209 protein-coding genes, 2 tRNA genes, 4 pseudogenes and 2 riboswitches (2 of these 217 only partly in view) are annotated in these 230,686 nt (G+C 69.4%); of the genes and pseudogenes, 73 read left to right on the top strand and 142 right to left on the bottom strand.

The annotated features are described in order from the left end of the window. On the bottom strand, positions 1-676 hold the 5' portion of the coding sequence (locus QM708_RS15375) for a hypothetical protein (RefSeq protein ID WP_415110507.1). It extends 491 nt beyond the left edge of the window; 676 of the gene's 1,167 nt are visible here — the first part of the coding sequence; its start codon is at positions 674-676; its stop codon lies off the left edge, out of view. On the opposite strand from QM708_RS15375, the gene QM708_RS15370 reads away from it, so the two are divergent. Beyond that, positions 593-2,353 carry a hypothetical protein gene (locus QM708_RS15370; RefSeq protein ID WP_415110504.1) on the top strand — a complete coding sequence of 587 codons (1,761 nt, stop codon included), beginning with the start codon at positions 593-595 and terminating at the stop codon, positions 2,351-2,353. The two genes, QM708_RS15375 and QM708_RS15370, sit on opposite strands and share 84 nt — an antisense overlap. A gap of 1,067 nt (positions 2,354-3,420) precedes the next feature. Here the strand turns inward: QM708_RS15370 and QM708_RS15365 are convergent. Both QM708_RS15365 and QM708_RS15360 read right to left on the bottom strand, forming a co-directional pair. Beyond that, complete coding sequence (locus QM708_RS15365; RefSeq protein WP_415110501.1) at positions 3,421-4,176, bottom strand: hypothetical protein; 756 nt, start codon at positions 4,174-4,176, stop codon at positions 3,421-3,423. A gap of 86 nt (positions 4,177-4,262) precedes the next feature. Continuing rightward, positions 4,263-4,898: a hypothetical protein gene (locus QM708_RS15360; protein WP_415110499.1), complete on the bottom strand. Its 636-nt coding sequence runs from the start codon at positions 4,896-4,898 to the stop codon at positions 4,263-4,265. A gap of 158 nt (positions 4,899-5,056) precedes the next feature. On the opposite strand from QM708_RS15360, the gene QM708_RS15355 reads away from it, so the two are divergent. After that, entirely contained in the window at positions 5,057-5,848 is a 792-nt protein-coding gene (locus tag QM708_RS15355) for a Cof-type HAD-IIB family hydrolase (protein WP_415110496.1), read from the top strand. Between the two features lie 48 nt (positions 5,849-5,896). Here the strand turns inward: QM708_RS15355 and QM708_RS15350 are convergent, their stop codons facing one another. From QM708_RS15350 to QM708_RS15320, 7 genes are all read right to left on the bottom strand, one after another. Continuing rightward, a complete protein-coding gene (locus tag QM708_RS15350) occupies positions 5,897-6,496 on the bottom strand; it encodes a DNA-3-methyladenine glycosylase I (protein WP_415110493.1) in 600 nt (199 codons plus the stop codon). A gap of 127 nt (positions 6,497-6,623) precedes the next feature. Continuing rightward, entirely contained in the window at positions 6,624-6,827 is a 204-nt protein-coding gene (locus QM708_RS15345; protein WP_415110490.1) for a hypothetical protein, read from the bottom strand. A gap of 210 nt (positions 6,828-7,037) precedes the next feature. After that, positions 7,038-7,727 (bottom strand): YggS family pyridoxal phosphate-dependent enzyme, encoded by a 690-nt coding sequence (locus QM708_RS15340; RefSeq protein WP_415111474.1) that lies wholly within the window; start codon positions 7,725-7,727, stop codon positions 7,038-7,040. A gap of 27 nt (positions 7,728-7,754) precedes the next feature. Further along, entirely contained in the window at positions 7,755-8,729 is a 975-nt protein-coding gene (locus QM708_RS15335; protein WP_415110487.1) for a VWA domain-containing protein, read from the bottom strand. Continuing rightward, positions 8,720-9,679 (bottom strand): VWA domain-containing protein, encoded by a 960-nt coding sequence (locus tag QM708_RS15330; RefSeq protein ID WP_415110484.1) that lies wholly within the window; start codon positions 9,677-9,679, stop codon positions 8,720-8,722. Before QM708_RS15330 ends, QM708_RS15335 begins: the two co-directional genes overlap by 10 nt. Continuing rightward, positions 9,676-10,725: a DUF58 domain-containing protein gene (locus QM708_RS15325; RefSeq protein ID WP_415110482.1), complete on the bottom strand. Its 1,050-nt coding sequence runs from the start codon at positions 10,723-10,725 to the stop codon at positions 9,676-9,678. The genes QM708_RS15330 and QM708_RS15325 overlap by 4 nt, the downstream gene beginning before the upstream one ends. A gap of 8 nt (positions 10,726-10,733) precedes the next feature. Then, positions 10,734-11,789, bottom strand: coding sequence for an AAA family ATPase (locus QM708_RS15320; RefSeq protein ID WP_415110479.1), 1,056 nt, complete (start codon positions 11,787-11,789; stop codon positions 10,734-10,736). Positions 11,790-11,886: 97 nt separating this feature from the next. Between QM708_RS15320 and QM708_RS15315 the strand changes: the two genes are divergently transcribed. Then, entirely contained in the window at positions 11,887-12,723 is an 837-nt protein-coding gene (locus QM708_RS15315) for a hypothetical protein (RefSeq protein WP_415110476.1), read from the top strand. After that, complete coding sequence (locus tag QM708_RS15310) at positions 12,720-13,553, top strand: HAD hydrolase family protein (protein WP_415110473.1); 834 nt, start codon at positions 12,720-12,722, stop codon at positions 13,551-13,553. Before QM708_RS15315 ends, QM708_RS15310 begins: the two co-directional genes overlap by 4 nt. Positions 13,554-14,113: 560 nt before the next feature. On the opposite strand, the gene QM708_RS15305 is transcribed toward QM708_RS15310, so the two are convergent. The 9 genes from QM708_RS15305 to rfbB all read right to left on the bottom strand — a co-directional run bounded on the left by QM708_RS15305 (position 14,114) and on the right by rfbB (position 24,074). Beyond that, on the bottom strand, positions 14,114-14,896 hold the full coding sequence (locus tag QM708_RS15305; protein WP_415110470.1) for a histidine phosphatase family protein: 783 nt from the start codon (positions 14,894-14,896) through the stop codon (positions 14,114-14,116). A gap of 162 nt (positions 14,897-15,058) precedes the next feature. After that, the gene (locus tag QM708_RS15300; RefSeq protein ID WP_415110467.1) at positions 15,059-16,366 is read right to left on the bottom strand and encodes an adenylosuccinate lyase family protein; all 1,308 of its coding nucleotides are present in this window, start codon (positions 16,364-16,366) and stop codon (positions 15,059-15,061) included. 188 nt (positions 16,367-16,554) lie between these two features. Then, positions 16,555-17,028 carry a PTS sugar transporter subunit IIA gene (locus QM708_RS15295; protein WP_415110464.1) on the bottom strand — a complete coding sequence of 158 codons (474 nt, stop codon included), beginning with the start codon at positions 17,026-17,028 and terminating at the stop codon, positions 16,555-16,557. A 65-nt stretch (positions 17,029-17,093) separates the two neighbouring features. Then, positions 17,094-18,443 carry an adenylosuccinate lyase family protein gene (locus tag QM708_RS15290; RefSeq protein ID WP_415110461.1) on the bottom strand — a complete coding sequence of 450 codons (1,350 nt, stop codon included), beginning with the start codon at positions 18,441-18,443 and terminating at the stop codon, positions 17,094-17,096. A gap of 7 nt (positions 18,444-18,450) precedes the next feature. Beyond that, positions 18,451-20,010 (bottom strand): PTS transporter subunit EIIC, encoded by a 1,560-nt coding sequence (locus QM708_RS15285; protein WP_415110458.1) that lies wholly within the window; start codon positions 20,008-20,010, stop codon positions 18,451-18,453. Between the two features lie 230 nt (positions 20,011-20,240). Then, a complete protein-coding gene (locus QM708_RS15280; protein ID WP_415110456.1) occupies positions 20,241-21,296 on the bottom strand; it encodes a LacI family DNA-binding transcriptional regulator in 1,056 nt (351 codons plus the stop codon). A 24-nt stretch (positions 21,297-21,320) separates the two neighbouring features. Further along, complete coding sequence (locus QM708_RS15275; RefSeq protein ID WP_415110453.1) at positions 21,321-21,662, bottom strand: metallopeptidase family protein; 342 nt, start codon at positions 21,660-21,662, stop codon at positions 21,321-21,323. A gap of 24 nt (positions 21,663-21,686) precedes the next feature. Next, complete coding sequence (locus QM708_RS15270) at positions 21,687-23,072, bottom strand: sugar nucleotide-binding protein (RefSeq protein WP_415110450.1); 1,386 nt, start codon at positions 23,070-23,072, stop codon at positions 21,687-21,689. 3 nt (positions 23,073-23,075) lie between these two features. Then, a complete protein-coding gene (gene rfbB, locus QM708_RS15265; protein ID WP_415110447.1) occupies positions 23,076-24,074 on the bottom strand; it encodes a dTDP-glucose 4,6-dehydratase in 999 nt (332 codons plus the stop codon). 137 nt (positions 24,075-24,211) lie between these two features. On the opposite strand from rfbB, the gene rfbA reads away from it, so the two are divergent. From rfbA to QM708_RS15240, 5 genes are all read left to right on the top strand, one after another. Next, positions 24,212-25,081, top strand: coding sequence for a glucose-1-phosphate thymidylyltransferase RfbA (rfbA, locus tag QM708_RS15260; RefSeq protein WP_415110444.1), 870 nt, complete (start codon positions 24,212-24,214; stop codon positions 25,079-25,081). A gap of 44 nt (positions 25,082-25,125) precedes the next feature. Further along, positions 25,126-25,265: riboswitch (cobalamin riboswitch) on the top strand. A gap of 26 nt (positions 25,266-25,291) precedes the next feature. Then, entirely contained in the window at positions 25,292-26,041 is a 750-nt protein-coding gene (cobI, locus tag QM708_RS15255) for a precorrin-2 C(20)-methyltransferase (protein WP_415110441.1), read from the top strand. After that, positions 26,038-26,865 carry a precorrin-4 C(11)-methyltransferase gene (gene cobM / locus QM708_RS15250; protein WP_415110438.1) on the top strand — a complete coding sequence of 276 codons (828 nt, stop codon included), beginning with the start codon at positions 26,038-26,040 and terminating at the stop codon, positions 26,863-26,865. The genes cobI and cobM overlap by 4 nt, the downstream gene beginning before the upstream one ends. Then, on the top strand, positions 26,862-27,518 hold the full coding sequence (gene cbiE, locus QM708_RS15245) for a precorrin-6y C5,15-methyltransferase (decarboxylating) subunit CbiE (RefSeq protein ID WP_415110435.1): 657 nt from the start codon (positions 26,862-26,864) through the stop codon (positions 27,516-27,518). The genes cobM and cbiE overlap by 4 nt, the downstream gene beginning before the upstream one ends. Continuing rightward, on the top strand, positions 27,515-30,046 hold the full coding sequence (locus tag QM708_RS15240; protein ID WP_415110432.1) for a cobalamin biosynthesis protein: 2,532 nt from the start codon (positions 27,515-27,517) through the stop codon (positions 30,044-30,046). Before cbiE ends, QM708_RS15240 begins: the two co-directional genes overlap by 4 nt. Before the next feature lie 86 nt (positions 30,047-30,132). On the opposite strand, the gene QM708_RS15235 is transcribed toward QM708_RS15240, so the two are convergent. The 12 genes from QM708_RS15235 to QM708_RS15180 all read right to left on the bottom strand — a co-directional run bounded on the left by QM708_RS15235 (position 30,133) and on the right by QM708_RS15180 (position 40,941). Continuing rightward, positions 30,133-31,854 carry a hypothetical protein gene (locus tag QM708_RS15235; RefSeq protein ID WP_415110429.1) on the bottom strand — a complete coding sequence of 574 codons (1,722 nt, stop codon included), beginning with the start codon at positions 31,852-31,854 and terminating at the stop codon, positions 30,133-30,135. Positions 31,855-32,253: 399 nt separating this feature from the next. Then, complete coding sequence (locus tag QM708_RS15230; RefSeq protein ID WP_415110426.1) at positions 32,254-32,874, bottom strand: hypothetical protein; 621 nt, start codon at positions 32,872-32,874, stop codon at positions 32,254-32,256. A gap of 10 nt (positions 32,875-32,884) precedes the next feature. Then, the gene (locus QM708_RS15225; protein ID WP_415110423.1) at positions 32,885-33,568 is read right to left on the bottom strand and encodes a hypothetical protein; all 684 of its coding nucleotides are present in this window, start codon (positions 33,566-33,568) and stop codon (positions 32,885-32,887) included. A gap of 59 nt (positions 33,569-33,627) precedes the next feature. Then, positions 33,628-34,857 (bottom strand): SGNH/GDSL hydrolase family protein, encoded by a 1,230-nt coding sequence (locus tag QM708_RS15220; protein WP_415110420.1) that lies wholly within the window; start codon positions 34,855-34,857, stop codon positions 33,628-33,630. Positions 34,858-34,988: 131 nt separating this feature from the next. Next, positions 34,989-35,651 (bottom strand): precorrin-8X methylmutase, encoded by a 663-nt coding sequence (locus QM708_RS15215; protein WP_415110417.1) that lies wholly within the window; start codon positions 35,649-35,651, stop codon positions 34,989-34,991. Between the two features lie 59 nt (positions 35,652-35,710). Then, a complete protein-coding gene (locus tag QM708_RS15210; RefSeq protein WP_415110414.1) occupies positions 35,711-36,298 on the bottom strand; it encodes a histidine phosphatase family protein in 588 nt (195 codons plus the stop codon). 49 nt (positions 36,299-36,347) lie between these two features. Continuing rightward, positions 36,348-37,586 (bottom strand): Fe-S-containing protein, encoded by a 1,239-nt coding sequence (locus QM708_RS15205; RefSeq protein ID WP_415110411.1) that lies wholly within the window; start codon positions 37,584-37,586, stop codon positions 36,348-36,350. Between the two features lie 22 nt (positions 37,587-37,608). Continuing rightward, complete coding sequence (locus QM708_RS15200) at positions 37,609-38,199, bottom strand: iron transporter (RefSeq protein WP_415110408.1); 591 nt, start codon at positions 38,197-38,199, stop codon at positions 37,609-37,611. A gap of 107 nt (positions 38,200-38,306) precedes the next feature. Next, complete coding sequence (locus QM708_RS15195; RefSeq protein WP_415110405.1) at positions 38,307-39,095, bottom strand: CbtA family protein; 789 nt, start codon at positions 39,093-39,095, stop codon at positions 38,307-38,309. A gap of 15 nt (positions 39,096-39,110) precedes the next feature. Continuing rightward, positions 39,111-39,332 carry a CbtB domain-containing protein gene (locus QM708_RS15190; RefSeq protein WP_415110402.1) on the bottom strand — a complete coding sequence of 74 codons (222 nt, stop codon included), beginning with the start codon at positions 39,330-39,332 and terminating at the stop codon, positions 39,111-39,113. Between the two features lie 46 nt (positions 39,333-39,378). Continuing rightward, positions 39,379-39,463, bottom strand: a riboswitch (adenosylcobalamin (AdoCbl) riboswitch). A gap of 120 nt (positions 39,464-39,583) precedes the next feature. Continuing rightward, positions 39,584-40,153 carry a precorrin-6Y C5,15-methyltransferase (decarboxylating) subunit CbiT gene (gene cbiT / locus QM708_RS15185; protein ID WP_415110399.1) on the bottom strand — a complete coding sequence of 190 codons (570 nt, stop codon included), beginning with the start codon at positions 40,151-40,153 and terminating at the stop codon, positions 39,584-39,586. Between the two features lie 23 nt (positions 40,154-40,176). After that, the gene (locus QM708_RS15180; protein ID WP_415110396.1) at positions 40,177-40,941 is read right to left on the bottom strand and encodes a cobalt-precorrin-6A reductase; all 765 of its coding nucleotides are present in this window, start codon (positions 40,939-40,941) and stop codon (positions 40,177-40,179) included. Between the two features lie 138 nt (positions 40,942-41,079). On the opposite strand from QM708_RS15180, the gene QM708_RS15175 reads away from it, so the two are divergent. Beyond that, positions 41,080-41,835 (top strand): sulfite exporter TauE/SafE family protein, encoded by a 756-nt coding sequence (locus QM708_RS15175; RefSeq protein WP_415110393.1) that lies wholly within the window; start codon positions 41,080-41,082, stop codon positions 41,833-41,835. Between the two features lie 297 nt (positions 41,836-42,132). Here the strand turns inward: QM708_RS15175 and QM708_RS15170 are convergent. The 22 genes and pseudogenes from QM708_RS15170 to QM708_RS15065 form a co-directional block, all read right to left on the bottom strand. Continuing rightward, positions 42,133-42,933: pseudogene (locus QM708_RS15170) on the bottom strand (DNA-processing protein DprA); the annotation flags it as partial. After that, positions 42,902-44,485, bottom strand: a complete 1,584-nt coding sequence (locus QM708_RS15165) for a YifB family Mg chelatase-like AAA ATPase (protein WP_415110390.1) — start codon at positions 44,483-44,485, stop codon at positions 42,902-42,904. The gene QM708_RS15165 and the pseudogene QM708_RS15170, both read right to left, overlap by 32 nt. Then, a complete protein-coding gene (locus QM708_RS15160; protein ID WP_415110387.1) occupies positions 44,482-44,844 on the bottom strand; it encodes a YraN family protein in 363 nt (120 codons plus the stop codon). The genes QM708_RS15165 and QM708_RS15160 overlap by 4 nt, the downstream gene beginning before the upstream one ends. A 161-nt stretch (positions 44,845-45,005) precedes the next feature. Further along, the gene (locus tag QM708_RS15155) at positions 45,006-45,317 is read right to left on the bottom strand and encodes a DUF2469 domain-containing protein (protein ID WP_182815893.1); all 312 of its coding nucleotides are present in this window, start codon (positions 45,315-45,317) and stop codon (positions 45,006-45,008) included. After that, entirely contained in the window at positions 45,314-45,952 is a 639-nt protein-coding gene (locus QM708_RS15150) for a ribonuclease HII (protein WP_415110384.1), read from the bottom strand. Before QM708_RS15150 ends, QM708_RS15155 begins: the two co-directional genes overlap by 4 nt. Positions 45,953-45,962: 10 nt before the next feature. Beyond that, positions 45,963-46,715 carry a signal peptidase I gene (lepB, locus tag QM708_RS15145; protein ID WP_415110381.1) on the bottom strand — a complete coding sequence of 251 codons (753 nt, stop codon included), beginning with the start codon at positions 46,713-46,715 and terminating at the stop codon, positions 45,963-45,965. A 20-nt stretch (positions 46,716-46,735) separates the two neighbouring features. Next, positions 46,736-47,086, bottom strand: a complete 351-nt coding sequence (gene rplS / locus QM708_RS15140) for a 50S ribosomal protein L19 (protein ID WP_415110378.1) — start codon at positions 47,084-47,086, stop codon at positions 46,736-46,738. A gap of 282 nt (positions 47,087-47,368) precedes the next feature. Further along, positions 47,369-48,136, bottom strand: coding sequence for a succinate dehydrogenase/fumarate reductase iron-sulfur subunit (locus QM708_RS15135; protein ID WP_415110376.1), 768 nt, complete (start codon positions 48,134-48,136; stop codon positions 47,369-47,371). Then, complete coding sequence (locus QM708_RS15130) at positions 48,133-50,124, bottom strand: fumarate reductase/succinate dehydrogenase flavoprotein subunit (protein WP_415110373.1); 1,992 nt, start codon at positions 50,122-50,124, stop codon at positions 48,133-48,135. The genes QM708_RS15135 and QM708_RS15130 overlap by 4 nt, the downstream gene beginning before the upstream one ends. Beyond that, entirely contained in the window at positions 50,124-50,777 is a 654-nt protein-coding gene (locus tag QM708_RS15125; RefSeq protein ID WP_415110370.1) for a succinate dehydrogenase cytochrome b subunit, read from the bottom strand. The genes QM708_RS15130 and QM708_RS15125 overlap by 1 nt, the downstream gene beginning before the upstream one ends. A 181-nt stretch (positions 50,778-50,958) precedes the next feature. After that, entirely contained in the window at positions 50,959-51,663 is a 705-nt protein-coding gene (gene trmD / locus QM708_RS15120; RefSeq protein WP_415110367.1) for a tRNA (guanosine(37)-N1)-methyltransferase TrmD, read from the bottom strand. Then, entirely contained in the window at positions 51,663-52,181 is a 519-nt protein-coding gene (rimM, locus tag QM708_RS15115) for a ribosome maturation factor RimM (protein WP_415110364.1), read from the bottom strand. The genes trmD and rimM overlap by 1 nt, the downstream gene beginning before the upstream one ends. A gap of 75 nt (positions 52,182-52,256) precedes the next feature. Then, entirely contained in the window at positions 52,257-52,508 is a 252-nt protein-coding gene (locus tag QM708_RS15110; RefSeq protein WP_415110361.1) for an RNA-binding protein, read from the bottom strand. A 2-nt stretch (positions 52,509-52,510) separates the two neighbouring features. Then, positions 52,511-52,954, bottom strand: a complete 444-nt coding sequence (gene rpsP / locus QM708_RS15105) for a 30S ribosomal protein S16 (RefSeq protein WP_415110358.1) — start codon at positions 52,952-52,954, stop codon at positions 52,511-52,513. Between the two features lie 217 nt (positions 52,955-53,171). Then, positions 53,172-54,371 (bottom strand): amidohydrolase family protein, encoded by a 1,200-nt coding sequence (locus tag QM708_RS15100; RefSeq protein ID WP_415110355.1) that lies wholly within the window; start codon positions 54,369-54,371, stop codon positions 53,172-53,174. Positions 54,372-54,403: 32 nt separating this feature from the next. Next, positions 54,404-55,966, bottom strand: coding sequence for a signal recognition particle protein (gene ffh, locus QM708_RS15095; RefSeq protein WP_415111471.1), 1,563 nt, complete (start codon positions 55,964-55,966; stop codon positions 54,404-54,406). Positions 55,967-56,046: 80 nt separating this feature from the next. Next, positions 56,047-56,583 (bottom strand): GNAT family N-acetyltransferase, encoded by a 537-nt coding sequence (locus QM708_RS15090; RefSeq protein WP_415110352.1) that lies wholly within the window; start codon positions 56,581-56,583, stop codon positions 56,047-56,049. Next, positions 56,576-57,730 carry a signal recognition particle-docking protein FtsY gene (gene ftsY, locus QM708_RS15085; RefSeq protein ID WP_415111468.1) on the bottom strand — a complete coding sequence of 385 codons (1,155 nt, stop codon included), beginning with the start codon at positions 57,728-57,730 and terminating at the stop codon, positions 56,576-56,578. The genes QM708_RS15090 and ftsY overlap by 8 nt, the downstream gene beginning before the upstream one ends. 51 nt (positions 57,731-57,781) lie before the next feature. Then, positions 57,782-58,207, bottom strand: a complete 426-nt coding sequence (locus QM708_RS15080; protein WP_415110349.1) for a hypothetical protein — start codon at positions 58,205-58,207, stop codon at positions 57,782-57,784. A gap of 43 nt (positions 58,208-58,250) precedes the next feature. After that, the gene (gene smc, locus QM708_RS15075; protein WP_415110346.1) at positions 58,251-61,793 is read right to left on the bottom strand and encodes a chromosome segregation protein SMC; all 3,543 of its coding nucleotides are present in this window, start codon (positions 61,791-61,793) and stop codon (positions 58,251-58,253) included. Between the two features lie 9 nt (positions 61,794-61,802). Then, a complete protein-coding gene (locus tag QM708_RS15070) occupies positions 61,803-62,369 on the bottom strand; it encodes a GtrA family protein (RefSeq protein WP_415110344.1) in 567 nt (188 codons plus the stop codon). A gap of 150 nt (positions 62,370-62,519) precedes the next feature. Further along, complete coding sequence (locus QM708_RS15065; protein WP_415110341.1) at positions 62,520-62,780, bottom strand: helix-turn-helix transcriptional regulator; 261 nt, start codon at positions 62,778-62,780, stop codon at positions 62,520-62,522. 127 nt (positions 62,781-62,907) lie between these two features. On the opposite strand from QM708_RS15065, the gene QM708_RS15060 reads away from it, so the two are divergent. From QM708_RS15060 to QM708_RS15050, 3 genes are all read left to right on the top strand, one after another. Then, complete coding sequence (locus QM708_RS15060; protein WP_415110339.1) at positions 62,908-63,420, top strand: hypothetical protein; 513 nt, start codon at positions 62,908-62,910, stop codon at positions 63,418-63,420. A gap of 328 nt (positions 63,421-63,748) precedes the next feature. After that, on the top strand, positions 63,749-64,015 hold the full coding sequence (locus QM708_RS15055; RefSeq protein ID WP_415110336.1) for a type II toxin-antitoxin system Phd/YefM family antitoxin: 267 nt from the start codon (positions 63,749-63,751) through the stop codon (positions 64,013-64,015). Between the two features lie 226 nt (positions 64,016-64,241). Next, positions 64,242-64,823 (top strand): hypothetical protein, encoded by a 582-nt coding sequence (locus tag QM708_RS15050; RefSeq protein WP_415110333.1) that lies wholly within the window; start codon positions 64,242-64,244, stop codon positions 64,821-64,823. Here QM708_RS15050 and mutM read toward each other — a convergent pair. The 14 genes from mutM to QM708_RS14980 form a co-directional block, all read right to left on the bottom strand. Then, the gene (gene mutM, locus QM708_RS15045) at positions 64,777-65,610 is read right to left on the bottom strand and encodes a bifunctional DNA-formamidopyrimidine glycosylase/DNA-(apurinic or apyrimidinic site) lyase (RefSeq protein WP_415110330.1); all 834 of its coding nucleotides are present in this window, start codon (positions 65,608-65,610) and stop codon (positions 64,777-64,779) included. The two genes, QM708_RS15050 and mutM, sit on opposite strands and share 47 nt — an antisense overlap. Next, the gene (gene rnc, locus QM708_RS15040) at positions 65,610-66,305 is read right to left on the bottom strand and encodes a ribonuclease III (RefSeq protein WP_415110328.1); all 696 of its coding nucleotides are present in this window, start codon (positions 66,303-66,305) and stop codon (positions 65,610-65,612) included. Before rnc ends, mutM begins: the two co-directional genes overlap by 1 nt. Beyond that, entirely contained in the window at positions 66,302-66,493 is a 192-nt protein-coding gene (rpmF, locus tag QM708_RS15035; RefSeq protein WP_415110325.1) for a 50S ribosomal protein L32, read from the bottom strand. The genes rnc and rpmF overlap by 4 nt, the downstream gene beginning before the upstream one ends. Positions 66,494-66,529: 36 nt before the next feature. Continuing rightward, positions 66,530-67,072: a YceD family protein gene (locus QM708_RS15030; protein ID WP_415110322.1), complete on the bottom strand. Its 543-nt coding sequence runs from the start codon at positions 67,070-67,072 to the stop codon at positions 66,530-66,532. A gap of 160 nt (positions 67,073-67,232) precedes the next feature. Continuing rightward, the gene (locus tag QM708_RS15025) at positions 67,233-70,334 is read right to left on the bottom strand and encodes a type I restriction endonuclease subunit R (RefSeq protein ID WP_415110319.1); all 3,102 of its coding nucleotides are present in this window, start codon (positions 70,332-70,334) and stop codon (positions 67,233-67,235) included. Then, positions 70,331-71,329, bottom strand: a complete 999-nt coding sequence (locus QM708_RS15020) for a Fic family protein (protein ID WP_415110316.1) — start codon at positions 71,327-71,329, stop codon at positions 70,331-70,333. Before QM708_RS15020 ends, QM708_RS15025 begins: the two co-directional genes overlap by 4 nt. Next, the gene (locus tag QM708_RS15015; protein WP_415110314.1) at positions 71,326-72,534 is read right to left on the bottom strand and encodes a restriction endonuclease subunit S; all 1,209 of its coding nucleotides are present in this window, start codon (positions 72,532-72,534) and stop codon (positions 71,326-71,328) included. Before QM708_RS15015 ends, QM708_RS15020 begins: the two co-directional genes overlap by 4 nt. Then, positions 72,531-73,616: a PDDEXK nuclease domain-containing protein gene (locus QM708_RS15010; protein WP_415110312.1), complete on the bottom strand. Its 1,086-nt coding sequence runs from the start codon at positions 73,614-73,616 to the stop codon at positions 72,531-72,533. The genes QM708_RS15015 and QM708_RS15010 overlap by 4 nt, the downstream gene beginning before the upstream one ends. Further along, on the bottom strand, positions 73,613-75,181 hold the full coding sequence (locus tag QM708_RS15005; RefSeq protein ID WP_415110309.1) for a type I restriction-modification system subunit M: 1,569 nt from the start codon (positions 75,179-75,181) through the stop codon (positions 73,613-73,615). Before QM708_RS15005 ends, QM708_RS15010 begins: the two co-directional genes overlap by 4 nt. A 55-nt stretch (positions 75,182-75,236) precedes the next feature. Then, a complete protein-coding gene (gene coaD / locus QM708_RS15000) occupies positions 75,237-75,749 on the bottom strand; it encodes a pantetheine-phosphate adenylyltransferase (RefSeq protein WP_415110306.1) in 513 nt (170 codons plus the stop codon). Between the two features lie 2 nt (positions 75,750-75,751). Continuing rightward, positions 75,752-76,330 carry an RsmD family RNA methyltransferase gene (locus QM708_RS14995; RefSeq protein WP_415110303.1) on the bottom strand — a complete coding sequence of 193 codons (579 nt, stop codon included), beginning with the start codon at positions 76,328-76,330 and terminating at the stop codon, positions 75,752-75,754. 21 nt (positions 76,331-76,351) lie between these two features. Continuing rightward, positions 76,352-78,559 carry an ATP-dependent DNA helicase RecG gene (locus tag QM708_RS14990; RefSeq protein WP_415110300.1) on the bottom strand — a complete coding sequence of 736 codons (2,208 nt, stop codon included), beginning with the start codon at positions 78,557-78,559 and terminating at the stop codon, positions 76,352-76,354. Between the two features lie 162 nt (positions 78,560-78,721). Next, positions 78,722-78,907 (bottom strand): 50S ribosomal protein L28, encoded by a 186-nt coding sequence (rpmB, locus tag QM708_RS14985; RefSeq protein ID WP_415110298.1) that lies wholly within the window; start codon positions 78,905-78,907, stop codon positions 78,722-78,724. A gap of 181 nt (positions 78,908-79,088) precedes the next feature. Beyond that, positions 79,089-80,771 (bottom strand): ribonuclease J, encoded by a 1,683-nt coding sequence (locus QM708_RS14980; protein ID WP_415110295.1) that lies wholly within the window; start codon positions 80,769-80,771, stop codon positions 79,089-79,091. Between the two features lie 79 nt (positions 80,772-80,850). On the opposite strand from QM708_RS14980, the gene QM708_RS14975 reads away from it, so the two are divergent. After that, a complete protein-coding gene (locus tag QM708_RS14975; protein WP_415110292.1) occupies positions 80,851-81,399 on the top strand; it encodes a GNAT family N-acetyltransferase in 549 nt (182 codons plus the stop codon). 64 nt (positions 81,400-81,463) lie between these two features. On the opposite strand, the gene glpK is transcribed toward QM708_RS14975, so the two are convergent. Beyond that, positions 81,464-82,981, bottom strand: coding sequence for a glycerol kinase GlpK (glpK, locus tag QM708_RS14970; protein ID WP_415110289.1), 1,518 nt, complete (start codon positions 82,979-82,981; stop codon positions 81,464-81,466). Between the two features lie 40 nt (positions 82,982-83,021). Beyond that, positions 83,022-84,749, bottom strand: a complete 1,728-nt coding sequence (locus tag QM708_RS14965) for a glycerol-3-phosphate dehydrogenase/oxidase (RefSeq protein ID WP_415110286.1) — start codon at positions 84,747-84,749, stop codon at positions 83,022-83,024. A gap of 94 nt (positions 84,750-84,843) precedes the next feature. On the opposite strand from QM708_RS14965, the gene QM708_RS14960 reads away from it, so the two are divergent. Continuing rightward, positions 84,844-85,794, top strand: coding sequence for a sugar-binding transcriptional regulator (locus QM708_RS14960; protein ID WP_415110283.1), 951 nt, complete (start codon positions 84,844-84,846; stop codon positions 85,792-85,794). Here the strand turns inward: QM708_RS14960 and dapB are convergent. Continuing rightward, positions 85,787-86,521: a 4-hydroxy-tetrahydrodipicolinate reductase gene (dapB, locus tag QM708_RS14955; protein WP_415110280.1), complete on the bottom strand. Its 735-nt coding sequence runs from the start codon at positions 86,519-86,521 to the stop codon at positions 85,787-85,789. The genes QM708_RS14960 and dapB overlap by 8 nt on opposite strands. A 107-nt stretch (positions 86,522-86,628) precedes the next feature. Here dapB and QM708_RS14950 point away from each other — a divergent pair, with 107 nt between their 5' ends. From QM708_RS14950 to QM708_RS14900, 11 genes are all read left to right on the top strand, one after another. Next, the gene (locus QM708_RS14950; RefSeq protein ID WP_415110277.1) at positions 86,629-87,408 is read left to right on the top strand and encodes an HAD-IIA family hydrolase; all 780 of its coding nucleotides are present in this window, start codon (positions 86,629-86,631) and stop codon (positions 87,406-87,408) included. 150 nt (positions 87,409-87,558) lie between these two features. Beyond that, positions 87,559-88,458, top strand: a complete 900-nt coding sequence (locus QM708_RS14945) for a carbohydrate kinase family protein (RefSeq protein ID WP_415110274.1) — start codon at positions 87,559-87,561, stop codon at positions 88,456-88,458. Continuing rightward, positions 88,455-89,339 (top strand): aldolase, encoded by an 885-nt coding sequence (locus QM708_RS14940; protein ID WP_415110271.1) that lies wholly within the window; start codon positions 88,455-88,457, stop codon positions 89,337-89,339. The genes QM708_RS14945 and QM708_RS14940 overlap by 4 nt, the downstream gene beginning before the upstream one ends. A 185-nt stretch (positions 89,340-89,524) precedes the next feature. Continuing rightward, a complete protein-coding gene (locus tag QM708_RS14935) occupies positions 89,525-90,820 on the top strand; it encodes an ABC transporter substrate-binding protein (RefSeq protein ID WP_415110268.1) in 1,296 nt (431 codons plus the stop codon). Positions 90,821-90,866: 46 nt separating this feature from the next. After that, positions 90,867-91,808 (top strand): carbohydrate ABC transporter permease, encoded by a 942-nt coding sequence (locus QM708_RS14930; RefSeq protein WP_415110265.1) that lies wholly within the window; start codon positions 90,867-90,869, stop codon positions 91,806-91,808. A 10-nt stretch (positions 91,809-91,818) separates the two neighbouring features. After that, positions 91,819-92,634, top strand: coding sequence for a carbohydrate ABC transporter permease (locus QM708_RS14925; protein ID WP_415110262.1), 816 nt, complete (start codon positions 91,819-91,821; stop codon positions 92,632-92,634). Between the two features lie 7 nt (positions 92,635-92,641). Then, positions 92,642-94,906 (top strand): TIM-barrel domain-containing protein, encoded by a 2,265-nt coding sequence (locus QM708_RS14920; protein WP_415110259.1) that lies wholly within the window; start codon positions 92,642-92,644, stop codon positions 94,904-94,906. Between the two features lie 57 nt (positions 94,907-94,963). After that, entirely contained in the window at positions 94,964-95,692 is a 729-nt protein-coding gene (locus QM708_RS14915; RefSeq protein WP_415110256.1) for a TSUP family transporter, read from the top strand. Between the two features lie 21 nt (positions 95,693-95,713). Then, the gene (locus QM708_RS14910; protein WP_415110253.1) at positions 95,714-96,589 is read left to right on the top strand and encodes an NAD(P)-dependent oxidoreductase; all 876 of its coding nucleotides are present in this window, start codon (positions 95,714-95,716) and stop codon (positions 96,587-96,589) included. Between the two features lie 86 nt (positions 96,590-96,675). Next, positions 96,676-97,488 (top strand): DeoR/GlpR family DNA-binding transcription regulator, encoded by an 813-nt coding sequence (locus tag QM708_RS14905; protein ID WP_415110250.1) that lies wholly within the window; start codon positions 96,676-96,678, stop codon positions 97,486-97,488. A 187-nt stretch (positions 97,489-97,675) separates the two neighbouring features. Further along, a complete protein-coding gene (locus QM708_RS14900) occupies positions 97,676-98,923 on the top strand; it encodes an AGE family epimerase/isomerase (RefSeq protein WP_415110247.1) in 1,248 nt (415 codons plus the stop codon). 70 nt (positions 98,924-98,993) lie between these two features. Here QM708_RS14900 and QM708_RS14895 read toward each other — a convergent pair whose 3' ends face one another. Both QM708_RS14895 and rpsO read right to left on the bottom strand, forming a co-directional pair. Further along, complete coding sequence (locus tag QM708_RS14895; RefSeq protein ID WP_415111465.1) at positions 98,994-101,189, bottom strand: polyribonucleotide nucleotidyltransferase; 2,196 nt, start codon at positions 101,187-101,189, stop codon at positions 98,994-98,996. 265 nt (positions 101,190-101,454) lie between these two features. Continuing rightward, positions 101,455-101,718 (bottom strand): 30S ribosomal protein S15, encoded by a 264-nt coding sequence (rpsO, locus tag QM708_RS14890; RefSeq protein ID WP_415110244.1) that lies wholly within the window; start codon positions 101,716-101,718, stop codon positions 101,455-101,457. A gap of 207 nt (positions 101,719-101,925) precedes the next feature. On the opposite strand from rpsO, the gene QM708_RS14885 reads away from it, so the two are divergent. The 4 genes from QM708_RS14885 to QM708_RS14870 all read left to right on the top strand — a co-directional run bounded on the left by QM708_RS14885 (position 101,926) and on the right by QM708_RS14870 (position 105,441). Continuing rightward, complete coding sequence (locus QM708_RS14885) at positions 101,926-103,122, top strand: NAD(P) transhydrogenase subunit alpha (protein ID WP_415110241.1); 1,197 nt, start codon at positions 101,926-101,928, stop codon at positions 103,120-103,122. Then, on the top strand, positions 103,119-103,415 hold the full coding sequence (locus tag QM708_RS14880) for an NAD(P) transhydrogenase subunit alpha (RefSeq protein ID WP_415110238.1): 297 nt from the start codon (positions 103,119-103,121) through the stop codon (positions 103,413-103,415). The genes QM708_RS14885 and QM708_RS14880 overlap by 4 nt, the downstream gene beginning before the upstream one ends. A gap of 3 nt (positions 103,416-103,418) precedes the next feature. Continuing rightward, complete coding sequence (locus QM708_RS14875; protein WP_415110235.1) at positions 103,419-104,822, top strand: NAD(P)(+) transhydrogenase (Re/Si-specific) subunit beta; 1,404 nt, start codon at positions 103,419-103,421, stop codon at positions 104,820-104,822. A gap of 121 nt (positions 104,823-104,943) precedes the next feature. Further along, on the top strand, positions 104,944-105,441 hold the full coding sequence (locus QM708_RS14870) for a GNAT family N-acetyltransferase (RefSeq protein WP_415110232.1): 498 nt from the start codon (positions 104,944-104,946) through the stop codon (positions 105,439-105,441). A gap of 199 nt (positions 105,442-105,640) precedes the next feature. Here QM708_RS14870 and QM708_RS14865 read toward each other — a convergent pair whose 3' ends face one another. The 4 genes from QM708_RS14865 to QM708_RS14850 form a co-directional block, all read right to left on the bottom strand. Further along, the gene (locus tag QM708_RS14865; RefSeq protein ID WP_415110229.1) at positions 105,641-106,615 is read right to left on the bottom strand and encodes a bifunctional riboflavin kinase/FAD synthetase; all 975 of its coding nucleotides are present in this window, start codon (positions 106,613-106,615) and stop codon (positions 105,641-105,643) included. 185 nt (positions 106,616-106,800) lie between these two features. Further along, positions 106,801-107,703, bottom strand: coding sequence for a tRNA pseudouridine(55) synthase TruB (gene truB, locus QM708_RS14860; RefSeq protein ID WP_415110226.1), 903 nt, complete (start codon positions 107,701-107,703; stop codon positions 106,801-106,803). Positions 107,704-107,707: 4 nt separating this feature from the next. Continuing rightward, positions 107,708-108,145 (bottom strand): 30S ribosome-binding factor RbfA, encoded by a 438-nt coding sequence (rbfA, locus tag QM708_RS14855; protein ID WP_415110223.1) that lies wholly within the window; start codon positions 108,143-108,145, stop codon positions 107,708-107,710. Between the two features lie 294 nt (positions 108,146-108,439). Further along, positions 108,440-109,261 carry a hypothetical protein gene (locus QM708_RS14850; RefSeq protein ID WP_415110220.1) on the bottom strand — a complete coding sequence of 274 codons (822 nt, stop codon included), beginning with the start codon at positions 109,259-109,261 and terminating at the stop codon, positions 108,440-108,442. 313 nt (positions 109,262-109,574) lie between these two features. Between QM708_RS14850 and QM708_RS14845 the strand changes: the two genes are divergently transcribed. Together QM708_RS14845 and QM708_RS14840 are read left to right on the top strand one after the other, a co-directional pair. Next, a complete protein-coding gene (locus tag QM708_RS14845) occupies positions 109,575-109,925 on the top strand; it encodes a GntR family transcriptional regulator (protein ID WP_415110218.1) in 351 nt (116 codons plus the stop codon). After that, on the top strand, positions 109,922-110,968 hold the full coding sequence (locus QM708_RS14840; RefSeq protein WP_415110215.1) for a DUF1648 domain-containing protein: 1,047 nt from the start codon (positions 109,922-109,924) through the stop codon (positions 110,966-110,968). Before QM708_RS14845 ends, QM708_RS14840 begins: the two co-directional genes overlap by 4 nt. Positions 110,969-112,270: 1,302 nt before the next feature. On the opposite strand, the gene infB is transcribed toward QM708_RS14840, so the two are convergent. Together infB and QM708_RS14830 are read right to left on the bottom strand one after the other, a co-directional pair. Beyond that, positions 112,271-115,216: a translation initiation factor IF-2 gene (gene infB, locus QM708_RS14835; RefSeq protein ID WP_415110212.1), complete on the bottom strand. Its 2,946-nt coding sequence runs from the start codon at positions 115,214-115,216 to the stop codon at positions 112,271-112,273. Positions 115,217-115,352: 136 nt separating this feature from the next. Further along, entirely contained in the window at positions 115,353-115,670 is a 318-nt protein-coding gene (locus QM708_RS14830; RefSeq protein ID WP_415110210.1) for a YlxR family protein, read from the bottom strand. A gap of 130 nt (positions 115,671-115,800) precedes the next feature. Between QM708_RS14830 and QM708_RS14825 the strand changes: the two genes are divergently transcribed. From QM708_RS14825 to QM708_RS14815, 3 genes are all read left to right on the top strand, one after another. After that, the gene (locus QM708_RS14825; RefSeq protein ID WP_415110207.1) at positions 115,801-116,238 is read left to right on the top strand and encodes a DUF485 domain-containing protein; all 438 of its coding nucleotides are present in this window, start codon (positions 115,801-115,803) and stop codon (positions 116,236-116,238) included. Further along, positions 116,235-117,857, top strand: a complete 1,623-nt coding sequence (locus tag QM708_RS14820; RefSeq protein ID WP_415110204.1) for a cation acetate symporter — start codon at positions 116,235-116,237, stop codon at positions 117,855-117,857. Before QM708_RS14825 ends, QM708_RS14820 begins: the two co-directional genes overlap by 4 nt. Before the next feature lie 158 nt (positions 117,858-118,015). Further along, a complete protein-coding gene (locus QM708_RS14815) occupies positions 118,016-118,624 on the top strand; it encodes a hypothetical protein (protein ID WP_415110201.1) in 609 nt (202 codons plus the stop codon). A gap of 91 nt (positions 118,625-118,715) precedes the next feature. On the opposite strand, the pseudogene nusA reads toward QM708_RS14815, so the two are convergent. After that, positions 118,716-119,683, bottom strand: a pseudogene (gene nusA, locus QM708_RS14810) (transcription termination factor NusA). 6 nt (positions 119,684-119,689) lie between these two features. Continuing rightward, the gene (gene rimP, locus QM708_RS14805; RefSeq protein WP_415111462.1) at positions 119,690-120,139 is read right to left on the bottom strand and encodes a ribosome maturation factor RimP; all 450 of its coding nucleotides are present in this window, start codon (positions 120,137-120,139) and stop codon (positions 119,690-119,692) included. Positions 120,140-120,285: 146 nt separating this feature from the next. Between rimP and QM708_RS14800 the strand changes: the two genes are divergently transcribed. Next, positions 120,286-121,362 carry a DUF4439 domain-containing protein gene (locus QM708_RS14800; protein WP_415110198.1) on the top strand — a complete coding sequence of 359 codons (1,077 nt, stop codon included), beginning with the start codon at positions 120,286-120,288 and terminating at the stop codon, positions 121,360-121,362. A 147-nt stretch (positions 121,363-121,509) separates the two neighbouring features. On the opposite strand, the gene QM708_RS14795 is transcribed toward QM708_RS14800, so the two are convergent. The 11 genes and pseudogenes from QM708_RS14795 to QM708_RS14745 all read right to left on the bottom strand — a co-directional run bounded on the left by QM708_RS14795 (position 121,510) and on the right by QM708_RS14745 (position 133,213). Continuing rightward, positions 121,510-121,968, bottom strand: a complete 459-nt coding sequence (locus tag QM708_RS14795) for a hypothetical protein (RefSeq protein WP_415110196.1) — start codon at positions 121,966-121,968, stop codon at positions 121,510-121,512. Between the two features lie 228 nt (positions 121,969-122,196). After that, positions 122,197-123,315 carry a helix-turn-helix transcriptional regulator gene (locus QM708_RS14790; protein ID WP_415110193.1) on the bottom strand — a complete coding sequence of 373 codons (1,119 nt, stop codon included), beginning with the start codon at positions 123,313-123,315 and terminating at the stop codon, positions 122,197-122,199. A 932-nt stretch (positions 123,316-124,247) separates the two neighbouring features. Further along, entirely contained in the window at positions 124,248-125,045 is a 798-nt protein-coding gene (locus QM708_RS14785) for a sulfite exporter TauE/SafE family protein (RefSeq protein WP_415110190.1), read from the bottom strand. A 305-nt stretch (positions 125,046-125,350) separates the two neighbouring features. Continuing rightward, positions 125,351-127,117 (bottom strand): proline--tRNA ligase, encoded by a 1,767-nt coding sequence (locus tag QM708_RS14780; protein ID WP_415110187.1) that lies wholly within the window; start codon positions 127,115-127,117, stop codon positions 125,351-125,353. Between the two features lie 58 nt (positions 127,118-127,175). Then, positions 127,176-127,646: a CapA family protein gene (locus QM708_RS14775; RefSeq protein WP_415110184.1), complete on the bottom strand. Its 471-nt coding sequence runs from the start codon at positions 127,644-127,646 to the stop codon at positions 127,176-127,178. 46 nt (positions 127,647-127,692) lie between these two features. Further along, a pseudogene (locus QM708_RS14770) lies at positions 127,693-128,355 on the bottom strand (CapA family protein); the annotation flags it as partial. Positions 128,356-128,417: 62 nt separating this feature from the next. Then, positions 128,418-129,248 carry a GNAT family N-acetyltransferase gene (locus tag QM708_RS14765; protein ID WP_415110181.1) on the bottom strand — a complete coding sequence of 277 codons (831 nt, stop codon included), beginning with the start codon at positions 129,246-129,248 and terminating at the stop codon, positions 128,418-128,420. After that, the gene (gene ispG / locus QM708_RS14760) at positions 129,245-130,390 is read right to left on the bottom strand and encodes a flavodoxin-dependent (E)-4-hydroxy-3-methylbut-2-enyl-diphosphate synthase (RefSeq protein WP_415110178.1); all 1,146 of its coding nucleotides are present in this window, start codon (positions 130,388-130,390) and stop codon (positions 129,245-129,247) included. The genes QM708_RS14765 and ispG overlap by 4 nt, the downstream gene beginning before the upstream one ends. An 8-nt stretch (positions 130,391-130,398) precedes the next feature. After that, complete coding sequence (locus QM708_RS14755; RefSeq protein WP_415110175.1) at positions 130,399-131,673, bottom strand: M50 family metallopeptidase; 1,275 nt, start codon at positions 131,671-131,673, stop codon at positions 130,399-130,401. After that, on the bottom strand, positions 131,673-132,833 hold the full coding sequence (gene dxr / locus QM708_RS14750) for a 1-deoxy-D-xylulose-5-phosphate reductoisomerase (protein ID WP_415111459.1): 1,161 nt from the start codon (positions 132,831-132,833) through the stop codon (positions 131,673-131,675). The genes QM708_RS14755 and dxr overlap by 1 nt, the downstream gene beginning before the upstream one ends. Before the next feature lie 155 nt (positions 132,834-132,988). Further along, the gene (locus tag QM708_RS14745) at positions 132,989-133,213 is read right to left on the bottom strand and encodes a nucleotidyltransferase family protein (protein WP_415110172.1); all 225 of its coding nucleotides are present in this window, start codon (positions 133,211-133,213) and stop codon (positions 132,989-132,991) included. A gap of 253 nt (positions 133,214-133,466) precedes the next feature. Here QM708_RS14745 and QM708_RS14740 point away from each other — a divergent pair, with 253 nt between their 5' ends. After that, a complete protein-coding gene (locus tag QM708_RS14740; protein WP_415110169.1) occupies positions 133,467-134,420 on the top strand; it encodes a carbon-nitrogen hydrolase family protein in 954 nt (317 codons plus the stop codon). A 104-nt stretch (positions 134,421-134,524) separates the two neighbouring features. Here QM708_RS14740 and QM708_RS14735 read toward each other — a convergent pair whose 3' ends face one another. From QM708_RS14735 to rpsB, 7 genes are all read right to left on the bottom strand, one after another. Next, the gene (locus QM708_RS14735) at positions 134,525-135,382 is read right to left on the bottom strand and encodes a TIGR02206 family membrane protein (protein WP_415110166.1); all 858 of its coding nucleotides are present in this window, start codon (positions 135,380-135,382) and stop codon (positions 134,525-134,527) included. Positions 135,383-135,390: 8 nt separating this feature from the next. Next, positions 135,391-136,563 carry a 23S rRNA (adenine(2503)-C(2))-methyltransferase RlmN gene (rlmN, locus tag QM708_RS14730; protein ID WP_415110163.1) on the bottom strand — a complete coding sequence of 391 codons (1,173 nt, stop codon included), beginning with the start codon at positions 136,561-136,563 and terminating at the stop codon, positions 135,391-135,393. An 11-nt stretch (positions 136,564-136,574) separates the two neighbouring features. Next, entirely contained in the window at positions 136,575-137,456 is an 882-nt protein-coding gene (locus QM708_RS14725; RefSeq protein ID WP_415110160.1) for a phosphatidate cytidylyltransferase, read from the bottom strand. Continuing rightward, the gene (gene frr / locus QM708_RS14720; protein WP_415111456.1) at positions 137,456-138,010 is read right to left on the bottom strand and encodes a ribosome recycling factor; all 555 of its coding nucleotides are present in this window, start codon (positions 138,008-138,010) and stop codon (positions 137,456-137,458) included. Before frr ends, QM708_RS14725 begins: the two co-directional genes overlap by 1 nt. A gap of 52 nt (positions 138,011-138,062) precedes the next feature. After that, positions 138,063-138,773 (bottom strand): UMP kinase, encoded by a 711-nt coding sequence (gene pyrH / locus QM708_RS14715; RefSeq protein ID WP_415110158.1) that lies wholly within the window; start codon positions 138,771-138,773, stop codon positions 138,063-138,065. A 90-nt stretch (positions 138,774-138,863) separates the two neighbouring features. Next, entirely contained in the window at positions 138,864-139,676 is an 813-nt protein-coding gene (gene tsf / locus QM708_RS14710; RefSeq protein ID WP_415110155.1) for a translation elongation factor Ts, read from the bottom strand. A 41-nt stretch (positions 139,677-139,717) separates the two neighbouring features. Then, a complete protein-coding gene (rpsB, locus tag QM708_RS14705; protein ID WP_415110152.1) occupies positions 139,718-140,647 on the bottom strand; it encodes a 30S ribosomal protein S2 in 930 nt (309 codons plus the stop codon). Positions 140,648-141,003: 356 nt separating this feature from the next. Between rpsB and QM708_RS14700 the strand changes: the two genes are divergently transcribed. The 6 genes from QM708_RS14700 (at position 141,004) to QM708_RS14675 (ending at position 146,760) form a co-directional block, all read left to right on the top strand. Beyond that, on the top strand, positions 141,004-141,990 hold the full coding sequence (locus QM708_RS14700) for a siderophore ABC transporter substrate-binding protein (RefSeq protein WP_415110149.1): 987 nt from the start codon (positions 141,004-141,006) through the stop codon (positions 141,988-141,990). An 89-nt stretch (positions 141,991-142,079) separates the two neighbouring features. After that, positions 142,080-143,075 (top strand): ABC transporter permease, encoded by a 996-nt coding sequence (locus QM708_RS14695; RefSeq protein ID WP_415110146.1) that lies wholly within the window; start codon positions 142,080-142,082, stop codon positions 143,073-143,075. After that, complete coding sequence (locus QM708_RS14690; protein WP_415110143.1) at positions 143,068-144,117, top strand: iron chelate uptake ABC transporter family permease subunit; 1,050 nt, start codon at positions 143,068-143,070, stop codon at positions 144,115-144,117. The genes QM708_RS14695 and QM708_RS14690 overlap by 8 nt, the downstream gene beginning before the upstream one ends. Further along, positions 144,114-144,872 carry an ABC transporter ATP-binding protein gene (locus tag QM708_RS14685; protein WP_415110141.1) on the top strand — a complete coding sequence of 253 codons (759 nt, stop codon included), beginning with the start codon at positions 144,114-144,116 and terminating at the stop codon, positions 144,870-144,872. Before QM708_RS14690 ends, QM708_RS14685 begins: the two co-directional genes overlap by 4 nt. Positions 144,873-144,977: 105 nt before the next feature. After that, on the top strand, positions 144,978-145,754 hold the full coding sequence (locus QM708_RS14680; protein ID WP_415110138.1) for a siderophore-interacting protein: 777 nt from the start codon (positions 144,978-144,980) through the stop codon (positions 145,752-145,754). A 172-nt stretch (positions 145,755-145,926) separates the two neighbouring features. Further along, a complete protein-coding gene (locus tag QM708_RS14675; RefSeq protein ID WP_415110135.1) occupies positions 145,927-146,760 on the top strand; it encodes a glycosyltransferase family 2 protein in 834 nt (277 codons plus the stop codon). 170 nt (positions 146,761-146,930) lie between these two features. Here QM708_RS14675 and QM708_RS14670 read toward each other — a convergent pair whose 3' ends face one another. Then, positions 146,931-149,456 (bottom strand): alpha/beta fold hydrolase, encoded by a 2,526-nt coding sequence (locus QM708_RS14670; RefSeq protein WP_415110132.1) that lies wholly within the window; start codon positions 149,454-149,456, stop codon positions 146,931-146,933. A 125-nt stretch (positions 149,457-149,581) separates the two neighbouring features. Here QM708_RS14670 and QM708_RS14665 point away from each other — a divergent pair, with 125 nt between their 5' ends. The 4 genes from QM708_RS14665 (at position 149,582) to QM708_RS14650 (ending at position 157,205) form a co-directional block, all read left to right on the top strand. Further along, positions 149,582-151,798: a hypothetical protein gene (locus QM708_RS14665; RefSeq protein ID WP_415110129.1), complete on the top strand. Its 2,217-nt coding sequence runs from the start codon at positions 149,582-149,584 to the stop codon at positions 151,796-151,798. A 228-nt stretch (positions 151,799-152,026) separates the two neighbouring features. Beyond that, positions 152,027-153,700 (top strand): YncE family protein, encoded by a 1,674-nt coding sequence (locus QM708_RS14660; RefSeq protein WP_415110127.1) that lies wholly within the window; start codon positions 152,027-152,029, stop codon positions 153,698-153,700. 122 nt (positions 153,701-153,822) lie between these two features. Next, positions 153,823-156,207, top strand: coding sequence for a glycosyltransferase family 2 protein (locus QM708_RS14655; protein WP_415110124.1), 2,385 nt, complete (start codon positions 153,823-153,825; stop codon positions 156,205-156,207). Continuing rightward, positions 156,204-157,205, top strand: a complete 1,002-nt coding sequence (locus tag QM708_RS14650; protein WP_415110121.1) for a glycosyltransferase family 2 protein — start codon at positions 156,204-156,206, stop codon at positions 157,203-157,205. The genes QM708_RS14655 and QM708_RS14650 overlap by 4 nt, the downstream gene beginning before the upstream one ends. Positions 157,206-157,268: 63 nt before the next feature. On the opposite strand, the gene QM708_RS14645 is transcribed toward QM708_RS14650, so the two are convergent. From QM708_RS14645 to QM708_RS14625, 5 genes are read right to left on the bottom strand one after another with little or no spacing between them, the layout of a single operon-like run. Beyond that, entirely contained in the window at positions 157,269-158,150 is an 882-nt protein-coding gene (locus QM708_RS14645) for a glycosyltransferase family 2 protein (RefSeq protein WP_415110119.1), read from the bottom strand. Beyond that, the gene (locus tag QM708_RS14640) at positions 158,147-159,430 is read right to left on the bottom strand and encodes a lipopolysaccharide biosynthesis protein (RefSeq protein WP_415110116.1); all 1,284 of its coding nucleotides are present in this window, start codon (positions 159,428-159,430) and stop codon (positions 158,147-158,149) included. Before QM708_RS14640 ends, QM708_RS14645 begins: the two co-directional genes overlap by 4 nt. Beyond that, on the bottom strand, positions 159,427-160,461 hold the full coding sequence (locus QM708_RS14635; protein ID WP_415110113.1) for an SGNH/GDSL hydrolase family protein: 1,035 nt from the start codon (positions 160,459-160,461) through the stop codon (positions 159,427-159,429). Before QM708_RS14635 ends, QM708_RS14640 begins: the two co-directional genes overlap by 4 nt. After that, entirely contained in the window at positions 160,461-161,708 is a 1,248-nt protein-coding gene (locus tag QM708_RS14630) for a glycosyltransferase family 2 protein (RefSeq protein ID WP_415110110.1), read from the bottom strand. The genes QM708_RS14635 and QM708_RS14630 overlap by 1 nt, the downstream gene beginning before the upstream one ends. Next, the gene (locus tag QM708_RS14625; RefSeq protein ID WP_415110107.1) at positions 161,696-163,762 is read right to left on the bottom strand and encodes a hypothetical protein; all 2,067 of its coding nucleotides are present in this window, start codon (positions 163,760-163,762) and stop codon (positions 161,696-161,698) included. Before QM708_RS14625 ends, QM708_RS14630 begins: the two co-directional genes overlap by 13 nt. 172 nt (positions 163,763-163,934) lie before the next feature. On the opposite strand from QM708_RS14625, the gene QM708_RS14620 reads away from it, so the two are divergent. Both QM708_RS14620 and QM708_RS14615 read left to right on the top strand, forming a co-directional pair. Next, positions 163,935-165,167, top strand: a complete 1,233-nt coding sequence (locus QM708_RS14620; RefSeq protein WP_415110104.1) for an MFS transporter — start codon at positions 163,935-163,937, stop codon at positions 165,165-165,167. Continuing rightward, entirely contained in the window at positions 165,142-165,894 is a 753-nt protein-coding gene (locus QM708_RS14615) for a MerR family transcriptional regulator (protein WP_415110101.1), read from the top strand. Before QM708_RS14620 ends, QM708_RS14615 begins: the two co-directional genes overlap by 26 nt. A 52-nt stretch (positions 165,895-165,946) precedes the next feature. Here QM708_RS14615 and QM708_RS14610 read toward each other — a convergent pair whose 3' ends face one another. Continuing rightward, complete coding sequence (locus tag QM708_RS14610) at positions 165,947-167,233, bottom strand: sensor histidine kinase (protein ID WP_415110098.1); 1,287 nt, start codon at positions 167,231-167,233, stop codon at positions 165,947-165,949. After that, positions 167,233-167,865, bottom strand: coding sequence for a response regulator (locus QM708_RS14605; protein WP_415110095.1), 633 nt, complete (start codon positions 167,863-167,865; stop codon positions 167,233-167,235). The genes QM708_RS14610 and QM708_RS14605 overlap by 1 nt, the downstream gene beginning before the upstream one ends. A 148-nt stretch (positions 167,866-168,013) precedes the next feature. On the opposite strand from QM708_RS14605, the gene QM708_RS14600 reads away from it, so the two are divergent. From QM708_RS14600 to QM708_RS14585, 4 genes are all read left to right on the top strand, one after another. After that, complete coding sequence (locus QM708_RS14600) at positions 168,014-169,078, top strand: extracellular solute-binding protein (protein ID WP_415110092.1); 1,065 nt, start codon at positions 168,014-168,016, stop codon at positions 169,076-169,078. A 91-nt stretch (positions 169,079-169,169) separates the two neighbouring features. Then, positions 169,170-170,660, top strand: coding sequence for an ABC transporter permease (locus tag QM708_RS14595; protein WP_415110089.1), 1,491 nt, complete (start codon positions 169,170-169,172; stop codon positions 170,658-170,660). Between the two features lie 197 nt (positions 170,661-170,857). Continuing rightward, on the top strand, positions 170,858-171,916 hold the full coding sequence (locus QM708_RS14590) for an ABC transporter ATP-binding protein (RefSeq protein ID WP_415110086.1): 1,059 nt from the start codon (positions 170,858-170,860) through the stop codon (positions 171,914-171,916). Between the two features lie 303 nt (positions 171,917-172,219). Next, the gene (locus tag QM708_RS14585) at positions 172,220-173,305 is read left to right on the top strand and encodes a peptidoglycan DD-metalloendopeptidase family protein (RefSeq protein ID WP_415110083.1); all 1,086 of its coding nucleotides are present in this window, start codon (positions 172,220-172,222) and stop codon (positions 173,303-173,305) included. A gap of 1 nt (position 173,306) precedes the next feature. Here QM708_RS14585 and QM708_RS14580 read toward each other — a convergent pair whose 3' ends face one another. Further along, a complete protein-coding gene (locus tag QM708_RS14580; RefSeq protein WP_415110080.1) occupies positions 173,307-174,257 on the bottom strand; it encodes a tyrosine recombinase XerC in 951 nt (316 codons plus the stop codon). An 18-nt stretch (positions 174,258-174,275) separates the two neighbouring features. On the opposite strand from QM708_RS14580, the gene def reads away from it, so the two are divergent. Both def and QM708_RS14570 read left to right on the top strand, forming a co-directional pair. Next, positions 174,276-174,920: a peptide deformylase gene (gene def / locus QM708_RS14575; RefSeq protein ID WP_415110077.1), complete on the top strand. Its 645-nt coding sequence runs from the start codon at positions 174,276-174,278 to the stop codon at positions 174,918-174,920. A 241-nt stretch (positions 174,921-175,161) separates the two neighbouring features. Beyond that, a complete protein-coding gene (locus tag QM708_RS14570) occupies positions 175,162-175,620 on the top strand; it encodes a prevent-host-death protein (RefSeq protein ID WP_415110074.1) in 459 nt (152 codons plus the stop codon). A gap of 144 nt (positions 175,621-175,764) precedes the next feature. On the opposite strand, the gene QM708_RS14565 is transcribed toward QM708_RS14570, so the two are convergent. The 7 genes from QM708_RS14565 to QM708_RS14535 form a co-directional block, all read right to left on the bottom strand. Next, positions 175,765-176,565 (bottom strand): TrmH family RNA methyltransferase, encoded by an 801-nt coding sequence (locus QM708_RS14565; protein WP_415110071.1) that lies wholly within the window; start codon positions 176,563-176,565, stop codon positions 175,765-175,767. A 76-nt stretch (positions 176,566-176,641) separates the two neighbouring features. Further along, on the bottom strand, positions 176,642-177,424 hold the full coding sequence (locus QM708_RS14560; RefSeq protein ID WP_415110068.1) for a maleylpyruvate isomerase N-terminal domain-containing protein: 783 nt from the start codon (positions 177,422-177,424) through the stop codon (positions 176,642-176,644). A gap of 51 nt (positions 177,425-177,475) precedes the next feature. Further along, the gene (locus tag QM708_RS14555; protein ID WP_415110065.1) at positions 177,476-177,910 is read right to left on the bottom strand and encodes a hypothetical protein; all 435 of its coding nucleotides are present in this window, start codon (positions 177,908-177,910) and stop codon (positions 177,476-177,478) included. 1,321 nt (positions 177,911-179,231) lie between these two features. After that, positions 179,232-181,022 carry a methionine--tRNA ligase gene (metG, locus tag QM708_RS14550; RefSeq protein WP_415110062.1) on the bottom strand — a complete coding sequence of 597 codons (1,791 nt, stop codon included), beginning with the start codon at positions 181,020-181,022 and terminating at the stop codon, positions 179,232-179,234. Between the two features lie 18 nt (positions 181,023-181,040). Further along, entirely contained in the window at positions 181,041-182,117 is a 1,077-nt protein-coding gene (locus QM708_RS14545; protein WP_415111453.1) for an adenosine deaminase, read from the bottom strand. Between the two features lie 38 nt (positions 182,118-182,155). Continuing rightward, positions 182,156-183,367 (bottom strand): aminoglycoside phosphotransferase family protein, encoded by a 1,212-nt coding sequence (locus QM708_RS14540; protein ID WP_415111450.1) that lies wholly within the window; start codon positions 183,365-183,367, stop codon positions 182,156-182,158. 45 nt (positions 183,368-183,412) lie between these two features. Beyond that, a complete protein-coding gene (locus QM708_RS14535; protein ID WP_415110059.1) occupies positions 183,413-184,747 on the bottom strand; it encodes a hemolysin family protein in 1,335 nt (444 codons plus the stop codon). Positions 184,748-184,808: 61 nt separating this feature from the next. Here QM708_RS14535 and QM708_RS14530 point away from each other — a divergent pair, with 61 nt between their 5' ends. Together QM708_RS14530 and QM708_RS14525 are read left to right on the top strand one after the other, a co-directional pair. Further along, complete coding sequence (locus QM708_RS14530) at positions 184,809-185,774, top strand: glycosyltransferase (RefSeq protein WP_415110056.1); 966 nt, start codon at positions 184,809-184,811, stop codon at positions 185,772-185,774. Continuing rightward, entirely contained in the window at positions 185,767-186,609 is an 843-nt protein-coding gene (locus QM708_RS14525; protein WP_415110053.1) for a glycosyltransferase, read from the top strand. The genes QM708_RS14530 and QM708_RS14525 overlap by 8 nt, the downstream gene beginning before the upstream one ends. Here QM708_RS14525 and QM708_RS14520 read toward each other — a convergent pair. The 6 genes from QM708_RS14520 to QM708_RS14495 all read right to left on the bottom strand — a co-directional run bounded on the left by QM708_RS14520 (position 186,587) and on the right by QM708_RS14495 (position 193,877). Continuing rightward, positions 186,587-187,807 carry a glycosyltransferase family 2 protein gene (locus tag QM708_RS14520; RefSeq protein ID WP_415110050.1) on the bottom strand — a complete coding sequence of 407 codons (1,221 nt, stop codon included), beginning with the start codon at positions 187,805-187,807 and terminating at the stop codon, positions 186,587-186,589. The two genes, QM708_RS14525 and QM708_RS14520, sit on opposite strands and share 23 nt — an antisense overlap. Beyond that, the gene (locus QM708_RS14515; protein WP_415110048.1) at positions 187,807-188,910 is read right to left on the bottom strand and encodes a glycosyltransferase family 2 protein; all 1,104 of its coding nucleotides are present in this window, start codon (positions 188,908-188,910) and stop codon (positions 187,807-187,809) included. The genes QM708_RS14520 and QM708_RS14515 overlap by 1 nt, the downstream gene beginning before the upstream one ends. Before the next feature lie 24 nt (positions 188,911-188,934). Continuing rightward, complete coding sequence (locus tag QM708_RS14510) at positions 188,935-189,678, bottom strand: ABC transporter ATP-binding protein (protein ID WP_415110045.1); 744 nt, start codon at positions 189,676-189,678, stop codon at positions 188,935-188,937. 1 nt (position 189,679) lies between these two features. After that, positions 189,680-190,549, bottom strand: a complete 870-nt coding sequence (locus QM708_RS14505; RefSeq protein WP_415110042.1) for an ABC transporter permease — start codon at positions 190,547-190,549, stop codon at positions 189,680-189,682. Then, the gene (glf, locus tag QM708_RS14500) at positions 190,546-191,733 is read right to left on the bottom strand and encodes a UDP-galactopyranose mutase (protein WP_415110039.1); all 1,188 of its coding nucleotides are present in this window, start codon (positions 191,731-191,733) and stop codon (positions 190,546-190,548) included. The genes QM708_RS14505 and glf overlap by 4 nt, the downstream gene beginning before the upstream one ends. Before the next feature lie 80 nt (positions 191,734-191,813). Beyond that, positions 191,814-193,877, bottom strand: coding sequence for an acyltransferase family protein (locus QM708_RS14495; RefSeq protein ID WP_415110036.1), 2,064 nt, complete (start codon positions 193,875-193,877; stop codon positions 191,814-191,816). Between the two features lie 98 nt (positions 193,878-193,975). On the opposite strand from QM708_RS14495, the gene QM708_RS14490 reads away from it, so the two are divergent. From QM708_RS14490 to QM708_RS14475, 4 genes are all read left to right on the top strand, one after another. Further along, complete coding sequence (locus QM708_RS14490; RefSeq protein ID WP_415110033.1) at positions 193,976-195,007, top strand: patatin-like phospholipase family protein; 1,032 nt, start codon at positions 193,976-193,978, stop codon at positions 195,005-195,007. A 64-nt stretch (positions 195,008-195,071) separates the two neighbouring features. Further along, the gene (locus tag QM708_RS14485; protein WP_415110030.1) at positions 195,072-195,920 is read left to right on the top strand and encodes a formyltetrahydrofolate deformylase; all 849 of its coding nucleotides are present in this window, start codon (positions 195,072-195,074) and stop codon (positions 195,918-195,920) included. Between the two features lie 179 nt (positions 195,921-196,099). Beyond that, complete coding sequence (locus QM708_RS14480; protein WP_415110027.1) at positions 196,100-196,483, top strand: DUF485 domain-containing protein; 384 nt, start codon at positions 196,100-196,102, stop codon at positions 196,481-196,483. Next, positions 196,480-198,108: a cation acetate symporter gene (locus QM708_RS14475; protein WP_415110024.1), complete on the top strand. Its 1,629-nt coding sequence runs from the start codon at positions 196,480-196,482 to the stop codon at positions 198,106-198,108. Before QM708_RS14480 ends, QM708_RS14475 begins: the two co-directional genes overlap by 4 nt. A gap of 80 nt (positions 198,109-198,188) precedes the next feature. Here QM708_RS14475 and QM708_RS14470 read toward each other — a convergent pair whose 3' ends face one another. Beyond that, a complete protein-coding gene (locus QM708_RS14470) occupies positions 198,189-198,845 on the bottom strand; it encodes a histidine phosphatase family protein (protein WP_415110021.1) in 657 nt (218 codons plus the stop codon). A gap of 164 nt (positions 198,846-199,009) precedes the next feature. Between QM708_RS14470 and QM708_RS14465 the strand changes: the two genes are divergently transcribed. Together QM708_RS14465 and QM708_RS14460 are read left to right on the top strand one after the other, a co-directional pair. Beyond that, on the top strand, positions 199,010-199,999 hold the full coding sequence (locus QM708_RS14465; protein WP_415110018.1) for a malate dehydrogenase: 990 nt from the start codon (positions 199,010-199,012) through the stop codon (positions 199,997-199,999). A 619-nt stretch (positions 200,000-200,618) separates the two neighbouring features. Continuing rightward, complete coding sequence (locus tag QM708_RS14460; protein WP_415110015.1) at positions 200,619-201,800, top strand: sensor histidine kinase; 1,182 nt, start codon at positions 200,619-200,621, stop codon at positions 201,798-201,800. A gap of 129 nt (positions 201,801-201,929) precedes the next feature. Here QM708_RS14460 and QM708_RS14455 read toward each other — a convergent pair whose 3' ends face one another. From QM708_RS14455 to QM708_RS14405, 11 genes are read right to left on the bottom strand one after another with little or no spacing between them, the layout of a single operon-like run. Further along, positions 201,930-202,787, bottom strand: a complete 858-nt coding sequence (locus QM708_RS14455; protein WP_415110012.1) for a PPK2 family polyphosphate kinase — start codon at positions 202,785-202,787, stop codon at positions 201,930-201,932. A 54-nt stretch (positions 202,788-202,841) separates the two neighbouring features. Continuing rightward, positions 202,842-203,234 (bottom strand): monovalent cation/H(+) antiporter subunit G, encoded by a 393-nt coding sequence (gene mnhG, locus QM708_RS14450; RefSeq protein ID WP_415110009.1) that lies wholly within the window; start codon positions 203,232-203,234, stop codon positions 202,842-202,844. After that, a complete protein-coding gene (locus QM708_RS14445) occupies positions 203,231-203,626 on the bottom strand; it encodes a monovalent cation/H+ antiporter complex subunit F (RefSeq protein WP_415110006.1) in 396 nt (131 codons plus the stop codon). Before QM708_RS14445 ends, mnhG begins: the two co-directional genes overlap by 4 nt. Then, positions 203,620-204,258 (bottom strand): Na+/H+ antiporter subunit E, encoded by a 639-nt coding sequence (locus tag QM708_RS14440; protein WP_415110003.1) that lies wholly within the window; start codon positions 204,256-204,258, stop codon positions 203,620-203,622. The genes QM708_RS14445 and QM708_RS14440 overlap by 7 nt, the downstream gene beginning before the upstream one ends. Further along, positions 204,255-205,787, bottom strand: a complete 1,533-nt coding sequence (locus QM708_RS14435; RefSeq protein WP_415110000.1) for a Na+/H+ antiporter subunit D — start codon at positions 205,785-205,787, stop codon at positions 204,255-204,257. The genes QM708_RS14440 and QM708_RS14435 overlap by 4 nt, the downstream gene beginning before the upstream one ends. Further along, complete coding sequence (locus QM708_RS14430; RefSeq protein WP_415109998.1) at positions 205,784-206,212, bottom strand: Na(+)/H(+) antiporter subunit C; 429 nt, start codon at positions 206,210-206,212, stop codon at positions 205,784-205,786. Before QM708_RS14430 ends, QM708_RS14435 begins: the two co-directional genes overlap by 4 nt. After that, on the bottom strand, positions 206,212-209,142 hold the full coding sequence (locus QM708_RS14425; RefSeq protein ID WP_415109995.1) for a Na+/H+ antiporter subunit A: 2,931 nt from the start codon (positions 209,140-209,142) through the stop codon (positions 206,212-206,214). Before QM708_RS14425 ends, QM708_RS14430 begins: the two co-directional genes overlap by 1 nt. A gap of 42 nt (positions 209,143-209,184) precedes the next feature. Continuing rightward, on the bottom strand, positions 209,185-210,186 hold the full coding sequence (locus QM708_RS14420; RefSeq protein WP_415109992.1) for a lysostaphin resistance A-like protein: 1,002 nt from the start codon (positions 210,184-210,186) through the stop codon (positions 209,185-209,187). A gap of 3 nt (positions 210,187-210,189) precedes the next feature. Next, the gene (gene ndk / locus QM708_RS14415) at positions 210,190-210,603 is read right to left on the bottom strand and encodes a nucleoside-diphosphate kinase (protein ID WP_415109989.1); all 414 of its coding nucleotides are present in this window, start codon (positions 210,601-210,603) and stop codon (positions 210,190-210,192) included. Positions 210,604-210,626: 23 nt separating this feature from the next. After that, complete coding sequence (locus tag QM708_RS14410) at positions 210,627-210,962, bottom strand: DUF4233 domain-containing protein (protein ID WP_415109986.1); 336 nt, start codon at positions 210,960-210,962, stop codon at positions 210,627-210,629. Further along, on the bottom strand, positions 210,959-212,320 hold the full coding sequence (locus tag QM708_RS14405) for a bifunctional folylpolyglutamate synthase/dihydrofolate synthase (protein WP_415109983.1): 1,362 nt from the start codon (positions 212,318-212,320) through the stop codon (positions 210,959-210,961). The genes QM708_RS14410 and QM708_RS14405 overlap by 4 nt, the downstream gene beginning before the upstream one ends. A gap of 71 nt (positions 212,321-212,391) precedes the next feature. Here QM708_RS14405 and QM708_RS14400 point away from each other — a divergent pair, with 71 nt between their 5' ends. From QM708_RS14400 to QM708_RS14375, 6 genes are all read left to right on the top strand, one after another. After that, positions 212,392-212,946, top strand: coding sequence for a MauE/DoxX family redox-associated membrane protein (locus QM708_RS14400; protein WP_415109980.1), 555 nt, complete (start codon positions 212,392-212,394; stop codon positions 212,944-212,946). Beyond that, positions 212,943-213,707 carry a DsbA family protein gene (locus tag QM708_RS14395; protein WP_415109977.1) on the top strand — a complete coding sequence of 255 codons (765 nt, stop codon included), beginning with the start codon at positions 212,943-212,945 and terminating at the stop codon, positions 213,705-213,707. The genes QM708_RS14400 and QM708_RS14395 overlap by 4 nt, the downstream gene beginning before the upstream one ends. Positions 213,708-213,751: 44 nt before the next feature. Then, positions 213,752-214,528, top strand: coding sequence for a DsbA family protein (locus QM708_RS14390; RefSeq protein WP_415109974.1), 777 nt, complete (start codon positions 213,752-213,754; stop codon positions 214,526-214,528). A gap of 54 nt (positions 214,529-214,582) precedes the next feature. Beyond that, entirely contained in the window at positions 214,583-217,165 is a 2,583-nt protein-coding gene (valS, locus tag QM708_RS14385) for a valine--tRNA ligase (protein WP_415109971.1), read from the top strand. Positions 217,166-217,595: 430 nt separating this feature from the next. Continuing rightward, a complete protein-coding gene (locus tag QM708_RS14380; protein ID WP_415109968.1) occupies positions 217,596-217,841 on the top strand; it encodes a type II toxin-antitoxin system Phd/YefM family antitoxin in 246 nt (81 codons plus the stop codon). 147 nt (positions 217,842-217,988) lie between these two features. Beyond that, positions 217,989-218,492 carry a hypothetical protein gene (locus QM708_RS14375; protein ID WP_415109965.1) on the top strand — a complete coding sequence of 168 codons (504 nt, stop codon included), beginning with the start codon at positions 217,989-217,991 and terminating at the stop codon, positions 218,490-218,492. Positions 218,493-218,508: 16 nt separating this feature from the next. Here QM708_RS14375 and clpX read toward each other — a convergent pair whose 3' ends face one another. The 5 genes from clpX to QM708_RS14350 form a co-directional block, all read right to left on the bottom strand. Further along, a complete protein-coding gene (gene clpX / locus QM708_RS14370; RefSeq protein WP_415109962.1) occupies positions 218,509-219,801 on the bottom strand; it encodes an ATP-dependent Clp protease ATP-binding subunit ClpX in 1,293 nt (430 codons plus the stop codon). Positions 219,802-219,833: 32 nt separating this feature from the next. Continuing rightward, positions 219,834-220,481 (bottom strand): ATP-dependent Clp protease proteolytic subunit, encoded by a 648-nt coding sequence (locus tag QM708_RS14365; protein WP_415109959.1) that lies wholly within the window; start codon positions 220,479-220,481, stop codon positions 219,834-219,836. Positions 220,482-220,492: 11 nt separating this feature from the next. Continuing rightward, positions 220,493-221,107 (bottom strand): ATP-dependent Clp protease proteolytic subunit, encoded by a 615-nt coding sequence (locus tag QM708_RS14360; protein ID WP_415111447.1) that lies wholly within the window; start codon positions 221,105-221,107, stop codon positions 220,493-220,495. A 135-nt stretch (positions 221,108-221,242) separates the two neighbouring features. Continuing rightward, positions 221,243-222,724 carry a trigger factor gene (gene tig / locus QM708_RS14355; protein ID WP_415109956.1) on the bottom strand — a complete coding sequence of 494 codons (1,482 nt, stop codon included), beginning with the start codon at positions 222,722-222,724 and terminating at the stop codon, positions 221,243-221,245. 52 nt (positions 222,725-222,776) lie between these two features. Then, positions 222,777-222,847: transfer RNA gene (locus tag QM708_RS14350), tRNA-Gly, on the bottom strand. A 104-nt stretch (positions 222,848-222,951) separates the two neighbouring features. On the opposite strand from QM708_RS14350, the gene QM708_RS14345 reads away from it, so the two are divergent. Then, positions 222,952-223,025, top strand: a tRNA-Pro gene (locus tag QM708_RS14345). 196 nt (positions 223,026-223,221) lie between these two features. Beyond that, a complete protein-coding gene (locus QM708_RS14340) occupies positions 223,222-223,452 on the top strand; it encodes a helix-turn-helix domain-containing protein (protein WP_415109953.1) in 231 nt (76 codons plus the stop codon). 45 nt (positions 223,453-223,497) lie between these two features. Here the strand turns inward: QM708_RS14340 and QM708_RS14335 are convergent, their stop codons facing one another. Beyond that, entirely contained in the window at positions 223,498-224,181 is a 684-nt protein-coding gene (locus tag QM708_RS14335) for a response regulator (protein ID WP_415109950.1), read from the bottom strand. After that, the gene (locus QM708_RS14330; RefSeq protein WP_415109947.1) at positions 224,174-225,760 is read right to left on the bottom strand and encodes an ATP-binding protein; all 1,587 of its coding nucleotides are present in this window, start codon (positions 225,758-225,760) and stop codon (positions 224,174-224,176) included. The genes QM708_RS14335 and QM708_RS14330 overlap by 8 nt, the downstream gene beginning before the upstream one ends. A gap of 89 nt (positions 225,761-225,849) precedes the next feature. On the opposite strand from QM708_RS14330, the gene QM708_RS14325 reads away from it, so the two are divergent. Continuing rightward, a complete protein-coding gene (locus tag QM708_RS14325) occupies positions 225,850-227,193 on the top strand; it encodes a GntP family permease (RefSeq protein ID WP_415109944.1) in 1,344 nt (447 codons plus the stop codon). A gap of 95 nt (positions 227,194-227,288) precedes the next feature. Here the strand turns inward: QM708_RS14325 and QM708_RS14320 are convergent, their stop codons facing one another. From QM708_RS14320 to QM708_RS14310, 3 genes and pseudogenes are all read right to left on the bottom strand, one after another. Further along, positions 227,289-228,794, bottom strand: coding sequence for a hypothetical protein (locus tag QM708_RS14320; RefSeq protein ID WP_415109941.1), 1,506 nt, complete (start codon positions 228,792-228,794; stop codon positions 227,289-227,291). After that, a pseudogene (locus QM708_RS14315) lies at positions 228,746-229,577 on the bottom strand (Fpg/Nei family DNA glycosylase). Before QM708_RS14315 ends, QM708_RS14320 begins: the two are co-directional and overlap by 49 nt. Positions 229,578-229,612: 35 nt before the next feature. After that, positions 229,613-230,215, bottom strand: coding sequence for a DsbA family protein (locus QM708_RS14310; protein ID WP_415109939.1), 603 nt, complete (start codon positions 230,213-230,215; stop codon positions 229,613-229,615). Between the two features lie 152 nt (positions 230,216-230,367). Here QM708_RS14310 and pepN point away from each other — a divergent pair, with 152 nt between their 5' ends. Beyond that, on the top strand, positions 230,368-230,686 hold the start of the coding sequence (gene pepN, locus QM708_RS14305) for an aminopeptidase N (protein ID WP_415109936.1). It continues 2,279 nt past the right edge of the window; only the first 319 of its 2,598 coding nucleotides appear in the window; its start codon is at positions 230,368-230,370; its stop codon lies beyond the right edge, outside the window.

Here is a 230,686-nt window from a genome sequence, read left to right as displayed (position 1 = left end):
CGACGAGGGCGTCCTCGTCGACCTCGAGCACCAGGCCCTGCAGCGCGGCGACGCGCTCGCCGGCGTCCGTTTCACCGTCTTCGTCGAGCGCGGCGGCAGCGGCGAACCAGCGTTCGGCGTTCGCGGCGTCGCCGGTGGTCTCGAGCAGATCGGCGTAGCCGTAGCGCAGCCGGGCGCGCGCGCCGCGCGATCCGCGGCCGGCCGACGCCTCGATCTCGTGCTTGAGCAGGCGCAACGCCTCAGCGACCTGACCGAGATCGGTGCGAGCACCCGCCTCGACCAGACGCAGTTCGACGCGTTGGTTGAAGTCGGGCTTGGCGTCCAGGCCCTCGCGGACCAGCTTGAGCGCCTTGTCCGGGCGCCCCAACGCCCGCTCGCAATCGGCCATCGCGGCGACGAACTCGGTGCCGCCGTTCATCCGGCGCAGCGCGCGGAACTCGTGCAGGGCGATCTGGTACTCCCCCGCCGCGTACGCCGCCTCGCCGGCCGCCTCGCGAGTCACCGACAGGCGCGCCGCCCGGCGGCGGGCCGCCTCAGCGTGCGCGTAGGCGAGCTGCGGATCGGTGCCGATCAGTTCGCCGGCCTTCAGCAGATGGGCGCCGACGATCTCGGCGAGTTCCTGGGTGAGCCCGCGCAGTTCGGCGCGCACCGGACGCGGCAGGTCGCGCAGGTCCATCCCTTCGGGCGTGTCGGGCTCATTCTCCTTGCGGGCCAGTCCCGGACGCGGCACGTACGGCTCGCGCTCCTCGGCCTCGGGGCGATCGAACCCGCGGTCATCATCACGGCGCGGACGATCCTCCCGCTGGAATCGATCGTTGCCCCGCGGCCCGTCGTCACGGCGCGGACGATCCTCGCGCTGGAACCCACCCTCACGATGCGGGCGATCATCCCGCTGGAACCGATCATCGCGCGGCCGGTCGTCCCGATTCGGACGATCATCCCGACGCTGGAAACCACCCTCACGCCCCGGACGGTCGTCCCGCTGGAAACCACCTTCGCGACGCGGGCGATCATCGCGCTGGAACCCACCTTCACGGCGGGGACGGTCATCCCGCTGGAAACGATCATTGCCGCGCGGCCGGTCGTCCCGATTCGGACGATCATCGCGGCGCTGGAAACCACCTTCACGGTTCGGGCGATCATCCCGCTGGAAACCACCTTCGCGGCGGGGACGATCATCACGCTGGAAACGATCGTTGCCGCGTCCGCGGTCGTCGTCACGGCGCTCATAACGCCCCGCGTCTTGGCGCCGGTCGTCGCGCTGGAAACCACCTTCGCGACGCGGGCGGTCGTCCCGCTGGAACCCACCCTCGCGGCGCGGGCGATCATCGCGCTGGAACCCACCCTCGCGGCGGGGACGATCATCCCGCTGGAAACGATCATTGCCGCGCGGCCGGTCGTCCCGATTCGGACGATCATCCCGACGCTGGAAACCACCTTCACGGTTCGGGCGATCATCCCGCTGGAAACCACCCTCACGACGCGGACGATCATCACGCTGGAAACGATCGTTGCGTGGCCGGTCATCGCGGCGCTGGAATCCACCTTCGCGATTCGGGCGGTCATCGCGCTGGAATCCACCCTCACGACGCGGACGATCATCGCGGCGCTGGAAACCGCCCTCGCGGTTAGGCCGGTCATCCCGCTGGAAACCACCTTCTCGACGCGGACGATCATCACGCTGGAAACGGTCGTTGCGCGGCCGGTCATCACGTCCGAACCGATCATCCCTGCGCTGGAAACCACCCTCACCGCGCGGACGGTCGTCACGTCCGAAACGCCCCTCGCCCCGCGGACGGTCGTCGCGCTGGAAGCGATCGTTGCCGCGCGGCCTGTCGTCGCGTCCGCCCCGGTTGTCGTCGCGGCGCTCGAAGCGCCCGGTGCCCTGCCGGTCATCACGCTGGAAACCACCCTCGCGTCCGGAACGATCGTCCCGGCGCTGGAAGCCGCCCTCGCGGCGCGGACGGTCGTCGCGTCCGAAACGCCCCTCGCCTCGCGAACGGTCGTCCCGCTGGAAACCGCCCTCGCGGCGTCCGCGGTCGTCACGCCCCGCACCCGAGCGTCCGCCGGTCTGGCCACGCCCGTCGGATCGCTTCGGTCCGCCGCGCTGCGGCCCCTTCGAGGGACGGCCGCGGCCATCCCGGGACTGCCGGTGGTTGTCAGGGTTCGAATCACGCACCGGACAAGTCTGCCGTTGTCGCCAGCGCTAGGCAAAGCATGCCCATACATCGTCACCCGGCGCGCTCTGGCCGGCCGAGTGTGCCGCTCGGTCGGCGCACATGACGAGGAGGCCGGTTTTACCCCTTCGTATCCGCAGGCATCGCGGGCCCCCCGGACTCGACGCGCACGTTGATATCGCCCAGCTCACGTACCTTCTCCGGTAGCGGCACCGCCGCCGCGTGATGGATGGACCGCACCGATCGCAGCAGATCGTCTTTCGCGCGGCGCTTGAGTTCGGCTGTCGAGGCCGCCGACGATGCCCGGATCGGGACAAAACGTACTGCTCAATCCGGGTGCGACCAGAAGAACATCAGTCGGACTGATGTTCTTGACGCTCTGACGAGATTGCGCAGTACGTTTTGCATCGCGCCTCACGCACGGTCACAACGATCCCCCCCCGCGCCTTTGTCCCCTCTCCTACCGGGGCGACGCCGACGCTCTGACCGGATGTGGCACACGCCGCCCGGTTTCCGCGCCTTTGCCCTGTCTCCTACCCGGGCGAGGGTGACTACACTGGGCGAAGGTGAGCAACCCGGGCGGCGCGCAGCACGTGCGGCCGGAGCGTCGTCATCGGGGATGCCGCAGGAGAAAGGGTCGCCCAGCCCGGCGCTGGCAAGACCGTTCCAGACTGCGCCGTTACTCATCAAGGGCGATGTCCACGTCCATCCGAGCAAGCACGAGGACCCAGGCCCTTCTCAACTGCCGGAAACGTCACACAAATCAGAGCCCAGCCGCGCTTGGGCACCGCTTTGTGTGACATTCCCGGCATTTTCCCGCCCGATGATCAGGACTCTGTCCTCGATCAGGACCCCTGATCAATACAACATCGTGGCGAGTGGACGCACCGCGAGGTTGCACCGGGTGCTGACCAAGGTGGTCGAGCCCGTTGCGCAGCAGATGGCCACTCCACACCTGGTGATCTCTGCTCATCCACGTCGCCATGCGCTACCAAGAAGCGACCAACGACCGGAAGAAGAAGCTCGCCGACCGGCATGGCCGCACTCGCTGCGCTGCGGCCCTTCCGAGGGACGGCCGCGGCCATCCCGGGACTGCCGGTGGTTGTCAGGGTTCGAATCACGCACCGGACAAGTCCGCCGTTGTCGCCAGCGCTAGGCAAAGCATGCCCATACATCGCCACCCGGCTCACTCACACCGGCCGACTGTGCCGCACGGTCGGCGCACACGACGAGGAGGCCGGTTTTACCCCTTCATATCCGCAGGCATCGCGGGCCCCCCGGACTCGACGCGCACGTTGATATCGCCCAACTCACGGACCTTCTCCGGCAGCGGCACCGCCGCCGCGTCATGGACGGACCGCACCGATCCCAGCGGACCGGACTGAGCCGATGTCGAGTGGACGACGATCTCACCCTTTTTCTCGTCGCTAGAAACGCCCGCGAATCCAGGGATCAGCCCATCCCAATCGACATCGCTGAGCGCCCTCGCCAACTCGCTCGCGGTGTGCTTGGCTCCACCACGAACCTCGATCCGGCCTCCGAGCCTTTCAGCCCATCGCTCAGCAAGCCCGGTCAACTCAGCGGTCGGTTCGCCGCGGACCAGGACCACCATCGTCGGCGTCCGGCCCTGCTCGAGCCATATGCCTGCCAGCGCGTCGCCCGCGGCCGCACGCAGTTCTCCATTGACCGATCCGCTGAACTCGCCGCCGCCAGCGCCTTCATCACGGACCGAGGTGATCGCATTCTGGAACTCCAGAGCCTTCATCGCCTCCTGGAGGGTGAGCGAATGGTGCCGCGCGTACTCCGCAGCCTCGTGGTTCTCCTCGTTCTCCACGCCACTCCCGGACGCGACGTCACGCGCGATCGCACCGGGCGACGGCCGCGATACGCCTTCCGCAGGACCCAAAGGCGAGGCCTGCGCAACGATGGCCGCCCCGGCACACAGCACGGCGACTACGGACAACGCCGCGATCGTCTTGCCGGCTTTCTGAATCTGCATCGCCCAAGCCCCCTGATATCGACCGCACCTTTCCCCAGTGGAGCAGACCCGCAGGGACGCGTCAAGCATGCGGCAACACGCGCGGCCTAAGGTTCCCGGCAACAGGGTCCGCCCGTGTAGCCAGGCGGTGGGCACCAGTCCTGGTGACGCGTCGATAACGCGTCACGCTCGGCCTTCGAGGGTAAGAAGATGTCCACTCCCCCTGGATACGGCCGGTAGAGCCAGTCCAGGCTCTCCAGAGCGATGATGATCTCCCCGAGCATGTCGTCCGCAACCAGCCTCAACACCGGATCGAGCGACTCACGCGTCAACCGGACGGGGTTCAGATAGACGTGAGACCATGTGCGCCATTCGGGGTCCGGGTCGTCCTCGGTCAGCTCTGACACCCAGTGCCGCGCCCCGGGCGCGACCGAGACTGTCGCTTGGGAACGGCGCGTCGGCCGGGCCGTCGTCGACCATGACATCGTCCTCAGAATGGCGCTCGCCGAAGCGTGGTCCGGTCCTGCCAGTTCGCGAAGCAGGGTGTGGTGGCGCAGGAACACCGTTTCGTATTCCGTCTCGTCGTCGGGGTATTGCTTCGACTCCGGAAGGCTGTGCAGCCGGACCCACTGGTCGGGAAAGCGGTCGGCCAGTTCATCCCACCTCGCCACCGGTGTCGTACCGGGCCACACCGCGGCCCAACGCCCGGCCAGTGCGGTGCGCGTCTGCTGGCTGATCGACATGCGCCAAGGATGACACGAAGACCCAGCATTCCCACTAGTGTCAGGCGTTATGAATCATGAGTTCGCGCGCCGCGGTGGGGTGATGTTGGGCGTCGACGGCTTCTGAGCGGTCCTGCCGCCCGGGAGAGGTGGGCGGGCCAGCGATAGCCTTGGGCGCCATGGACATTCGCTTGGTCGCGGTCGATATGGACGGCACCTTCCTCAGGCCCGGGATGACCTACGACCGGGAACGCTTCCTCGGTTTGCGGCAGCGCATGCGGGACGCCAGCATCCGGTTCGTCGTCGCGAGCGGCAACCAGTACTGGCAGCTCAGTTCGTTCTTCGAACCGTCCGACGACATCGCCTATGCCGCCGAGAACGGTCACTTCGTCTACGACGTGGGCGGCGAGGCGCCCTTCGCCGCGCCGGACGCCCGTCCTGACGCCGCGCGGGCGATGATCGCCCTGCTCGATGACCGGAGGATTCCCTACCTCGCCTCGACGATGGACGGCGCGGTCACGCCGTCCTGGATGCACGACGACGATGTCGCCTGGAGCCGGCAGTACTACCACCGCCTCGATGTCATCGACGATATGGACGCCGTCGCCGACGACGTGCTCAAGGCCGCGCTCCGCGTTGAAGACCCGCTCCCGATCGCGGCCGAGTTGGACGCCGCGCTCGGCGGAGCCTTCACCGCGGTCGTCTCCGGTCCTGAGGATGTCGACCTCAACGTTCCCGGCTACAACAAGGCCGTCGGGCTGCGCCACCTCGCCGAACGCTGGGGCATCGACCTGGCGGACGCTGTCGCCTTCGGTGACAACCACAACGACCTGGAGATGCTGCGCGCCGTCGGACTCCCCGTCGCGATGGCCAACGCGCGCCCCGCGGTCCTGGACGCCGCCGCGCGCGTCGCGCCACCGAACACCGCCGACGGCGTCCTCGACGTGCTGGACGAGATCCTGCCGCGCTGAACGTCACGCTTGAGCGATCGGTTCACCCGCGGACTTCTGCCCGGTGCGCTATGCGCCACCCGTGGCCGTCGAAACCCGCCAGCATCCGGCCATATGGTCGTCGACCATGCCCGCCGACTGCATCAGCGCGTACATCGTGGTCGGGCCGACGAAGCGGAACCCGCGCTTGCGCAGTTCCTTGCTCAGCGCCGTCGACTCCGGGGTCACCGCGGGAACGTCGGCGAACGCGGCCGGACGGTCTCGCTTGGCCTCGGCACCGGCCGGCGCGAACGACCACATCAATGCGTCGAGTTCGCCCTCGGCCATGTCGCGCACCAGCGCGGCGTTCGAGATGGTGGCCTCGATCTTGGCGCGGTTACGGACGATGCCGGCGTCCGCCATCAGCCGCGCGACATCTTCTTCACCGAACTCGGCGACCCGCGCCGGGTCGAAGCCCGCGAACGCCTCCCGGAACCGCGGGCGCTTGCGCAGGATGGTGATCCACGACAGGCCGGCCTGGAACCCCTCCAGCGCCATCTTCTCGAACAGCGCGCGATCACCGTGCAGCGGGATGCCCCACTCCTCGTCGTGGTAGCGGCGGTACTCCTGATCGTCGCCGACCCATCCGCAGCGCTGGATTCCGTCCGGCCCTGTCACCATCGCGTCCATCACAACAGCCTACGAGCCCGACGCCCCCATCACCGTCGCCGACGCTGGAACCAGCCGTGTCGCTCCGCTCGTCAGTGCAAGATCGTGGTGCGTCTACACGCCACAACGTTGCATTGACGGACGCTGTTCACTCGATCGGTGGCAATGAGTTGAGGTAGCTGTCGGCGTGTTCGTGTCCGTCGCGCAGCCACCACGAGAGGGTCAGCATCGGAGCGAAACCCGGATCGCAGTCGATCGACACCGTCGCCTCGCGATTCACCAGACGAACGCCGGACGCCGCCCCGACCCGCGCCGCCAGACGGGCGAGCATCTCCCAACGTGGGTCACCCATCGGCTGAGCCATCTCTCCCCCGTTTCATCATGATTCCGGCGCTGGCGAGCTCACCAATGCAAAGTTGTGGCGCGTCTAGTCACCACAACTTTGCATTGATGGGCGCCCGCCGTGCGAACCGACCGAATCCACGAGGTTCGAGCCAAGGCCACGAGGGCCATCTGCTTCACCGCGAGCCGGGCTCACCATCAGCGCAGGCACGGGCATCGATCATGCGTAGACGCGAGCGCCGAAGATGCCGGTGCCCAAACGAACGCAGGTGGAGCCGCATTCGACGGCCAACTCGAAGTCACCCGACATGCCCATCGAGAGCGCGTCGAAGCCGCCGCCGTGTTCGTCGCGCAGGCGGGCTTGCAGGTCGGTCATCGTGACGAAGCAGCGACGCACCACCTCGCGATCGGGGGTGTTGGCGGCCAGCGTCATCAGGCCACGCACCTGCAACGCGTCCAGCCTTGCCAGCGCGCGGACGGCGTCCGGAACCTCAGCGGGAGCAAACCCGTCCTTGGTCGCCTCACCCGAAGAGTTGACCTGGACCAGCACCGCGAGCCGCCGCCCCGCCACAGCGGAACGCCGGTTAAGCGCCTCGGCCAGGTGCAGCGAATCGAGCGCCTGGAACTCGTCGGCGACCTCGGCGACGACGCGGGCCTTGTTGGTCTGCAGGTGGCCGATCACCACCCATTCCAGTCCGAGACCGGCCAACTCGGACGCCTTGGCGGCCAGTTCCTGCGGTTTGCTCTCACCGAATCGCCGGTAGCCGGCGGCGTGTGCGGCCCGGATCAGGTCGGCGCCATGGGTCTTGCTGACCGGCAGCAGTTCCACCTCGCCGGGCTCCCGGCCGGCCCGCGCACAGGCCGCGTCGATCCGGGCACGCGCGGCGGCAAGGTTGGCGGCGACATCGATCATGGTTCCATCCTCCCACCCCCACGATCAGGGCCAGCGCGCCGCCAGCGAGGTGACCCCCAACGCGGCCAGCACCGCAAAGCCGAGCGCGATGCCGGCGTACAGTTCGGTCACCTCCTGGTCGACCTTGTCGTAGCCGACCGAGCGCGCGATCGAGGCGTAGACGCGCTCCAGTTCGTCGCGCGATCCGGCCACGAACGCCTCGCCACCGGATTCGCGCGCCACCACGTTTAATTCGGCCGGGTTGACCGGGACCGGCTCGCGGCGTCCGTTGCTGACCACGTAGCCGCCGGGCGTGCCGTAGGCGATCGTGTAGATCGGCAGGCTTCGCTCGCGCGCCTCGCGGGCGGCGACGGCCGATGAGCGGCCGATGTTGGTGTAGCCGTCCGACAGCACGACGATCGCGCCGGGGGTGGGCTCGTCGGGGTGGTCGGGGTCGGGCGGTACCAGCGACATGGCGTCGAGCGAGCTGTAGATGCCTTCGCCGATCGCCGTCGACGGTGCCAGCTTCAGGTTTTCGATGGCCCGGGTGACCAGGCCGCGGTCCGGGGTCGGGGGCACCATGATCGACGAGGTGCCGGCGAAGGCGACCAGTGACACGTTGAAGCCACTCGGCAGCAGCCCGACGAAGTTCTGGGCGGCGTCTTTGGCGGCGTCCAGGCGGTTGGGGTCCACGTCGGTGGCCTCCATCGACCGGGACACGTCGATGGCCAGCACGATGGTGGCCCGCTCGCGCGGCACCTCCACGGTGCCCTTCGGCTGCGCGAAAGCGACGACCAGCGAAGCCAGGCTGAGCACGGCCGCGATCACCGCGATGTGCCGCTTCCAGGACGCCTGCCGCGGCATCACTCGGTCCAGATTGTCGATGCCCAGCCGTCTCGACCGGGACGCCGCACGGCGCAGCAGCCCCCAATAAAGCACCAGCAGCACCGGCACGGTCGCCAACAGCCACAACCGTTCGGGGTGGAAGAAGGACAGGATCGGCGCGTTCATCAGGGCCACCTCGCTCCCAGGGAGACCGCCGCGAGGGCGGCCAGCACCGCGAACGCGAGCCCGTAGCCGGCCCAGGTGGCCGTGGTCTCCTTCTTGACCTCCTCGAAGCCGATCTCGGAGCGCAGCGAGGAGTACACCCGCTCCAGATCGCCGGCCGTCTCGGCGCCGGCCGTGGTGCCGCCCGTCATCTGGGCGATGCTCGCCATCAGTTCACGATCGGGCTTAACCCGCTCACGTTTGCCGTCCAGGTCGACCGACCCGTTCTCGGTGCCGTAGGCGATGGTGTGCACCGGCACGCCCTGCTTCTTGGCCTCGGCCGCGGCCTGCGCCGGTGCGCGTCCGGCGGTATTCCTCCCGTCGGACAGCATCACGATCGCTCCGGGCGCGACCGACCCGTCGGACGCCGCGGGCGCCATCTCGATCGCGCTGAGCGCCACGTAGATGGCGTCCCCGACGGCGGTGCCGTCCTGGAGTGCGAGCGCGTCGATGGCGCGCGAGGCCAATCCACGGTCGGTGGTCGGGCCGAGCCGGGTGGCCGGGTTGCCCGACATGGACACCACCGCCACGTTGTACTGCTCGGGCAGCGATCGCAGGAACCCCTTCGACAGTTCCTGGGCCGCCTCCAGCCGTGACGGCTGGACGTCGGTGGCGGCCATCGACTGCGACACGTCGACGACCAGCACGATGGTGGCCCGTTCCCGGGGCACCCGGTCGACGCCGTTGGGCCGCGCCCACGCCAGCGACAGCGCGATCAGCGCGAGCAGCGACAGCGCGACGGCGAGATGGCGCCGCCACGGCGACTGCTTGCGCACGACGCGTCCGAGCACCGCGGTGTTGGTGAACCGCATTCCGGAGCGGTTCTTGCGGCGCATTGCCCAGATGTAGGCGGCGATCAGCAGCGGCACGACCAGCAGCGTCCACAGCCGCTCGGGCTGCAGGAACATCTCGGCGAGATTCATCGGCTCACCCCCTGCGGCGGCTGGTGCAACTGGGCGGCCACCCGGCGGTAGGACAGCACGAAGCGGGCGATGTCGTTGACCCAGTCCCGGTCGGTGCGCAGCTGGATGTGCCCGACGCCGGCCCGGCGCAGCGCGATCCGGATCCGTTCGCGCTGGGCGGCGGAGGCCAGATTGAAGCGTTGCCGCGCGCCGGCGTCCGAGGTGTTGACGTAGCGCTGGAAATCGCTCTCGGGGTCGCGGATCAGGATGTCGCCGACATCGGGGAACTCGACTTCGCGGCGGTCCACCACCTCGACGCAGATCACCTGGTTGCGGACGGCCAGGCGGCGCAGCGCGCGTTCCCATTCGGGTTCGACGTCGGGATCGAGTTCGGTGTCACCCGGGGACAGGAAGTCCGACACGATCACCCGCAGTCCGCGGCGGCGCTGGGTGCGGGCGAGCTGGTCGATGCCGCGGGTCAGCGTGTACGGACCGGTGGAGCGGTCGGGCACGATCGGCTCGGTGAGCATCCGGCTGAGCAGGCTGTACAGCGCCAGCCGCCCCGAGCGTGCCGGAATCCGGATCATCGTCTCGGGCCGCATGATCAGGCCGCCGAACCGGTCGCCCATTTGCTGGCCGAGGAAGCCGATGGTCGCGATGGCGGCGATGCCCAGGTCACGCTTGGTGACGCCCTCGGTGCCCCAGTTCATCGACGGGGTGACGTCCAGCAGCGCCCACACTTCGAGTTCGCGGTCGGCGATGGTGTCGCGGACGTGCGGGGTCTGAGTACGCGCGGTGACCGCCCAGTCCATGGTGCGGACGTCGTCTTGGCCGGGCACATAGATGCGGGCGTCGTTGGTCTCCGAGCCGGGGCCGGGCAGCAGGCCGCGATGGTCGCCGTGCAGGAAGCCCTCCATCCGGCGCACGATGGTCAGTTCCAGCCGTTTGAGCGCCTGCTCGGGCGCGAGCTTGCCCAGCGGCAGGGTGGCCTGGGTCGGTTCGCGCAGGACGGACGCCACCGCCCCCAGTTCTTCGGGGGGTGGCGCCTGGCGAGCCGACCGTGCCATCGCGAACCTCAGCGGGCCTCGGTGCCGGGCGTGTAGCGATGCTCGGTGCGGGCCTGCGCGCGCTGCGCGTCGTTCCACACCGGGGTGGGTGCCGGCACCATCGCGATGATGCGCTCGATCACCTGCGCGGGCGAGATGTTGTCGGCGATGGCGTCGAAGCCGAGGACGAGGCGGTGCGACATCACGTCCTTGGCGACCGCCTGCACGTCGGTGGGCAGCACATAGTCGCGCCCGTGAATGAGTGCGAGGGCCCGCGCCGCGGCGACCAGGCCGAGGGTGGCGCGCGAGGACGCGCCGATCTGGATCACCGGCACTAGGTCGGGCATGCCGAACTCGCCGGGCGTCCGGGTGGCCAGCACGAGCCGCACGATGTATTCGGCGACCAGGTTGTGCACGAACACGTTGCTGGCCTGCTCCTGCAAGGCGAGGACGCGGGCCGGGTCGAGCAGGTTGCGGGCCGTCGGCGGGCGCACCGACATCCGGCGCAGGATCTCGAACTCCTCGTTGCCGCGCGGATAGGGCACGTCCACCTTGAGCAGGAAGCGGTCGCGCTGCGCCTCGGGCAGCGGGTAGACGCCCTCGGACTCGATCGGGTTCTGGGTGGCGATCACGATGAACGGCTGCGGCACCGGGTAGGTCTTGCCGCCGATGGAGACCTGCTTCTCGGCCATCAGTTCCAGCATCGCCGACTGCACCTTGGCGGGGGCGCGGTTGATCTCGTCGGCGAGCACGAAGTTGACGAACACCGGACCCAGCGAGATGTCGAATTTCTCCTGCTGCGCGGAGTAGATCCGGGTGCCGACGATGTCGGAGGGCACCAGGTCGGGGGTGAACTGGATGCGCGCGAAGTCACCGCCGACCACCTGGGCGAAGGTGCGCACGGCCAGCGTCTTCGCCGTGCCGGGCACGCCCTCGAGCAGCACGTGACCGCGAGCGAGCAGACCGACCATGAGCTGCTCGACCATGTGCTCCTGGCCGACGATCACCGACTGCACCTCGGCGATCGCCTCGCCGAGCGTCTGTGCGGCCTCCCGGGTCGCGCTGGTTTGGCTGGGGGTTGTCACGCGCCTGTTCTCCCTCCGAGTCGACGCCGAAACCTTACCCGGTCACGCTGAGCGTCCCCCCAGGGTCCCGCGCGGCGATGAGGCACAATGGGCGGCGATGACCGAACCCGCCAATCCCCTGTTCCCGCTGCTGGGCGTCGACCCGCCGCGGGTCGGCGGCTTTTGGCTGGACGCCCGCCTGGGCGCCTCGCCGTCCGGGGTCGCCTACACCGCGCACGCCGAGGGCGGGCCGACGGTGATGCTGCTGATGCTGAGCGAGGGCGCGAGCGCGGACGCCGCCGCCTGCGACCGGTTCGCCGGCACCGTGAACAAGTTGCACATCGACACCGTGCTGGCCCGCGGCGGACGCGGCCAGGATTCCGGACGCCTGGCCGGCAAGTTCGCCCCGCCCGGCGACCAACCGCCCGCCCCCGATGCGACGCCCGAGGCGCCCTGGGTGGCGCTCGCCTACGACGGCAGCCCGGCGGCCAACCAGGAGGCGGCCCGGATCCTGTCCGAGGTCGACCTGGCCTGGCTGCCCCAGCAGGGCACCCCGTCAGGCCCCGACTACCGGCTGCCGTGGATCGACAAGATCGCGCCCGGCACCGCCCGCCAATGGCCGCTGCCGTGGCCGGGGCGGCACGACCGGTCCGGGTGGCCCTCCATCCTCGCCTCCTGGTTGATCATGTTGCTGCTGATGGCGCTGGCGATTCTGATCGCCATCCTGATCTTCCAGGCGGCACCGCCCACCTCGCCGCCACCCCCGGTTCCGACCTCGGGCTCCGGATCGCCGCCGCCCGAATCCGCCTCGCCGGGTTCGGGGTCGCCGTCGCCGGAGTCCGGCTCGCCCTCCCCCGGTTCGGGCTCTCCGTCGCCGGCGTCCGCCTCGCCGGAGTCACCGGGCGCGTCCGCCTCGGCGTCCGCGGCCTCGCCGACCCCGAACAGCCGGCTATGAGTGTCCGGCTGATCGCCAGCGACCTCGACGGCACCCTGCTCGACCCTTCGGGCCGGATCGCCGAAGCGGACGCCGACGCGCTACGCGAGGCGTCCCAGGCCGGGGTGACCATCGTGATCGCGACCGGGCGCCCGCTGCGCTGGCTGACGCCACTGGAGGCGATCGCGGACGTCCGGCCGCTGGTGATCGTGAGCAACGGCGCCGCGGTGTGGGATCTGCGGCGCCGGCGCATCGAGCAGGCCGCGCCGCTGGAGCGGACGCTGGTGGCCTGCCTCGCCGACGAGTTGCGCTCCGCCGTGCCGGAGTTGGTCTTCGCTCTCGAAGAGGGCACCGGGTTCGCCTGCGAGGACGCCTGGCTGGGCCATCCGCCCGACACCTCGCGCACCCGCGCTCAGGAGGAGGCGGTCACCGACCGCGGGCCGCTGCCACGCCTGCTCGCCCAGGAGCGCACCGTGCTGAAGTTCCTCGCCTCACACCCGGACGCCGACGCGGACGCCCTCCTCGAGCGTGCCCGCGCCGTCATCGGCGGTCGCGCGGTCGTCACCCATTCGGTGGTGGGCGGACGCCGCGCGCTGCTGGAGATCTCGGCGGCCGGGGTCACCAAGGCCGTCACCCTCGCCCGGCTGTGCGCCGACCGCGGCATCGAGGCGTCCGAGGTCGCCGCCTTCGGCGACATGCCCAACGACACCGAGATGCTCGACTACGCCGGACGTCCCTTCGCGATGGCGAACGCCCACCCTTCCCTGCGCGCCCGGTTCCCGGTGATCGGCGGCAACCACGAGGCAGGCGTCGGCGCACAGGTCCGCGCGCTCTTGGCGCGCGGCCAGTAGTCCCGTCGCGCGCTCTTGGCGCGCGGCCAGTAGTCCCGTCGCGCGCTCTTGGCGCGCGGCCAGTAATTCCGTCGCGCGCTCTTGGCGCGCGGCCAGTAATTCCGTGGGGCGTTCCTGGCGCGCGGTCGGCCGCTCGGTCCCGCGCTCGTGGCGCGTCTCAACACCACAAAGGAGAAGAATCGGGCGTGAGTACCAGCCCGATCCTTCTCACTTCATCCTCACTCCATCACAGAGGCCCCAGAATCCGGGGATATGAGAACAACCGGGCTGGACTACCATCCCGATCCTTCTCACGTCTTCGCCGAGCGACAGCACCGATGCACGACCGGCGGCCGGACGTCCCTGCACCGGGCGCTTCGTGCCCGCCGACCGCGGTCTGGCCGACGCCAGTCGCCTCCTCACTCGGCGAGGCGCCCGGTTCACTCGCGCCTACGAAATGCACCGTTGCGCACGATATTTCGTAGGCAACGGTTCATATCGTGCGCAACAGCAAGGGTCGAGGTTGCTCGCCCGGGCGGCCTGGCCGGGCCAACTCCCCCAAACGCGTCCGACAAACCTTCCTACTTGTTCTGGCCCTTTTCCAGGTAGGAGGTGTCGCCGAAGGACTCCACGGTGAAGTTGCCGCCGCTGTAGCTGAGCAGCGTGACCGAGGAGTTCTTGGGACCACCCGCGGGGATCTTGTCCTTGGCGCCCAGTTCGGCGGCGATGGTCGTGATCGTCATGCCGTGGGAGACGATCAGCACGTTGGACTGGCACTTCTTCGCGGCATCGGCGGCGATGCTGTCGAGGCCCTCCTTGGCGCGGGTCGCGACGGCATCGTAGGTTTCGGCGGGCCAGTTGACGCCCGGCTCGACCTTCGCGGCGTCCAGCTTGGCCAGCTGATCGGCGATCGGCTTGATCACGTCGGCGTAGTTGGTGGTCATGTCGACCGGCGTACCGAGAGCGTCGAGGGCCTCCTTGACCATCTCGTCGTTCGGCTTGCCCTCGAACGTGCCGAAGTTGTATTCGCGCAGGCGCTTGTCCTGGACCAGCTTCGCGATCAGGCCGGACTGACCGGCCTCGGTCAGCACGAGCCCGGCGGTCTCGATCGCGCGGCCTGAGTCGCTGGAGTAGGCGGCGTCGAAAGGGACGTCCTTGATGCCGCGGCCGAGCGCCTCGGCGCCCTCGATGCCGACCGGGGTCAGCGGCGCATCGATCCATCCCTGGGAGAGGTCGACGGTGTTCAGCATCGTCTTGCCATGCCGGGCCAGGTACAGGCTGACCTTGTGGTCGGGTCCGCAGGTCACCGCGGAGGCACTGGGCGTGCTGGGCGTGCTGGCTCCGGTGCCGGGGCTGACGAGCATCCTGCCAGCACCAGCGCTGCGGACGCGGCGAGCACGGCGAAACCTCGTGTCTTCATGGTCTTCCTCCCCAGAGCACCGACTCCTGTGTCGGCGTCATCTCCGCGTCAGGATAGTGAATCGAAGGGCCTTACCGCCCTGACACCGACAAGCGGAAAGCGGCCGTCAGTCTGCGGAGACCAGGGCTCGGACGCGGCCGGCCGTCTGGGTCGCCAACTCAGCACTCAAACCGAGGTGACCCAGGGGGTCGAGCAGGTCGTCGATCTCGGTGGGCGTGAGGTTGTCGACGATCAGCGGAACCTCGCGGAGGGCGTCCGCGAAATCGACGCCGTCGAGGGCCGCGTGCTTGGCAGCATGGTGCACCACAGTGTGTGCCTCCTGGCGGCCGAGGACGGCGGCCAGGCGCATCATCACGGCCTCCGCGGTGATCATTCCGCCGGTCAGGCCGAGGTTGGCGGCCATCCGCTCCTGATTGATCCGCAGTCCGCTCAGCACTCCTTCCAACCGGGTCAGGATGCCGTCGAGCAGCACCGCGGAACGTTCCAGCGCGCGATCCATCACCGCCGAGCGCGATCCGTCCACCTCGTGGGCGTGAATGGTCGCCTCCAGCGCCACCGGCACCAGCCCGCGCGCCTCGATGGCGGCGGACACGATGTCCATCGAGCCCTTCGCGTTGCGCTTCTGCGGCATGGTCGAACTGCCCACATCACCCGGCGGCAGCGATTCGGCCACCTCGCCGAATTCGGACGACATCAGGCGGATCACCTCTTCGGCGATGCTCTGCGCGGTCGCAGCGATCAGGCCCAGGATGCCGATCCATTCGGCGAAATGGTCGGCGATCGCGCGGGACGGGATCGGCATCGAGCCCAGCCCCAACCGCGACGCGACACCGTCCTGGATCGCCGGGCCGTCCGCGCCGAAGGTGGCGAACGTGCCGGCGGCGCCACCGACGAGCGCCACGAGCAGGCGCGGCTCGGCCTGGCGCATCCGCTCCAGGTGCCGGGCCAGCACATCCGCCCACACCGCCGCCTTGTAGCCGAAGGTGATCGGCACGGCGTGCTGTCCGTGGGTACGGCCCGCCATCGGCGTCCGGGCGTGACGCTCCGCAAGATCGGCGAGCACGAGCAGCACCCGCTCCAGCTGCCCGACCAGGCGCCGGTGCGCCTCACCGAGGCCCACCGTGTTGCCGGTCTGCTGGATGTTCTGGGTGGTGGCGCCCCAATGCACCCACCCGCCGTGTTCGGGCCCGGCCGCGTCCGCGAGCGCCGACACCACCGGCACCATCACGTGCCCGGCCGCCCGCTCCCCGGCCATGATCTGGTCGTAATCCAGCGCGTCCAGCCGCGCGGCTGCGGTGATCGCGGACGCCGCGGCGTCCGGCACCATCCCGCACGCGGCCTCGGCCTGGGCCAGCGCCGCCTCCACGTCCAGCCAGCGCTGCCTGACGGCCCGCGGAGAAAACAACTCGTTCATGCGGCGGATCCCGTTCCTTCCCTCGTTGGTGGCACGACCGGCGTCGGCGACTTGATTCTAGTGAAATACAAAAGCGCCCGGGCACGTCCGGACCTGTCAGGCACCGGCGAATCAGCCGCGCGGACGGATCAGGCCGGCGCCTGTCATGGACGCCGGCCTGATCACAGGGCCTTGTTGAGTGGATCGGCCTACTTGAGCACGAGCACCGGCGCTCCGGCCGTCGCGCTTCCGGTGGTGAGCTTGAGGCGCTTGCCCTCCAGGTTGGTGATCAGGACGATGATGGTGGTCTCCTTGCCCTGCTCGACGACGTAGCCGAGATCCATGGTGGCCAGCACCTGGCCGGCGGTGACCTCGTCGCCCTTGGCGACCTGGACGTCGAAGCCCTCGCCCTTGAGCGCGACCGTGTCGATGCCCATGTGGATGAGCATGTCCAGGCCGTCGTTGCTGCGCAGGATGATCGCGTGCTTGGTCGGGAACACGCTCACGATCTTGCCGGTGACCGGCGAAACCACCGTGCCCGCGCTCGGGCGCACGGCGAACCCGTCACCCATGCTCTTGCTGGAGAAGACCGGATCGGACACGTCGTCGACGGCGATGACCTCACCGTCGGCCACCGTGAGCAGGCTCGGGGCTTCCTTCTTTCCGAACAACTTGAACGCCATCGGATGTCACTTCCTAACTGTTTTCTACGTGATGTGTGGTGGTGATGGAGAACGGACGCCGCCGCTCAGCCCGCGTAGGCCTCGCGAACCGAGTGGGCGGTCTCGCGCGCGATCCGCGCCGACAGCCCGGTGTAGTTCTCGGGTTTGAGCAACTCGGCGACCTCGGCGGTGTCGAAGGCGGAATTGACCACCTCGTCGGCCAGCAGCACCTCGGAGTACCGGCGGTTGTTGAGGGTCGCGTCGATCGCCAGCTCGTAGACGAGCTCGTGCGCCTGGTCCTTGCCCAGCCGCTCGGCGAGCTTCATCATGATGTACTCGCTGTTGTCGATGCCGTGGTTGAGGTTGGCGTTGACCGCCAGCCGCTCGGCGTTGACCTGGAGCGTCGCGGAGAGCTCGACCATCCGGATGATCACCTCGCGCATCAACCCGACCGCCTCGTCCAGAATGCCGTCGAACAGCATGTTGGAGGTGCTGTCGGCCTCGAAGGGCCGCGCGCTGGAGAAATACCCGACCGTAGTCAGCGAGTACAGCTTCTGCGCGTTGGCGATGATGCCCTTCGCCAGCTTGGGGTTGATCTTGTGCGGCATCGTGGAACTGCCCACGGTCCCCTTCTTGAATCCCTCCGACACCTCCCCGAACTCCTCGATGGAGGTCTGGAAGACCTCTTCGGCCACCTTGTGGAAGTTGTTCGCCAGCAGGGCCAGCGCGTTGATGTACTCCACCTTGGGCGAGTTGATCGCCCGCGAGGGAATGTCCATCACGTGCATGCCGAGGATCTCCCCGACGCGGCGTTGCACGTCGAGACCGACCGCTCCGGTCGAGTTGAACGCCCCGACCGCGCCGCCCATCATGATGGTGAAGACGCGCGGCTCCAGCTGCTGCAGCCGCTCGACGCTCATCCGGATCTCAGAGATCCAGGTGGCGACCTTGTACCCGTAGGTGATCGGGATAGCGTGCTTGCCGTGCGTGCGCCCGGCCATCACACTGTCGGCGTGGGTCTCGGCCAGGTCGGCGAGGTTGAGCAGGATCTGCCCGGTCAGGTCGAGGAAGGTCCGGTTCACCTGCTTGAGGATGATGCTCTGCGAGCTCTGCTGGATGTTCTGCGTGGTGCTGCCGAAGTGGATGTATTTGCCGGCCTCGGGGTCGCACGCCTTGACGAACACCTTCACGAAGGGCACGAACCCGTGCCCCACCTTGCGGTAGATCTCGTCCATCAGGTCCAGATCCAGGTTCTCGTACTTGGCGTTGGCCTTGATATTCTCGGCCGCCTCGGGCGGGATCACCCCGCACTCGGCCTGCGCCACCGCGAGCGCGGCCTCGACGTCCAGCCAGGTCTGCAGCTTGACCTCGCGCGACAGCAGCCGGCCGATGCCGTGGTCGTCGAGGGTCTTGCTGCTCGAATCGGTGAGTGCCATCAGGCACCTACTTCTTCATCGCGGCGTCCACCGCATTGCGGACGAACTCGACGTAGGGACCGAACACGATGTGGATGTGCCCCGCTTGTGGGAAGAACAATCCGCTGGTGCCGGTGTCCTTGAGCGCATCCCGGTCGACGGCGTCGTTGGAGACGATGTCGACGCGCAGCCGCGAGACGCAGTTGTCGACGTTCTTGATGTTCTCCTTGCCGCCCAGGCCGGCGATGACCAGTTCGGCGATCTCGTCGTAGCGCTTCTCCATCAGCAGGGTACGGTCGCCCATCGCCTTCTCCCGGCCCAGGGTCTCCAGCTTCCACTTGGTGATCACGAAGCGGAACACGAAGTAGAAGACCACCGAGTTGACCAGGCCCAGCAGCACCAGGTTCAGCCAGTTGGTGTCGTCGTAGAGGAACCCGAAGATGCCGAAGTCGAAGATGGTGCCACGGATGTAGCCGATGGTGATGTCGAGGAACTGCAGCGGCAGCGCCATGATGCCGCAGAGCACCGCGTACAGGATGAACAGGCCCGGGGCGATGAACAGGAACGAGAACTCGATCGGCTCGGTGATGTTGCCCAGGAAGGCGGTCAGCACGACGGTGAGGATGGCGGCCTTCGCGATCTGCTTGTTCTCCTTGAAGGCGGTGTGGTACATCGCCAGACCGATGGCCGGAATGCGGAACAACGTGGTCAGCATCTGGCCCGAGGCGAGGTAGCCGAACAGCTTGGGACCGTGCTCGTCCCAGGCCTGCGTGCCCGGCCCCTGGTTGAACAGCACCTCGTTGGCGGCCGGCAGGATGCCCACGAACGGCTGGTCGTTGATGATGTAGATGCCGCCGGCCTCGGTGAAGCGGACGATGGAGGCCAGCACATGGTGCAGGCCGAACGGAATACAGAGCCGGTGTGCCGTCCAGTACAACCCGACCCCGAAGATGTCGTTCATGAAGATCGGTGAGATGAAGATCAGGAACTGGGTGAACCAGCCCCACACCACCGGGATCACGAAGCCGATCGGGATCATCAGCAGGAAGGTGGCGATGGCGACGAACTTCTTGCCACCGAAGAACGCGAAGGCCAGCGGCAGCTGGATCGCGCCCCACTTGTCGCAACAGTAGGCGGCGAGCAGGCCGGCGATGATGCCGCCGGCGGCTTCGAGCTTCACGGTCTGGACGCCGAGCACCAGGCCCTGGCCGGCCGCGCGCATCAGTTCGGGATCCTTGATCAGCGTGCCGGTGACGTTCAGGTAGACGTTCATCACCATCTGCATGGTCAGGTAGCCGATGGTGGACGCGAACACGGCAATGCCCTTGTCACGCTTGCACATGCCGTAGGCCACACCCATGGCGAAGAGCAGCGGGATGTTGTCGAAGACCACCTGGGCGATCTTCTGCAGGCTCATCAGGACTTCCTGGAGCACCGGGTTGCCGAGCCAGGCGGCCTTGTCGATGAGGTAGCTCTGGGTCAGCGCGTTGGCCAGACCCATGATCATGCCGACGGGAGCCAGCACCGCAATGGGCAGCAGCAGTGACCGGCCGAAGGTCTGAATACCCTTCTTGAACCGTTCCTTCACTCTTACTCCTTCTCGTGGTCGAGTGACGATGGGGTGCGGGGCGAGTTGGGGTGCCCCGCCCGCGTGGGATCTGGTCGCCGGAGGATGCGATCGATCGGATTGCAGAATCGATCCCGCACTCAGGCGTAGATGTGCCGGAACTCCCTAGTCATCATTGCGGAATCGATCCCTCAAGCGATCTGAGGCTGTCATCTCCAGCGCACAGGTGTCAAGCGCCCAAGCGAGATGGGTCAGGGTGCGGCGGGGCACCCGCAGGACTGGCGGATGCGCAGTTCCGGACGCCGCAGCCAGCTCAGACCATCGCCCTGGGCGATGAACCCCTCAGCGTCCCGCGTGCGCCCACCCGGCCCGCCCTCATCCAGGATGTCCAGCAGCAAGGCGGCAGACTGGCGCCCCAGCAGTTCTGGACGGGTCGCGACGGTGGTGAGCGGAGGCTCCCACAACGCCGCCATGCTCACGTCGTCGTAGCCGACGATCCGGACGCCGTCCGCGCGCCCACGGGCCCGCAGCGCCCGGTAGACACCGAAGGCGACCGTGTCGCTGTGGCAGACGATGGCCTCCGGCAGGTCGCCTCGTTCCAGCAGCCGCTCGCCCGCCCACAGACCGCCGTCGCCGGTGGTGGCGGCGGGAATGCTGATCATCGCGTCCGGGTCGAGGCCGTGGCCGGCCAGCGCATCACGGACGCCGCGGGCGCGGTGGGCGCGGGCGCGCATCTCGGCCGGACCTCCGACATAGGCGAAGGAACGGCAGCCGTGCCCGGCCAGGTGCTGGCCGGCGAGGCGTCCGCCCTCGACATCGTCGGGCCCGACGAACCAGGTCGGCGCGCCCTCGATGCGCCGGGTCATCATCACGTGCGGGATCGCGGCGCCGTTCAGCTGTTCCACCAGGCGTGCCGGCGTGCCGGTGGCTGGCCCCATCGCCAGCCCGGCGATCCGCTGCTCGCGCAACTCGGACACCAGGGCATCCTGGCGCACCGGATCGTTGCCGCTCGCCACGATCACCGACAGATAGCCCGCTTCGGCGAAGGCGGCCTCCAGCCCGACCAGCAGTTCGCCCCAGAACGGGCTGGCGATGTGGGTGACCACGATGCCGATGGTGCGGGTCTGCTGGGTGCGCAGCGAGGCCGCGCCGCGATGGTAGACGTAGCCGAGTTCGCGCATCGCCCGGTGCACCCTCTCGCGGGTCTCCGAGGACACCCGCCCGCCGCCGGACAGCGCACTCGAGGCCGTCGTGCGCGACACGCCCGCGTGAGCGGCCACGTCCTTGAGGGTGATCTGTCGCGCCATGGGCCCGAACTTAGCAGGACGCCGTCACGCCCAGCCGAGTTCGTGCAGGCGGTCGTCGTCGATGCCGAAGAAGTGCGCGATCTCGTGCACCACGGTGATCAGCACCTCCTCCACGACGTCGTCGGCGGTGTCGCAGATCGCCAGCGTCGGGTTGCGGAAGATGGTGATCGTGTCGGGCAGCACGCCCGCGTAGGAGCCGTCCCGTTCGGTGAGCGGGATGCCCTCGTACAACCCGAGCAGGTCGGGGTCGTCGGCTGGTGCGTCGTCGGCGACGACGATGGCGCAGTTGTCCAGCAGGTCGAGCAGCTCGCCCGGAACCTCATCGAGGGCGTCCGTGACGAGCTGCTCGAACGCTGCGGCGTCCATTTCGATCGCCACGGACGCCCCGGATCAGCCGGCCAGGTAGGCGCGCAGCGCCTCGGAGGCCTCCCGCGGGGTGAAACCTGTCGCGGTCAGCTTGTCCAGCGTCAGCGCGCTGTTGGTCGGGCGCGGCGAGATCTGCTTGCCCGCGGCGTAGTCGGCGGTCGACTGCGGGCTCACATCGGAGGGATCCGCACCGACGCTCTGGTAGACGTCGCGCGCGATCTCGAACCAGGACTGGATCGGCCCGGTGTTCGTCAGGTTGTAGGTGCCCGACGGCGGACGCGTCGACAGCAGGTGCACGATGCCGGCGGCAAGATCCTGGGTGAAGGTGAGCCGGCCGAACTGGTCGTCCACCACGGAGGGCTTGACGCCCTTGGCCGCCAGGTTCGCCATGGTGCGGACAAAGTTGTTGCCCTCGCCGATCACCCAGCTGGTGCGGACCAGGTAGTGGTCGGCCAGCGTCGACACCAGCGCGTCGCCGGCCGCCTTGGTGACGCCGTAGACGCCGAGCGGGCTGAACGCCTCGGTCTCGCTGTGCTCGCGGGCGGTGCCGTCGAACACGTAGTCGCTGGACACATGCACCAGGGTCATCCGGTGCGCACGGCAGGCCTCCACCAGGTGCGCGACGGCGTGCACGTTGACCGCCCAAGCGCCGCGGCGTCCCTCGTCGGTCTCGGCGGCGTCCACCGCGGTCCAGGCCGCAGCGTTGATCACGGTGCCGACACCCTGCCAGTCGTAGGCGCGCACGGCGTCCGCGCTGGTGATGTCGAGCTCGCCCACATCGACCGCCTCGGCCTCGGGGAAGACCCGCTGCAGCGCGCGGCCCAGCTGGCCGGCGGCACCGATGATCACGGTGCGGCGCGGCGCCATCGGCGTCACGTCGGCCAGCCGCGGGTGCGCCTGATCGGCCGCCGAGACGATCGCCTGATCCAGCGGGATCGGCCAGTCGATCGCCACCGTCTCATCGGCCAGGTTGAGGTAGGTGTAGGACGCCCTCGCCTGCGGCGACCAGTGGTCGTTGACCAGGTAAGAGTAGGTGGTCCGCGGCTCCAGCGCCTGGTAGCCGTTGGCGACCCCGCGCGGCACGAAGACGGCCTTGTCGGGGCCCATCTCCAGGGTGAAGCTGGTGCCGAAGGTGTCGCCGGGGCGCAAGTCGACCCAGGCGCCGAGGATGCGGCCGGTGGCGAGTGCGATCAGCTTGTCCCACGGCTCGGCGTGCAGGCCGCGGGTGACCCCGGCCTCCTCGTTGTAGGACATGTTGTTCTGCACCGGGCCGAAGTCGGGTAGGCCCAGCTCCAGCATCTTGGCGCGCTGCCAGTTCTCCTTGAACCAGCCGCGGGAATCCCCGTGCAGCGGCAGGTCGAAGACCAGCAGGCCCGGGATCGGGGTGGTGGTCACGTTCAGTTCAGCCACGGATCACTGCCCCGTCTTCGCGTACTTGGCCTCGGTCGCGGCCTTCATCGGGCGCCACCAGTCCTCGTTGGCGCGGTACCAGTCGATCGTCGCGGCCAGGCCGTCGCGGAAAGAGGTGTACTGCGGCGTCCAGCCGAGTTCCTCGCGCAGCTTGCTGGCGTCGATCGCGTAGCGCAGGTCGTGACCCGGGCGGTCGTTGACGTGCTCGTAGTCGTCGGCCTGGTGCCCCATCAGGGTGAGGATCAGCTCGACGACGGACTTGTTGTTCTGCTCGCCGTCGGCGCCGATCAGATAGGTCTCGCCGATCGCGCCCTTGGTGATGATCGTCTCGACGGCCGCATTGTGGTCGTCGACGTGGATCCAATCGCGCACGTTCAGGCCGGCGCCGTACAGCTTGGGCCGGATTCCGTCGATCAGGTTGGTGATCTGGCGCGGGATGAACTTCTCCACGTGCTGGTAGGGCCCGTAGTTATTGGAGCAGTTGCTCAGCGTCGCCTGGACGCCGAAGCTGCGCACCCAGGCGCGCACCAGCAGGTCGGAGCCCGCCTTGGTCGAGGAATATGGCGAGGACGGGTTGTAGGGCGTGGACTCGCTGAACCGCTCCGGATCGTCGAGCTCGAGATCGCCGTACACCTCGTCGGTCGAGATGTGGTGATAGCGCTTGCCGTGGCGGCGGACCGCCTCCAGCAGCGTGTAGGTGCCGATCAGGTTGGTCGACACGAACGGCCACGGGTCGTTCAGCGAGTTGTCGTTGTGCGACTCCGCCGCGAAGTGGACCACCACGTCGGCGTCCGCCACCAGCTTGTCGACCAGCTCGGCGTCGCAGACGTCGCCCACCACGAGCGAGACCCGATTCTCGGGCAACCCGGCCAGCGAGGCCTTGTGCCCTGCATAGGTCAGTTTGTCCAGCACCACCACACGGTGATCGGTGTTGGACACGACCCAACGAACGAAATTACTACCAATGAAGCCGGCTCCCCCGGTCACTACATACACAGCCACGGCGGTTAGCCTAACGTGCTTCGGCGTCAGCGCCCGACATGCTCCACGCGCGTGGGCGCCTGGGGAGCGATGTGCGCTTTGCACGCGCTCGCGGACGGATGCGCGCTTTGCGGCCCGATTGCGCAACAATGTCCCCCATGCGTGGAATCATCCTTGCCGGCGGCTCCGGTACCCGACTGCATCCGATCACCCAGGCGACCTCGAAGCAGCTCGTCTCGGTATACGACAAGCCGATGATCTATTACCCGCTATCGACGCTGATGTTCGCGGGAATCCGCGACATTCTCGTGATCACCACCCCGCACGACGCCGAGGGTTTCGAACGCCTCCTGGGTGACGGGTCGCAGTTCGGCATCTCGCTGTCGTACGCGACCCAGCCCGAGCCGAAGGGGCTCGCGCAGGCCTTCACGATCGGCGCCGACTTCGCCCGCGGCCACAAGTGCGCGCTGGTGCTGGGCGACAACATCTTCTACGGCTCGGGCCTGGGCCGGCAGCTGCGCAAGTTCTCCGAGCTCGACGGTGCGGCGGTGTTCGCCTACTGGGTCGCCGAGCCGTCGGCCTACGGCGTGGTCGAGTTCGACGAAAACAATGTGGCGATCTCCATCGAGGAAAAGCCACTCAAGCCGCGGTCGAACTATGCGGTGCCTGGCTTGTACTTCTACGACGAGCAGGTGGTGGATATCGCCGCGAACCTGGCCCCATCTCCGCGCGGCGAATACGAGATCACCGACGTGAACCGCACCTATCTGGAGCAGGGCAAGCTCCAGGTCGAGGTGCTTCCCCGCGGCACTGCGTGGCTCGACACCGGAACGTTCGATTCACTTAACGACGCCAGCAACTTCGTGCGCACCATCCAGGCCCGTCAAGGACTCCAAGTCGGCTGCCCCGAAGAGGTCGCCTGGCGCCAGGGATTCCTCAGCGACGACGAGCTGCGCCAGCGTGGCGATGCCCTGCTGAAGTCCGGTTACGGCGCCTACCTGCACCAGCTGCTCGACCAGCCGCACTGATCCGGACGCGCCTTCGATCTGCGCCGAACCGGTCTCCCGCACCGCCCGTGTGTGGGAGACTGGACGGGCGATCGGAGTCGAGGAATACCGGTGAGCCCTGACTGGGCGATTCCGGGGCGGTCCCGCCACTGTGACCACGCAGCAGCGTGGGAGCCAGACACTCGTCCGGTACGCAGGTACACCTATCGGTCGAGTGAACTGAGGAACCACGTGAGTTCGTCGCGCCTGGTCGGCGTCGGGGTTGGCCCCGGCGATCCCGACCTCGTCACCATCAAAGCCGCCCGCGTCCTGGCCGAGGCCGATGTCGTGCTGGTGCCCGCCACCGAGTCGCGCGCGGCCCGCGACGGCCGCGAAGCCCGGCCTGGGCGCGCCGAGGAGATCGTCACCGCGGTCGCACCGTCGGCGCGGATCGTGCGCATCCCGTTCTCGATGGCGGACGCCTCGGGCGTCACCGCGCGCCGCCGCGAAGCCTGGGACGCCTCAGCGCAGGCCGCCTCGGACGCCTTCAACGCCGGCGCCCGCGTGGTCGCCTTCGCCACCATCGGCGATCCCAGCGTGTACTCGACCTTCAGCTACCTGGCCGCGGCAGTGCTCGGCGTCCATCCCGACGTAGAGGTCGAGGTGATCCCGGGCGTGACCGCGATGCAGGCCCTCGCGGCGGCGTCCCGTAGCCCGCTGGTCGAGGGCGACGAGGTGCTGGCGCTGGTGCCGTTGAAGAAGGGCACCGACCGTCTCGCCGAGGTGGCGCAGGTGGTGGACACGGTCGCGGTCTACAAGCCCGGACGGCACTGTGCCGCCCTGAAGGAGTATGCGACGGCGACCGACTCGGACGCTGTGGTCGGCGTCAACGTCGGCACGGCCGAGGAGCAGATCCTGCCGCTGTCAGAGGTGGAGGCGCTGCCCTACTTCGCGGCCGTGCTGTTCCCGGCCGACCGTGGCCGGATCGGGGGGCGGCTGTGAGCGGCGACTACCCCGGCGGGCTGGTCGTCTTCGTCGGCGCGGGCCCCGGCGCGCCCGATTTGATCACGCTGCGCGGCGCCCGCGCGATCGCGCAGGCCGACATCATCATCTGGGCGTCCTCGCTGGTCTCCCCCGACATCGTCGCCGGGCACAAGCCCGGCGCGCTGCTGGTCGACTCGGCCTCCGCGTCGCTGGAAGACATCACCCCGCTGTACGAGCGCGCCCGCGATGAGGATCTGCTGGTGGCCCGGGTGCACACCGGCGATCCGGCAATCTACGGTGCGACCGCCGAGCAGCGCGACGTGTGCCGCCGGATCGGGATTCCGTTCCAGTCGATCCCCGGCGTGTCGGCGTTCTCGGCGGCGGCGTCCGCGGCCGAGGTCGAGATCACCCTGCCCGAGGTGGCCCAGTCGCTGGTGCTCACCCGTCTCGAGGGCGGCCGGACGCCGATGCCGCCGCGGGAGCGCGTCCGCGAGTTCGCGCGTCACGGGACCACGATGGCGCTCTACCTGTCGGCGGCCCGCAACCGGGCGCTGCAGGAGGAGCTGCTGGCCGGCGGCTACCCGCCCGAGACGCCGGTGATCATCGGGCACAAGGTGAGCTGGGCCGACGAGGTGCTGCTGCGCTGCCGCCTGGACGAGCTGTCGTCCACCATGAAGGACCACAAGTTCTGGAAGCACACCGTGATCCTGGTCGGCCCCGCACTCGCCGAGGCCCCGGTGGTCAAGCGCAGCCACCTGTACCACCCCGGGTTCCGGCACGAGTACCGCGCCGCCGAGCCGGACGCCGCCCGCGCACTCCGCGAGAAGGGAGCCCGCGCATGATCACCGTCTTCGGCTATCTCGGCTCGCCGCGCCCGGCATTGGTGGACGCCGCCGCCTCCGCCACGCTCGTCGTCGGCGGACGCCGCCACCTCGACGCGCTCGCCGTGCCCGAGGAGCGCCGCGTGGTGCTGGGCCGGATCGACCCGGCGATCGAGGCGATCCGCGCCCTTCCGGAAGGTGCCGATGTGGTCGTCGTCGCCTCGGGTGACCCGCTGTTCTACGGTGTCGTCCGCCGCCTGCGCGCCGCCGGGCTGGCGCTGCGGGTGGTGCCCGAGGTGGGTTCACTGCAGGCCGCCTTCGCCGCCGTCGCCCTGCCCTGGGACGACGCCCTGCTGGTGTCGGCGCACGGCAACGACCCGGCACCGTCGCTGGCCGCCTGCCGGGCCCACCCCAAGGTGGGCCTGCTCACCGACCCGCGCACCGGGCTGCCGCAGATCGTCGAGGCCACCGCGGGCCTGGGCCGCAGCTACGTGCTGGCCGAACGCCTCGGCGAATCCGACGAGCGCGTCCGCGTGCTCACCGAGGACGAGGCGCGCGCGATCGTTCCCGCCCAACCGCACGTGGTGCTCGTGCTCGCCCACCACCCCGACGACCCGGCCGCGCTCGGCGAGCAGCACCCGCTCGCCGGCGGCCCCCGAGAGGATCTCGCGTGATCATCGGACAACTCACCAATTCGGACGCCGCCCGCACCCACGCCGATGTGATCGACGGGATCGTAGGCCCGACCCGGCGCTTCGACGGCCCGGCCGGCGAGCATCTCGCCGAAGCCTGGGCGGCCTGCGACCTGATCGTCAGCCATCTCGCGCTCGGCGCCACCACCCGGCTGATCGCGCCGCTGCTGGCCGACAAGAAGACCGACCCGGGCGTGGTCGTCGTCGACGAGGCGGGCCGGTTCTGCGTGCCGCTGGTCGGCGGGCATGTCGGCGGCGCCAACGAGCTGGCCCGGCGGATCGCCGAGGGTCTGGAGGCCACCGCGGTGCTGACCACCGCGACCGACGCCCTCGGCGTCCCCGGTCTGGACACCCTCGGCTGGGCCACCTCGGGCGCGCTGGCCAAGGTGACCCGCGCGCTGCTCGACGGCGCGCACGTCGAACTCGTCCGCGAGCATCCCTGGTGGCTGCCGGCACTGCCGCTCAATGTGCGCGAGCCCGGCGTGGACCGGCTGGAACGCCGCGGCACCCACGTCAGCGTGCTGCCGCCGCTCGGGGCCCCCGCCGCCCGGATCCTGGTCTCCGACCGTACCGAGGTGCCCACCGACATCCCGACCGTCGTGCTGCACCCGAAGTCGCTGGTGCTCGGCGTCGGCAGCAACCGCAACGCGCCCACCGAGGCGGTGGCGGCGCTGGCCGAGCAGACCCTGGCCGAGGCCGGGCTGGCGCCGGCGTCCGTCGCGGCGATCGTGAGCGTGGACGCCAAGGCCGACGAGGCTGCCATCATCGCGCTCGCCGAACGGTTCGGCGTCCCGTTCACCACCTATCCGGCCGAGGTACTCGCCACCCAGGACGTGCCCAACCCGTCGGCCTACCCCGCCAAGGCGGTCGGGACGCCGAGCGTCGCCGAGGCGTCCGTGCTCGCCCACGGCGCGCAGCTGGTGGTCGAAAAGCGCAAGAACCCCGACGCCACCTGCGCGATCGGACGGCTCACGCCGCGGGGCAAGCTGTCGGTGGTCGGGCTCGGGCCCGGCGCCGACGACCTGCTCACCCCGCGTGCCCGCAAGGTGCTGCGCGAGGCGTCCATGGTGGTCGGCTACCGGCCCTACGTGGCGCAGATCCGTAGCGTGCTGCGGCCCGGCACCGAGATCTCGGCGACGGGCATGGGCACCGAGGAGGCGCGCACCGGCCTGGCCATCGAGGAGGCCCGCAAGGGCCGGCACGTGGCGCTGGTGGCTGGCGGCGATCCGGCGATCTACGCGATGGCCTCCCCCGCCCTCGAGCAGGGCACCGAAGGCCTCGACGTCGAGGTGGTGCCCGGCGTGACCGCCGAGCTCGCCGCCTCGGCGATCCTGGGCGCGGCGCTCGGGCACGACCACGTCACTCTCTCACTGTCCGATCTGCACACACCGTGGCCGGTGATCGAGAAGCGGCTGCACGCCGCCGCCCAGGGCGACTTCGTGGTGGCGCTATACAACCCGCGCAGTCGCAAACGCACCATGCACCTGCCGCGCGCGCTGGAGATCCTCGGCGAGCACCGGCCCGCCGGGCACGCCGGTCGCGGTCGTCCGGGACGCCTCTCGCCCCGAGGAGACCTCGCGCGTCGCGCCCCTGGCCGAGTTCGACCCCGACTGGGTCGACATGCATTCGATCGTCCTCGTCGGCAGCTCCACGACCTTCATGGCGCCGACCGGCGAAGGCCAGACCTTCATGGTCACCCCACGGGACTACCAGTGGATGGAGTCCCGCCTCACCCAGACAGGAGATCCGTCATGACCCGTCCGCCCGCCCTGCTCATCGCCGCGCACGGCACCCGCCTTCCCGAGGGCCAGCAGGCCGCGCGTGCCCTCACCGCCCAGGTGGCCTCGATGCTGCCCGGCGTCGAGGTCCGCGACGGGTTCGTCGAACTCACCGAGCCACTGCTGCTACCGGCCCTGTCCGGTCTGGCCGACGCGGAACGCCCGATCGTGATGGTGCCGCTGATGCTGGGCGCCGGCGGGCATGTGCGCGATGACATTCCCGAGGCGATCGAGGCGATCGGGGACGGCGCACGTGTCGTGCGTGGCGAGCATCTGGGCCCCGATCCGCGGCTGCGCGCGGTCGTCCGCGAACGGATCGCCGGTGTGCTCGGTGATTGGACGCCGGGCGAGGTCGCGGTGGTGTTCCTGGGCCGTGGCTGCTCGGTGGCGGACGCCAACGCCGACCACACCCGCCTGGGCCGGATGCTGTGGGAGGAGGGCGGCTATGCCTTCGTCACCGACGCGTTCATCCAGGTGACTCATCCCACCTTGTCCGAAGGGCTGTCGCTGGCTTACTCGACCGGCGCGCGCAAGATCGTCGTGTCGCCGCACTACCTGTTCCCGGGACTGCTCGAGAACTGGGCACGCGATGAGGCGTCGGCGTGGTGCGCGGCGCATCCGGACGCCGAGGTGCGGCTGGCGCCGGTGATCGGCCCGTGCGAGGCGCTGGCGTCGGTGGTGATCGATCGCTACCACGAGGCCGTCGCCGCCGACCGGGCCGCGCTCGTCTGAGCCTCCGGGGGCTCCCACGGTGACGCGCCCGGCACCGCGGCTGATGCCACGGCGCCGGGCGCGTCGTCTCGTCGCAGGGCCCTGGACTACTCGACCTTGAGCCCCAGGCGATAGCGCGCGCCGTTGCCGATCACATCGACGGTCTGCCTGCGCCCGTGGTAGTAGCTGGTCCACTTCTTCGTGTAGCTATTGCCCATGGACCTGCCCAGCTGCGCATCCACGCCGATCTGGATCACGCTGTACGAGCCGATGCAGTCGTCAGGATCACCGAAGCCCGAAAGCCAGTTCGTCATCTTGTTCCAGACCGAGCCGTTGAAGCCGGCCTGGATATCACTGAACGCCTTGCCGATCGACGTGTAGATCTCGGCGGTGAGCTTGTCGGTCGGCGCCGCACGGTTGGGGACCACCTTCTTCTTCTCCACCACCTCCACCAGACGCTTGGAGAGGTCGGCCGCCGACTGGTCGATCCGCGAGCGGATGTTTCCCCAAGACGAGTTGTCGCTCTCCATCACCATGACGAAGGCACCGAACACCTCGGGGTTCATGCCGGCCGCCACGTGGGCGGCGCTCAGGGACTCGATGCCCTCGAAGGTCAGCGCCCCGATCCTCTCGGGGATCGCCGCACTCTTGCCGGACTTGAGACGCCCCAGATCCTGCAGGACTCCGGGCCAGAACACCCTCGTGCTGCCCGGCGTTCCCCACCGCGACCGGAACCCCAGCATGATGACGTACGGTTCGTCGCCATTGCTGAAGAAACCGCGTTCCTGGGCGTCGTCGACGGTCAGGGTGGTGGCAAGCACCCTCGCGGTCTTCTTCCGCGGAGCAGGCACCTTCGGCGGGGCGGGCGGGGCCGGCGGTGCCGGGGGCGGTGGAGTCACGGTGGGGATCTGCACGCCCGGTCCGCTGGTGATGTCGGTCCAGGTGCCGTGGCCACGGCTGCTCCACCCGTGGTCGGGCATCCACCATGCGTTGTAGATCCGCCCATCGGCGTCAGGGTAGAACACGTCAATGTGCTCGTAGCCACGCGTCGTGGCCGTGATCGGCGCATTGGGAGCGAAGACGCCCCCGACGGGAATCCACTTTCCTGCCTCGTTGGTGCTGTACCACCCCACATCCTTCGCCCACCAGTTCTGGTAAACGCATCCGGCGGGGTCGGCGGCCAGCAGGTCAAGCTTGTCGGGGGTGCGGGCGACGACCGTGAGCTTCGTCTTCGGCGCGAACGCACCGCCGATCTCCAGCCACTTGTCGCTGTTCCTTCTGCTGTACCAGTCCTCGGTCACCGTCCACTGATTCGTGTAGACCTTGCCGTCCTCAGCGGTAGCGAACAGATCGACGCTGCCGGGGTCCCTGCTGATCGCGGTGATGGGGGTTCCCGGGGCGAATTTGCCGCCGAGGCTAAGCCAGCCGCCCTGAATTCCCGTCCAGTCCTGACCCTCGGACCACCATGAGGTGTAGACGCGCCCATCAGGCCCGGTGACGTACAGGTCGAGGTTCTCGGGGGCACGCGAGACCACCGTCACCGGAGCACTCGCCAGCATGTGCGGGCTGATCGGGCGCCAAGCGTTCCCGACTTCATGGCTGGACCAAGACTTGCCTCCACCCCAGGTGGCGGTGTAGACGCGACCGTCGGTACCGCTGGCGAAGAGGTCGAGATGATCGGGCTTGCGGCCGATCGCCGCCATGGGAGCCCCGGCAGCGAAGCTCCTGCCCACGGTCTGGTATCTGTCGCCGGTGGACTGCCAGCCTCCCGACTGGGTCCACCAGCAGTTGAGGACGAAACCGGCCTTGTCGATGGCGAACACATCCATCGAGTCCGGCGTGCGCGTCACCGCGCAGACGACGCTGCCGGGCACAAATTTGCCGCCGAGCGACTTCCGTCCGCTCCAGGGCCATCCCCTGCTCCAACTGGAGGTGCAGATGGTGCCATCGGATCCCACCCAAAATACGTCCTGGGTGTCCTTGGTTCGCGCAACAGCGCTGAGGTTCATCGTGTTTCCTCTCATCATTCGAAAGGTCGGGGGTGACATTTCGTGATCGGCCCTCGCTTTTCCGGGGGGGGCTGCCCCCAAAAGTCATCGCTGACTTTCACGTTCCGTCCGCAGGTGCCTGCCAGGGAGGCTACCGTTCTCAGCGGCGCCACCGGAAGGGGCGTTCGCCAAACTGAACTGAATTCCGGTCAGTGAACCCGGATACCGACGGCGCGCGAGTCAGCGCGGCACGTTCAGGTATTCGATCGACGTCTTGATCGCCCACACGAATGGTGGCGTGCCCACCGTGGCGAGCGCATCGTCGGTGAACGCCGTCCGCTCCACCCAGAAACCGGTCGACGGGAAAGGGGTGAACTCATTCAGGCCCGCCACCTGCCGGGCGTCCACGAAAGCCGTCAAGCTGACCGTGACGTGACCGCACCGTCCGCTGACGATGCCGGAACTGCCTTGATGCTCCAGGCCGTAGTCCCTCGCCTCTGCGGGCCGGCGGCTCACCTGGCAACCGTTCCGTTCGAAGGCCGCGACCGCCGCTTCGGTGGCCTCATCGAGCGAGGCGTGCGCGGGCAGCACCAGCGTGTGCGTCTCGTAGGAGCACCGCAACGCCGCCTTGTCCTTCCAGATCGGCCCGTCCTGGCCGGCATCGCACCAGTCGCCGACCCTGCTACCCACCACGGTGCCCAATCCGAGGAACGGCGCGAGCACCTGCTGGGAGGCCCGAACGGCATCGGCTCGGAGCGCCTCGACCTCCGGGTCGCGCGCGTGCGCCCCGGGATCGCGGCCGCACCCGCTCACCCACACCAGGAGCGACAGCATCACCAGGCCTGAGAGGGCACGACGCATCCTCACGACATCACCGCTTGGCCCGCACGGCGGCGACGAGACCGTCGAGGACGTCCGGACCGGCGGGCGTCCGGTCACTGAAGACGGTAAACACCACCAGGGAATCACGCTCGACGAAATAGACCAGATCGACATCGGTGACCGCGACCGCCCCGGTGGTCTGGCGCTGCCGATAGGCCACCGCATGAGCTGAGGAAACCGGCAGGCGGGTGATGTCGTAGGTGTAGACGGCCTCACCCTTGACGCGCCGATCCTGCTGGCATGCCCGCACGGCGGCGTCCAGCGCGGTGATCAGCTGCTCCGCCCGGGTGGCACCGATCGGCCGGACGCTCTGGAACAGCATCCGGCCGTGCTCGGGGCTCAGCCAGCGCGCGACGAACGACATCACCGGCGGATTCGGTTCGGTGTCGACCCCGCAGACCCACTGGCGGAAGTCGTCGGTGGCGACCGGGCCGTCCTTCGTCCAGGGACCGTCGGGGATCTCGTCGGCGCCGAGCATGACGGCGTCCGCGCTGGCCTGCGCCTGCGCTGCGGTGTGCGGGGCATCCGGGGCGAGGTCGAGGCTCACCGTCGAGGAGTGGCTCGGCGTCGGATCCGCTCGCGGAGAGGATCCCGGTGCGCAGGCGACCAGCGTGGACATCAGGACCGTCCCGAGCGCGGCGAGGATCAGGGGCCTCAGGACACATCTGCGCACGGGCACTCCTGCCGCATCGAAGGGACGCCGGACTCCTCGAGCATACGTGGGCCGGCCGCTCATCGCGGCCCCTCCTGGATCTGCTGCAGCAGCAGGCCAGCCATCGCGTCATGCCCACCCTGGTTGGGGTGGAAGGAACCGTTGTTCAGGGTGAAATCACCACTGTTGCTGCCTGCGCTCAGGCCGTTGATCCAGGGATCGTCCGAGCCGATCCGGTGATCGTAGCCCGGGCCGACGAAGGCGCTGGTGGGATCGATCCATTCGATGCCGAGCCGTTCGGCCATCTGCTGGCCAGAGGTGTTGATCCGGCCAGCCATCATGTTGGCCCATTTCTGGTCGTCGATGTCCATTCCCGAGCCGTTCCAGGTCATGATCGGGCCACCCCCGCCATAAGGGCTGGCCGGGGCCATGATCAGGTCGCCATTGCTGTCGCGTAAGTACAAGGAGGCCTCGGAGAACAACTGCGGATAGCCCATCAGGATGATCCGGGCGTCCGGGTGCTCGCTCTTGACCTTGGCCAACTGCTGCTCCAGCGTGCCCGGGCTGCCGTTGGTGCCGTACACCTGGTCGATCCGCTTCTGGAGGGCACCGGTGTCCCCGCAGCCGGATCCGACGATCCCGGCCGTGACGCAGTTCTGCAGCACGTCGGCGAACCCGATGTCGTTGCCGCCCATCGACAAGGTGATCAGCGACGCGTCCTGGGGAATGTTCGTGAACGGACCGGTCTCGTCCGCGGTCGTGGGCTGCTCGTACATCTGCGGGCCTTCTCCCGCGTTCCCCTGCTGGTTGTCGGAATAGATGTTCGGCACCGTGCTGCCCGAGCACGCCTCTGAGCGGTAGGACTGACCGCCGAAGGCACCCTTCGACCGGAGCGTCTCGAACACTTGTGCCTGATAGGACGTGCCCGACCGGTGGCACATATTGCGTTCGTCGTCCCAGTTCGTCGGCCACCAGGTGAGCGGGTTCTTCCAGTTGAAGCCGGTGACGTTGGTGCCCTCCTCATAGGTGGGCAGACCCTCGCCCGAGGCGAACGAGTCACCGCCGAACCAGGCGCTGCCCGACGTCGCGCGCTCGTAGGGCGTCATCTCGTGGGGCGCCGAGGACGCCCCCGAGCCCTCGGCGCAATCGCCCCTGTTCAGGATCGCGCAGGCGGCTGCGCCGAACTGGTCGCGGACGAGGCCCGGCGCGACCACGGCGAACAGCCCGCCGGCGAGGATCGCGGCCAGGATCGTCATCCCGACGACCTCCAGCAGGCTGACGCCCGCGTCCGGCTTCGTTGTGGGTCTCACGGCGCGCTCCTTCGTCGTCAGACCGCAACGTAGCCTTCGGGGCCGTCGTGCCCCGAGTGTCCCTGGCCCCAGACAGGGCCCAACGCGCGCTGGGCCCCAGCTCGCGCTCGTCGCGGAGGTGAGCGGTGCGACTAGGAGGTGCGCGCCTCGTTCGTGGTCTCCGCCGTTGAAGCGATCGCGTTGACCGCGGCCACCGCGATCGCCGAGCCGCCGCGGCGTCCGAGCACCGTCAAGTAATCCAGGCCGTAGGGGTTCTCGGCGAGCGCCTGCTTGGACTCCGGCGCCCCCACGAACCCGACCGGAATGCCGATGACGCCGGCGGGTTTGATCCCGGTGTCGCGGACGACCTCGAGCAGGCGGAACAGCGAGGTGGGCGCGTTGCCGATGGCGATCACGGCTCCGTCGAGGCGCTCACGCCACAGTTCCACCGCCGCGGCCGTCTTGGTGGTGCCTAGTTCGCGGGCCAGGTCGGCCAGCCGCGGATCGCTGAGGTGGCAGATCACCTCGTTGTCGCGCGGCAGCCGTGAGCGGATGATGCCGGTGGCGACCATGGTGGAGTCGCACAGGATCGGCGCGCCCGCGAGCAAGGCCGCACGGCAGGACCGCACCACGCCGGGCGACCAGGCGATGTCATCGGTGAGATTGGTCTGCGCTGCGGCATGGATCATCCGCACCGCCACCTTGGACACGTCGTCGGGGAACCGGCTGAGATCCGACTCGGCCCGGATGATCCGGAACGACTCGGCGTAGATCGCCGACCCGTCCGTCAGGTACTCATACTGTGGCGATTCCATCGCGCCTTCCTTCGGGTGGTCGAGTGGCGGAACCGGACGGTGGTCCCACATGTCTGCCTTCATGCGTCCTCCCGCGCGTCCGGGGTGGAGCAGTACCGGGGCGGAGTGACCGCCGCCAGGCGCCACATGCCCGCGTGGCGGGTGATGCGAGCGTGCGTGCCGGGCGCGATGTCGAGATGGCGGAGCGCCCGTGGGCCGGCGTCGAGTGCATGCGCGCAGGCTGCGCGCACGGTGAACGGGGTGGCCACCACGACGGCGCCGGACTCCGGCCACGGATGGGAGTCGAGCACGGCACCGATCCTGGCCAGGTGGTCGGCGAGGGACTCGCCGTCGGGTGGAGGGATCGCCGGGTCCTGGAGCCACGCCTGCACGCCCGCGGGGTCCCGGGCGAGCGCATCCTCCAGCGCGAGCCCGGTCCACTCGCCCATGGCGGGGCCGCGCAGGCCGTCGATCACCTCGGGGGCCATCGCCTCGCCACCGGCCCTCAGCAAGGACGCCGTCCGCAGGCAGGCGGGTTCCGGGGCCACGAGCAGCGCCTTGCCGTGCCGCAGCGGAATCGGGGCGCGGACGAGCAGGTCGGTGGCGTCACCGAAGGTGCCACGCCGGGTTCCCTCAGTGGGGCCGTGGGCGATCAACGTCACGCGCATCGGTGTGCTCCTCGAAATCGGTGGGCAAAGGCTCGGGCGAGAATGTATCTCAGGTGAAGACCACGGCGCTGGCGTCCAGAGTGGCCCGGGTGACCGACAGGCGTCCGCCGCCGACCTCGTAGTCGATCGGGATCGGGTTGCAGCCGCCCCGAAAACCGATGGTGGCGATGTTCATCGCCACGTCGCACATCTTGCAGATCACCAAGTCCTGGCGTTCGTAGTAGCCGGCCGGGCCGCAGATCTCGCAGGCGTCCAGGACCGCCACGAAGGCCCCGGGGGCCTTGCGGATGGCGAAGAAGCGCACCTGCGTCCCCTCCGGTGCCTGGTAGACGTAGCGGTGAAGGTGGCCGTCGTCGAGGGATGCCAAGCTGACCCAGACCCGTTCCCCGTCGGCCTCCAGCGGCTCGGGCGGGGACAGTTCCGGCGACGCCTGTGCCAAGTCCCGGCCGACGGTCAGCGTCAGCGCGACCAGGCCGAGCGATACCGCGGACGCCGTGAGGAAGCGCCGCCTGCTGCGCCGCTGTGCGCGCAGGATCCGCGACTGCGCCCCCGTCGCCGTCGCTTCCTCCGATTCCCGGGGCCGGGCGGATCGGAGCACCGGGAGCGCGGCCGCGATCAGCAGCCCGGCGGTGACGATCCACTCGTGGTTGACCAGCCAGACGGCGACGGCGAAGACCTCCGGGGAGACGTCGATCAGCCGGCGCGCCAGCGAGATCCGGATCAGCACCGTGCCCTGGCCGACGGTGTACACGGCCACACCGGCGGTCAGTGCGAGCCGCCGGGCCGTGCGGGACGCGGAGGCTCCGGCGCGGTGCACCACCCACGCGGTCACCACCGCCAGGACGAGACCGAGCAGATATCCCCCAGCCTTCAAGAGGTTCTCGCTGGTCAGCATCACGCCGCCGGGTGAGGCGATACCGGCCGCCAGCATCACGACCGCGGAGGCCCCGAGGAAACCGGCCAGCCCGGCCAGCGCGACGGTGGCCCCCACGCCCCAGCCCGGAATCCGGGGCGTCGGTGCAGGCCACCAGGTGCCGATGAGCACCACGACCGCCGCGCCGATCAGCACCGGCAGCAGAAACAGCAGCGACGGCTCCCAGGCGATCCAGTTGGTGGTGCGGCGCAGCACGCCCACCACGATCCCGGCCGCCGCGGCGACCGGGCCGGCCAGCAGCAGCGCGCGCTCTCCGCGTCCGTCGGCGAGCGCGCCCAGCCCGCCGTACAAGATCACCCAGATCAGCGCAACCGGCAGGGCCGTCGCGAGAGTGTCGACGAAGAGACCGAGCATGGTCAGCGCGAACGCCTCGCGCTCACCATTCGTGAGGCATGAAGTTGAGCGACCATTCCGCCTCGAGCGGCGACTCCCAGAACGAGCCTTCCACGCCGGTGGCCGGATCGCTGTGGATCACGAGCCCGTTCTTGACCGGGCTGTGCACCCGGTAGCTGATCCGGTAGGTGCCGGCCCCGCCGAGTTTGACGTTGGACCCGTAGTGCAGTCCGTGGTTGCTGAGCATCGGCATGAAGGTGCCATTGGTGACGGCGCCGCCCGGCGCCTCGATCTCGTATTCGACGGTCAAGTAAGGGATCCACTCGCCGTAGGCGAGGTCGAGGTGGTTGTCCTCCAGGGCGACGATCTCGGCCTCCAGGTGTACGTCGGACTCGGCCGCCGACAAGCCCATGTTCGCTCCTGCCATATCGGCCGGCCGGGTGTAGAAGGCCGACACCCGCACCATGTTCTGGAACTCCTTCGGCTTGCCGACAGGGAATTCCTCGCGGGCCTCGCGAGCCGCGATCTTGGCCTCCGCCTTCTCCTTGGCCTCCCGGGTGGCGATCGTCGTACAGCCGCTCAGCAGCAGCGTTCCGGCGGCCACGACGGCCAGGACCTTGACCAGCTTGCGCATCGCACATTCATCCTTCCGAAGAACGCCCGCCGGACGGGCGACGGGAGCCGCGAAACCAGCGGGCTCCCGTCGCCCGTCCGTGTCGGGGTCGTTCGCCCCGGTGACGCCTAGGCGTTGATCAGCCGCCGAGAACCGGGGGCGGTCTTCTGCGCAAGCGCGCGGTGGGACAGTTCGGCGAGCACGATGCCGAGGACGCCCCACAGCACGATCTGCGTCAGCAGGCTGGACAAGCGGAACTCCCACAGCAGCGACGGCGGGAATCCTTCGGTCGGCACCTCGTCGTAGCGCGGCATGACGCCGAGCGCGACGACGGCGAGAACGACGTAGGTGGCCACACCGGCCAGTGCCGCGTACCAGCTGCCCAGCTTGGCGCGCAGGTTGCGGTTCACCAGCAGCCCCAGGACCGCGGCGGCGATCGAGAGCGCCACCATCGCGAAGTACAGGCTGGTGCGGTAACCGATCGTCTCCCCGTCGCCGACGGCGGGCGGGTTCGGCGGGTAGATCAGGTAAGGCACGAAGAAGACGCTCACGAACGCGACGGCGGTCACGCCCAAGGCGGTCACGCGGACGCTGGTGCGGCTGAAGAAGCGCCCCATCGCGGCACCGGTCAACAGACCGGTCGCGCCGCCGAGCGCGGCGCCCAGGACGAGGAACCCGGTGGCGAGACCCACCGTGGACTGGACCGGACGCGGCACCTCAGTGCCCTCGTCCTCCTCTTCGGCGGCGGCCGGCTCTTCGGCGGCCGTGCCATGGTCGTGGCCGCCGGCCGCTTCCTCGATGGCGATCGATGCGGCGACAGGAGGCTCACCCACGGCATAGCCCACGACGAATGCGGCGATGCCCGCGATCAGGCCCGCGAGCAGGCCGCGAACAAGGAAATCCCTCAAAGTCAGCATGAAAGAGTCCCCGGATCAGTGGCAGGGGAAACCGAGCAGGTGGCGCGCATCGTGCACCCACTCATGCACGGCGTTGCCGGCGAACACGGAGGTCGCGCCCTGCTCGGCGCCCACGAAGTACATCGCGAGGACCGCGAGCAGGAGGCCGAACAGCGCCCACGGCCACGCCTCACGCAGAGACAGGGTGGGCAGTTCGACGGCGATCGGTGCCGGTGCAGCGGCTGCTGCTTGACTCATGACGAGTGCTCCTTCCGAGCTGATGCGGCTCATGAATGGTTGTTCATGCGAGCCGGTGGGTCTGACTCGGGGGCATCCCCTCACAGTGGCGCAACCGTGCCGGATTCACACCGGGCTTCCATCCGCTCGCACTCGCCACGCTACACCCGTGGTCCGGGGCACCGTCAGAGAATCCGCCCCTTGCCCCGGACCACTGCGTTCGCCTGGCTCATGCGTCCCGGCCGGGCCTCGCCCGCGAGTGGAGGCCAGCCTCACCGTGCACAGGACCACTGCGTCACCGCACGCAGCGGCGCCCAGCCGTAGAAGCGGCCGATGGGCTCGGCGATCTCGACACCGAGGCGGGCCAACTGCCCGCCGTGGGCGCGGAACATGTCGGCGAGGACGCCTTCGGTCTCCAGCGTCACGCCGTGCGCGACGATGCGGCCGCCGTCGCGCAATGCCGACCAGCAGGCCTCCAGCGCGGACGCAGTGACGCCACCACCCAGGAACACGGCGTCGGGGGCCGGCAGGCTCCCGATCACGGCGACGGCGTCGCCTTCCCTGACCTCCACTCGGCCGGGAGCCAGTCGTTCGATGTTGCGGCGGGCGCGCGCCGCACGCTCCGGCTTGCGTTCGACGCCGATCGCCTGAGCTCCCTCGGCCGCACGCGCCCATTCGATGGCGATCGCCCCGGATCCGGTGCCGATGTCCCACAGCAGTTGCCCCGGCAGCGGACGCAGGAAGGCCAGGGCGCCCGCGCGCTGATGGCGTTTGGTGATCAGACCGTCATGCTCGAACGCGTCATCGGGAAGGCCGGGCGTCGTGCCCCATTCGGTGTCCACGGTCCCGACCCTAGCGGTCCGGCTCACCGGCGAGCGCACCCGGCGACCCAGGCCACGGCGTCCGCGATTGAGTGCGCGACCGGGACGCCCTCCGGCCCCCGCGGTCGGCGCACCACCACGACCGGCACGTCGAGTTCGGCCGCGGCGTCCAGTTTGGCGGCCGTCGCCGCACCGCCGGAGTCCTTGGTGACCAGCATCGCGATCCGCTCGCCGGCGAGCAGTCCGCGCTCCCCCGCCGCGGCGTAGGGGCCGCGGTCTTCGAGAATCGTCCACCCGTCGGGAACCGTCGGGCCGTGTCCGTCCGCGTCGCGTGGCCACTCGGCGACCCGGGCCAGCACGTGGCGCAGGGCGCGGTAGTGCTCCAGCGGCTGACGGCCCACGGTCAAAAGCACCCGTCCCTCGGCGCCGGCCATCCCGGCCGCGACCTGAGCTGCGGTTGCGTGATCGTCGGCCCAGGTCCACGTTCCGGCGAGCGGATGGTTCGCCCACCCCGGCCGATCGAACCGCAGCAACGGCGTTCCGGTCTGGGCACAGGCGGCGGCGGCGTTGTGGGACATCCGGGCGGCGAATGGATGCGTGGCGTCCACGACGGCGTCCACGCGTTCGGCGGCGAGCCAGCGCGCCAGGCCGTCCGCGCCGCCGAATCCTCCGGTCACCATGCCAGGAGCACCCTGCCGGGCGGACGCGGTGCGACCCGCGACCGAGGTGACCACGTCCGCGCCCGCCTCGGTGAGCGCCCGCGCGACCTCGCGTCCGTCCACCGTCCCACCCAGCACCAGCACTCGCATGCCGCCAGCATCGCAGTTCCCGGCGGCGGACTGCGAGGTCGGGAGCCATCAGGCCACCGTCCTCATCGCCCGCAGGTCAGGATCGCAGTTCCGGGCAGCGGACGGCGAGGTGCCGTGGTCCGCGATAGATTGCAGTTGATGCCCGATCTCGTTGCCCTGTACGGCTGGCCCATGCTGGCCGCGATGGCCGCTGCCGCCATGGTCGTTGGCTTCTCGAAGACCTCCTTCGGCGGCATCGCCAACCTGGCGGTGGCCGTGTTCGCCCTGGCGATGCCGACCAAGGAGTCAACCGCCGCCATCCTGCTGCTGCTCATCGTCGGCGATATGGTCGCGATCGCCCGGTACCGCACCGTGTCGTGGCGGCTGCTCGTCAAACTGGTGCCGGGCGTGATTCCGGGACTGCTGCTGGGCGCGCTGTTCATGAGCATGGTCGACGACACCCTGATGCGCCGCTCGATCGGCGCGCTGCTGCTCGTCATGCTCATCATGCAGTTGTGGCAACGCCGGACGGCCGGCCGTCCCGAGTCGCCCACCGACCCGCACTGGGCACGCGCGGCGGCGACCGGCACCGCCGCCGGCTTCACCACCATGACAGCCAACGCGGCCGGGCCGGTGATGGCGCTGTATTTCCTCGCCGCAGGCATCGACAAACAGCGCTTCATCGGCACCAACGCGTGGTTCTTCGCGATCATCAATCTCTCCAAGGTGCCGTTGGCGGCGCAGCTAGGCCTGTTCACCCCGCAAAGCCTGTTCCTCGATCTGACGCTCATTCCGGCGGTGCTGCTCGGCGCGTGGATCGGAACCTGGGTGATCGGCAAGGTCACCCAGCGCCAGTTCGAGCTGATCACCATCGGGGCGTCCGGGCTGGCGTCGGTGCTGCTGTTGCTGCGCTGACCTGACCGGGCGGTCCTGGACGGGGCCTAGTTTCCAGCCGCCAGCGGACGCCGGAGCCGCCAGCCCCTGCTCGGCCAGGGCGTCCAACACCGCGAGCGTGCGTGGCACCGACCGGCCGGCTTTGAGCGCGATCTCGCCGGCATCGCGGCCACCGCGGGCGGGCAACGCCTCGTAGACCGCCAGGTGTTCGGCATCGAGACCGTCCAGCAGGCGGATCCGTGACGGCTTCACGACCAGCGCCTCTCCCATGGGAGCGATCAACTCACGCACGTCCGTGGCACCGGTCACCAGCATGGCCTCGCCCTCACGGATCAGCCGGTGCGGCGTGAACGACGTGTCGTTGCCGACCGGCCCGGGCACGGCCATCACGATCCGCCCGCAGCTGGTCGCCCAGGTCACCGTGTTCCGGGCACCGCTACGGATGGCCGCCTCGACGATCACCGTGCCGGCGGTCATGGCGGCGATCAGCCGGTTGCGGGTGAGGAACCTGCGCCGCACCGGCGCCTCGCCGGGCGGGGCCTCGCTGACCAGCGTCCCCCGCCGGGCGATGGCGGCGAGCAGGCCCGCGTTGCCGCGCGGGTAGAGCCCGTCCAGCCCGCCGGCGAGCACGCCGATCGTCGGCCCACCCTCGGCGAGCGCCCCACGATGGGCGGCAGCATCGATCCCGTACGCGCCACCAGAGACCACCGTCGTGCCGGCGGCGGCGAGCCCGGCGGCCAGGTCGGACGCCACGCGTTCGCCGTAGGCCGTCGAGGCCCGCGAGCCCACGATCGCCACCGCGCCGCGTCCCAGCCCGGCCCCGAGCACGCATCCGCGCGCCCACAGTCCAAGCGGAGCACCACCGGCGTTCTGGACCGCCTCGCAGCGGTCGAGGTCCTCCAGCCCCGGCGGCCACTCGGCGTCGCCCGGGACGAGAAACCGCAACCGGTGCTTGTCGGCGCTGGCCCGCACCGCGTCCAGGTCGAGTGCCGCCAGCCGCCGCCCCCACGCGTTGCTGTGCCGCCCGCGCAGCCCGGCGACCACCTCTTGGGGTGTGTACCCGGCCAGCAGCCGGCGCAGGCGCAGGTCACCCGGTTCGGTCACACACACCAGGGTCATCCGGGCCATCCGCTCGGTGTCGTCCATCACCGCACCTCCTGCATCTCGTCACCGCGGCGCATGGCCAGCGCCGCCTGTAGATCCACCCGCCGGGGGCGGCCTGCCCCGCCAGGTCAGCGATGCTCCAGGACAGCCGGAGCACCTTGTCCACGCCACGGGCGCTGATCTGCCCGCGCGCGACCGCCTGGTCGAGCAGATCCACGCCGTCGGGCAGCGGCAGCTTGGTGCGCAGCAGGCGCCCGGGCACTTCGGCGTTCGTCGTCCACCCCCATTCACCGAGACGGCGTGCCTGGCGTTCGCGTGCCTCCCGCACGCGGGCGGCCACCGGAGCGGTCGCTTCACCGACGCTTCCGACCGCTCGCAGATAGGACTGGGTCATCGGGCGCAGCCGCTGCACGATGTCGACGCGATCGAGGATCGGACCGGACAGCCGGGCCGCATAGCGCCGGATGGCCATCGGCGGGCAGGTGCAGGCCCCGCCCGGCGTTCCGGACTGGCCGCAGGGGCACGGATTGGCGGCGAGGATCAGCTGGAACCGGGCCGGAAACCGGGTGATCGCCCGCGACCGCGCCAATTCGATCACGCCGGATTCGAGCGGCGTCCGCAGCGCCTCCAAAGCCCGCGGGCTGAACTCGGGTGCCTCGTCCAGGAACAGCACTCCGCGATGGGCCAGTGAGATGGCCCCTGGCTGCGCCACCCGCGGGCCACCGCCGGTGAGCGCCGGCATCGACGCGGAATGGTGCGGAGCCGCGAACGGCGGACGCCGCGGAAGCGCCCCGGAACTGCCAAGACCACACAGCGACCGGATCGCCGCCACCTCGAGCGCCTGGGGCGCGGTCAGATCGGGCAGGATGCCCGGCAGCCGTTCGGCCAGCAGCGTCTTGCCGACCCCAGGCGGGCCATGCAGATACAGGTGGTGGCCGCCGACCGCTGCCACCTCCAAAGCCCAGCGCGCCTCCAACTGGCCTGCGACATCGGCCAGGTCCGGTACCCGCTCGATCGTGGCGACCCGCGCCGGCTGTTCCGGCTCGGGAACCTCCTCACCCGCCAGAACGGCCGCGAGATCGGCCAGCGATCCGACCCCGCGGACGGTGACGCCGTCGACCAGCCGGGCCTCCCCCACCTGAGCGACCGGCACGATCGCCTGGCCGACACCTTCCCGCGCCGCCGCCAGCACCGCGGGCAACACCCCGCGCACGGCGCGCACGCCGCCGTCCAGCCCCACCTCGCCGACGAGCACGGTGTCCTGCAGTCCTTCGGCAGGCACCTTGCCCTGAGCGGCCAGCACCGCCGCGACGATGGCCAGATCGAAATGCGTGCCCGCCTTCGGCAGCGACGCCGGGGACAGGTTGATGGTGACCAGGTGTTCGGGCCAGCCGAAGCCGGCACTCGCGCATGCGGCGCGGCACCGGTCACGTGCCTCGTACAGCGAGGTGTCGGGCAGGCCAACGATCACCGTGCGGGGCAGACCGCCGCCCACCGAGACCTCGACGTCGATCAGCGCCGCTTCCATGCCCAGCAGTCCGACTGAGCGGGCGCAGCCGAGCCTCACGGCTCGATCCCCCGGATGTGCAGCACCGACGCGGTGCCGTCAGCGCGCCAAAGCACGCCGAAGGCGTCCACCCTCAGCGCCTGGATCCGTTCCGGGTAGGCCTTCGCCCAGGCCGCGGCCAGTTGTCGCAGCTTGCTCACCTTCGCGCGGGTGATCGCCTCCAGCGGCGATCCGTAGCCGCCCCCGCTGCGCGCCTTGACCTCGCACACCACCATCACCCCGTCGGGGTCGCAGCAGACCAGATCGATCTCGCCAGTCGCGCAGCGCCAGTTGCGGCAGATCACCCGCCAGCCGCGCCGCTCCAGGTATGCCGCCACCAGCGCCTCACCGCGCTGCCCCGTCTCACGTCGTTCGTCCACGTAGCGACGATCGGCATCGCGGCCGGATCGGCGCTACCCAATTTCCGTCGCTGTGGGTAACTCTCCCCACAGGTCATGCACTGTGGACAGGGCTCACCCGGTGGCAGGAACGCGAGCTCGGCGACGAGAGGAGGCGTTCGTGACGGAACCTCCTGAGATCGCTACAGGTTGTCGGGAACCTGAAGCTCGGAGTGGGCGATCTCTTCGATGGACACGTCGCGGAAGGTCAGCACCTTGGCCGACTTCACGAACCGGGCCGGGCGGTACATGTCCCACACCCAGGCGTCCCCCATGGACACCTCGTAGTAGACATCGCCGCCCTCGGTGCGCACCTTGAGGTCGACCGCGTTGCACAGGTAGAAGCGCCGCTCGGTCTCCACCGCGTAGGTGAAGATGCCGACCACGTCCTTGTATTCGCGGTAGAGCTGCAACTCCAGCTCGGACTCGTACTGCTCAAGATCCTCGGTGCTCATGTCCGCTCCAGCCTAGTCGTTCGCGCGACGTTGTCCCACTTCAGCCGGTGGATGGCACACGGCCCGCGCGCATCCAGTTCGGACTGGTGCAGGGGCGTGCAATAGCCCTTGTGAACATCGAACGCGTAGCCCGGGTGGTCGGCGGCGTACCCGGTCATGATCCGGTCACGGGTCACCTTGGCCAGCACGGACGCCGCCGCGACGGACGCCGCCACCGCGTCCCCCTTCCACATCGCCAGCGACGGCACGCCGAGGCCGTCGACGGCGAAACCGTCGGTCAGCACGAAGTCGGGGGTGCGGTCGAGCTTGGCGACCGCACGCCGCAACGCTTCAAGGTTGGCCACGTGCATGCCGAGCGCGTCGCACTCGGCAGGCTCCACCCGCACGACCGCCCACGCCAGCGCGCGGGTGGTGATCACGTCGTAGAGCCGCTCGCGCGTCTTGGCGGTAAGTTTCTTGGAGTCGTTGAGACCCTCGATCGGGCGAGCCGGAAGGATCGCGGCCGCCGCCACGAGCGGCCCGGCACAGGCGCCGCGCCCGGCCTCGTCCGCGCCGGCGACCAGGCCGAAACCCGCTCGCCCCAGCGCGCGCTCATAGCCGTAGAGCCCGGCGTCGCGGCGAATGACGAACGCCACCTCAAGGCGCCTAGCAGTCCGTGCCGTCGCCGCCAGCGACCACTGGCTTCTCCGGTGCGGGCGCCGAGGATGCAGGGACGGAGTCGAACGCGGCCGGCGTGGAATACCCGCGCCAGCGATCGAAGGGGAACAGCGTGAAGGCGGCGGCGCCGACCACGGCGTCCGCCGCCGGGAACGCCCCCATGGCCGCCACGCCGGCCACGCTCTCGTCCAAATGGCAGCGGGAATCGGCCGAGGCCGAACGATGGTCACCCATCACCCACAGGCGTCCCTTCGGCACGATCACGTCGAAGCGTCCCACCGAGGGCGCATCCTGCCCGCCGGACGGATCCCGGTAGAGGTACTCGGTCTCGTCCAGGGCCACACCGTTCACGGTGATCCGCTCGCTGGCGTCGCAGCACACGACATGATCGCCCTCGACACCAATCACTCTCTTGACGAGATGATTGGTCGACGCGTCCGGCAGCAGGCCCACAAAGACGAGCGCCTCCTGCCAGGCCTGGATACGGTTGCGGTCGGGATTGCCGAGCCACTCAAGATGGTCCCGGAACACGACGACGTCGCCGCGCTGGAAGGGGGCAACCTTCTGCACGGCGACGCGGTCGGAGACGTTGAGCGTCGACTCCATGGAGCGGGACGGGATCGAGAACACCTGGAGCAGGAAGAGTCGCAGCAGGGTCGACGCGATCAACGCGCCGACCACCACGATGGTGACTTCCTTCAGGAAGCCGCCGATTCCGCTGCCGCGTTTTTCCTCGGCCACCAGGGATCCTCTACGCGCGCTCAGTTGTCGCGCTTCTCCTTGATCTTGGCGGCCTTACCGCGCAGGCCACGCAGGTAGTACAGCTTCGCGCGGCGCACGTCACCGCGGCGCTCGACCTCGATCTTCTCGATGATCGGGGAGTGCAGCGGGAAGGTGCGCTCGACACCGGTGCCGAAGGACACCTTGCGCACGGTGAAGGCCTCGGCGATGCCGGCGCCGGTGCGCGCGATGACCGCGCCGGCGAACACCTGGATACGGGAGCGGTTGCCCTCGACGACCTTCACGTGGACCTTCACCGAGTCGCCGGGGCGGAACTCGGGGATGTCGGTGCGGAGCTGGGAGGCCGAAACCTCAGCGACAAGCTTGTTCATGGTGTTCCTCGCCGGTGCCACAGGTCACCTCGTGTGAAAAGTCGGTGGGATCCGCCCGTGCCGAACCCCCTGTGGCAGGGGCACGCGCGCAACTCGTCCAATTTTGCCACACCGTCCCTTGCCGGGCGAATCCGCCGCTCCTGCTGGACAGCACCGCCTCCACGTCCGGCCACGACGGCCGCTGGCTCTATCCATGCGGCAGGTCCGCTGCGGACGCCGACGGCGCCGGTCCCCGCGTGGAGGACCGGCGCCGTCGTGGTCAGTGCGGCCGAAGCGGCCAGGTCACTTACCCTTGCCGTCGCCCTTGAACAGGGACTTGATCAGGTCGCGGTTGAGCTGGCTGATCGTGTCCAGCGGGATCTGCTTGGGGCACACCGCCGCGCACTCACCGATGTTGGTGCAGCCGCCGAAGCCTTCGGCGTCGTGCGTGGCCACCATCGTCTTGACGCGGCTCCAGCGCTCGGGCTGGCCTTGGGGCAGCATCGCCAGGTGGGTGATCTTCGCCGAGGTGAACAGCATGCCCGATCCGTTGGGGCAGGCCGCCACGCAGGCACCACAGCCGATGCAGGTGGCCGCGTCGAAGGCGCGGTCGGCCTGCAGCTTCGGCGCGGGCACCGAGTGCGCCTCGGGAGCCGAACCGGCGTTGACGCTGATGAAGCCACCGGCCTGGATGATCCGGTCGAACGCGGTGCGGTCGACGACCAGATCCTTGATCACCGGGAACGCACCCGCACGCCACGGCTCCACATCGATCGTCGCGCCGTCGGCGAACGAACGCATGTGCAGCTGGCAGGTGGTGGTCGGCACCGGGGACGAACCACGGCCGTGCGCCGAGCCGTTGATCACGACGCCACACATGCCGCAGATGCCCTCGCGGCAGTCGTGGTCGAACGCGATCGGCTCCTCGCCCTTGACGGTGAGGTCCTCGTTCAGCAGATCGAGCATCTCCAGGAACGACATGTCCTCCGACACGCCCTCCACCCGGTAGGAGACCATCTTGCCCTCGGCGGTGGCGTTGGCCTGCCGCCAGACTCTCAGGTTGATGATCACTTGTAGCTCCTCTGCTTCAGCTCGATGTACTCGTACTCCAGCGGCTCACGGTGCAGGATCGGCTTGTTGCCCGCGCCGGTGAACTCCCACGCCGACACGAACAGGAACTCGTCGTCGTGACGCAGCGCCTCGCCGTCCTCGGTCTGGGACTCGGCCCGGAAGTGGCCACCGCACGACTCGCGCCGCACCAGGGCGTCGGTGCACATGAGCTCGCCGAGCTCCAGGAAGTCCGCCAGGCGGCCGGCCCGCTCGAGGGTCTGGTTGAAGTCCTCGTTGACGCCGGTGACCTTGACGTTGCTCCAGAATTCCTCGCGCAGCGCCCGGATCTTGCCGATCGCATACTTGAGGCCCTCTTCGGTGCGCTCCATGCCGCAGTACTCCCACATGATGTTGCCCAGCTCCTTGTGGATGCTGTCGACGGTGCGGGTGCCCTGGATGGAGAGCAGGCGGTTGATCCGCTCGTTGACGCCTGCGAGCGCCTCGACGACCGCCGGGTGATCGTTGCCGATCTTCTCGAACGGCGCGCCGGCCAGGTAGTCGTTGATCGTGTTCGGCAGCACGAAGTAGCCGTCCGCGAGGCCCTGCATGAGCGCCGAGGCACCCAGGCGGTTGGCTCCGTGGTCGGAGAAGTTCGCCTCACCGGTCACATACAGGCCGGTGATGCTGCTCTGCAGGTCGTAGTCGACCCACAGGCCACCCATCGTGTAGTGCACCGCCGGGTAGATACGCATCGGCGTCTCGTACGGGTTCTCGCCGGTGATCTGGGCGTACATGTCGAACAGGTTGCCGTACTTGGTCTCGACGGTCTTCTGGCCCATCCGCTCGATCGCGGAGGCGAAGTCGAGGTAGACACCACGGCGCACCTGGCGCTTCTCGCCGGTCTTCTGGTCGATCTCCTCGACAGCAGGCCCGACCCCGCGACCCTCGTCGCACATGTTCTTGGCCTGGCGGGAGGCGATATCGCGCGGAACCAGGTTGCCGAACGCCGGGTAGATCCGCTCCAGGTAGTAGTCGCGGTCCTCCTCGGGGATCTGGCGGGGATCCTTGGCGCAGTCCTCGGCGCGCTTGGGCACCCAGATCCGGCCGTCGTTACGCAACGACTCCGACATCAGGGTCAGCTTCGACTGGGTGTCGCCGTGCACCGGGATGCAGGTCGGGTGGATCTGCGTGTAGCACGGGTTGCCGAAGTAGGCGCCCTTGCGGTGCGCGCGCCAGGCGGCGGTGACGTTGCAGCCCATCGCGTTGGTGGACAGGAAGAACACGTTGCCGTAGCCGCCGGTGGCCAGCACCACGGCGTCCGCGGTGTGCGCTTCAATGGCGCCGGTGACCATATTGCGGGTGACGATGCCGCGGGCCTTGCCCTCGACCAGGATCACCTCGAGCATCTCGTGGCGGGTGTACATCGACACCGTGCCCGCCGCCACCTGGCGTTCCAGGGACTGGTAGGCGCCGATCAGCAGCTGCTGACCGGTCTGGCCGCGGGCGTAGAAGGTGCGCTGCACCTGCACGCCGCCGAAGGAACGGTTGTCGAGCAGGCCGCCGTACTCACGGGCGAACGGGACGCCCTGGGCGACGCACTGGTCGATGATGTTCGCGCTGACCTCGGCCAAGCGGTAGACGTTCGTCTCGCGAGCGCGGTAGTCGCCGCCCTTGACGGTGTCGTAGAACAGCCGCATCGTCGAGTCGTTGTCGTTGCGGTAGTTCTTGGCCGCGTTGATACCGCCCTGCGCCGCGATCGAGTGGGCGCGACGCGGGCTGTCCTGATAGCAGAAGTTCAGCACGTTGTAGCCGGCCTCGCCCAGCGTCGCGGCGGCGGCGCCGCCGGCCAGGCCGGTGCCGACCACGATGATGGACAGCTTGCGACGGTTGGCCGGGTTGACCAGCTTGGCCTGGAACTTGCGGGTCGCCCACTTCTTCTCGATCGGGCCCGCCGGCGCCTTGGTGTCGCGGATGTCCTCGCCCAGCTCGTAGTAATCGGTGACAGTCATCAGTTAATCCATCCGAAGAGAATGCCCAGCGGCATGATCATGAAGCCCACGTAGAGAACGACCGCGATCACCCAGGCGAGCCCGTCCAGGAACGCCTTGGCCCGGGCGGACGTGTTCGCACCAAGGGTCGTCAGCGCGCTCCACACGCCGTGCCGCACGTGCAGGGAGACGACCGCCACCCACAGCGCGTACGACAGCGTGACCCACCACTGCGAGAAGCTGACCACGATCATGTCGAAGGGCGTGGCGCCGGCGCGGAAGCCAGTCGTCACGACCTGAGCCGTGAACTGCAGGATGTGGAAGACCAGGCCGAGGGCGATGATCACGCCGCCCCAGCGCATGGTGCGGGCCGCGTAGGTCTGCTGCAGACGCTTGGTCGTCACGTACTTCGTGCTGCGCGCGGCGTGCGCGCGCCCGGTCAGCACCGCGGCCGCGTACATGTGCGCCACGATGCAGAACAGCAGGAAGAACCGGAACAGCCAGATGAACACGCCATGAGGCACCAGCGGATACAGGATGTCGCTCTTGAGCCACTCTGCGTAGTGGTTGAACGAGTCCGCACCGAGGAACGCCTTCAGGTTTCCGTACATGTGCATCAGCAGGAAGCCGACCATCACGAGACCGGTCAGGGCCATCACGACCTTGAGGATCACTGTCGATCGGACTGCCCGCTGATGAGGAGTCAGTGTTGTTGTCGCCACGGCAACAACTTAGCCAACTCGACAGGGGTTGTCCCGTTTAGTTGAGCGATTCGCATAAACAGCCCCAAAGTGGCCCTCACTAGGCCGCTCACCGCCTATTTAGCTATCAGCGGAGTATCGAAATTGAGGCGGTTCAGGCCTGCTCACGCAGCAGGTCCGGACGCCGCGCGCGCGTCCTGGCCACGGCCTGTTCGTGCCGCCAGGCGTCCACCCGCCCGTGGTTGCCCGACAGCAGCACGTCGGGGACGTCGAGGCCACGCCAGCTCGGCGGCTTGGTGTAGACGGGGTACTCCAGCAGTCCTTCGCCATCGATCGAGTGCGATTCCTCGACGAGGCTGTGCGGGTTGCCCACCACCCCTGGCACCAGCCGGACGACCGCCTCGATCATCGCCAGCACGGCCACTTCGCCGCCGTTGAGCACGTAGTCGCCCAGGCTCACCTCGCGGACGGGCATCCGGGTGGCCGCATGCTCCATCACGCGGGCGTCGATGCCCTCATAACGACCGCAGGCGAACACCAGGTGCGGCAGCGCGACGAACTCGTGCGCGGTGGCCTGGCGGAAGGGCTCCCCCGCCGGGGTCGGCACCACCAGCGTCGGCAGCGACCAGGCGTTGCCGAGCACGTGGTCGAGCGCCTGGCCCCAGGGCTCGGGCTTCATCACCATGCCCGCACCGCCGCCATAAGGCGTGTCGTCGACCGTGCGGTGCCGGTCGTCGGTCCAGGTGCGCAGGTCATGGACACGCCAGTCGACCAGGCCCGACCTGCGGGCCTTACCGACCAGGGACAACTCCAGCGGGGCGAAGTAGTCGGGGAAGATCGAGATGATGTCGAAGTACATCAGCCCTCCATCTCGTCCAGCAGACCGCGCACGTCCGCGACCTGCACGAATCCGGCCTCCAAATCGACCACCGGCACCAGTTCGGTCACGAACGGCACCAGGCGCTGACCTGAGGGCGTCCGCACCACCAGCACATCCTGGGCGGGCAGGTGCAGCACCTCGCCGATCGTGCCGGCCTCGGCACCGGCGGCGTCCATCACCCGCAGGCCGACCAGTTGCCGGTCGTAGAACTCGCCGTCCTCACCGGGGGCCTCGTCGGCGGGCACCCGCGCCCACAGCTCCTGGCCGCGCAGCGCTTCCGCGCCAGTGCGATCGGTCACACCGTCGAAGCGCAGCAGCAGGGTTCCGGCCTGCCAGCGCAGCGCCGCCACCGCGCAGGGACGGCCGTCGATCAGCAGGGTCGCGCCCTCGGCGAAACGCCGCTCGGGTTCGTCGGTCCGCACGTGCACGTGCACCTCGCCGCGCAGGCCGTGCGCGCGGCCGACCGTGCCGACGAGCACCTCGACGGTCTGGCTCATCTGGACTCCTCTACGAAGACAAACGGCCCCGGCCTCCGAAGGATCGCTTCGGTGACCGGGGACCGTTGATAGGTTTCAGCGCCGGCGGGAGCGTCGGTCCACGTCGACGAAGTCGACGCGAACCTGCTCGCGACCGGCAAGGGCGGCGACGACGGTGCGCAGAGCACCGGCGGTGCGTCCCTGGCGCCCGATCACCTTGCCGATGTCCTCGGGGTTGACCCGGACCTCCAGCGTCCGGACGCGGCGACGGTCCAGGTCGGACACGACGACGTCGTCAGGATGGGCGACCAGGCCACGGACGAGATGCTCGAGTGCGTCCGCGAGCATGCTCAGGCCTCGTCGGACGCCGCGTCCTCGGCCTGCTCGGCGTCGGCCTCGGCCGGAGCCTCGTCAGCCTTCTTCGAGCGCGTGATCGCGCCCGCGGCGGGCTCGTCGTCGGCCTCGGCGAGGGCCTTGTTGAACAGCCCCAGCTTGTCGGCCTTCTCGGCCTGCGGCTTGATGCCGGACGGCTCGTCGCTGCCCTTGAAGGCCTGCCAGTCGCCCGACAGCTTCAGGATCTTGACGACGGTCTCGCTCGGCTGCGCGCCGACGCCCAGCCAGTACTGCGCGCGCTCGCCGTTGACCCTGATGATCGAGGGATCGTTCTTCGGCTGGTAGATGCCGATCTCCTCGATGGCCCGGCCATCACGCTTGGAGCGGGAGTCCATGACGACGATGCGGTACTGCGCGTTGCGGATCTTGCCCATCCGCTTGAGACGAATCTTGACGGCCACGTGTGTGGTTCTCCTGTGGGAACATGCCCATGCGACTCGCATGGACGGGATCGGGTGAGCGGGGCCTACGGCGTGGGACAACCATTGGTCCAACTCGGGTTGACGGCGTCCGGCGGCGTGAGAGGGCACCGACGGACACAGCGCACCGGCCATTGTGCCAGATCGCCCCGCACCCGCGCCAAACGACAGGCGCGCTGGGGTCGGGCGCCGGTCGGCGTCAAGACTGCTTGACCACCCGGCCGCGCAGGATGATCAGCGTCGGGTGCCGCACCACCGAGATCTCGGTGCGCGGGTCGGCGCCAAACACGACCAGGTCGGCGGACGCCCCCTCGGTCAGCCCGTCCTCGCCGAGCCATTCCCGCGCCCGCCAGGACGCCGCACCGAGCGCGAACTCGGCCCCGCCCACCTTCGCCAGCAGTTCGATCTCGGCGGCGATGATGCCGTGGGGCAGCACGCCGCCGGCGTCGGTGCCCGCATAGATCGGCACGCCCGCCTCCACCGCCTTGCCGATCGTCTCGAAGCGGCGTGCGTGCAGGGCGCGCATGTGCGCGGCGTAGCCGGGGAACTTCGACTCCCCCGCCGCCGCGATATCGGGGAAGGTCTCAATGTTGATCAGCGTCGGGGTGAGCGCGACCCCGCGCTCGGCCATCGCCTCGATGGTGGCGTCGTCCAGGCCGGTGCCGTGCTCGATGCCGTCGATGCCGGCGTCCACCAGTTCGGTGACCGACTGCTCGTCGAAGCAGTGCGCGGTGACCCGGGCCCCCTCGGCGTGGGCCGCGGCGATCGCCTCGGTGACCACCTCGGCCGGCCACAGCGGGCGCAGGTCGCCGGCGTCCCGGTCGATCCAGTCGCCGACGATCTTCACCCAGCCGTCACCGCGGCGCGCCTGGGTGCGCACCTCCTCGACGAGGTCGTCGGGCTCGACCTCTTCGGCGTAATTGCGGATGTAGCGCCGCGGGCGGGCGATATGGCGTCCGGCGCGGATCAGCCGCGGCAGGTCGTCGCGGTCGTCGACCCAGCGCGTGTCGGCGGGCGATCCGGCGTCGCGGATCAGCAGCGTGCCCGCGTCGCGGTCGGCGAGCGCCTGAGCCTCGGCCGTCTCGGCGTCCACCGCCCCGTGAGCGCCCATCCCGATGTGGCAGTGCGCATCGACCAGGCCCGGCGCGATCCAGCAGTCGGTGGCCACGGTGAGGGCGTCCGGAACCCGTTCGAAGGTGACCCGGCCGTCGACCACCCACAGGTCGGTGACCTCACCGGCAGGCAGCAGCGTGCCGCGCAGATGCAGGCGGGACGCCGGACCGTCCGGAACCGGCGCATACACGTGCGTATGGGTCGACCCGTCGTGGGTATGGGTGTGGGACGCCAGCGGGCGGCCCAGCGCGTCGAGCGGAACCTCGTCGTGGGAATGGTGCGCCATGCCCCCACCCTGCACCACGCGCGGGGTACGCGTCAGCCGCGTGGGCCCTTGTTCTGCTGGTTGAACATCTTCTGCAGTTCGGGCGGCAGCTGGAAGTCGGCCATCGCCGCCTGCATCTCGGCCTCGGTCTGCGGCATCACCGGCACGGACGCCTGCGCCGGCTGCTGCCCACCGGCGCGCTTGGCCGGATTGCCCGAGACACGCTTGGCATTCTTGGCGCTCTTGGCCTTCTTGGCGGGCTGCTGCTTCGCGGCGCGCGGCATGCCCGGCATGGCGGGCATCCCCGGCATGCCGCCCTTGCCCATCTGCCGCATCATCTTGCGCGTCTCGGAGAAGCGGTTGACCAGGTTGTTCACGTCCTGCACGGTGGTGCCGGAGCCGCGGGCGATCCGGGAGCGGCGCGAGCCGTTGAGGATCTCGGGCTTGGCCCGCTCGGCCGGGGTCATCGAGTAGATGATCGCCTCGATCCGGTCGATCTCACGCTCGTCGATGTTGTTGATGGCGTCCTTCATCTGGCCCATCCCGGGCATCATGCCCAGGATCTTGCTCAGCGGGCCCATCTTGCGGACGGCCTGCATCTGCTGCAGGAAGTCGTCCAGGCCGAAGTCGCCGGTGCCGAGCATCTTCTCGGCGGCCTTGCGGGACTGCTCGGCGTCGAAGGTGCGCTCGGCCTGCTCGATGAGCGTCATGATGTCGCCCATGTCGAGGATGCGCGACGCCATCCGGTCGGGGTGGAACAGGTCGAAGTCGCCCAGCGCCTCGCCGCTGGAGGCGAACATGATCGGCTTGCCGGTCACCTTGGCGATCGACAGCGCCGCACCACCGCGGGCGTCGCCGTCGAGCTTGGACAGCGCCACCCCGTCGAAGCCGACGCCCTCGGCGAAGGCGTTGGCGGTGTTGACGGCGTCCTGGCCGATCATGGCGTCGACGACGAAGATGATCTCGTCAGGGCTGACCGCGTCGCGGATGTCGGCGGCCTGCTGCATCAGCTCGGCGTCCACGCCGAGGCGGCCGGCGGTGTCGACGATCACCGTGTCGTAGTACTTGCGCCGGGCCTCCTCGACCGAGGCGCGCGCGACCTCGACCGGGTTGCCGACGCCGTTGCCGGGCTCGGGCGCGAACACCGGGACGCCGGCGCGCTGGCCGACGATCTGCAGCTGGTTGACCGCGTTGGGGCGCTGCAAGTCGGCCGCGACCAGCATCGGCGTGTGCCCCTGCTCGCGCAGCCACAGGCCGAGTTTGCCGGCCAGGGTCGTCTTGCCGGAGCCCTGCAGGCCGGCCAGCATGATCACCGTCGGCGGGTTCTTGGCGAACCGCAGCGGGCGGGCCTGCCCGCCGAGAATCTCGGTGAGTTCCTCGTTGACGATCTTGACGATCTGCTGGCCCGGGTTGAGCGCCTGCGACAGTTCCTCGCCGCGGGCGCGCTCCTTGACGGCGGCCACGAACTCCTTGACCACGCCCAGGTTGACGTCGGCTTCCAGCAGGGCGAGGCGGATCTCGCGGGCGGTCGCGTCGATGTCGGCGTCGGTGAGACGCCCCTTGCCGCGCAGGTTGCGGAACGCGGATTGGAGACGGTCTTGCAGGGTGTCGAACATGGATGCCTTCTCGTCGAGCAGATCGTGCCCGGTCAGCCTACCGGGTGAGGGCACGCGCTCACGGCACCGGTCGCCCAGGACTACTCCGGCGGCGGCGCGTCGTCGAGGGTGAGCTGCAGCAGCACCAGGGTGAGCCAGCGGCCGAACTTGACCCCGACCTGCGGCATCCGGCCGACCTCGACGAAGCCGAAGGCCTCGTGCAGCGCGAAGGACACCTCATTGTCGTCGGTGACGGCGCCGACGAGCACGTGGACACCGGCCTCGCGAGCGGTGTCGATCAGCCCGGCGAGGAGCAGGCGTCCGACCCCGCGGCCGCGGGCGGCGGCGTCGACGTAGACGCTGTGCTCCATGGTGAGCCGGTAGCCGTGCTTGGCACGGTAGGGGCCCCAGGAGCCCCAGCCGAGCACGCGGCCGTCCGCCTCGGCGACGAGCACCGCGTGGCCGGACGCCTCGCGCTCGGCAAACCAGGCCGCGCGGTCGGCCAGCGGCTGCGGGTCATAGTCCCAGCTGGCGGTCGTGGTGGCGACGGCCTCGTTGTAGATCGCCACGATGGCGGGAATGTCGGCGGCGGTGGCGCGCCGGATCAGCACCTCACCGGTCACGGGCGTCTCAGGCATCGAGCAGCCCGTCGACGAAGCCCTCGGCGGTGAACGGGGCCAGGTCGTCGGCTCCTTCGCCGAGGCCGATGAACTTCACCGGCACCCCGAGTTCGCGCTGCACCTGCACGACGATGCCGCCCTTGGCGGAGCCGTCCAGCTTGCTGAGCACGATGCCGGTGATGTCGGTGACCTCGTTGAACACCCGGGCCTGCACCAGGCCGTTCTGGCCGGTGGTGGCGTCCAGCAGCAGCAGGCATTCGGTGATCGGCGCACGCTTGGAGATGACCCGGCGGATCTTGCCGAGCTCGTCCATCAGGTTGGCCTTGTTGTGCAGGCGTCCGGCGGTGTCGATCAGCACCACGTCGACGCCCTGTTCGACGCCGGCGTTGACGGCCTCGAACGCGACCGAGGCGGGGTCGGCGCCCTCGGGGCCGCGCACGGTCTGGACGCCGACCCGGTCGCCCCAGGTCTGCAACTGTTCGGCGGCGGCGGCGCGGAAGGTGTCGGCGGCGCCCAGCAGCACGGTCTTGCCCTCGGCGACCAGCAGCCGGGCGAGCTTGCCGACGGTGGTGGTCTTGCCGGTGCCGTTGACGCCGACGACCAGGACGACTGCGGGCAGCCCGTTCTCGCCGGTCGCGTTCAGGGTGCGGTCGAGGGTCGGGTCGGCCAGCGCGATCAGTTCGGAGCGCAGCGCCTCGCGCGCGGCGGCCGGATCCTGGACGCCGTCGACGGCCAGCTTCTTGCGCAGGTTCTCGACCAGTTCGGTGGTCGGGCCGACGCCGAGATCGGAGCCGATCAAGGTGGCCTCGAAGTCGTCCCAGGTGTCGGCGTCCAGCTTGTCGGAGCTGAGGATGCCGAGCAGCGCCTGGGCGAGCACATTGTTGGAGCCGGCCAGCCGGCGGCGCAGCCGCGACAGCCGGGTGCCGGCGGCCTCGGGCCGCTCGGTGACCGGTGCGGGCGTGGCGACCGGTTCGGCCGGCGCCGGTGCCGGGGCGTCCACGTCGACCGGCGCCGCCGGTGCTGCGGGCGGCTGGGCGATCTCGGGGCGCCGACCGGATTCCAGCTCGCGCCGGCGGCGGGCTCGGGTCGCCACCACCGCGGCCGCGCCGCCGCCCACGACGACGAGCGCCACCAGGGCGATGATCAACAGGGTCATTTGGTCCAGGACTGGCACGCGGCCATCCTATCGGCGCCCCACCCGGGGCCTGGGGTGCGCTCAGGCGCGGGTGTCCGCGGCGCCCCAGACGCCGTAGGGATCGTCCTCACTCGGATCATCGACCGGGTCGGCCTCCAAGGCGTCCTCCATCGCGCGCGCGGCCGAAGAGAGAACGACGGGCCAGTCATCGCCATCGGGAGCAGACGCCGAGGACGCGGCCGAGCGCGCCGACCGGGCCGACAAGGATGAACGAAGCCGCCGGGGCAGCTCGCGCATGTCGGGAACCTCGTCGATCTCGTCGACGAGAGCGACCAGCGCCCGCGGCGGGGCGCCTTCGCCGTTCAGGTGACGCGCGGTCTTGGCCATCGCGTCGGCGATCTCGGGATGCTGCCTGCTGCCCGCGCCTTCCAGGCCCATCGTCACGACGGCGATCACGCCGACGGCGAGCACCATCACCACGATCATCGTGAAGATCATGACTGCCATCGGTCCACCTCCGTTATGGCCAGGATAGCCTGCGCCATGCCCCTCACCCCTCGCGCAGACGCTGGCTGATCACCGTCGAGATGCCGTCCTCGTGCATCGTGACCCCGTAGAGGGCGTCGGCGATCTCCATCGTCCGCTTCTGATGGGTGATCACGATCATCTGGCTGCTGGCGCGCAGTTCCTCGTAGATGCCGAGCAGCCGGCCGAGATTGACGTCGTCGAGCGCGGCCTCCACCTCGTCGAGGATGTAGAACGGGCTCGGGCGCGCGGTGAACAGCGCCGTCAGGAACGCCACCGCCACCAGCGAGCGTTCGCCACCCGAGAGCAGGGAGAGCCGCTTGACCTTCTTGCCCGCCGGGCGGGCCTCGACGTCGACGCCGGTGGTCAGCCAGTTGCCGGGTTCGGTCAGGATCAGCCGCCCTTCACCGCCGGGGAACAGCCGGGCGAACGAGTCGCGGAAGGCCACCTCGACGTCGGCGTAGGCCTCCGCGAACACCTGCTCGACGCGGGCGTCCACGTCGGCGATCAGGCCGAGCAGGTCGGTGCGGGTGCGCTTGAGGTCGTCCAATTGCTCGGCGAGGAACCGGTGCCGCTCGCTGGCGGCCTCGAACTCCTCCAGCGCCAGCGGATTGACCCGGCCGAGCAGGTCCAGGTTGCGCTGGGCGGCGCGCAGCCGCTTCTCCTGTTCGGCGCGCACGAACGGACGCGGCGGCGGCGCCTCGTCGTCGGACGCCGTGAGCACCGGGACCAACTGGTCGGGACCGTACTCGGCGGCGAGCACGTCGGCGGTCAGGCCGAGTTCGGCGAGCGCCTTCTCTTCGAGGGCCTCGATGCGCATCCGCTGCTCGGCGCGGGCGAGTTCGTCGCGGTGCACCACATCGACGAGGCTCTCGAACTCGCGGGCCAGGTCGCGGCTGCGCCGGCGCGCCTCCTGCAGGCGGCGGTCGGCCTCGACGCGGCGCTCGTCGGCGTCCTTGCGCGCCTTGGCGGCCAGATCGGCCGAGTCGGCGATCCGGGCCAGCAGCCATTCGGCCGCCACTTGGGCGGCTTGGGCCACCTCGGCCTCGCGGCGCAGCTTCTCGGCGCGAGCGGACGCCTCCGCGCGGGCCTGCCGCTCGGCCCGGGCGGCGCGCAGCAGCGCGTCGGCGCGGCCGGCGAGCGCGCGGGCGCGCTCCTCGTCGGTGCGCAGCGCCAGCCGCGCCTCCATCTCGGCCTGGCGGGCGCGCGCCGCTTCGCGGGCGAGCCGGTCCCGCTCGGCCGGGTCGGCGTCGGTCACATCGGTGCTCGCCTGGGCGACGCGCAGCCGTTCGGCGAGGCCCTCCAAGCTGGCAGCGTTGCGGCCGCGGGCCTCCTCGGCGCGGGCGAGGGCGCCGTCGTGGCGTTCGGCCTCGGCGAGCGCGGTGCGTGCGGCCTGGCTGAGCCGGCCCAGTTCCTCGGCGAGCGCCGAATAGTGGGCGTCGGATTCGTGCAGCCGGGCCAGCGCCGCCTCGGCGCGGCCGGTGGCGTCCTGCAGCCGGGTGGTGGCGGCGGCCAGTTCGAACGCGGTGCGCTCGGTGTCGGCCTGGGCCTGCTCCAGCGCCGCGGACGCCTCGTCGACGGCCACCTGCACCTCGAGCAGGCTGGGCTTGGCCGACGACCCACCGGTCGAGAACCAGGCCGAGAGCAGATCGCCGTCGCGGGTCGCGACGGTCAGGTCGGGGTTCGCGGCGACCAGCGTGCGGGCGGCGTCCAGGTCGGCCACGACGGCCACCCGGTGCAGCAGGCGAGCCAGCGCCGGGGCGAGCGCATCGTCGCAGCGGACCACGTCCACGGCGTAGCGGACGCCCGCGGGCAGCGCCGGCCAGGCGCTGCGGTCCCCCGCCTGGGTGGCGCCGGCCAGCACCAGCCGGGCCCGGCCTGCGTCGTCGCGCTTGAGATGGGACAGGGCCTCAAGGGCGGCGTCCACCCCGTCAACGGCGACCGCCTCGGCGGCGGCGCCCAGGGCTGCCGCGACGGCGGCTTCGAAGCCCGGCTCGACCCGGACCAGCGCGTCGACCGAACCCAGGATCCCGGCCAGTTCGCCGGCCGCGGCCAGGAGCGCGCCCGAGGCGTCCGGGCGGTCGAGGCCGACCTTGAGACCTTCGACGCGGGCGGCCAGCGCGGCCCGCTCCTGATGCAGCTGGCGTTCGCGGGCGCGCAACGCCTTGACCTCGGCGTCGGCCGCCGCACGGGCCGCCTCGGCCTCTTCGTAGGCGGCGTCCAGCCCGGCCTCGCCGTCGGTGAGCCCGCCGATCTCCGTCTCCAGGGCGGTGAACCGCTTGCGCGCGGTCTCGGATCGTTCGCGGGCTTCGGCGGCGGCCGACCGCAGGCGGCCGATCTCGGCGTCGGAGGCCTCCAGCCGCGACCGCAGCGAGTTCACCTCGCCGGTGAGCCGGGCCAGGCCCTCGCGCCGGTCGGCGATCGCCCGCAACTGCGCGTTGTAGTGCTTCTCGGCGTCCGCGTACGCCTTCTCGGCCGCCTCGCGTGCTCCGGTGGCGGACGCCAGCGCCGCGGCGCGCTCGGCAACCTGGGCAGCAATCTCCTCCTCGGAGGCGCGGATGGTGGCCGCCTCCGCCTCGATCGCCTCCGGATCGCGGCCGCGCCGCTCTTGGGTCGAGGCCCGGCTCGCGTTGCGCACCCGCTCGCCCGCGATGGTCAGCGTGCTCGACACCCGTTCGCGCAGCCCGGCGAGGGCGTACCAGGTCTCCTGGGCCTGGGTGAGCGCCGGTGCCGCCGCCGTCACAGACGCCTCCGCCTCCGCCTCGGCCTGGCGGGCCGCCTCCAGTGCTTCTTCGACGGCGAGACGCCGTGCCTTCAGTTCGGCCTCCGCGGCCAGGTCGGATTCGAGCGCGAGCGTGGCCATCACGTAGTCGTCGGCCAGCAGGCGCGCCTTCGCGTCGCGCAGTTCGGCCTGCACGATGGCCGCCTTGCGGGCCACCTCGGCCTGGCGTCCGAGCGGTTTGAGCTGGCGGCGGATCTCGGCGACCAGGTCGGCGAGCCGGTCCAGGTTGGCCTGGGTGGCGTCCAGTTTGCGGAGCGCCTTCTCCTTGCGTTTGCGGTGTTTGAGGACGCCGGCGGCCTCCTCGATGAACCCGCGCCGGATCTCGGGGGTGGCCTGCAGGATGGCGTCCAACTGGCCCTGGCCGACGATCACGTGCATCTCGCGGCCGATGCCGGAGTCGCTGAGGAGTTCCTGCACATCGAGCAGGCGCGCGGTGTGGCCGTTGATCTTGTACTCCGAGCCGCCCGCGCGGAACATCGTCCGGCTGATGGTGACCTCGGTGTACTCGATCGGCAGCGCGCCGTCGGTGTTGTCGATGGTCAGGCTCACCTCGGCCCGGCCCAACGGCGCCCGGGCGGAGGTGCCGGCGAAGATGACGTCCTCCATCTTGCCGCCGCGCAACGTCTTGGCGCCCTGCTCGCCCATCACCCAGCTCAGCGCATCGACCACATTCGACTTGCCCGACCCGTTCGGGCCGACAACGCAGGTGATACCGGGCTCGAAGTTCAGCGTCGTCGCCGAGGCGAACGACTTGAACCCGCGCAGCGTGAGGGACTTCAGGTGCACGCCGTCACCTCAGGAATCGATGCTCGCGGCGTGGCGGCGGCGCACGGCACGGAACGTCCACAGCTTGTTCACCACGAAGTTGATCGGCATCACCAGCACGATCTGGATCAGCTGCGCCCAGTACAGCCGCCGCGTCCAGAATGCGCCGGCATCGGTGAAGAACGGATCGCTCAGATAGAACGGCGAATGCTCGTTGCGGAGTGCGAACAAGATCCCGAAGCCGACCAGCTGCGCCACCGCGCCGACGGTGAGGAAGGGCATGAACTCCTTCCAGAACGGCGCCCTGGCGCCCTGATGCCGGAAGGTCCAGTAACGGTTCCAGAGAAAGTTGAACAGGTTCGCGACCAGGAAGGCGATACCCGCATAGACGATGTAGAACCGCAGCGCCAGATCGGTGCCGGGCACCGGGATGAACGCGTCCAGATCCTGCACGCCGAACATATGGAAACCGATGTTGTGCGCGAGCGCCACCGTCACGATGTTGACGCCCACGCCGGCGCCGCCGACCAGGCCGAACTTCACCAGTTCACGGACGCTGTTGCCCCAGCGACCCCACAGGTTCCCGAGCGCGCTCACGACGCCTCACCCCGCACGAACGTCCGCAACACGCTGCGGCGACGGGGGAAAACGCATCGAAGGGGGCTCACAAGTAGGGAACTCTACCGGGCGCGCGGCCGCTCACCACGGATGCTCGCGTCCCGGAGCGATCTCGCGCCGCCCGTCATCTCACCTGGCGTCGCGCACCGTTCCCGGGGGCCGCGTCAGCCACACCTCGGCGAGCAGTTCGTCCATCCCCACCCCGAAGGCGACCGAGAGCCTCAGCCAGGTCTGCAGGTCGCCGTTGTACTTCCCCGACGCGAGGTTGAGCAGGGTCTGACGGCTGACCCCGGAGAGTTCTGCGAGTTGCTCGTAGGTCAGCCCGGCCTCCGCGCGTCGCCGGTTGAAGATCCATCGAAGCCGCGACAGATCGAACTCGGAGGAGGGCACGAATCCACTCCATGCCGATGCACCGCAAAATACAGCACAGGTTCCTGTACCTTTGGCATAGGAACCTGTGCCGTACCCCCATTGCGCGGCCGATACGAGGTTCCCCCACCCCCGAAAGGAACAAAGCATGAAGCGTGTTCTCACCACCTGCGCCGTCGCGGCTGTTGCCGCGCTCGGTCTCTCCGCCTGCTCCGGAGCCCCCGGCGCCAGCACCACGCCGTCAACCCCCGCGGCTCCCGCGGCGTCGGCGACTCCGACGCCGGCGAACACCACGTCTGCGCCAGCCCAGACCTCAAGTGGCACGCAGTCGGTGCAGGCGGCCTGCCTCAGCCTGGCCGGGCCGCTGACCGACGCGAACACCGAGATGTCCAAGCTCGCCTCGGTGTCCAGCAACGACCCGCAATCCGCGGTCGATTCCTGGACGGCGCTCGTCAACGCGTTCGCATCCTTCAAGGACACCGTGTCCAACCCCGAGGTCAAGGATGCGGCCACGTCCGCCCACAAGGATCTGGCCGCCGTCCGCGACGCGATGAAGAAGGTCTACGTCGACAAAGACATGGCGGCGATGGGTGACTACACGACGGCGACGAACAATATGCAGACGTCCTACACCGCGCTGATGACGCTCTGCTCCCGCTGAGAGTCGCGCGGGGAACGCTGGTGGTGGCGGATGCGCCCGCCAGCCGTACCCCGCCCTCCACGGTGGGCGCCCAGGGTCTGGATCCCGGGGCACCCACCGCGCGGGGCTGCACGACGCCGGCAGTGTTCATCAATGCATGATCGTGGTGACTAGACGCGCCACGATCATGCATTGATGAACAGCCGGCGATCTTTCGGAACTCCGCCGCACGGCTTCCATCACCTGGTTCTCACTATCCCTGATGGGCCGGGCACCGCCGATGAGCATTGGCCAGGACTCGACTGCCTAGACTGCTCAAACGAGAGACTGGTCAGAGCGGAGGCCCGGGATGAACAGTGATCACACGTGGCCGATGCAGGATGCCAAGGCACGATTCATTGAGTTGATTGACGCATGCCTCACCGAAGGCCCTCAGGTGGTAACCAGGCACGGACAGGAGACGGCGGTGGTCATCTCCATCGCCGAATGGCGGCAGCTGCATCATGACGCCTCTCCACCCCTGAAGCAGTTGCTGCTCTCCGATGAGGCCCGCACGGATGACCTCACGCCAGCGCGAGGCCAGGCCAGGCGCCGATCCATTCCCGTCATCCGGTAGGCCCCAGACATGCTCCTCCTCGACACGAACGTCGCCTCGGAAGCGGAGGGCCAAACTTGTTCCCCGTCGTCCGAACCGAGGTAGCCCGCGCGCTATCTCGCAAAAATCAGCCACTCGGCGGCTCCTCCAAGGCCGCTGACCAGCGCCGAGTGGTCGATCCTTGCGATCGTCCGGACGGCCGGAGCACTTCATCCGTTCCGCTTGAACCACTGCCTAGACTCGCACCATGCGGCTCATGCTCACGATTCTCGGCGTGGCAAGCGTCATCGCCTACGCCCTCCTCGGCGCAGGGCTCATGACGAATTGGGCGGTGGTGGCCGGAAGCGAAGTACCTCTCGATGAGGCCATCGCCGCGATGCGCGCCGCCAATCAGCCCTACAGCACAGCCTCCGGAGTCATCTTCGCCGGCGTCGGTACCGCACTCGCACTGGCCTGGGCGGCGGCCGTCCTGCGCTCGCGCACCAAAATCTCCGGGTGGGGCGCTGTGACGCTGTGGGCAGGGATCATCATGCTGGGCGCACCCGCCTATTTCTTCGCCTCATTCGGCAACATGAATTCGGTGGGCGACACGTTCTATGACTGGAACAGCGAAGCCGCGTGGGCGACGGAGCAACCGTTGTACATGATCAGTGGAGCAGCTACTCTCATCGCCGCCATCGCGCTGTGCGCCGCAGTGTCCCGGGCATCGCGAGAGCCGGCCACTGCTTCAGACCGTCGAGGTGTAGCCGGAATACCGCGGTCGGATTTCGGCGCGCCCGCAGTCAGCGGGGCTGGCAGACCGGGCAGAAGAAGGAACTGCGGTTCATGAAGGCTTCGCGTACGATCGGGGCGCCGCAGCGAAGGCACGGCTCGTCTTCGCGTCCGTAGGCGTTCAGCGTTCGGTCGAAGTAGCCGGATTCGCCGTTGACGTTCACGTACAGCGCATCGAAAGAGGTTCCGCCTTGGGCGAGGGCGTCCGCCATCACCGCGCGGGCGGCGTCCAGGATCGAACGCACCGACGCGGCGTCCAGGTCGCGGGCGGGGGTTGCGCCGTGGACGCCCGCGCGCCATAGCGCCTCGTCGGCGTAGATATTGCCGATCCCCGATACGACGCTCTGGTCGAGCAGGACGCGTTTGATCGCGCTCGACTTCATCACGATCCGCGCGGCGAGGGCGTCGGCGTCGCAATCGGGGTCGAACAGGTCGCGGGCGATGTGGGCGATCTCGGCAGGCAGGTCGGCTCCGCCGTCGCTGAGCGACAGGCCGCCGAACATGCGCTGGTCGACGAACCGGAGCTGGACGCCGTCGTCGAGATCGAACAGGACGCGGACGTGGCGCTGATGCGGGGCGTCCGGCGCGTTGAGGCGGAACTGGCCCGACATGCCCAGGTGCGCGAGGATGGCGTCCCCATCGGTCAGCGGCAGCCACAGGTATTTGCCGCGCCGGCGCGGGACGCCGAAGGTGCGGCCGGCCAGGGCGGCAGCGAAGGCGTCCGGACCCGCCTCGAAGCGGCGGACCGGGCGCGGATGCAGCACGGTGACTGCGGTGATGCGGCGCCGGTTCAGCGCGGGTTCGAGACCGCGGCGGACGACCTCGACCTCGGGCAGTTCGGGCATCAGGAGTCAGCGAGGGCGTCGTGCGCGATCCGGGCGGCGCCCTGCTGGGCGTGCTTCTTGGAGCGGGCAACGAACCCGGGGAAGCGCCGGTCGGCGACCACGGCGATCGCCTCGAAGCGCTTGTCATGGTCGGGTCCGCTGGCCACGTGCTCGTAGGTCGGCGCTCCGAGTCCTCGCTCGGCGGCCAGCTCTTGCAGCGCGGTCTTCCAGTCGGTCGAACGGCCGTCCGCGGACGCTCCCGCGACCACCGGATCCATGATCGCGTGCACGAACCGTTCGGCTGCCTCGCGGCCCGCCGACAGAAGCACGGCGGCGATCACGGCCTCGCAGACGTCGGCGAGGATCGAATCCTTGTCGGCCCCACCCGTGGTCGTCTCACCCTTGCCGAGCTTGATCAGGCCGCCGAGACCCAGGTCGCGGGCCACATCGGCGAGCGCGTAGGTGTTGACCACGGCGGCACGCATCTTGGCCAGCCAGCCCTCGGGCTCGTCGGGGTAGGTGCGGTACAGGTGCTCGGTCACGACCACACCCAGCACCGCATCGCCCAAGAACTCCAGGCGCTCGTTGTGCGGGGCGTTGCCGTTCTCGTACGCCCAGGAACGATGCGTCAGGGCACGCTCAAGAAGCTGGGGATCGATGTCGATCCCCAGCTCGTTGAAAAGGTCAGCGATGCGGCCCTCAGCCGCGTCGGTCACTGATCCAGAACCTGGCGGCGCGCGCCGCGCGGGCCGTACTGGCCGCAGGCCGGGCACGCGGTGTGCGGCAGGTGCTTCTCACGGCAGGCGGCGTTGGCGCAGGTCACCAGCGTGGGCGCCGACGTCTTCCACTGCGCGCGGCGGGCGCGCGTGTTGGCACGGGACATCTTCCGCTTGGGAACAGCCACGTCTCACTCCTCGTTCGGGGGCCCTTGGGGCCCGCTTCAGTCCTGGTCGCCGTTCCACCCGGTCAGGCCGGCCCAGCGCGGGTCGATGGCCTCACCGTGATCGTGATCGGGATCGGCGTTCAGATTGGCCCCACAAGTGAGACACAACCCGGCGCAGTCGTCCGAGCACAACGGGATGAACGGCAGGTCGAGCATTGCCGCGTCCCGGATCACGGGTTCGAGGTCGATCATCTCGGCCTCGACACGGCTGGCCTCGGCATCATCGGGATCCACGCCCGGGAAGAGGAACAGTTCCTGCAGGTCGATCTCCGCGTCCGCGTCGATCTCGGTCAGGCACCGAGCACACTCCCCGCGCAGCTGCACCACAGCGACGCCGGTAGCCAGCACCCCGTCACCCACCCCCTCAAGGCGAACCTCGAGGCGGATCGGAGACTCGGTCGGCACTCCGATCACAGCGTTGCCGATACCCTCAGGAGCGGGAGCCTCGTTGACGATCTCCTTGCTCCCGCCCGCCCGATGCCCGAATTCGCGAATGTCGAAAACGAGACCTGAGCGGGGGTCGATGGAGCGATTCGTCATCGCGGAACCCCTTTACTGCTGGCACGACAGCGTCATAACCGAGTTCCCACCTTACCGGGTGGCGCCGGAGGCGTCCAAACGGACGGCCTCTCGGCGTGTCCGGCCGGGCGCCAGGTGGCGGACCCAGCAAGCACATCGGGCTACGGCGCCGTCTGGCACCTCACCCCAGGCCGTGGAACCGGTCAAAGAAGGCCGTGAGACGTTCGATCACACGCTGCTTCATGATGTCGTGGGCACTATCCGGCGCGAAGCGAGAGATGGGAGGCAGGATCGCGGTGATGGCCATCCCGGTCGAGCTGACGGCACCGTCACGCAGCGCCGCCGCCATGAAGGCGCGAGCGGCCTCGGGCCGGAGCCTCTCCTGTGCGATGATCGCCTCCAGTTCGGCTTCCCGCTTCGCTGCCACGAAGGCTCGCCACTCCTCATCGATCGAGCCGTCAGGCGACACCGAGTCAACGAAGTTCTCGATGAGGTCCTTCTTGTTGCGCAACGACGGGCTGGCGTCAACGGCCCGCGAGATCTCGGCCCGGATGTCCTTGTCCGCCCCATCGCCGTGCGTCTCTCGGCGCTTCTGCACGAGCAGAAGGATGTAGTCGACGTTGATCTCGACCTGCTTGATCAGTTCGATCTCGAAGACGACGTCGTCGTTGATGCTCTCCTTCTCCGCCTCAGCCGCCGCGCGGAACTCGGCGTAAAGATCGAGATAGACACTGCGATAGTCCTGGCTCTGCCGCTCGGTGAGCAGTTCTTGTCCGGCAAAGTCATCGAACGAGGTCAGGATGTTCTCCAGCCGGAGGATCGCGCCGAACAAGGCGATGAACACCTTCTGCGCCTTCTCACCAATGATCGGCTCGCCCAGTGGGAAGAACGTCAGCAACTCCTCCACCTTGGCCGCGTACTCGGCGTAGTACTCCGCATAGGGCTTGAGAAGGACGATGCCGCGGGCGTCCTTGTTTCCGAACAACTCCAGTGCGGCGTTCGTCTCGTCCTCAAGGTCACGGAAGGTGACGATGTTGCCGTAGGTCTTGACCGAGTTGAGGATGCGGTTCGTTCGGGAGTAGGCCTGCACGAGGCCGTGCATACGCAGGTTCTTGTCGACGAAGAGCGTGTTGAGCGTGGTGGCGTCGAAGCCGGTCAGGAACATGTTCACCACGATGACCAGATCGACCTCCCGGTTCTTCAACCGCAACGAGAGGTCCTTGTAGTAGTTCTGGAACCGGTCCGCGCTCGTGTCGTACGAGGTTCCGAACATGTCGTTGTAGTCCTGGATGGCATCCTCGAGGAACGACCGCGCGTCTGCACTGAGTTCGTCGGTGTCGAAGTCCTCTTCGTCAAGGACGCCGTCGCCGAGGTTCTCGTTGGCCGCGAACGAGTAGATGAGCGCCACCTTGAGCCGCTGGTCTGACGGAAGATCGCGCTGCTGCACGTGGAAGTGGTTGTAGTAGCGGCGCGCGGCATCGATGGACGCCGTCGCGAAGATCGCGTTGAAACCACGGACCCGCCTGGATACCTTGGCCTCCCCTACCTTCCGGTCGCTCGCGACGACCTCGGCGATGTTCGTTACGGTGGAGTAGGCATAGCTCGATGAGCGCTTGGTCTTCTGGTCGAAGTGTTCCAGCGTGTACTTGACGATCTCGCTGATCCGCTCGGGTGCCAAGAGCGCCTTCTCGGTGTCGATCGCCGATACCTGCTTGTCGATCACGTTGCCGACCTTCAGGGTCTTGACGTAGTCGATGCGGAACGGGAGCACGTTCTTGTCGGTGATGGCGTCGACGATCGTGTAGGTGTGCAGCTTCTCGCCGAAGGCCTGTTCGGTCGTCCTCACCAGCGGGTTGCCGCCGCTGCCGGCGTTGGCCGAGAAGATGGGCGTACCGGTGAAGCCGAAGAGGTTGTACTTCTTGAACGCCTTGGTGATTGCGCGGTGCATGTCACCGAACTGCGACCGGTGGCACTCGTCGAAGATGATCACCACGTGCCCGCCAGTGATGGCGTGGCCCGCGTTGGCCTTGATGAAGGTGGATAGCTTCTGGATGGTGGTGATGATGATCCTGGCCTGTGGATCCTCCAGTTGCCTCTTGAGCACCGCGGTCGATGTGTTGGAGTTCGCGGCCCCCTTCTGGAAGCGGTCGTACTCGCGCATGGTCTGGTAATCGAGGTCTTTGCGGTCGACGACGAACAGCACCTTGTTGACGCTCGCTAGCTTGGACGCCAGTTGTGCGGCCTTGAACGACGTGAGTGTCTTGCCCGAGCCCGTGGTGTGCCACACGTACCCACCGGAATCGACCGTGCCGAGGCGCTTGTAGTTGGTGGAGATCGCGATCTTGTTCAAGATCCGCTCCGTCGCGACGATCTGATAGGGACGCATGACCAGCAGCATTCGATCAGCCGTCAAGACGCAATAGCGGGTAAGGATGTTCAACAAGGTGTGCTTGGCGAAGAACGTCTTCGCGAACGCTGTCAGGTCACGGATCGGCTTGTTCGTGGCGTCCGCCCACCACGAGGTGAACTCGTAGCTGTTGGAGGTCTTGCGGCCGCGGCCTGTCTTCTTCTCGTCGGAAACGTGCTGCCAGCGGGTGGTGTTGGAGTAGTACTTCGTGAGCGTTCCGTTGGAGATGACGAACAACTGCACGTACTCGAACAGTCCCGACCCGGCCCAGAAGCTGTCGCGCTGGTAGCGATCGATCTGGTTGAACGCTTCCCGGATGTCAACGCCCCGACGCTTCAACTCGACGTGTACCAGCGGGAGTCCGTTCACGAGGATGGTCACGTCGTAGCGGTTCGCGTATCTCCCACCGCGGTGCGCGGACGTCTCCTTCGGCACCTCGTACTGGTTGATCACCTGCAGCCGGTTGTTGTGGATGTTGCGCTTGTCGAGCAGCGTGATGTTCTTCGAGGTGCCGTCGTCGCGCTTGAGCACCTGGACGTGGTCTTCCTGGATGCGCACAGTCTTCTCGATGACGCCGTCGTTGGCGCCCGCGATGCTCTGCTCAAAGAACCGCGTCCACTCCGCGTCCGAGAACGTCATCGCGTTGAGCGCTTCGAGCTGATGCCGGAGATTCGCCACGAGTTGCGCCTCGGAGGTGATCCGAAGACGCTCGTAGGCTTGGGACTCCAGCAGCCGGATCAACTCACGCTCAAGATCGGCCTCCGACTGGTAGGCAGCCTCGGGCTTCGCGTCGGGCACGTACTCGGCCACGACCGTGCTCTCGTCGCTGACTGCGATCGGATCGTAATGTCGCACTGGCGAATCCGGTGTACTCATGAACCGGCCACCTCCCATCGTCCTGACTTCCTGGAGCCTTCGCGGTGGAGCCGCCCCGCCGCCCTCAACGAAGCGAGGTGACGCTCGATGGTCCGGGGGCTCTTGCCCAGACGCCCGCCGATCTCCGCCGCCGTCAGCGTCGGCGCCACGCGCAACAGGGCAAGGATCGCATCGTCTATTCCGACATTTGTTCCGACACTTATTCCGACATCGCTCGCCCCAGCGGTCAGCTGTGCGGCGTAGGCGCGCAACGACTCAGCGAGCGTGTCCAGCATGTATGTGATGAACGGCGCCGCATCGATCTCGGGGTCATGCGATGCCTGTAGCGCCTCGTAGTACCCACGCTGACGCTGTCGGATGAGGGTCTCCGTTGGCATCCAGGCGAACACGGGACGCCACCTACTCAGGATCAACGTCTGCCAGAGCCGTCCGATACGTCCGTTGCCATCCCGGAAGGGATGGATGTACTCGATAAGAAAGTGGACGGCGCTGGACACCACAAGAGCATGATCAGGCGTGCTGCTGCCCCACTCGAACAACTCAGCGATCAGCCGTGGCACCTTCTCGGCGCGCGACCCCGTGTGCAGAACGGTGCCGTCAGTCCCGACGATCTCCACATCCACCGTGCGGAAGGCGCCTGCTTCGGCGATCAGACCGGTGGTGAGCAGGCTGTGCGCCGCCAGAAAGTCTTGAACGCTCCAGGGGTCAAGCGTGCCAAGCGCGTCGTAGGCTGCGAGGGCGTTCTCGACCTCCTTCACCTCGCGTGGCGGAGCAAATACTGGCTCCCGCCTGGCCACACCGACCACCTGTACCAGGGTCAAGGAATTGCCCTCAATCGCGGTCGACGACTGCACCGCCTCGATCCGATTCATCCGCCGCAGCTCTGGCACCCGTCCTGACAACTCCTCAACAGCGCTGACTCGTCCGAGCAACTCAACGATTTGCTCGATGCGCTCCGGCCAGCCTGGCTGCGACGTGTAGAACTCAGGGATCACGCGGCCTCCTCGAAGGTCAGCAGCTTGTCCCGGTAGTACTCGTACTGCTTGCGACGGGCGGCGATCTCAGCCGGGATCCCAGAACTGAGGTCGTTCACGAGGACATCGAACTTGTTCAGGACCGCCACGATCCGAAGCTGCTCCTCAAGTGGCGGCACCGGCACCTGGATACGCTGGAGCCCTTCAAGCAGCAAAGTCTTTACCTTCGTCCGAGCAATATGCTTCTCTTTGGCACGCAGGAAATGTCCGGTTTGCATGACGTACGCGAGATAGGACGCGTCCACTTTGGAGCGAATCACATAGCAGTGGTCATGAACAGCGACGTCTTCCTCGCCAAGCCACGCCATCGCTTTCCCGACATCTTCGACTGTCTCGCCGACGTCCGTGAGTATGACATCACCCTTCGTGGCATACCGGAGTACGGAGCGAAGATCTTCCCGAACTCGCGACACCACCGTGGTCGCAGAGATGCCGTACTTCGTATAGATTTCACCATAGTGAACTGCACCAACGCCACCATCCGCCACATAGTCACCTTTAGTGAATCGTTTGCCTCGAAAGATCGTTCCGAGTTCGCCGACGGCCACCCATTCGACCGGGAAATCACGGAAGGACAGCAAAGAATCTCGGTAATAAGCGTACTGACGAGAGCGGTTTGTAAGCTCGGCTGTAAGCTCGGCTTGCAGCAACTCCATTTTACCCAAAATTTCGACGATCTGCAACTGGATCACCATCGGCGGAACCGGGATCCGGTAGCGAAGAATAGCCACTTTACTTCCTCGCGGCATTTTCGCGCCTTTCGCGTGTTGCATGCTGTACGAGAAGAAGCGATCAGACGAAAGAAGATAGTAGAGAAAGGCAGGATCTAGTCGCCGCCGACCATCCTCCTTGACTCTCACGGCCAGAACGTCACCGCTGCACCCACCAGCATCCGTGGCGAACCAGATCTTCTTGAGATAGGGGCGGATGTTCCCGATCAAAATGTCGCCAGGCTCGTATGCTGCCAGACGCGCCGTGTTGGGCAGATAGTTAGCATCAATGCGCCCGCCTTTATCCGCAACTAAGTTGTCTACGCCCACGAAGGATGTTTCGTCGAGTTCCGAAGCATTAACACGAGTATGAGAGTAATCTGCTACCTCACCGAGCGCTACGTGTGGCACGCCGTGGGGGGCAAGCTCGGTGATCAGTTCGGTGATGTGACTCATGCTTCATCCGCCTCTGTGCTCTCGGATTCAAGAAGTTCCCGCTCTCGCCGCAGCTCCTCCTGGAGTTCCTCCTCACTGGGAAGATAAGTCTTGTAGCCAGCGGCGTAGAGGCCCACGCCATCGGCCAGGATCGAGTACTTTACTATTGCCTCGTCCTTACTTGAACACAGGATGATTCCGATCGACGGGTTATCGCCCTCCGGACGTACCTTGTCATCGAAGATACGTCGGTAGAAGTCCATCTGGCCGATGTCTTGATGGGTCAACTTGCCCACCTTGAGATCGACCAGCACGAAGCACTTGAGGATGTAGTTGTAGAAGACAAGGTCGACGTAGTAGTGCGTGTCGCTCCCCGTCACCCGCTTCTGCCGGGCGACGAAAGAGAAGCCCTTGCCAAGCTCGAGCAGGAAGTCTTGGAGCTTGTCGATGAGCCCCTGCTCCAGGTCACGCTCGAGGAGCTTCGCCGGCGCGGCGACTTCGAGGAACTCGAACACGTAGGGGTCCTTGAGCAGATCGTCCGCCTTCGTCCGAGGCTCTAGTTCCATCACCTCGGCAGCCACCTCGGGGCGGTTCTCACTCCTGGTGGCCAAGAGGCGTAGGTGGTAGGACGAGGTAACCTGACGGCGCAGTTGGCGTGCGGTCCAGCCAGACTCAGCAGCCTCTCGGGCGTAGAACTCACGCAGTTCGAGGTCCGTGATCCTCATCAGCTCCCGGTAGTGCGTCCAGCTCAATTCGCTACGCAGTGCGTAGCGAATCGGGTACGCGAGATAGAACTGCCGCATGTTGCGGAGGTTGGACTCACGGTAGCCACGACCGAACTCGGACGTCAGCCGCTGGGCCAGGTAATGCAGCAGCCGCTTGCCGTACTCGGCTCGTTCGCCCTGGGTCTCGACGATCCGGCGACCTACCTCCCAGTACGCCTCGACCATCTCGCTTCTGATCGCCGTCGACACCCGTCGCCGAGCCGTGACGATCGTCGCCCGGATGGCGAGGTACGCCGCCTCAGCTTCATCATCCGGAGCTTCGACAACATGAGGGAGATCAGCACGCATCAGTCCGGGCACGTCGACTTCATCGCTCATGATGCCCCCTCCAGGTCGGCAATGATGTCGTCGATCGCAGTCCTCAACTCGGCCTGGCGGACGACGATCCGTGCGATCTCAGCGTTGAGTTCGGTGATGTTGACCACCTCACGAGTGTCTTCGGCCTCCACGTAGGACGACACCGAGATGTTGTAGCCGTTGTCGGCGAGGGCGTCCGCTTCAACCAGCTTGGCGAAGTGCGCGACGTCCTCCCGCACCGTATAGGCGTCCAGGATGCGCTGCTGGTTCGCTTCGGTCAGCTTGTTCTTGTTTCCGGCGCGGACAAATTCGGCCGAGGCATCGATGAATAGCACGGCGTTGTCGATCTTCGACTTCTTGAGCACGATGATGCAGGTTGCGATCGTGGTGCCAAAGAACAGGTCAGGCGGAAGCTGGATGACGGCGTCCACGTAGTTGTTGTCCACGAGGTATCTGCGGATTTTCTGCTCCGCACCGCCGCGGTAGAGCACGCCAGGGAACTCGACGATCGCTGCCGTGCCGTTGACTGCCAGCCACGACAGCATGTGCATGGTGAAGGCGAGGTCTGCCTTCGACTTCGGCGCCAAGACCCCAGCCGGAGCAAACCGTTCGTCATTGATGAGCAGCGGGTTGGCGTCGCCCTCCCATTTGATCGAGTAGGGCGGGTTGGACACGATTGCCTCGAACGGCTCATCGTCCCAGTGCGCCGGTTCCAGCAGCGTGTCGCCGTGCGCGATGTCGAAGTTCTCATAGTTCACATCGTGCAGAAACATGTTGATGCGGGCGAGGTTGTAAGTGGTGAGGTTGATCTCCTGACCGAAGAAGCCCTGGTGGACGTTCTCCTTGCCAAGCACCTTGGCGAATTTGAGCAGCAACGAGCCGGATCCGCAGGCAGGGTCGTAGACCTTGTTCACCTCGGTCTTGCCGACCACGGTGATGCGCGCCAGCAATTCGGAGACCTCTTGGGGCGTATAATACTCGCCACCCGATTTTCCTGCCTGCGAGGCATACATGCCCATGAGATACTCATAGGCATCACCGAACAGGTCGATCGAGTTGTTCCCGAAGTTTCCTAGAGGCAGTTCACCGACCGCGTCCAGCAACTTGACGAGCTTCTCGTTGCGGCGGGCTACCGTATTACCCAACTTGGCGCTGTTGACGTCGAGGTCATCGAACAAGCCTTTGAGAGCCCGTTCGCTCGGCGTTCCCAGCGCGGATGCCTCAATGTTGCGGAAGGCCCGCTCCAGCGTCTCGTTCAGGTTGGGATCGTTCGCCGCGCGTGCACGCACGTTCTGGAATAGTTCGGACGGGAAAATGAAGAAACCCTTGTCCGCGACGATCCCAACACGAGCAAAGTCGGCGTTGACATTGGACAAGGCGGTGTAATCGAAGTCTGGATCCCCCACCTCTTGCTCAAGGCCGTTGATGTACGCGGTGAGGTTCTCGGAGATGAACCGGTAGAACAACATCCCGAGCACGTAGGACTTGAAGTCCCAGCCATCGACGCTGCCGCGTAGATCGTTCGCGATCCGCCAGATCGTCTTGTGCAGCTCTGCCCGCTCTGCCACCTTGCCTGTCACCGTCACTGGTGCAGTCTCTCAGAAGCCTCCGACACTAAACCGCCCGGCACGCCACCAAGGATCAGCTTGCGGCGTCCGCCCCACTCCCTCCCGCTCGCTCGCGCGCGCGCTGCATGGCGCGGATGCGCTCGGCGACGGCGTCCGGGACGAAATCGGAGACGTCGCCGCCCAGCTTGGCGACCTCGCGGATGATCGTGGAACTCAGGTGGGCCCAACGGGCGGAGGTGGGCAGCATGATGGTTTCGATGCCGCTCAGCGCGTGGTTCATCTGCGACATCTGCACCTCGAACTCGAAGTCGCCGGCGAACCTCAGGCCCTTGACGATGACGTCGACGCCCTCGTTGCGGCAGTAGTCGACCAACAGGCCGTCCATCAGGCCGATCCGGACGCCGGGCATATCGGCGGTCGCCTCGGTGAGCATCGCGACCCGCTCCTCGACGGTGAACAGGTAGTTCTTGGAGCTGTTGCGGCCCAGCGCGACGATCACCTCGTCGAACAGGTGCGCGGCGCGCGCGATCACGTCAAGGTGGCCATGGGTCACCGGATCGAACGATCCTGGGCAGATCGCCCTCATGCTCAGTCCTCCTTGCTCGCCAGATACAGCGTCGTCTCACCGTAGCGCCGCGCGCGTCCCTCGCCGAGCGCGGACGGCCAGGTGGGCGGCTCGTCGCGGCTGGACCGCTCGACGATCACCAGGCCATCGGACGCCACCCAGCCCTGGGCGAGGGCATGCAGATGCGCCTCCACGGTCGTGGTCGGCACGTCATAGGGCGGGTCGAGCCACACCACGTCGAACGGGATGGGCGTGCCTTGCAGATAGGTCTCGACCGGTTGCGCCACCACCCGCACCTCGAGTCCGGTGGACGCCGCATTGCCGCGTGCGAGCGAGGCGGTGGAGCGGTCCTTTTCGACGCAGACGACCGGGCCAGCGCCTCGGCTGGCAGCCTCGAGTCCGACCGCACCCGTCCCCGCGTAGAGGTCGAGGAAGGAGAACCGGTCCAGCATCGTGTCGGCGGGCTCGCCCGCCGTGCCCGCCCAGTCGGCGATCAGGTTGAACGCGGATTCGCGCACCCGGTCCGAGGTCGGACGCGTCCGGGCATGCGCGGGCGTGGTCAGCCGTTGTCCGCCGGCGCGTCCGGCGATGATGCGCGTCACCCGAGCGACCTTACTGGACGCTCACGAGCGGTCGATCCAGTCGCCGCCGGTGAGCAGGTTCGTCTGGGCGAGGGCGTCCGCGAAGCCGGGAGTGGTGCACTCGGGATCGCGGCGCACCGCTTCGTCGGCGATGGTGCGCGCGGAGTCGATGATGTCGGCGTGCTCCAGCACGCGCAGCAGCCGCAGGCTGGACCGTCCGCCCGACTGCGTCGCGCCCAGCACGTCGCCCTCGCGGCGTTGGGCCAGGTCGAGTTCGGCGAGCACGAAGCCATCGCGGGTGGAGGCGACGGCGGCGAGCCGCTCCCACGAGGGGGCGTCCGGTTCGGCGGAGCTGACCAGCAGGCACACCCCGGGTAGCGATCCTCGGCCGATGCGCCCGCGCAGCTGGTGGAGTTGGCTGATGCCGAAGCGGTCGGCGTCCCAGATCACCATCATGGTCGCGTTCGGCACGTCCACGCCGACCTCGACGATGGTGGTGGCGACGAGCACATCAACCTCGCCCGCTGCGAACGCGCTCATGGTGCGTTCCTTGAGGTCCGAGGACAGTTGGCCGTGCAGGACGCCGAGGCGCAGCCCGGCCAGTTGGCCCGCTTGCAGTTGATCGGCCAGTGCGACCACGCCCAGGCTTGGGCGGATACCGTCGCCCGTGCCGATCTGGGGCGCGACCACGAACACCTGACGGCCTTGGGCGACCTCTTCGCGGACGCGCTGCCAGGCGCGCTCGACCCAGGCGGGGCGCTGCAGGGCGTCCACCACCGTCGTCGACACCTCCGCGCGCCCACCCGGCAACTCGGTCAGCGTCGAGATGGACAAGTCGCCGAAGATGGTCATCGCCACCGAGCGCGGGATCGGCGTCGCGGTGAGCACCAGCACGTGCGGACGCGCGGACGCCCGGTCGGTGAGCACGGCGCGCTGCTCCACGCCGAAGCGATGCTGCTCATCGATCACGACCAGGCCCAGGTCGACGAACTGCACATGATCGGCGAGCAGGGCGTGCGTGCCGACGATGATGCCTGCCTCGCCGGAGGCGATCTTGAGCAGCGCCGACTTCTTCGCCGCCGCGCTCATCGAGCCGGTCAGGCAGACCACGTCGGTTGCCTCGTCCGGCGCCCCGAGCGTCCGGCCGGTGCCCAGCGGGCCGAGCAGGCCGGTGATGGTCTGGTGATGCTGCTGGGCGAGTACTTCGGTCGGCGCGAGCAGGACCGCCTGGCCGCCGGCGTCCACCACCGCGAGCATCGCCCGCAGCGCGACCAGCGTCTTGCCCGAACCGACCTCGCCCTGCAGCAGCCGCTGCATCGGCTGGTGGCGGGCCAGGTCGGCGAAGATCTCCTGCGAGGTCTCCTGCTGCCCTCGGGTCAGTTCGAAGGGCAAGGTGGCATCGAAGGCGTTCAGAATTCCGTCCGGACGCCGCGGGCGCGGCCCCGCGGAACTGCGCGCGTTCTCGGCACGGCGGTAGGCCATGGTCAGCTGGGTGGCGAACGCCTCGTCGAAGCGCAGCCGGTCATTGCCCCGCTCGATCTCGGAGCGGGAGTCGGGGCGGTGCACATAGCTGAACGCCTGAGTCAGCCCGCATACCCCGGCACGCTGACGCACCCAGTCCGGCCACGGATCCTCGACACCGTCGAGCATGTGCAGGGTGAGCCGGATCGACTCCGCGATCGTCCAGGTCTTCAGTTTGGCCGTCGCCGGATACAGGCCCACCAATCCCGAACGCGACAACTCCGCGATGCGCGCCTTCTCGTCGGAGTTGCCGACCACCTTGCCGGAGGCGTCCAGCATCACGAACGCCGGGTGCGTCATCTTCAACGCGTCCCGGAAGGCGCCGATCTTGCCGACGAAGATGCCGCGCTCGCCGCGGCTGAGTTCCCGCTCCCACCAGCGGGTGACGTGCGCCCCGCCGAAGAAGGTGGCGCGCAGGCGTCCGACACCATCGGTGAGCGTGACCTCGAGCCGCGATTGCGCTCCCCTGCCGCGCGACCGGCCGGGCGCCCCGTCGATCACCTGCGTGGAGGCCACCCGCGCCATCACCGCCACGTGTTCGCCCTCTTCGAGGCTGGCCAGATCGGTCAACTCGGTGCCCGACAGGTAGTGCCGGGGAAGATGCCGCAGCAGATCACCGACGCTGTGGACGCGCAACGCCTCGAACAGCTTCGCCTGCGACCCGAGCACGCTCAACAACGGCGCGTTCAGTTCCGCGAACGCACGGGTCTGCCAGCGAGGATCGGCCATGACAGCGATCCTAACCAGCCGCTCCGACAAGAACGACGCGACGCAAGCGGGCATGCTCCCGTGCGGGAAAATGGTCTGAGTTCGGACCATGCCCGCACGGGGAACGGCGTCCGGGCATGCAAAAGACCCGCCGGAGCGGGCCTTTTACGAACGCGCGCTAGCTCAGCGAGCGACCTTGCCGGCCTTGATGCAGGAGGTGCACACGTTGAGGCGCTTGGTGCCGCCGTTGATGACAGCGCGCACGGACTGGATGTTCGGGTTCCAGCGGCGGTTGGTCTTCTTCTTCGACCACGGCACGTTGTGTCCGAAGGTCGGCTTCTTGGCGCAGACGTCGCACACGGCGGCCATGGCTTACTCCTTTGGTTTGTCGGCCGGCACCCTCACGGGCGCGACACAGCCGACGATCGAAATCGGAACCTGAACATCCTAACCGATCCGGGCGCGGGGGTGAAATCACCGACCATTCCCGGCGCGGCACCACCACGCCCGAGACGGACGCCGCGGCACCGCACACCGGCAAGCGGCGTGGCTACGTGGCCAGCACCACCGGCACGATCATCGGGCGGGCACGGTAGCGGCGGCTCACCCAGCGGCCGATCCGGCGGCGCATCACCTGCTGCAGCTGGTGGGTGTCGTCGGCGCCCTCGGCGAGCGCCGAGCGCAGCGCGGCGAACACCTCGTCAGCGATCTCATCGAAGATGCCCTCGCCGTCGACGAAGCCACGAGCGGTGATGATCGGCCCCTCCACCACCTCGCTGGAGTGCAGGTTGACCACGGCGATCGCCGAGATGAACCCCTCCTCGCCGAGGATGCGGCGGTCGTCGAGCTGGGAGTCGCCCACGGCGTCCACGGTGGAGCCGTCGACGAAGATGTAGCCGCATTCGAGGCGTCCGACCACCTTGGCGTGGTGCTTGCGCAGATCGACCACGGCACCGTCCTGCACCACGATCGTGTTCTCGCGCGGCACACCGGTCGCGATGGCCAGCTCGGCGTTGGCGACCAGATGGCGCACCTCGCCGTGCACCGGCATCACGTTGCGCGGCTTGAGGATGTTGTAGCAGTAGAGCAGCTCACCGGCGGACGCGTGCCCAGACACGTGCACCAGCGCGTTCGCCTTGTGCACCACCTTCACGCCGTTCTTGGTCAGGCCGTTGATCACCCGGTACACCGAGTTCTCGTTGCCGGGGATCAGCGAACTGGCCAGCAGCACCGTGTCACCCTCGCCGGCGGTGATGATCGGGTGCTCGTGGTTGGCGATCCGGCTCAGCGCCGACAACGGTTCACCTTGCGACCCGGTCGAGATGATCACCACCTTGTCGTCGGGGTACTTGTCGATGTCGTCGAGTGCGATCAGCGTGTTGCCAGGCACGCGCAGGTAGCCCAGCTGGGAGGCGATGGTCATATTGCGCACCATCGAGCGGCCCACGTAGACCACCTTGCGGCCACGGCGGACGGCTTCGTCCATCACCTGCTGGACGCGGTGCACGTGGCTGGCGAAGCAGGCCACGATCAGCTTGCCTTTGGCGTGCGCGAAGACGCGCTCCATCGCGGGCTGGATGTCCTTCTCCAAGGTGGTGAATCCGGGGGTTTCGGCGTTGGTGGAGTCGACCATGAACAGGTCCAGGCCTTGCTCCCCCACCCGGGCGAAGCCGCGCAGGTCGGTGAGGCGTCCGTCCAGCGGCAGCTGGTCGAGCTTGAAGTCACCGGTGTGCAGCAGGTTGCCGGCCTTGGTCGTCACGTGCACGGCCAAGGCGTCGGGGATCGAATGGTTGACCGCCAGGAATTCCAGGGCGAACTCACCGATGCTCGTCTTGTCGCCCTCGGCGACCTCGCGCAGATCGGTATTGCGGATCCGGTGCTCCTTGAGCTTCTCGCGCACCAGGGCGAGGGTCAGCTTGCTGCCCAGGATCGGGATGTCGGGACGCCGGCGCAGCAGGTAGGGCACGGCGCCGATGTGGTCCTCGTGGCCGTGAGTCAGCACCAGGGCGACGATGTCGTCGAGGCGTCCGGCCAGCAGGTGCAGGCCTGGCAGGATCAGGTCCACACCAGGGTGGTTCTCGTCGGGGAACAGCACTCCGCAGTCGATCATCAGCAGCTGGCCGTTGATCTCGAAGGTCGCACTGTTGCGGCCGACGTCGCCGAGGCCGCCGAGCGGTGTGATCCGGAGCGTGTCAGGGGCGAGTTCGGGGGGTGTCTTCAAAGCATCGCGCACGAGGCCACTCTAGTCCCCGCCGCCGACATTCCCTGTACGCCACGGGGCCCGAAGCGGGCGGGGCCCCTAGGATGACGGCGTGATCGAACGCGCCGCTCTCGCCGATTCCTGCCGCCTCGCGTTGCCCGCCGAGGCTGAGCGCATCGCCGCCGTGCAGCGGCGCAGCTGGGCGCAGCTGTTCCCCTCCGATGTGGCCGACCATGTGCTGGCCAGCGTCGATCTGGCCACCATGGCGGCATCCTGGCAGGCGGCGATCCTGCGCCCGCCGCTGGCCACCTTCCGGGTGATGGTGGCACTGAGCGAGGGCCGGGTGGTCGCGTTCGCGGCCATCGGCCCCTCCGACGACGAGGACGCCCACCCCGGTGAGGACGCCTTGGTCGCCGAGTTCGTCGTCGACCCGCCCGCCCAACGGCAAGGGCACGGCTCGCGGCTGCTCAACGCGGTCGCCGACACCCTGCGCGCGGACGGTTTCACCCGGGCCACCTGGTGGGTCCGCTCCACCGACGACCCGCTGCGGCGCTTCCTGGTGTCAGCCGGCTGGGGCCCCGACGGCGCCCACCGCACCGTCGGCAGCGAGGACGCCGCCGCGACGGTAAAGATGATCCGGATGCACACCGCGCTCGGCTGAGCGCGGACTCACGACGGCGCGGACGCCGACAACTCGGCCGCCCGCCGGCCGGGTCATTCCCGGGCTACCTCACGTCCTCGTCGACCCAGTCGAAGGTCTTGGTGGCCGCCTTCTTCCAGTTGCGGTAGAGACGGTCGCGCTCGGCGGGGTCCGCCTGCGGCGTCCAGCGCTTGTCTTCGGCCCAGTTGTCGATGACGTCCTGTTCACCGTCCCAGAAGCCCACCGCGATGCCGGCCGCGTATGCCGCACCGAGCGCGGTGGTCTCGGCCACCACCGGGCGGACCACGTCGACGCCGAGCTGGTCGGCCTGGAACTGCATCAACGTCTCGTTCGCGGTCATGCCCCCATCGACCTTCAGCTCGGCCAGCGTCACCCCGGAATCGGCCTCCATCGCGTCCAGCACCTCGCGGGTCTGATAGGCGGTCGCCTCCAGCACGGCGCGGGCGATGTGGCCGCGGTTGACGAACCGGGTCAGGCCGACGATCGCACCGCGGGCGTCCGCGCGCCAATAGGGCGCGAACAACCCCGAGAAGGCGGGCACGAAATAGGCGCCGCCGTTGTCCTCGACCGAGGCGGCGAGTTCCTCGATCTCGGGCGCGGAGTCGAACATGCGCAGGTTGTCGCGCAGCCACTGCACCAGCGATCCGGTGACCGCGATCGACCCTTCCAGCGCGTAGACGGGCTTGCGGTCACCGATCTGGTAGCAGACCGTAGTGAGCAGGCCGTTCTTGCTGGGCACCTTCTCCTCACCGGTGTTCATCAACATGAAGCAGCCGGTGCCGTAGGTGTTCTTGGCCATGCCGGCCTCGAAGGCGGCCTGCCCGAACGTGGCGGCCTGCTGATCGCCGAGATCGCCCGCGATCGGGACGCCGCCGAGCAGGCCCGCGTCGCGTCCGTGGCCGTAGACCTGGGACGACGACCGGATCTGCGGCAACATCGACAGCGGAATGCGCATGTCGGCGGCGATCGAGGCGTCCCACTGGAGCGTGTCGAGATCCATCAGCATGGTCCGGGAGGCGTTGGTGACGTCGGTGACGTGCACGCCGCCGTTCACCCCACCGGTGAGGTTCCAGATCACCCAGGTGTCCATGGTTCCGGCGATCAGGTCGCCGGCTTCGGCGCGCGCGCGGGCACCGTCGACGTTGTCGAGGATCCAGGTGATCTTGGGGCCGGCGAAGTAGGTGGCCAGCGGCAGGCCGACCCGCGCCTTGTAGCGGTCGTTGTCGCCCTGGGCGAACTCGGCGCAGAGCGCGTCGGTGCGGGTGTCCTGCCATACGATCGCGTGATACACGGGTTCGCCGGTGTGCTTGTCCCACACCATCGTCGTCTCACGCTGGTTGGTCACCCCCACCGCCACGACATGGTCCTTGTTCACGCCGCCGCGGACCAGCGCGATGCCGACGACCTCGCGGACGTTGTTCCAGATCTCCACCGGGTCGTGCTCGACCCAGCCGGCCCGGGGAAAGATCTGCCGGTGCTCCTTCTGCCCGCTCGACACGACGCGGCCCGCGCGGTCGAACAGGATGGCGCGCGAACTGGTGGTGCCCTGATCGATCGCGAGCACGTACTGGTCGTCGGTCATATCGGTCTCCTTCGACGGTGAGGGATGCCTCGGGGTGAACCTACAGCCCGCTGCTGACGAAATCGGGAGCAGCCATCCGGGCGGCGGACGCGGCGGCGTCCGTGGACTGCTGCTGCGCAGCCATCTCGGCGGCGGCGCGGGCACGGTAGTTCGCCTTCTCGGCCTCGGTACGCGCGGCGTCCCAGCCAAGCAGCGGCGCGGCGATGGCGGCCACCTCGTCGACCGCGGACGCCCCACGGTCGGGGGTGGTCGAGTTGAGCCGGACGCGCTGGATCAGGAGGTCCTCCAGGTGCAGGGCGCCCTCGTACCGGCAGGCGAACGCTACCTCGGCGCGCAGATACCAGTCGCAGGAATCCAGCGGACCGCCCAGCCCCGGGTCCTGGTCGACCAGGGCGAGCAGCGCGTCGATCTCGGAGCCGTAGCGGTCGAGCAGGCTTTCCATCCGGGCGGCGTCCCAGCCGTAGCGGGCACCGATCGCGTCGCTGCGGCGCACCACGGCCCGGTAGCCGTCCGCCCCCAGCAGCGGGATGTCGGCGGTGATGGACGGCAACTCCTGGGCGCGTGGCTTGCCGAGCGCGACGTCCACGGCGTCCGCCCCCATCACCCGGTAGGTGGTCAGCTTGCCGCCGGTGATCACCACCAGGCCCGGGGCCGCCTCGAGCGTGGTGTGCTCGCGGGACACCTTCGCCGACTTGGCCTCGTCGGCACCCACCGGTTGCAACAGCGGACGCAGGCCCGCGTAGGTGCCGATGATGTCGTCACGGGTCAGGTTCGCGGCCAGCACCGCGTTGGCGTGCTCCAACACGTAGTCGATGTCGGCGGATGTCGGCACCGGGTGGATCAGCTGCTCGTGCCAGGCGGTGTCGGTGGTGCCGATCACCCAGTAGTGCTGCCACGGGATGATGAACAGCACCGATTTCTCGGTGCGCAGGAACATGCCCGAGGACGCCTTGATCCGCTCGCGCGGCACCACGATGTGAATGCCCTTGGAGGCGAGCACCTTCAGCCCGGCGCGCGTCGTGGCCAGGCCTTGGGTGGTCTCGGTCCACACCCCGGTGGCGTTGATCACCGCCTTCGCCTTCACGTCGATCTCACGGCCGGACTCCAGGTCGCGGACCTTCGCGCCGGTGACGCGGCCCGAGGCGTCCTGGATGAAGCCGGTCAGTGCCATGCGCGAGGCGGCGGCGGCACCGTAGCGGACGGCACTGCGCACCAGGTTGATCACCAGGCGCGCATCGTCGACGCGGGCGTCGTAGAACTCGATGGCGCCGATCAGCGCGTCCTCGCGCACGTCGGGGAAGCGCTTGCGGGCGGCCTTCTTCGACAGATGCTTCTGGATCGGGACGGTGGCCTTGCCGCCTGCGCCGATCACCGCGAGCGCGTCATAGAGGCCGACCCCGACCGCGGAATAGCTGCGCTCGATCACCGGCGTCTTGAGCGGCCACAGGAACGGCTGCGCCTTGACCAGGTGCGGCGCGAGCGTGGTGAGCAGGCGTCCGCGTTCGCGCAACGCCTCAGCGACCAGCGCGAAGTCGAGGTTGTACAGGTAGCGCAGTCCGCCGTGCACCAGCCGGCTGGAGCGGCTCGACGTGCCGGACGCCCAGTCCTGGGCCTCGATGATGGCCGTGCGCAGGCCACGCGTGGCGGCGTCCAGCGCGGCCCCCGCGCCGGTCACGCCTCCGCCGACGACGAGGACGTCGAAGGTGTCGTACTCGAGCGCTTGCAGATCGCGCTCGCGCTGGCTGGGGCTGAGTGCCGGGATGCTCATGAGGGACTCCTTTGCCACTGTCTCGCGGTCTATCTTGCTCGCCTTGCACGAACGTGTCAGCATTTTGCACATACGTGCACAGCCGAGGAGCGCCATGAGCGATCGTTACGACCACATGTACCTCGCGGCCACGCGGTATTACGTCCAAGGCGAGACGATGGAGGCCATCTCGCGCGACCTCGGCGTGTCGCGCTCGACGGTGTCGCGGCTGATCAGCTCCGCACGCGAGTCCGGGCTGGTGCGCATCACGATCGCCGAGTCGGCGGGCTCGCACTCCCCCGTCGCCCGGGCACTCGCGGACGCCTTCGGCGTCCGGGTGCACATGGTGCCCTCGCGGGCACCCACCCTGGTGCAGCGCACCGACCAGGTGGCACAGCGGGCCGCCACGCTGCTCGCCGACATCGTCCAGGACGACCAGACCATCGGGGTGGCCTGGGGTGTGACCATGGCAGCGGTCACCCGGCACCTGCCACGCCGGTCACGGTCGGGCACCACCGTGGTGCAGATGAACGGCGGCGCCAGCCACAACACCTCGGGCATCCCGTGGATCCGCGAGATCCTGCAATCGTTCGGGGACGCGTTCGGCTCCGACATCGCCCTCTTCCCGGTGCCCGCCTTCTTCGACTACGCCGCCACCAAGCAGGCGATGTGGCGCGAGCGCTCGGTGCAACGGGTGCTTGCGATGCTGTCCCGGCTCGACGTCGCCGTCTTCGGCGTCGGCTCGCTCACCGGCGCGGTCGCGTCGCACGTGTACGCGGCCGGCTATATCGGGGACGCCGAGCGCGCGGCCCTGGTCGCCGACGGCGTGGTCGGCGACATCTGCACCGTGCTGCTGCGCGAGGACGGTACCTTCGCCGACATCGAGGCCAACCGCCGCGCGACCGGGCCGACCCCGGCCGAGCTGAGCAACGTGCCACGACGCCTCTGCGTGGTCGCCGACCCGCTCCGCGCACCGGCAGTGCTGGGCGCACTGCGGGCAGGCGCGGTCACCGACCTGGTGATCGACGATGTCACCGCCCGCACCACCCTCGCCCGCATCAGTTGATCCCGAGCAACTCCTCGATGCCTTGGGTCAGACCCGGCAGCGTTGGCACGGCGCGCACCGCCGCCAGGATGCCGGGCATGTAGGCGCTGCGGGCGAAGCCGTTCTCGACGATCGTGAGTTGCTCGCCCTCATTGCCGAAGCGGACCTCCTGGTTGGCGAACAGCCCGCGCTGGCGCACCGCGTGCACCCGGATGCCGCCCACATCGGCGCCGCGGGCGCCCGGGATCTCCTGGGTGGTGGCGTCCGGAACCGGGGCGCAGCCCGCCTTCGCGCGGGCCTGTGCGATGCGCTGCGCGGTGGTGACGGCGGTGCCGGAGGGGGCGTCCACCTTGTTGGGGTGATGCAGTTCGATGATCTCGACCGACTCGAAGAAGGGCGCGGCGATCTCGGCGAACTTCATCATCAGCAGGGAGCCGATGGCGTAGTTGGAGGCCACCACCACGTTGCGGCCGGCCTGGGTGAACCACTGCTCGACCTGGGCGAGCCGCTCGGGCGTGAAGCCGGTGGTGCCCACCACCGCATGGACGCCATGGCCGGCGCACCATTCCAGGTTGGCCATCACGGCGTCCGGCACCGTGAAATCGATCACGACATCGGCGGCACCGGCCGACGCAGGGTCGTCGCCGACATCGAGGGCGGCGACCAGTTCCAGATCGGGCGCCTCCTCGACCGCACGGCAGATCTCGGCGCCCATGCGCCCCTTCGCTCCGAACACAGCCACCTTCATGCGGGTCATGGTACTGCGCGCCCTCGCCGCGGCGCCGGGTGGGTCAGCAGCGGGAATCACACCCCCTGATTCATCCGCGGGTGAGCAGGATGCGGCACTCTTGAGGTATGCGAGATCCGAAGGACATCAAGTGCTGGCTCACCGACAAGGACGGCGTCCTCGTGCACGGCGACCGCGCCATTCCGGGCGCCAAGGAACTCATCGACCACTGGACGAAGAACGAACTTCCCTACCTCGTCCTCACCAACGACTCCGTGCAGACGCCGCGTGACCTCGCCGCACGCCTGCACCGCGCCGGGCTGGACGTGCCCGAGGAGAACATCTGGACCTCCGCCATGGCCACGGCCGCGTTCCTGGCCAACCAGAGCGGCCCCCGCACCGCCTACGTGCTCGGTGAGGCCGGGCTGACCACCGCCCTGCACGAGGCCGGCTTCGTGCTCACCGACGTCGACCCCGAGTTCGTCGTGCTCGGCGAGACCCGCGCCATGTCGTTCGAGCAGGCCACCCGGGCGATCCGGCTGATCCTGGACGGGGCACGGTTCATCGCGACCAACCCCGACGTGTCCGGCCCCAGCACCGACGGCATCGTGCCTGCCACCGGCGCGTTCGCCGCCATGATCACCGCCGCGACCGGGCGCGAGCCCTACATCGTCGGCAAGCCGAACCCGATGATGTTCCGCTCGGCGATGAACCGCATCCAGGCGCATTCGGAGACCACCGGGATGATCGGCGACACCATGGGCACCGACATCATCGCGGGCATGGAGGCCGGCCTGCACACGGTGCTGGTGCTGACCGGTTCCACCAAGGCCGAGGACGTCGCGTCCTTCCCCTACCGCCCCTCCCGCACCCTCGACTCGGTCGCGGATCTGCTGCCGCTGCTCTGACCCTCGGCATCGCTAACCCTCAGCATCGCTGAGGACGTGCTTGGCACGCCCACGCGAGGGCATCACTGCGCATCATGTTGATTATCCAACATGATATTGACGGTAGATCAACATGAATGTTTGGCTCTCCTCATGACACGAGGAGGTGCCATGCGAGACGCAGTTGTCTTTCTGGGAGTCGCCACGCACGACACGATCGTGCTGGTCGACCACTACCCCGGCCCCGACGAGCGCGTGGTCGTGCAAGCGCTCGAAACCGCGGGCGGAGGCCCGGCGGCAACCGCTGCGGTCGCGTGCGTGCGGCTCGGCGTCCGGGCGTCGTTCGTCGGCAGCGTCGGTGCGGACGCCGAGGGCGCGCGCATCATCGCCGACCTGACCGCCGAAGGGGTGGACGCCCAGGGTGTCAGCACCGTCGAGGGCCGCTCCGGCGCCAGCGTCGTCATCGTCGACGCCGCCCGCGCGACGCGCGCCATCTGCAATCGTCCCGCGGGCGTCCCGCAGCTCAACGACGCGGCCCTGCGGCTGCTCACGCGCGCCGACTGGGTGCATGTCGACCAACTCGGCTGGCAGGCGCTCACCGCCCACCGCGACGAACTGCCCGCCACACTGCGGGTCAGCGTGGACGCCGGCAATCCCATTCCCGGCTTCGCGGCGTCCGGGGTCGCGCTGTATGTGCCGACCATCGCCGCGCTGCGCGCCGGCTACGGCGACCGGTCCCCCGAAGACCTGCTGCACGCCGCGATCGACGACGGCGTCCACACCGTGGTGGCCACCGACGGCAGCCGCGGATCCTGGGGCCTGGAGCGCGGCGGCGAGATCGCCTACGCGCCCGCGGCGTCCGGTCTGCCCATTCGTTCCACCCTCGGCGCCGGGGACGTGTTCCACGGCGCGCTGCTGTCCCAGGTCGTGCGCGGCGTCCCACTCGCCGACGCGCTCGTCTACGCCAACCACGTCGCGGCCGCCTCCTGCGGTGCCCTCGACGGCCGTTCCGGTATTCCCACCCACGCCGAGGTCGCCGCCGCCCTCGGCTCACCACAGGAGGATCGATGACCACCACCAAACCCGACCTCAGCGTCCTGCAGCGTCCCTCTGGAGGGTTCGCCATGCTGGCAGTCGACCAACGCGAGGCGCTGCGCGTGATGATGTCGGACGCCCGCGGTGGCGCCGTCGTCACCGATGACCAGGTGATCGACTTCAAGCTGGACGCCGCCCGCACCCTCACCCCGTACGCCTCGGCAGTGCTGATCGACCGGCAGTTCGCCTTCGACCAGGCCGTCGAGGCCGGGGTGGTGGCCGAGGGCTGCGGCCTGATCTCGTCGGGCGACCACTTCATCCCCGCGCACGGCGAACTCGTCGGCGAGGTCGAGATCGACCGCCAGGTCGACCCGGCGCACGTGAAGGCGTCCGGGGCGGTGGCGATGAAGCTGCTGGTGCTGCACCGCATCGACCAGCCCGCCGGACCGCGGATCGCGATGGTGCGCGAGTTCGTCGAGATCTGCGACGCCCACGGCCTGATCAGCATCATCGAACCGGTCTGCCGCAAGCCGCTGGACGCCTCGCTGGACTGGGATCGCGAGCAGGCGATCGTGGACGCCGCCCGCGAGCTGGGCGACCTGGGTGCCGATCTGTACAAGGGCGAGATGCCGCTGTACGGACGCGGTCCCGAAGCCGAGATGCGCCGCCGCTGCGCCGAGATCAACGAGGCCGTCGCCTCGCCGTGGGTGATCCTCTCCTCCGGTGTCGCCGAGGCCGACTTCCCCACCGCCGTCGCGGTGGCCTGCTCCGAGGGTGCCTCCGGCTTCCTGGCCGGACGCGCCGTGTGGGCGTCCTGCCTGGCCGCCGACGATGTCAGCGCCTGCCTGGCCGGGGCCGCGGTCGACCGGCTGAAGAAGTTCGGTGCCCTCGTCGACGAGGCGATGAGCAAGCGCTGACGCGCGCGCCCCGCGGCCCTGTGCCGCACCTGTCCGTGCCCCGCGGCCCTGTGCCGCACCCGTCCGTGCCCGGCGCCCCGGCACACCGTCCGTGCCGCGGCCCTCGTCCGCACCCTGTGGCTCCGGCCGCACCCGTCCACCCCCGCCATCGACCTCTTTTCCCATGATCCGATCGGAGACTCCTCATGAGCACCATCAGCCGCCGTTCTCTCATCCAGCTCGCCGGGCTCACCGGCGTCGGTCTCACCCTGTCCGCCTGCGCGGGCCCGGGCACCACCACCCAGCCCGGCGGAGGCGCCGCCGGGGCGGTCAACCTCACCGGCCCGGTCGAGGGGTCGATCTCGTTCGCGCACTGGCGCGGTGAGGACAAGGCCCAGTTCGACAGCATCATCGCCGCGTTCGTGGCCGCGAACGCGGGCGTCGAGGTGCGCCAGGACATCTCACCGTCCAACGACTACAACGCCAACGCGCTGCAGCAGATCCGCCAGGGCACCCAGGGCGACCTCTTCGCTGCCTTCCGCGGCGCCCAGTACGAGTCGATGGTCAAGGCGTCCCTGTTCGCCGACCTGACCAAGGACGGCCCCACCGACAAGTACGTGGCCAACCTGATCGGCGCCGGCACCACCGACGGCAAGCAGTACGGCTACCCGTACCAGCTGGTGTTCAATATGCCGCTGATCAACGCCGACCTGCGCGCCCAGGCGGGTTACACCGCGAACCCGAAGGACTGGAACGGTTTCCTCGATCTGTGCGAGAAGCTCAAGTCGTCCGGGGTCGTGCCGATCGCCTGGCCCGGCGGCGAGGCCGGCAACGCCGGGCAGTTGTTCAACGCCATGGTGATGAACGAGGCCCCGTCCGACGATATGTGCGCCCAGATCGAGGCCGGCACCATGAAGGTCACCGACGACTGGTTCCTCACCGTGCTGCGCCGCTATGAGGAACTGAAGCCCTACTTCCAGCCCAACGCCACCGGCACGGCCGTCGAACCGGCCCAGCAGATGTTCGCCTCCGGCCAGTCGGCCATGCTCGCCACTGGCTCGTACCACATGACCAGCGTCCGGGGCCTGGGCGCCACCTTCGGCTTCGACCTGATCGCGCCGATCACCACGACCGCCGACAAGGCCAAGTACGAGGGCATCCACAACGCGACCTTCATCCTCGGCGTCAGCACGGTGTCGAAGAACGCCTCGACCGCGTTCGCGCTGTTGAAGCACCTCAGCGATCCGAAGGCGGCCGGCGACTACGCCAACGGCACCTCCCAGCATGTGACGGTCAAGGACGTCCAGTACACCAACCCCGATCTGCTGGCCACCGCGCCGTGGCTGGAGCGTAAGACCCTGCTCGCACCGCGCTTCCAGTTCACCAACCTCGACATCCGCAACGCGGCCGAGGGCGCCGCGACCGCGGTCGTCGGCGGCACCTCCGTCGATGAGGCCGCCGCCAGCGCGCAGCGGATCATCGACCAGCGCGTCAAGCGCTGACCCCCATCGGACCAGAGCCCACCGTGCTCGAAGAGAGGTGATCGGAATGCAGATCCCCGGAAGGAAGGGAGCAGCGGCCGGCCTGCCGCGTCCGCGGCCCAGCCGCGCGACCAGGCGCCAGAACTGGATCCTGTTCGCGTTCGCGGCGCCCGCGCTGCTGCTGTACGTGGTGTTCTTCGTCGTCCCGACGCTGCAATCGGTGCAGTATTCGGTGACGAACTGGGACGGCTACAGCCCGAGCTTCGACTATGTCGGGCTCGACAACTTCGTCCGCGCGTTGACCAACGACGACCTGTTCCTCAACGCGCTGGCGAACAACCTGAAGTTCTGGCTGGTCGTGGTCATCTTCCAGACGTTCTTCGCCTTGATCCTGGCGATCTTCCTGATGAAGGAGAGCCGCGGCTCCAGCCTGCTGCGCGGCGTGTTCTTCTTCCCGACGATCCTGTCGTCGATCTCGGTCGCCTACATCTGGAAGTTCATCTACGACCCGAACTTCGGGTTGGGCAACCGCATTCTGGAGGCGGTGGGCCTGGGCCAGTTCAGCAGCGCCTTCCTCGGCGACGATCGGCAGGCCATCTACTGGGTGGCACTCACCCAGGTCTGGTTCCACGCCGGGCAGATGATGACGATCTTCGTCGCCGGCCTGCAGAGCGTGCCCTCGGAGTTGTACGAGGCGGCCGAGGTGGACGGCGCCAGCCGCTGGCGGCGCTTCCGTCACGTGACCTGGCCGATGATCGCCCCGGCGACCGCGATCGTGCTCGCCTACACCACCATCCAGGCCTTCAAGGCGTTCGACCTGATCCTGGGCCTGGGCGGCAACCCGCCCAAGGGGTCGCTCGACATCATGTCGACCCGCATCTACACCACCTTCGCCAACGGTGAGTTCGGGTACGCCGCCGCCCAGTCGCTGCTGTTCGTGGCGACCATCGGAATCGTGACCTGGCTGTTGAAGCGCGGCGCGGCGCTCACCCAGCCGTCGAGCGAGTGAGGAGACAACCATGGGTTTCAAGATCACGCGGTTCGGGACGCTGTTCGTCTATGCCGCCATCATCATCATTCCCGTCACGGTCGTGCTCTTCGGCAGTCTCAAGACCATGGGCGAACTGTTCGCGAACCCGTTCGCGCTGCCCACCGAATGGTCGCTGGACAATTACCTGGCGGTCATCGTCGAGCACAATCTGGGCCGCGCGTTCCTCAACAGCGTCATCGTGACCGCGGCGTCCGTTTTCCTGACGCTGTTCATCGGCTCGCTCGCCGCCTATGGTGCCGCGCGGCTGACCGGCTGGCGCTCGTGGGTCGTGTTCGGGTTCATCGTGGCCGGCATGTCGGTGCCGGCGCAGGCGAATATGATCCCGCAGTACGTCCAGTTCTCCCAATTGGGGCTGCTGAACAGCCTGGCCGGCCTGATCCTGATCAACGTCGTGGTGGGCATCCCGGTGTCGGTGTTCATCATGGGCGGCTTCATGAAGACGCTGCCCCGCGAACTGTACGAGGCGGCCGCCGTCGACGGCGTCGGGCCGTGGCGGACCTACTGGAACGTCGTCTTGCCGCTGTCGATGCCCTCGATCGCCGCGACCGCGATCTTCCTGTTCGTGATCCAGTGGAACGAGCTGCTCTACCCGCTGCTGTTCATCCAGTCGCCGCAGTTCGAGACCATCCCGCTCACGCTGCTCAACTTCCAGGGTGAGTTCCTGACCAACTATCCGCTGTTGTTCACCGGCGTCGCGATCGCATCGATCCCGATCACGCTCGCCTACGTGTTCCTGCAGCGCTACTTCGTCGAGGGCCTGACCAGCGGCTCCGTGAAGGGATGATTGACCGATGACCGACTCCGACCAGCGATGGATCGGCCGGTACCTGGACGGTGTGCGGCGGCACGCTGACGGCTTCGACGCGGACCTGGTGTTCCTGGCCGCGCTCGAGTTGCCGCACACCCCCGGGTGGTTGACGGGCGAGGACATGCTCGCACAGGGCATTGAGGTGACGATGCCGAACCTGCCCCGCGACCTGGCGCTTCCGGCTCTTCAGGAGCACCGGCTCGCGCTGCGGGTGCGGGTGGTGGGCCCGGACGCCGTGCGCGTCACCCTCGCCCCGCCCGGCGAGCCGGTGCTCACCGAAGGCGCGGACTGGCTGGGCATCGTCACCAGCGAGACCACCGGGCCGACCACCTGCACCGTGACCGAGACCGAGGACGCTGTGCAGGTCGCCACGCCCGCGCTCACGCTCCGGGTCGGACGCCGCCCGTTCACGCTACAGCTGGGACCGGCCGAGGCCCCGGTGCTGCGCACGGCCGAGCGTCTGCGCCAGGTCGCCGGCTTCCCGATGGCCCCGCCCGTCCTGGCAGGCCCAGACACCATCACCCTCAACCTCGAAATCGGCGCCGACGAGGACATTCTCGGCTTCGGCGAACAGTTCGGCCGCCTGGTCAAGAACGGCCAGGAGCTGGTGCTCACCGTCGAGGACGCGCTCGGCACCGGCACCGGGATGACCTACAAGCCGGTGCCGGTCTGGCACTCCTCACGCGGCTACACCGGGTTCCTGAACACCGGCGCCACCGTCACCGCCGATGTCGGGCACCGGCGGCCGAGCGTGCTGGGGCTCACGGTGGCCGATACCGCGGCCGACCTGTACCTGATCGCGGGCGCCACCCCGGCCGCGCGCCTGGCCACCTATACGACGCTGACCGGCCGCAGCCGGCGTCCGGAGCTGTGGGCGTTCGGCTACTGGCTGGGCCGCTGCCGCTACCACAGCGCGCCCGAGATGATCGAGGTCGCCGACCGGATGCGCGCCGAGCGCCTGCCTGCCGATGTGCTGCACCTGGACCCGGACTGGCTGGTGGTGGACCGGCTCAACACCGACTTCATCTGGAACACCGGCCGCTTCGGCGACCGGCGCACGTTCGTGTCCGCGCTGGCCGAGCGCGGGTTCCGGCTGTCGGTGTGGGAACTGCCCTACATCGATCCGGCCTCCCCGATCCACGACGAAGCCGAGACGGCCGGCTACCTGGTGCGCACCACCGCGGGCGCAACCGCGCAGGTGCGTGGCACGCCGACCCCGGACGGCCGCTCGCGGTCGCTGGCCGACCTGAGCAACCCCGAGGCGCGCCGCTGGTGGCAGGACCTGCACGCCCCGTTCCTGGCCGACGGGGTGGCCGTGTTCAAGACCGACTTCGGCGAGGGCTGCCCGCACGACGCCGCGCTCGCGGACGGGACGCCGCCGCGGCACGCGCACAACCTATTCCCGCTGCGCTACAACGGTGCGGTCTACGAGGGCATCGAGCGCCTCACCGGCCGGACGCCGCTGGTGTGGGGCCGCTCCGGATGGGCCGGCTCGCAGCGCTTCCCGGGCCAATGGGGTGGCGACGCCGAGTCGACCGTGGCCGGGTTGCAGGCCACCTTGCGCGGCGGGCTGTCCTACGCACTGTGCGCGCCCGGCTACTGGAGCCACGACATCGGCGGCTTCTTCGGCCCCGAACTGACCCCTGGCCTGTACGTGCGCTGGACCCAGTTCGGCGCGCTCAGCCCGCTGATGCGCGCGCACGGCCTGCGCCCGCGTGAGCCATGGGCCTTCGGCGAGGAGGCACTGGCCATCGCCGCCGACTGGCTGCGGCTACGCTATTCGCTGCTGCCCTACCTGTGGCAGGTCGCCGCACAGACGCACAGCCTCGGCCTGCCGGTGATGCGCCCGCTGGTGCTGGAGTTCCCCGGCGACCCGGTGGCGGCCGGGATCGACGATCAGTTCATGCTCGGCGCCGATCTGCTGGTCGCGCCGGTCCTCGACGATGGCATGCGGACCGTCACCCGCCGGGTGTACCTGCCCGCGGGCCGCTGGCATCCGCTCACCGGCGGCGAACCGGTGCACGGGCCGGGGTTCATCACCGTCGAGGTGCCGATCAGCGCGATGCCGGTGTACGTGCGCGACGGCGCCACCCTGCCCCGGGTGCAGGTGGACGCGGGCGTCCGCAACGCCGACGACCTGCGCGACCGCCCCTGGCAGCTGCACGTCTACGGCGACGGCCCGGCCGCAACCCTGGAGGGCTTCGACGGGCATCCGGTCGAGGACGCCGAGGTGATCCGCCATGGCTGAGCCGCATCGCCGTGCGACCGCTCGGCATCTGGGCCGCCCCGGAGACCGGGTGGTGTGATGGACGCCGCGACGCTGGCCGCGGTGGGAGCGTTCGTGCTCCTCGGCGCAGCCACCCAGCGCATCACCGGCATGGGCTTCGCCCTGGTCGCGTCGCCGTTGCTCGTGCTGGCGCTGGGGCCGCTGGCCGGCGTCCAGCTCTCCCAGGTGCTCGGGCTGTCGGTATCCGCGCTCGTGCTCGCCCAGGTCTGGCGCGCGGCCGAAGGGCGCAAGGCGGTGGGGCTGTTCCTGCCTGCGCTGATCGGCATCATTCCCGGCGCCTGGGTCACCCGCACGCTGCCCCCGGCGATCCTGTCGATCGTCATCGGCGCCCTGGTGCTCATCGCCCTGCTCGCCACGGTGGCCAGCGAGCGGGCCCGCGTCTTCCGGGGAACACCCGGCCTGCTCGCGGCGGGGTTCCTGTCCGGATTCATGAACGTGACGGCCGGCGTCGGCGGGCCGGCCATCGTCTTGTACGCGCTGTCCACCGACTGGAAGCACGAGGACTTCGTCGCCACCGTGCAGCTCTACTTCGTCGGCCTCAACATCGCCTCCCTCACCGCGCGCGGCCTGCCCGCGCTGGAGGACTCCACCTGGATCGTCGTCGGGATCGCCCTGGCGATCGGCCTCGCCGCGGGCAGCCTGCTCGCGGCGAAGGTCTCCGCCTCCCTCGCCCGCCGCCTGGTGGTCGTCGTCGCCGTTCTCGGATCGCTGGCGACCGTCGCCAAAGGCGTCCTCGCACTTCACTGAAAGCCCGAAAGGAATCAGGACATGAATACGGTACGCACGATCGGCATCATCGGCGTCGGCAAGATGGGCGGCGGCCTGGCCCGCAACCTGGCCCGCGACCCGCGCTTCGAGGTCACGGTGCACGACCTCTCCGCCCAGGCGGTCGAGGCCTGCACCGCGGTGGGCGCCTCGGCCGCCGCATCGGCCCAGGACGCGGCGTCCGGGCGCGCCCTGGTGATCACCAGCCTGCCGATGCCGGCCCACGTCACCGCCACCTGGGCGGCCATCGCCGATTCCCTCGCGCCAGGCGCGCTCTGCATGGACGTCTCCACCATCGATCCCACCACCGCGCGCGCGGTCGCGGACGCCCTCGCCGCGCAGGGCCACCCGTTCGTCGCCTGCCTGCTCGGCAAGGGACCGGCGCAGGCCGAGGCGGGCGAGGTGCCGCTGTTCGTCGGCGGCGATCCCGAGGCACTGGACGCCCTCGGCGAGGTGTTCGCGGTGATCGGCGACGGCGTGCACCGGCTCGGCAGCGTCGAAGCCGCGACAGCATTCAAGCTGGTATCCAACCTGATCGGGATGGCCAACCTGGCGGTGCTCGCCGAAGGCTACGAGTTGTGCCGGCGCGCGGGCGTGAGCGCCGAGGGGTTCGTCGCGGCGCTCGCCGACACCGGCGGATCCTCCTACCAGTCGATGTTGCGGCTGCCCTGGATGATCGAGGGCGACTTCGCCCCCCGGTTCCCGGTGGCGCTCGGGCTCAAGGACGTCCGGCTGGCCGTCGACATGGCCGGCCAGTGGGGCATCGGCGTCCCGGTGGGTGCGGCCGCCATGACCCAGCTCGCCAGCGCGGTGGCGCACGGATGGGGCGGGGACGACGTGAACGCCGTCCTCAAGGTCGTCCGCCCGCCTGCGGACTAGCCGAAAGTGAGCAGGCGGGCGCGGACGCCGGGACCTGCGCGGGCGTTATGCTGCGCACACACCCCAACCACCAGGAGTGCCACGACATGTCGACGGACGCGACCGCGCGCAGGGCCACCATCGCCCGGCTCCTCAACGGTGCCGGTTTCGTCGCGGTCGCCGACCTCACCCGCCAGCTGAGCGTCTCCGACATGACGATCCGTCGCGACCTGCGTCGGCTCGAGGCCGACGGCGTCCTTACCGTCGTGCACGGCGGCGCGCGCCTGCCCGCCCCCAACGGTGCCGGCGGCAGCGGATTCGTGGCGCGCACCCGCGACGAACTCGACGCCAAGTCGGCGATCGCATTGGCGGCGGTCGAGCTGATCCCCCAGCACTCCTCGGTCGTGCTGGACGCCGGCACGACCGTCTTCGAACTGGCCAAGGCGCTGCCCGGGCGGTTCACCGGCTACGTCTTCACCCATTCGGTGCCCGTGCTGGTGCACATGCTCGCGTTCCCGTCGATCCCGGTGCACGGGCTGGGCGGCGAGTTGCAGACCGAAAGCCAAGCCATGATCGGCCCGACCACGGTCGAGAACCTGGCCAAGGTGCACGCGTCGGTGCTGTTCCTCGGCGCCGCCTCGATCGATGAGCGTGGTCTCTTCGTCGCCAAGGATCTGGAGCGCTCCACCAAGACCGCGCTGATGCGCTCGGTCGACACGGTGGTCGTGCTGGCCGACCGTACCAAGCTCAAGCGCAAGGCGCCGGTGCGGCTGTGCCCGCTCGACCCCATTGATGTTCTGGTGACGGACGCCCCGGTCTCCCCTGCCTTCCAACGCGCCTGCACCCAGGCCGGCGTGGAGGTCGTCGTTGCCTCCCGCCACCCGATGCCGTCGCCTCAACCCGCGGCCGCCCAGGCCTAAGCCGCTGGCGTCCGCCGGACCGTTGCCCCGCTCGTCGTGCGAGACGACACCACCCCATTATGTTTGAAATCAAACACCGACTACTGTTTTCCAACATTTCAGCGTTACGATTCGAACACATCCTGCTTGGGTCGCGCCCGTGGCGTCCCCTGCGTGCTGACACGACGACGTGAAAGGAACGATGGCTATGGCGAACTGGATCGGCACCCCCGCACACAACCGCTGGCTGGAGACCGAACTCGACCGCATCCTCGAGTTCGGCCGTAAGGCGAAGGTCCCCAACGGGTTCGGGTGGCTCAGCAACACCGGCGGGCTGCGCACCGACATGGGCACCCAGCTGTGGATCACCGCGCGCATGGTGCACGTGTTCGCCTGCGCGAGCCTGATGGGACGCCCAGGTGCCGCCACCATGGCCCAGCACGGCGTCGACTGCCTGCTGCGCGGCGTCCTGCGCGATACCAGCCACGGCGGCTGGTACGCCGTGGTCGCCAACGAAGGCGATGAGGTCGTCGAGCGCCGCAAGGAGGCCTACGCGCACGCCTTCGTGGCCCTGGCCGCCGCCAGCGCGAGCGCCGCCGCGATCCCGGGATCCTCCGAGCTGCTCGAACTGGCGACCGGTGCCATCGAGCAGCACTTCTGGTCTGAGGACGAACAACGCTGCCGCGACGACTGGGACGAGACCTTCACCATCGCGGACGCCTACCGCGGCGGCAATATGAATATGCACAGCGTCGAGGCCTTCCTGGTGCTGCACGACGTGACCGGCGACGATGTCTGGATCGAACGCGCCCTGGTAATCGCCGAGTTCGTCATCCACACCATCGCCCGCGCCAACGAGTACCGGGTCAACGAGCACTTCGACGCGGACTGGACGCCGCTGCCCGACTACAACTCCGATGCCCCGGGTGACCGGTTCCGCGCCTACGGCGGCACCCCCGGCCACTGGGTCGAATGGGGACGCCTGCTGGTGCAGCTGCGCGCCACCCTGCTCGCCGAGGGCAAGGACGCCCCGGACTGGCTGCTCACCGACGCCGAGGGCCTGTTCGCCGCCGGCGTCCGGGATGCCTGGAATGCCGACGGCGCGCCGGGATTTCTCTACTCGGTGGACTGGGACGGCCAGCCCGTCATCCGTTCCCGGGTGCGCTGGGTGGTCGTCGAGGCGATCGGCGCGGCCTACGCGCTCTACCGCGCCACCGGCAAAGACGAATACGCCGGCTACTACCGCGACTTTTGGGACTTCTGCCGCGACTACCTGCTCGACTACGAAACCGGATCGTGGTGGCAGGAGCTCGACGAGAACAACGAGGTCACCACCCTGGTCTGGAACGGCAAGCAGGACATCTACCACCTGCTGCACTGCCTGCTGGTGCCCCGGCTGCCGCTCACCCCGGGTATCGCCCCCGCACTCCGAGCGGGCCTGCTCGACACGGTCTGAGATCCCGAAACACCGAACGGCGCCACCCCCGCAGGGATGGCGCCGTTCGCGCGTTGAGTGGACCGGCCGATCAGGCGTCCGCCTTCTCTTCCACGACCGGGGCGAGCGACAGCTTGCCCTTGTCGTCGATCTCGGTGATCTCGACCTGGATCTTCTGGCCGACGCTGAGCACATCGTCGACGTTCTCGACCCGGTTGCCGCCGTTGAGCTGGCGCAGCTTGCTGATGTGCAGCAGGCCGTCCTTGCCGGGCATCAGCGACACGAAGGCGCCGAAGGCCATCAGCTTCACGACGGTGCCCAGGTAGCGCTCGCCCTTCTCCGGCATCGTCGGGTTGGCGATGGCGTTGACGGCCGAACGGGCGGCCTCGGCGGCCTCACCGTTGGTGGCACCGATGTAGATGGTGCCGTCGTCCTCGATGGAGATGTTGGCGCCGGTGTCGTCCTGGATCTGGTTGATCACCTTGCCCTTGGGCCCGATCACCTCGCCGATCTTGTCGACCGGGATCTTCACCGTGATGATGCGCGGCGCGTACAGGCTCATCTCATCGGGGGTGTCGATCGCCTCGCCCATCACGTCGAGCAGGGTATGACGGGCGTCGCGGGCCTGCAGCAGCGCGCCGGCCAGCACGTCGGCGGGGATGCCGTTGAGCTTGGTGTCGAGCTGCAGCGCGGTGACGAACTCGCGGGTGCCGGCCACCTTGAAGTCCATGTCACCCAGGGCGTCCTCGGCGCCGAGAATGTCGGTGAGCGCGACGTAGCGCGTCTCGCCGTCGATCTCTTCGCTCATCAGGCCCATCGCGATGCCGGCGACCGGCGCCTTCAGCGGCACACCAGCGTTCAGCAGCGCCAGGGTGGACGCGCAGACCGAGCCCATCGACGTCGAGCCGTTGGAGCCGAGAGCCTCGGACACCTGGCGGATCGCGTAGGGGAACTCCTCGCGGGTCGGCAGCACCGGCACCAGCGCACGCTCGGCGAGCGCGCCATGGCCGATCTCGCGGCGCTTCGGGGAACCGACGCGGCCGGTCTCACCGGTGGAGTACGGCGGGAAGTTGTAGTTGTGCATGTAGCGCTTGGTCGTCTCGGGCGACAGCGTGTCGAGCTTCTGCTCCATGTCGAGCATGTTCAGCGTGGTGACGCCCAGGATCTGGGTCTCGCCGCGCATGAACAGCGCCGAACCGTGCACGCGGGGCAGCACGCCGACCTCGGCCGACAGGGTGCGGATGTCGCGGGTGCCACGGCCGTCGATGCGGACGCCCTCGGTGAGGGTCTTGTGGCGGACGATCTTCTTGGTCAGCGCGCGGAAAGCCCCGGTGACCTCCTTCTCGCGACCCTCGAAGGCCTCGGCCAGCTCGGCGCGGACATCGGCGAGCAGCGCCTCGGTCGAGGTCTCGCGCTCATGCTTGCCGGCGATGCTCATCACGGCCTTGAGCCGGTCGGTCGCGGTCTGCGCGACGGCGGCGTAGACGTCGTCCTCGTAGTCACGGAAGACCGGGAACTCCTTGACCGGCTTCGGCAGCTGGGCGGCCAACTCGGCCTGAGCCTCGCACAGCGCCTTGATCGACGGCTTGGCGGCCTCCAGGCCCTCGGCGACGATCTCCTCGGTGGGGGCCGGACGCCCGGCGCGCACGTTGTTGACGGTGCTCTCGGTGCCACCGGCCTCGACCATCATGATGGCGACGTCACCGTCGGGCAGCACCCGGCCGGCCACGGCCATGTCGAAGGTGGAGCGCTCCATCTGCTCCACGGTCGGGAACGCCACCCAGGTGTCGTCGATCAGCGAGACCCGGACGCCGCCCACCGGGCCCGAGAAGGGCAGGCCGGCCAGCGTGGTGGACGCCGAGGCGGCGTTGATGGCGAGCACGTCGAAGCGGACATTCGGGTTGAGCGCCATGACGGTGACGACGACCTGGACCTCGTTGCGCAGGCCCTTGACGAAGCAGGGGCGCAGCGGGCGGTCGATCAGCCGGCAGGCGAGGATCGCGTTCTCGCTCGGGCGTCCCTCACGGCGGAAGAACGAGCCGGGGATGCGGCCCGCGGCGTACATGCGCTCCTCGACGTCGACCGTCAGCGGGAAGAAATCGATAGCGTCGCGCGGGTTGTTCTGCGCGGTCGTGGCCGACAGCAGCATCGTGTCCTCGTCGAGGTACACGACGGCCGAGCCGTTCGCCTGCTGGGCCAGCAGGCCCGACTCGAAGCGGACGACGTGCTTGCCGTGCGGGCCGTTGTCGATGATGGCCTCGGTGAAACGAAGGCCGGGTCCCTCCATAGCCATGGAGTGTTCCTTTCGGTGCGTGCCACACCTGAACTCCGGCCTCGTTGAGGAAAGGATCGGTCATCGATCGAAGCCCACGGGAACCTCCCCCGTAGGCCACTACCGAGGACCGACGAGCGCGGGCCAGGTGAGCGGTGGTCTGTTACTTGTTCAGTTGTCCGGCGCGGACGCACTCGCGTCCGGGACCGATTCTACCGGTTCGGGTACACCTCAAGGGGATGGCCGCTGGGCCACCCCCTTGAGTGTCAAGCCGGTTCCGTCAACGGCGCAGGCCGAGACGGGCGATCAGCGAGCGGTAGTGCTCGATGTCCTGCTCCGCAACGTAGTTGAGCAGGCGGCGGCGCTGGCCGACCATCAGCATGAGGCCACGACGGCTGTGGTGGTCCCCCTTGTGCTGCTTCAGGTGTTCGGTCAGGTGCGCGATCCGCTTGCTCAGCAGAGCGATCTGGACGTCGGGAGAGCCCGTGTCGCCCGGCTTGGTCGCGTACTCTTCGATGATCTGCTTCTTCGTCGCTGCATCCATGCGCTTCTCCTTCGATCCGTTGCGCGGTGCCGTTCCCGAGATGGACGGCTCTCTTGTTCCGCGGGCGTCCTGACGCCGACCGACCACTTTACCCGAGCACGAAGGCCGTCCCCAAATCGGCCGGCCCTCTGCCGTGCCGTCCGGCCTGGTCGGCCCACGAAAACGACGGCGGGTAGTACTGTGGCGGCAAGACCCTAAGGAGTGCCCGTGAGCGTCGTGATCGGTGTTCCCGCGAGTGCGGAACACGAAACCCGGTCCCCCATCATCGGTGACGTCGTCAAGAAACTCGCCGCCCTCGGCGCCCGCGTGCTGGTGCAGCGCGGCGCGACCGACCGCGCCTTCATCACGCCCGAATCTCTCGGTGAGGTCGACTGGGCCGACACCTCGGCCGAGGTGATCGCCGGCAGCGACATCGTGTGGACCGTCGGCCCGCTGTCGGCCTCCGACGAGGAGGCGCTGCGGCCCGGCCAGATCCTCGTCGGCATGCTGGCACCATGGTCGGACGCCGCACGCGCCGTGTCGCTGGCCGAGCGCGGCGTCACCGCGTTCGCCCTCGAACTGCTGCCCCGCATCTCGCGGGCACAGAGCATGGACGTGCTGACCAGCCAGGGATCGGCGTCCGGCTACCAGTGCGTGCTGCTCGCCGCCGCGCGCGCGCCCAAGTTCTTCCCGATGATCACCTACGCGGCCGGCACCATCCGGCCCAGCCGCGTGCTGGTGATCGGCGCCGGTGTCGCCGGCCTGCAGGCGATCGCGACCGCGAAGCGGCTCGGCGCCATGGTGCAGGGCTACGACGTCCGCCCCGAGACCCGCGAACAGGTCGAGTCGCTGGGCGCCAAGTTCGTCGACACCGGCGTCCACGCCGTCGGTGAGGGCGGCTACGCCCGCGAGCTCACCGACGACGAGCGCACCCAACAGGCCGCGGCCTTGGCGAAGGCCGTGGCGGAGGCCGACGTGCTGATCACCACCGCGGCCGTCCCCGGACGCCGGGCGCCGCAGATCATCACCCGCAGCATGGTCGAGGCCATGAAGCCCGGCTCGGTCGTGATCGACATGGCCGCCGAGGGCGGCGGGAACGTCGAGGGAACGGTCGCCGGCAAGGACGTACGCATCGGCGGCGCCCGCGTCGCCGGCCCGGTCAACCTGCCCGCGCGGATGCCGGTGCACTGCTCGGAGATGTTCGCCAAGAACCTGTTCAACTTCACCGCGCCGATGATCACCGACGGCGCGCTCGCGCTCGATTGGTCAGACGAGGTGATCGCGGGCACCGCGTTCACCCGCGACGGCCAGGTCGTCCACCCGGTCGTCGCGCAGGTCCTCGGGCTGTCCGCGCCGCGGCCCACGGCGTCCGGCGCGGCCGAAACGGACGCCGATTCCACCGATGCCGAGGAGCCCTCCGCATGACCGATCTGCTGTATCTGTACATCTTCGTGCTGGCGGCCTTCGTCGGCTACGAGGTGATCTCCCGCGTGCCGGTGATCCTGCACACGCCCCTCATGTCGGGCTCCAACTTCGTCCACGGCGTCGTGCTGGTCGGCTCGATGTGGGCCCTCGCGCACGCCGAGACCCCGCTGCAGCTGACGCTGGGCTTCCTGGCCGTCCTGCTCGGCGCCGCCAACGCGGCCGGCGGCTATGTGGTCACCGAACGCATGCTAGGCATGTTCGCCGCCAAGTCGGACGCCAAGAAGGGAGCCTGAGCCATGCTGAGCTGGCTGATCAACGGCGCCTACCTCGTCGTCGCCATCTTGTTCATCCTCGGCCTGAAGGCGATGAGTTCGCCCAAGACCGCCCGCCAGGGCATCGCCTGGGCCGGACTGGGCATGGTGCTGGCCACCGCCGTCACCTTCCTGATCCCCGGCCACGACGGCGGCCTGGCCTTCTTCGCCCCAGGCAAGAGCATCAACCTGATCCTGTGCGTCATCGCACTCGCGCTCGGCGGCGGCATCGCCGCCTGGCTCGGCAAGGTGGTCAAGATGACCGACATGCCGCAGATGGTGGCGGTCTACAACGGCATGGGCGGCGGCGCCGCGGCGCTGATCGCGGCCGTCGAATTCTCCTCCGCCGAGCCCCCGACCGGGACGCACGCCGTCCTCGCCATGATCGGCGCCCTGATCGGCTGCGTCGCCTTCTCGGGCTCGGTACTCGCCTTCGCGAAGCTGCAGGGCATCATGAAGAAGGCCGTCCGCTGGCCGGTGCAGAATCTCGGCAACGTCGTGCACACGCTGATCACCCTCGCCCTCGGCGTCGCGATCGTGGTCGCCGGGCCGCACCCGGTGCTGGTGATCGCCTTCTTCGCAATGGCGCTCATCCTCGGCCTGGCGCTGACCAGCCCGATCGGCGGGGCGGACATGCCGGTCGTCATCTCGCTGCTGAACGCCTTCACCGGCCTCGCCGTCGGCCTGGAAGGCTACGTGCTCGGCAACCCGGCGCTGATCATCGCCGGCATCGTCGTCGGCGCCGCCGGCACCTTGCTCACCCAGCTGATGGCCAAGGCGATGAACCGTCCGCTGAGCAACGTGCTGTTCGCGCCGATCACCGGCGAGGCGCAGGCGGACGGGGCGATCGAGGGTTCCATGAAGGAGTGCTCGTCGATGGACGCCGCCGCCATGATGCGCTACGCCGAGCACGTCATCATCGTGCCCGGCTACGGCATGGCCGTCGCCGGCGCCCAGCACAAGGTCTACGAAATGACGAAACTGCTGGAGGCCGAGGGCGTCCAGGTCAGCTTCGCGATCCATCCCGTGGCCGGCCGGATGCCCGGCCACATGAACGTGCTGCTGGCCGAGGCAGGCGTCCCCTACGACCAGATCTTCGACCTCGACGAGATCAACGCCGACTTCCCGCTCGCGGACGTCGCACTGGTCATCGGCGCCAACGACGTGGTCAACCCGGTGGCCCGCACCGATAAGTCCAGCCCCATCTACGGCATGCCGATCCTGGACGCCGACAAGGCCCGTCAGTGCATCGTGATCAAACGCGGGCGCGGTGCCGGCTACTCGGGCATCGAGAACGCGCTCTTCTACGCCGACAACACCACCATGCTGTACGGCTCGGCACAGCAGGCGGTCGCCGACGTCATCACCCATGTCAAGGAACTCAGCTGACGGGCCACAGGTCCCGGCGTGAACCAACCAATCCCCGAAGGGCGAGACGAACTTGAGTTTCCACAGTTCTCGGACAGACTGAACGTGAACCATTCCAGTGAGCTGCAACGAGGAGAAGGACATGCCTGAGGCAACGAAGACCCACACTGTTGAGGCACGTCTCGCGACCGCTGACGACCTTCCCGCGCTGATCGCCAACGAGACCAGCCGCACCAAGGGGCTGTCGGCGGAGTACCTGGCCGAGCAGGAGCGCGGCGACTTCTACGTGGTCGTCGGCCTGATCGACGGCGAGATCGGCGGCCGCGCCATCCTCGACTGCCGCGACGACGGCGAGACGCTGGTTCCCGAGATGCGGCTGCTGTGGGTGTTCCCGCACGCCCGCCGCAAGGGCCTGGGCGTGGCGATGACCGCCGCGCTGGAAGACCTGGCCCGCGATCTCGGCTACCGCGAGATCTTCCTGGGTGTCTCGCCGGAGAATCCCGCGGCGATTCCGCTCTACGTCGAACTCGGCTACGCGCCGACCGGCGAGCACCGCGCCGCCGTCAACGTCTCGGTGCTCGACACCGACGCCGAGCCGCCGATGGAAGCCGTCTTCCAGAAGTCGCTCGTGGTGCGCTGATCCACGATCGCTAACAGTGAAGGCGCCCGGTCCCTTGAGGTCGGGCGCTTTCGTGTTGGGTGATCATTCGGGTGCTCGAACTCGCCGAATCGGGAAACGACCGCTCCCGGAGAGCCAGCGTCTTCGCGTGGGTGGAGCTGCCGTCGTCCAGGACGACGGCAGGCTTCAGGCGTCTTCTCTTGGGTAGAGATTCCGGGACTCAGCGGGCGGCGTCCGCCAGCACCCGGCGGGTCTCGGCGACATCGGCGTCCATCTGTTCGATGAGCGCCTCAATGCCGTCGAAGCGCACCTGGCCGCGGATGCGCGCGACGAAGTCGACCGCGATCGGGGCGTCGTAGAGCTCCAGGTCGGTGCGGTCGAGCACGAAGCTCTCCACGCGCTGGTCGGCGCCGTCGAAGGTCGGGTTGGTGCCGACCGAGATCGCGGCCGGCCAGGCGGGTGCGGCCGCGCCGCCGGGCAGCGGGTTGCCGTGACCGTCGCGGCCGTCCAGGCGGGTCACCCAGCCCGCGTACACGCCGTCGGCGGGGCAGGCATAGCCGTGCGGCACCGGCAGATTGGCGGTCGGGAAGCCGAGTTCGCGGCCGCGGTGATCGCCGTGACACACGATGCCGCTGAAGCGGAACGGGCGGCCCAGCATGGCGGCGGCGCGCTCGACATCGCCGTCGGTGAGCGCCGCGCGGACGGCACTGCTGCAGGTCTCCTCGTCGCGGACGTGCACCAGCGGCAGCGCGGTGACCGCGAACCGGCCCTCGCCCAGTTCGGCCAGCGTGGCGACCGAGCCGGACGCCTTGTGCCCGAAGCGGAAGTTCTCCCCCACCACGATGCGCGCCGGGCGCAACGGGATCAAGAACCGGTCGACGAACTCGGCCGGGCTGAGCTGGGACAGCTCGCGGGTGAACTCGATCACCCGGACGTCGTCCGCTCCGGCCTCGCGCAACAGCGCGACCCGATCGTCGAGATTCGTCAGCAGCTTCGGGCCGCCGTCGGGACGCACCACGGACGCGGGATGCGGCCAGAACGTCACCACGATCAGCGGAAGGCCGGGCTCCGCCGCGCGCGCTTCCGCCAGCACCTTGCGGTGCCCCGGGTGCACCCCGTCGAAGTTGCCGATGACAACAACCGACTCACTCACGTGTTCCTCTCCCCGGTCGACCGCCGCGGAACACCCTACCAACCCTCACGGACCGTTCCCCACGCACACTCCGGCATGAAAGCGGCCGTCTCGCTCGCACCATCCCGCACGGGTCCGGCACGAAAGCCGGCCATCTCACTCACACCTTCCCCACTCCCAGCGCCGGCATGAAGGCCGCCCGCGCGATCGCTCGCACCATCCCCACTCCGGCGGCGAGGCGCTGCGGTTCAGACGAGCACCGCAACCGGGACGCTCCCCCCGGTACTCCCGGGCTTGTAGAGCGCCAGCAGACGTCCGTCGTGGGTGAGGGCCGTCGGGTCGGCGGGCACGTCCCGCGCCAAGGCGCGGCCGTAACCGATGTCGGACGCTTCGGCGGCGTCCACCTCGACGGTGGCGAAGGCGAGCGGGGCGATCTCGGCGAGACCGAACGTCGGGAACTCGAACAGCTCACCTTGCTGCAGCTGCGGCAAGTGGCCGTCCCAGCTGGCGTGCTCCACGCCGAACGGGCCGACCCGGGTGCGGCGCAGCCCGGTGAGGTGCCCGCCCACGCCGAGCGCGGTGCCGAGGTCGCGGGCGAGCGCACGGATGTAGGTGCCCGAGCTGCAGTCGACCACGACGTCGAGGTCAACGACGGTGACGCCGTCGGCGGAGGTCTCGCGCACGTCGCGCACGTCGAAGCGGCTCACGGTCACCTCGCGGGCGGCCAGTGCAACGTCCTCGCCGCGGCGGGCCAGCGCGTAGGCACACTGGCCGTTGACCTTGATCGCCGACACCGTCGAAGGCACCTGCTGGATGGTGCCGGTGAGAGCCGCTACTTCGTTGGCCAGGCGGGGCCCCACCTCGCGCAGGGTGGCCCCCGGAGCATCGGTCACCTCGCCATCGGCGTCATCGGTGTTGGTGGCGACGCCGAGGCGAATGGTGGCCTGGTAGGTCTTGGTAGTCAGCGTGAGATGACCCAGCAGGCGCGTGCCGCGTCCGACCCCCAGCACCAGAACGCCGGTCGCCATCGGATCGAGCGTGCCGGCATGCCCGATCTTCTTGGTGCCCAGCGCACGCCGAGCGCGCGCCACCACCTGGTGGCTGGTGATGCCCGCGGGCTTGTCGACCACCACCAACGCAGAGAGGGTCACCCGGTCAGTCCTCGGCCTCGGCGTCCTCGCGGGCCGGCTTGTACGGATCAGCCTCACCGGCGTAGGTCGCGCCCTGGGCGCGGCTGGCGACATCGGCATCCTTGGCGCGCGCCTTGGCGAGCAGCTCCTCCATTTCGGCGGCCACCTCGGGCACCGCGTCCAGCACGAAGTCGATCGTCGGGGTGAACTTCATGCCGAGTTGCTTGCCGACCGTCGAGCGGATCAGCCCGTTCGCCGAGGCCAGCGCCGCCGCCGTGCCAGCGCGCTCGTCGTCACCACCCATCACCGTGTAGAACACCGTCGCCTCGCGGCCGTCGCCGGTGATGCGCACGTCGGTGACGGTGACGAAGCCAAGCCGGGGGTCCTTGATCCGTCGTTCGAGCATGCCGGCGACGATCACCTTGATCTGCTCGGCGACCTTGATGTACCGCGGGTTCCCCATGGCATGCTCCTTCGAATCGTGCGGACGGCAAGAGGCCAGATTACCGGGTCTCACGCCCGCCGCCGTCCTCCTGGCCACCGTGCAGGTCGGGCGGTCGTGGCTGGATCCGCGGTAAATCACTTCACTCAATCCGGCGAGGCTCCTCAAAACATCAGTGGGACGGCACTTTTCGCGCCGCTCGGGATTTCGAGTGAAGTGATTTACTCTCGCGCCCGGCGACACTCCTGCGGATCCGCTCACCGCGCCCCCATCTCCGGCCGGCCCTGGCACCCAGCCGAGCTTCCTCGTCATCTCTCAGGCGAGATTGTGGGCGATTTCTTCGTAGCGACGGGTGGCCAGTTCGCTCGGCCGCCCCTTGGCGCAGAACGAGAGCGTGGCAAGCTTCGGCACCACGCGCTCGACGACGATCTGACCGTCGATGGTCCTGGAGGTCAGCGCCTCATACGCTTCGAGGAAGCGGGGATCGGTGCGAGCCGTCTCGTAGAACGACAGCACGTACACCCAGTAGAACAGGTTGTAGCTGCGGAACGGATACTCGACCTGCATGAACAAGGTACCGATCCCGTAGTGGCACGGCCCGATCGGAGCCTTGACCGCCCAATGCTCCAGCAGGAACTCCACGGCGCCGTTCAGCGTGTCGTCCGTGGCGAGGCGCCGGCTCGACCGGAAGGCGTCGAGTGCCTGCAAGGTCGGGAGCGGATTCGAGTGCTCCGTTTCAGGACCGCGGCCATAGGAGAACTTGTTGCATCGCCACCCCGCGCCCTTCCAGCGTGAGGCGAGCAGATGATCCAGCGTGGCCTGCACCCGCGGATCATCTGCCAGCCCGGCACGGCAGAGCACCTGCGCGGCGGCCGTGGTGTGGCACGGCAGGATGCCGCCGGTGGGGCAGAGCTTGAACCGGCCATCTTCTCGCCAGGCATCAAAGATCAATCCGAGCGCCTCGCTCACCTCCGGGGCATCCGGGAAGAGCCCGAGTTCAAGGAGGTAGTTGACGCACTCGATGGTGCTGAACGGCGCTCCTTTGAGCAGCCGGCGGTCTGGGGTGGTCCAGTGGTCGCCGCCCTGATCAAAGCGGTGCGAAAGGATCGCCTCGACGTCCGCCGAATAGTCGTTCATGCGGTGGTCCTCTCGGGACAGTCAACGGTGCCCTGCCCGGCGCCGCACCGTCGCCTCATCCGGTGTTCAGCCTACTCGCGCGCTACTCCCCGGACACCCTCAACTCCGGTCACGGCCTGGGGCTCGACATCGGGATCGGCGATCGTCACGCCTGGTCGAGCGAAGCATGCGGACAAAACGTACTGCTCAATCGACCGAGCGCCACCCAGACATCAGTGGGACTGAGGATGCCGCACGTTGAGCGGCACGATTTTCCCAGGCGAGCGCCGACACCTCTACCCCATGACCAACTTGTTCTAGTTATACTAGATCTATGCTCTGGCGGATTGATCCCTCGCTCCCGGCGCCGCTGTTCGAACAGCTCGCCGCGACCGTGCGGGGCGCGGTGATCTCGGGGGCGCTACGGCCCGGCGATCGCCTGCCGCCCGCGCGCGAGCTCGCGACCTCACTCGATGTCAACATGCACACGGTGCTGCGCGCCTACCAGGTGGTGCGCGACGAGGGAATCATCGAGTTGAGGCGAGGCCGGGGGGCGGTGGTCATCGGTGAACCGGACTCAAGCCGCCTGCGTGGCCTCGTGCGCGAGGTAATCGCCGAAGCCGGACGCCACGGCCTCGGTCTCGACGACATCGTCGGGTTGCTCAGGAAGCAGGCCATCTCATGACTCCGCTCGCCGCCGCCGGGCCTGCTCGGCCTCGCCGGCTTCTTCCCTGGTTCGTGGCGTTGGCTGTGGTCTGGTGTGCCGCGATGGCGTTCCTGCCGTGGGCCACCATCCAGGTGTTCCGGGATTCCCTTCCCTCCCAGGTTGCCGTGCATTGGGGCGCGGACGGCCTGCCCGACCAGTTCGAGCCGGTCGAGGGCACCTGGGTCTTTTCAGCCGTGCTGACCAGCACGCAGACCGTGTGTTTCCTGGCGTTCGGGGCGGCGATTCGCCAACTCCGCGCCACGGCATCCACCGTCGCAGGAATGGCCACCTTCCTCGGCGTCCTGAACTCCACCACGCTCTATGGACAAACCACGGCCCTGACCCAATCCGAGATCATCGGTATCTCCGTCGCGAGCGCGTGCGTCACTAGCGTGGTCGTCGGCGCCCTGTTCGGCCTGGCGATGTACAAGCTCGCGGTCGAGCCTCGCGCAACGCGCGCGCCCGGAAGCGTGCCACCCGCGTCCGCACGGCTCGCCGCTGCTGACGGTGGCCGCATCGCGTGGATCGGGCGCCCTCGTTCGGGGCCTGGTTCGCGGGTGATCGCCTGGCTCGGATTCGTCCCGATGGCCGTGATGAGCCTGATCGAGGTCGCCTACCGCCAGTGGTTGATGGCAGGAATCCTCGCGGCGATCGGCGTCGCGCTGGTACTGGTGGTGGACGCCACCCTGCGCGCCACCGTCGTGATCGACGCCTCCGGCGTCCGAGTCCGAGGCCTTGGGCTGATCACCATGACCACCATCCCGATGAGCACGATCGAGTCCGCGGAGGTCACCCAGGTGCGCTCGGGCGACTTCGGCGGACTCGGCCTGAGATCAAGGATCGACACCGACGGCAGCGCCGGTCTGGTGACTGCGTCCGGCGAAGCGGTCCAGATCAACCGCGCGGGCACCGGCCCGTTCTTCATCACGATGAGCCCCGCCGCCGAAGTCGCCGCCACCCTCAACACCCTGATCGCCCGCGACGACGCCACTCACTCGGATCCCACCCGCCACTCCGGGTAGACGAGATTACTCCCGCACAGAGAAGACGGGGACAGAGCAGCAGCTTGGTCACTACGACACCCCCGGTGGACGAGATCACCCCCGCCACAACGGCCTGAGGCGCGCACGCACGTCATCGCCGGGTACATCGCAGGTCGCCTGCCGGAAACGTCACACGAATCGACGCGCAAGAGCGCCCACCGCCCGATTCCTGTGACATTCCCGGCATTCGCGTCCCGCGTCCCGCGCCCCGCGTCGAGCCGTTAGCTCCACGGAGCATTGGCTTCGTGGTCAAGCTCGGGAAGTCGTGCTCGAGCGCATGTTGCAGCATGCGCGCGGCGACAATTCGGTCCGCGACGTGACGGAGCCTACGCGCCGTCACTCCCACCAGGGACGCCCACGCCCAACCGGCGACGCTCGTCAGCACACACGCGGGCCAAAGCGAGTACCGGAGGCCGCCCTGCGCAGTCGGGCACTTCAACTCAGACGTTCCACCGAGCGTGCGCTCCGTTACCCAACAAGGGACGCCGCCCACGCCGTCCGACGATGCTCGTCGGCACACGCACGGGTCAAAGGTGAGCCGGGGACCGGCTTGTGCAGTCTGGTGCTGCAATTCAGACGCTCTGGGGTATGAGATGCAGCACCAGCCCGCACACGCGCTTCCTCCCGATCACGCAGCGAGCACCTGTTACGCGCAGTGGACGACGGGCAGCGTTGCCGATGCCGGCTCACTTCGGCGGCGCGACGCGCCCGCAGGGCACCGATCTGCGGCGGACCCTGGGCAGCGATGCATCCTGTTCTGCGTCAACGCGATCAACCTGGTCAACGGGCGCTGATCTGCGGCGGACGGTGGGCAGCGGTACGGATGCCGGCTCACACTTCCGCACGACGCGTCTTCACGCGCGGCCGCCCTTCACGCCCAACGCAACCACCACCGACAACACCACCGGGAAACCGAGTGCGGCGCGGCGGTGCCCGGTGGGGGCGTGGCGGGCATAAAGGCCGCGATGCGCTCGCGCATCGCTGGCCCTGGGCGGGACCGGGCACCGCCGCGCCGCACGCGACCATCCAGGAAAACCACACCACAACCCAAACCCGGACTCGGGCCGACCCAAAGGCGCGACCGCGCCGCACGTGACCACCCAGGCAGCCCCGACCACTGCACCGACGGAAGCGGACCAACGCCGGCGCGAGGCCGGGCACCACCGCGCTGCACGCGACCATTCAGGAAACTCGACCACCGCGCCGTCCGCCACACGAAGCAGGCCGGCAAACGAAAGGGGCGGGACGCCTCAGCGTCCCGCCCCTAACGAACTCACGAACTCAGTCGCGCGGCTTCTCGACCATCTCGTAGGTCTCGATGATGTCGCCGTTCTTGATGTCGGAGTAGTTGTGCAGGGTCAGACCGCACTCGTACCCTTCGCGCACATCGGTGACATCGTCCTTCTCGCGACGCAGCGACGCGATGGAGGTCTCGGAGACGACCACCCCGTCACGCAGCAGGCGCGCCTTGGCGTTCCGCTTGATGTGACCATCGAGCACCATGCAGCCGGCGATGGTGCCGAACTTGGAGCTGCGGAAGATCTCGCGGATCTCGGCCTGGCCCATCGTCTTCTCTTCGAAGATCGGCTTGAGCATGCCCTTGAGGGCTGCTTCCACTTCGTCGATGGCCGCGTAGATGACCGAGTAGTAGCGGATGTCGACGCCTTCGGAGTCGGCCAGCTGGGTCGCCTTGCCCTGCGGGCGGACGTTGTAGCCGATGATGACGGCATCGGAGGCCGCGGCCAGCGAGACGTTCGTCTCGGTGATCGCACCCACGCCACGGTCGATGACGCGCAGCGACACCTCGTCGCCGACCTCGATCTTGGCCAGCGAATCCTCCAGGGCCTCCACCGAACCGGCCGAGTCGCCCTTCAGGATGAGGCGCAGTTCCTGCGTCTCGCCCTTCTCGAGCTGCTCGAACAGCTGGTCGAGCGTCTTGCGACGCGTCGTCTTGGCCAGCATGGCGGCGCGCTGACGGGCTTCGCGCTTGTCAGCGATCTGGCGAGCCATCCGGTCGTCCTCGACGACCAGGAAGTTGTCGCCGGCGCCGGGCACCGAGGTGAGACCGAGCACCTGCACGGGCATCGACGGCGGAGCGAAGTCCACGGTTTCGCCCATGTCGTTGATCATGGCGCGGACGCGGCCGTGAGCCGAGCCGGCCACGATCGAGTCGCCGGTGTGCAGCGTGCCGCGGTGCACCAGGACGGTGGCCACCGGGCCGCGGCCCTTGTCGAGGTGCGCCTCGATCGCCACGCCCTGGGCGGGCATGTCGGGGTTGGCGCGCAGGTCGAGGGAGGCGTCCGCCGTGAGCACGATGGCTTCGAGCAGATTGTCCAGGCCCTCGCGGGTGACCGCGGACACGTCGACGAACATGGTGTCGCCGCCGTATTCCTCGGGGATCAGCCCGTACTCGGTGAGCTCACCGCGCACCTTGACCGGGTCGGCCGCCGGCTTGTCGATCTTGTTGACCGCGACCACGATCGGCACGTCGGCCGCCTGGGCGTGGTTGAGCGCTTCGATCGTCTGAGGCATCACACCGTCGTCGGCCGCGACCACGAGCACCGCGATGTCGGTCGACTTGGCACCGCGGGCACGCATGGCGGTGAACGCCTCGTGGCCCGGGGTGTCGATGAAGGTGATCTTGCGCTCGTCGTCGCCGACCTCGGTGCTCACCTGGTAGGCACCGATCGCCTGGGTGATGCCGCCGGCCTCCTTGGCCACCACGTTGGTGTGGCGCAGGGCGTCCAGCAGCTTGGTCTTGCCGTGGTCGACGTGACCCATCACGGTGACCACCGGCGGACGCGACGCGAGGTCGTCCTCGTCACCGAGGTCTTCGCCGAACTCCAGGTCGAAGGATTCGAGCAGCTCACGATCCTCGTCCTCGGGGCTGACCACCTCGATGTCGTAGTTGAGCTCGGCACCCAGCACCTGCAGGGTGTCGTCGGCCACCGACTGGGTCGCGTTGACCATCTCGCCCAGGTGGAACAGCACCTGCACCAGCGATGCCGGTTCGACGCCGATCTTCTCGGCCAGGTCGGTCAGCGAGGCACCGCGGCGCAGGCGGACCTTCTGGCCGTCACCCTGCCTGATCCGGACGCCACCGATCGTCGGGGCCTCCATCTGGTCGAACTCTGCGCGACGCGCCTTCTTGCTCTTGCGGCCACGGCGCGCGGGACCCCCCGCACGACCGAACGCACCCTGGGTGCCGCCACCCGCGCGACCACCACGGCCACGGCCACCGCCGCCACCGATCGGGCCGGAGGGGCCACCGCCCATGCCGGGACGGCCACCGCCGCCACCGGGACGCCCGCGGCCGGGACCACCCGCGCCGCCGGGACGCGCAGGACGCGCGCCGACCGGGGTGAGCTGGTTGGACGCCTGCTTCGGCATCATGGCGGGGTTGGGACGCGGCATACCGCCGGTACCCCCCGGACGCGGCATGCGCGGCGCGCCACCTTCAGCACCGGGGCGCGGGCCGGGACGCCCGGGCGCACCGGGACGGCCGGGCGCACCCTGACCATCGGGACGCGGACGACGCACGCCCATGCCCTGCGAGGACGCGAACGGGTTGTTGCCCGGACGCGGCGCACCACCGGGGCGGCGCTGGCCGCCCTGGCCGGGCAGTCCGCCGGTGCCTCCGGGACGCGGCGCACCCGGGCGCGGCGCACCCGGACGAGGCCCGGGAGCGGGAGCACCAGGACGCGGCGCCCCGCCGGGCGTGCCGGCACGCGGACCCGGTGCGGGAGCGGCCGGGCGAGGCCCGGGAGCGGGAGCACCAGGACGCGGAGCGGGAGCCGGAGCGCCGGACCGCGGTGCCGCAGCGCCGGGCTGGACCACCGGAGCGGCGGGCTGGGCCACCGGAGCGGCGGGCTGCGGCGCGGTAGGCGCCTTGACCACTGGCGCACTGGGCACCGGTGCAGGTGCGCTCGGGCGCGGACCCGGCGCGGGGCGCGGGCCCGGTGCCGGGCGCTGTTGCGCGGGCGCGGACGGAACCGGCGCGCCGGGGCGCGGGGCGGGCGCCGACGGGCGCGGCGCCTGCGAAGTCTGGGGTGCCGACGGTGCGGACGGGCCGCCCTTCAGCTTTTCGGTGAGCCGTCGCACGACGGGCGGCTCGATGGTCGAGGACGCCGAGCGAACGAACTCGCCCATGTCTTTGAGGATCGACAGAACCTCTTTGCTCTCGAGTCCGAACTCCTTGGCGAGTTCATAGACGCGGACTTTGGCCACAACACTCCTTCAGGCCCGCGTCACGCGCGGACCAGTTACTTGTAGATGCTCATTTCTGGGGACTCATCGAGTGGTCATGAGCGATTGCCCACCTTCTGGTCGTGTTCGCGCACAGCACGCGAAGCGCACGAAGAGTCTACTCCGAGGGCGCATGATTTGCCCAAGCGGACGCCGGTGAGTCGACCTGCGCGAGGACATCCTTCAGTCCCGCAACGTCCGCCGAGCCCAGGCGCAGCGCACGGGGGACGGCCCGCCGCCTCCATGCCAGCCCTCCACAGCCCGGATGCATCCACGCACCCCGACCGGGCGCCGTCCGGCTGATCACGAACCCCGACGGGCCCCACGCCACCCGCAACAAGGCGTCTTGTTGGTCACGGTTTCGACAACCCACACACGTCCTGATCGGCACCCGCCTAGCGTAGTGGGCGACAACTCGGCCGATCGTGCGAGACATCCGGCGGACGCCTTGACCGAACTGTTACTCGACGTGGAGTATCTCGATGTTGAGATTCTCGGCGACGTGTCCTATCTTTCAAGAACTCGGAGCCGATGATGGCCCCGCCGGCCGCGTGAGGAGCGCTGCGATGTCGCACAATCCCGACCTGCGTCCACCCGAGGGGTGGACCGACGAGACCGAATTCCACCTGCCTGATGACCACTGGCCACTGCCGGAACTGGTCCACACCGAAAAGCCGCACCAGGCGCCGTCCACGGCCGCCTTCCTCGCGGTCGCCCAGACCCCGGAGTACACCAACCTCCGCTCCGGCTTCCGCCGGTTCGCCTTCCCGATGACGGTGGCGGGCCTGGTGTCGTACTTCACCTACGTCCTGCTGTCGATTTACGCGGTCGGCTTCATGTCGACACCGGCCATCGGCGCCATCAACGTCGGCACCCTGCTCGGCCTGGCGCAGTTCGCGGTCACCTACCTGTGGACGGCGGCCTACGTCCGCTTCGCCAACGCCAAGCTCGACCCCACCGCCCACGCCCTCAAGGCCCGTCTTGAGCAAGGAGCGACGTCATGACCCTCCTGGAAGCCGCCCAGTACGGCAATCCGGCCATCAACGTCGGCGTCTTCGCCCTGTTCGTGGCCGCCACCCTCGGCATCGTCATCGCGGTCACCCGGCAGAAGTCGAAGGCGTCCGACTTCTACACCGGTGGCGCCGCCTTCTCAGGCCGCCAAAACGGCCTGGCCATCACCGGCGACTACCTATCGGCCGCCGCCTTCCTCGGCGTGACCGGCGCCATCGCCCTGTACGGCTACGACGGCCTGCTGTATTCGGTCGGCTTCTTCGTCGCCTGGATCGTCGCGCTGTTCCTGGTCGCCGAGCCACTGCGCAACACCGGCAAGTACACGATGGCGGACGTGCTCAGCTTCCGGATGAACCAGAAGCCGGTCCGCACCGCCGCCGCCACCTCGACCCTGGTCATCTCGTTCGTCTACCTGCTGGCCCAGATGGCCGGCGCGGGTGGTCTGGTCGCGCTGCTGCTCGGCGTGTCGGACCGCACCATGCAGTCGCTGGTGATCGGGCTGGTCGGTGCGCTCATGGTCGTCTACGTGCTGATCGGCGGCATGAAGGGCACCACCTGGGTGCAGATGATCAAGGCCGTCCTGCTGGTCGGCGGTGCGGCGATCATGGCGGCGCTGGTGCTGTTCGGCTCCGGCTTCAACCTCTCCGGTCTGCTGGCCGGAGCACAGGCCGCAGCTCTCGATCCGGCCATCGGCAACGGCAAAGACCTGCTCGTGCCGATGCAGCAGTACGGCGCGAACGAGTTCACCAAGCTGTCCTTCCTGTCACTGTCGATCGCCCTGGTCGGCGGGCCGTCCGGCCTGCCGCACGTGCTGATGCGCTTCTACACGGTGCCCACCGCGAAGGAAGCCCGCCGCTCCGCGGTGTGGGCCATCGCCCTCATCGGCATCTTCTTCCTGATCACCTTGGTGCTCGGGATGGGCGCGGCCCAACTCGTCGGTCAGAAGGCGATTCTGGCCGCACCCGGCGGCGCCAACGCGGCGGCTCCGCTTCTCGCGCTGCACCTGGGCGGGGAGATCTTCATGGGCATCATCTCCGGTGTCGCGTTCGCCACGATCCTCGCGGTCGTCGCGGGTCTCACCATCACGGCGTCCGCCTCGTTCGCCCACGACGTGTACAACTCGATCCTCAAGAACGGCAGCGCCGATCCCGAGCAAGAGGTCAAGGTCGCCCGGATCACATCGGTGGTCATCGGCATCCTGGCCATCATCGGCGGCATCTTCGCCAACGGCCAGAACATCGCGTTCCTGATCTCGCTCGCCTTCGCGGTGGCGGCCTCGGCGAACCTGCCCTCGATCCTGTACACGATGTACTGGCGCCGGTTCAACACCCGCGGCTCGGTCTGGTCGATCTACACCGGCCTGATCAGCTCGGTGGTGCTGATCGTGTTCTCCCCCTCCATCTCGGGTTCGAAGTCGGCGATGCTGGGCGAGGCGATCAACTTCGCCTGGTTCCCGCTCACCAACCCGGCGCTGATCTCGGTTCCGCTGGCCTTCCTGGCCGGCTGGCTGGGCACGATCACCTCACCGGTGCGGGGCGATGAGGAACTCGCCGTCGAGATGGAGGTGCGCTCGATGACCGGCGCGGGCGCGGGCGAGGCCATCGCCCACTGACGGACGCCTACGCGTTCCTCGCTTTTGTCCGGACGGCAGGCTCCTTCGGGGGCCGGCCGTTCGCCGTACTTTCACAGCGTCATGACAGCCCCGGCGCAGCACGTTGCCAGCTGTGGACGGCGCAATGGTGGTCAGAGACGACCACCGAAAGGAACACCATGAAGACCAGTCACAAGATCGGCCTGGGCCTCGGCACCGGCGCGCTCGTGCTCACCGGCGCGGCGGGGTTCGCCGCCGTCGCGCAGGCGGCCGACCCCACCGCCTCGCCCACGCCGGCGGCGTCCGGCACCGAGGGCCAAGCCTCGGGAGGCCAGACCAAGGACCGCCCGGACGGCCGCGGCAAGCACGGCGCGCGCGGCGGCAAGAGCGAGGTCAGCGCGGCGAAGCTCGCCGAGAAGCTGGGGCTGGACGAGGCGAAGGTCTCCGAGGCGCTGAAGACGGCGCGAGAGATCCTGCGTCCGGAGAAGAAGACCGACGCCGGCCAGGAGGCGGGCTCCACCGGCAATGGGGGCTCCGGATCCACGAAGCCGTCCCGGGCGGACCGCCAGGCCGCGCTCGCCCAGGCGCTCGCCTCCGCCCTCGGCGTCGATGAGGCGAAAGTGACCGAGGCGCTCACGGCGATTGCTGATGAGCAGAAGGCTGCCCGCGCGGCCGAACTGCAGACCCGCCTCGACGAGGCGGTCACCGCCGGCACCCTGACTCAGGCCGAGGCGGACGCGGTCACGAAGGCCGTGGACGCCGGCGTGATCGGGGGTGGTCGCCGCTGACCGACACCCCTCAACCCACCGGTGCCCCGCTCCCTTTTCGGGGGCGGGGCACCGTCATGTGGAACCGCGGTTCAGACCCTGGGTTCTGAGATCAGGCCTGGGTGTCGGGGCGGATGTCGATCCGCCAGCCGGTCAGGCGCGCGGCGAGGCGGGCGTTCTGGCCCTCCCGTCCGATCGCCAGGCTCAACTGGTAGTCGGGCACGATCACCCGGGCGGCCTTGGCGAACTGGTCGGTGACCGTCACCGAACTCACCTTCGCCGGGCTGAGCGCCTCGGCGACGAACTGCGCGCCGTCCTCGGAATAGTCGACGATGTCGATCTTCTCCCCGCCCAGCTCGTTCATGATCGCGCGCACCCGCTGGCCCATCGGGCCGATGCAGGCGCCCTTGGCCGACACGTTCGCATCGTTGCTCTTCACCGCGATCTTGGTGCGAAGCCGGCCTCACGCGCGAGCGCCTTGATCTCGACGACGCCGGAGGCGATTTCGGGCACCTCCAGCTTGAACAGCCGCTGCACCAGGTTGGGGTGCGTGCGCGAGACCACCACCTGCGGACCCTTGGGTTCGCGGCGGACGGCGACCACGTACACCTTGAGGCGCTGACCGTGGCCGTAATGCTCGTTGGGCACCTGCTCGGCCGGCGGCATGATCGCCTCCAGCGGGCCCAGGTCGACACGCACCGTCTTGGAGTCGCGATCGGCCTGGATCACGCCGGTGACGATGTCGCCCTCCTTCGCGGAGAAATGGCCGAACTTCTGCTCGTCCTCGGCCTCGCGCAGCCGCTGCACGATCACCTGGCGGGCGGTCGCGGCGGCCACCCGCCCGAAGCCGGCCGGAGTGTCGGCGTACCAGCCGACGATCTCGCCCTCGTCGTCGCGCTCGGGGGCCATCACGGAGAAGGTTCCGGTCTTGGTGTCGAGTTCGACGCGGGCGCCGCGCACGTGCTGCGGGCTCTTCTCGTAGGCGTTGAGGATCGCCTCCTCCATGGCGGCCACCAGCACCGCCATCGGAATGTCCTTGTCGCGCTCCAGGGCGCGCAGGGCCGCCATATCGATGTCCATGGGTCCTTACTCCTGTTCGTCGGCGTCGTCGGCGAAGGCGTCCTTGCGGAGCTCGGCCTGCACGACGGCCTTGGTGATGGTCGGGTAGGCGAAGCGGCGCGGCTGGCCGTCGACGTCGAGTTCGACGCCGGCCTCGTCGGTGTCGGTGATCCGCCCGGTCACCGAGCCGTCGACCAGGGTGAGGGCGACCAGGCGTCCGGTGTTGCGGCGGAAGTGCTTGGGCTCGGTGAGCGGACGGTTCACGCCGCGGCTGGACACCTCGAGCGTGTAGGGCGCATTGCCGGTGGCCGACGAGGCGTCGAGGGCCGCGCTCAGCGCGCGCGTCGCGTCGGCGATCTCATCCAGGGAGGGACCACGGCCCTCAGGGCCGTCACCGTCGAGGAAGACGCGCAGCACGCTGCGCTTGCCCGCCGAAGCGATCTCGATCCGGTCGACTTCGAGCCCGCACCGGGCCACCACAGGGCCCACGAGTGCGGTAATCGCTTGCTGTTTCATGGTTCCCCGTTCCTGTTGTGGCCGTGCAGTTGTTCTCGACAGTCTAGCCGCGCCCGATCAGGGCAGCCACCGGGGTGACCGTGCATCGGCCGGTGTAGCCTCGCAGGGTGCTGAGCCGACGTCTGCTGCTGGGAGGCGCCGCGGGCGTCGCCCTGACGGCGCTGGGCGGTTGCGGCGTCCTCGAACCCGGCGGCGCTCCCCCGGCGTCGGCACCCAATCCGTCCGTGCCCGGTCATGCGGCCCTCGCCGCGTTGCGCATCCGGCTGGACGCGGCGGCGTCCGCTGATCTCACCGCCGCGCAGACAGACCTGATCGCGTGGGCGCACGGTGTCAACGATGAGCAGCACGCCGCCACCTCGTTGGCCGTGCCGAGCGCGCGTGGGACCACGGCCGATCCGTCCGGCGGCGCCTCCGCCGATCCGTCAGGCCGCGCCTCCGCCGATCCGTCAGGCCGCGCCTCCGCCGATCCGTCGGGTGCGGCCTCGGCCGGTCCTGCGGGGACGCCGGGAGCGTCGGGCGATCCCGCGGCTGGCCCGGCGGGTTCGACCACGACCCCGTCCGCACCGGACGCCGCGAAGGCGCTCGCCGCCCTCGAGGACGCCCTCGACGAGGCGTCCGCGGCATTCACCGCGCAGGCCCTCGACGCGTCCACGGCCCGTCCGCTGACCTGGGCGTCCATGGCCGCATGGTGCGCAGCGCTACGCACCCAGCTGCCCAGGCCGTCCGCCACCCGTGAGCCGGCCCGCGGCGTGCTGCGGCCGGCACCGCAATCCGCCGGCGAGGCGTTCCAGGCAGCACTGGACGCCGCGAACGCCGCGCTCTACGGACTTCAGGTGGCCGCCGGCCATCCCGGCTTGAGCGCGGAGAACCGGGCGCGACTGGCCGCCCGGATGACGTTCTGGACGAATCTGCGCGACACCCTGGACGCACTCGCGCGCGCGACATCCGCCACCCCCAGCCCCGCGCCACCATGGTTCGAGGTGGCACGCCCGGCGAGCGCCGAGGAGGCGATCGCGATGGTCGCGCGCCTTCAGGCCGCCGCGCTGCCGATCCTGGGACGCTCCCTGGCTCACGGCGACCATGCGCTCCGGCAGCCGCTCGCCGCCGCACTCGCCGATCTCGCCGTCGACATCCCCCGCTGGGGCGGACTCCTCGAGCGTTGGCCCGGTCTGCCGTCCACCTGAGACACGGCGCTTCCCCCGGGAGTGGTGACCTGACCGCAGCCCTGTCCTCCCCATGCTCGTTCGTGCGCACGAGTTGAACCGTTGCCTACGAAATGTCGTGCGCAACCGTGCAACTCGTGCGCACGGATCGGCCGGAACTCCGCCGGCTCACCGGGATACGGACTCCCGCGAGCGGGCCGCACCTGAGGACCGGCGTCCGAGAGCCATCACGACCACGAGGACCACCGAGAGCAGCATGCTCAGCATCATCGACGGGATGGTCAGGGTGGAGATCGTGACGTGCGGCCCGTGCTCCCACAGGTCGGCGGTGTCCCGGTCGACCCAGCCGTCGTGGGCGAGTCGAGCGACCGCGACGGCCATCTCGCCGACGATGCCGGCGATCGCACCGATCAGGGTCACGATCATCAGGGTCGCGGTCCAACGGACGGGACGCGTGACGGCGTCCACGCGCACGCGGTTCACCAGCCACAGCGCCGGCACCACCAGCATGAGCTGGATCACGTGGAAGGTGATGTGCAGGAAGCTGGTGTCTCCTGCGGCGGCGAACGGGAAGATGATGACGAAGGCCAGCCAGACCAGGGCCAGCACGGTGAGACAGCGGCGCATCGGGACTCCTTTGGTCGGTGAGAAGGTGGTCCTCCCGACCGTAGAAACCAACCCCGGCTAGGGCATCGGCCTTTTCGCCTAACTTGCCGCCCCGACCGCCGACGCCGCCCGACGACGTTGAGGCGTCCCCCCGCTGCGCCACGACTCTGCGTCACCGCCGGGGCTTCAGCGGCACCGCCCGTTGAGCATGCATCCGCGACACGGCGATGCTGGGTTGACCGCCGGGCTTCAGCGGGACGTCGTCCGATAGATGTTGACGGCGTGCACACGCCGGTTGTGTTCGGGACTGTGCGGCAGGTCGAGCTTGGTGAATACCGAGCGCAGGTGCGCGTCAACCGTCCGCTCCGAGAGCACCAGCCGCTGCGCGATCCCGGCGTTCGACAGGCCCTCGGCGAGCAAGGCCAGCACCTCGCCCTCCCTGGTCGTCAGCCGGTGGACGCCGCCCGCCAAGCCCCGATCGCGGATGCTCGGTGCGACGGCCGCGCCCGCTGTCGCCCTTGGCGATGCTGCCGAGCCGGGTGAGTGCTCCACCCCACGATCGGTCACCTGCGCGTCGGTGGCGCCGTCATCATCCGCGCCGGCATCGACCTGCTCGGGCAACGCGACCACCAGCGCGTGCGTGCACCCCGCGACGACCACCGCGAGGGCCAGGTACATGCCGGTCAACACGGCAACCGCCCCGAGTTCAGCCATCCCGGTCATACCGGAGCAGAGCATGACGAGCGCCGTCCCGGCGAGCGAGGATCCCGCGACGAGCGCGAGGCGGCGGGTCGCGGCGCCCTCGGCATGCCAGGCCGCCACCAGCGCAGCGCCGGGGCCGACCAGGACGCTCGCGAGGAAGAGTCCGTTGAGAGCGGCGCCCACCGCGGCACCGGGTGACGAGTCGATCAGCGGACGGGCGGCGAGCGGCGCGAAGCCGTCGAAGAACAGCACGAAGCTCACCAGCGCGGCCAGACCTAGCGCGGCGACCCCGCGCAGCACGCCCAGGCCACGACCGCGTCCGAGATATCTGCCCGCGAGCAGCGGAAGCACGGCAAAGCCCGCGATCAGTGGCAGATGGGCCATGGCGGCGACCACGGCGGTCAGCCAACTAGCCCCGGTGTCGGGGTGCGCGTCCGAGACGAGTGCCGCCACGGCCCACAGTCCCGGATAGCCGGCCATCACGGCGGCGAGGACGCCGAGGACACGCCTCCAGGTGTCCCAGCTGGGCCGCATCTGAGTCCCGGACGCCACCACGACGCCCGTTGCGGCCACCATCATCGCCATCACCACCGGGTGCCCGGCCGCGCCGACTCCGGGCCGGCCTGCCGCGGCCACGACGAACACACCCGACGCGGAGGCGGCCACGAGGGGAACCGCAACGGTCCACGACACGCCGCGCGCTTCCCGCGCCCACCCACCGAGCATGGCCACCACCTCACGATCGCCGGATTCGACCAGGGTCGCACGCGCACCCGGGCGCGTCCAGTACCTCACTGCGTCGCGTGGGCCCAGGTGAGCCAAGTACCTCCTCGGCGTTGACCCACCTCGCCCACAAGTCCCCAGGACGTCTCCCCCGGACTGACCACCGTCAGGGCGGCCGGCCGCGCGCACGCATGGTCGATTTCTATGTCCAGATGCGAGGGGAGGATCCACGACAAGGGCAAACGCGACGGCGGGTGAATCTGGACATGGAAATCGACCACCGGTGCGCCCAGAGGTCTCGCGGGTTCGTCGCCCAGGGTCACGACGATGTCACCCGTGGGGCTGACCGCCGGCGCCCAGGGTGGCGGCTCATTCGCGCGCACGAGTTGCACGGTTGCCTACGAAATGTCGTGCGCAACCGTGCAACTCGTGCGCGCGAAGGGACTGGCGTGGCCCAAGCACGCGGCAAGGTTGACCCTGGGCAGCGAGGAGTCGCGTTCGGTCGTCGGCAACGGTGCGACTCGTGCGCCTGCCGGCGACCGACGGTATGCCGCCCGGGTTAGTTGCCGTCGCCCGGGTAGGAAACAGGGCGACGGTATGGAGACCAGGCGGCGTGGCGAGCGACTGTGCGTAACCCGGGCGCGCGCGACCCGACGGGCGCCGATCGAGGTCAGTGTGTCCGCGAGCGTGTAGCCCGGGCACGCGCGACCTGAGCCGGCACGCGCGACCTGCGCCAGCGTTCGCGAGCCGAGCCGAGCGGGCGTGCGCGAGCCGAGCGGGCGGGCGCGACCGGGCGGGCGTGCACACGCCGGGGTTCGTGGGTGTCAGAGGGCACAACCGGGTGGTCAGGGTCGGACGGCAGGGATGCTGGGGCGCTAGAAGCCGATTACCGGGGCGAGCATGTCCCAGGACAGCCGCAGGCCGAGGGCGACGATCACGACCAGGAACACCTTGCGGACGAAGCCGTTGCCGTGCCGCAGAGCCATAGTGGCGCCGATCAGGCCGCCGAGCAGGTTCGCGACGCCCATCACCAGACCGAGTCCCCACCAGATGTTGCCGGACAGGCCGAACACGGCGATGGCGGCCAGGTTGGTGGTCAGGTTCGCCACCTTTGCCAAAGCGGTCGCCACCAGGAACTCGAAGCCCATCACGGCGACGATCAGGATCAGGAAGAACGAACCGGTACCGGGACCGATGAAGCCGTCCCACATGCCCACCATCAGCCCGATCAGCGACAGCCACCCGAACGCACGCCAGCCGGTGTGCCGCACCTGATGATGCAGACCGAGTTGCGGACGCCGCCAGGTGTACCAGCCCACCCCGACGATCGCGGCCAGCACGAGCGGGGTGAACGCAGCCCGGTCCAGGAAGTGGGTGAGCTGCGCCCCCAGCGAGGAGCCGAGCGCCGAGAACCCGACCAGCGGAATGAGCGCGGCCCACGGGATCCGGACGCGGCGCAGATAGGTGACCGCCGCCACCGAGGTACCCATCGCGGACGGCACCTTGTTCGTCCCCGCGATGGTCGGAACCGGCGCGTCGGCCGGCATGCCGATCAGCAGCGCCGGCAACTGGATCAGCCCGCCGCCACCGACGATCGAATCCACCCACCCCGCCAGAAAGGACGCCGCGACGAGCAAGACGATCGTCAGCAGGGGCAACTCCAGCCCGGTCACCGCCACACCATTCCGGTCGCGCTCACGCCGTTCCGCTCACGCGCAGGCGCATGCAGCCCTCGCCAAAGCGGACGCACCATGCCGCTCATGTCTGCACCATTCCGATCACGCCCGCACACCGCCGGTCACGCATACACCGCCGGTCATGACGGTGCCGCGGCCGTGATGATCCGGCGCAGCGGATGCACCATACTCACCCCGGTCACCCAGGCACCTTGCCTGCAGGCCCGGATCACCTGGACGGCGGAGACGACACGGGCCACGCCCGAGCTCGGTCACCCAGGCACCGTGCCTGCCGGCCGGGATCACGGACGCAGCAGCGCGATCAGTTGTTCGGCGACGGCGTCCGCGGCCACCTCGGACTTGTCGCCGCTGGCGCGGTCGCGCACCTCGACGAAGCCCTGGGCCAGGGTGCGCCCGACGACGACCGAGGTGGGCATGCCGAGCAGTTCGGCGTCGGTGAACTTCACCCCCGGGGAGGCCTTGCGGTCGTCCAGCAGCACGGCGATGCCGGCGGCGTCCAGGGTCGCGGCGAGGCCGGCGGCGAAGTCGGCGGCGGCCTGCTCCTTGCCGGTCGCGATGATGTGCACGTCGAACGGCGCCAGGTTGCGCGGCCAGCACAGGCCCTTGTCGTCGCAGCTCGCCTCGGCGACCGCCGCGACCGCGCGCGAGACGCCGACGCCGTAGGAGCCCATGGTGACCGTGACCAGCTTGCCGTTCGGATCGAGCACCTTCAGGCCGAGCGCCTCGGCGTATTTGCGGCCGAGCTGGAAGATGTGGCCCATCTCGATGCCACGGGCCAGGCCGAGCGGCCCAGAACCGTCGGGGGCCGGGTCGCCCTCGCGGATCGCGGCGACGTCCAGGACGCCGTCAGAGGCGAAGTCGCGCCCGCAGACCAGGTCGTAGACGTGGTGGCCGGCCTGGTTGGCGCCGGTGATCCAGCGGGTGCCCTCGACAACCAGCGGGTCGGTCAGATAGCGGACGCCGTGGCCGCCGGCGTCCAGGCCCACCCCCACATCGCTGCCGGGACGGCGCGGGCCGATGTAGCCCTTGACCAGGCTCGGGTAGCGCTCGAAGTCGGCCTCGCCGAACGGCTCCACCTCGGCCGGGGCGACGGCCGCCTCCAGGCGCTTCATGTCGACCTCGCGGTCGCCGGGCAGGCCGATGGCCAGCGGCGTCCGGCTCCCGTCGGGGTTGACCAGCATGAACACCACGTTCTTCAGCGTGTCGGACGCCTCCCAGGCGCGGTCCGAGCGCGGGAACCGCTCGTTCGACAGCGCCACCAGCGACTCGATGGTCGGCGAGTCGGGGGTGTCCTCGACATGCGCGGCCGGGACGCCCGCGGCGTCCTGGGCAGGCGCGAGCGGCCGCTGCACGGCCTCGACGTTGGCCGCGTAGCCGCCCGGGCTGCGCACGAAGGTGTCCTCGCCGATCTCGGCCAGGGCGAGGAACTCCTCCGACGCCGAGCCGCCCATCGCGCCCGAGGTGGCCGATACGATCACGTATTCCAGCCCGAGGCGTTCGAAGATGCGCTGGTAGGTGGCCCGGTGCGCGTCATAGGACGCCTGCAGGCCGGCGTCGTCGATGTCGAAGGAGTAGGAATCCTTCATCACGAACTCGCGCCCGCGCAGCAGGCCGGCCCGGGGACGCGCCTCGTCCCGGTACTTGGTCTGGATCTGGTACAGCGACAGCGGCAGGTCCTTGTACGAGGAGTAGAGATCCTTCACCATCAGGGTGAACATCTCCTCATGGGTCGGCCCGAGCAGCAGGTCGGTGCCCTTGCGGTCGGCGAGACGGAACAAGTTGGGGCCGTATTCGGTCCAGCGGTTGGTCGCCTCGTAGGGGTCGCGAGGCAGCAGCGCGGGGAAGCGCACCTCTTGCGCGCCCATCGCGTTCATCTCTTCGCGGACGATCTGCTCGACCTTCTGCAAGACCCGCAGGCCCAGCGGCAGCCAGCTGTAGATGCCGGGGGCGACGCGGCGGACGTACCCGGCCCGGACGAGCCAGCGGTGGCTGGGCACCTCGGCGTCGGCGGGGTCCTCGCGAAGCGTGCGGACGAACAGCTCAGACATGCGCGTGATCACGGACGCAGAGTCTAGTGCCCTCACCGGCCCACCGGGGCGCCGGCCGTCACCGGACCGCGCCGATCTCCTCGATGCCCTCAGCCCCCAGCAGGCGCACCGCCTTGGCGATCTGCTCCTTGGCCGTCGTCAGTCGCGCCGTGTCGCCGGTGCCGTCGGCGAGGGATTTGTTGACATCGAGGACGCGGGCGGGCTTGCCGGGCTCGCTGAGGGTCATCAGCAGCGGCAGGTATTCGGCCTTGGCCGCCGCATAGGGGCGCTCGCCGTCGGGCACATCGCCGCGGCGCTCGAAGGTGATCCGGGCCAGGTACTGCTCCCAGGCGCGCGGCGTGTTGACCCGCATCTGGCCGACCAGGTTCCCGCCGCCGTACACCACCCAGACGCCGTTGATCTGCTCCCACGGCTGCGCCACGTGCGCGTGGTGGCCGTAGACCAGGTCGAACACGCCGGACTCGGCGAGCGTCCTGGCCAGACTCGAACTGCTCCTGGTTCGGCTTGTGCTGGTATTCGGTGCCGGCATGCATGGCGGCGAGCACGATCTGCGCCCCGGCCCGGCGCGCGGCCTCGCCGCGGGCGATCATCCGCTCGGCGTCCAGCATGTCGATCGACCAGGCGCGCGCGGCGCCCGGCCCGTCACCGTTGACGTCGTAGGTGCCCGCGACCACGGCGACCTTCACGCCGCGTTCGGTGGTGACGAGGGCGGGCGAAGCCTCCGACGCCGCTTTCGTCCGGTAGCTGCCGGCCGCCGCGATGCCCTGCGCGTCCAACACATCGAGGGTGCGGGTCAGGCCGGCCCATCCGCGGTCGAAGGTGTGGTTGGACGCCGTCGTGCAGTAGTCGAAGCCAATCGCCTTCGACGCCGCCACCGTCTCGGGCGGCGACCCAAAGGCGGGGTATCCGCTGGGCTTTCTGCCCTCGGGCACCACCGGCACCTCCATGTGGCACACCGACACGTCGGCGTCCTCGATGTAGCCGCAGACGTTCGCGAACAACGGCTCGAAGTCGTAGTCGACTCCCCGGGCCTTCCCAGCCTCGGCGGCGTCCTGGACCAGCCCGTTGTGCCACAGCAGGTCGCCGCTGACGGTGACGCTGACCGTCTTGGGGATCGGCGGTTCGGGCAGACGGTCCAGCGGCGCGTCCGGTAACCTCCCGCAGCCGGCCAACGCCAGCGCGAGAGCCGCGGCCACGACCAGCGCAGCCCTGGCGGTACGGGACGCGCGCAAGTGCATGGGCCCGATGCTAACGAGCAGGCCGTCCCGCGACCCTGGCGACACTCGCGGGCGCGGGAACCTCAGAACAGGACCGACGCCAACTCCCCGACCACCTCGTAGCCGCAACGTTGGTAGCAGGCGACGGCCGGGGTGTTGAAGTCGTTGACGTACAGCGACGCCACCCGTCCCTGGCCGACCACCGCGTTGGTGACCGCGGCCATCGCGGGAATCGACAGGCCGCGTCCGCGCAGGCGGGGCGTGACCCACACGCCCTGCACCTGTGCCACCTTCGCGCTCATCGCGCCCAGGTCGGCCTTGAAGATCACCTCGTCGTTCTCGACGATCGCGAAAGCGCGCGCCCCGACGATCAGGGTGCTCACGTAGTGGCGGTAGCCGGCCGGGTTGGAGTTCAGCGGGTCCTCCTCCAACTCTTCGCGGTACATGGCGACCGCGCCGCGCAGGTAGCTTTCGTACACGGCCGGTGTCGCGAGCGCGACCCGCGGGTCGGGCTCGGCCGGGCTGGGCGTCGCGCAGGCCATCAGCAGTTGCCGCGGACGGACCAGCCGGGCGCCGGCGTAGGTGGCGGGCCAGCGTTCCGACAGCCGCCGCCACAGCCCGAGGGCGTGCGCGCTCGGCCCGACGATGGCCACGAAGGAACGCCAGCGGCCGATGTCGGCGGCGAACGCGTCGAGGGCTTCGTCGTCGGCGTTCACGGTGACCAGGTTGGCCCCGACGTGCAGCAAGGATGTCGGGGCCTTCGCGGGGTAGCCCCACAACTCGCCCGGGGTGCCGGTGCGCAGCACGCCGGCCTCCACCCGGGATGCGACGAAGCAGTGCTGGACGGGGTCGGCGTCCAGCAGCCGGGCGACGAGCGCATCATCGCGCTCGCCGAGAACCCGGCTACGCCTCACCCCACCGTCACCTCGGGCGCCTGCCCCGTCGGCTCCATGTCGGCGGCGATCCGGTTCGCCTCGGTGATCAGCGTCTGCACGATCTCGGATTCGGGAACGGTCTTGATCACCTCGCCCTTGACGAAGATCTGGCCCTTGCCGTTGCCGGAGGCCACCCCGAGGTCGGCCTCGCGGGCCTCACCGGGACCGTTGACGACGCAGCCCATCACGGCGACGCGCAGCGGCACGCTCATCCCCTCGAGGCCCTTGGTGACCTCTTCGGCGAGCGTGTAGACGTCGACCTGGGCGCGTCCGCAGCTGGGGCAGGAGACGATCTCGAGCTTGCGCGGGCGCAGGTTGAGCGACTCCAGGATCTTGTTGCCGACCTTCACCTCTTCGGCCGGCGGCGCCGACAGCGAGACCCGGATCGTGTCGCCGATGCCCTCGGACAGCAGGATGCCGAAGGCGACCGAGCTCTTGATGGTGCCCTGGAACGCCGGGCCCGCCTCGGTGACGCCCAGGTGCAGCGGGTAGTCGCATTGGGCCGACAGCTGCCGGTAGGCCTGCACCATCACGATCGGGTCGTTGTGCTTGACCGAGATCTTGAAGTCGAGAAAGCCGTGCTCCTCGAACAGGGACGCCTCCCACAGCGCCGACTCGACGAGCGCCTCCGGAGTAGGACCGCCATACTTGGCCAGCAGCCGCTTGTCGAGCGAGCCGGCGTTGACGCCGATGCGCAGGCTGATCCCGGCGTCCGCGGCCGCCTTGGAGATCTCGCCCACCTTGTCGTCGAACTGGCGGATATTGCCCGGGTTCACCCGGACGGCCGCACAGCCGGCGTCGATCGCGGCGAACACGTACTTGGGCTGGAAGTGGATGTCGGCGATGACCGGGATCTGGCTCTTCTTGGCGATGATGTGCAGCACGTCGGCGTCGTCCTGGCTGGGCACGGCGACGCGCACGATGTCGCAGCCGGACGCGGTGAGCTCGGCGATCTGCTGCAGGGTGCCGTTGATGTCGGTGGTCTTGGTGGTGGTCATCGACTGCACCGAGACCGGCGCTCCCCCACCGACCGGCACCTTGCCCACGTTGATGCGGCGGGTCGGCTTGCGCGGCGCCAGCACGGGGGCGGGAGCCGTGGGCATCCCCAGGTTGACGGTCATGACACTCCTCAGAAGATCTTCACGGGCGAGACGATGTCGGCCACGATCAGCACGACGCCGCACAGCAGGATGAATCCTCCCACCAGGTACGACACCGGCACCATTTTCGCGGTGTCGACGTGGCCGGGATCAGGGCGTCCGCCCAGGCGGGCGAACGTGCGGCGCAACCATTCCCACAGCGCGCCGGCGATGTGGCCGCCGTCCAGGGGCGGCAGCGGAACCAGGTTGAACAGGGCCAGGAACAGGTTGACCGAAGCGAGCAGGCTGGCGAACATGGCCGCGCGGGCGGCGACCGGGAAATCTTCCTGGGCGCTGGCCTGCCCGGCCACGACGCTGGCGCCCACGATGCTGACCGGGCTGTCCAGGGAGCGCGGCTGGCCTGCGATCATGTCGGCGACCACGTTCCACACCTTGACCGGGAACTGCACGATGGCGACCACCGACTGCCGGGTCAGGTCGGCCATCGACACCAGCACCTCGCCGGGACCGCCGCGAATCAGCTCCGAACTCGGGTACACCCCCAGCGAGCCGACCTGGGTGGTCTTCGACGCATCAGCCGGATCGGCGACCGTGCTGAGGCGAGTGTGCACGGTCGGCAGGGTGACCTGCTGGCCGGCCCGCTCGACGACCAGGGTCGCCTCGGCGTCCAGATTGGCGCGGATCAGCTCGGTGAGTTGCGGGTAGTCGGCGATCGGCGTCCCGTTGAAGGCGACGATCCGGTCGCCGGACTGTAGGCCGGCCTGCGCGGCCGGGGTGAGCGGATCGGCCGCGGTGCAGTCACGCTGCTCGGCGGTGACGCACTGCTGGATCGAATGCACCAGCGGCGTCGTCGTCGGCGTGCCGTACAGGCCGGTGACCGCCCAGAACAGGCCGAAGGCGATCAGCAGGTTCATGGTGATCCCGCCCGCCATGATGATCAGCTTCTGGTAGGTCTTCTTCTGGTAGAACAGCGCGCCGTCGTCGCTCGCCTCGATGCCGCCCCATTCCAGGCGGCGCGCGTCATCGGCTACCCGGCGCAGCCAGGTCGGCTTGGCGCGCGGATTGGGCGGCGGGTACATGCCGAGCAATTGCACGAAACCGCCGAGCGGGAACGCCTTGATGCCGTAGACGGTGTCGCCGCGCCTGACCGACCACAGGGTCTTGCCGAAGCCGACGAAATACTGCGGCACCCGGACGCCGAACAGTTTCGCCGGTAGCAGGTGGCCGAGTTCGTGCAGCGCCACCGAGACCATGAGCAGGGCGAAGAACAGGACGCCGAACACGGCGGTCCACAACAGTTCCATCAGGCGACCCCGCAGATCTGCCGGGCCCGGTCGCGCGCCCAGGCGTCCGCCGCGAGCACGGCCTCAAGGGTGAGGGAGCCGTCGGGGACATGCCCGGCGGCCAGATGTTCGTTGAGCACGGCTTCCACGGTATCCACGATGCCCAAGAAGCCCAGATCGCCGGCGCAGAAGGCGTCCACGCAGATCTCGTTGGCGGCGTTGAACACCGCCGGCGCGGTGCCGGCCGCCTTGCCGGCGCGGCGGGCCAGTTCGACGGCGCCGAATGCCTCGGAGTCGAGCGGCTCGAACATCCAGGTGCGCGGGGTGGACCAGTCGTAGGACGGGGTGACATCGGCGACCCGGTCGGGCCAGGACAGGCCGAGCGCGATCGGCAGGCGCATATCGGGCGGGCTGGCCTGGGCGATGGTGGCTCCGTCGGTGAACTCGACCATCGAATGCACGTCGCTGGTGGGGTGGACGACCACGGTGATCGCGTCGTAGTCGACGCCGTACAGCAGAGCGGCCTCGATGAGTTCGAGGCCCTTGTTGACCAGGGTGGCGGAGTTGACGGTGACGACGCGGCCCATAGTCCAGGTGGGGTGGGCCAGCGCCTGCTCGGGCGTGACGCCGGCGAGTTCGGCGCGGGTGCGGCCGCGGAATGGGCCGCCGGACGCGGTGAGGATCAGCCGCCTGACCTCTTCTCGACGGCCCGCGCGGAGGGATTGGGCGAGCGCCGAATGTTCGGAGTCGACGGCGACAATCTGGCCGGGAGCCGCGGCGTCCGTCACGAGGCGTCCGCCGATGACCAGGCTCTCCTTGTTGGCCAGCGCGAGCGTCGTGCCCGCCTTGAGGGTGGTCAAGGTGGCGAGCAGGCCCGCGGCGCCGGTGATGCCGTTGAGGACGACGTCGCAGCTCATCGCGGCGGCGCGCTCGTTGGCGCCCGCGCCGGCCACCTCAATGCCGGTGTCGGCGAGCATCGCCGCCAGCTCGGTGGCCGCCTCGTCGGTGGCCACCCCCACGAACCGCGGCCGGAACCGGCACGCCTGCTCGGCGAGAAGTTCCAGGTTGGCGCCACCGGCCGTCAAGGCGACGACGTTGAACTGATCGCCCCGGGTGGAGATCACCTCCAACGCCTGGGTACCGATCGAGCCCGTCGAACCGAGGATCACCACATCACGCACGCCGTCCATTCTCTCACCTCGCCGCGGTGCTTCTTTCGCACCCCGCCCAGACGGTTGGCGCTGTTCTAGACCCGGTCACGCATTCTGAGAACGGCTTGCTCGAGAGGATCAAGGTCGTCGGCGACTGTCCTCCAGCCGCGCCACGTCGCCCCTCGTCACAGGGGAACCAGATCCTGTTCAACGGTGGCCCTGATCGCCGGTTTCAGGCCTGCGTCCGGCACCAGATCCACCTCCACGCCAAGAAGGCTCTCAAGCTCAGCCTGCATTCTCGCCATCGCCAGAAGCCCTGTGCGGGGAGGGAAATCGACGAGCAGATCAAGGTCACTGCTGGGTCCTTCTTCTCCGCGAGCGACACTCCCGAAGACACGGGCGTTGGTCACCCGTGGTCGCGAAGGATACGAAGCACCTCGGCACGGCGCGTTGCCAACAGCCGTCCGGTTGGCCCGGACAACCGCTGACGCTCGACCGTCGTGCTCATGAGTTCATGGTAATCCGCCGCCATCATGAAACCCAGAGGCCCGGCAAACCGCCCTCGCCCAGGGGTGATCATGACGACCACCGCTGCGGCGTCCACTCAAGCCAGGATCTCCGTAGGCACCCAAGGACCGCTCCGCCACGCCTAGCATGACGATCATGACCTCTCTTTGCGTCGCGGTCGTGCAGGCCGGGTCCACCGTGTTCGACACCGCCCACACCTTGACCCGCGCGGAAGCGTTCCTGCGTGAGGCGTCCGCGCGTGGGGCACGGCTGGTCGTACTGCCCGAGGCGTTCCTGGGCGGCTATCCCAAGGGACTCGACTTCGGCATCACCGTCGGGTCGCGTGCTCCGGCCGGACGCGAACTGTTCCGTCGCTACGTCGAGTCGGCGGTCACCCTGCCCGGGCCCGAAGTCGACGCGCTCGCGGCCTGGGCATCCGAGTTGGGCATCGACATCGTCGCCGGCGTGATCGAGCGCGACGGCGGCACGCTCTATTGCTCGTCGGTGTTCATCACCGCCGAGGACGGACATGTCGCCACCCATCGCAAGCTGATGCCGACCGCCGCCGAGCGCTACCTGTGGGGCCAGGGCGACGGCTCCGGATTGGCGACCGTGACCACCCCCTACGGCACGCTCGGTTCGGCGATCTGCTGGGAGAACTACATGCCGCTGCTGCGCACCGCGCTGTACGCCCGCGGCGTCGAGCTGTGGTGCGCCCCCACCGTGGACGACCGCGAGGTGTGGGCGTCCACCATGACCCACATCGCCCTCGAAGGACGCTGCTTCGTCCTCAGCGCCAACCAATACCTGCTCCGCTCGCAGATGCCGGCCGACGTGTCGCCGGTGCAGGGCGACGATCCGAACGCGGTCCTCATCGCCGGCGGCAGCATGATCGTGTCGCCCCTCGGCGACGTGCTCGCCGGCCCCTTGCGCGGCGGCGAGGGCGTCCTGATCGCCACCCTCGACCTGGACGACCTCACCCGCGCCCGCTTCGACCTCGACGTGGTCGGCCACTACGCCCGTCCCGACGTCTTCACCCTGCAGGTGGACACCTCACCCCGCACGACCGTCGCCGAAGACCCCGGTCGCCGAGACCACCCGACCGCCTGACCTCGTTGCGCACGATCAATACCGTTGCGCACGAAATATCGTGCGCAACGGTGCATATCGTGCGCGTGAGTGCGCTTCGCTGTTCCGGCCGCGCGGCGCACGGACTACGCGGGGCGACGAACCGGACGCCGCGAGCGCACGGCGTCCGCGAGCCCGAAGGGCGCCCAGCACAGCAGGAACGCTCCCCCAGCCAGGCCTGCCATGATCGGGATGTAGCGCGGCCACTCGGGCAGCTTGTCGAGCAGGCTCGCGGTCTCGAGTTTGCCGTTGATGTAGAGGTAGTTGGACCCGAGCCGGCGGTTGATGCCGAACACCACCGCGCCTTGGGCCAGCAGCACGCCGAACGCGCGCAGGGCGCCGGACGCCGTGGGCCGGTGCCCGTCGACGACCAGATGCCACACCGGCACCGCGACGAGCAGGCCGTGGCTGACGAAAAACTGCACATGCCGGAAGTGCTTGGGCCCGTAGGCGCCCACGTCCGGGGTGGCCATCGCCTGGGTCGCGCCCGCCAGACCCCAGTAGTAGCCGAGATCCCGGCCCAGAGCGCTCGGCCGCAGCAGGGTCGCGGTATCGACCCAGATCAGCGTCGAGCAGAGATGGAACGGCAGCATCTGCTTGGGCGTCCAGGTGCCGTTGCGGGCGCGCCAGCCGTGGTACATCGCCTCCTGCCCGATCAGTGCGGCGACCAGCAGATGCCGGGTACGGCGGCGTCCGGTCGGGCCCATCCGGCGTCCGGCGATCACCAGCCCCGCGACCGCGGCGCCGACCGCACCGATCGACGCCAGATGCGCGCGCGATCCCAGCGCGAAGAACTCCCCGCCCGGCGACGCGGAGAAGAAGCGGCCCAGCGCGGCTGAGAATCCTCGGCGTCCGTCCCCGGAGACCGCCTGCCCCGTGCCCGCGGCTGGTCCGGCGGCGTCCGGCACCGAACCGCTGCCTGCGTCCCCCACGCGCAGCGCCACCGCGAGCGCTACTTCTGCTTGGCGGCCAGCTGGCCGCAAGCGCCGTCGATCTCCTGGCCGCGGGTATCGCGGATGGTCGCGGCGATGCCGCGGGCGTTCAGGCGGCGCACGAACTCCTGTTCGTCGCGGCGGCGCGAGGCGGTCCACTTCGAGCCCGGCGTCGGGTTGAGCGGGATCGGGTTCACATGCACCCACCCCGCCCCACGACCGGACCCGGTCAGGACGTCCGCCAGCGCGTCCGCGCGCCAGGCCTGGTCGTTGACGTCGCGGATCAGCGCGTACTCGATCGACACCCGCCGGCCGGTGGTCTCGAAGTAACGGTAGGCGGCGTCCACCACCTGGCCGACCTTGAACCGGGTGTTGATCGGCACCAGGCTGTCGCGCAGTTCGTCGTCCGGGGCGTGCAGGCTGACCGCCAAGGTGACCGGCAGCCCTTCGGTGGCCAGCTTCTCGATCCGCGGCACCAGCCCGACGGTCGAGACGGTGATGCCGCGCGCCGACATGCCGATGTCGTCGACCATGCGCCGCACGGCCGCCATGATCGCCGGATAGTTGGCCATCGGTTCGCCCATCCCCATGAACACGACGTTCGAGAGCCGGACGCGGGCGCTGGCCGCGACCACCTGGGCGACGATCTCGCCGGCGGACAGGTTGCGCTGCAGCCCGCCTTGGCCGGTCGCGCAGAAGGGGCAGGCCATCCCGCAGCCGGCTTGGGAGGAAATGCACAAGGTGGCGCGGTGCCGTCCGGTGCCCGAGGACGGCTTGCCCGGCACCCCGTACTCCATCAGCACGCTCTCGACCAGGTTGTCGTCGTGCAGCCGCCACAGCGTCTTCACCGTGGTGCCCTCGTCGGCGGTCTGCACCGCCACCTCGCGCAGCAGCGGCGGGAAGAAAGTCTCGGCGACATCCGCGCGCAGCGAGGCGGGCAGATCGGTCCAGGTGGCCGGGTCGGTGTTGGCCTGCTTGTAGTAGTGGGCGTCGAACTGGGACGCCCGGAAGCCGGGCAGCCCGGCGGCGGTCACGGCCGGCCGCCGCTCGTCGGGGGCCAGGTCGGCCCAGTGCTTCGGCGGCTTGCCCCGGCGCGGGGCCTCGAACACCAGTGGCAGCGTGCGGCCGGCCCGCGCGTGGGCGTCCAGCTCGTCTGCGCGCGCCTTCTCGGACGCGGTCAATCCCTTATTCATCGCCGTGAAGGCTACCCGCCCGGGACGAACAGGTACATCACGAACCACGCCGGGGCGGCCGCCACCAGCATGGAGTCGAGCCGATCCATCACGCCGCCATGGCCCGGCAGGATCGAACTCATGTCCTTGATGCCGACGTCGCGCTTGATCGAGCTCTCGATCAGGTCGCCGCAGGTGCCGAAGAAGACGCACACCGCACCCAGCAGCGCACCCACCCACCAAGCCGCGCCCAGCAGCCAGACACTGAGCAGCGCGCCGACCACGCAGGCGAACAGAAACGAGCCGAACAGGCCCTCCCAGGTCTTCTTGGGGCTGATCTTCGGCGCCAGCGGCGTCCGCCCGAACAGCACCCCGACCGCGTAGCCGCCGGTGTCGCTGGCCACCACGCACAGCAGGAAGGTCACCATCCGCGCCGCGCCGTGCTGGCCGGCCAGGATCAGCGCCGTGAACGAGCCCAGCAGTGCGATGTAGCCGATGATGAACACCGACGCGGCGGCGTCCCGGACGAAGTTCTCGTGCCCTTGCGGGAACCGGGCAATCAGGGCGGCCAGCACGGTGGCGCCCAGGCACATCAGCAGCACCGCGTGCCAGGGCATCAGCCACAGGCCCACATTGGTCGCCGCCGCGTAGGTGCCGAGGATCATCGCGACCGTGCCGAGCACGATCGGGACCACCGCGGCCTTCATGCCGAGGCGGCGCATCGCGCTGTTCACCTCGATCGCGCCGAGGCCCAGCATGGTCGCGGCGAGCAGGATGAAGCCCCAATGCCACCAGGCCAGCGTCACGACGACGAGCGCGACCAGGCCGACACCGACGGCGATCGCCGCCGGCAGATCGCGCCCGGCCGAACGTTTCTTCGGTGCCGCCGGGGTCGGCGCTGAGGCGTCCGCCATCAGACCTCGATCAGCTCCGCTTCCTTGGCCTTGAGCAGCTCGGTGACCTGGTCTTCGTACTTGCGGGTCAGGGTGTCGAGTTGCTTTTCGGCGCGCGCCGCGTCGTCCTCGCCGACCTCCTTGGCCTTCTCGGCCTTCTTGACGGCGTCCACCGCGTGGCGGCGGTTCGAGCGGATCGCGACCTTGGCCTCTTCGGCCTTGGTGCGCGCCAGCTTGATGTACTCCTTCCGGCGTTCCTGGGTCAGCTGCGGCAGCACGATGCGGATGTGCTGGCCGTCGTTGGCCGGGTTGACGCCCAGGTCGGAGTCACGGATGGCCTTCTCGATGCCGTTCATGGCGTTGCGGTCGAACGGGCTGATCAGCACCACGCGGGCCTCCGGCACCTGGAAGGTGGCCAGCTGCTGCAGCGGTGTGGGGCTGCCGTAGTAGTCGACCATGATCTTGTTGAACATCGCCGGGTGGGCGCGGCCCGTCCGGATGCCCGCGAACTCCTCCTTGGCGTGGTCGATCGTGCCCTTCATCTTCTGTTCTGCGGTGGACAGGACGTCGGCGATCATTGGCTCAAGCTCCTTGCGTCGTTGATGTACGGGTCGTGTGACGATGGCGTCAGACGTGGACGGTGGTACCGATCTTCTCACCGTTGACCGCGCGCGCGATGTTGCCACGGACGCCGAGGTCGAAGAACACCATCGGCAGGCCGTTATCGCGCGCCAGGCTGACCGCGGTGGCGTCGGCTACCTTCAGGTCCTGGGCGAGGAACTCGGTGTAGGTCAGCTCGTCGTAGCGACGAGCGTCCGGGTTGGTGCGCGGATCGGAGTCGTAGACGCCGTCGGTGCCGTTCTTGCTCATCAGCAGCACCTCGGCGCCCACCTCGAGAGCACGCTGGGCAGCGACGGTATCGGTGGAGAAGAACGGCATGCCCGAGCCGGCGCCGAACAGCACGACCCGACCCTTCTCGAGGTGACGCACGGCGCGCAGCGGAATGTAGGGCTCGGCCACCTGCCCCATCGTGATCGCGGTCTGCACCCGGGTGGGCACGCCGGCCTGCTCCAGGAAGTCCTGCAGCGCCAGGCAGTTCATCACGGTGCCGAGCATGCCCATGTAGTCGGCGCGGCGGCGCTCCATGCCGGCCTGCTGCAACTGCGCACCGCGGAAGAAGTTACCGCCGCCGGTGACGATGGCCACCTGGGTGCCCTCAGCCACGATCTCGGCGATCTCCTGGGCGATCCCCGCGATCACGTCGGGATCGATGCCCACACCTCCGCCTCCGAAGGCCTCACCCGACAACTTGAGAAGGACGCGCTTGTAGACAGCCATCGAGAGGACTCCTTGGGGTTAGGGAAGACGAAAAAGTGGCGGGGCCGCACGCATGCGACTCCCGCCACTTTAGTGGATGAACGCGGCCTCTCAGGCGCCCGCGGACAGACGCACGAAGCGCTTGACGGTCACGCCGTTGTCCTTGAGCAGCTGGCCCACGGTCTTCTTGTCGTCGGAGACGGACGCCTGCTCCAGCAGGGTCACCTCCTTGAAGAAGCCGCCCAGACGACCCTCGACGATGCGCGGGATGATCTTCTCGGGCTTGCCCTCTTCCTTGGCGGTGAGCTCGGCGACGTGACGCTCCTTCTCGATCACCTCGGCCGGGACGTCCTCGCGGGAGACCCACTGCGGCTGCATCGCGGCGATCTGCATGGCAATCCCACGCACGAACTCCTCGCTGCCGCCCTCGTACTCCACCAGCACGCCGACCTGCGGAGGCAGGTCCTGGCTGCGGCGGTGCAGGTAGGTGGCGGTCGGCGCGCCGTAATGCGCGACGGCGGCCAGCTCGAGCTTCTCGCCGATCTTGGCGGCCAGTGCGGCCACGGCGTCCTCGATGGTCGACCCGGACGCCAGCACGACGACCTTGGCGGCCTCGAGGTCGGCGGCACCCGCGGCGTCCACGGCCACGGCGATCTCGCCGGCCAGCGCCACGAACTCCTCGTTCTTGGCGACGAAGTCGGTCTCGGCGCCCAGCTGGATCAGCGTAGTGCCGGCGCCGGCGACCAGGCCGTTGGTGGCCTCGCGGTCGGCGCGGCTGGACACCTTGGCCGCACCCGTCACGCGCAGGATCTCGGTGGCGGCCTCGAAGTCGCCGTTCGCCTCGACCAGCGCCTTCTTGGCGTCCATCATCCCGGCGCCGGTGGCGTCGCGGAGCTTCTTCACATCAGCGGCAGTGATTGCCATGTGCTGTCTCGCTTCCTTGGTTCTTGGTAGCTAGTGGTGGGTCACTGGGCGGACGCCGGCGAAGCCGGGGAGTCCGGCGAATCGGGCGACTCCGGGGACTCGGCGAGCGCGGCGGCCTCGGCCTGCGCACCCTCGACGGCGTCGGCCAGCGCGTCGGCCTGGACGTCGCTGCCCTCGACCGCTTCGGCCTCGGAGGTGGTCTGCTGCACGCCACCCAGCAGCTCACGCTCCCACTCGGCCATCGGCTCGGCGGCGGGCGCACCGGCGGCGACGCCACCGGAGCTACGGGCCAGCAGGCCCTCGGCGGCGGCGTCGGCGATGATGCGGGTCAGCAGCGCGACCGAACGGATCGCGTCGTCGTTGCCCGGGATCGCGAAATCGACCTCGTCGGGATCGCAGTTGGTGTCGAGGATGCCCACGATCGGGATGTGCAGCTTGCGCGCCTCGTCGATCGCCAGGTGCTCCTTCTTGGTGTCGACGACCCACAGCGCCTGCGGCAGCTTGTGCATATCGCGGATGCCGCCCAGCGTCTTGGCCAGCTTGTCCTTCTTGCGCTCCTGCTGCAGGAGTTCCTTCTTGGTCAGGCCGGTGCCCGCGGTGTTGGAGAAGTCGATCGCCTCGAGCTCCTTCATCTTCGCGGTGCGCTTGGAGATGGTGGCGTAGTTGGTGAGCATGCCACCCAGCCAGCGCTGGTTCACGTACGGCATGCCGACGCGGGTGGCCTGCTCGGCGATCGCCTCCTGGGCCTGCTTCTTGGTGCCGACGAACAGGATCTGCCCGCCGCGGGCGACCGTGTCGCGCACGAAGGCGTAGGCGGTGTCGATGTAGGTCAGCGACTGCTGCAGGTCGATGATGTAGATGCCGTTGCGCTCACCGAAGATGAAGCGCTTCATCTTGGGGTTCCAGCGGCGGGTCTGGTGTCCGAAATGGACGCCGCTCTCGAGGAGCTGGCGCGTGGTCACGACGGCCATGGCCGTTCCTTTCTCGCGGGCGCGCATGCGCGTCCGCTACGGGTTGAAGCGGGCCGAACCTTTCGGCCCTCCTGATGCGCCGATCACCCCCTTGCCCTGAGGCACCCGAGAGGCGACCGGACCCGTGCGGGCCCACTGGCGCATGCGAAGTCGATCCGGATCCACCGAATCGCTGAGGCGAGTTTAGCCCGAATCGCCGGGCCGTGCCGCACGGCGTCCGGACCGTGCCGAACAAGGCGCGGGACCGCCGCGGTGTCAACCCCCCAAAATCGGCCAAAGGCGCCACCGCTCACATTAGGTAAGGCTCTACTGGTCAAATCGGCAGCCGCACTGCCGCACCCAACACGAAGGACACCATGGCCCTCCAGCGTTCCCGCTTCCTCGCCCTCGCCGCCGCGGCGGCGCTCGCGCTCAGCGCGTGCAGTTCCCCGGCGCCGTCCTCGTCGCCGACCGCTGCCGCGGCGAGCAGCGTGACGGTCACGGACAACAACGGCAGCCACACCATCGCCACGCCACCGAAGTCGGTCGTCGCCACCGACAACCGCACCTTCCAGACCTTGTCGGAGTTCGGCGTCAAGCTGTCGGCCGGCGCCGTAGCGCTGATGCCCGACACGAATCCGTACAAGAAGGACGCCTCCATCGTCGACACCGGCAACCATCGCGAGCCGAACCTCGAGGCGATCGTCGCGGCCAACCCGGACCTGGTCATCGTCGGCCAGCGCTACACCGGCCACTACGAGAACATCGCCAAGCTGGTGCCCGAGGCGAAGGTGCTGCTGCTCGACCCCCGCGAAGGGCAGCCCTGGGACCAGGAGATGAAGCGCCAGACCACCGTGCTGGGTGAGATCTTCGGCAAGCAGGCCGAGGCCAAGGCGATCAACGACAAGTTCGACGCCGCGATCGCCCGGGTCAAGGCCGCCTACGACCCGGCCGACAAGGTGATGGCGCTCAACGTGTCCAACGGGAACATCGGCTACATCTCCGCCGACGAGGGCCGCACCCTCGGCGAGGCGGTGCGCTTCCTGGGCCTGACCGAGTCCTTCAGCGTCACCAACCCGACCATGGACCATGAGGGCGAGGAGGTCTCGGTGGAGGCCATCGCGGAGTCGAACCCGGACTGGTTCCTGGTGATGGACCGCACCGCGGGCGTTGGGGCGAGCGACGGCGCCGAGGTGCGCCCCGCCCTGGAGATCATCGACAACAACCCGGCGCTGGCCAACGTGACCGCGGTCAAGAACGACGCGGTCGTCGTGATGCAGGACGACGCCTACCTCAACGAGAGCGTCCAGATGTACACGAGCTTCCTGAACGCGTTCGCGGACGCGCTCGAGAAGGCGAAGTAGTCCTCATCCGGTGAGCGAACGGCGGTGGCGGAACGGATCCTGCGATCGTTCCGCCACCGCCGGCACACGCCTGACCCACTTCAGAGGAGGTGGCCGAACCCATGTCCGATGTCGGGCTTCTTCCCCCGCGTTCCCGCACCCGGCTATTCGACCCGTACCTGACGATCGGGGTGGCCGTCGTCGCCGGCCTCCTGGTGCTCTCGCTGTTCACCGGCGTCTACGACGTGGCCGGCGCCGAGGACGGCTGGGAGATGTTCGCCATCACCCGGATCCCGCGCACGGCCGCGCTGGTGCTGGCCGGCGGCGCCATGGCCATGTCGGGCCTGGTGATGCAGTTGCTCACCCAGAACCGGTTCGTCGAGCCGACCACGATCGGCACCACCGAGTGGGCGGCCCTGGGCCTGCTGGTCACCATGATCGCGCTGCCCGAATCGGGCATCATGCAGCGGATGATCGGCGCCATCGTGTTCGCGTTCGCCGGCACGATGGTCTTCTTCCTCTTCCTGCGCCGGGTGTCGCTGCGCTCCTCGCTGATCGTTCCGATCATCGGCATCATGCTCGGCGCGGTGGTCGGCTCGGTCACCACCTTCCTCGCGCTGCAGACCAATATGCTGCAGCAGATCGGGGTGTGGTTCGCCGGCAGCTTCACCGCCGTCCTGCGCGGGTTCTACGAACCCTTGTGGAGCATCACGCTGGTGGTCATCGCGGTGTTCATCGTCGCCGACCGGTTCACAGTGGCGGGTCTGGGCAAGGACGTCGCCACCAACGTCGGGCTCAACTACCACCGCGTCGTCCTGCTCGGTACCGGGCTGATCGCCGTCGCCACCGGGGTGGTCACCGTGGTGGTGGGCAACCTGCCGTTCCTGGGGCTGATCGTGCCCAACATCGTCTCGCTGATCCGCGGCGACGATCTGCGCAGCAACCTGCCCTGGGTCTGCCTGACCGGCATCGCCATCGTCACGGTCTGCGACCTGATCGGGCGCACCATCATCAAGCCCTTCGAGGTCCCGGTGTCGCTGATCCTGGGCATCGTCGGCTCGGTGGTCTTCGTCTTCCTTCTGCTGAGGCAGCGCAAGCATGACTGAGAACATGATCACCACCGACGCCGCCCCCGCGGCCACCAGCAAGCGGCTCTCCACCGCATTGCCGACCCGATCCTCGCGGCGCACCTATTGGACGGTCCTGGCCGTCCTCATCGCGTTGTCGCTCGTCTTCGGCACCGGCCTGATCCTGTGGGACAACCCGATGCCACTGGGCAGCGACGGCTTTTGGCGGGTCGTCGACCTGCGCGCCACCAGCGTGGTGGTGATGGCGATCGTCGCGGTCTGCCAGGGCATCGCGACGGTGAGCTTCCAGACCGTGGCGAACAACCGGATCATCACCCCGTCCATCCTCGGCTTCGAGGCCCTCTACGCCGCGGTGCAGACCTCGATGGTCTACTTCTTCGGGGTCGCCGGCCTGCTCGCCTTCCGCGGCCTGCCGCAGTTCGCCTTCCAGGTCGCGCTCATGGTGGGCCTGTCGCTGACGCTCTACGGCTGGCTACTGTCGGGCAAGTACGCCAACCTGCAGGTGATGCTGCTGGTCGGCATCGTGATCGGTGGCGGGCTCGGGTCGGTGTCGACCTTCATGCAGCGCATGCTCACCCCGAGCACCTTCGACATCCTCACCGCGCGGCTGTTCGGCAACGTGTCCAATGCCGACCCGGCCTACTTCCCGCTGGCCATCCCGCTGGTGGTCGTCGCCGCGGGCCTGATGCTGGCCCGCTGGAAGCGGCTCAACCTGCTCAACCTGGGCCGCGACGTCACCACGAACCTGGGCGTCAACCACCAGCGCGAGATGATCACCACGCTGTTCCTGGTCTCGATCCTGATGGCGGTGTCCACCGCGCTGGTCGGGCCGATGACCTTCCTCGGCTTCCTGGTGGCCACGCTGGCCTACCAGTTCGCGCGCACCTTCGACCACCGCTACCTCTTCCCGGTCGCGGTGCTCAACGCCTTCGTGGTGCTGTCGGGGGCCTACTTCGTGATGCGGCACATCTTCTACGCCCAGGGCGTGGTCTCCATCATCATCGAGATGGTCGGCGGCACCCTGTTCCTCGTCATCATCCTGAGAAAGGGCCGGCTGTGATCACCTTGACCAACGTCTCCAAGACGTACAGCAGCGAGGTGCGGATCGGCCCGGTCACCCTGGAGATTCCCCGCGGCGGCATCACCGCCCTGGTCGGGCCCAACGGCGCCGGCAAGTCGACCCTGCTCACCATGGCCGGACGCCTGCTCGGCATGGATTCGGGCACGATCGAGGTGGCCGGCTACGACGTGGCGTCCACCAAGTCGCGGGATCTGGCCAAGATCGTGTCGATCCTGCGCCAGGAGAACCACTTCATCACCCGGCTCACCGTCCGCCAGCTGGTCGGCTTCGGCCGGTTCCCCTACAGCCAGGGCCGGCTGACCACCCGCGACGAGGAGATCATCAGCCGCTACATCGACTTCCTGGAGTTGCGCGACCTGGAGGGCCGCTACCTCGACCAGCTCTCCGGCGGCCAGCGGCAGCGCGCCTACGTGGCGATGGTGCTGTGCCAGGAGACCGACTACGTGCTGCTCGACGAGCCGCTGAACAACCTCGACATCGCCCGCTCGGTGTCGATGATGCGCCACCTCAAGAAGGCCGCCACCGACCTGGACCGCACCATCATCGTGGTGCTGCACGACATCAACTTCGCCGCCGCCTACTCCGACTACATCTGCGCGATGAAGGACGGCGCCATCGCCCGGTTCGGCACCCCGGCCGAGATCATGCGTCCCTCGGTGCTGACCGAGATCTTCGACACCGACATCCAGGTGATTCCCGGCCCGGACGCCCGTCCGGTCGCGGTGTACTTCTGAGCCGGCACCCCGGCTGAGGCCGCGGCGTCCCCCGGACGGGCACACTAGATAAGGTAATCCTCATCTTATCGGCCGCGAGGCGGCTCGATTCCGGGAAGGGACGCGATGAACCAGGTGATCCGGCATGAACTGCACGCGCGGGTGGGCGCCGTGGCCGAGGTGATCGACCTCGCGCCCCGGATGCGCCGGGTGGTGATCGAACTCGCCGCGGGTTCCCCGCCGGTGCCCTGGGTGCGCCTCGCGGTGGGCGACCACGTCAAGCTCGCCTTCCCGGACGCCTCCGGTCGGCTCAACCTGCCGGCGCAGCCCGGCGTCCGGCCGGCCCCGGGCGAGCCGCGGCCGGTGCTGCGCGATTACACGGTCCGCGCGGTGCCGGACGCCGCACACGCGGTCTTCGACTTCGTCCTGCACGGGGACGGGCCGGCGAGCACGTGGGCGAGCAACGCCACGGTGGGGTCACCGCTGGGCGTCCTCGGGCCGCGCGGATCCCGGGTGATGCCCGGTGACCGGCCCCGCTACCTGTGCCTGATCGACAGCACCGCCCTGCCCGCGGCCGCCCGCTGGATGGAGGAGGCACCCGCCGACGCGGTGGTGGAGGTCGCCGTCGAAGGCCCGGCCGAGACCATCGCCGCGCTGCCCACCCGCGCCAACGGCTCGCTCACCCGTGTCGAGGGCACCGACGGCAGCGGGCTGGTCGCCTACCTGACCGGCCACCGCCCCCACCCCGGCGACCTGGTCTGGGCGGCCGGCGAGACCTCATCGATGATCGCCGTCCGGCGAGCGGCGGCGGCTCTGGGCGTCTCCCGCGAGGATCTCGACGTCCACGGCTACTGGAAACAGGGCGTGGCCAACCGCGATCACCACGCCCCGCTGGAGGACTGATCCCCCGGCGCCGGAGTCGCCCACGACTCACAGCGGTGGCGCGGTCGCGGCGTCCGTTCCGGGGAACGGTCGTTTGCCATCCGCCGCCCCACCTGCTGTAAATTAGGTTAGACAAACCTTAGCAATAGCCCACCAAGCCCTACAGCAAGAACTTTCGGGGGGAAGTCTGCTCATGTCGCTCCGCACCATTCCCACACATCCCCGGGTCAGCATCATCGTCCCGACCTTCAACGAGGCGCCCAACCTGGAACGCGTCCTGCCCACCCTGCCTGAGGTGCACGAGGTGATCGTCGTCGATGGGGGATCGACCGACGGCACCGCCGAGACCGCCCAGCGCGTGATGCCGTCGGCACGGGTGATCCAGCAGACCCGCACCGGCAAGGGCAACGCCTTGGCCTGCGGGTTCGAAGCCGCCACCGGCGACATCATCGTCATGTTCGACGCCGACGGCTCGGCGGACGCGCGTGAAATTCCGGTGATGGTCGCCGCACTGCTCAGCGGCGCCGACTTCGTCAAGGGCAGCCGTATGCTGCACGGCGGAGGTTCGGCCGACCTCACCACGACCCGAGCGCTCGGCAACCGTGCGCTCACCGGCATGGTCAACGTCTTGTTCCGCACCCGCTACACCGACCTGTGCTACGGCTACAACGCCTTCTGGCGCGACGTTCTCGACGTGTTCGATCTTCCCGATCCGGACGCCACGGGGCGTCAGTGGGGCGACGGCTTCGAGATCGAGACCCTGCTCAACTGCCGGGCCGCCGCGGCGCGCCTGACCATCCTCGAGATCCCGAGCTACGAGCACGACCGGATCCACGGCGTGTCCAATCTGCGCGCGCTGCCCGATGGTATGCGCGTGCTGCGCACCATCGACGCCGAGTTCCGCCGGTTGCGGACGCTACATTCGGGCACCCGGCATGTCGGCGCCACCGCGCGCTTCTCGAGCCGGCCGGTGGCACGCCCGACGGGAATCCCGGCCTACCGCGGCCCCCAGCGCGTCGCGGGCTAGAGCCCCCCACCCCCGTGCTGATCTCGCTCGGCCGCGTCGCGGCCGAGCGAGATCAGCACGGGTTTTTCCTATCAAGACGCGCGGCCCGTCCACGCACCATGCGGACATCGATCCACACCGGTGCGAGCGATGAGCGCCATGTGACGACCGGAGCCTGATCCACCCGCCCGTCAGCCCACGCGGACGTCCACGGCAGACGCCACGCTCGCGGCGATCGCCTCCACGTACGGCGGTTTGAGGATGGCGACATGGCCGCATTCCACCTCGTGCAGCGCGTATTCCCCGGTCAATACATGGCGCCACCACCCGCGGTCATCCAGGTTCTCCGGGGTGAGGAACACCTCGGTGGGCCCGTCCCACGGCCGCACCCGGTACCACTCGGTGAGCCGCAGGCCGTGCTGGAAGAAGACCTGATCACGCACGGCGGGCTGGTAGCGCACCAGTCCGGCGCCGAGCAGTTGCAGGCGCGTCGACCACAGTTCGCGGCGGGTCTGCTTGCGCCCGCCCGGCGTCCGGATCTGCGGCGCCTGGTCTCCGCCGAGTTGCGCCAGGTTTCCGGGCAGCAGCGTGTCGAGCAGCACCGTCAGGGCGATGTCGTAGCCGCGTGCGCGCAGCAGGTGCGCGGTCTCCAGGGCGAACAGCCCGCCCAGGGAATGGCCGACGAGCACCACCCGGCCGGGGCGCTGCCGGCGTTCGATCAGGCCGGCGTAGCGCTTCGCGGCACGGCGCACCGACCAGTCCGGGATCGCCCGCCGCTCCAGGCCTCGCACCTGGAAGGCGTGCACCGCGTGGCCTTCGCCCATCTTCCGCGCCAGGTCGGTGAACAGGTAGGCGGGCCCGCCCGCTCCGGAGAAGCAGTACACCGGGACGTCCCCGGGCTCCCCCTCGCGCAGGGTCACCATCACGCCGTCGCCGGTGGGCGTCCGGTGCTCGGCGGACTGCCGGACCCGGGCGGCAAACGCGGCCAGGGTCGGCGCCGCGGCCAGGTCGGAACCGTGCAGGTCGATCCCCTCCTGGCCGAGGACCGCCAGCATCTCCTCCACGGCGAGGGAGTCGCCGCCGAGTTCGGCGAAGCTCTCATCAGGGCCGACCGCCTCCACGTGCAGGACGTCGCACCAGACCGCGGAGACCAACGCCTGCCAGCGGTCGGCGGGCAGGGCCGGCTGCGGCCGTGCCGCGGGGGTGGGCAGCGCGGCCCGGTCGACCTTGCCGCGCTCGGTGCGCGGCAGCGCGTCCATCAAGACGATCGCCTGCGGCACCATCCAGTCGGGCAGCCGCCGGGCGAGGCCGGCGCGGAGCTGGGCCAGCGACGGCGTCCGGCGCGCCGGATCGGGCACGACATAGCCGATCAGCCGGCCGGCGGCGGCGTCAGCCACCACGACGGCGTCGATCACCTCGTCGATACCCCGCAGCGCCGCCTCGACCTCGGCCGGCTCGACCAGGTAGCCGCGGATCTTGACCGCGTCGTCCTTGCGGCCGGCCAGCGTCAGCACGCCGTCCCGGACGCTGCCCCGGTCGCCGGTGCGGAACACCCGGTCGTCGCCGCGGTCGCCGAAGACCTCGGCGGTGCGTTCGGGATCGCCCCAGTATCCGGACGCCAGGAACGGCGAACTCACCTCGAGCACGCCGGTCTCGCCGGGGGCAAGCGGCTCCCCCACCTCGGAGACCGGGGTGATGCATTTGTTGATCGTGATCCGGCCGGCGGGGATCTGCCCGGCCGGCACCTCCTCATCGGCGCCGAGATGGAAGAAGGTCAGGTGCCCGGTCTCGGAGGAGCCGACGTAATTGGCGTAGCCGGCGTTCGGAAGGTAGCCGCGGGCTGCCGCCACGTCACGTCCGTGCACCGGTTCTCCGCAGGTGGTGACCAGACGGACGCCGGGGTAGCTCTCGCGCGCGAGGCTGCCGTTGAGATGCCGCAGCATCGACGGGGTGCAATGCAGCGTGGTGACGTTCCGTTCGGTGAGCCACGCGGCGATCTCGCCGACGGGTCGCTGCCGGGGGTCGAAGCTCTCCAGCAGGCAGCCGTTCAGCACCGACATGAACAGCACCTCCTGACCTGCCGCGTAGGCGGGCGGGAGCAGCATGGCGCAGACGTCACCGGGGCCTAGCCCGAACTCGCGCCGGGTGGTAGCGGCACCGTTCACGACGCTGGCGTGGCTCAGGATCACGCCCTTGGGGGCGCCGGTGGAGCCCGAGGTGTAGACCAGTGTCGCGGGCGTGCGGCCGCTGGGCCGGACCGGTTCACCGGCCGCCGGGAGTCCGTCGCGCCAGGCGTCGGTGACCGACAGGACGCCGACGGCGCCCGCCTCGTCCGCCACCGCGGCCAGCTCGTCGTCGACGATGGTGACCGTGGCCCGGGACGTCCGCAGGATCTGCCGCAGCCGGTCGATCGGGAGCTGCTGATCCAGCAGTGCCAGCGGACGGCCGGCGTATGCCACGGCGACAGCGGCCGCGAGCGCGCGGGCCGAACCGCCCAGGACCGCTACCGGAGACTCGCCCGCGCCCGCCTGCGCGAAGCTGCGGCACAGGGCGCCCAGTTCGCCGTAGCTGACCGTCGCGGCGCCGGCGTCCCGGATCGCGATACTCCCCTCGCCGACGGCCGCGATGACTGCCTCCAGCTGGTCGCACAGCGGGGTGTCCGCCAGCGGATCAGGCGTAGTCACAACGGATTCCGGACGCGCGTCCCGAGTCAGCATGTACCCCCCTCGTCGCCACACTCTGGGCACGATCAGAAATAGATGAGGCAATGCTAACCTAATCTTCACTGCTGCCCGCGAGAGGGGACGGGCGGCGGACAACACAGTAAGCAGGAGGAAAATCCGTGCCCACACAAGTCCAACGAACAACCGGGGAGAAGCGCCGCGTCGCCTCCCGCGCCCTGGGGGGTGTCGTCGCGCTCGGCCTGGTGGTCGGGTTCGCCGCGGCAGGGCCGCTCGCTCAGGCCGCGACCGTCACGGCGGGATCGCGCACGTTCGACGTCCAGAGCGCCACCGTCGGCCAGGACCACTACCAGGCCGCCTACTCAGCTCGGAACAACGTGGTCTGGGTGAGCGCCACCAGCCACGCGTGGGGCGCCGACGGCACCCCGCGGGCGGCCGTCTCGACGGTGAGCAAGCTGAACCCGCAGACGATGGAAGTGCTCCAGACCATCACGCCGCGCACCCTGGACGCCGGCAGCCCGAATGCGCGCCCCGAGGCCGCCTACGGCATCGCCGTCGACGACGAGAACAACCGGCTGTGGACCAGCGCCACCCGCGAGGACGCCGTGGCGATCTACGACCAGAGCACGGGTGCTCGGGTCACCACCATCGGTGGTGTCGGGCACAGCCGCGATATCGCCATCGATCCGTACCGCGACATCGCCTACGTGAGCGATCCCAACGGTGGCCGCATCACCAAGATCGACACCAATACGCTCCAGGTGGTCGAACGGATCGAACTCGGCGGCAGCTTCTCGCCGATGAGCCTCGATCTGGTCGCCAGCCAGACCAGCGGCAAGCTGTACACGGTCAACCTGAACGACGGCGCACTGATCGAGTTCGACCTGGTGACCAAGAGCGTGCGGACCGTCGCGCGCACGGGCGGCGTCCGCGCCTCCGGCGTCGCGGTCGATCCCACCCGCGGCCTGGCCTACGTGTCCAGCCAGGACTCCGCGGACGTCCGCACGGTGAACCTGTCCACCGGCGCGGTGATCAACACGGTGAAGGGTTCGGCCGGCGTGCTCAACTCGGCCGTCGATCCGCAGGCCGGCCTGGTGTACTCGGCCGCCTTCTACGGCTCCAGCGTGGTGGTCACCGACGCCACTACCGGCGCCCTGGTCGGTGAGGTGCCGGTCGGTGCCGGCCCCAACGACGTGATCGTGGTCAACGGCTCCGCCTGGGCCGTCGACCGTGCCGCCAACGGCTCCAAGGTGTGGCGGATCACCCCGCAGTCGACCACCCCGACCCCGACCCCGACCCCCACGCCGACCCCGGAGCCCACGCCGAATCCGGCCGAGCCCACCTTGGCGATCGAGGGAACCCCGACGGTCGGCGGCACCTTCACCTTGCGCGGCACCGGCTGGGTCCATCCGGACGGCACCGGCTCGCGCATCGGCGTCAAGATCGATGAGGGCGCCTTCGTCAACGCGGCCGGCAGCCAGGTGTGGATGGTGATCGAGGCCGAGGACGACGGCAGCTTCGAGGTCGACGTGACCCTGCCCGATGGCACCACCGGCCCGGCCGGCAGCACGCCGGCCTTCAAGTCGGGACCGCACGCGCTGCTGTTGCTGACCGGCACGCTCAAGCCGGGCGACAACCGCCGCGTCAAGGAGATCAAGTTCACCGCGAGCGACGCTCAGCCGACGCCGACCCCCACTCCCGAGCCGACGCCGACCCCGACCCCCAAGCCGACGCCGACCCCGGAGCCGACGCCCACTCCTCAGCCGACGCCGAGCCCGACGCCGACCCCCAAGCCGACGCCCACTCCGACCCCGGAGCCGGGCCAGGCACCGACCGCGACCCAGGCCCCCGAGATCCGCGGTGACGCGTGGGGCAACGAGGAACTGATCGCGACGCGCGGATCGTGGCGCAACGCCGACCAGGCAACCTACGCCTACCAGTGGCTGCGCAACGGTGAGCCGATCGAGGGTGCGACCTCGCGTCGCTACACCCTGACCGGTGCGGACGCCGGCAAGAAGCTGTCCATCCGCGTGCAGGCCACCAACGCCTCCGGCGCCAAGGGCGAGGCCGTCTCGGCCGAGCGTGAGGTCTCGAAGGCCAACACCCGGGTGCGAGCCGAGGTCGTGCGCGCGCAGGGCCGCAACCAGGGCACCGTCCGGGTCGAGATCGGCTCGCGGGACTGGATCAAGCCCGAGGGCGGCGAGCTGATCATCTCGGCCAGCGGCAAGACGGTCAGGGTCCCCGTGTCCGACTACTACACCACGGCCGCGCTGCCGTGGCTGCGGCCGGGCATGACCCACCGGGTCACCATCCGCTACACCGGTGACGAGAGCCTGTCGGGCTCCTGGACCAGCTTCAACCTGCGGGTCCGCGGCTGATCAAGCACCGATGAAGCACCGTTGAGGGTGGTGGCGCCACGAGGCGTCACCACCCTCTTCTCATGCGCGGACGAGAAACACGCCGCGGAAACTTAGGTTCGGCTAACCTCACCCCTAGGCGTCCACGAGAGGGGTGGACCGCAGACAAGCACCGCAGCAGGAGGAGAATCCGTGCCCACACGCGCCCATCCAACCACCACCAGGAAACGCCGCGGCTGGCGAAGTGCCGTGACGTTGGCCCTCACCCTCACCCTCGGTCTGGCAGCCACCGCGCCTCTGGCGCGGGCCGCGACCCCGGTGGCGGGATCCCAGGTCTTCGATGTCGAAGGCGCTACCGTCGGCCAAGACCTCTATCAGGTCGCCTACTCGGCCCGGAACGACGTCCTCTGGGTCACCGGCACCAGCCACGTCTGGAACGACGACGGAGAGCCGCGAGCCGCCACGTCCACGGTGACCAAGGTGAACCCGCGCACCCTGAAGGTGCTCCAAACCATCAAGCCGCGCACCCTGGACGCCGGCACCCCGAACGCCCGCTCCGAGGCCGCCTACGGCATCGCCGCCGACGACGAGCACAACCGGGTCTGGACCACTTCGACCCGTGAGGAAAGCGCGGTCATCTACGACCAGGGCACCGGCGCCCACGTCCGGACCATCCCCGGCGTCGGGCGCGCCCGCGACATCGCGATCGACCCCTACCGCGATGCCGCCTATCTGAGCGATCCGAACGGTGGCCAGATCACCAAGATCAGCACCAAGACGCTGGAGGTGATCGACCGGATCAAGCTGGGCGGCGGCTTCTCACCGATGAGCCTGGAACTGATCGCCGATGAGACCAGCGGCAAGCTGTACACCGTCAACCTCAATGACGGCGCACTGATCGAGTTCGACCTCGTGACCAAGAGCGCCCGCACCGTCGCGCAGACCGGCGGCATCAGCGCCTCCGGCGTCGCCGTCGACCCCACCCGCGGACTGGCCTACATCTCCAGCCAGAAGTCAGCCGACGTCCGCACCGTCAACCTGGCCACCGGCAAGGTGACCAAGGTGACCAGCGTGATCGACACGATCAAGAACGGCGCCCCCGGAGTACTCAACTCCGCCGTCGACCCGAAGGCCGGCCTGGTCTACTCCACCGTCTTCCAGGGCTCCAGCGTGTTCGTCACCGATGCCACCACCGGCGAACCGGTCGGCGAGGTGCAAGTCGGCTCCGCCCCGAACCATGTGATCATCGCCGGCGGCTCTGCCTGGGCCGTCGACCGCGCACCCGGTGGCTCGAGCCTGTCCCGGATCACTCCGAAAACCACCACCCCCGACCCGGATCCCTTCCCGGTCCCCGATCCCAGCCAGCCTCCGAAGCCTGGCGGCGTGAAGCCTGCGATCAGCGGCAACGCCGTGGTGAACGAGGTGCTGTACGTGACTCGCGGAACATGGCTGAACGCGCCGGGGGCGTACTTCGAGTACCAGTGGGTGCGCAACGGCAAGCCGATCAAGGGCGCCACCTCACGGGAATACCGCCTCACCGCTCAGGATGCCGGGCAGAAGCTGTTCGTCTGGGTCCAGGCCAGCACGGCTGCGGGCTCCGGAGAGGCACTCTCGGACGAGATCACCGTCGCGAAGGCCGCGAAGGCCGATACCCGGGTCAGCACCAAGGTCATCGCACCGCAGGGTCGCCAGCAGGCCCGGATCGTGGCCGAGATCGGCTCGAAGGACTGGATCAAGCCCAGCGGCCGGCTGACCATCACCGCGAGCGGGAAGACGGTCTCGGTGCCGGTCTCGGACTACTACGTCGAGGCGGAACTGCCGTGGCTGCGCCCAGGCCTGACGCACCAGGTCACCGTCCACTACTCCGGCAACGACACGCTCGACGGCTCCTCGACCAGCTTCGAGCTCGCAGTTCGCAGCTGATCCAGCACCGCTGAAGCACCGTTGAGGTTGGTGGCGTCACGGCGCCACCACCCTCGTCGCGTACCCTGGCCACGAGATGGTCAGCGCGATCTGTTCGATTTGTTTAGGCTAGTCTTACCTAAATGACTGGCTCTCGCGAGGCCTCCCCGGTGCCTGACTTCGACCCCGCACGCAGCAGTGTGGCGGTGGTGATCTGCGCCTACGACGACGGGCGTTGGCCGGTGCTCGCCCAGGCCGTGCAGGCCGCCGCCGGCCAGCTCGGCGAGGCCGATGAACTCGTCGTAGTCATTGACCATAACCCAGGCTTGCTCACCCGCGCGCGTGACGCATGGGAGGGCCTCCCCCGGGTGCGGGTGGTGCCCAACTCCGGTGAGCGGGGCCTGTCGGGTGGCCGCAATACCGGCATCGAACACAGCAGCGCCGCGGTGGTGGCCTTCCTCGACGACGACGCCGTGCCCCGTCCGGGTTGGGTGGAGGCGCTACGGGCGCGTTTCGCCGATCCCGCCGTGGCCGCGGTGGGCGGCGCCGTCCACCCGCGCTGGGCCGCCGGGACGCCGCCGCGCTGGCTGCCCGAGGAGTTCGGCTGGGTGGTCGGCTGTGACTACCGCGGCCTGCCCAGCGACGGGGCCTCGATCCGCAACCCGATCGGCGCCAACATGGCCATCGCCCGGGACGCCTTCGACGCCGTCGGCGGCTTCTCCGAGCGGCTCGGGCGCACCGGCGAACTGCCGACCGGCTGCGAGGAGACCGAACTCGGCATCCGGATCCGCGCCGCACTGCCCGGCCGTATCCTGGTGCGCGACACCAGCGCGGCCGTCGACCATCTCGTGCCCACCGGACGCGGCACCGTGCGCTACTTCGCCCGTAGATGCTGGAACGAGGGCCGCTCCAAGGCCGCGCTGACCGCGCTGGTCGGCGCCGGCGACGCCCTGTCCAGCGAGCGCGGTCACGCGTTCCGGCTGGTCACCCGGGCGCCGGCACGCTACCTGCGCCGGGCCGCCGGCGGTGACCCGAGCGGGGTGGCCCGCGCCCTGTTCTGTGCGGTCGGCCTGGCCGTGACCGGCGCCGGCTACCTCTCCGGCCGCAGTAGCGGCGTCTCCCGGGTCACCGGCCAGGACGCCGCCCCCTCCGCCCCGGTCGCCACCTCCGGCCTGGCCGACGACTCCTCGCCGGCCGACGTTTCCTCCCCGGTCACCGCTTCCTCGCTGGCCACCGATTCCTCGTCGGATCCATCCGGCTTCACGCCGATCCCGGTGATCGACGTCGACCTCGGCACCGGGCGGGGTCCCGACGTCCAGGCGCCCGAGGTGCAGGTGCTGGTGCGCTGCCACGGCTGGCCGCTCGGCCAGACCCGAGTGCGCCTGGATGCCGTGCCGCAGGGCATCGATGACTGGCGCACGCTGCTCCGCGACGCCGACCCGGCCCTGGTCGCTGCCGCCGACGGTCTTGCCGCACCCGCGGCTGCCACGCCCGCGGCGTCCGGGCTCGGCACCGGCACCGGCGAGACGGTCAGCGTGGTGATCTGCACGCTGGGCCGCAACCCGCTGCTGACCACCACGGTGCGCGCGGTGCTCGCCCAGCGCGGCCCGATGGACGAACTGCTCGTCATCGACAACGACCCGGGCTCGGGCGGGGTCGCGACACTGCTGGACGGAATCAGCGATCCCCGGCTGCGGGTCGTCGCCGAACCGCGCCGCGGGGCGTCCCATGCCCGCAACACCGGGGCCGCGCACGCCCGCGGCGTCCTGCTCGCGTTCACCGACGACGACGCGGTGCCCGATCCGGACTGGACCGCGCAGCTCACCGCCGCCCTGACCGCGCACCCGGGCATCGGCTGCGCGACGGGCCTGGTGCTGCCGGCCGGCTTCGAGTCGGCCGACCAGTTGCGGTTCGAGGAGTACGGCGGCTTCGCGAAGGGGTATGCCACCACGCACTGGGACCCGGCGGACGACCCCACCCTGGACGCCGCACTGACCGCATGCGCGCGGGCGGCGGGCTCCCCCACCGATGCGGTGCCCGGACGCCGCGGCGCCGCGTTCCCCTACACCGCCGGCGAGTTCGGCTCGGGCGTGGTCGCCTTGCGCGCCACCACCTTCGCCGCGCTGGGCGGGTTCGACCCGGCGCTGGGCCCCGGCACGCCGACGCACGCCGGTGAGGATCTCGATCTGTGCCGCCGGGTCTACCTGTCCGGCGCCGCGGTGGCCTATCACCCGGCGGCCATCGTCCGGCATCACCACCGCACCGACGGCGCCCAGCTGCAGGAGCAGATCTTCGGCTACGGGGTGGGGCTGACCGCCGCGCTGGCCAAGCTGCTGTTCACCCAGCCGCGGCATCTGGCCGGATTCGCCGCGCGCATCCCCGCCGCGGCGAACATGCTCTTCGCGGCCGACTCGAAGAAGAACGCGGCACTGCCCGCGGACTTCCCCGCCGAACTGCTGCAAGCCGAGCGCCGGGGCATGCTGGCCGGCCCGTTGCGCTACCTGCGGTCCCGGGCGGCGGCCCGATGAGCCCCAGCATCGGGGTGGTCGTCCCCGTCTACCGGGTGGAACGCTATGTGGCGGGCTGCGTCGCCTCGATCGGCGCGCAGACGCTGGCCGCCGACCGGGTGATCCTGGTGGACGACCGCGGCGGCGACGCGTCCATGGACCGCGCCCTGGATGCCGCCCTCGACGCCGGGCTCGCCGTCGAGGTGGTCACCCAGCCCGAGAACCGCGGGCTGTCCGCCGCACGCAATGCGGGCCTGGCCAGGCTCGATACCGACCTGGTCTGGTTCTGTGACTCCGACGACACCGTCGAGCCCACCTTCCTGGAGGCGATGCGGGACGCCCTGGTCGCCTGCGACGCCGAGGTGGCGATGTGCCGCACCGCCCGGGTGGACGAGGCCGGCGCCCGGCTCAGCATCGACGAGGACTCCTTCGGCGACCAGCGCTCGCTGCCCGGGCGCGAACTGGCCCGGCGGCTGCTGCGCAGCGAGGCCCGCGGCTACGCGTGCAACAAGCTGTTCCGGCGCGCGGTGCTCGGTGAGGCGCCCTTCCCCGAAGGGCACGTCTACGAGGATGTCGCCCCGCTGCTGCGGATCGCGCTGGCCGTCGAGACGGTGGCGCTGGTGGACGCTCCGCTGTACCGCTACCTGATCAACGAGTCCTCGATCTCGCGGCGGTTCGGGCCACACACGCATGACCTGTTCGTGCAGGACGGCCACGTGCAGGCGCTGCTCGCCGCGGCCGGCGTGTTCGACGGCCCCGAGGCGGACGCCTGGCGCCGCGCGCACCTGCGCTTCCGCTACGACGGGGTGGTGCTGCCGGCGTCCAATATGGCGCTGCGCGCCCGGTTGGCCGGCTCGGCGATCCCGGAGATCGGCGAGGTGGTCCGGACGGCGCGGGCCCTGATCCGGCCTGCGGATCTGGTCGGGTTGTGGCGCGACGGCGCCCGCCGTCAGGTGGTGGCGGCGGGTGTGCTGGCGCTCAGCCCGTGGCTGTACGCGCAGATCCTGCGCCGCCGCTGAACAGCGTCCGCCCTTGCCGGGACCACTCTCGTAGCGTGGGGAGCGGACGCCCCTGGGCCAGGCTCAGCGGCGCAGTAGACCGCGGACGCGCTCGCGTCCGACCAGCAATGCTTGGCCCACGCCCGCCAGGCCGCCGGTGCGCGCACCGAGGTAGAGCAGCACGGGCAACCGGCGCACGAGGTAGACCAGCACCCCGGTCAGCCCGGCGCCTTGGGGCCACAGCAGCCGCCGCATGCGTTCTTCGCTGAACCGGACGCCGCGGGCGGCCAGATTCTCCACGCAGATCCGCAGGTGGGTGCGGATCATCACGTCGCTCTCCCGCCTGGTCACCTGCTCGGGGTGCTGGCGGTAACGCAGCCCGACCTCGCTCAGGTTGCGCAGTTCGCCGAACTCGGAGAGTTCGCTGAACAGCTTGAAGTCCTCGGCCTGCAGGTAGCCCTCGCGATAGCGCACGTTGTTCCGGCGGATCACGTCGGCGCGGATCAGCACGGTTGCATGCGGGACCGACGATCCGAAGATGAGGTGCGCCCGGCAGGCGCGCGCCCCGCGCGGGGGGCGGACGATCCCCTCGATGGCGCCGAACAGCTCGTACGGCGTGCCACAGGCCACCGTCGCGGGATGCTGTTCGAAATGCTCCAGCTGACGCCGCAGCCGCCCCGGCGACATCAGGTCGTCGGCGTCGGTGCGCGACAGGAAGGTGCCCCGGGCGACCTCCAGGCCGTGGTTGAGCGCGCCGATCAGCCCGAGGTGGTCCACCCGGACGACGCGCAGCCGCGGGTCGGTGTAGGACCGCAGGATCTCGGGCGTGCCGTCGGTCGACCCGTCGTCGATCACCAGCAACTCGAAGTCGGCGGCGTCTTGGGTCAGCACGCTGTCGATGGCCTCGGCCAGGTACTGCTCGCCGTTGTAGACCGGCATCAGCACGGTCACCAGTGGGTCACTCATGTCATTCTCCTGATCGTCCGCCAGGTGGGCACGGCGAGAATCGCCGCGGCGACGGCCTCCACCACCAGATAGCTGTAGCCGATGCCGTTCAGTCCGAACCGGTCGATGATCAGCACCACCCCGCCGACGACCAGCACGGTGGTCAGCACCTGCATCACCATCGCGAGCTTCAGCCGGCGGGTCACCCGAGCCACGCCGGCGTACAGGATGCCGACCACCGACAGCGGCATGCTCAAGGCCATCAACCGCACCAGCGACTCGGTCTCGGACGCGTACCGTTCGCCGAGCAGCCCCAGCACGACCGGCGCGCCGAACCAGAGGAAGAGCGCCCCGAAGACCGCCAACGCCGACAGGATCGCCGCGAACCGCAGGGTCAGCCGGCGCGCGTTGGCGCCCGGCGCGGACGCCTGCGCGATGTAGGGGCCTAGCACCGTGCCCAGCAGCAGCGCCAGCGCCGAGAACAGCGTCCAGGCCATCGTGAAGGCCGCGTTGAGTTCGGCCCCCAGCCGGTCGACCACGATCAGCGGGATCACCAGCGGCGCCGAGGCGCCGACCACCATGATCCCGACGCTGGTGCCGAAGTAGGAGGCCAGTTCGCGCACCGGCGGGAGCGACGGCGCCGCCTTCATCAGGGTCGGCGCGCCGCAGTGCTTCCAGACCGCCGGCAGGTAGAGGATCACCAGCAGCAGGGCCGGCGCGGACCAGGCCAGCACCAGCGACTCCCCGCCGATCAGCATCAGCGCCGCGGCCCCTGCCGCGAGCGCCAGCTTCGCCACCGCGTGGGCGATGTTCTTCACCGCGGCCCAGCGCGCCCGGCGCAAGCCGATCAGGGTGTTGTCGAGCAGCGCGAACTGGGCCAGCGTGATCACCAGCACCGGGAAACCCACCCACTCCCACGGGTGCACGAACAGCCGCTCCGTGGGGCCGAGGAGCAGGAAGCCCGACCCCAGCAGCAGGGCCAGGGCGGCGGTGGCCAGCCCGCCGCGCAGAAGATAGCGGCGGGTGTCGCGTCCGGACACCGGAAGGAACCGCTCGTACATCCCGCCCAGGCTGAGGTTGGACACCGTTGCCAGCGCGGTGGCCGCCGACACGATCGCTGAGGCCCGGCCCACCTCCGCCATCGGGAATCCGCGCGCCGCGATCGTCCAATAGGCCAGGCCGAGCAGGGCCGTCACCCCGGTCGACATGGTCAGCGCCAGGGCGTCCAGTTCCAGCGTCGCCCGCTTCAGGCGCGCTCGCCAGCCCACCTTGCCGGGTGCCACGATTTCGGGCGCCGTCATGGCCGCGCCTCGTAGAACGCCGATTCGGCGAGGTCGGCGACGAAGGCCTGCCCGGCGTCGGTCAGGTGGATGCGGTCGCGCGCGTACAACTGCGGGGCCACCTTGACCACCGGCATCCGGTGAGCCAGGTCGATCACCGGAACGCCGAGTTCGGCGGCGTAGTCGAGGGTGACCTGCTGGAAGTCGAGCCATGAGGTCTCCGAAGTCTCGTCGGCCACCGGCTGGGTGCCCAGAATCCAGGACGCCCGCGGCGCCGCCTGGCCGACCCGGTCGTGGATCGCACGCAGGTGCGCACCGAACCGGTCGCGGTCCCCGTCGTTCCAGAAATCGTTGCCGCCCAGGGAAAGCACGACCACGTCGGGGTCGATGGTGGTCAGCAGCGACCTCAACCCCGGCTGATCGAGCCACCACAGCCAATCGGAGGTGCTGCTGCCGGACCAAGAGAGGTTGTACACCTCGATCGAGCCCTGACCCGTCCGCCCGAGCACACCAACGATGGCGCCGTTACCGGTCACGGTGAGGGTGGTGCCGAGGTCGCCCACCTCGAAGCTGTGCAGCCCGGCGCCCGGACTGCTGAACTCGACCCGCCGGTCCCCCGAGGTCGCGGTGAACGACGCCCCGGCCCGCTCGGAATAGACGTGGACGACGGCGGTGTCGAAGCGGCCCACGTCCCAGCTGACGGAACCACCCTCCACCGCCCCGGGGACGCCCACGCCGTCCCTGGCCGGCCAGGCGCCGCGCTGCGGGCGTCCGGCCTCGAATTCGAACATGTCCCCACCCAGGGACGCCGGCAGCCACGTACCGCCGGACTCGCCCTCACGGCGGTACTCGCGCAGCCGCGAGCCGAGCAGGTGCGGCCAGGTCTTCTCCAGCGCCGTCACCTCTCCCATTCCCTCCGAGAGGGAATCGGAGAGCACGACGATGCGCGTCGGCCGGGGCTGCCACGGACGGGTGACGGCGAGCACGCCGGCGATCAGCACCACGGCCAACACGATCGCCAGCGTCACGAAGAAACGTCGACGGGTGCCCATCAGGCATCCTCCTGTCTGGGTCGGCGCGCGCTGCGGCGCTGTCTGATCCGGGCACCCAGGTAGACCGCGGGGCCGGCCAGGTAGCCGCGCCGCTCCGCCCAGGTGGCCTGCGCGGGGAAGGCCGCAGTCTTGCCCTTGTTCTTGTTCGAGCCGGAGTCCAGCAGCAGGCGCAGCCCTCCGGGCAGCTTGCGGAGCACCCCGGCCGCGGTCGCGGGTGAGCTGAGCAGGCGCTTGGCGACCACCGCGGCCATGCCCAGCCCGTAGCCGTACATCTGTTCCACCAGGGCGTCGTGGTCGGCCCGGTGATGATGCCGGACCAGCGCGGCCGGCCAATAGACGACGGTGCCGCCGTCGAGGTAGACGGTCTGGAAGGCGTCCAGGTCCTCGCCGCCGCGGGTCGGCGAGCCGGCGCCCAACGCCTCGTCGAATCCCCCGCGCGCCCGGAGCGCCTCGGCTCGGAAGGCCATGTTGTTGCCCGACCCGTAGCAGGCGTCGAACGGGAAGGCCAGGCCCTCCGGGCCGGGCTGCGTGCCGAGGGCGGTGGTGGTGCCACCGCGCCGCCAGTGCACCGCGCGCAGGCCCTTCGCGAAGCCGCCGGCCTCCTCGAAGAACAGCTGGGTGCGGGTGGCCACCTCGGTGGGCAGCACCAGCCCGGTGACGCAGTCCACCTGGTCGCCGGATTCGAAGACGGACGCCAGCGCGGCCACCCAGCCCGGGTCGGGGAGCGCGTCGTCGTCGGTGAACGCCACCACCGGATGGCCCGCCTCGGCCAGCCCGGCGTTGCGGGCCGCGGACAGGCCGCGGCGGGGCTGGTCGATGATGCGCAGCCGCGGATCTCCGACGCCGGCCAGCAGCGCGGGCACCCGCCCGGATCCGGGGTCGTTGTCGACGACCAGGATCTCGATGTTCGTGTGGGTCTGCGCCAGCAGCGCCGCCACCGTGTCGGTCAGCCGGGGTTCACGGCCGAGGGTGCAGACCACCACGCTGACCCCGACGGTGGTGGGACGTCCCGCGACGAAGCCCGACGGCGGGCGCACCCCCTCCTCGGCGACGGCGCGCCGGACGATCCCGGCGGCCTCGGCCGCCGTGGCCGCCCGAACATCGCACACGGCGGCCGGCCAACCGCCCGCCGTGGCCAGCACGAACAGGCGCCCGTCGGCGTTGGGTTGCAATGCGGCGTCCACGGCGTCCTCGACGGCCCAGGTCACGCAGCGGATCGGCGTCAAATCTTCGTTCACGGCAGCCATCGCGCCGCCTCCTGTTCCCGGGCATGCTCCGGCACGTAGCGGAACACCGAGACCCCATCGCGCTCAAGCACCGTGTCCCAGCGCGCACGTTGCCGCAGTTCCCCGCGCACGCGCTCGATGGTGCCCTCACGCGCAAAGCCGCTATACGCTGCGAAGGCGTCCATCCGGGGCCCGACCAGGACGAACGTCGGCGACGGCCGCTCCTCCAGATGCGCCTCGAGCACGTCCAGGTAGTCGGGCAGCCTGATCCCTCCGCCCACGTTCTGCAGGGATTGGTCGTAGTCCCAGTACTCGGCGTAGCGCGCCGCGTAGTTTTCGGTCGAGCGCGACGGCCAGTAGGTCGACAGCGGGCTGAGGAATGCATGCCCGGGCACCGAGCGCTCCAACTGCGCCTCGACCTCGTACTCGGCCTTGGTCACGCCGTAGTGGTAGAAGGTGGCGAAGTAGGCGTGCCCGGGGACGAGAGCCAGGAAGAGCGCGACCGCTCCCGCGATCAGCCGGCGCCAGGTCGCACCCGCGATCTGGCGAGCCAGCCACGGTCCGACCAGCAGCGAGCAGCCGGGGATCGAGTAGAGCATCACCCGCAGCAGCGCCTCGCCGCCGTAATTCTGAGCGAGCAGGATCGCGAACGGCGAGAAGGCCAGCACGACGGCGACCGGCCCGGTGCCGCGGAACCAGACCCGCCGGCTGTTCTCGATCAATCCCAAGAACGCGATCAGGATCGCCAGGCCCCACAGGCCGACCGAGGCGATCCGCGCCGTCATCTGCTGGATGGCCAGTTCGGCGCCCGGCGTCGAGGCGACCGAGTTGGTCTGCGCGTTGCTGACCGGGTTGAATCCGCTGAACAGGCCGTAGCCGTCGGCGATGTCGAAGTTGACCGCCAGCTGGGCGAGCGCCAGCGCGCCGCAGGCAACCAGCAGCAGCCAGGGCACCCGGCGCAGCACGGCGAGAATGAACAGGGCGCCGAGAAGCCAGAACGGGGTGAGCTGGTGGGTGATCACCAGCGCGCCGAAGCAGATCACCGCCATCACCCAGGCTGCCCGGCTCCGCCGGGCGCGCAGTGCCAGCGCGGCCACCACGATCGCCTGGATGTAACCGATCGCTTGAGGAGCGAAGTAGTCCTGCCCGATCCAGTTGGCCAGCAGGGCCACCATGGCCGCCGCGAGCGAGTCCGCCGTCTCCAGCCGTAGCGCCCGGGCCAGCAGGTAGACCGCGCCCGCCGAGGCGAAGGTGACCGCCAGGGTGAACCAGGTCGCCATCGCGATGGTGGACAAGCGACTGGCCTCGCCGATCCAGGCGAAGGCCGCGAAGAATCCCGGCCAGCCCTGATAGATGTCCAGGCCACGCTGCAGGGCGCCGGTGGAGGCGATCAACTCGACCACGCCGAGATGCTTGTAGGCCCAGTCGGCCCACGGTGCGCCGAGCGCCAGCGGCGCCACTCCGCGCTGAATCAGGCAGGTGAGCGCGAGCATCGTCCACAACAGTCCGGTGTCACGCAGCCGCAGCGCGATGCCGAAGGCGAGCACCGCGAGCAGGAGCGCGGCGGTGAAGGTCGGCACCATCACCAGCGGGCCGAATGCGATCCGCTCCGCCGCGATCCGGGGCAGTGAGATCAGCCACAGCACGGCGGCTAGCACCCCGGTAACCGCCGCCGTGATGGCCCAGGCGCCGCGCGGAAACGCGAACACCGGACGCGGCTGCCGGCTGAGGTGGAAGACCGAGTAGAGCGCTCCGAGGGCCGCGACGACCACGGTCGTAGGCACGGGCGTCCACCCCCCGGCCCACAGCGACCCCGACGAGACCAGCACCACCACCGAGATGCTCAGCGCCGGCACCAGGCCCACGAGGGGCAGGCCGGTGGAGGGCAGCAGCCGGACCACCAGCGCCCCGGGCACCAGCAGCCAGAACGGCAGCGCCGTCCAGGCGAGCGCCGGGACCATCTGGCCCGCCAGCGTCGCCACGCACAACGCCAGCGTGGGCCACATGCCCCAGGTCCGCCGCGGTGCCAGCGACCGCCGCGCGACCGTGGACGGCACGGAAGAAGTCAGAGTCATCACAACCTTTGCATAAGTGAGGCTAACCTACCTCGCTCGCCTAGTCCGCCGGCCACCGTACCAGCGCACGGAAACCGCCCCTCCCGGCCGCCCGCTCCCCGATCAGCCGGCCACCGGAGGCCACCGCGTCCGGCTTGACCTTGACGCCGCGTCAACCTTCATCATTGATCGGGTGAACTCGAAAGCGACCCTGCCGCTCTACCTGACCGCCACCGCCACCTCGCTGTTCGGCAACGCAGCGATCGCGATCGTGCTGCCGTGGCTGGTGCTGGAGCGCACCGGCAATCCGGCGCTGGCGGCCACCGTCGCCGCGGTCAGCGCGTTGCCGGCGGCCATCTCGGCCTTCGTCGGCGGACACCTCATCGACAAGGTCGGACGCCGGCGCATGTCGGTGCTCGCCGACCTGGGCTCGGCCGCCTCGGTGGCCGGGCTGGCCATCGTGGACGCCGCCGTCGGCCTGGACGCGTTCTGGTTCATCGCGCTCGGCATCCTGGGCGCCCTCTTCGACGTGCCCGGCATGACCGCCCGCGAAACGCTGCTCGCCAACGTCTCCGAGACCTCGGGGGTGACCCTGGACCGGATCGCGGCCCTGCGCGGGATGATCTTCGGGCTGTCCTTCCTGGCCGGCCCCGCGCTGGCCGGCTGGCTGCTGACCATGCTCGACTCCGTCGACGTGATCTGGATCACCGCTGGCTGCTCGCTGGCGGCGGCCGTGCTGATCGGGCTGATGCCGCTGGTGCCGTCGGCCCTGGCGCCGTCGGAGGACACCTCGGTGCTGGCCGGATTCACCCTGGTATTCGGCACCCCCGCCCTCAAGGCGATGCTGATCATCTCGCTGGCCTCCATGGTCGTCGTCGGCCCGCTGCTGGCGATCATCCTGCCGGCGCACTTCACCGCGCTCGCCTCGCCCGGCCAGCTCGGCCTCACCCTGTCGGCCTACGCGGTCGGGTCGATGGTGGGCTCGGGCCTGTATGGTCTGCTGTTCGGCAACCGCCGCTGGGCGGCCTGGGTGGTGTCCAACCTGCTGTACGCGGTGGGAGGCGTCCTGGTCGCGACCCTGGACGGCTTCTGGCTGGTCGCGGTCGGCATGACGGTGGCCGGCATCGCCTCGGGCCTGATGCAGCCGCTGACCACCGTGGTGATGACCGAGCGGATTCCCGACGCCCTGCGCGGGCGTGTGTTCGGCGCCTACTCGGCGGCGAGCATGATGGCCAACCCGGTCGGCCTCGGGTTGATGGCGCTGATCCTCAGCGCCGGAACGCTGCAGACCGGTGCCTGGGCGATGGCCCTCGGCTGGGCGATCGTCTCGGCCTACGCCATCGTGGCCCCTTCGTTGCGCGGCTATGTCGAGGCCGCGCCCGAACCCGAGAAGGAGCCGGATGCTGACCATCAGACGGCTGGCTGACTACGTCGGGGTCACCACCCGCGCGATCCGGCACTACCACGCGCTCGGCCTGCTGCCCGAGCCCACCCGGGCCGCCAACGGCTACCGGGTCTACGACGCCCAGGCGGTGGTGAACCTGCAGCGGATCAAGGTGCTCACCGACGCCGGGCTGCCCCTGGGCCGGGTCAAGGACCTGCTCGACGCCGACCGGGCCACACTGCTCGCCGCCGTCGCCCAGGCCGAGGACGCGCTGGATGCGCGCATCGAGCAACTGCAACGCACCCGCCGCTCGCTGGCCGCGCTCACCGCCGAGGAACCCTTCCTGCCGCCCGGCCTGGCCGCGATGCAGCGGCGCATGCGCGTGATCGGCGTCTCGGAGCGGACGCTGAGCATCGATCGCGGCTCCTGGATCCTGATCGGCGTCCTCTACCCCGAACTCGTTGCCGCCTGGCTCGCCTCGCAGGTCGAGATGATGGACGACGACGCCTACCGCGAGCTGTACCTGCGCGTCGACCGGTCGATCGACTGGGCGCCGGACGACCCACGCATCGAGCAACTGGCCCAGGACCTGGTCGCCTGGAGCCAGGTCATCGGCGAGCGGATGCAGCCGCTGGACACCTCCGGCTGGCAGGACGACACCACCGCCTACTCGCTGGTGGTCACCTACCGCCGCGCCCGCGAGTCACTCGCCTGGGATGCGCTGATGAACCGGGTGCAGGAGCTCATCGAGACCGACATCCCGCGCTGATCTCCACGCTGACCCGTGCCGGCGCCGCGCTCAGGCCGGCCGGACAGCACCGTCACGGACGCGGCAGGCCGGGGGCGAGATCGCGCCGCGGCAGGCGCAGCACCACCGTGGTTCCCTCCGCGCCGCTGGTGATGGTCATGGTGCCGCCGGCGTCCTCGACGGCGGCCCGGACCAGGGTGAGTCCGTGGTGGCCGCGCGGCGTCCGGGACGGGTCGAAACCCGAGCCGTCATCGCTGACCCGCACCGTCACCCGGCCGCCGTCGTCCTGGAGCGTCATCCACACGTGCGCGGCGCCGGAATGGGTGAGCGCGTTGCGCAGCAACTCCACCCCGCACCGGTGCACCAGCGCGCGGATCCGGCTCTCCACGCCGGCCAGGTCGTCGCCGGTCACCGTGACGCGCGCCTCGCCGCCCATGCCGTCGGCCGCCGACCCGAACGCCTCTTTCATATCGTCGGTGACCTCGACCGGATCGAGGTCGTCCAGGAGGTCCCTCAGTTTTCCGATCTGGGCGCGCACCTGCTCGGCGGCCAACTCGTCGCCGCCGCCGGCCTGCGCGCGTTCGAGCCGGACGCCGAGGGCCGCCAGATCCTGCACCGGGCCGTCGTGGATCAGCCGCGCCAGCCGGCGGCGCTCGGTCTCGGACGCCGCCAGGGCCCGCTCGACCAGTTCGCGGCGTTCGCTCTCGGCGTCCGACACCCGGCGGGCCAGTCGCACCGACAGCGGCAGGGTCAGCGCCGCGAGCAGCACCGGTCCCCCGATCGCGGCCGGCAGCGTGTAGGTGAGCATCGCCCGGATCCGCTGATCGGTCTGGGTGATCAGGTAGAGCTCGGCGACCGCGAGGGTGCCGTCGGCGTCGGTGAAGGTTTGGTAGACCTCGACGACGCGCTCGCCGGGGCGCTGTTCGTGGGCGTGCGCTTCATCGTTGGGCAGCGGCACCACCACCGGATCGGAGGTCTCCAGCGCCCGGCGCAGGTAGGAGCTGACCGGCACCCGGAGCCCCTCGATCTCGTCCAGGTCGGAGTAGACGATCCGCGCGATGTCCTCGTCGTCGTGGATGCGCCAGATCTTGATCCGGTACACCTCGCCCTCGGCGAGGATGTCCGCGACCGTCCGGTCCAGCAGCGTCCGCGCCGCCACATCGGTGGTGCGCTCCAGGTCGGTGACCCGCAGCGGGGAGACCACCGCGCGGGCGAACGACCGCGCCGTGACCCGGGCGTTGTGCTCGGCCTCGGCGCGCGCGGCCCACCACACGCCCACCACGCTGGCCGTGGTCACGACGACGAGCGCGAGCAGCGTGGCGAACAGGAAGCGGGCCAATGGCCGGCGCAGGATCCGCATCAACCGACCCGCACGAGGCCTTCACGAGCGGCGGCCGCGACCGCCTCCAGCTGGGACTGCGCACCGAACTTGGCCAGGATCGCCTTCACATAGCCGCGGGTCGTCGAGACGCTCAGGCCGAGCTGGGTCGCGATGTCCTGCACGTGCCGGCCCTCGGCCAGCAAGCCCAGCACCTCGCGTTCGCGCCGCGACAAGGAACGCAGCGAGGCGGCATCGGACCGTTCCTGCAGGCGCCGGTCGCGTGCCGGATCCTCCGGTGTGGCCTCGCGGATCGCGGTGATCAGGTCCGCGAGGCGTCCGTCCTTGCCGAGATAGCCGACCGCGCCCGCCTCGAAGGCGGTCCGCTCGTGGTCGGGGCGGGGCCGCGCGGTCAGGATGATGACGCGGACGCCGGGCACCAGCGCGCGCAGCCTCGGCACGAGCTGGACGCCGTCGCCGGAGGGCAACTGCGCGTCCAGGATGATCGTGTCCGGGCGCGTGAGGTCGGCGGAGGCGAGGGCGCTGTCGAGGTCATCGGCGATGCCCGCGCACTCCCACCCCGCTTCATCATCGATCGCGTTCGCGATGAGTTCGGCGAGGACGCCGTGGTCCTCCACGATCAGGATGCGTCGCGTGTGCTGCACAACCTGCATGTATGCCACCTCGACCTCGCGTTTTCAACTCCCCATTTTTCGGGGAACTGCCTTCTGACAAGCCAAGGATAACCTCACTTGGACCGGGGCGCCCGTCGAGGCAGGCCCCGATCGTCCATCCGGCTCCCCACCTGTTGAGGTCATCATCATGCGCATCGTCCGACGTTCGGCCCTCGCGGTCGTGGCTGCCGCCGGCCTGGCTCTGAGCCTGGTCGCCTGCTCCACCCCCGCGGCCCAACCGAGCGGCACTCCCGCCAGCACGGCGAGCGCTCCGGCGTCCTCGCTGGTCATCTACTCCGGGCGCGGCGAGGATCTGGTGGGGCCGCTGATCGCGAAGTTCGAGCAGACCTCCGGGATCAAGGCCGACGTCCGCTACGCCGGGAGCGCCGAGCAGGCCCAGTTGCTGCTCACCGAGGGCGCGAACACACCGGCGCAGGTGTTCCTGTCCCAAGAGGCCGGCGCGCTCGGCCTGCTGGGCGAGGCGGGGCTGCTCAGCGAGCTGCCGGCCGAGGTCTTGTCGAAGGTGCCGGACGCCTATTCGGCCGACGACGACACCTGGGTGGGCGTCACCGGCCGGGCGCGGGTGGTCGCCTACGACTCGCAGCAGGTCGACGAGGCCGACGTGCCCACCACCGCCGCGGCGATCGTGGATCCGCGCTGGTCGGGTCAGGTCGGCATCGCGCCGGGGAACGCCTCCTTCCTGGCCTTCGTGACCGCGATGAGGCTCGTCGACGGTGAGGACGCGACGAAGCAATGGCTCGGCAAGCTGGCCGCCAACCAGGCCAAGTCGTTCGCGCGCAACGGCGCGATCCTCGAGGCCGTTGACAAGGGTGAGGTCAAACTCGGGCTGATCAACCACTACTACTGGTACTCGGCGGCCGCTGAGCGCGGCGCCGACACCATGCGCGCCAAGATCAAGTTCGGCGCATCGGGCGATGTCGCCGCGCTCGTCAACGCCACCGGCGTCGGCATCCTCGCCCCCGCCGCCTCGAATCCGAGCGCGCGCGCCTTCGTGGACTTCCTGCTGTCGCAGGAGGCGCAGAGCTACTTCGTGGAGCACGAGTTCGAATACCCGCTGGTCACGGGTATCGCAGGCCCGGCGGGAGTCCCGCCGCTGGAGTCGCTGCGCGGACCGTCCGTCGACCTCTCCGACCTGGGCACGGTCAAGGAGAGTGCGGCGCTCGTCGATGGGGCGGGCCTGACGGTCGGTTGAGCATGGCGACCCCTGAGGCCGGCCGGCGCGCCCTCTCGCGCCGCCGGCCCCGTTCGTCCCCGGCGGTCACCCCGGGCATCGCCCCTCCCCCGTGCTACTGGCGCTGGGGGCGCTGACCGTGGCGGTCGTGGCGACCCCGGTGATCTTCCTGCTCGCCGAACTCGCCGCAGAACCGGACGCCGCCCTCGCCGCGCTCCGGCGTCCGCGCACGCTGCGGCTGGCGGGCAGCACGATCGGGCTGGTCGCCGCGGTGGTCGCCGGCACGCTGGCGCTCGGAGTGCCGACCGCCTTCCTGCTGGCGCGGACGCGGCTTCCTGCGCTGCGCTGGTGGCAGGTCGCCGCCGCGCTGCCGCTGGCCATCCCGTCCTATGTGGCCGGGTTCGCCTGGGTGAGCCTCACCCTGCTGCGCGGGTTCTGGGGATCGCTGGTGGTGCTGGTGCTGGTCTCGACGCCGTACGTGACCCTGCCGGTCGCGGCCGCCCTGGCCCGGGCGGATCTGGTGCCCGAGATGGTGGCCCGCACCCTCGGCGCCGGGCCGTTGCGGGCCTTCATCTCGGCCACGCTTCCCCAGATCGCGCCGGCCGCCGCGGCGGGGGCCCTGCTCGCGGGGCTGTACACGATCTCCGATTTCGGCGTGGTCGCCATCATGCGCTACCCGGCGTTCACCTGGGCGATCCAGACCGCGTTCTCCGACACCTTCAACCGTGCGCTGGCGATCGCCCTGTCGCTGCTGCTGGTGCTGATCGCGGTGCTGATCGTGCTCGCCGAGCGGGCCTTCCGGCGCCGGGTGATCGCCCCGCAGCGCGTCCGGTACGGCACGGCGGACCGCGTCCGGCTCGGTGGGCCGGCGCTGCTCGCGGCGTGCGGCGGCCTCGGCGCCGTCTTCGCGGTGGGGGTCGGCGTGCCGGTGGCGACGCTGGCCGGGCGGGCGCTCAGCAGCGTCGCCGAGCGCGAGGTCGAGACGGCCCGGCTGCTGCAGACCGCGGGGACCACCATCGCCTTGGGGTTGGCGGGCGCGGCGCTGGCCACCCTGCTCGCGCTGCCGGTCGCGGTGCTCGCCGCCCGGCACCGCACTCGCACCGTCGCCGCCCTGGAAACCGGGATGTACCTGGGCCACGGCTTGCCCGGGATCGTCGCCGGCCTGGCGATGGTCTATCTCGCCCTCGGCGTCGCGCCGGCCGCCTATCAAACCCTGCCGCTGCTCGCCGTCGCCTACGGCGTCCTGTTCGCGCCGAAGGCCGCCGGATCGGCGCGCGCCGCCCTCGGGCAGGTGCCCACCGGCTTGGAGGACGCCGCCCGCACCCTCGGCTGCTCCCGCTGGGAGACCTGGACCTCGGTGACCGCACGCCTGGCCTGGCCCGGCGTGCTGGCGGGCGCGTTGCTGGTGGCGCTGACCGTGATGAAGGAACTCCCCGCCACCTTGATGCTGCGCCCCACCGGCGTCGACACGCTCGCCACCCGGTTGTGGCAGCTCACCGACATCGCCGCCTACGGTGCCGCCGCCCCCTACGGGGTGGCGCTCATCGGGGTCGCGGCCGTCCCCGCGCTATTGCTGGCGTACCGACCCGAACGGACGCCATGAGTAGTCCGGATGCCCCGGTGACCGCCGCCCGCGATGCCCCGGACGCGCCGCCCCGAACTGACTCCATGAGTCGTCCGGACAGGCGGGCGACCGCGCCCCACCACGCCCCAGGTGGCCCGGCCCGATCGGAGGCGATGAGCAATTCGGTTTCTGGTTCTTCGTCCTCAGCGGTCCGCTCTCCCGTCGCTCTGGATATCGTGGGGTTGTGCGCGAGCTACCACGGTGAGCGCCGGGCCGCGTCCACCCAGGTGCTGCACGAGGTGGACCTGACGGTGCGCTCGGGCGAGTTGCTCGCCGTCCTCGGCCCCAGTGGCTGCGGGAAGACCACCTTGCTGCGCGTGATCGCCGGGCTTCATCCGGCCGACGGCGGGCGGATCGAACTGGGCGGACGCCTGGTGTGCGACCGGGATGTCTCGGTTCCACCCGAGCGGCGCGGGGTGGGGCTGGTTCCGCAGGATTCGGCACTGTTCCCGCACCGCGATGTCGCTGCGAACATCGAGTTCGGGTTGCGTTCGCGGCGCGGCGGCGTTCGTCTCGACCGCGCCGCACGCCGGGAGCGCGTGCGGCACCTGCTGGACCTGGTCGACCTGCCCGGCTACGGCCACCGCTACCCGCACGAGCTCTCCGGAGGCGAACGCCAACGCGTGGCGCTGGCCCGCGCCCTCGCGCCCGAGCCGGCGATCGTCCTGCTCGACGAGGCATTCGGGGCCCTGGACGCCTCCCTGCGCGCCCAAGTGCGCACCGACGTGCGGGCGATCCTGCGGCGCACCGGCTCCACCGCGATCCTGGTCACCCACGACCAGGACGAGGCCCTCTCGATCGCCGACCGGATCGCCGTGCTGCGCGCAGGCCGCGTCGCCCAGGTCGGCTCGCCTCGCGCGGTCTACGAGCGGCCCGCCGACGCCTGGACCGCACGGTTCCTCGGTGAATGCAGCGTGCTGCCCGGTCTGAGCGACGGACGGCGCGCCACCTGCGCGGCAGGATCGGTGCCCTCCAACGTGCGCCCCGGCCCGGTCGAGGTGCTCGCCAGACCGGAGCAGATCGCCCTCGCCGCCGTCGCTCCGAGCGAGCCCGGCGTCGCGATCGGGACGGTGCTGGGCGCCGACTACCGCGGCCGTTCCACCTTGTACCGGCTCCAACTCACCGGCGGCGAAGAGGTCGTCGCGCACGCCGACGGCGCAGTCCGGCATGAAATCGGGACAGTGCTGCAGGTGTCTCTGCGCGGAAACGTGCACGTGCTGCCCATCGACCGCTGACGAGTCTTCCTTCCACTCCCGCTGATCCCTGACGGGCTCCCCTCCCTCGCTGACGCCCCTCCTCTCCCGCCCCCGATCGCTCCCAAGCGTCCCCTCCTGCTCCTTCCAATCTCTGCCAACCACCCCTCCCGCTGGCTCCAATCGCTGCCGAGCCCCCTCTCCCACCGATCGCGGGCGGGCTCCCTTCCGCGCTCGCCCGAGAGGCGTGACAACCCCTGCCTAATGTCCTGGCACGAAACGAGACGAACGCGGGCCGATGCCGTGCGAGCACGGACGCGAACGCGAACTCGAGGAAGGAAAGACATGACCACTCACCACCCGGGCGTCCGGGTCAACATCACCAGTCGCTCACGATCTTCGACCCGGACCGGTCCCAGCGGCACACCTCGACGGGCTTCATGGCGGAAGCGATCTCGGCGTCCTCGACGACCCGTCCTGCTCGCGCTCACGCTGGCGCTGGCGGCGATCACCGTGGTCGTCGGAGTGCCGCCGGCGTGGGCGTCCGGTGCGGTGTGGCCGCTGCGGGGAGCCGTCGTGCGCGGGTTCGATCCGCCCGAGGTGGCCTGGGGCGCAGGGCATCGCGGCGTCGACGTGGCCGGTGCGGTCGGGGCAGCGGTGCGCGCGCCCCGGGATGGGGTGATCAGCTTCGCCGGTGCCGTGGCCGGACGCCCGGTGCTGGTCGTCGACCACGGCGAGACCCGGACGACGCTGGAGCCGGTGACCGCGGCCGTCGCGGTGGGCCGGCGCGTGTCCGCGGGCGAGGTGATCGGGCACCTGAGCGCGGGCCATGCCTGTGCGGCGGAGGCCTGCCTGCACTGGGGACTGAAACGGGGCGAGGAGTACCTGGACCCGCTGGTATCGGTGAGCGACGGCGTCCGGTTGCTGCCGGATTCGGCGGCCGGTGAGGTGAAGAAGCGCGCCGATCAACGCCGGGCCGCCGCTGCCGCGCTCGCGGCGATGGGCGCACTCGCCGGTGCCGGTTTCGAGGGCGGTGCGGGGGTGCTGGCGGTTCCCACCCGCGGGCGGATCACCTCGGTGTTCGGGCCGCGGTTCCATCCGATCTTCAAGGAATGGCGCACGCATCAGGGGGTCGACCTGTCCGCCCCGTGCGGGACGCCGATCCACGCGGCCGGGGACGGCACCGTCATCCATGTGGGTTTCGACTCCTCCGGTGGCTGGCGGTTGATCATCGCGCACGGCACCATCGGTGGCGTCGACTTGCAGTCGGTGTACCTGCACGCGCAGGGCTACCGGGTGCGGGTCGGCGAGCGGGTCGGGCGCGGCCAACTCGTCGGCACGGTCGGTTCGACCGGATGGTCCACCGGCTGCCACCTGCACTTCTCGACCAAGGCGAACGGACGCCACGTCGATCCGCAGAAGTGGTGGTGAGTCAGGCGCGTGGGTGGGCTTGGCGGAACGCCTCGCGGAGCCGCTCGTTCGTGACGTGGGTGTAGATCTGCGTGGTGCCGAGCGAGGCATGCCCAAGCACCTCCTGGACGCTGCGCAGGTCCGCGCCGCCTTCGAGGAGGTGGGTGGCCATCGCGTGCCGTAGCCCGTGCGGGCCGAGGCCCGGGGCGTCCGGCACCGCGTCGAGAGCGGCATGCACGACGCGCCGGACCACGCGTGGGTCGATGCGCGCTCCGCGGGCGCCCACGAAGACGGTGTCGCCGGCGCTCGGCGCGGCCAGCAGGTGACGATCGGCGAGCCAGGCGTCAAGGGTGTGCTGGGCGGGGGCACCGATCGGCACCGACCGTTCCTTGTCGCCCTTCCCACGGACGCGCAACAACCCGCGTGCTTCGTCGATGCCGGTGCGATCGAGTCCGCACAGCTCCGAAACCCGTAGTCCGGACGAATAGAGCACCTCGACGATCGCCAGGTCGCGCCGGGCGATCGCCCGCTCGCGTGCGGCGTCCACACCACCTCCTCCCGGTGCCGGATCGGCGACCCGTGACTCGAGGTGATCGAAGAGAACCTTGACCGCGGCGCGGTCCAGGGTGGGTGGCAGGCGGCGGTCGGCGCGGGGGGCTTGCAGCGCGCTGCCGGGGTCGGTCGGCGTCCGGCCGGTGGTGTGGGTCCAGGCGAAGAAGACCCGGGCAGCGGTGGCCCGGCGCGCCATCGTGGTGCGGGCGGCGCCCCGGCGGTGCAGGTCGGCCAGCCAGGCCCGAAGGTCGCGATGGTCGAGGTCGGTCCAGGAGGACGCCCCGCGCGCGGCGGCCCAGGCGGCCAGATCGAGCAGATCACCCGCATAGGCGCGCCGGGTATGCGCGGACAGGTTGCGCTCCCAGCGCAGGTGCTCGGCCCAGGCGTCCAGGTCACGGGCGAGTCCCGGTGCGGGGTTCATGGGCGTCAGCGTGCCAGAATGGTCGGGTTGCCCGGGCACCCACACGCGGACGGAGAAGAGATGGCGATCGAGGAACTCATGACCGGTGGCACCGTGCTGCCGATCACCCGGTGGGGCACCCCGGTGATGCATGAGGAGACCAAGCCGGTCACCGAGTTCGACGACGCTCTGCGTGCGCTGATCCGCGACATGTTCGCCACCATGCGCGCCGCCCACGGGGTGGGACTGGCCGCCACCCAGGTCGGCCTCGGCATCAGCCTGTTCGTGTTCGAATGCCCGGACGCCGACGAGCGGATCCGCTACGGCGCGGTCTGCAACCCGGTGGTGACCACGCCGCGAGGCAAGGACCGCCAGCTGGAGAAGATCGACGAAGGCTGCCTGTCGTTCCCGGGCGGCTACCAGCCGCTGGCCCGCGCCGACCGCGCCGTCTGCGTCGGGCAGGACCCGTGGGGCAACGAGATCACCATCGAGGGCACCGGCCTGCTGTCACGCTGCCTTCAGCACGAGACCGACCACCTCAACGGCATGGTGTTCGGCGACCGGCTGTCCTCGCGCTCCTACCGCAAACTCGAGGAGCAGGTGGCCGCCCTGGCCCACCTCTACCCCGAGGACTGGCCGGTGACCGCCAAGCGCACCACCGCCTCCCGCACCGAGGACGCCTGAGACTCCCTCACGATCCGCGCCGCCGAGTGCTCACACTCCCACTCCCGCGCGCCCGATCCTGTCGCGCTCTCCACTCACGCGCACGATATGAACCGTTGCGCGCGAAATTTCGTGCGCAACGGTTCATATCGTGCGCGGGAAGCTCGGTCCTCGTCGGGGTGTGCTCCATACGCCGATCGGTTGCCAGCACCCCGGGCGTTTTACGCCAGAGTTCCGAACACGTTCCGAATATTGTGGGGACATGACCTTCTCGACTGGCTCTTCTACCCGGACGCGGCGTTCCTCGGACCTAAGCAAGCACTCCGCTGAGGTCTTCGCCGAGGCCGAGAAGCACCCCATTACGGTGACTCGCCGCGACGGCGAGGCGCTGATCCTGATGTCTGAGCGAGAGGCCCAGACGCGTTCCCGCCTATTCGACTTCGCTGCACAGCTCCTTACCGTGACCCTCGATGACCGCGGCTCACTCGCCGAGCGTATGACCAGAGCCTTCCCGTGGATGCTCGCGCTGTCACCGGCCGACAGAGATATCTGCGCTCAAGACCTCGTCGATGCCGCGCGGGCTTCGTTCTCGACCGGCCAGCCGCACCGAGCGATCTCCGAGTTGACGTCGTGGAAGGAGACAGCCACTGCGCTGGCCGCGGGCCTCCGCACCACCGACCTCGCATGGCTGGATGAGCACGAGAACGTGGAGCGTCCCTGATCGTCGCCGCCGTTCAGCCACAGCTCACGCTCTTGCGCACGATGTGCACCGTTGCGCACGAAATATCGTGCGCAACCGTTCATCTCGTGCGCAAGAAGCCCGGCGACCTCGAGACACGGCCCACAGAGGCGCCCAGCAAGGACGTCAGCGCAAAGCCCAGCAGGCGATCGCCGTTGCGGCGGCCACGTTGAGGGAGTCGACTCCGTGTTGCATCGGGATCGACACCACGGCGTCCGCTTGCGCCAACCAACGCCCTGACAGACCCGCGCCCTCGGTGCCGACCACGATGGCCAGCTTCTCGGGGACGCCGGCGGCCAGGTAGTCGTCCAGCGACACGGCGTCCGGCGTGAGGCCCAGTGCCACCACGGTGAAGCCCGCTTCGCGCAAGGCAGGCAGGGCGGACGCCCAATCGTCCACGCGCGCCCACGGCAGCGAGAAGACGGTACCCATGCTCACCTTGATCGCCCGCCGGTACAGCGGGTCGGCGGCGCGCGGCGCCAGCAGGACGCCGTCCCAGCCCAGGCCGGCGGCGTTGCGGATGATCGCGCCGACGTTGGTGTGGTCGACGATGTCTTCGGCAACGACCAGGCGCCGCGCTCCCAGCAGGCCGGCCATCGGCGTCGGAGCATTGCGATGCAGGGACGCCAGCGCGCCACGATGCACGTGGAAGCCGGTCACCTGCTCGGCGAGCTTCTCGGTAACCACGTAAACGGGGGCGTCCGGATAGCGCTCGATCAGGTCGCCGAGCCCCGGAATCCAGCGTTCGGCCAGCAGAAACGACCGCGGCGCATAGCCGGCCTCGATCGCGCGCCGGATCACCTTCTCACCCTCGGCGATGAACAGCCCGCGCTCGGTCTCCAGCGCCTTGCGCAGTGAGGTGTCCCGCAGCGAGACGTAGTCGGCCAGCCGCGCATCGGCGGCGTCGGCGATCTCGATCCGGTTCATGCGTGCCGATCGTTAACCGTGAGGGCGGCGTCCATGCTGGCCAACGGACGCCTCGAGTGTCCGCGCATACCCGGCCTCATGACCAGACGATCGTGACGCGTTCGCGCCAGCCACGCCACCAGGCGTCATCGGCGCCGACCGAGGAACCGCGGTTCCACAAGGCCAGATACACAGCAGCCGCGCTGCCCTCGATGACCTGATCGACGTTGGCCGCGATCAAAGGAGCCTTGACCTCCTCGACCCGGGTCGCCGAGGTGCGCTCGTCGCCGCCGGTGAGCAGCCAGGCGCGTGCGGCGTCCGTGGCATGTACCAGCACATGTTCGCCCACCGCGAGCGCGGGGGGATCGGTGCGTCGCGGGACCGCTCCTGTCAGCAGTTCGTCCACGCCGTCGGCCGCCAGCCAAGCCGGCACCCACAGCTCGGCGGCGGTCACCGAACGCCCCAGCCGGGCGGCGATGGTGTCGGCCGCATGGATCGTCGTCTCGTGCACCATCCGGCGCAACCAGGCGTCCCGCGGCGGCGGCGCATCGTGCAGGAAGAAGCGGATGTCGAGATCCTCCGGTGCGGACGCGAACGCGTTCAGCAACTCGACCATGCCGTCGTCGAACCAGTCGAGCAGGTCGGCGGACGCCGCCGCTTCCGCCTCGACGACCTTCTCGGGGCGCGGTTTGCTCTTGGTGACGAAAGCAGCCGACCAGCGGTGGACGACGCCCATGTGCGTCACCAGGTCGCGCACCCGCCACCCGGGACAGTTCGGCACCTCGGCGTCCAATCCGGCACTGGCGGCGTTGCTGCGCAGCACCGCGCACGCGTTGCCCAGCGCCTCGCCCATCTCACGGAAATCCTGAACCTCAACCACGGCGGGCACGCTACCAGCGATGGCCAGGCGTGACCCGGTGACGTGCCCGAACTAGCACTCCGGGTCCGCATCCGCCTGCGTCTGGTGACCGGCGATCCAGATTGCTTGGCCCAGAGTGAGCGCCGTGTCGCGGGCCCTCATCACCTCACTCCTCAGACTCCACACGATCTCCTGGCACTCAGCGGGCGTGCTGTTCTGGTCGAAATAGCCCTGAATCATGCCCTCCAAGAGAAGCCCGAGTGGCGCTGACTCCATCAGCAGGCCCGGAGCGGACCAGTGCGCACTGAACGCAGGAGCATCCAGAGGATATTTCGCGAGGGCGGCGGCAAACACCTCCTCAGGAAGATCCCGACGGGTAAAGATCGCGGACCGGGCGAAGGGCTCCGGATCGGTGGCGATCGCGATCATCGCTTCGATGGGCAGACCGGGGACGACCGCGAGGTCCGACTTGTCTCCCGGCGTTCCGGTGGCGGCAAGGTGAATCATCTCCTCGCGACTCAGGTCGTCATACCGGGCCAACTCAGATCGATCCTGAGGGATCAGCCCTGTCTTGACACCGCTCCACCGTCCACGTCGGCTCCCCATCCGGACAATCTACGCCCGTGCAGCCTCGAGCGCAGGGACGACTGCGGTCGGCTTGGCCACAACTCTCCACTAGGGTTAGGTAATGCTAACCACACCTCCGTCCGGGCTGCGTCGGACCGCCGCATTGACCTGCGCAGCCTTGACCGCGCTCGTGGCCGGTTGCAGCGCGCCGGTGAGCACTACGCCAGACGAGAGCAGTGCGCCGATACGAGGGGTGCGGATCCCTCCAGGCTTTGAAGACCTCCCCCGCTGCGAAGCCCGTCACATCCCTGTTCAGGACATCCCCAATCTGGGCTCACCAGGGTGCGACCTGTCCGGCTCGACCCTGGAGTTCCCCGACGGGACCATCACACACGTCGGCCCTGTCGGCGAGAACATCGTTTCTCAGGACAGCGCCACGGATTGGATCGAGTACAGAACGCTGAACTGGGGAGTACCTGGCATCAGCGCCGCTGATCGTCAAGGACAAGGAACTCGTGGACTCCTGGGCCAGCAGCCCTGAAGCAGACCGCCTTCTGCACGAGGACCTGAAACTCGGATAACCCCAACCTCGGATCGAGCAGAGCCAGCAACAGGCCCAGGCGTCCGAACACGACACCATCTCGTAAGTCTGGGCGATGCTCCGGCCGTAGACCTCAGGACCGCTCACGGTCCCGAGGCCCGGCCAGGCATCTCTCCCCCGACGAAAACACACCAGCACCTCCGGCGTGCGGTGCGACGGCGTCCCCCGGTTGCCTCGCACACGGCACTCCTCGCGCGGTGAGACGCCACCCCCCAGTTGCGTCGCACTCAGCGCTACTCATGCGGTGCGACGCCCTCCCCCAAGTGCGTCGCTCTCGGCATGAATGCCCTGCGTTTCCCTCCGAGCGGCACCTCCCCCGAAGGCCGCCCACTCACAAAGACCCACCCCCACCCAAATGATGACGCGACCCGACAGAGAATCCTGAACTCTCTTTCACTATCGACTTCGATGCCCGACGGGGCAGCGCCGCCCACGTGCCGCCGACGCTCGCCCGGGCGGCATCTCTGACCCGGACATGGCGTCCCACATCGCAAAAATCAGCCACTCGGCGGCCGCTACACGGCCCTCCGGGCCCGCCGAGTGGCTGATTCTTGCGAGAGACGCAGGCAGGCTCTGGGTCACCGAACGCCACCGTCCGCGCCCAGTCAGCCGGTCGTCGTCCGACAAAGTCGCCCGGCGCGACGAAGCGCCGGGCGAGTCTCAGCTGGCTTGAACCGGCGCCCAGGACGGGCCTGTCTGGCCTAGCTTCTCGTCGAGCTTGGCGAAGATCGGGGTCGGCTTGGCCAACGGGGTGCCGACGGCGATCGGGCGCGACGCCCACACCGCCTGCTCGGAGGCGTAGTCGCCGGTCAGCACAGGGTAGGACGGGGCGTCGTCCTCGTCGACGACCGTGATGGTCGGCTGGGCCGCCCAGACGCCTTCGCCGCCGAGCGCCTCGAACACCTTCTGGGCCGAGTGCGGCAGGAACGGGGTGAGCAGGGTGTTGCAGTCCTGCACCGCCTGCAAGGCCACGTGCAGCACGGTGTCGCGGCGTTCCGGGTCGGCCTTGAGCTTCCACGGCTCGCAGTCGGAGATGTACTTGTTCGCCAGGCTGACGATGCGCATCGCCTCGCTGATGGCCTGCTTGAACCGCGCCCGGCCGAGCAGTTCCCCGACGGTCACGAAGGCCGCATTGCAGGCGTCCAGCAACGCGCGGTCGATCTCCTGCAACTCGGACGCGGCAGGAACAGCACCCACGTTCTTGTGCGCCATCGAGATGGACCGGTTGACCAGGTTGCCCCACTCGTTGGCCAGCTCGTAGTTGGTGCGGCGGACGAACTCGTCCCAGGTGAAGTCGGTGTCCTGATTCTCCGGGCCGGCGACGGCGATGTAGTAGCGCAGCGCGTCCGGGCCGAACTCGGCGAGGAAGTCGCGCACGTAGATCACCTTGTTGCGCGAGGAGGAGAACTTCGACCCCGACATGGTCAAGAATTCAGAGCTGACGATCTCGGTGGGCAGATCGAGCTCGCCGAACGCCGACGGCGTGCCGCCCAGCGAGCCCTGGCCGTTGGCGCCGAGCAGGATGCCGGGCCAGATGACGGTGTGGAAGGTGATGTTGTCCTTGCCCATGAAGTAGTACGACTCGGCCTGCTCGCCGGTCCAGTAGTCGCGCCAGGCATCCGGATTACCGGAACGGCGCGCCCATTCGATGGACGCCGACAGGTAGCCGATCACCGCGTCGAACCACACGTAGATGCGCTTCATGGCGGCGTCCGACCAGCCTTCCAGCGGCACCGGGACGCCCCAGTCGAGGTCGCGGGTGATGGCGCGCGGCTGCAGTTCCTTGGCGAACTGTTCGGAGAACCGGATCACGTTCGGACGCCAGTCGGTGCGGGTGGCCAGCCAGGCCTGCAGCTGCTCGGCGAGTGCAGGCAGGTCGAGGAAGAAGTGCTCGGTCTCGATGAACTTCGGCACCTCGCCGTCGATGCGGCTGCGCGGGTTGATCAGGTCGGACGGGTCGAGCTGGCGTCCGCAGTTGTCGCACTGGTCGCCGCGGGCGCCGTCGAAGCCGCACAGCGGGCAGGTGCCCTCGATGTAGCGGTCGGCCAGGGTGCGGCCGGTCGACGGCGAGATGGCGCCCATCTGCGTCTTGGCGACCACGTAGCCGTTGCTGTGCAGTGCGGTGAACAGCTGCTGCACGACGGCGCGGTGGTTCAGCGTGGTCGTGCGCGTGTACAGGTCGTAGGACAGGCCCAGACCTTGCAGGTCCTCGACGATCACCTGGTGGTACTTGTCGGCGGTCTGCCGGGCGGTCAGCCCTTCGGAGTCGGCCTTCACCTGGATCGCGGTGCCGTGCTCGTCGGTCCCCGACACCATCAGCACGTCGTTCCCGGCCATGCGCTGGTAGCGGGAGAAAACGTCCGCGGGCACCGCGAAACCGGACACGTGCCCGATGTGGCGCGGCCCGTTGGCGTACGGCCAGGCCGCGCAGGTGAGGATCCGAGAAGTCATGGACGCCAGCCTATCGGCTCAGGCGCCGGCCCCCAGACGCGCATACCCCGGCAGAACGGCGTCCTCGATCAGCCGGCGGCGTGCCGTCTCACCGACGAAGGCGGCCTCGGCTGCGTTCACCGTGAACCGGCGCAGATCCTCCAGTGTGTACCCGAAGGCGTCGGCCAGCAGGCCCATCTCGCGGCTCATCGTGGTGCGGCTCATCAGCCGGTTGTCGCAGTTCACCGTGACCCGCATCCCGGCCGATTCCAGCACGCCGAACGGATGATCGGCGACACGCGAACAGATCCCGGTCTGCAGATTCGAGCTCGGGCACAACTCCAGCGCCACCCCCTGCTCGCGCACCCGCCGGGCGGTCTCCCCCAGCTTCCACCCGGACGCCGTACGTTCCACATCCTCGGCCAGCCGGGCGCCGTGCCCGATCCGCCACGCACCCCAGTCCAGCGCTTCGGCGATGGACGCCACCCCGGCCGCCTCGCCGGCATGAAGGGTGCAGGGCAGGTGATGGGCCCGGATCAACTCCAGTGCGGGCGCCTGCTTCGACGGCGGAAAACCGTCCTCGGGCCCGGCGATGTCGAACCCGGCCACCCGGTTCGCCTCGCCGTCCTCGACGAGCAGCCGCGCGACGGCGTCGGTCGGCTCGTGGTGGCGCAGCGTGGTCACCAGTTGGCGGGCGACGATCGTCCGCCCGGACGCCGCCGCCTCGGCCTCGCCCTCGGCCAGCCCGTCGCGGACAGCCTCGACCGCCTCGCGCATCGTCAGCCCGCCGGCCACGTGCTGCGCCGGCGCCCAGCGCGCCTCGGCGTACACCACCCCGTCGGCGGCCAGGTCGACGACGAATTCACGGGCGACCCGCACCAGCGCCGCGCGGGTCTGCATCACCGCAACGGTGTGGTCGAAGGTGGTCAGGTATTCCACCAGCGATCCGGAGTCGGCGGAGGCGAAGAACCAGTCGCCGAGGGCGTCGGGGTCGCTCACCGGCAGCTCGTGGCCGATCTCGGCGGCCAGTTCGGCGACGGTCGCGGGCCGCAGCCCGCCGTCGAGGTGGTCGTGCAGTACCACCTTGGGTGCGGCCACCAGCTTGTCGGCATCGATGCTCATCGGGTTCCTCTCGTCGTTGGTGGTGGATCGGCTCACGACACCTGGCGCACCAGCGCCACCGCCGAATCGATCATCCAGGTCGTCTCACGCTCCCAGTTCGGCTCCTGGCCGCGGTGCGGTCCTGTGGCCAGCGACACCACCACGGCGGCCGCCCGCAATCGCAACTCGACCGGGTCCACCCGCTCGTCGAACACCGGCACCCAGGCGCGCAGCAGGCCGTGGACGCGCTCGGTCTGCTCGGCGTTCATCCGCTGGATGGTGGACAGGTGGGCGATCAGGCAGGCCAGGTCGTCGGCGCGGCGCCCGGGGCCGATGGTGTCGACGTCGAGCATGCCCACCACCCGTCCGCCCGCCACGTGCACCTGCCCTTCGTGGAAGTCTCCATGCGTGGGCTCATCCCCGGGCGGGATGCCCGCCAGGCCCGATTGGATCTGCCGGGCCAGCCATTCCAGCCGAGGCTGCTGCGCGGGCAAGGCGGACCCAATGATCCGCGCGTAGTGGTCGACCGCGTCCGCCCACGGCGGCCGCCGCTCCAGCGCGGCGACGGCGGGCGGCATGGCGTCCAGCATGCCGATCAGCTGCTCGGCGGTACACGGCGCCACCGGGTCGAACACAGCTTGTGCGAGCGGACGCCCGGGCAGTTGCCGCAGCACCACCAGGTGGTCACTGGTCCGGGCAACGATCTCGGGCGCGGGCACGCCTGCCTGGGTGAGCAGGGCATGCCGCTGGGCAACCTGGTCGGCCAGGGCGGCGCGCAGCACCTTGACGAAGAACGACTCACCACCTCGGACAGCCGCCCGCAGCACCGCTCGGCGCCGGGGACGGTAGGCCACCATCTCCAACTCGATATCGTCGGCCGTCAGCGTCCGGTCCCCCAGGCGCGCCTCGTTCAGCACCGCCGCCATCGAACCGGCGTAGGCGGCGCGCGCCAGCCCGGGCAGATCGGGGTCGTTGGGGTACAGCCAGACGGCGACCTCCCGGTCGCCGTCGGCGAAGATCTCGGCCCGCGAATCGGAGGCGGACAGTCCGTTGGCGCGCGCGCTCACGCCCAACAGTTCCTCACGACGCCCGAACGGCCAATCGACCACCGCGCCGTAGGTGGCCGTGGTCGACTGGTGCGGGTTGGTGTCGATGTGCTCCAGCACCCACTCGATGAGGGTGCCGCCGGCGTGGCCGACGGCAGCGCTGAGCAGCGCGCCCACCCCATCGGAGGTGAGCAGCTCTGCTCCGTCGTCCGGCACCAGGCTCCTTCCCGCGCCGCGCGCGTGGCAACGCCTACGCGCGGGAGGCTACTCGATCGGCTCGCGCGGCGCACCGGACGCGGCCGAGGTCAGGTGAAGCCGCGCCACGCGGCGTCCGTCGAGTTCGGTCACCGTGAAGGTGAACTCCTGGCCGTCGCCCTCCCCGCTTCCGGTGGGAGCGAGGGTGACGGTGAGCGTGTCGCCGAGGACGGGCAGGCGTCCCAGTTCGGCCATCACGTAGCCAGCCACGGTGTCGTAGGGGCCTTCGGGCATCACGTAGTGCCAGCGCTCGGCGAACTCCTCCAAGGTGGCGAGGCCGTCCAGGTCGTCGCTGCCGCTGGGCCGGGTCTGGGAGTCGTCCAAGTCGAATTCGTCGGTGATGTCGCCGATGAGCTCCTCCACCAAGTCCTCGATGGTAACGATGCCGGCGGTGCCGCCGTACTCGTCGCGGACGATCACCATGTGGTCGTTGGTGGCCTGCATCGCCGAGAGCGCGCGCAGGATGCGCAGGCTGTCGGGCAGCGAATTCACCGGGCGGACCAGCTGGCTGATCGGGGCCTGCCGGGCGGACGGGTCGAGGTCGAACAGGTCGCGCACATGTAGGAAGCCGAGCACATCGTCGACGTCGCGGCCCACCACCGGGTAGCGGGAGTGGTAGCCGTCGGCGACCTGGCGGATCGCCTTGTGGGCGGGCATATCGCCGTCGAGGAAGTCGACCTCGGTGCGCGGGATCATCGCCTCGCGCAGCGTCACCTGGCCGGCGGCGAACACCTCATCCACGATCTGGCGTTCTTCATCGCCCAGCGTCGCCGAGCTGGACACCATGGCGCGCAGTTCCTCGTCGGTGACCTCCTCGCGTCCGGCGCGGGGATCGCCGCCGAGCAGGCGCACCACGACGTTGGTCGACACGCCCAGGAACCAGATGATCGGGCGGGCGATCAGGGCGATCACGTTCACCAGCGGGCCGAGGGTGAGCGCGAACCCTTCCGCGCGCTGCATGGCCAGGCGCTTGGCGGTCAGCTCGCCCAGCACGATCGAGAAGTAGGAGATCACGATGGTGATCGCGACCAGCGCCAGGCCGTCGGCCATCGCCGCCGGGACGCCCCAGCCGGCCAGCACCGGCGCGAACACCGGGGCCAGGTTGGCGGCACCGAAGGACGCCGACAGGAAGCCCGCCAGCGTGACACCGATCTGCACCGCGGACAGGAACAGGTTCGGATCCTCGGCCAGCCGGGCCACCGTCTGGCCGCGCTTGCCGCGGGTGCTGAGGGCCTTCACCTGGCTGTCGCGCAGCGAGACCAGAGCCATCTCGGCCGCGGCGAACACACCGCCGATGAGGATGAAGAGGAAGACGAGCAGGATGTTGGAGAGCGTCGAATCCACCCCTCCATCGTATCGGGGTGGCGGAACCGCCCTCGTCGCGGCCTCGGCTAGGGTTTCTGGCGTGAATCAGGACGCACCGGAACGCGCACGGGTGGTGGCTGTGGTGGTCGCCTGGAACCGGCGCGATCTCCTCGCCCAGAACCTGGACGGGCTCGCCGCGCAGACCCGCCCTCTGGACGCCGTGGTCGTGATCGACAACGCCTCCACCGACGACACCGCGGCGCTGGCGGCCGGGCATCCGGCGGTCACCGAGGTGGTCACCCTGCCGTCCAATACCGGCGGGGCGGGCGGGTTCGCCGCCGGCATCGCGCGGGCGATCGTCAGCCACGACGCCGACGCGGTGTGGATCATGGACGACGACACCGTGCCCACCCCCACCGCGCTCCAGGCGCTCTTGGACGCGCGCGCGGCCTACCCGGGCGAGGTCAGCGTGGCGGCCTCCCGCGCGGACTGGCGGGATGGGCGCGAGCACCCGATGAACACGCCGCGGGTCCGTCCCGGCGCCTCCCGCGCCGACCGGGAGTCCGCCGAACGGGCCGGTGGGTACCCGATCCGTTCGGCGTCCTTCGTGTCGATCCTGCTGGACGCCGGCGCGATCCGCCGCCACGGACTGCCGATCGCCGACTACTTCCTGTGGAACGACGACTTCGAGTACACCGCCCGGCTGCTGCGCGACGGTGTCGGGCTGTACGTACCCGCGAGCCGGGTCTATCACCTGACCAAGGTCTTCGGCTCCTCCGATGCCGATCCCGGCGCCCGCTTCGTCAACGAGGTGCGCAACAAGGCCTGGCTGTTCACCCGCTCGGACGCGCTCGGCCCGCGCGACCGTGCGCTGTACGCGGGCTCCACCCTCCTGCGCTGGGTGCGCATGCTGGCCCGGTCCGGCGACCGCGCCGCCCTGGCCGGCTACGGACGCCAGGGCCTCGCCCAGGCGCGCCGGGCGCCGCGCACCACGACCCAGGTGCTGGCCGGTACCCCGGTCGCCGCCGACGTGGCCGCTGTCGAGAAGGGTGCGGGCCGTGCCTGAGACCGTCCCGTTCTCGGTGCTGCTGCCCGTCTACGGACGCGACGAGCCCGCCCATTTCGTCCGTGCCGTCACCTCGGTCACCGGCGAGCAGACCCTGCGGCCGTCCGAGCTCGTCGTCGTCGTCGACGGACCCGTTCCCGACGGGCTGCGCTCCGTCCTCGACGACCTGGCGGCAGGCCGCCTCACCGACCAGGTGCCGGTCACGCTGGTCCCGCTGCCGGAGAATGTCGGGCTCGCCCGCGCGCTCACCGCGGGTCTGGAGGCGTGCGGCCATGAGATCGTCGCCCGCGCCGACGCCGACGACATCTCGCTGCCCGCGCGCTTCGCACGCCAGGTGCCGCTGGTCGCGGACGGGCTGGACCTGATCTCGGCGGCCATCGCAGAGTTCACCGACGACGAGCACGAGACCGGACTGGTCCGCACCTGGCCCAGCGACCCCGACGAGATCCGCACGCTGGCGACCTTGTGGGATCCGTTCAACCATCCGGCCGTGGTGTTCCGGCGCAGCGCCGTCCTCGCCGCCGGCGGCTACCAGCATCTGGACCGCCTCGAGGACTACTGGCTGTTCGCGCGCATGCTTGCGCACGGTGCCCGGGTCGGCAACGTCACCGAACCCCTGGTGCTGTACCGGGTCGGCGCGGGCGCCTACGACCGGCGCGGCGGCTGGACGCTGTGGCGCTCCGAGATCGCCCTGCAGCGCAAGCTGCGCGGAATCGGCTTCACGACACGGCTCCAGTTCGTCCGCAACCTGGCGATCCGGACGACGTGGCGTTTCGTGCCCGCGGGGCCGCGTCGCGCGCTCTACGCGGCGCTCACCCGTCTGCGCGGACGGTGAACCGCCACTCCAGTTCGAGCATCGCCAGCGCCTGCTGACGCTGGGCCTGGTCCTCCATCTGCTCGGCGAGTTCACGGAACCGGTCCCGTTCGGCGCGGACGGTGGCGGGCATGATCCGCCCCGCAACACCCCGGGCCTTGGCCACCGTGGCGCTGTCGCGCACCCGCCGTGCCAGCGCGCGCGCCGCGTGTTCCGGTCCCCGCGCACCTTGCCAGGCGAGCAGAGCGGCCTGGCGGGAGCGCTCGTCCGAGCCCGGCTGGCCGCCGGCCAACTCCGCGTACAGCTGCTGGGTGGCTGCCGGGAGCGCACTGAGCCAGGGTCCGTCGGGGAAGAACTCGCCCAGTAGCCGGGCGAACGAGGCGAGCAGGTCGCGCCCGAGTTCGCCGGATTCTCCGATCGCGTCGGTGGCGAGGAACTCGAACACCCAGCCCAGCATCTCGGCGCGGTAGGCGTCCAGCCAACCGCGCTCGCGCCACCAGTCCAGGATCACCCGGGTGATGTGGTGGTGCTCGGTCATCATCGTGGCACGCTCGGCGAACCGGCTCGCCATCAGCGAATCGGGCCGGGAGACCCGGTAGTAGTACAGCTTGTCGGCGATCAGCGCGGTCACCCGCGCGAGCGGGTAGGCCTCGAAGTAGAACACCTGATCCTCGCCGAAAGGCACGCTCTCGTCGAACCGCAGCCCTTCGCGCAGCAGGAAGTCGCGCCGGAAGGCGCTGCGCCACACGAACGGCCGGGACGCCTCGGCGAACAGCAGATCGGGGTGGAAGCCCTGGAACAGGCGCGCGCGCGGCGTCAGCGTCCGGTGCAGCCAGCCGTTACCGAGCGAACCCGGGTGCGGGTAGGCGCCGAAGGTGACCACCTCGGCGTCCGTCTCCTCGAACGCCGCCAGGATCGTCGCGCACGCCTTGGGGTGCACGAAATCGTCCGAATCGACGAACCAGACCACGTCACCGGTGGCGGCGTCCAGCCCGGCGTTGCGCGCCGACGACAGTCCCCCGTTCTCCTTCGTGACGATGACCACGCGCGGATCGACGCCCGCCGCCATCTCCAGCAGCACACGGCTGCGGTCGGTGGAGCCGTCATCCACGCAGACGATCTCGAGATCGGTGACGCTCTGCTGGCGCACCGTGTCCAGGCAGACGGCGAGGTAGCGCTCGACGTTGTAGACCGGAAGGACGATCGACAGCCGCGGCATCAGCGCACCTTGTCGCGCAGGGCGCGGCTCGCGGCGACCAGCACGCGCTTGGGGCCTCCGGCACGCAGGTTGCGCTTCACCTTGCTCAAGGTGCTCTCGGGCACCGAGCGCTCGGCGTGCGAACGCGCCGGCGACAGCAGAATGGTCTGCAGGCCAGTCAGCTTCCACGGCTCGAAGAGCCGGATGTCGAGGTGGCCGGCGGCCTGCTCGGCCAGGAAAGCATCCCGGGTGAGAGTGAGCAGTTCCACCTTGTGCTTGTCGGCGACGCGCTCGTAATTCCAGATGCAGGAGTCGTACATCATCTTCGCCTTGACGCGGGCGAAGCGCTCCTCGAGTTCGGGACGCCCGGCCAGCCAGCGCCCGATCTCACCGTACTCGTCGAAGACCGCGTTCACCTTGCCCATCGAGTTCACCGAGGAGTTCTCGTTGTCTTGGCGGTAGTGGACGAACGCCGGGTAGACCCAGGTCAGCCGGCTGGCGCACGCCCACACCTTGAAGGTGAAGCTCAGATCCTGGAAGGAGGCGCCCGGGGTCTCCAGGAAGCGGATGCCGTGCTCGGTCAGGAAGCGACGCCGGTACAGCGCCGACCAGATCGACGGCTTGGCGTAGAAGACGCTGTCATCGACGCGCGGGTCGATCACCCGGTCGCATACATCGGGGGTGAAGACCTCGAAGAAGTCGTCACGTTCGCTCGGCGTCGACCAGTACAGCCAGAAGTTGGCCTTGGCGACCTCGGCGTCGTGACGGACGATCGCCTCATGCAGCGCGGCCAGCCCGCCCGGCTCCATGAAGTCGTCGGATTCGAGGATGGTGACGAATTCGCCGCGCGCCTCGTCCAGGCCACGGTTCATCGAGGCGCCGTACCCCGAATTGGGCTTGTCGATCACCCGGAATCGGGGGTCGGCGTCCAGGTAGCGGCCGATGATGGCGCGCGAGGAGTCGGTCGAGCCGTCGTTGATGCAGATCACCTCGAAGTCGGTGAACGTCTGCGCCTTCAGGCTCGCCAGGCACTCGTCGAGGTAGCGCTCCACGTTGTAGATGGGCACCAGAACCGAGATCGCCGGCGTGCTGCCCTCGGCACGTGTGTCGGGTGCAGTAGACATTCCCTCATCCTTCGAATGGTGTCGTCAGCCGCGCAACAACGCGACTGCCTCGTTGACATCTCCATCGTGAACGATCCTGCCACGTCGCAGCAGGATCCCACGGTCACACAGCTTCGCCACCATATCGAGATCGTGGCTCACAATCACCAGCGCCTTGCCCGAATCCTTGAGTTCACGGATGCGCGCGAGGCACTTCTTCTGGAACGGCTCGTCGCCGACCGCAAGGATCTCATCGACCAGGAACACATCCGGATCGGTATGCACCGCCACCGCGAAGGCCAGGCGCAGGAACATGCCCGAGGAATAGAATTTCACCTCGGTATCGATGAACTCCTCGATTTCGCTGAAGGCGACGATCTCGTCGAAATGCGCCTCGATCTGCTCCTCGGTCATGCCCAGGATGGCACCGTTGAGGTAGACGTTCTCGCGGCCGGTGAGGTCGGGATGGAAGCCCGCGCCCACCTCGATCAGGCCGGCGATCTTGCCACGGACGAGGATCTGCCCGCCGTCGGTGCGCATCACGCCCGAGATCAGCTTCAGCAGCGTCGACTTGCCCGAGCCGTTCAGGCCGAGCAGCGCGACCGCCTCGCCGTCACGCACCGTGAAGTTGACGTGGTCCAGCGCGTGGAACTCGTCGACGGTCGCCTCGCGCCGGCCCTTGACCTTGGCGACGATCAGTTCCTTCAGCGAGTGCGTGTGCCGGATGTTGAAGATCTTCGATACGTCGTCGACGACGACGCGTGGTGTGGTGTCGGGGGTCGCGGTCACGTCACAACTCCTGGGCGAAACGCCCGTCCAGCTTGCGGAAAACGGCTTCGCCGAAGGCGAGAACGGCCACCGACGCCGCCGCAGCGATCATCGCCCACAGCGGCAGCCCGGGCACCGACTCGTAGGTGACGCCCCGGGTGGGCGCCCAGAAGCAGTAGTGGAACAGCTCGATGGCCGGCGTGATCGGGTTCAGCTGGTAGATGGTCCACCCGGCGCCCCCGCCGAGCACCTCCCACACGTTCTTCCAGTGGTAGAGCACCGGAGAGGTCCAGCTCACCACCATGGCGATCAGGTCGACCAGGTTCTCGGCGTCCCGCACCAGCACGTTGATCGCACCGAACAGCAGGCCGAGACCGAGCGCCAGCAGGGTCAGGATCGCGAAACCGCCCAGGCCCGCGAGCAGGTTCAACGGGCCCGGACGCCACCCCATCGCGAAGGAGCCGACCAGCAGCACCACGAGTTGGGGCACGAAATGCGCACCGGCCACGTACACCGAGGACACGCAGAACAACTGCCGGGGAAGATAGATCTTCTTCACCAGCGCGGAGTTGCCGACCACCGCGCGGGTGGCGTTGCCGAACGCCTCGTTGAAGAAGTTGATCGCGATGATCCCCGAGAACAGGTACAGCGGAAAGTTGGGCACCGCCCTGTTCATGCCGAGAAAGACGCCGACCGCGAAATAGAACACGGCGAACTGCACGGCGGGCTTGACGTAGCTCCACAGCATGCCGAGCACCGAGCCGCGATAGCGCACCCGCAGTTCCTTGCGAACCAGCAGTTTCAGCAGATAGCGGTTACGGATGGCGTCGATCAGCCCGAGACCGCCCCCGGGACGGACGAATCCGTCCTCGGCTTCCCAGGCGGCACTCACGCGTCGACGCCGCCGCTCTCGAGCTGGGTGCCCTCGGCGAAGTGCGGGCGGATCTTGTTGTCGAACATGCTGAGCGCCGCGCCGATCGCCATGTGCATGTCGAGGTACTTGTAGGTGCCCAGGCGCCCACCGAACAACACGTCCGACTCCGCCTTGGCCCGGTCGCGGTAGCGCAGCAGGCCCGAGCGGTCGGCGTCGGTATTGATCGGGTAGTACGGCTCGTCGTCACGGCCGGCGAACCGGCTGTACTCGCGCATGATGATCGTCGCGTCCTTGGTGTAGTCGCGCTCGGGGTGGAAGTGCCGGAACTCGTGGATGCGCGTGAACGGCACATCGGGGTCGGGGTAGTTCATCACCGAGGTGCCCTGGAAGTCCTCGATCGGGAGCACCTCCTCCTCCAGGTCGATGGTGCGCCAGCCCAGCTCACCCTCGGCGTAGTCGAAGTAGCGATCCACCGGGCCGGTGTAGATCACCGGGATGTTGCCGCGCACCGCGTCGCGGTTGATCGGCTGCGAGGCGTCGAAGAAGTCGGTGTTCAGCCGCACGTCGATCTTGGGATGGTCGGCCATCCGCTCCAGCCACGCGGTGTAGCCGTCGGTGGGCAGGCCCTCCCAGGTGTCGTTGAAGTAGCGGTTGTCGTAGGTGTAGCGCACCGGCAGCCGGCTGATGATGGACGCCTCGAGCTTCTCGGGGTCGGTCTGCCACTGCTTGGCGGTGTAATGCATGATGAACGCCTCGTACAGCGGACGCCCGATCAGCGAGATGCCCTTCTCGACGAAGTTCGCCGGATCCTTGCCACCCAGTTCGGCGGCCTGCTCGGCGATCAAGGCGCGGGCCTCGGCAGGCGAGTAGGCGGCCCGGAAGAACTGGTTGATCGTGCCCAGGTTCACCGGCATCGGGAACACCTCGCCGCGGTGGCGGGTGTAGACCTTGTGCACGTAGTTGGTGAACGACGTGAACCGGTTCACGTAGTTCCACACCCGCTCGTTGCTGGTGTGGAACAGGTGCGCACCGTAGCGGTGCACCTCGATGCCCGTCTGCGGGTCCGCCTCGGAATAGGCGTTGCCGCCGATGTGCGAGCGGCGGTCGATGAGGACGACCTCGAGCCCGAGATCGTTCGCGGCTCGTTCGGCGATGGTGAGGCCGAAGAGCCCCGACCCGACGACGACCAGATCTGCTGCCACTGCCCATTCCCCTTCCTGCGGGGTAGAAAACGTCTCGGACCACCTTAGTGGCTCGCACCGCGCCGACGCACCGGGGCGCACTACGGGAGCGTGATCCTGGAGGCAAGAATAGGCGCCATCGACAACCCGAAGGTGCGGGTGATGTGGTCGCGGTCGTAGTACACCGGCAGCCCGCCCACGACCGGGTAACAGGTCGTCTCGTCGCAGAACAGGTCGGTCAGGTCGACCGCCGAGACGTCCGGCAGGCCGTCCAGCGCCGCCAGGTGGGCCACGTCGACCGGAAGCGCCACCTGGCGGGGCTGGGCACACTCCAGCGGATCGGCGTGCGAAGCCAGGCATTGCGGCCCCCACACCCCGCCGGTGCGCGGGTAGTCCCGCACGACGATGACCGGCGCGATCGGCGTCCAGGACGCCCAGGTCTCGTGATAGCCGCGGCGTCCGGTCTCCACGTCGGCGAACGTCGCCCCCGTGGACGCGGAGGTGATGATCACGTCGGGATCGGCGGCGCGTAGCTGATCGGCGAGACCGCGCGCCCAGTCGGCGCACCAGGCCGGCTCCCAGGCGTCGCCCTCGAAGGCGGTGGTGCCGGCGATATTCGCCGGGCACGAGTGCTGCAGGAACAGCTGAATGCCGTAACCGTGGGCGTCCGCGGTCGGCTTGAGCGCGTGATACAGCGTCTGGGCGTGCGAGTCTCCGACGATCGCGAGCACTTTGCCGGGCCTTTCCCCGCTCCAGCAGACCTCCTCGACGCACTCGTCCATCTGCCACGGCGAATCGGCCTCGGTGACCGGAGCCTGCAGCGGCATCGCGAACGCCGACCCGCACCGCTCGGTGTTGACCGCCGCCAGGGCACCGAAGCACGAGTCCGGGGGAATCTGTTCGCTGCGCTGGCCCTGCTCGGACTGTTCGATCCGCTCGGCCTGCTCGATCCGCTCGATCCGCTCCCGCGCGGCCTCTTGCTCCACCCGGTCCGACCAGGAAGTCCAGGCGCTGACGCCACCCACGAGGGCGCCCATCACGACGAAGGCGGCGACGATCGTCCGCCAGGCCCGGGCTCGGCGGAACCGGTCCGACAAGAAGGGCTGCTCCACCCAGGCGCGGGAGGCGTGCGCCAGCACACCCGTCGCCACCAGGATCGCCGCCTTTTCGGGCCAGTCGAGGGCGTGCCCGAGCGCGAACGGCCCCAAAGCGATCAACGGCCAGTGCCACAGATAGGCCGAGTAGGACACATCACCCAGCCACTGCACCGGGCGCAAGCCGACGACGAACGAGAGCGGATCCCACCTGCCGGTGTCCCCCGCCGCGATCACGGCGACCGTACCGAGCACGGGGACGAGCGCGATCGCGCCCGGGAACGCGGTGTCCTGCGACAGCGTCGCCACCGCCCAGGCAATGGCTGCCACGCCCGCCCAGCGCAGCACCACCGCCAGCGCGCCCGGCACGCGCACCCGGGGCAGCACGATACTCGCCAGCGCACCGAGACCGAACTCCCAGGCACGGGTGGTGGTCACGAAATAGGCGGCGGCCGGATCGGCGGCGGTGAACAGCACCGAATGCACCAGTGACGCCGCCACGACCGCGGCCAGGATCACCCCGACGGTGGGCACCACATGACCCTTCAGCAGCCGGCGGCCGAGCAGGACGCCGAGCAGGATGAGCGCCGGCCACACCAGGTAGAACTGCTCTTCAGCCGACAGCGACCAGTAGTGCTGCACCGGCGAGGCGACCTCGTTCGAGGCGGAATAGGTGACCGCGCGGCCGGCCAGCCAGAGATTCTGCACATACAGGGTGCTCGCGATCGCTTCCCGGGCCGCGGCACGCGCCAGCTGCGAGGGCAGCAGCCACAGGGCGGCCGCGGTGCTCACCGCCAGGCACAGCAGGCTGGCGGGCAACAGCCGTCTCATCCGGCGCGCGTAGAAGGAGGCCAGCCGGACGCGTCCGGTCTTGTCGACCTCGCGCAGCAGGTGGCTGGTGATCAGGAAACCCGAGATGACGAAGAAAACGTCCACCCCGACATAGCCGCCCGGCAGATCTGAGGGCCACAGGTGGAAGGTGATCACCGAGCCCACGGCCAGGGCACGCAACGCCTGGATCTCGGGCAGGAAGGTCCGCGGCGCCGGCGCAGCTGCGGGCGATTCGGGCATCGAGGACTCCGGGTGTGAAACTGAACGAGGGGGCGCCACGACGCTGACTCGCCTGCGCCCAGGGAGCATATCTCACGGTGTGCTCTTACCCTGGGGGTATGCGAATCGCTCTCGCGCTGGGCTCGGGCGGAGCCCGTGGTTACACCCACATCGGCGTCCTCGACGAACTGCACGCCCGCGGTCACACCATCGCCGCGATCTCCGGAACGTCGATGGGTGCCCTCGTCGGCGGCCTCGAAGCGGCCGGCAAGCTGGCCGACTACGTCGAATGGGTCACCACGCTCCAGCGCGGCGACGTGCTGCGCCTGCTCGATCCCGCCTTCACCGGCCCGGGCGTGTTCTGGGGGCAGAAGGTGATGGAGCGGGTCGCCGGCCTGCTGGACGGCGCCCGCATCGAGCAGTTGCCGATCCCGTTCACGGCGGTGGCCACCGACCTCACCCACGGCCGCGAGGTGTGGTTCCAGCGCGGCTCCGTCGCGACCGCGATGCGCGCCTCGATCGGCATTCCCTCGGTCTTCACCCCGGTCGTGGTGGGCGGACGCCTGCTCGCCGACGGCGGCCTGCTCAACCCGGTTCCGGTGGACGCGCTGCTGGGTGCGGACGCCGACCTCACCGTGGCGGTCTCACTGTCGGGACGCCGCAGCGGCGAGGCCGGCAGCTCCCGCCCGCTCACCGCGCCGGCCGAGACCGAGGGCATCCTCGGTGAGCTGGGCGACTGGGTGCGCCATGAGCTGTTCGAATCGGACGCCGTCCGCGGCGTCCTGGAGTCGAGCGCGGTGCGTGGCGTCCGGGAGTGGTGGCTGGAGCGGTTCGGCACCGACACAGGGCCGGCCGACGGTGCGGTCGGTCAGCTGGCGGCCGAACCGGTCACGCCCGACACCGAGACGGCCCCGCGCGACTTCGACTTCGGCGAGCTCCCCCGCGGCCTGCGCACCACCGACGTCGTCTCGCTGTCGCTGGAGGTGGCCGAGTCGCTGATCACCCGGTTCCGGATGGCGGCCAGCCCGCCGGACGTGTTCGTCGAGTTCGCCCAGGACGTCGGCTCCACGTTCGACTTCCATCGCGCCGGCGAGCTGATCGCGTTGGGACGCGCGAAGGCTGCCGAGGTATTCGACGCCGCCGGCCTGTAGCTGCCCGGTCCCACGCTCGGCCGCCCGCCGAGGCGCCGGGCGCTCGCCGGTAAGATAGCCCCTTGTGACCACTTCCTCCCACTGGGTGCTGACCCTCGAGTGCGCCGACCGTCCCGGCATCGTCCACGCCGTCAGCGGCGCCGTCGCGACCGCGCTGGGCAACATCACCGAACTGCAGCAGTTCAGCTCGAGCAGCGGCCGCTTCTTCATGCGCTTGCAGGTGCAGTCCGGCTTCGAGCGGGCCCGGTTCGAGGAGGCGCTGGCACCGTTGGCCGCCTACCTGAACGCGCAATGGCGACTCGATTCGGTCGGACGCCCGCGCCGCACCCTGATCCTGGCGAGCAAGGCCGGGCACTGCCTCAACGACCTGCTGTTCCGGACGCGGTCGGGGTTGCTCCCCATCGAGGTGACCGGCGTGATGGCCAACCATCCCCACCTGGCGCCGCTGGCGTCCTTCTACGGGGTGCCCTTCGCCGAGCACGTGGTGCTGCCCGACACCAAGGCGGCCTTCGAGCGCGCGGTGCTGGAGCGGGTCGAAGCCGACCGGGTCGAACTGGTGGTGCTGGCGCGCTACATGCAGATCCTGTCGCCCGAGCTGTGCGAGGCGCTGCAGGGGCGTGCGATCAACATCCACCACTCGTTCCTGCCCGGGTTCAAGGGCGCCAACCCCTACCGGCAGGCGCACGACCGCGGCGTGAAGCTGATCGGTGCGACCGCGCACTTCGTCACCCCCGACCTGGACGAGGGCCCGATCATCGAGCAGAACGTCACCCGGGTCGACCACGCCGCCGATGTCGCCGAACTCACCGCCATGGGCCAGGAGCAGGAGACCCGCACTCTCGCCGAGGCCGTCCGTCTGGTCGCCGAACACCGGGTGTTCCGCGACGGCGCGCGGACCGTCGTGTTCCGCTGACCTGGTACCGCAACCGCCCGACCCGCCGAGATACTCGGCGTCGAGATACTCGGCGTCGAGGTTTTGTCACGACTTCGCAACGATCACGGCGAAGTGGGCGGCTGAGATGGCAGCCGGTGCCACGCTGCACCTAGTGTGCGGCTGCCAGCGTGATGGCCGTTTTGACCAACGGAGGTTGCATGTCATCCCAGAATTCTCAGCCGGGCGGGCCCGCTGAGCACACGACCCCAGGCCGGAAAGCCCAGATTCCTGAGCAGGCCTTCATCGAAGTACAGAACTCGGAGGAATTCGGCGAGCTCCGCCGGACTTTCCGCGGCTTCGCCTTCCCGATGACCATCGCCTTCCTGGTGTGGTACTTCGCCTACGTCCTCGCGTCCGTCTACGCCAAGGACTTCATGTCCACGCCGATGTTCGGCGAGCATTTCAACGTCGGCCACTTCCTCGGCCTGCTGCAGTTCCTGACCACCTTCCTCATCACGTGGCTCTACATCCGCCACGCCAACACCAAGCTCGACCCGATCGCCTCGCGGATCCGTGAGCGCCTGGAAGGAGCGGCGAAGTGATCACCCTCGAAGCCATCAAGCTCGGCGATCCCGTCTTCAACATCATCGTCTTCGCCCTGTTCGTGGTCGGCACGCTGACCGTCGTGATCAAGGTGACCGCCAATCAGGCCAAGTCGGCTGGGTCGTTCTACACCGGCGGCGCCTCCTTCTCGGGCACCCAGAACGGCTTCGCCATCGCGGGCGACTACCTGTCCGCGGCGTCCTTCCTCGGCATCGTCGGCGCCATCGCCTTCAACGGCTACGACGGCCTGCTGTACTCCATCGGCTTCCTCGTCGCCTGGCTGGTCGCTCTGCTGCTCGTCGCCGAGCCGCTGCGCAACACCGGCAAGTACACGATGGCCGACGTGCTCTCCTTCCGGATGAAGCAGAAGCCCGTCCGCCTGGCGGCCGCCATCTCGACGCTGGCCATCTCGTTCTTCTACCTGCTCGCCCAGATGGCCGGCGCCGGCGGCCTGGTGTCGCTGCTGCTCGGCATCTCCGGTGAGTTCGCGCAGAACCTGGTCATCGTCATCGTCGGCGTCCTGATGATCGCCTACGTGCTCATCGGCGGCATGAAGGGCACCACCTGGGTGCAGATGATCAAGGCCGTCCTGCTCATCGCCGGCGCCGGCATCATGACCGTCTGGGTGCTCGCCCAGTTCGGCTTCAACCTGGACGCCCTGATGGGCAAGGCCGTCGAGATCAACGACAAGCCGCAGATGCTCGCCCCCGGCGACAAGTACAAGGACCCGGTCGGCTTCATCTCGCTGTCGATCGCGCTGGTGCTCGGCACCGCCGGCCTGCCGCACGTGCTGATGCGCTTCTACACGGTGCCCACCGCCAAGGAAGCCCGCAAGTCGGTGACCTGGGCCATCGGCCTGATCGGCGCCTTCTACCTGTTCACCCTCGTCCTCGGCTACGGCGCCGCGGCGCTGGTCAACCAGGCGACCATCAGCGAACTGCCCGGCAAGGCGAACGCCGCCGCACCCGCGCTGGCCTTCTTCCTGCCCGGCCAGGGCATGCCGGGAACCATCTTCCTGGCCGTCATCGCCGGCGTCGCCTTCGCGACGATCCTCGCGGTGGTCGCCGGCCTGACCATCACGGCGTCCGCCTCGTTCGCGCACGACATCTACAACTCGGTGCTGAAGGACGGCAACGCCGACCCGGCCGTCGAGCGCCGCGTCGCGACCACCACCGTGCTCGTCATCGGCGCGCTCGCGATCTTCGGCGGCATCTTCGCCAAGAGCATGAACATCGCCTTCCTGGTGGCGCTCGCCTTCGCCGTCGCGGCGTCGGCGAACCTGCCGTCGATCCTGTACTCGCTGTACTGGAAGCGGTTCAACACCCAGGGTTCGCTGTGGTCGATCTACGCCGGCCTGATCAGCTCGCTGACGCTGATCATCTTCTCCCCGGCCGTCTCCACGCCGCTGGGTGCGGCCAAACCGCTGGCCAGCGCGATGTTCCCCAACGCCAGCTTCGCCTGGTTCCCCTACGACAACCCGGCGATCATCTCGGTCCCGTTGGCGTTCTTCGCCGGCTGGCTGGGCACGGTGCTGAGCAAGGAAGTCTCCGATCCGGGCAAGGCCGCCGAGATGGAGGTCCGCTCGATGACCGGCGCCGGCGCCGATGGAGCCATCGCTCACTGACCGGACGCCTCAGCAAGGGCTCGCCTTCGGGCGGGCCCTTGTTGCGTCCAGGAGCAGGCCCGGCCTCACGCGGCGAGGTCTCAGCGGGTGCTCAAGGTCTCCGAGACCCCGGCGTCCAGGCCCGGATCGACCGGCCACTCCCCCGGCTGGTCGACCTCGTCCCAGTCGACGAACTCCCAGCGGGTATCCGGGCTTCCCTCCAAGGTGACCACCGTGGTGTTGCCCATCCGGCGTCCGATGATGTCCTCCACCGCCATGCCGCGGCCGCTCGCCGCCAGCCACATCCGCAAGGCGGCGCCATGGCTGACCAGCAACGCCGAGGACGCCACCGACGTGGCGATTCGGGCGATCGCATCGTCGAAACGGGCGAAGAAGGTGTCGGCGTCCTCACCCCCGGGAACCTTCGCGCTGAAATCGCCCTGACCCCACGCGGTCAGCGTGCCCACGTAGCGCTGCCACACCGGAGACATCTCGTCCTCGCCGGCCTGGATCTCGCGCAACCCGCTCAAGATCGTCATCTCCATCCCGCGCGCGGACGCCAGCGGCGCCAGCGTCTGCTGGGTGCGCACCAGATCGGAGGCGTACACCGCCTCGAAATGGTGACCATCGAGGCGCTCCACCAAATACTCGGCCTGGCTGCGGCCGACCTCGTCCAGGTCGGCGCCGGGAACGGCGGTGTCGAGCAGCCGAGCGACATTGCTGGAGGTGCGTCCGTGACGAACAAGATAAAGGCGCATACCTCTCACCCTAGGCGCCCCCGCGTCCCCGGTGGCCTCCCGTCCGTCCAGGCACGGGCCAGGAAGCGTCGAGGGTCCGGATAAGGTGATGCCGGACGCCGTCCGGTGCTAGGTTCGTGAGGTGTGAGAGGTGCCGCCTCGTCTAGTCTCAAAGTGGAGGAAACATGAGCACTGCCCCCGTCAAAGTCGCTGTCACCGGCGCTGCCGGCCAGATCTGCTACAGCCTGCTGTTCCGCATCGCCAGCGGCGCGCTGCTCGGCCCGGACCAGCCCGTCGAACTGCGCCTGCTGGAGATCACCCCGGCCCTGAAGGCGCTCGAAGGCGTCGTCATGGAGCTGGACGACTGCGCGTTCCCGCTGCTGAGCAAGGTCGAGATCGGCGACGACGCCACCAAGGTGTTCGACGGCGTGAACCTGGCCATGCTGGTCGGCGCCCGTCCGCGCACCGCGGGCATGGAGCGCGGCGACCTGCTGAGCGCCAACGGCGCCATCTTCACCGCCCAGGGCAAGGCCCTCAACGATGTCGCCGCGGATGACGTCAAGGTGCTGATCACCGGCAACCCGGCCAACACCAACGCCCTCATCGCGATGAGCAACGCCCCCGACATCCCCAACGAGCGCTTCAACGCCCTCACCCGTCTCGACCACAACCGCGCCATCTCGCAGGTCGCCGCCAAGCTCGGCGTCCCGGTGACCGAGGTCAAGAAGATGACGATCTGGGGCAACCACTCGGCCACCCAGTACCCCGACCTGTTCCACGCCGAGGTCGCCGGAAAGAACGCCGCCGAGGCCGTCAACGACCAGGCCTGGATCGAGAACGACTTCATCCCGACCGTCGCCAAGCGCGGCGCCGCCATCATCGCCGCCCGCGGCTCGTCCTCGGCCGCCTCGGCCGCGAACGCCACCGTCGAGCACATGCGCGACTGGGTGCTCGGCACCCCCGAGGGCGACTGGGTCTCGATGGCCGTTCCGTCCGACGGCTCCTACGGCGTCCCCGAGGGCATCATCTCCTCGTTCCCGTGCACCGTTTCCAACGGCCAGTACTCGATCGTCCAGGGCCTGGAGATCAACGAGTTCTCCCGCGCCAAGATCGACGCCTCCGTCGCCGAACTGGTCGACGAGAAGAACGCGGTCACCGAGCTCGGCCTCATCTGATCCGGCGCTCACGCCTGCGGCGTCCTCCTTCGGGAGGGCGCCGTTCGCGCGTCTGGGGCCCGTGGTCGCGTCCCCTCTCCGGGTGGTGGTTGCGTCCGGTGATCCGGGATTGTGGTGGCGTCCGGTGACGCCGAGGAGTGGGGTCCCCGCCCGAGGCCAGCGATGCGCACGCGCATCGCGGCCTGTATGCCCGCCACACCCAGGACCCCACTCCTCGGCGTCACCTCTGCTCGTTGGCCGTGCAAGGTGTCCGGGGGCGATGGCGTCCGCGTCATCAATGTGGAGACGTGGTGCGTCTAGTCGCCATGTCTCTACATTGACGGACGCCGAGTCATCCGAATGCGTCAATCCGACTACCGCAAACGAAGGATGGTGGACGGCAGCCGAGTCGGCGAGGATAAGGCGAAAGCCCCGTGACGGACGCCGTGCCGAGCCCGCGGAAGTCCGCTGTGCGGCGTCCTCACCGATGAATCGGCGACCAGGAGGTCCGTGATGTCCACGCTCATCCCGCCCGCGGCGGGCGCCCTCGACGGGCAGGTTCCCGTGCGCGATGCCGCCGGGGTGAGAACGGGAAACGCGCTGATCCCGTTCTGGTGCCTGGGTTCCCGGAGATGAGCGGGTGCCGCTAATCGACGCGCTCCGCCTCTGGAACGGCCGGCGCCTGGTGCGGGCGGTGCTCGCGCTCGCCGCACTGGCGGTCGACCTGTGGGTGTGGGGAGGGCACACCACCACCTGGAACGGTGGGCAGACCGACCGGACGCTGATCATCGCGCTGGCGGTGCTCGGCTATTCCTGCCTGGCGCTGTGGCGTTCGCCGGTGCCCGGCTATCTGGCCTTGTGGCTGCTCTCGTTCGGAGGACTGCTCGTGCCCTCGATCCAGGGGGTCGCCGGCTACCTGGTGGCACTGTTCCTGATGGCATGGCGGACGCCGCGGCAGGTCGCGGTGATGGCACTGGTCGGGTCGGCGGTGCCGGTCGCGGTCAACACCGCCGCGGTGTGGCTGCTCAGCAACGCCGGCACGCACGCCCTCGGCGTCCACGCCGGGGGGTGCACGCTGTTGATGGTGAGCGTCTGGCTGGTCGGCAGGCTGCTGGCATGCCGTGATCGCCAGCTCGCCGCCCAGCACAGACAGATCGAGGACGACCAGGTCGAGGCGCTGGTGGCCGAGCGCCTGCGGATCAGCCGCGAGATCCACGACACCGTGGCGCACAGCCTGACCGGGATCGTGCTGCGCGCGGCCGGCGCGCGAGCCGGGCTGGCACGCGATGCCGCCACGAAGGACGAACTCGACCGGGCGCTCGGGAGCATCCAAGGTGCGGGCGAACAGAGCATGCGCGAGCTGCACCGGCTGCTGGGCATGCTGCGCCAAACCGACAAGGCCGAGATGCGCGGCGGCATCGAACAGCTCGGCGACCTGGTCCAGTCGGCGCGGGCCGCCGGGTTGGACGTGGTCTGCCAGGGCTCGGGTGAGCCGGTCGAACTCGATCCGAGCATCGCCCACACCGGCTACCGCGTGGTGCAGGAAGGCCTATCGAACGTGATGAAGCACGCCGGCGCGGGGACACGCGTCGAGGTGGTGCTCGACTGGTTGCCCGAGAGCCTCGCGATCACCGTACGCAACGCCGCCGGCGTCCGGCCACCGGCCGCCCCGTCGGGCGGGTTCGGGCTGGTCGGCCTACGCGAACGGGTCAGCGTGATCGGCGGAACCCTCCGATCGGGCCCGACCCCGCAGGGCTACCTGCTGCACGCCGACCTGCCCACGAGCCGCACGCGCCCGGCTCCTGCGGAGGGGGAATCATGATCACCGTGTCCATCGTCGATGCTCTGCAGGCGGGCGCGAGCGGCTACCTGCTCAAGCACCCACGGCTGGGCCGGACCCGACACGCGACGGTGCGAATCCAACGGACGCCGCGCGCACCCATCCACGATCTCAGCGCATCGTCGCCTGCAGGGCTCGCCTGGCCTCGTCGACATCGAAGGTGGCCTGGGGCCAATCGAGGCCGAGTTCGGCCATGGTGCGGGTCAGGATCTCGGTGACGGCCAGGCGGGCGTACCACTTCTTGTCGGCCGGGATCACATACCAGGGGGCCTCCTCGGTGGAGGTGTAGCGGAACACGTCGGCGTAAGCGTCTTGGAAGTCGTCCCACTTCGCGCGGGTGGCCAGGTCGCCCATCGAGAACTTCCAGTGCTTGTCGGGGCGGTCCAGACGCCCCATCAGGCGTGCGCCCTGTTCGGCGTGCGACACCATCAACGCGACCTTCACCACCTTCGTGCCGGCCTCGATCAGCTTGCGCTCCCAGGTGTTGATCTCCTCATACCGCGGCCGCCACACGGCCTCGGGTACCAGGTTGTCGACGCGCACCACCAGGACGTCCTCGTAGTGGCTGCGGTCGAACACGCCGATCCGTCCGGGCGGCGGCAGCCGGCGCTCAATGCGCCACAGGTAGTGGTGGGTGCGTTCCTCGGCGGTCGGCACGCCGAAGGACGCCAGCGCGACGCCTTGCGGGTCGACCATGCCCATCACGTGCCGGACGATGCCGCCTTTGCCCGCGGTGTCGAGGCCTTGCAGCACCAGCAGCACCGACCGGCTGCCACCCGAACGCCCTTCGGCGTACAGGCGTTCCTGCAGCTCCGACAACTCCTCGCCGCGGTGAACCGTGAACGCCTCGCCGGCGTCACGGTCACCGCCCCAGCCGGGCGTCCCGGCGCGATCGAAGGTTGCCAGGTCGAAGTCCGCGCCTGCGCGCAGCGCCTGACGGGGGTCGTGCTTCCATGCATCCCGTGCCATGACGAGACTCTAGCCAGGCCACCCGCCCGCGCGCGACGACACGACCGGCACCGGTCAGGGATGATCCTCCGGGTTGGGTTTGTTGCTGAAGCCGGCCGCGGCGAGGTCGTCGGCCAGCTCGTCCACCGTGGCGTGTTCGGAGTCCCATTGGTCGGTGCGGTAGGCGGTGCGCGCCAGCATGTGCCCGGCCACCGGGGTGGTGAGGATCTGCAGGGTCACCACGAGGGTGCCCAGCACGAAGACGTGGAAGGTGCGCAGCGTGAACACCACCCCGAGCAGCACCAGCATCAGCCCGAACACCTGCGGCTTCGTCGCGGCATGCAGCCGGGTGAGCACGTCGGGGAACCGGACGATGCCGACCGCGGCGGCCAGGCAGAAGAAGGCACCGCCGAGCAGCAGGGACGCCCCCACGACGTCCAGGATCTCGCCGAGAAGTTCGGGGTTCATGCGTCCTCCTTCGGTGCGCTTGCAACGCCGCCGGGCGGTGTCTCCCGGGGACGCCGCACGGCGTCCGGCTGGTCACGGTAGGCGGCGCGCGCCTCGGCTTCGAGGAAGCGCCGCTCGCGGATCGAGGTGCCGGTGATCAGCCGGGCCAGCGCGACCGCGCCGGTGAAGCCGACCAGCGACAGCATCAGGATGATGATCAGCCCCACCGAGGTGCGCATCACGATCGCGTGGGTGGCGATGCCTGCGATCAGGATGCTGATCAGCACGTCGGAGGAGATGCCACGGTCCAGGCCGGTGGGGCCTTTGGCGAGCCGGATCATGGTGAGCAGCACCGCCGCCACCAGCACCACGACGGCCAGGGCGATCAGCCCGTCACGGATCAGCATCAGCATGAGGGTTCCTCCGCTTCCCCGCGGGCGGCCGCCTCGGCTTCGGCGGCCTCCAGCCGTTCGAGTTCCTCGATCTCGGCGCGGGAGCCGAACGCGTGCACGACCCGGTCCTCCAGCGCGAGGGTGTCGCGGACGATGGTGGCCCGCTCGCTCAGGTCGGGCAGGTCGAATACGTGCAGGTACAGGTGCCGGCGCTTGGCGCGGGCGTCCACCACGATGCTGCCGGGCACGACGGAGGCGAACTCGGCGACGTTCACCTGATACAGGTCGGAGTCGGAACGCAGGTTGACCCGGAGGATGCCCGGGCGCGGCGCTTTCCGGCTGAAGGCGAAGATCGCCAGCCGGGTGGAGGCGACCGCGAGATCCTTGACCAGGTGCGCGACCAGTCTGAGCGAGCCCCACAGGTGCAGCCGGCCGGCGTACATCACCGGCGGCAGCGGGAACATCAAGGTGACCAGGGTGCCCAGCAGCGCCCCACCGACCACGGTGACGATGCTGATCTCGCCGACCAGCACCACCCAGATCACGGTGAGCAGCGCGATCGCCTTCGGCTGGACGCGGCGGCGCGAGCGGATCCGCACCTCGCCCTCGGCCGGCCCCAAGGCGCCGGCGGGCCTGGTTCCCGGTTCGATCACGGCGTCACCTCCCCCAACACGGCCCGCACATAGGCGCCGTCCAGCAGCGCCGTCGCGGCGTCCTTGGTGTACTCGTAGGCCGGACCGGCCACGAACGTCAGCGTCAGGCTGAACGCGATCAGCGCCATGGTGGCTCCCACCATCACCCCGGGCATCAGGCGTCCGGAGTTGTCGTCGTCCTCGTCCTCATCCTCGTCGCCGCCGCGGGTGATCGCGACCGGGGTGCCCCAGAAGGCGCGGTTCCACACCTTCGCGATGGCGTACAGGGTGAGCAGGCTGGTCAGCACACTCGTGACGACCAGGGCCAGCGACAGCGGCGTGCCTTCGGCGGTGGCGGCCTCGAGCAGGCCGAGCTTGCCGATGAAACCCGAGAACGGCGGAATGCCGGCCAGGTTCATGCCGGGCACCAGGAACAACACCGCCAGCAGCGGCGAGGTGGTCATCAGGCCGCTGAGCCGGTCGAGGTTGTTGGAGTGCCCGACGCGCTGGATCAGCCCGGCCACCAGGAACAACGTCGCCTGGATGGTGATGTGGTGGGCGGTGTAGTAGATCGTCGCCGCGAGGCCGGCCGGGGTGGCCAGCGCGATGCCGAGCATCATGTAGCCGATGTGGCTGACCAGCGTGAACGACAGCAGACGCTTGATCTCCACCTGGGCGATCGCGCCGAGGATGCCGACGATCATGGTCAGCAGCGCGATCCACATCAGCAGTTCGCTGAGCGGACGGTGCGGGAAGATCAGCGTCTGCGTGCGCAGGATCGCGTACACACCCACCTTGGTGAGCAGGCCGGCGAACACGGCCGTCACCGGCGCGGGCGCGGTCGGGTAGGAGTCCGGCAGCCACGCCGACAAGGGGAAGACGGCCGCCTTGATCGCGAACACCAGCAGCAGCATGAACTGCAACTGCCCCTGGGTCGCCTCCGGCAGGTCGGGCATCCGCTGCGCGATCTGGGCCAGGTTCACCGAACCGACCGCGGCATAGATGTTGGCCAGCGCGGTCAGGAACAGCATCGAGCTGAGCAGGTTGACCACCACGTAGATCGACCCGGCGCGGATGCGCGACTTGGTGCCGCCCATGGTGAGCAGGACGTAGGAGGCGAACAGCAGGATCTCGAAGCCGACGAACATGTTGAACAGGTCGCCGGCGAGGAAGGCGTTGGACACGCCCGCGCACATCAGCAGGAACGTCGGGTGGAAGATCGACACCGGCGTCTCTTTGCGGACTTCCTCCTCTTCCTGCCCCGCCGAGTAGAACAGCACGGCGAGGGTGACCAGGCCGGCGACGGTGAGCATGATCGCCGACAGCCGGTCGGCGACCAGCGCGATGCCATAGCCCTGCGGCCAGGCGCCCACCCACAGGGTCTGGACGCCGTCGGTGTGCGCCCGCAGCGCGAGGGTGCCTGCGGCGACGACGACACCGGCCAGCACCAGGATCGACACCGCGCGCTGGACGCGCGGGCGGCGTCCGAGAATGAGGGTGAGCGCCGCGCCCAGCATGGGCAGCAGGACAGGGACGGTGAGCAGGTTCATTCGCTCACCATGTCCTCACCGGCATCGGAGAAGCGGACGTCCTCGTAGGAGTCGGACACGTCGTCGCGCTCGGCCAGTTCGCGGATCCGGCGGTCCTCGACGTCATCGGACACCTCGTCGTTGCCGTTGAGCTGGAAGCTGCGATAGGCCATGGTGACCACGAACGCGGACACGGCCATCGTGATCACGATCGCGGTGAGCACCATCGCCTGCGGCAGCGGGTCGGTCATCGTCTCGGGGGCGAACATGCCGATGATCGGCGGGTTGCCCGCCGCGCCCGCGGCCAGCATGAACAGCAGGTTGACGCCGTTGCCCATCACCAGGACGCCGACCAGGATGCGGGTCAGCGAGCGCTCGGTGAGCAGGTACACCCCGGACGCCACCAGGACGCCCGCGACGATGGCGAGGGTGAGATTGCCGCTCATCACATTCCCCCGCTCTGGCGCGCGGTCACCGACAGGGCGGTGGTCGACTCGGGGCGCGGCAGCGGCGTCCGGTCCTCTTGCGCGTGCTGGTCGATGCCCGCGCCGAGGCTGCGGACCAGGTCGAGCATCATGCCGAGCACGATCAGGTAGACGCCGATGTCGAACACGGTCGAGCTGACCAGGTGCAACTCGCCGAAGAGGTCCATGGTTCCCCACGGGGTGGCGATGTCGTTGAGGGCCTCGATCGCGAAGTGGACGTCATAGCTTTGGAAGATCCGCCCGCCGAACAGCCAGGGGAACGCCGCGCTGCCGACCGCGATGAACAGCCCGACGCCCAGGATGCGGCCCGCGTCGGTCGGCGCCGCGTCCTGCAGTTCCTTGGCGCCCGCGGCCAGGTAGCGCACCATCAGCGCCAGGCCGGCGACCAGGCCGCCCGCGAAGCCGCCGCCCGGGCTGTTGTGGCCGGCGATCAGCAGGTAGAGCGACACCAGGATCATCACCGAGAACAGCAGCCGGGTGACCACCTCGAAGATCAGCGACCGCGAGGCCGGGCTGAGATTCTCGCTCGCGCGCAGCCACGCACCGGTGCTCTGGTTGCTGGCTCGAGTGCGCGGAAGCCGCCGCTGCACGCGGGAGCGCAGGAAGATCAGGCTGGCGACGCCGGTGGCGGCGATGATCAGCACCGACACCTCGCCCAGGGTGTCCCACGCGCGGGTGTCGACCAGGATCACGTTGACGACGTTGCGGCCGTAGCCGAATTCGTAGGCGGCCTTCTCCAGTCCCGCCGAGGAGCGTTCGGCGACCCGCGAGGTCGTCGACAGCAGGATGGACGCGGTGACCGTCGCGCCCACGCCGACCGCGAGCAGCATCCGCCACCAGCGCGACGAGTGCAGCGGACGGTCGGTGAAGTACTTCGGCAGCGTCCGCATCACCAGCAGGAAGACCAGCAGGCTCGCGGTCTCGATCAGCACCTGGGTGAGCGCCAGGTCGGGGGCGCCGTGCATCAGGAAGAGCAGCGCGGTGCCGTAGCCGGTCACGCCCACGGTGATGATGGCCCGGATCCGTCCGCGCACCGTGATCAGCGAGACCGCCGCAACGCAGATGATCGCGCCCACCACCAACTGCGCGGGCGTATCGAACGCGTACAACTCGGTGGGCCAGGCCGGCAGCAGCAGCAGCGTGCCGCCCACGGTGACCACGAACACCGACAGGATCACCGACAGATAGGACGCCAGCGAACCCCGCTGCGTGCGCGCGGTCACCTCGACGGCGAGGATGTCGAGCAGGCGCATCGACCAGCGGTAGAAGTCGTTCGCGGCCGCGACCTGCGGGAAGGTGCCCTGGACCCGCCCGACCACGTCGCGCTGCCAGAACAGCAGGACGCCGCCGGTGATCGCGACCGCCGACAGCGCCAGCGGAATGGTGAAGCCGTGCCACAGCGCCAACGAGTGCGGATGCCCACCAACCTCGATGCCGTGGGTGTAGCTGCTCATCACCTCGGTGATCGGCCCGCCCAGGAATCCCGCGACCAGGCAGAGGACGCCGAGCAGGACCGGCCCGGCCAGGAAGCCGGCCTCGGGCGCATGCTTGATCACCACCGGCGTGGCCGAGCGGCGCCGGTGCCCGAACGCACCCCACCAAAAGCGCAGCGAATAGGCGGCGGTCAGCATCGAGCCGACCACGATCGCGGCGAGCAGCAGGATCGCCGGCGCGGGCAGCATCCCGGTGCCGTCGCCGTCGGTCGCGATCATCACCAGCGAGTCGAGCGCCGCCTCTTTGGCGACGAAGCCGAACAGCGGCGGGATACCCGCCATGGACGCCGCGGCCAGGCCCGCCACGACAGCGAGCACCGGCAGCTGGCGTCCCAGGCCGGACAGCTTGGTCAGATCGCGGGTGCCCGTGGAGTGGTCGATCACGCCGACGGTGAGGAACAAGGTGGCCTTGAACAGGGCGTGCGCGAGCAGCATCGCCAGGCCGGCCTGCCCCGCCGCCTGGGTGCCGATGCCGACCAGCAGGGTGATGAAGCCCAGCTGGCTCACGGTGCCGTAGGCGAGCAGCAGCTTCAGGTCGTTCTGCCGCAGCGACCGCCAGCCGCCCAGGATCATGGTGGTGGCGCCGAGCACGGTGAGCGCCAGCCGCCAGCCGGGGACGCTCGCGAACGCCGGGGCGAGCGCCGCCACCAGGTAGATGCCGGCCTTCACCATCGTCGCCGCGTGCAGGTACGCCGAGACCGGCGTGGGTGCCGCCATCGCGCCGGGCAGCCAGAAGTGGAAGGGGGCCAGCGCGGACTTGCTGAGCGCACCGACCAGCATGAGCAGCGCGGACGCCGTGGCCGCCAGCCCGGTCGGTTCGGCCGCGAGCACCGCATGCAGGCGGAAAGTGCCGGTGATCACGCCGAACCCGACGATGCCCATCAGCATGGCGAGGCCGCCGGTGGTGGTCACGATCAGCGCCGTGGTCGCCGCCGCGCGGTTCGCGCGCCGGGACGAGTCGTGGCCGATCATCAGGTAGGAGAACACCGTGGTGAGCTCCCAGAACACGTACAGCACCACCAGGTCGTCGGCCGTCACCAGGCCGAACATCGCGCCCGCGAAAGCGACCAGCAGACCGAGTGTGCGGGCGGGCGGCTCGTCGAAGTACCAGCGGCAGTAGCACAAGACGACGACCCCGATGCCGGTGACGAGCATCGCCAGCAGCCATTGCAGCAAGCCCACGTGGAAGGCCAGCGATACGTTCAGCGACGGAATCCAGGGCGCGACCTCGACGTAGGCGGCACCGCGGACCACGGCGGGGGCGAGCGAGAGCAACCAGGCGAAACCGATCGCGGGGGCGAGCGCCACCAGCAGGAATGCGTTCCGGCCGAGGAGGCGCACCCCGAGAGCCGCGCCCATACCCAGGATCAGATGGAGGGCGATCAGGCTCAGCAGCACGCGGTCTCGCCTCTCGGTGGAAGGGTCAGCTGGACGGTGCCTTCATTCTACCAAAGCGGCGGTGACAGCCTTGTTTCGGCGCCAGCGCCATTCGATCAGGACGCCGGCGAAGACGATCAGGCCGAGGACGATCAGCACCCACGGCCCGCCGGCACCGGCGCTGCGGTCGAACATGCCGGTGATGTCGGAGAACGGCGCCAGCGCGAGCGAGGTCATGTTGTTCACCACATGGATCGCGACGGCCGCCTCCAGGCCGCCGGTACGCCAGGTCACCCAGGACGTGACCACGCCGAAGACGAGGTAGTGCGCGTTGAGCCACGGATCGCCCGCGCCGTGCAGCAGCATGAACACGGTCGCGGTGACGACGGTGGACGCCACAAAGCCGACGACGGACACCCGGAACCAGGAGGAGACGGCACGCCCCAGCACCCCACGGACGAGGTACTCCTCGGCCGCGGCCTGCAGGGGGGTGGTGAACACGACGGTCACCAGCATCAACAGGGTGTGCGGACGCCAGGCGAGGTCGACGCCCTGGACCAGGTTCAGAATGCCGTTGACGAGGATCCACGCCGGCAGCAGCATCAGCGTCACCGACACCAGCCAGCGCCAGCGCACCCCGCCCTCGATCGAGGACAGCCATCGGGGTCGCTGCCCGGTGCACGCCCAGGCCGTCAGGAACGCCAGCGGCAGGCACAGCACGAGGCCGATGTTGTTGGCGACGAAGAAGGGGACGCCCAGCGAGGACAGGTCACCCCGGGCCAACTCGGCCCAGTCCGCCCGGTCGGTCATCATGCCGACGGCGCCGGCCACGGTGGTGATGACCAGGAATCCGGCCCCCGCCATCATGATGGCGAGCACGCCCCGCCACCAGCGGTAGCGCGGCGCACGCCAGAAGGCGAAGTAGTCGCGCGGCTGGACCGGGAGCGCGGACGGCGGCAACGGGGGTGCCGGCGGGAGGGGTGGCGCGGGCCAACCGTACCCGGGCGGAGAGGCCTCCAGGTGCGGTGATTGCGGGTGCTGCGGGTGGGGTGGGAGCACTGTCATCGGTCAGCCGACGAGTTCAGGGAACCACAGCGAGATCTCGCGCGCCGCGGACTCGGGCGAGTCGGAGGCATGAACCAGGTTCGCCGGGCCCGACAGCGCGAGGTCGCCGCGGATCGTGCCGGGCGCTGCCGCGACGCCGTCGGTGGCGCCGTTGAGCGAGCGGACGGCCTCGATCACCCGCGGGCCCTCGACGATCACCGCGACCAGCGGGCCGGAGGTGATGAACTCCCTCAGCGCTGGGTAGAAGGGGCGCTCCACGTGCTCGGCATAGTGCTGATCGGACAGGCTCACGTCGATGGTGCGCATCTGCAGCGCGCGGATCGCGAGGCCCTTGGCCTCGTAGCGGGCGAGGATGGTGCCGACGAGGCCGCGGGCAACGGCGTCCGGCTTGAGCAACACGAGCGTCTGTTCGGTCATGACATCCACCCTAGCGGTGCGGCCTAGGCGCGGGACTCGATCCGTTTCCCGAGCACGAAGGTGACCACGTACAACAGCGCGAACATGCCGCCGACGGCATACATCCACGGGGTGAGCAGGCCGAGCAGGACGGCCACCACCTGGGTGAGCCAGGCCAGCGGCCACCCGAACGGACGCCGCAGCGTGCCGCCGGCCGCGAGCGCGAGGACGGCGGCGGTCAGCCCGGCGCCGAGCGCGAGGCCGATGGGGACGTCGGCCACCTGGATCATGCCGGCGATGGCCAGGATGAAGATGATCGCCTCGAAGATCAGGATCAGCGCCAGCGAGCGCGTCATCGGGTTCCCGTCCGCGAGCCTCATCGGGCCGCCTCCCCCGCGTCCGCGTCGGGAGCCTCGTCACGGTGGCGCACCAGCAGGGTGCGCGCCTCGCCGGCCAGGATCACCGATCCGGCGATGAGGACGCCGGCGCCCGGCCCGGCGTCGTCGGCCAGCTGCACCGCCAGCTCGAGGGCGTCCGGCAGCGCCGCGCGCACGTGCACGCGATCCTCGCCGGCCGCCTCGGCCGCCAGCTCGCCCAACTCGTCGGCGGGCAGGCCGCGGTCGGTCGAGGCCACCTGGGTGCACACGAACGTGCTGGCGTCCTCGGCGAGCAGTTCGAGGACGCCCTCGACGTCCTTGTCACGCATCATCGCGACGACCACGATCAACGGCGCGAAGCCGTAGGCCTCGCGAAGGCCCGCGAGGGTGGCGCGGGTGCCGTGCACGTTGTGGCAGGTGTCCAGCACCAGCGGCGGGCCGGAACGGACGAGTTCGAGCCGGGCCGGCGCCTGCACGGCCGTCAGCCCTTCGGCGAGGACCTCCGGCGGGATCGGCCGGCCGCCCAGGAACGCCTCCACCGCCGCCACCGCCAGGGCGGCGTTGCGGGCCATGTGCTCGCCGTGGATCGGCAGCATCAGGTCACCGACCGGGCCGCCCGCGGTGTCGACGCGGATCACCTGGCCGCCGACGGCGGGCGTGCGGTCGATCAGTGCGAAGTCGACGCCCTCGCGCAGCACCCGCGCGCCCACCTCGGCGGCGCGGGCGGCGATGGCGGCATCGGCGTCCGGGTGCTGGGCGGCGGTGACCACGATCGAGCCGGGCTTGATGATGCCCGCCTTCTCGGCGGCGATCTCGGCGATCGTGTCGCCGAGCAGGTGGGTGTGATCCAGATCGATCGGCGCGATCACGGCCACGTCGGCGTCGGCGATGTTGGTGGCGTCAGTGATACCGCCCAGGCCCACCTCGACGATCGCCACGTCGACGGGCGCCTGCGCGAAGGCCTCGTAGGCCAGCGCGGTCATCACCTCGAAGAAGGTCATCGGCACGCCGTCGTGACGTTCGGCGTCCACGATCTCGACCAGGGGCATCACGTCGCCGACCAGGGCGTCGAAAGCGGCGGCGTCCATCGGCTCGCCGTCGATGCAGACCCGCTCGGTCAGGTCGGCCAGGTGCGGCGACGCGATCCGTCCGGTGCGCAGATTGAGCGCGCGCAGCAGCGCGTCGATGATCAGCGCCGTCGAGCCCTTGCCGTTGGTTCCGGCGATCTGGATCACCGGGTAGCCGCGCTGCGGCGCCCCCAGCAACTCGGTGAGCGCGCGTACACGGGCGAGGCCGGGCGCGATGCGGTGTTCTGGCCAGCGCGACTGCAAGGCGCGCGCGATGTCGGCATGGGTCGTCATGGTGCCGTTCAGCCTACCCGTGGCGGTGGAGCGGACGCCCACCCGTTACCGGCCCCGGGTATCGTTGGCCCGTGCCTGTTGCCCCAACCTTCGCCGGACGCCCCGTGCGCGACTGGATCGGCCTGCTCGCGCGCCTGCTTCTGGGTGGCGTGCTGCTCGTCGCCGGCGGCCTCAAAGTGGGGGCGCTCGGCGAGTCGGTGGTCGCGGTGCGCGCCTACCTGATCCTGCCCTACGAGATCACCGCCTTCGTCGGCTATGCGCTGCCGCTGGGCGAGATCGCGCTCGGCCTGCTACTGATCAGCGGCCTGTTCACCCGCCTGTCCGCCGCTCTCGGCGGGCTGCTGATGCTGGCGTTCGCCGCGGCGATCATCTCGGTCTGGGCGCGCGGGATCAGCCTCGATTGCGGCTGCTTCGGCGGTGGCGGCGTGATCGACCCCGAGACGGCCTTCGCCGCCTACCCGTGGGAGATCGCGCGCGACATCGGGCTCGCGGCGGCGGGCGCCTGGCTGGTCTTCTTCCCCCGCACCCCGTACTCCGTCGACGGCGCGCTGTCCGCCGCCTCGCCGGCGTCCGGACTCTCCCCCCACACCGATCACCCCGCGGCCGAGGAGCTGGAAACACGATGAGCAGTCAAGCATCCAACCGGCGTGAGCAGTTGCGCCGCCAGCAAGAGGCCGCCCAGAAGGCCAAGCGCACGCAACGCATCGTCGGCATCGTCGCCGCCGTCGTGGTCATCGTGCTCGTCGGCATCCTGGTGTTCGCCCTGGTCAACGCCGCCAATGGCAGCAAGGGCGCCCAGGTGACCCCGCCGAACGCGAACGCCGACAAGAATGCGCTCGTGGTGGCCAAGGGCCGTGAAGGGACGCCGCTGGTCACCCTGTATGCCGACTACCAGTGCAGCGCCTGTGCCTCCTTCGAAGAGAACTACGGCACGATGCTGGAGAACACCGCCAAGGCCGGCGACTGGACCCTCCAGACCAAGACGATGACCTTCATGGAGGACCGGCTGCGCAACACCGCCTCGCTGCGTGCCGCCGTCGCGGCGTCCTGTTCTGATGCCGCCGGCGTGTACTGGGCCTACAACCGCGAGGTGTTCGCCAACCAGGAAAGCCCGCAGGCGCCGAACACCCCGGGCTACACCGATGAACTGCTGCGCGACACCATTCCCGCGAAGGTCGGCATCACCGGCGACGCGCTCACCTCGTTCCAGCAGTGCTACGACCAGCGAGCCACCAACGACTTCGTCGAGGGTGTCGAGCGCAGCGCCTACGACGACGGGGTGAACACCACCCCGACGATCACCGTCAACGGCAAGAAACTCGACCTGAACCAGGCTAAGAACGCCACGCCGGCGGGCATCCGCCAGTTCATCCTCGACAACGCCTGAGCCCCGCTTCCCTCCTTTCCCCCAGCCGAGGAGCTAGAACCACGATGAGCAATCAAGCAGCCAACCGGCGCGAGCAGTTGCGCCGCCAGCAAGAGGCCGCCGCGAAGGCCAAGCGCACCCAACGCATCGTCGGCATCGTCGCCGCCGTGGTGGCCACGGTGCTGGTCGGCATCCTGGTGTTCACGCTGGTCAACGCCGCCGGCAACTCGGCCAGGGGCTCCCAGACCACCCCGCCGAATGCGACCAGCGAACGCACCGGAATCCGGATCCCGCCGGCTTCGGGCCAGCTGAAGGAAGGGGCGCCCACCGTCGAGGTGTTCTTCGACTACCAGTGCCCGTATTGCCGCGACCTCGAGACGACCAAGGGTGCGGCGTTCAACGCGCTGGCCGAATCCGGGGAGATCGCGCTGATCAACCGGACCATGACCTTCATGGACAACAACATGCGCAACACCGCGTCCAGCCGCGCGGCGGTAGCCGCCGCGTGCTCCGATGAGGCCGGGGTCTACCCCGAGTACAACGCGGCGGTGTTCGCCAACCAGGCCGCCCAGGAGATTCCCGGCTCGATCGGGTACACCGACGAACTGCTGACCAGCACCATCCCGCAGGCGGTCGGAATCACCGGCGAGGCGCTGACCCGGTTCCAGAGCTGCGTGTCCTCCAACGCGACCAAGGACTTCGTCGACGAGGTTGACAAGGCCGCCTACAAAGCCGGGGTGACCGGCACTCCGACCCTGCACGTGAACGGCAAAGTGGTGGAGTGGCGGCCGCTACCCACCACGCCCGAGGCCCTGCTCGCCGCCTTGAAGGCCGCCGCCTGAGCCGGCGCCGGACCGAGGTGAAGCCGAGGCGTCCGCACCGGTAAAATCCGGCGCATGACTGTTCAGCCACCTGCCAGCACGCCCGCGCCGACCACCTCCGGGTGGGTCGTACCCGAGCGCCCCGTGCTGGAGGGGCTGGAGGATCGCTGGGCGAAGGCGTGGAAGGAGCAGGGCACCTACGCGTTCGTGCGCCCCGAGAGCCGCGCGCAGGTGTTCAGCATCGACACCCCGCCGCCGACCGTGTCGGGTTCGCTGCACGTGGGGCACGTGTTCAGCTACACCCACACCGACCTGATCGCCCGCTACCAGCGGATGACCGGCAAGCACGTGTTCTACCCGATGGGCTGGGACGACAACGGCCTGCCCACCGAGCGCCGGGTGCAGAACTACTACGGCGTCCGCTGCGACCCGTCGATTCCCTACGATCCCGATTTCACTCCCCCGGCCAAGCCGGACCCGAAGCGACAGATCCCGATCAGCCGGCGCAACTTCATCGAGCTGTGCCACGAGCTGACCGCGATCGACGAGCAGGTGTTCGAGGATCTGTGGCGGCACCTGGGCCTGTCGGTGGACTGGGACACGCTGTACGCGACCATCTCGGACGAGTCGCAGCGGGTGGCGCAGCGCGCCTTCCTGCGCAATTTCGCCCGCGGCGAGGCGTACCTGTCCGAGGCGCCGACCATGTGGGACGTGACCTTCCAGACCGCGGTCGCCCAGGCCGAACTGGAGGCCCGCGAATACCCTGGTCACTACTACCGGGTCGCCTTCCACGGCGCCGAGGGCCCGGTGTACATCGAGACGACGCGTCCGGAGTTGATCCCGAGCGTGTGCGCGCTGATCGCGCACCCCGACGACGAGCGCTATCAGCCGCTGTTCGGCACCACGGTCACCTCGCCGGTGTTCGGCGTCGAGATCCCGGTGCTGCCGCATGCGGCCGCCGAAAAGGACAAGGGCGCCGGCATCGCGATGTGCTGCACCTTCGGCGACCTGACCGACGTGCAGTGGTGGCGCGAGTTGAACCTGCCCACCCGGGTGGTGCTGCAGCGTGACGGACGCCTCCAGCGCGAGGCCCCCGACTGGCTGGTCAACGCCGAGCCGTACGCGGAACTGGCCGGCAAGACCACGTTCAGCGCCCGCCAGGCGATGGTCGATCTGCTGCGCGCAGCCGGCGACCTGGATGGCGAGCCCAAGGCGACCCAGCGGATGGCGAACTTCTACGAGAAGGGCGACAAGCCCCTCGAAATCGTCTCGACCCGGCAGTGGTACATCGGCAACGGCGGACGCGACGCGGCCCTGCGCGAGCAGCTTCTCCGGCGCGGTGAAGACCTGGAGTGGACGCCGGAGCACATGCGGCACCGCTACTCGAACTGGGTCAACGGCCTCAACGGCGACTGGCTGGTCAGCCGCCAGCGCTTCTTCGGGGTGCCGTTCCCGGTCTGGTACCCGGTGGACGCCGACGGTGAGCCCGACTACGCCCACCCGATCACCGCCGACGAGGCGTCCCTGCCGGTCGACCCGGCCTCGCAGGCCGCGCCCGGCTACACCGAACAGCAGCGCGGCGTGCCCGGCGGCTTCGTCGGCGACCCCGACATCATGGACACCTGGGCCACCTCGTCCCTCACTCCGCAGATCGCGTGCGGCTGGGAGACCGACGAGGAGCTGTGGCAGCTCACCTTCCCGATGGACATCGCCCCGCAGGCGCACGACATCATCCGCACCTGGCTGTTCAGCCGCGTGGTCCGCTCGCACCTGGAACACGACTGCCTGCCGTGGAAGCGCGCCACCATCTCCGGCTTCGTGGTCGACCCCGACCGCAAGAAGATGTCGAAGTCGAAGGGCAACGTGGTCGTGCCGACCGAGATCCTCGACAAGTTCGGGGCGGACGCCGTCCGCTGGCGCGCCGCGATGGCCCGCCCCGGCATGGACTCCCCCTTCGACGAGACCCAGATGAAGGTCGGACGCCGCCTGGCGATGAAGATCCTCAACGCATCCAAGTTCGTGCTCGGCATCGCCGGCGCCGAAGGCGAGCCCGAGGCGTCCGCCATCACCGCACCGGTCGACCTGGCCATGCTCGCCGGGCTGGCCGGCGCGGTCGAGCAGTCGACCAAGGCGTTCGAGGCCTACGACTACTCCAGCGCACTGGAAGCGGCCGAGAAGTTCTTCTGGACCTTCTGCGACGACTACCTCGAACTGGTCAAGGAGCGCGCCTACGGTTCCCAGGGTCCGGACGCCGCGGCGTCCGCCCGCGCGGCACTCGCGCTGGCCCTCGACGTGCTGCTGCGCCTGTTCGCCCCCTTCATGCCGTTCGTGACCGAAGAGGTGTGGTCGTGGTGGCGCGCCGGCTCGGTGCACCACGCGTCCTGGCCGAAGCCCGCCGAACTGCCCACCGGCGGCGACGCGGCCCTGTTGGACGACGTCTCGGCCGCCCTGATCGGCATCCGCGGAGCCAAGTCGAACGCGAAGGTCTCGATGAAGACCGAGATCGCCGCGATCACCCTCAGCGGACCCGCGTCCTCGGTGGCAAACCTGACCCAGGTCGAGGCCGACCTCCGCGCCGTGGGCCGGATCACCGGCACCCTCACCTGGGGCGAAGCCGAAGCCATCGAGGTGAACGCCACCCTGGCCGCGCAGGCATAACGTTCCGTGGACATGAGACGAATCGGGTTCGAGTACAGGCCCGATTCGTCTCATTTACGCCTCGATACGTGACGCCGACTCAAGAACCCGGAGAACGCGGTGCGGACGGAGCGTACGCTCCGTGCTCAAGCCTGGGAAGTTGTCGCCGCGCGTATGTTGCAGCATGCGCGTGACGACACTTGGACGGGCAAGGTGACGGAGCGTACGCTCCGTCACGGGACGCGATCTGGCGGGAATCTCGGCCACGCGGCTCCGGCCTGACGCCGATGGGGCGACGTCCTCATCGCGCGCCAGTATCCGGAGATAGGAGAACAATCGGGTTGGACTACCGACCCGATCCTTCTCACATCCTCGCCCGAGGCCAGCGCCGGTTCGGCGATCACCGGATCTGGCCGGACGAGCGGGACTGCATACTCAACGGAGGTGCGCGATGGGCAAGGTGTATTCCTCGGGTGAGTTCAACCGCAACATGAGCACGGCCAAACAGGCTGCCAAGGATGGCCCGGTGGTGATCACCGACCGCGGAACACCCGCGTATGTGCTGACCTCAATCGAGGAGTACCGGCGCATGAAGGAGCACCACAGCATCGTCGACATCCTTCGGATGGACGACGGCGACGACATCGAATTCGAGCCGGTCCGTATCCAGGATCTCGGACGAGCAGCGGAGTTCTGATGTCCGTGGACACATGCACCATCCGGTGGACCGTCCATGAAGTGGGTGGCGGCAACTGCTCCGCTCCGACCAGCATTCTCACTCCTCATTCCTTGGCGGCGCAGCCGAACTAACGAGCGCTCAGGGGCTCTCACTAGTGTTGCGGCCATGAACCCGACCCGGCGTCCGCGGACGCCTGCTGTCCTGGCCGCCACACTGGCAGCCGCCTCCGCTCTGTTCCTGACCGCATGCGAGACGCTCGATGGGCGGATAGAACAGTTCCAGCAGGACTTCGGCAAGGCGACGCTCCCGTCCATCGCGATCGGGGAATGCACCAATCTGGAGGGCACACCGCCCGAGGAAGAGGAAGTCACCCACATCCCCCGGGTGCCGTGTGGGACGCCGCACAAGTGGGAGGCCTACGCCGAGCTACAACTCGAACTCACCGCGGACTTCCCGGGAGACGAGGCCCTCACCAGCCAAGCCGACGACTTCTGCTGGGACGAGTTCTTCGCTTTCGCAGGAATCGACTACGAGGACTCCGAACTCGAGTTCTTTCCTCTCACCCCGACCGAAGACGGGTGGAAGACCGTGCGCGACCGCACGGTGACCTGCCTGATCGGTTTGGAGGACGGCGGCATCACCGGCACGCTCAAGGACGCCCAGCGCTGAGTTCAGTCCCGCGCGCTCACGCCGAACGCGGCCTGCGTGACGCGGGCCGGGTGGACGCCGCGCGCGGCAGCATTCGGGGCTCGCAGCCGTCGCGGACGACCTCGGCGGTGACGACCACCTGACCGATGGTCTCATCGGAAGGCACGTGGTACATCACGTTCAGCAGGATCTCCTCCAGGATCGAGCGGAGACCGCGGGCGCCGATGCCGCGTGCCAGCGCCAGGTCGGCGATCGCGGCGATGGCCTCGTCGGTGAACTCCAGGTCGACGCCGTCCAGTTCGAACAGTTTGCGGAACTGCTTGGTGAGCGCGTTGCGCGGCTCGACCAGGATGCGCACCATCGCCTCGCGGTCGAGCGGGTTCACCGTGGAGATCATCGGCAGGCGGCCGATGAACTCAGGAATCAGCCCGAACTTGTGCAGATCCTCGGGGCGCACTTCCTCGAACGGGTTGGCGTTCTCGGCGCGGCGTAGGGCGAGATCATTGTTGAACCCGAGCGGGCGCTTGCCGATGCGGGCGTTGATGATGTCTTCCAGGCCGGCGAACGCACCGCCCACGATGAACAGGATGTTCGTCGTGTCGATCTGGATGAACTCCTGGTGCGGGTGCTTGCGCCCGCCCTGCGGCGGCACCGATGCGGTGGTGCCCTCCAGGATCTTCAACAGCGCCTGCTGGACGCCCTCGCCCGACACGTCACGAGTGATCGACGGGTTCTCGGACTTGCGGGCCACCTTGTCGATCTCGTCGATGTAGATGATGCCGGTCTCGGCCTTCTTCACGTCGAAGTCGGCGGCCTGCAGCAGCTTGAGCAGGATGTTCTCGACGTCCTCGCCCACATAGCCGGCCTCGGTGAGCGCCGTCGCGTCCGCCATCGCGAACGGGACGTTCAGCATTCGCGCCAAGGTTTGCGCCAGGTAGGTCTTGCCGCAACCGGTCGGGCCGATCAGCAGGATGTTCGACTTGCCGAGTTCGACCAGTTCGTCCTCGGCGGCCCGGCGCGGATTGTTGGCCTGGGCCTGCACCCGCTTGTAGTGGTTGTACACCGCGACCGCGAGCGCCTTCTTGGCGACCTCTTGGCCGATCACGTACGAGTCGAGGAAACCGACGATGTCGCGCGGCTTGGGCAGTTCCTCCAGCAGGCCGACATCGGTCGCCTCGGAGAACTCCTCCTCGATGATCTCGTTGCACAACTCGATGCACTCATCGCAGATGTAGACGCCCGGACCGGCGATCAGTTTGCGCACCTGCTTTTGGCTCTTGCCGCAGAACGAACACTTCAGCAGATCCGACGTCTCACCGATCCGGGCCATCTCTCACTCCTTCTCGCCGGCGCCCCGAGGGCTCAGCGAACATCCTTCAGCGAGGTGAAGATCTCGTCGATGATGCCGTACTCGAGAGCCTCCTGGGCGGTCAGGTACTTGTCGCGCTCGATGTCGCGGCTGACCTGCTCGACGCTCTGGCCGGTGTCGTTGGCGAGCATCTGCTCCATCAGGGCGCGGATACGCAGGATCTCGCGCGCCTGAATCTCCAGATCCGACCCCTGGCCGTAGCCGCCCTCGGTGGCCGGCTGGTGGATCAGGATGCGGCTGTTCGGCAGCGCGAACCGCTTGCCCTTGGTGCCCGCGGCGAGCAGCACGGCCGCAGCGGACGCCGCCTGCCCCAGGCAGACCGTCGACACGTCGGGCTTGATGTACTGCATGGTGTCGTAGATCGCGGTCAGCGCGGTGAACGAGCCGCCCGGGGAGTTGATGTACATCGAGATCGGGCGCTCGGGGTCCATCGACTGCAGGCACAGCAGCTGCGCCATCACCGCGTTGGCGATGTCGTCGCTGATCGGGGTGCCGAGGAAGATGATCCGGTCCTCGAAGAGCTTGGTGTAAGGGTCGACGCGCCGCACGCCGTAGCTGGTGCGCTCCTCCCACTGCGGGATGTAGTAGTCCATCGACGCGCCCGCCGGTGCGGTGCCGCCGAGACCGAGACTGCTCTGCATGGTTGCGTTCCTCACTGGTTCGGGGCATCGTGGCCGGAGATCTGGGCGGCGCGCTCGTAGACGTGGTCGATGAACCCGTACTCGAGCGCCTCGGCGGCGGTGAACCAGCGGTCGCGGTCGGAATCGGCCTCGATCTGCTCGACCGGACGCCCGGTGTGCTCGGCGATCAGCTCGGCCATCTCCTTCTTCGTGGCGATGATCTGCTCGGCGAGGATCTTGATGTCGGACGCCGTGCCGCCCAGACCGCCGGACGGCTGGTGCATCATGATCCGCGCGTGCGGCAGCGCGTAGCGCTTGCCCGGCGTGCCGGCGCTGAGCAGGAACTGCCCCATGGACGCCGCCAGGCCCATCGCCACCGTGGCGACGTCGTTGCTGATCCACTGCATGGTGTCGAAGATCGCCATGCCGGCGGTGACCGAGCCGCCGGGCGAGTTGATGTAGAGGTAGATGTCCTTCTCGGGATCCTCAGCATTCAGCAGCAGGAGCTGCGCGCAGATCGCGTTCGCGTTCTCGTCGCGCACCTCGGAGCCGAGGAAGATGATGCGGTTGGCCAGGAGCGCCTGGTACACCGAGTCGCTCATTCCGGCGCCCGAAGGGCCGGCTGCGGCTCGCAGGCCGGGAAGCATGTCAGTCACGTCGCTGACGCTACCCGCCGCGTCCGACATTTCGGAGCAGACATCGCCCGTGTTCGCTGACGGCAGACGAACGGGCCCCGGAGAAACCTCCCCGGGGCCCGTTCGTGACGTGCTAGACGGTCGCGCTCACTCGGCGGCGGCCTGTTCGGCCTCAGCCGACTCGGCGTCCGCGCCTGCCTTCTTGGCGGCCTTCTTCTTGGCCGGCGCCTTCTTCTTCGCGGGCTTCTCGGCCGGAGCCTCGTCCGCGGCCTCGGCGGCCTCGTCCTCGGCGATGGTCCCATCGGGACGCACCACGCTGACGTTCACGGTCGCGCCGGACTCGTCGGTGATGGTGGCCTCATCGATGATCATCCGCAGCACCTTGCCGCGGCGGATCTCGCCCATCCACTCCGAAGCGTGGTTGTGCTCGAGCATGTGCTGCATCTCCTGCTCGGGGCTGTTGCCCGAGCTGGCGGCGCGGCGGAAGATCATCTCGGTGAGCTCGTTCTGCTCGACGCCCACCTCGCGCTCGTCGGCCAGCTTGTCGAGGATGATCTGCGCCTTCAGCGAGGTCTCCGCGTTGGTGGCGACCTGCGCCCAGAACTCGTCGGCGTCCTTGGCGGTCTCCTCCTCGGTGTCCTCCAGGTAGCGCTCGAGGGTGTAGCCGGCCCGGGCCAGCTGCTCGGTGATCGAGTTCTTGCGGTTCTCGACCTCGGCGGCGAGCATCGCCTCGGGCAGGTCGAACGGCGTCTTGGCGACCAGGTCGGCCACGATGGCGTCGCTGGCGGCGTTGACCTGGTCGACACGCGCGGCGCGGGCGACGGCCTCGGTCAGGTCGGCCTTCATCTCTTCGACGGTGTCGAATTCGGACACCAGCTGGGCGAACTCGTCGTCGACCTCGGGCAGCGTCTCGGTCTGCACCTTGGTGATGGTGACGGTCACATCGGCGTCCTGGCCTTCGGCGGGGCCGCCGACCAGCTGCGAGGTGAAGGTGACCTCGTCGCCGGCGGACTTGCCGGTGACGGCCTCGTCCAGGCCCGGCAGCATGCCGCCGGCGCCGACCTTGTAGGTCAGGCCGGACGCGGTGCCGTCCTCGACGGGCTCGCCGTCCTGGGCGGCCACCAGGTCGATGGTGACGATATCGCCGGACTCGGCGGCGCCGTCCTTGTCGGTGCGGGTCGCGAAGCGCTGGCGCATCACCTCGATGCGCTCGGCCACCTCATCGTCGGTCGCGGCGAGCACCGGCACGGACGCCGACAGCTCGGAGAACGCGGGAACCTCGAAGTCAGGGCGCACATCGAGCTCGGCGGTGAACTCCACCAGCTCGTTGTCCTCCAGCTTGGTGACGTCGACCTCGGGCTGGCCCAGCGGGACCAGCTCGTTCTCGGCGACCGCCGCACCGTAGGCGTCCGGCAGGGCCGCGTTGATGGCGTCCTGCAGCACCGCGCCACGCCCGAAGCGCTGGTCGATGACCATCGGGGGAACCTTGCCCTTGCGGAAGCCGGGAATGTTCACCTGGCGCGCGATGTCGGAGTACGCCTTGTCCAGGTGGGGCTTCAGGTCGGCGAAGGGGATCTCGATGGTCAGCTTGACCCGGGACGGGGACAGCCGCTCGACGGTGCTGGGCACTTGGTTGACTCCTGGTTAATGGACGGTTCGGTGTCACCCCGGAGGGGAACAGAGCGGATGACGGGAATCGAACCCGCGTAGCCAGTTTGGAAGACTGGGGCTCTACCATTGAGCTACATCCGCGTGCGCTCGCGCGCCACAACACTGTACCCGGTGTCCCCCGCCCGATGCACACCGGCGCATTCGGTGACCGGACGCCGATGGCCTACAATCGCAGGGTTGCCGCACGGGGTGTAGCGCAGCTTGGTAGCGCATCCGCTTTGGGAGCGGAAGGCCGCAGGTTCAAATCCTGTCACCCCGACAGTCGTCGCTCTGACCCGACAAACCGCCCCGGCTAGGTGCTCGGCACCCCGCCAGGGCGGTTTCGCGGTCGTGTGGGGCGTTCAGAACACCACGATCGCCTGCCAGGTGACCCCGCCGTCCCGCTGCGGACTTCTTCGTGATTTTCCGATATCGGTGCTGTATCGTGAAAACACGATACGAATGCGGAGGCCCCGATGACCGAGCACACCGCCCGTCTGCGGGCACCGGCCGACTTCGGGCTCGCCGTCCAACAGGCACGTCTCTCACGAGGGATGACGCAAGCCGAACTGGCGGCCGAGGTCGGCGTCCCGCAGAGCACCATCAGCGAGGTCGAGGCGGGCAAGTCGACCATCTACCTGCGCCGCTTGCTGAGTCTCGCCAAAGCGACAGGCCTTGAGTTCACCGCGACCTGGAAGGACGGCTGAGCGTACGGTCGAAGGCGAACGGCCCGGTCGTCGTCCAGCGGCTCGTCAGGGGCGCCAGGCGAAGGTGACCTCGGGGCGTCCGGAACCGCCGAGGCGTTGCGATCGGGTGACCCGGCCCTCGTCGGCGAGGTATTGCAGATAGCGGCGGGCGGTCACCCGGGAGGTGCCGACAGCGTCGGCGACCTCGGACGCCGACAGCGCGGCCGGCTGGGTGCGGGTGAGGGCGGCGATCACCGCGTCCATGACGTCGCGGGCGAGACCCTTCGGCAGGACGCCACCGCTGGCCGGACGGCGCAGCTCGCGGAACGCGGCGTCCACCCCTGATTGGCTCGCCGAGGTGGCGCCGGCGAGGCCGGCCCGGAACCGCGCGTAGGCCTCGAGGCGTTCCCGCAGGTCGGCGAAGGTGAACGGCTTGAGCAGATAACCGACCACACCGAAGGTGAGCGCGGCACGCACCAGGTCGACCTCGCGGACGGCGGTGATCGGCAGGATGTCGATCGGGCGGCCTGCGCCGCGGATTCCGCGCACGATGTCGAGTCCGTGACCATCGGGCAGGTTGAGGTCGAGCAGCACCAGGTCGACGCGCTCGCGGGACAGCACCGCCACGGCGGCCTGCACCGTGCCGACGACGCCGGCCAGTGCGAAGCCGGGAACCCGCCGGACGTATTCGGCATGCCCGGCCGCCACGGCCGGCTCGTCGTCGACGACGAGCACGCGCAGGTCAGCCATGGGCGGCCACCGGAAGGGTGACGGTGAAGGTGGCTCCGGGCGGATCGGAGACGGTCACCCGCCCGCCGAGCAGTTCGGCGTTCTGCCTGACCAGCGCCAGGCCGATGCCCCGCCCGGCCGGCCCGGAGGCGTCCTTGGTGGTGAAGCCGCGTTCGAAGGCGCGCTCGCGCTGGTCCTGCTCCAGCCCGGGCCCGTTGTCGCTGACGGTGAGCACCACCTCGCCGGCCGACACCTGGGCGTCCACGACGATCTCGGGCGCGGCACCGCCGGAGCCGGTGGCCAGAGCATCGAGCGCGTTGTCGATCAGGTTGCCCAGGATCGTCACCACCGGGTGCGGTTGCACCACGCCGGCCGGCAGGTGGGCGTCCGGATCGAGATCGAGGGCGACGCCGCGCTCGGCGGCCTGGGACACCTTGCCGAGCAGCAGCGCGGCCACCGCCGGCTCCTCGACGGCCGCGAGGATGGCGTCGCGCTGCCGGCGGGAGGCGTCCAGGTCTTGGGTGGCGAAGGCGACGGCGGCGTCCGAGCGGCCCACCTCGATCAGGGTGATCACCGTGTGCAGCTTATTGGCGGCCTCGTGCGCTTGGGCGTGCAACGCGTCGGCGAGCGACTGGGTGGTGGCGAGTTGCCCGGTCAGCTCGGCCAGTTCGGTGCGGTCGCGCAGCGTGGTCAGCGTGGCGACTACCGCGCCCTTGCGCCGGACCACATCACACGACACCAGCAGCACCCGTCCCCCGCTGACATGCGGCACGTCGACATGCTGTCCTCGCGCCGCGAGCAACGCGGCCAGCCCGGGCGCGATACCGAGCTCGCTCACCGGGCGACCCACCGCGTCCGGGGCCAAGCCGAGCAGGCGCCGCGCCTCGTCGTTGACCACCTGCAGGTTTCCTGAGGTGTCGGTGATGACGAGGCCTTCGCGCACCGCGTGCAGCACGGCGTCGTGATGGTCGTGAAGCCTGCGCAGTTCGACGGCGTTGAGCCCGAGCGTCTGCTGCCGGACCCGGTTCGCCACCCACCACGCCCCCGCTCCGGCCAGCACGGCCGCCGCGAGGCCGGGGAGCAGCACCTGGGGCAAGGTGGCGGCCAGGTGCTGGCTCACCCGGTCCCGGCGCAGGCCGACCGCGACCAGGCCGGTCACCTCGCCGTCGACCAGCACCGGCACCACGGCGCGGGTGGAGGGGCCCAGCGATCCGGTGAACTGCTCGACGACCTCACCGCCGGCCGCCGCGCCCGCGATGGTCCCGGCGTACTGGCCGCCGACCAGGCCCGCAGTGGGGTGGGTGTACCGGACGCCGCCGGGCGACATCACCACGATGAAATCGGTCGCGGTCAACTGCCGGGCCCGCTCGACCACCTCGGTCAGTTCGGCGGCCGGGTCGTCGGACGCCAACGCCTCGCGCACGTCGTCGGTCGCGGCAACCGCCCGGGCGATGTCGAGAACCCGCGCGGCGGCGGCGTCCTCGACGTGACGGACGGCCTGCGTGTAGGCGGTCAGCGTCGACAACCCGACCACGAACACGAGGATCCCGCCCAGCACGATCAGGACGTGCGAGGCAACGCTGCGGGATCGAGTGAACACTATGACCACAAGGATGCCCCGCCGGGCCTGCCCGTCGCACGCTGACATCACGTCACACCGCCGTGACGACACAACGAGGAGCGGCATCCATGATTGCTTTGCACACCGCGATCGCCATCGTCGCGATCATCTTCCTGATCATCAGAATCAAGGTCGACCCGATCATCGCTTTGGTGCTCGGCTGCCTGTACCTGGGCCTGGCTTCGGGTGTCGGCTTCGCCGAGACCGTCGAAGCGATCACCTCCGGTTTCGGCGACATCATGGCCAAGATCGGCCTGCTGATCGGCTTCGGCGTCCTGATGGGGGCGCTGCTGCACCGGATGGGCGCGTTCAAGGTCATGGTGGAGGCGCTGGTGCGGGTCGTGCCCGCCAACCGGCTGCCCTACGCGCTGGCACTGGCGCTCACCACGATCGCGCCGTCCATCTACGTGGACGTGCAGGTGGTGCTGGCCGCGCCGGTCGCACGGTCGTCGGCGAAATTCATCGGACGCCACGGCCTGGCCTGGCTGGCCGGCGCGCTCGGCACCGGCATCTTCGTCGGCTACGTCTTCGTGATTCCCGGCCTGTCGGCGATCTCGACCGCAGGGCTGCTGAACGTGCCGCTGGGCACCTACATGATCTACGGCGTCGTCATCGGCATCATCACCGCCACCGTCACCGTGTGGATCTTCCGCCGGATGCTGAACTGGGGCTGGTGGAAGGCCGACAAGGACGAGGAGCAGTCCGAGGCGCTCGCCGAGGTCGAGGCCGATGAACTGCCCGACGGCGTCCGGCGTCCGTCGCTGGGACTGGCCCTGGCGCCGATCGTGGTGCCGCTGGTGCTGATCGCCTTCGGTGCGCTGGCCGAACTGGCCGGGTTCAGCAATCCGGTGATCGCCTTCTTCGGCGACGCCAACGTGGCATTGTTCCTCGGTCTGCTCGGCGCCTACGTGATGGCACGGCGCTTCGTCGGTGCGGACGCCTCCGCCGACGCGTTCGGCGACGGCCTCAAGACCACCGGTGAGATCCTGCTGGTCACCGGCGTGGGCGGATCCCTCGGTGCGGTGATCAAGGCCACCGGCCTGGCCAAGCTGCTGGGCAGCCTGTTCGCGGTGGACGCCGGCGCGCCGGTGGTGCTGTCGATCCTGCTGGCCTGGTTCATCGCGGCCCTGCTGCACCTGGCGATCGGCTCGGTCTCGGTGGCGGCGATCACCGCCGCGGGCATCATCGCTCCGATCGCCGGCCAGTTGAGCGTGAACCCGGTGATCCTCGCGCTGTCGATCGCCTCAGGTGCCCTGTTCGCGCTGCAGGTCAACTCGAACTTCTTCTGGATGTTCAAGTCGCTGCTCGGCCTGACCACCCAGGGCGCCCTGAAGACGATGACCACGGTCACCTCCATCGCCTCACTGGTCTCACTGCCGCTGGTGATGGTGGCATCACTGATCGCTCGCTGAGCACGTGTTCTAAGAAGTGGTTTGGGGGTTGGGTTCGGACACCCATGCCTGATCGTGCTTGCCGCCCGGTTTCCGCGCCGTCGCCCGGTTTCCGGTCAGGCGCCGATCTCGCTCAGCAGCAACCAGGCCAGGCCGTCGTGTGCGGGGTGCAGGCGCGCGGCGTGGTCGGCGAGCAGCAGGCGCAGGGTCTTCTCCGCCGCGACGGTGGCGGCTTCGCGGCAGGACCATGGCTCGGGGACGAACCGCAGCACGGACGCGGCATAGCCGGCGTCCGCTTCGGGGAGGCCGATCGGGCCGCCGGGCAGGCTGCCGCCGAGCATCCGGATCAGGCGCTGCGCGACGGGTTGCCAGGCGGAGGCGTCCGCGTTGCTGAGCACGGCCGCCTCCAGCCCGGCGACGGGGTCGGCCGGATCAGTGCGGGCGAACACGCCCGTGAGATCCAAAGGCGGGTAGCCGGCGCGCAGGGTGGCCAGCCAGCAGCGGGTCGCCACGATGCCCAGCCCGCGCTGGGAAGGCATCGACTCGACCGCCTCGCAGGCCGCGCCGAGCAGGGCGTCATCGTGGGTTTCGCCGGCGACGATCGCCGCGATGGCGGGGCCGAACACGTCGCCGCGGGCCAGCCAGTCCTCGCGTTCGAGCCAGTCGAGGATGGCGTCCGGGTCGTGTGTCGAGCGGCGGGACAGGGCGCAGGCGATCAGCGCGCCGGTTGCTGACGGCATCGCGGAGGGGCGGGTCGAGGTCAGGGCGGTGCTCAGGTCGGCCAGGAAGAGTTCGAGGTCGGGCACCACCGACACTTGCAGTCGTTGCACGCCGCGGACGCCGTGGATCGCCACCTCGTGATGTCCGGGGTGGCCGGTGAGGTAGGAGGTGGTGTCGTCGGTGCTCAGGCTCAGCCCTGGTCCGGGAACGATGGCCTGGTCGGGCAACTCAAGCACGAAGAACGGCTCATCACGCGAGGTCAGCACCGGGTCGGGCATCCAGCCTGGCAGGACGCCGCGGGCGTCCTCCAGGTCGGCGATCACCGAGAACTCCAGCGTGGTTTGTTGGCGTCCGTAGCCCCGGATCGCCCCGGCCGGATCGGCCAGGTGGAACGCGGCCACCCCGGTGGGCAGCCCGTCGCCGCGCCGGTCGACGGCGGCGTAGAGAGGCGCGCGGCGTCCGGCGCGCAGGAAGCCGCGGCGCATCACCATCAGCAGACAGGGGCCTGAGGCGGGGGCGATCACCCAGAATCCGTCGGTGTCGGAGGTCCACGCCCACCCGCTGGCCCCAGGCGCGAGCGTCACCGCGACGCCGAGCGGCGGCAGCGGTTGCTCGGCGTCGTCGCGGTTGTCGAGGGACAGCACGCTCGACCAGCCGTCGTCGTTCGGGAAGTGGCGCAGGCAGGCCTCCAAAGCGCCGTCCGCTTGGCGCAGCAGGCCGTCGGCCTCGTCGAAGAAGGAGGTCACCCGCTCACCGGCGGGCAGCCCGAAGGCGAACTCGGCCAACGGCGCGCCCTCGGCGGTCACGGCCAGACCCCGTCCGCCGGCGGTCACCCGCCAGCTCACGTCCACCCTCATCGGCGCGCCACCCCCCGCGATCCGGACGGCTGGCAGACCGGGCACCAGTACAGGTTGCGGCCGGCCAGATCGGCCTGCGCGACCGGGGTGCCGCACACATGGCAGGGCAGTCCCGCGCGCCGGTAGACGTAGACCTCGCCGCCGTGGCGGTCCACCCGGGCGTCACGTCCGGTGGCCTCCGGCGAATGCTCGTCGGCGACGGTGTCGATCCGGCCCACCCCGACCGCGGCGTGCATGAGCAGCACCAGGTCTGCCCAGACCGAGTTCGAACACCTCCCGGGGCAGGTCGGCCGCGGGCAGGTAGGGGTCGAGGTGGTGCCGGTAGAGCACCTCGGCGCGGAAGATGTTGCCGACACCGGCGAACGCCTTCTGGTCCATCACGACGGCGGCGATCGGCTTGCGGCTCCGGCTGACCACCCGCCAGGCGCGGGCCGGGTCGGCGTCCGGCCGCAGCGGATCGGGCCCCGAGGACGCGACCACGTCCGCCCGTTGCTCGGGGGTGACCAGGCGGCACCATTGCGGGCCGCGCAGGTCGGCCGCGCGCCGCCCGTCGGCGATGCGCAGCCGCAGCGTGGCCGGATTCGGCGCCGGGAAGGAGTCGGTGAACCAGAACTTGCCGATCAGGCCCAGATGGATCCACACCGTGCCGGGTTCGAAGTCGACCAGCAGGTGCTTGCCGACGGCGTCCGCCCCTTCGAGCACCTGACCGTCCACTACCTGCGCAGCCTCGGCGAACCGGCCCTGCGGCGAGGTGACGTCGACGGCGGTCCCGCCGAAGGACTCCGTCAGCGCGTGCGCCAGGCGATGAATCACGTGTCCTTCGGGCATGACCCGCACTCTACCCAGCCGCGATCACCGCGGCCTCAGCCGAAGATCGGGCCGACGGTGCGGCTGCGCTTGAGCTCGAAGAAGCCGTCGTACGCGGTCACCTTCGCCACCCCGTCGAACAGGGATCCGGCCTCCTCGCCGGTGGGCGCGGGGCTGATCACCGGGCCGAACAGGGCTTTGCCATTGATGTGCAGCACGGGAGTGCCGACATCGTTGCCCACCGGGTCCATGCCCGCGTGGTGGCTGGCCCGCAGTTCGTCGTCGTGGGCGTCGGTGTCGCCGAGATCGGCCAAGGACGCCGGCAACCCGGCATCGGCCAGCGCGGCCTCGATCGTGGCGCGGCCCTGCGGCTCACCTCCGGGGTGCAGGCGGGTGCCGATCGCGGTGTAGAACGCGCGCAGCGCCTCCTGGCCGTGCTCGCGCGCGACGCCGATCGCCACCCGGACGGCCGCCCAGCCGTTGTCCATCGCGGCGCGGTAGTCCTCGGAGAGGTCGCGGCCCTCGTTGAGCACCGAGAGGCTCATCACGTGAAACTCGGTGCGCACGTCGCGCACCTTTTCGACCTCGAGCATCCACCGGGACGTCATCCAGGCCCACGGGCACATGGGATCGAACCAGAAACCAACCGTCTGCGTCATGGCCCCTAGCGTAGCCAGCCCGGCGGGCCCCATGACACAGTGAATTGTTGGCCCCATGACGGCGCGCTCGTCTGGGCCCAGGGACAGCGGACAGGCCTGGCCCGCGGCGGCTAGGGTGGGCGCGTTCGTGGGGGTAACAGACTGGGGGGTCCATGTTCCACGCCAATATCACGCGCGCTGAAGCCGCTGTCCGTAGCGAGCAACTCCGCGTCGAGTCCTACCAGGTACTCGTCGACCTGACCGGACGCGACAGCGCGGGCACGCCGCTGGCCGAGCCAGAGGCGACCTTCGTGTCGACGACCCGGGTCCGGTTCTCGTCGATCGCCTGCGTCACCAACGCCAACCTGATCGCCGAGCAGGTGATCTCGGTCATCCTGGACGGCGGCGCCCTACCGGTGGACGAGGTCTCCGACGGCGAGCACCTGACGCTGCCGCTGAGCGAGGGCGACCACGAGCTGGTGGTCACCGCGG

It is taken from the genome of Propioniciclava sp. (genome assembly GCF_047602245.1).
GTDB lineage: Bacteria > Actinomycetota > Actinomycetes > Propionibacteriales > Propionibacteriaceae > Propioniciclava.
This window is presented reverse-complemented; position numbering and strand designations above follow the sequence as displayed.

Excerpts from the sequence above, each read along its gene's own strand:
- QM708_RS14455 (WP_415110012.1), bottom strand. The coding sequence starts at position 202,787 with ATGGCACGGGATGCATGGAAGCACGACCCCCGTCAGGCGCTGCGCGCA.
- QM708_RS14780 (WP_415110187.1), bottom strand. The coding sequence starts at position 127,117 with ATGTCTGAGCTGTTCGTCCGCACGCTTCGCGAGGACCCCGCCGACGCC.
- pyrH (WP_415110158.1), bottom strand. The coding sequence starts at position 138,773 with ATGGCTGTCTACAAGCGCGTCCTTCTCAAGTTGTCGGGTGAGGCCTTC.
- QM708_RS15370 (WP_415110504.1), top strand. The coding sequence starts at position 593 with ATGGGCGCCGACGATCTCGGCGAGTTCCTGGGTGAGCCCGCGCAGTTC.
- QM708_RS14520 (WP_415110050.1), bottom strand. The coding sequence starts at position 187,807 with ATGCCGCGGCTGTCGATCGTCCTTCCGGTCTACAACGTCGAGCGCTAC.
- QM708_RS14680 (WP_415110138.1), top strand. The coding sequence starts at position 144,978 with ATGAACCAGGTGATCCGGCATGAACTGCACGCGCGGGTGGGCGCCGTG.
- QM708_RS14580 (WP_415110080.1), bottom strand. The coding sequence starts at position 174,257 with ATGAACCCCGCACCGGGACTCGCCCGTGACCTGGACGCCTGGGCCGAG.
- QM708_RS15110 (WP_415110361.1), bottom strand. The coding sequence starts at position 52,508 with ATGCTCGCGGACGCACTCGAGCATCTCGTCCGTGGCCTGGTCGCCCAT.
- QM708_RS14515 (WP_415110048.1), bottom strand. The coding sequence starts at position 188,910 with ATGTCTACTGCACCCGACACACGTGCCGAGGGCAGCACGCCGGCGATC.
- QM708_RS14925 (WP_415110262.1), top strand. The coding sequence starts at position 91,819 with ATGGGTTTCAAGATCACGCGGTTCGGGACGCTGTTCGTCTATGCCGCC.
- trmD (WP_415110367.1), bottom strand. The coding sequence starts at position 51,663 with ATGTACTTCGACATCATCTCGATCTTCCCCGACTACTTCGCCCCGCTG.
- ndk (WP_415109989.1), bottom strand. The coding sequence starts at position 210,603 with ATGACCGAACAGACGCTCGTGTTGCTCAAGCCGGACGCCGTTGCCCGC.
- QM708_RS14775 (WP_415110184.1), bottom strand. The coding sequence starts at position 127,646 with ATGCCGGCACCGAATACCAGCACAAGCCGAACCAGGAGCAGTTCGAGT.
- valS (WP_415109971.1), top strand. The coding sequence starts at position 214,583 with ATGACTGTTCAGCCACCTGCCAGCACGCCCGCGCCGACCACCTCCGGG.
- QM708_RS15055 (WP_415110336.1), top strand. The coding sequence starts at position 63,749 with ATGAACAGTGATCACACGTGGCCGATGCAGGATGCCAAGGCACGATTC.
- QM708_RS14555 (WP_415110065.1), bottom strand. The coding sequence starts at position 177,910 with ATGATTCACCTTGCCGCCACCGGAACGCCGGGAGACAAGTCGGACCTC.
- QM708_RS14435 (WP_415110000.1), bottom strand. The coding sequence starts at position 205,787 with ATGAACCTGCTCACCGTCCCTGTCCTGCTGCCCATGCTGGGCGCGGCG.
- QM708_RS14380 (WP_415109968.1), top strand. The coding sequence starts at position 217,596 with ATGGGCAAGGTGTATTCCTCGGGTGAGTTCAACCGCAACATGAGCACG.
- tsf (WP_415110155.1), bottom strand. The coding sequence starts at position 139,676 with ATGGCAATCACTGCCGCTGATGTGAAGAAGCTCCGCGACGCCACCGGC.
- QM708_RS15080 (WP_415110349.1), bottom strand. The coding sequence starts at position 58,207 with ATGGCAGTCATGATCTTCACGATGATCGTGGTGATGGTGCTCGCCGTC.
- QM708_RS14920 (WP_415110259.1), top strand. The coding sequence starts at position 92,642 with ATGACCGACTCCGACCAGCGATGGATCGGCCGGTACCTGGACGGTGTG.
- QM708_RS14610 (WP_415110098.1), bottom strand. The coding sequence starts at position 167,233 with ATGCGGATCCTGCGCCGGCCATTGGCCCGCTTCCTGTTCGCCACGCTG.
- clpX (WP_415109962.1), bottom strand. The coding sequence starts at position 219,801 with ATGGCCCGGATCGGTGAGACGTCGGATCTGCTGAAGTGTTCGTTCTGC.
- QM708_RS15130 (WP_415110373.1), bottom strand. The coding sequence starts at position 50,124 with ATGACTGTCACCGATTACTACGAGCTGGGCGAGGACATCCGCGACACC.
- rlmN (WP_415110163.1), bottom strand. The coding sequence starts at position 136,563 with ATGAATAAGGGATTGACCGCGTCCGAGAAGGCGCGCGCAGACGAGCTG.
- QM708_RS15060 (WP_415110339.1), top strand. The coding sequence starts at position 62,908 with ATGAAGCGTGTTCTCACCACCTGCGCCGTCGCGGCTGTTGCCGCGCTC.
- QM708_RS15300 (WP_415110467.1), bottom strand. The coding sequence starts at position 16,366 with ATGAACGAGTTGTTTTCTCCGCGGGCCGTCAGGCAGCGCTGGCTGGAC.
- QM708_RS15280 (WP_415110456.1), bottom strand. The coding sequence starts at position 21,296 with ATGGCGCGACAGATCACCCTCAAGGACGTGGCCGCTCACGCGGGCGTG.
- QM708_RS15090 (WP_415110352.1), bottom strand. The coding sequence starts at position 56,583 with ATGCCTGAGACGCCCGTGACCGGTGAGGTGCTGATCCGGCGCGCCACC.
- rplS (WP_415110378.1), bottom strand. The coding sequence starts at position 47,086 with ATGAACAAGCTTGTCGCTGAGGTTTCGGCCTCCCAGCTCCGCACCGAC.
- QM708_RS14465 (WP_415110018.1), top strand. The coding sequence starts at position 199,010 with ATGAGCACTGCCCCCGTCAAAGTCGCTGTCACCGGCGCTGCCGGCCAG.
- QM708_RS14740 (WP_415110169.1), top strand. The coding sequence starts at position 133,467 with ATGACCTCTCTTTGCGTCGCGGTCGTGCAGGCCGGGTCCACCGTGTTC.
- QM708_RS14490 (WP_415110033.1), top strand. The coding sequence starts at position 193,976 with ATGCGAATCGCTCTCGCGCTGGGCTCGGGCGGAGCCCGTGGTTACACC.
- QM708_RS14875 (WP_415110235.1), top strand. The coding sequence starts at position 103,419 with ATGCTGAGCTGGCTGATCAACGGCGCCTACCTCGTCGTCGCCATCTTG.
- QM708_RS14470 (WP_415110021.1), bottom strand. The coding sequence starts at position 198,845 with ATGCGCCTTTATCTTGTTCGTCACGGACGCACCTCCAGCAATGTCGCT.
- QM708_RS14895 (WP_415111465.1), bottom strand. The coding sequence starts at position 101,189 with ATGGAGGGACCCGGCCTTCGTTTCACCGAGGCCATCATCGACAACGGC.
- rpmB (WP_415110298.1), bottom strand. The coding sequence starts at position 78,907 with ATGGCCGCCGTGTGCGACGTCTGCGCCAAGAAGCCGACCTTCGGACAC.
- QM708_RS14420 (WP_415109992.1), bottom strand. The coding sequence starts at position 210,186 with ATGACAGTGCTCCCACCCCACCCGCAGCACCCGCAATCACCGCACCTG.
- QM708_RS14965 (WP_415110286.1), bottom strand. The coding sequence starts at position 84,749 with ATGAGCATCCCGGCACTCAGCCCCAGCCAGCGCGAGCGCGATCTGCAA.
- QM708_RS14960 (WP_415110283.1), top strand. The coding sequence starts at position 84,844 with ATGAGCGATCGTTACGACCACATGTACCTCGCGGCCACGCGGTATTAC.
- QM708_RS14910 (WP_415110253.1), top strand. The coding sequence starts at position 95,714 with ATGAATACGGTACGCACGATCGGCATCATCGGCGTCGGCAAGATGGGC.
- ispG (WP_415110178.1), bottom strand. The coding sequence starts at position 130,390 with ATGACCGTCAACCTGGGGATGCCCACGGCTCCCGCCCCCGTGCTGGCG.
- QM708_RS14825 (WP_415110207.1), top strand. The coding sequence starts at position 115,801 with ATGTCGCACAATCCCGACCTGCGTCCACCCGAGGGGTGGACCGACGAG.
- ffh (WP_415111471.1), bottom strand. The coding sequence starts at position 55,966 with ATGTTCGACACCCTGCAAGACCGTCTCCAATCCGCGTTCCGCAACCTG.
- QM708_RS15310 (WP_415110473.1), top strand. The coding sequence starts at position 12,720 with ATGAGTGTCCGGCTGATCGCCAGCGACCTCGACGGCACCCTGCTCGAC.
- QM708_RS14325 (WP_415109944.1), top strand. The coding sequence starts at position 225,850 with ATGATTGCTTTGCACACCGCGATCGCCATCGTCGCGATCATCTTCCTG.
- QM708_RS14950 (WP_415110277.1), top strand. The coding sequence starts at position 86,629 with ATGCGAGATCCGAAGGACATCAAGTGCTGGCTCACCGACAAGGACGGC.
- QM708_RS15180 (WP_415110396.1), bottom strand. The coding sequence starts at position 40,941 with ATGCGAGTGCTGGTGCTGGGTGGGACGGTGGACGGACGCGAGGTCGCG.
- QM708_RS15215 (WP_415110417.1), bottom strand. The coding sequence starts at position 35,651 with ATGGAATCGCCACAGTATGAGTACCTGACGGACGGGTCGGCGATCTAC.
- QM708_RS14585 (WP_415110083.1), top strand. The coding sequence starts at position 172,220 with ATGACCACTCACCACCCGGGCGTCCGGGTCAACATCACCAGTCGCTCA.
- QM708_RS14605 (WP_415110095.1), bottom strand. The coding sequence starts at position 167,865 with ATGCAGGTTGTGCAGCACACGCGACGCATCCTGATCGTGGAGGACCAC.
- QM708_RS14990 (WP_415110300.1), bottom strand. The coding sequence starts at position 78,559 with ATGGCCGATCCTCGCTGGCAGACCCGTGCGTTCGCGGAACTGAACGCG.
- QM708_RS15050 (WP_415110333.1), top strand. The coding sequence starts at position 64,242 with ATGCGGCTCATGCTCACGATTCTCGGCGTGGCAAGCGTCATCGCCTAC.
- QM708_RS15175 (WP_415110393.1), top strand. The coding sequence starts at position 41,080 with ATGCCCGATCTCGTTGCCCTGTACGGCTGGCCCATGCTGGCCGCGATG.
- QM708_RS15355 (WP_415110496.1), top strand. The coding sequence starts at position 5,057 with ATGGACATTCGCTTGGTCGCGGTCGATATGGACGGCACCTTCCTCAGG.
- QM708_RS14360 (WP_415111447.1), bottom strand. The coding sequence starts at position 221,107 with ATGCTTCCCGGCCTGCGAGCCGCAGCCGGCCCTTCGGGCGCCGGAATG.
- QM708_RS14635 (WP_415110113.1), bottom strand. The coding sequence starts at position 160,461 with ATGGGCACCCGTCGACGTTTCTTCGTGACGCTGGCGATCGTGTTGGCC.
- QM708_RS15210 (WP_415110414.1), bottom strand. The coding sequence starts at position 36,298 with ATGCGCGTGACGTTGATCGCCCACGGCCCCACTGAGGGAACCCGGCGT.
- QM708_RS14945 (WP_415110274.1), top strand. The coding sequence starts at position 87,559 with ATGCGAGACGCAGTTGTCTTTCTGGGAGTCGCCACGCACGACACGATC.
- def (WP_415110077.1), top strand. The coding sequence starts at position 174,276 with ATGGTCGGGTTGCCCGGGCACCCACACGCGGACGGAGAAGAGATGGCG.
- QM708_RS14905 (WP_415110250.1), top strand. The coding sequence starts at position 96,676 with ATGTCGACGGACGCGACCGCGCGCAGGGCCACCATCGCCCGGCTCCTC.
- QM708_RS14675 (WP_415110135.1), top strand. The coding sequence starts at position 145,927 with ATGTCGCTCCGCACCATTCCCACACATCCCCGGGTCAGCATCATCGTC.
- QM708_RS14630 (WP_415110110.1), bottom strand. The coding sequence starts at position 161,708 with ATGGCTGCCGTGAACGAAGATTTGACGCCGATCCGCTGCGTGACCTGG.
- QM708_RS15345 (WP_415110490.1), bottom strand. The coding sequence starts at position 6,827 with ATGGGTGACCCACGTTGGGAGATGCTCGCCCGTCTGGCGGCGCGGGTC.
- mutM (WP_415110330.1), bottom strand. The coding sequence starts at position 65,610 with ATGCCCGAACTGCCCGAGGTCGAGGTCGTCCGCCGCGGTCTCGAACCC.
- QM708_RS15330 (WP_415110484.1), bottom strand. The coding sequence starts at position 9,679 with ATGAATCTCGCCGAGATGTTCCTGCAGCCCGAGCGGCTGTGGACGCTG.
- QM708_RS15205 (WP_415110411.1), bottom strand. The coding sequence starts at position 37,586 with ATGCTCGGTCTCTTCGTCGACACTCTCGCGACGGCCCTGCCGGTTGCG.
- QM708_RS15155 (WP_182815893.1), bottom strand. The coding sequence starts at position 45,317 with ATGAGCACCGAGGATCTTGAGCAGTACGAGTCCGAGCTGGAGTTGCAG.
- QM708_RS14845 (WP_415110218.1), top strand. The coding sequence starts at position 109,575 with ATGCTCTGGCGGATTGATCCCTCGCTCCCGGCGCCGCTGTTCGAACAG.
- mnhG (WP_415110009.1), bottom strand. The coding sequence starts at position 203,234 with ATGAACCCCGAACTTCTCGGCGAGATCCTGGACGTCGTGGGGGCGTCC.
- rbfA (WP_415110223.1), bottom strand. The coding sequence starts at position 108,145 with ATGGGGAACCCGCGGTACATCAAGGTCGCCGAGCAGATCAAGGTGATC.
- QM708_RS14625 (WP_415110107.1), bottom strand. The coding sequence starts at position 163,762 with ATGACTCTGACTTCTTCCGTGCCGTCCACGGTCGCGCGGCGGTCGCTG.
- QM708_RS15315 (WP_415110476.1), top strand. The coding sequence starts at position 11,887 with ATGACCGAACCCGCCAATCCCCTGTTCCCGCTGCTGGGCGTCGACCCG.
- QM708_RS15235 (WP_415110429.1), bottom strand. The coding sequence starts at position 31,854 with ATGGATGTGTTCGCCATCGACAAGGCCGGTTTCGTCCTCAACTGCTGG.
- glpK (WP_415110289.1), bottom strand. The coding sequence starts at position 82,981 with ATGACCGACGACCAGTACGTGCTCGCGATCGATCAGGGCACCACCAGT.
- QM708_RS14395 (WP_415109977.1), top strand. The coding sequence starts at position 212,943 with ATGAGCAGTCAAGCATCCAACCGGCGTGAGCAGTTGCGCCGCCAGCAA.
- coaD (WP_415110306.1), bottom strand. The coding sequence starts at position 75,749 with ATGAGGGCGATCTGCCCAGGATCGTTCGATCCGGTGACCCATGGCCAC.
- QM708_RS14645 (WP_415110119.1), bottom strand. The coding sequence starts at position 158,150 with ATGAGTGACCCACTGGTGACCGTGCTGATGCCGGTCTACAACGGCGAG.
- QM708_RS14495 (WP_415110036.1), bottom strand. The coding sequence starts at position 193,877 with ATGCCCGAATCGCCCGCAGCTGCGCCGGCGCCGCGGACCTTCCTGCCC.
- QM708_RS14915 (WP_415110256.1), top strand. The coding sequence starts at position 94,964 with ATGGACGCCGCGACGCTGGCCGCGGTGGGAGCGTTCGTGCTCCTCGGC.
- QM708_RS15195 (WP_415110405.1), bottom strand. The coding sequence starts at position 39,095 with ATGCTGACTTTGAGGGATTTCCTTGTTCGCGGCCTGCTCGCGGGCCTG.
- QM708_RS14690 (WP_415110143.1), top strand. The coding sequence starts at position 143,068 with ATGACTGAGAACATGATCACCACCGACGCCGCCCCCGCGGCCACCAGC.
- QM708_RS14840 (WP_415110215.1), top strand. The coding sequence starts at position 109,922 with ATGACTCCGCTCGCCGCCGCCGGGCCTGCTCGGCCTCGCCGGCTTCTT.
- QM708_RS14365 (WP_415109959.1), bottom strand. The coding sequence starts at position 220,481 with ATGCAGAGCAGTCTCGGTCTCGGCGGCACCGCACCGGCGGGCGCGTCG.
- QM708_RS14600 (WP_415110092.1), top strand. The coding sequence starts at position 168,014 with ATGCGCATCGTCCGACGTTCGGCCCTCGCGGTCGTGGCTGCCGCCGGC.
- QM708_RS15325 (WP_415110482.1), bottom strand. The coding sequence starts at position 10,725 with ATGGCACGGTCGGCTCGCCAGGCGCCACCCCCCGAAGAACTGGGGGCG.
- QM708_RS14670 (WP_415110132.1), bottom strand. The coding sequence starts at position 149,456 with ATGCTGACTCGGGACGCGCGTCCGGAATCCGTTGTGACTACGCCTGAT.
- rpsB (WP_415110152.1), bottom strand. The coding sequence starts at position 140,647 with ATGGCCGTCGTGACCACGCGCCAGCTCCTCGAGAGCGGCGTCCATTTC.
- QM708_RS15305 (WP_415110470.1), bottom strand. The coding sequence starts at position 14,896 with ATGCTCGTCAGCCCCGGCACCGGAGCCAGCACGCCCAGCACGCCCAGT.
- QM708_RS14390 (WP_415109974.1), top strand. The coding sequence starts at position 213,752 with ATGAGCAATCAAGCAGCCAACCGGCGCGAGCAGTTGCGCCGCCAGCAA.
- QM708_RS14615 (WP_415110101.1), top strand. The coding sequence starts at position 165,142 with ATGCTGACCATCAGACGGCTGGCTGACTACGTCGGGGTCACCACCCGC.
- QM708_RS15025 (WP_415110319.1), bottom strand. The coding sequence starts at position 70,334 with ATGAGTACACCGGATTCGCCAGTGCGACATTACGATCCGATCGCAGTC.
- QM708_RS14405 (WP_415109983.1), bottom strand. The coding sequence starts at position 212,320 with ATGACGACCCATGCCGACATCGCGCGCGCCTTGCAGTCGCGCTGGCCA.
- QM708_RS14900 (WP_415110247.1), top strand. The coding sequence starts at position 97,676 with ATGGCGAACTGGATCGGCACCCCCGCACACAACCGCTGGCTGGAGACC.
- QM708_RS14570 (WP_415110074.1), top strand. The coding sequence starts at position 175,162 with ATGACCTTCTCGACTGGCTCTTCTACCCGGACGCGGCGTTCCTCGGAC.
- QM708_RS14310 (WP_415109939.1), bottom strand. The coding sequence starts at position 230,215 with ATGACGCAGACGGTTGGTTTCTGGTTCGATCCCATGTGCCCGTGGGCC.
- QM708_RS15015 (WP_415110314.1), bottom strand. The coding sequence starts at position 72,534 with ATGAGTCACATCACCGAACTGATCACCGAGCTTGCCCCCCACGGCGTG.
- QM708_RS14815 (WP_415110201.1), top strand. The coding sequence starts at position 118,016 with ATGAAGACCAGTCACAAGATCGGCCTGGGCCTCGGCACCGGCGCGCTC.
- QM708_RS14930 (WP_415110265.1), top strand. The coding sequence starts at position 90,867 with ATGCAGATCCCCGGAAGGAAGGGAGCAGCGGCCGGCCTGCCGCGTCCG.
- QM708_RS14650 (WP_415110121.1), top strand. The coding sequence starts at position 156,204 with ATGAGCCCCAGCATCGGGGTGGTCGTCCCCGTCTACCGGGTGGAACGC.
- QM708_RS14655 (WP_415110124.1), top strand. The coding sequence starts at position 153,823 with ATGACTGGCTCTCGCGAGGCCTCCCCGGTGCCTGACTTCGACCCCGCA.
- QM708_RS14725 (WP_415110160.1), bottom strand. The coding sequence starts at position 137,456 with ATGGCGGACGCCTCAGCGCCGACCCCGGCGGCACCGAAGAAACGTTCG.
- QM708_RS14870 (WP_415110232.1), top strand. The coding sequence starts at position 104,944 with ATGCCTGAGGCAACGAAGACCCACACTGTTGAGGCACGTCTCGCGACC.
- rpsO (WP_415110244.1), bottom strand. The coding sequence starts at position 101,718 with ATGGATGCAGCGACGAAGAAGCAGATCATCGAAGAGTACGCGACCAAG.
- QM708_RS14410 (WP_415109986.1), bottom strand. The coding sequence starts at position 210,962 with ATGAGGCTCGCGGACGGGAACCCGATGACGCGCTCGCTGGCGCTGATC.
- QM708_RS14830 (WP_415110210.1), bottom strand. The coding sequence starts at position 115,670 with ATGTCTCGCACGATCGGCCGAGTTGTCGCCCACTACGCTAGGCGGGTG.
- QM708_RS15275 (WP_415110453.1), bottom strand. The coding sequence starts at position 21,662 with ATGGACGCCGCAGCGTTCGAGCAGCTCGTCACGGACGCCCTCGATGAG.
- QM708_RS15100 (WP_415110355.1), bottom strand. The coding sequence starts at position 54,371 with ATGGCGCACCATTCCCACGACGAGGTTCCGCTCGACGCGCTGGGCCGC.
- QM708_RS14480 (WP_415110027.1), top strand. The coding sequence starts at position 196,100 with ATGTCATCCCAGAATTCTCAGCCGGGCGGGCCCGCTGAGCACACGACC.
- QM708_RS14375 (WP_415109965.1), top strand. The coding sequence starts at position 217,989 with ATGAACCCGACCCGGCGTCCGCGGACGCCTGCTGTCCTGGCCGCCACA.
- QM708_RS14755 (WP_415110175.1), bottom strand. The coding sequence starts at position 131,673 with ATGGAACTGTTGTGGACCGCCGTGTTCGGCGTCCTGTTCTTCGCCCTG.
- QM708_RS15350 (WP_415110493.1), bottom strand. The coding sequence starts at position 6,496 with ATGGACGCGATGGTGACAGGGCCGGACGGAATCCAGCGCTGCGGATGG.
- QM708_RS15230 (WP_415110426.1), bottom strand. The coding sequence starts at position 32,874 with ATGCGTCGTGCCCTCTCAGGCCTGGTGATGCTGTCGCTCCTGGTGTGG.
- metG (WP_415110062.1), bottom strand. The coding sequence starts at position 181,022 with ATGACTTCTCGGATCCTCACCTGCGCGGCCTGGCCGTACGCCAACGGG.
- QM708_RS14430 (WP_415109998.1), bottom strand. The coding sequence starts at position 206,212 with ATGAGCGGCAATCTCACCCTCGCCATCGTCGCGGGCGTCCTGGTGGCG.
- QM708_RS14700 (WP_415110149.1), top strand. The coding sequence starts at position 141,004 with ATGGCCCTCCAGCGTTCCCGCTTCCTCGCCCTCGCCGCCGCGGCGGCG.
- cbiE (WP_415110435.1), top strand. The coding sequence starts at position 26,862 with ATGATCACCGTCTTCGGCTATCTCGGCTCGCCGCGCCCGGCATTGGTG.
- QM708_RS14335 (WP_415109950.1), bottom strand. The coding sequence starts at position 224,181 with ATGGCTGACCTGCGCGTGCTCGTCGTCGACGACGAGCCGGCCGTGGCG.
- QM708_RS15190 (WP_415110402.1), bottom strand. The coding sequence starts at position 39,332 with ATGAGTCAAGCAGCAGCCGCTGCACCGGCACCGATCGCCGTCGAACTG.
- QM708_RS14795 (WP_415110196.1), bottom strand. The coding sequence starts at position 121,968 with ATGCGCCGCTGTCTCACCGTGCTGGCCCTGGTCTGGCTGGCCTTCGTC.
- QM708_RS14850 (WP_415110220.1), bottom strand. The coding sequence starts at position 109,261 with ATGAACGACTATTCGGCGGACGTCGAGGCGATCCTTTCGCACCGCTTT.
- QM708_RS14820 (WP_415110204.1), top strand. The coding sequence starts at position 116,235 with ATGACCCTCCTGGAAGCCGCCCAGTACGGCAATCCGGCCATCAACGTC.
- QM708_RS15295 (WP_415110464.1), bottom strand. The coding sequence starts at position 17,028 with ATGGCGTTCAAGTTGTTCGGAAAGAAGGAAGCCCCGAGCCTGCTCACG.
- rimM (WP_415110364.1), bottom strand. The coding sequence starts at position 52,181 with ATGAGCCAGACCGTCGAGGTGCTCGTCGGCACGGTCGGCCGCGCGCAC.
- QM708_RS14445 (WP_415110006.1), bottom strand. The coding sequence starts at position 203,626 with ATGCTGATGCTGATCCGTGACGGGCTGATCGCCCTGGCCGTCGTGGTG.
- QM708_RS14940 (WP_415110271.1), top strand. The coding sequence starts at position 88,455 with ATGACCACCACCAAACCCGACCTCAGCGTCCTGCAGCGTCCCTCTGGA.
- dapB (WP_415110280.1), bottom strand. The coding sequence starts at position 86,521 with ATGAAGGTGGCTGTGTTCGGAGCGAAGGGGCGCATGGGCGCCGAGATC.
- QM708_RS14880 (WP_415110238.1), top strand. The coding sequence starts at position 103,119 with ATGACCGATCTGCTGTATCTGTACATCTTCGTGCTGGCGGCCTTCGTC.
- QM708_RS14640 (WP_415110116.1), bottom strand. The coding sequence starts at position 159,430 with ATGACGGCGCCCGAAATCGTGGCACCCGGCAAGGTGGGCTGGCGAGCG.
- QM708_RS15360 (WP_415110499.1), bottom strand. The coding sequence starts at position 4,898 with ATGTCGATCAGCCAGCAGACGCGCACCGCACTGGCCGGGCGTTGGGCC.
- QM708_RS15365 (WP_415110501.1), bottom strand. The coding sequence starts at position 4,176 with ATGCAGATTCAGAAAGCCGGCAAGACGATCGCGGCGTTGTCCGTAGTC.
- QM708_RS15010 (WP_415110312.1), bottom strand. The coding sequence starts at position 73,616 with ATGAGCGATGAAGTCGACGTGCCCGGACTGATGCGTGCTGATCTCCCT.
- QM708_RS14565 (WP_415110071.1), bottom strand. The coding sequence starts at position 176,565 with ATGAACCGGATCGAGATCGCCGACGCCGCCGATGCGCGGCTGGCCGAC.
- rfbA (WP_415110444.1), top strand. The coding sequence starts at position 24,212 with ATGCGTGGAATCATCCTTGCCGGCGGCTCCGGTACCCGACTGCATCCG.
- QM708_RS15030 (WP_415110322.1), bottom strand. The coding sequence starts at position 67,072 with ATGACGAATCGCTCCATCGACCCCCGCTCAGGTCTCGTTTTCGACATT.
- QM708_RS14935 (WP_415110268.1), top strand. The coding sequence starts at position 89,525 with ATGAGCACCATCAGCCGCCGTTCTCTCATCCAGCTCGCCGGGCTCACC.
- QM708_RS14340 (WP_415109953.1), top strand. The coding sequence starts at position 223,222 with ATGACCGAGCACACCGCCCGTCTGCGGGCACCGGCCGACTTCGGGCTC.
- QM708_RS15290 (WP_415110461.1), bottom strand. The coding sequence starts at position 18,443 with ATGGCACTCACCGATTCGAGCAGCAAGACCCTCGACGACCACGGCATC.
- QM708_RS15200 (WP_415110408.1), bottom strand. The coding sequence starts at position 38,199 with ATGCGCAAGCTGGTCAAGGTCCTGGCCGTCGTGGCCGCCGGAACGCTG.